The 230,686-nt window shown below is 66.9% G+C and carries 188 protein-coding genes, 3 tRNA genes, 3 rRNA genes and 1 other RNA gene (2 of these 195 running past the window's edge); 91 read left to right on the forward strand and 104 right to left on the reverse strand.

The features are described from left to right. Together AC3QL3_RS19130 and ppa are read left to right on the forward strand one after the other, a co-directional pair. A protein-coding gene (locus AC3QL3_RS19130) for a thioredoxin fold domain-containing protein (RefSeq protein WP_492895707.1) crosses the window boundary here: on the forward strand, nt 1-1,027 show its 3' portion. 266 nt of this gene lie to the left of the window's left edge; the window shows 1,027 of its 1,293 coding nt (coding positions 267-1,293); the start codon falls outside the window, past its left edge; it ends in the stop codon at nt 1,025-1,027. A gap of 147 nt (nt 1,028-1,174) precedes the next feature. Next, nucleotides 1,175-1,711, forward strand: coding sequence for an inorganic diphosphatase (ppa, locus tag AC3QL3_RS19135; protein ID WP_492895708.1), 537 nt, complete (start codon nt 1,175-1,177; stop codon nt 1,709-1,711). A 115-nt stretch (nt 1,712-1,826) separates the two neighbouring features. On the opposite strand, the gene AC3QL3_RS19140 is transcribed toward ppa, so the two are convergent. The 5 genes from AC3QL3_RS19140 to thiC form a co-directional block, all read right to left on the reverse strand. Continuing rightward, nucleotides 1,827-3,494, reverse strand: coding sequence for an ArnT family glycosyltransferase (locus AC3QL3_RS19140; RefSeq protein WP_492895709.1), 1,668 nt, complete (start codon nt 3,492-3,494; stop codon nt 1,827-1,829). Nucleotides 3,495-3,602: 108 nt separating this feature from the next. Next, the gene (locus AC3QL3_RS19145; protein ID WP_492895710.1) at nt 3,603-4,616 is read right to left on the reverse strand and encodes a DUF2333 family protein; all 1,014 of its coding nucleotides are present in this window, start codon (nt 4,614-4,616) and stop codon (nt 3,603-3,605) included. An 86-nt stretch (nt 4,617-4,702) separates the two neighbouring features. Further along, nucleotides 4,703-5,302, reverse strand: a complete 600-nt coding sequence (locus AC3QL3_RS19150; RefSeq protein WP_492895711.1) for a ferritin-like domain-containing protein — start codon at nt 5,300-5,302, stop codon at nt 4,703-4,705. A 135-nt stretch (nt 5,303-5,437) separates the two neighbouring features. Continuing rightward, complete coding sequence (locus tag AC3QL3_RS19155) at nt 5,438-6,433, reverse strand: aspartyl/asparaginyl beta-hydroxylase domain-containing protein (protein ID WP_492895712.1); 996 nt, start codon at nt 6,431-6,433, stop codon at nt 5,438-5,440. 73 nt (nt 6,434-6,506) lie between these two features. Then, nucleotides 6,507-8,384 (reverse strand): phosphomethylpyrimidine synthase ThiC, encoded by a 1,878-nt coding sequence (thiC, locus tag AC3QL3_RS19160; protein ID WP_492895713.1) that lies wholly within the window; start codon nt 8,382-8,384, stop codon nt 6,507-6,509. A 269-nt stretch (nt 8,385-8,653) separates the two neighbouring features. Between thiC and AC3QL3_RS19165 the strand changes: the two genes are divergently transcribed. Both AC3QL3_RS19165 and AC3QL3_RS19170 read left to right on the forward strand, forming a co-directional pair. Next, entirely contained in the window at nt 8,654-9,829 is a 1,176-nt protein-coding gene (locus tag AC3QL3_RS19165) for an FAD-dependent oxidoreductase (RefSeq protein ID WP_492895714.1), read from the forward strand. A gap of 148 nt (nt 9,830-9,977) precedes the next feature. After that, nucleotides 9,978-10,514, forward strand: a complete 537-nt coding sequence (locus AC3QL3_RS19170; RefSeq protein ID WP_492895715.1) for a DUF3016 domain-containing protein — start codon at nt 9,978-9,980, stop codon at nt 10,512-10,514. A gap of 32 nt (nt 10,515-10,546) precedes the next feature. On the opposite strand, the gene AC3QL3_RS19175 is transcribed toward AC3QL3_RS19170, so the two are convergent. Continuing rightward, a complete protein-coding gene (locus AC3QL3_RS19175) occupies nt 10,547-12,025 on the reverse strand; it encodes a S41 family peptidase (RefSeq protein WP_492895716.1) in 1,479 nt (492 codons plus the stop codon). Between the two features lie 344 nt (nt 12,026-12,369). Between AC3QL3_RS19175 and pepQ the strand changes: the two genes are divergently transcribed. The 9 genes from pepQ (at nt 12,370) to AC3QL3_RS19220 (ending at nt 25,779) form a co-directional block, all read left to right on the forward strand. Continuing rightward, a complete protein-coding gene (pepQ, locus tag AC3QL3_RS19180; RefSeq protein ID WP_492895717.1) occupies nt 12,370-13,719 on the forward strand; it encodes a Xaa-Pro dipeptidase in 1,350 nt (449 codons plus the stop codon). Next, nucleotides 13,716-14,396 carry a sulfotransferase family 2 domain-containing protein gene (locus AC3QL3_RS19185; RefSeq protein ID WP_492895718.1) on the forward strand — a complete coding sequence of 227 codons (681 nt, stop codon included), beginning with the start codon at nt 13,716-13,718 and terminating at the stop codon, nt 14,394-14,396. Before pepQ ends, AC3QL3_RS19185 begins: the two co-directional genes overlap by 4 nt. Then, nucleotides 14,344-14,910 carry an aspartyl/asparaginyl beta-hydroxylase domain-containing protein gene (locus AC3QL3_RS19190; RefSeq protein WP_492895719.1) on the forward strand — a complete coding sequence of 189 codons (567 nt, stop codon included), beginning with the start codon at nt 14,344-14,346 and terminating at the stop codon, nt 14,908-14,910. Before AC3QL3_RS19185 ends, AC3QL3_RS19190 begins: the two co-directional genes overlap by 53 nt. 47 nt (nt 14,911-14,957) lie before the next feature. Further along, on the forward strand, nt 14,958-17,219 hold the full coding sequence (locus tag AC3QL3_RS19195) for a winged helix-turn-helix domain-containing protein (protein WP_492895720.1): 2,262 nt from the start codon (nt 14,958-14,960) through the stop codon (nt 17,217-17,219). A gap of 127 nt (nt 17,220-17,346) precedes the next feature. Further along, entirely contained in the window at nt 17,347-18,216 is an 870-nt protein-coding gene (locus tag AC3QL3_RS19200) for a hypothetical protein (RefSeq protein WP_492895721.1), read from the forward strand. Next, nucleotides 18,213-19,682 carry an NHL repeat-containing protein gene (locus AC3QL3_RS19205; protein WP_492895722.1) on the forward strand — a complete coding sequence of 490 codons (1,470 nt, stop codon included), beginning with the start codon at nt 18,213-18,215 and terminating at the stop codon, nt 19,680-19,682. The genes AC3QL3_RS19200 and AC3QL3_RS19205 overlap by 4 nt, the downstream gene beginning before the upstream one ends. A gap of 110 nt (nt 19,683-19,792) precedes the next feature. After that, nucleotides 19,793-20,629, forward strand: a complete 837-nt coding sequence (locus AC3QL3_RS19210) for an alpha/beta fold hydrolase (protein ID WP_492895723.1) — start codon at nt 19,793-19,795, stop codon at nt 20,627-20,629. A gap of 114 nt (nt 20,630-20,743) precedes the next feature. Then, nucleotides 20,744-23,389, forward strand: coding sequence for a bifunctional lysylphosphatidylglycerol flippase/synthetase MprF (gene mprF / locus AC3QL3_RS19215; protein ID WP_492895724.1), 2,646 nt, complete (start codon nt 20,744-20,746; stop codon nt 23,387-23,389). A gap of 104 nt (nt 23,390-23,493) precedes the next feature. Next, entirely contained in the window at nt 23,494-25,779 is a 2,286-nt protein-coding gene (locus AC3QL3_RS19220; RefSeq protein WP_492895725.1) for an RCC1 domain-containing protein, read from the forward strand. 200 nt (nt 25,780-25,979) lie between these two features. On the opposite strand, the gene AC3QL3_RS19225 is transcribed toward AC3QL3_RS19220, so the two are convergent. The 6 genes from AC3QL3_RS19225 to AC3QL3_RS19250 form a co-directional block, all read right to left on the reverse strand. Continuing rightward, the gene (locus tag AC3QL3_RS19225) at nt 25,980-26,996 is read right to left on the reverse strand and encodes a DUF2167 domain-containing protein (RefSeq protein ID WP_492895726.1); all 1,017 of its coding nucleotides are present in this window, start codon (nt 26,994-26,996) and stop codon (nt 25,980-25,982) included. Between the two features lie 9 nt (nt 26,997-27,005). Continuing rightward, a complete protein-coding gene (locus AC3QL3_RS19230; protein WP_492895727.1) occupies nt 27,006-27,449 on the reverse strand; it encodes a hypothetical protein in 444 nt (147 codons plus the stop codon). Between the two features lie 137 nt (nt 27,450-27,586). Then, a complete protein-coding gene (locus AC3QL3_RS19235) occupies nt 27,587-29,314 on the reverse strand; it encodes an Ig-like domain-containing protein (RefSeq protein ID WP_492895728.1) in 1,728 nt (575 codons plus the stop codon). 303 nt (nt 29,315-29,617) lie between these two features. After that, a complete protein-coding gene (locus AC3QL3_RS19240; RefSeq protein WP_492895729.1) occupies nt 29,618-31,033 on the reverse strand; it encodes an AcvB/VirJ family lysyl-phosphatidylglycerol hydrolase in 1,416 nt (471 codons plus the stop codon). Continuing rightward, nucleotides 31,030-32,343: an aminopeptidase P N-terminal domain-containing protein gene (locus AC3QL3_RS19245; RefSeq protein ID WP_492895730.1), complete on the reverse strand. Its 1,314-nt coding sequence runs from the start codon at nt 32,341-32,343 to the stop codon at nt 31,030-31,032. The genes AC3QL3_RS19240 and AC3QL3_RS19245 overlap by 4 nt, the downstream gene beginning before the upstream one ends. A 20-nt stretch (nt 32,344-32,363) precedes the next feature. After that, nucleotides 32,364-32,930, reverse strand: coding sequence for a UPF0149 family protein (locus AC3QL3_RS19250; RefSeq protein WP_492895731.1), 567 nt, complete (start codon nt 32,928-32,930; stop codon nt 32,364-32,366). A gap of 191 nt (nt 32,931-33,121) precedes the next feature. On the opposite strand from AC3QL3_RS19250, the gene AC3QL3_RS19255 reads away from it, so the two are divergent. The 8 genes from AC3QL3_RS19255 (at nt 33,122) to AC3QL3_RS19290 (ending at nt 42,170) form a co-directional block, all read left to right on the forward strand. Then, nucleotides 33,122-37,699, forward strand: coding sequence for an EAL domain-containing protein (locus AC3QL3_RS19255; RefSeq protein ID WP_492895732.1), 4,578 nt, complete (start codon nt 33,122-33,124; stop codon nt 37,697-37,699). 101 nt (nt 37,700-37,800) lie between these two features. Next, the gene (locus AC3QL3_RS19260) at nt 37,801-38,019 is read left to right on the forward strand and encodes a TIGR02449 family protein (protein WP_492895733.1); all 219 of its coding nucleotides are present in this window, start codon (nt 37,801-37,803) and stop codon (nt 38,017-38,019) included. A gap of 22 nt (nt 38,020-38,041) precedes the next feature. Further along, nucleotides 38,042-38,344: a cell division protein ZapA gene (locus AC3QL3_RS19265; RefSeq protein WP_492895734.1), complete on the forward strand. Its 303-nt coding sequence runs from the start codon at nt 38,042-38,044 to the stop codon at nt 38,342-38,344. A gap of 7 nt (nt 38,345-38,351) precedes the next feature. After that, nucleotides 38,352-38,537: non-coding RNA, 6S RNA (gene ssrS, locus AC3QL3_RS19270), on the forward strand. Between the two features lie 176 nt (nt 38,538-38,713). Further along, entirely contained in the window at nt 38,714-39,340 is a 627-nt protein-coding gene (locus tag AC3QL3_RS19275) for a 5-formyltetrahydrofolate cyclo-ligase (protein ID WP_492895735.1), read from the forward strand. A gap of 53 nt (nt 39,341-39,393) precedes the next feature. Then, nucleotides 39,394-39,846, forward strand: coding sequence for an EVE domain-containing protein (locus tag AC3QL3_RS19280; RefSeq protein WP_492895736.1), 453 nt, complete (start codon nt 39,394-39,396; stop codon nt 39,844-39,846). Between the two features lie 23 nt (nt 39,847-39,869). Beyond that, nucleotides 39,870-40,514, forward strand: coding sequence for a ribose-5-phosphate isomerase RpiA (rpiA, locus tag AC3QL3_RS19285; protein ID WP_492895737.1), 645 nt, complete (start codon nt 39,870-39,872; stop codon nt 40,512-40,514). Nucleotides 40,515-40,607: 93 nt separating this feature from the next. Continuing rightward, on the forward strand, nt 40,608-42,170 hold the full coding sequence (locus AC3QL3_RS19290; RefSeq protein ID WP_492895738.1) for a choice-of-anchor Q domain-containing protein: 1,563 nt from the start codon (nt 40,608-40,610) through the stop codon (nt 42,168-42,170). 170 nt (nt 42,171-42,340) lie between these two features. Here AC3QL3_RS19290 and AC3QL3_RS19295 read toward each other — a convergent pair. The 3 genes from AC3QL3_RS19295 to rplM all read right to left on the reverse strand — a co-directional run bounded on the left by AC3QL3_RS19295 (nt 42,341) and on the right by rplM (nt 43,324). Continuing rightward, nucleotides 42,341-42,415 (reverse strand) — tRNA-Gln (locus AC3QL3_RS19295). Between the two features lie 15 nt (nt 42,416-42,430). Further along, a complete protein-coding gene (gene rpsI / locus AC3QL3_RS19300) occupies nt 42,431-42,823 on the reverse strand; it encodes a 30S ribosomal protein S9 (RefSeq protein ID WP_492895739.1) in 393 nt (130 codons plus the stop codon). Between the two features lie 66 nt (nt 42,824-42,889). Then, entirely contained in the window at nt 42,890-43,324 is a 435-nt protein-coding gene (gene rplM, locus AC3QL3_RS19305) for a 50S ribosomal protein L13 (protein WP_492895740.1), read from the reverse strand. A gap of 134 nt (nt 43,325-43,458) precedes the next feature. Between rplM and AC3QL3_RS19310 the strand changes: the two genes are divergently transcribed. Next, the gene (locus tag AC3QL3_RS19310; RefSeq protein ID WP_492895741.1) at nt 43,459-44,685 is read left to right on the forward strand and encodes a (Fe-S)-binding protein; all 1,227 of its coding nucleotides are present in this window, start codon (nt 43,459-43,461) and stop codon (nt 44,683-44,685) included. Further along, the gene (coq7, locus tag AC3QL3_RS19315; protein ID WP_492895742.1) at nt 44,682-45,326 is read left to right on the forward strand and encodes a 2-polyprenyl-3-methyl-6-methoxy-1,4-benzoquinone monooxygenase; all 645 of its coding nucleotides are present in this window, start codon (nt 44,682-44,684) and stop codon (nt 45,324-45,326) included. The genes AC3QL3_RS19310 and coq7 overlap by 4 nt, the downstream gene beginning before the upstream one ends. A gap of 114 nt (nt 45,327-45,440) precedes the next feature. On the opposite strand, the gene speD is transcribed toward coq7, so the two are convergent. Next, nucleotides 45,441-46,226 (reverse strand): adenosylmethionine decarboxylase, encoded by a 786-nt coding sequence (speD, locus tag AC3QL3_RS19320; RefSeq protein ID WP_492895743.1) that lies wholly within the window; start codon nt 46,224-46,226, stop codon nt 45,441-45,443. Nucleotides 46,227-46,751: 525 nt separating this feature from the next. Between speD and crp the strand changes: the two genes are divergently transcribed. Further along, the gene (gene crp / locus AC3QL3_RS19325) at nt 46,752-47,390 is read left to right on the forward strand and encodes a cAMP-activated global transcriptional regulator CRP (protein ID WP_492898993.1); all 639 of its coding nucleotides are present in this window, start codon (nt 46,752-46,754) and stop codon (nt 47,388-47,390) included. 7 nt (nt 47,391-47,397) lie between these two features. Here crp and AC3QL3_RS19330 read toward each other — a convergent pair whose 3' ends face one another. The 23 genes from AC3QL3_RS19330 to pdsR all read right to left on the reverse strand — a co-directional run bounded on the left by AC3QL3_RS19330 (nt 47,398) and on the right by pdsR (nt 71,822). Continuing rightward, entirely contained in the window at nt 47,398-48,384 is a 987-nt protein-coding gene (locus AC3QL3_RS19330; RefSeq protein ID WP_492895744.1) for a GNAT family N-acetyltransferase, read from the reverse strand. A gap of 65 nt (nt 48,385-48,449) precedes the next feature. Beyond that, nucleotides 48,450-49,115: an HAD family hydrolase gene (locus AC3QL3_RS19335; protein ID WP_492895745.1), complete on the reverse strand. Its 666-nt coding sequence runs from the start codon at nt 49,113-49,115 to the stop codon at nt 48,450-48,452. Between the two features lie 104 nt (nt 49,116-49,219). Continuing rightward, nucleotides 49,220-50,014, reverse strand: a complete 795-nt coding sequence (gene trpC / locus AC3QL3_RS19340; RefSeq protein ID WP_492895746.1) for an indole-3-glycerol phosphate synthase TrpC — start codon at nt 50,012-50,014, stop codon at nt 49,220-49,222. Further along, nucleotides 50,011-51,084 carry an anthranilate phosphoribosyltransferase gene (trpD, locus tag AC3QL3_RS19345; RefSeq protein ID WP_492895747.1) on the reverse strand — a complete coding sequence of 358 codons (1,074 nt, stop codon included), beginning with the start codon at nt 51,082-51,084 and terminating at the stop codon, nt 50,011-50,013. Before trpD ends, trpC begins: the two co-directional genes overlap by 4 nt. 25 nt (nt 51,085-51,109) lie before the next feature. Next, complete coding sequence (locus AC3QL3_RS19350) at nt 51,110-52,006, reverse strand: TolB family protein (protein ID WP_492895748.1); 897 nt, start codon at nt 52,004-52,006, stop codon at nt 51,110-51,112. A gap of 23 nt (nt 52,007-52,029) precedes the next feature. Continuing rightward, nucleotides 52,030-52,626, reverse strand: a complete 597-nt coding sequence (locus AC3QL3_RS19355) for an anthranilate synthase component II (RefSeq protein ID WP_492895749.1) — start codon at nt 52,624-52,626, stop codon at nt 52,030-52,032. A gap of 334 nt (nt 52,627-52,960) precedes the next feature. Next, the gene (locus AC3QL3_RS19360; RefSeq protein WP_492895750.1) at nt 52,961-53,860 is read right to left on the reverse strand and encodes a helix-turn-helix domain-containing protein; all 900 of its coding nucleotides are present in this window, start codon (nt 53,858-53,860) and stop codon (nt 52,961-52,963) included. A gap of 115 nt (nt 53,861-53,975) precedes the next feature. Next, nucleotides 53,976-54,575, reverse strand: a complete 600-nt coding sequence (locus AC3QL3_RS19365) for a TetR/AcrR family transcriptional regulator (protein ID WP_492895751.1) — start codon at nt 54,573-54,575, stop codon at nt 53,976-53,978. A gap of 446 nt (nt 54,576-55,021) precedes the next feature. Continuing rightward, complete coding sequence (locus AC3QL3_RS19370) at nt 55,022-56,203, reverse strand: M23 family metallopeptidase (protein WP_492895752.1); 1,182 nt, start codon at nt 56,201-56,203, stop codon at nt 55,022-55,024. A gap of 312 nt (nt 56,204-56,515) precedes the next feature. After that, nucleotides 56,516-58,219, reverse strand: a complete 1,704-nt coding sequence (gene ybaL, locus AC3QL3_RS19375; RefSeq protein WP_492895753.1) for a YbaL family putative K(+) efflux transporter — start codon at nt 58,217-58,219, stop codon at nt 56,516-56,518. 112 nt (nt 58,220-58,331) lie between these two features. After that, entirely contained in the window at nt 58,332-58,643 is a 312-nt protein-coding gene (locus AC3QL3_RS19380) for a hypothetical protein (protein WP_492895754.1), read from the reverse strand. A 119-nt stretch (nt 58,644-58,762) separates the two neighbouring features. Then, nucleotides 58,763-60,046 (reverse strand): c-type cytochrome, encoded by a 1,284-nt coding sequence (locus AC3QL3_RS19385; protein ID WP_492895755.1) that lies wholly within the window; start codon nt 60,044-60,046, stop codon nt 58,763-58,765. Then, entirely contained in the window at nt 60,043-60,735 is a 693-nt protein-coding gene (locus tag AC3QL3_RS19390) for a c-type cytochrome (RefSeq protein ID WP_492895756.1), read from the reverse strand. Before AC3QL3_RS19390 ends, AC3QL3_RS19385 begins: the two co-directional genes overlap by 4 nt. 27 nt (nt 60,736-60,762) lie before the next feature. Beyond that, a complete protein-coding gene (locus AC3QL3_RS19395) occupies nt 60,763-60,975 on the reverse strand; it encodes a twin transmembrane helix small protein (RefSeq protein ID WP_492895757.1) in 213 nt (70 codons plus the stop codon). Between the two features lie 134 nt (nt 60,976-61,109). Then, entirely contained in the window at nt 61,110-62,567 is a 1,458-nt protein-coding gene (locus AC3QL3_RS19400) for an aminotransferase-like domain-containing protein (RefSeq protein WP_492895758.1), read from the reverse strand. Nucleotides 62,568-62,604: 37 nt separating this feature from the next. Continuing rightward, a complete protein-coding gene (locus AC3QL3_RS19405; protein ID WP_492895759.1) occupies nt 62,605-63,465 on the reverse strand; it encodes an alpha/beta fold hydrolase in 861 nt (286 codons plus the stop codon). 187 nt (nt 63,466-63,652) lie between these two features. Next, entirely contained in the window at nt 63,653-65,128 is a 1,476-nt protein-coding gene (gene trpE / locus AC3QL3_RS19410) for an anthranilate synthase component I (RefSeq protein WP_492895760.1), read from the reverse strand. A gap of 127 nt (nt 65,129-65,255) precedes the next feature. Continuing rightward, entirely contained in the window at nt 65,256-66,026 is a 771-nt protein-coding gene (locus AC3QL3_RS19415; RefSeq protein WP_492895761.1) for a MetQ/NlpA family ABC transporter substrate-binding protein, read from the reverse strand. Nucleotides 66,027-66,119: 93 nt separating this feature from the next. Further along, nucleotides 66,120-66,785, reverse strand: a complete 666-nt coding sequence (locus AC3QL3_RS19420; protein WP_492895762.1) for a methionine ABC transporter permease — start codon at nt 66,783-66,785, stop codon at nt 66,120-66,122. Beyond that, entirely contained in the window at nt 66,785-67,783 is a 999-nt protein-coding gene (locus tag AC3QL3_RS19425; RefSeq protein WP_492895763.1) for a methionine ABC transporter ATP-binding protein, read from the reverse strand. Before AC3QL3_RS19425 ends, AC3QL3_RS19420 begins: the two co-directional genes overlap by 1 nt. A gap of 115 nt (nt 67,784-67,898) precedes the next feature. Then, nucleotides 67,899-68,939, reverse strand: a complete 1,041-nt coding sequence (locus tag AC3QL3_RS19430) for a sialidase family protein (RefSeq protein ID WP_492895764.1) — start codon at nt 68,937-68,939, stop codon at nt 67,899-67,901. Further along, complete coding sequence (locus AC3QL3_RS19435) at nt 68,936-70,990, reverse strand: ATP-binding protein (protein WP_492895765.1); 2,055 nt, start codon at nt 70,988-70,990, stop codon at nt 68,936-68,938. The genes AC3QL3_RS19430 and AC3QL3_RS19435 overlap by 4 nt, the downstream gene beginning before the upstream one ends. Before the next feature lie 142 nt (nt 70,991-71,132). Continuing rightward, nucleotides 71,133-71,822: a proteobacterial dedicated sortase system response regulator gene (pdsR, locus tag AC3QL3_RS19440; protein WP_492895766.1), complete on the reverse strand. Its 690-nt coding sequence runs from the start codon at nt 71,820-71,822 to the stop codon at nt 71,133-71,135. 174 nt (nt 71,823-71,996) lie between these two features. On the opposite strand from pdsR, the gene AC3QL3_RS19445 reads away from it, so the two are divergent. From AC3QL3_RS19445 to AC3QL3_RS19455, 3 genes are all read left to right on the forward strand, one after another. Next, a complete protein-coding gene (locus AC3QL3_RS19445; protein WP_492895767.1) occupies nt 71,997-73,952 on the forward strand; it encodes a marine proteobacterial sortase target protein in 1,956 nt (651 codons plus the stop codon). Continuing rightward, nucleotides 73,949-74,632 carry a class GN sortase gene (locus AC3QL3_RS19450; protein WP_492895768.1) on the forward strand — a complete coding sequence of 228 codons (684 nt, stop codon included), beginning with the start codon at nt 73,949-73,951 and terminating at the stop codon, nt 74,630-74,632. The genes AC3QL3_RS19445 and AC3QL3_RS19450 overlap by 4 nt, the downstream gene beginning before the upstream one ends. A 147-nt stretch (nt 74,633-74,779) precedes the next feature. Further along, nucleotides 74,780-74,971, forward strand: a complete 192-nt coding sequence (locus AC3QL3_RS19455) for a hypothetical protein (RefSeq protein WP_492895769.1) — start codon at nt 74,780-74,782, stop codon at nt 74,969-74,971. 66 nt (nt 74,972-75,037) lie between these two features. Here the strand turns inward: AC3QL3_RS19455 and rpe are convergent, their stop codons facing one another. The 3 genes from rpe to djlA are packed head-to-tail and all read right to left on the reverse strand — an operon-like array spanning nt 75,038 to nt 76,955. Beyond that, nucleotides 75,038-75,706, reverse strand: coding sequence for a ribulose-phosphate 3-epimerase (gene rpe, locus AC3QL3_RS19460; RefSeq protein ID WP_492895770.1), 669 nt, complete (start codon nt 75,704-75,706; stop codon nt 75,038-75,040). Nucleotides 75,707-75,710: 4 nt separating this feature from the next. Beyond that, nucleotides 75,711-76,133: a hypothetical protein gene (locus tag AC3QL3_RS19465; protein ID WP_492895771.1), complete on the reverse strand. Its 423-nt coding sequence runs from the start codon at nt 76,131-76,133 to the stop codon at nt 75,711-75,713. Between the two features lie 27 nt (nt 76,134-76,160). Further along, a complete protein-coding gene (gene djlA, locus AC3QL3_RS19470) occupies nt 76,161-76,955 on the reverse strand; it encodes a co-chaperone DjlA (protein ID WP_492895772.1) in 795 nt (264 codons plus the stop codon). 175 nt (nt 76,956-77,130) lie between these two features. On the opposite strand from djlA, the gene AC3QL3_RS19475 reads away from it, so the two are divergent. The 3 genes from AC3QL3_RS19475 (at nt 77,131) to AC3QL3_RS19485 (ending at nt 78,927) form a co-directional block, all read left to right on the forward strand. Next, nucleotides 77,131-78,027, forward strand: a complete 897-nt coding sequence (locus AC3QL3_RS19475; RefSeq protein ID WP_492895773.1) for a phosphoribosylaminoimidazolesuccinocarboxamide synthase — start codon at nt 77,131-77,133, stop codon at nt 78,025-78,027. 13 nt (nt 78,028-78,040) lie between these two features. Further along, nucleotides 78,041-78,370 (forward strand): DMT family transporter, encoded by a 330-nt coding sequence (locus AC3QL3_RS19480; RefSeq protein WP_492895774.1) that lies wholly within the window; start codon nt 78,041-78,043, stop codon nt 78,368-78,370. Nucleotides 78,371-78,462: 92 nt separating this feature from the next. Then, nucleotides 78,463-78,927, forward strand: coding sequence for an Mpo1 family 2-hydroxy fatty acid dioxygenase (locus AC3QL3_RS19485; RefSeq protein ID WP_492895775.1), 465 nt, complete (start codon nt 78,463-78,465; stop codon nt 78,925-78,927). Here the strand turns inward: AC3QL3_RS19485 and AC3QL3_RS19490 are convergent. The 5 genes from AC3QL3_RS19490 to AC3QL3_RS19510 all read right to left on the reverse strand — a co-directional run bounded on the left by AC3QL3_RS19490 (nt 78,924) and on the right by AC3QL3_RS19510 (nt 84,438). Then, nucleotides 78,924-79,826 carry a hypothetical protein gene (locus AC3QL3_RS19490; RefSeq protein ID WP_492895776.1) on the reverse strand — a complete coding sequence of 301 codons (903 nt, stop codon included), beginning with the start codon at nt 79,824-79,826 and terminating at the stop codon, nt 78,924-78,926. The genes AC3QL3_RS19485 and AC3QL3_RS19490 overlap by 4 nt on opposite strands. An 88-nt stretch (nt 79,827-79,914) precedes the next feature. Beyond that, nucleotides 79,915-82,107 (reverse strand): Ig-like domain-containing protein, encoded by a 2,193-nt coding sequence (locus AC3QL3_RS19495; protein ID WP_492895777.1) that lies wholly within the window; start codon nt 82,105-82,107, stop codon nt 79,915-79,917. Nucleotides 82,108-82,216: 109 nt separating this feature from the next. Continuing rightward, on the reverse strand, nt 82,217-82,969 hold the full coding sequence (locus tag AC3QL3_RS19500) for a DUF2884 family protein (protein WP_492895778.1): 753 nt from the start codon (nt 82,967-82,969) through the stop codon (nt 82,217-82,219). 71 nt (nt 82,970-83,040) lie between these two features. Beyond that, complete coding sequence (locus tag AC3QL3_RS19505; protein ID WP_492895779.1) at nt 83,041-83,886, reverse strand: SDR family oxidoreductase; 846 nt, start codon at nt 83,884-83,886, stop codon at nt 83,041-83,043. A gap of 3 nt (nt 83,887-83,889) precedes the next feature. Then, nucleotides 83,890-84,438, reverse strand: coding sequence for a hypothetical protein (locus AC3QL3_RS19510; RefSeq protein WP_492895780.1), 549 nt, complete (start codon nt 84,436-84,438; stop codon nt 83,890-83,892). 171 nt (nt 84,439-84,609) lie between these two features. Here AC3QL3_RS19510 and AC3QL3_RS19515 point away from each other — a divergent pair, with 171 nt between their 5' ends. From AC3QL3_RS19515 to AC3QL3_RS19550, 8 genes are all read left to right on the forward strand, one after another. After that, entirely contained in the window at nt 84,610-85,422 is an 813-nt protein-coding gene (locus AC3QL3_RS19515) for a hypothetical protein (RefSeq protein WP_492895781.1), read from the forward strand. Between the two features lie 8 nt (nt 85,423-85,430). Beyond that, nucleotides 85,431-85,943, forward strand: coding sequence for an RNA polymerase sigma factor (locus tag AC3QL3_RS19520; protein WP_492895782.1), 513 nt, complete (start codon nt 85,431-85,433; stop codon nt 85,941-85,943). Beyond that, a complete protein-coding gene (locus AC3QL3_RS19525; protein WP_492895783.1) occupies nt 85,940-86,269 on the forward strand; it encodes a hypothetical protein in 330 nt (109 codons plus the stop codon). The genes AC3QL3_RS19520 and AC3QL3_RS19525 overlap by 4 nt, the downstream gene beginning before the upstream one ends. A gap of 92 nt (nt 86,270-86,361) precedes the next feature. Continuing rightward, nucleotides 86,362-86,676, forward strand: coding sequence for a hypothetical protein (locus AC3QL3_RS19530; RefSeq protein ID WP_492895784.1), 315 nt, complete (start codon nt 86,362-86,364; stop codon nt 86,674-86,676). Nucleotides 86,677-86,727: 51 nt separating this feature from the next. Continuing rightward, the gene (locus AC3QL3_RS19535; protein ID WP_492895785.1) at nt 86,728-89,220 is read left to right on the forward strand and encodes a choice-of-anchor B family protein; all 2,493 of its coding nucleotides are present in this window, start codon (nt 86,728-86,730) and stop codon (nt 89,218-89,220) included. A gap of 265 nt (nt 89,221-89,485) precedes the next feature. Continuing rightward, nucleotides 89,486-90,679 carry a Kelch repeat-containing protein gene (locus AC3QL3_RS19540; RefSeq protein ID WP_492895786.1) on the forward strand — a complete coding sequence of 398 codons (1,194 nt, stop codon included), beginning with the start codon at nt 89,486-89,488 and terminating at the stop codon, nt 90,677-90,679. Between the two features lie 86 nt (nt 90,680-90,765). Further along, nucleotides 90,766-91,110 carry a glutaredoxin family protein gene (locus AC3QL3_RS19545; protein ID WP_492895787.1) on the forward strand — a complete coding sequence of 115 codons (345 nt, stop codon included), beginning with the start codon at nt 90,766-90,768 and terminating at the stop codon, nt 91,108-91,110. An 83-nt stretch (nt 91,111-91,193) separates the two neighbouring features. Then, the gene (locus AC3QL3_RS19550; protein ID WP_492895788.1) at nt 91,194-91,700 is read left to right on the forward strand and encodes a DUF4920 domain-containing protein; all 507 of its coding nucleotides are present in this window, start codon (nt 91,194-91,196) and stop codon (nt 91,698-91,700) included. 91 nt (nt 91,701-91,791) lie between these two features. On the opposite strand, the gene AC3QL3_RS19555 is transcribed toward AC3QL3_RS19550, so the two are convergent. The 5 genes from AC3QL3_RS19555 to AC3QL3_RS19575 form a co-directional block, all read right to left on the reverse strand. Next, nucleotides 91,792-92,352, reverse strand: coding sequence for a hypothetical protein (locus tag AC3QL3_RS19555; RefSeq protein ID WP_492895789.1), 561 nt, complete (start codon nt 92,350-92,352; stop codon nt 91,792-91,794). 83 nt (nt 92,353-92,435) lie between these two features. Continuing rightward, nucleotides 92,436-93,404, reverse strand: coding sequence for a tetratricopeptide repeat protein (locus tag AC3QL3_RS19560; protein WP_492895790.1), 969 nt, complete (start codon nt 93,402-93,404; stop codon nt 92,436-92,438). A 77-nt stretch (nt 93,405-93,481) separates the two neighbouring features. Beyond that, on the reverse strand, nt 93,482-95,278 hold the full coding sequence (gene lpdA / locus AC3QL3_RS19565; RefSeq protein ID WP_492895791.1) for a dihydrolipoyl dehydrogenase: 1,797 nt from the start codon (nt 95,276-95,278) through the stop codon (nt 93,482-93,484). A 47-nt stretch (nt 95,279-95,325) separates the two neighbouring features. Further along, nucleotides 95,326-96,018, reverse strand: coding sequence for an aspartate/glutamate racemase family protein (locus AC3QL3_RS19570; protein WP_492895792.1), 693 nt, complete (start codon nt 96,016-96,018; stop codon nt 95,326-95,328). A 2-nt stretch (nt 96,019-96,020) separates the two neighbouring features. Next, a complete protein-coding gene (locus tag AC3QL3_RS19575) occupies nt 96,021-97,433 on the reverse strand; it encodes a dihydrolipoyllysine-residue acetyltransferase (protein WP_492895793.1) in 1,413 nt (470 codons plus the stop codon). A gap of 187 nt (nt 97,434-97,620) precedes the next feature. Here AC3QL3_RS19575 and AC3QL3_RS19580 point away from each other — a divergent pair, with 187 nt between their 5' ends. The 4 genes from AC3QL3_RS19580 to AC3QL3_RS19595 all read left to right on the forward strand — a co-directional run bounded on the left by AC3QL3_RS19580 (nt 97,621) and on the right by AC3QL3_RS19595 (nt 105,780). Continuing rightward, entirely contained in the window at nt 97,621-98,502 is an 882-nt protein-coding gene (locus AC3QL3_RS19580) for an ABC transporter ATP-binding protein (protein ID WP_492895794.1), read from the forward strand. Nucleotides 98,503-98,506: 4 nt separating this feature from the next. After that, nucleotides 98,507-102,103, forward strand: coding sequence for an ABC transporter permease/M1 family aminopeptidase (locus AC3QL3_RS19585; RefSeq protein WP_492895795.1), 3,597 nt, complete (start codon nt 98,507-98,509; stop codon nt 102,101-102,103). 14 nt (nt 102,104-102,117) lie between these two features. Further along, a complete protein-coding gene (locus tag AC3QL3_RS19590) occupies nt 102,118-103,440 on the forward strand; it encodes a Xaa-Pro dipeptidase (protein WP_492895796.1) in 1,323 nt (440 codons plus the stop codon). 189 nt (nt 103,441-103,629) lie between these two features. Beyond that, nucleotides 103,630-105,780, forward strand: coding sequence for a phosphocholine-specific phospholipase C (locus tag AC3QL3_RS19595; protein WP_492895797.1), 2,151 nt, complete (start codon nt 103,630-103,632; stop codon nt 105,778-105,780). A gap of 12 nt (nt 105,781-105,792) precedes the next feature. On the opposite strand, the gene AC3QL3_RS19600 is transcribed toward AC3QL3_RS19595, so the two are convergent. Together AC3QL3_RS19600 and AC3QL3_RS19605 are read right to left on the reverse strand one after the other, a co-directional pair. Beyond that, complete coding sequence (locus tag AC3QL3_RS19600; protein ID WP_492895798.1) at nt 105,793-106,644, reverse strand: mechanosensitive ion channel family protein; 852 nt, start codon at nt 106,642-106,644, stop codon at nt 105,793-105,795. A gap of 30 nt (nt 106,645-106,674) precedes the next feature. Further along, nucleotides 106,675-108,096, reverse strand: coding sequence for a S41 family peptidase (locus AC3QL3_RS19605; RefSeq protein ID WP_492895799.1), 1,422 nt, complete (start codon nt 108,094-108,096; stop codon nt 106,675-106,677). 142 nt (nt 108,097-108,238) lie between these two features. On the opposite strand from AC3QL3_RS19605, the gene AC3QL3_RS19610 reads away from it, so the two are divergent. Next, nucleotides 108,239-109,450, forward strand: a complete 1,212-nt coding sequence (locus tag AC3QL3_RS19610) for a helix-turn-helix domain-containing protein (protein ID WP_492895800.1) — start codon at nt 108,239-108,241, stop codon at nt 109,448-109,450. A 42-nt stretch (nt 109,451-109,492) separates the two neighbouring features. Further along, the gene (locus AC3QL3_RS19615) at nt 109,493-110,125 is read left to right on the forward strand and encodes a glutathione S-transferase family protein (RefSeq protein ID WP_492895801.1); all 633 of its coding nucleotides are present in this window, start codon (nt 109,493-109,495) and stop codon (nt 110,123-110,125) included. A 7-nt stretch (nt 110,126-110,132) separates the two neighbouring features. Here AC3QL3_RS19615 and AC3QL3_RS19620 read toward each other — a convergent pair whose 3' ends face one another. Next, the gene (locus AC3QL3_RS19620) at nt 110,133-111,035 is read right to left on the reverse strand and encodes a diguanylate cyclase (RefSeq protein WP_492895802.1); all 903 of its coding nucleotides are present in this window, start codon (nt 111,033-111,035) and stop codon (nt 110,133-110,135) included. A gap of 152 nt (nt 111,036-111,187) precedes the next feature. Between AC3QL3_RS19620 and AC3QL3_RS19625 the strand changes: the two genes are divergently transcribed. From AC3QL3_RS19625 to AC3QL3_RS19635, 3 genes are all read left to right on the forward strand, one after another. Next, a complete protein-coding gene (locus AC3QL3_RS19625; protein WP_492895803.1) occupies nt 111,188-113,578 on the forward strand; it encodes a serine/threonine-protein kinase in 2,391 nt (796 codons plus the stop codon). Nucleotides 113,579-113,690: 112 nt separating this feature from the next. Then, nucleotides 113,691-116,414, forward strand: a complete 2,724-nt coding sequence (locus AC3QL3_RS19630) for a hypothetical protein (protein WP_492895804.1) — start codon at nt 113,691-113,693, stop codon at nt 116,412-116,414. A 177-nt stretch (nt 116,415-116,591) separates the two neighbouring features. After that, nucleotides 116,592-119,294, forward strand: a complete 2,703-nt coding sequence (locus AC3QL3_RS19635) for a fibronectin type III domain-containing protein (RefSeq protein WP_492895805.1) — start codon at nt 116,592-116,594, stop codon at nt 119,292-119,294. An 83-nt stretch (nt 119,295-119,377) separates the two neighbouring features. Here the strand turns inward: AC3QL3_RS19635 and AC3QL3_RS19640 are convergent, their stop codons facing one another. From AC3QL3_RS19640 to AC3QL3_RS19650, 3 genes are all read right to left on the reverse strand, one after another. Further along, nucleotides 119,378-120,139 (reverse strand): DUF2884 family protein, encoded by a 762-nt coding sequence (locus tag AC3QL3_RS19640; protein ID WP_492895806.1) that lies wholly within the window; start codon nt 120,137-120,139, stop codon nt 119,378-119,380. Nucleotides 120,140-120,250: 111 nt separating this feature from the next. Further along, complete coding sequence (gene aqpZ, locus AC3QL3_RS19645; RefSeq protein WP_492898995.1) at nt 120,251-120,952, reverse strand: aquaporin Z; 702 nt, start codon at nt 120,950-120,952, stop codon at nt 120,251-120,253. A 149-nt stretch (nt 120,953-121,101) separates the two neighbouring features. After that, the gene (locus tag AC3QL3_RS19650; RefSeq protein ID WP_492895807.1) at nt 121,102-121,791 is read right to left on the reverse strand and encodes a VIT1/CCC1 transporter family protein; all 690 of its coding nucleotides are present in this window, start codon (nt 121,789-121,791) and stop codon (nt 121,102-121,104) included. 99 nt (nt 121,792-121,890) lie between these two features. Here AC3QL3_RS19650 and AC3QL3_RS19655 point away from each other — a divergent pair, with 99 nt between their 5' ends. The 12 genes from AC3QL3_RS19655 to AC3QL3_RS19710 all read left to right on the forward strand — a co-directional run bounded on the left by AC3QL3_RS19655 (nt 121,891) and on the right by AC3QL3_RS19710 (nt 133,892). Beyond that, nucleotides 121,891-123,414 carry a glucan biosynthesis protein G gene (locus AC3QL3_RS19655; protein ID WP_492895808.1) on the forward strand — a complete coding sequence of 508 codons (1,524 nt, stop codon included), beginning with the start codon at nt 121,891-121,893 and terminating at the stop codon, nt 123,412-123,414. Further along, complete coding sequence (gene mdoH, locus AC3QL3_RS19660) at nt 123,387-125,906, forward strand: glucans biosynthesis glucosyltransferase MdoH (protein WP_492895809.1); 2,520 nt, start codon at nt 123,387-123,389, stop codon at nt 125,904-125,906. Before AC3QL3_RS19655 ends, mdoH begins: the two co-directional genes overlap by 28 nt. 174 nt (nt 125,907-126,080) lie before the next feature. Then, nucleotides 126,081-127,646, forward strand: coding sequence for an OpgD/OpgG family glucan biosynthesis protein (locus AC3QL3_RS19665; RefSeq protein WP_492895810.1), 1,566 nt, complete (start codon nt 126,081-126,083; stop codon nt 127,644-127,646). Between the two features lie 136 nt (nt 127,647-127,782). Continuing rightward, nucleotides 127,783-128,418, forward strand: a complete 636-nt coding sequence (locus AC3QL3_RS19670; protein WP_492895811.1) for a YjfI family protein — start codon at nt 127,783-127,785, stop codon at nt 128,416-128,418. Nucleotides 128,419-128,525: 107 nt separating this feature from the next. Beyond that, entirely contained in the window at nt 128,526-129,296 is a 771-nt protein-coding gene (locus tag AC3QL3_RS19675) for a PspA/IM30 family protein (protein WP_492895812.1), read from the forward strand. Nucleotides 129,297-129,322: 26 nt separating this feature from the next. Continuing rightward, on the forward strand, nt 129,323-129,976 hold the full coding sequence (locus AC3QL3_RS19680; protein ID WP_492895813.1) for a DUF2491 family protein: 654 nt from the start codon (nt 129,323-129,325) through the stop codon (nt 129,974-129,976). 11 nt (nt 129,977-129,987) lie between these two features. After that, on the forward strand, nt 129,988-130,401 hold the full coding sequence (locus tag AC3QL3_RS19685) for a DUF350 domain-containing protein (RefSeq protein WP_492895814.1): 414 nt from the start codon (nt 129,988-129,990) through the stop codon (nt 130,399-130,401). Between the two features lie 70 nt (nt 130,402-130,471). Continuing rightward, nucleotides 130,472-131,077 (forward strand): DUF1190 domain-containing protein, encoded by a 606-nt coding sequence (locus tag AC3QL3_RS19690; RefSeq protein ID WP_492895815.1) that lies wholly within the window; start codon nt 130,472-130,474, stop codon nt 131,075-131,077. 8 nt (nt 131,078-131,085) lie between these two features. Continuing rightward, nucleotides 131,086-132,246, forward strand: a complete 1,161-nt coding sequence (locus AC3QL3_RS19695; RefSeq protein WP_492895816.1) for a glutathionylspermidine synthase family protein — start codon at nt 131,086-131,088, stop codon at nt 132,244-132,246. Nucleotides 132,247-132,412: 166 nt separating this feature from the next. Continuing rightward, nucleotides 132,413-133,015, forward strand: a complete 603-nt coding sequence (locus AC3QL3_RS19700) for a YdeI/OmpD-associated family protein (protein WP_492895817.1) — start codon at nt 132,413-132,415, stop codon at nt 133,013-133,015. A gap of 47 nt (nt 133,016-133,062) precedes the next feature. Next, entirely contained in the window at nt 133,063-133,212 is a 150-nt protein-coding gene (locus tag AC3QL3_RS19705) for a hypothetical protein (RefSeq protein WP_492895818.1), read from the forward strand. A 44-nt stretch (nt 133,213-133,256) separates the two neighbouring features. Further along, nucleotides 133,257-133,892, forward strand: a complete 636-nt coding sequence (locus AC3QL3_RS19710) for a hypothetical protein (RefSeq protein ID WP_492895819.1) — start codon at nt 133,257-133,259, stop codon at nt 133,890-133,892. Between the two features lie 13 nt (nt 133,893-133,905). On the opposite strand, the gene AC3QL3_RS19715 is transcribed toward AC3QL3_RS19710, so the two are convergent. From AC3QL3_RS19715 to AC3QL3_RS19735, 5 genes are all read right to left on the reverse strand, one after another. Beyond that, nucleotides 133,906-134,079: a hypothetical protein gene (locus AC3QL3_RS19715; protein ID WP_492895820.1), complete on the reverse strand. Its 174-nt coding sequence runs from the start codon at nt 134,077-134,079 to the stop codon at nt 133,906-133,908. Continuing rightward, entirely contained in the window at nt 134,076-135,227 is a 1,152-nt protein-coding gene (locus AC3QL3_RS19720; RefSeq protein ID WP_492895821.1) for a PepSY-associated TM helix domain-containing protein, read from the reverse strand. The genes AC3QL3_RS19715 and AC3QL3_RS19720 overlap by 4 nt, the downstream gene beginning before the upstream one ends. Nucleotides 135,228-135,232: 5 nt before the next feature. After that, nucleotides 135,233-137,323 (reverse strand): TonB-dependent receptor, encoded by a 2,091-nt coding sequence (locus AC3QL3_RS19725; RefSeq protein ID WP_492895822.1) that lies wholly within the window; start codon nt 137,321-137,323, stop codon nt 135,233-135,235. Nucleotides 137,324-137,533: 210 nt separating this feature from the next. Then, nucleotides 137,534-138,733, reverse strand: coding sequence for a multidrug effflux MFS transporter (locus AC3QL3_RS19730; RefSeq protein ID WP_492895823.1), 1,200 nt, complete (start codon nt 138,731-138,733; stop codon nt 137,534-137,536). A 158-nt stretch (nt 138,734-138,891) separates the two neighbouring features. Further along, on the reverse strand, nt 138,892-141,036 hold the full coding sequence (locus AC3QL3_RS19735) for a PQQ-dependent sugar dehydrogenase (RefSeq protein ID WP_492895824.1): 2,145 nt from the start codon (nt 141,034-141,036) through the stop codon (nt 138,892-138,894). Nucleotides 141,037-141,294: 258 nt separating this feature from the next. Between AC3QL3_RS19735 and AC3QL3_RS19740 the strand changes: the two genes are divergently transcribed. The 5 genes from AC3QL3_RS19740 (at nt 141,295) to AC3QL3_RS19760 (ending at nt 145,619) form a co-directional block, all read left to right on the forward strand. Then, entirely contained in the window at nt 141,295-142,815 is a 1,521-nt protein-coding gene (locus AC3QL3_RS19740) for an ExeA family protein (RefSeq protein WP_492895825.1), read from the forward strand. A gap of 154 nt (nt 142,816-142,969) precedes the next feature. Beyond that, nucleotides 142,970-143,869, forward strand: a complete 900-nt coding sequence (locus AC3QL3_RS19745; RefSeq protein WP_492895826.1) for a general secretion pathway protein GspB — start codon at nt 142,970-142,972, stop codon at nt 143,867-143,869. Nucleotides 143,870-143,886: 17 nt separating this feature from the next. Continuing rightward, the gene (locus tag AC3QL3_RS19750; protein WP_492895827.1) at nt 143,887-144,570 is read left to right on the forward strand and encodes a rhomboid family intramembrane serine protease; all 684 of its coding nucleotides are present in this window, start codon (nt 143,887-143,889) and stop codon (nt 144,568-144,570) included. Nucleotides 144,571-144,656: 86 nt separating this feature from the next. Then, on the forward strand, nt 144,657-145,187 hold the full coding sequence (locus tag AC3QL3_RS19755; RefSeq protein ID WP_492895828.1) for a CHRD domain-containing protein: 531 nt from the start codon (nt 144,657-144,659) through the stop codon (nt 145,185-145,187). A 99-nt stretch (nt 145,188-145,286) separates the two neighbouring features. Beyond that, nucleotides 145,287-145,619, forward strand: coding sequence for a DUF1820 family protein (locus AC3QL3_RS19760; RefSeq protein WP_492895829.1), 333 nt, complete (start codon nt 145,287-145,289; stop codon nt 145,617-145,619). 48 nt (nt 145,620-145,667) lie between these two features. Here the strand turns inward: AC3QL3_RS19760 and lepB are convergent, their stop codons facing one another. The 4 genes from lepB to gpmI all read right to left on the reverse strand — a co-directional run bounded on the left by lepB (nt 145,668) and on the right by gpmI (nt 150,549). Next, the gene (gene lepB / locus AC3QL3_RS19765) at nt 145,668-146,342 is read right to left on the reverse strand and encodes a signal peptidase I (protein ID WP_492895830.1); all 675 of its coding nucleotides are present in this window, start codon (nt 146,340-146,342) and stop codon (nt 145,668-145,670) included. A 20-nt stretch (nt 146,343-146,362) separates the two neighbouring features. After that, on the reverse strand, nt 146,363-147,757 hold the full coding sequence (locus AC3QL3_RS19770; protein WP_492895831.1) for a S41 family peptidase: 1,395 nt from the start codon (nt 147,755-147,757) through the stop codon (nt 146,363-146,365). Between the two features lie 108 nt (nt 147,758-147,865). Beyond that, a complete protein-coding gene (locus tag AC3QL3_RS19775) occupies nt 147,866-149,020 on the reverse strand; it encodes a murein hydrolase activator EnvC family protein (protein ID WP_492895832.1) in 1,155 nt (384 codons plus the stop codon). Further along, nucleotides 149,020-150,549, reverse strand: a complete 1,530-nt coding sequence (gpmI, locus tag AC3QL3_RS19780; RefSeq protein ID WP_492895833.1) for a 2,3-bisphosphoglycerate-independent phosphoglycerate mutase — start codon at nt 150,547-150,549, stop codon at nt 149,020-149,022. The genes AC3QL3_RS19775 and gpmI overlap by 1 nt, the downstream gene beginning before the upstream one ends. Before the next feature lie 129 nt (nt 150,550-150,678). Between gpmI and AC3QL3_RS19785 the strand changes: the two genes are divergently transcribed. Continuing rightward, the gene (locus AC3QL3_RS19785; protein ID WP_492895834.1) at nt 150,679-151,332 is read left to right on the forward strand and encodes a DUF4097 family beta strand repeat-containing protein; all 654 of its coding nucleotides are present in this window, start codon (nt 150,679-150,681) and stop codon (nt 151,330-151,332) included. Between the two features lie 93 nt (nt 151,333-151,425). Here AC3QL3_RS19785 and AC3QL3_RS19790 read toward each other — a convergent pair whose 3' ends face one another. Further along, the gene (locus tag AC3QL3_RS19790; RefSeq protein ID WP_492895835.1) at nt 151,426-153,264 is read right to left on the reverse strand and encodes a M1 family metallopeptidase; all 1,839 of its coding nucleotides are present in this window, start codon (nt 153,262-153,264) and stop codon (nt 151,426-151,428) included. 256 nt (nt 153,265-153,520) lie between these two features. Between AC3QL3_RS19790 and AC3QL3_RS19795 the strand changes: the two genes are divergently transcribed. After that, complete coding sequence (locus tag AC3QL3_RS19795; RefSeq protein WP_492895836.1) at nt 153,521-154,234, forward strand: LuxR family transcriptional regulator; 714 nt, start codon at nt 153,521-153,523, stop codon at nt 154,232-154,234. A 61-nt stretch (nt 154,235-154,295) separates the two neighbouring features. On the opposite strand, the gene AC3QL3_RS19800 is transcribed toward AC3QL3_RS19795, so the two are convergent. The 11 genes from AC3QL3_RS19800 to lptM form a co-directional block, all read right to left on the reverse strand. Further along, entirely contained in the window at nt 154,296-155,120 is an 825-nt protein-coding gene (locus AC3QL3_RS19800) for an aminoglycoside phosphotransferase family protein (RefSeq protein WP_492895837.1), read from the reverse strand. A 10-nt stretch (nt 155,121-155,130) separates the two neighbouring features. Continuing rightward, the gene (ubiE, locus tag AC3QL3_RS19805) at nt 155,131-155,880 is read right to left on the reverse strand and encodes a bifunctional demethylmenaquinone methyltransferase/2-methoxy-6-polyprenyl-1,4-benzoquinol methylase UbiE (protein WP_492895838.1); all 750 of its coding nucleotides are present in this window, start codon (nt 155,878-155,880) and stop codon (nt 155,131-155,133) included. Nucleotides 155,881-156,031: 151 nt separating this feature from the next. Next, nucleotides 156,032-156,391 (reverse strand): gamma-butyrobetaine hydroxylase family protein, encoded by a 360-nt coding sequence (locus tag AC3QL3_RS19810; protein WP_492895839.1) that lies wholly within the window; start codon nt 156,389-156,391, stop codon nt 156,032-156,034. Between the two features lie 230 nt (nt 156,392-156,621). Beyond that, nucleotides 156,622-157,164: a hypothetical protein gene (locus tag AC3QL3_RS19815; protein WP_492895840.1), complete on the reverse strand. Its 543-nt coding sequence runs from the start codon at nt 157,162-157,164 to the stop codon at nt 156,622-156,624. Between the two features lie 139 nt (nt 157,165-157,303). Beyond that, on the reverse strand, nt 157,304-158,641 hold the full coding sequence (hslU, locus tag AC3QL3_RS19820) for an ATP-dependent protease ATPase subunit HslU (RefSeq protein WP_492895841.1): 1,338 nt from the start codon (nt 158,639-158,641) through the stop codon (nt 157,304-157,306). Between the two features lie 108 nt (nt 158,642-158,749). Further along, nucleotides 158,750-159,283: an ATP-dependent protease subunit HslV gene (hslV, locus tag AC3QL3_RS19825; RefSeq protein ID WP_492895842.1), complete on the reverse strand. Its 534-nt coding sequence runs from the start codon at nt 159,281-159,283 to the stop codon at nt 158,750-158,752. Nucleotides 159,284-159,419: 136 nt separating this feature from the next. Beyond that, on the reverse strand, nt 159,420-160,322 hold the full coding sequence (locus AC3QL3_RS19830) for a tyrosine recombinase XerC (protein WP_492895843.1): 903 nt from the start codon (nt 160,320-160,322) through the stop codon (nt 159,420-159,422). Nucleotides 160,323-160,336: 14 nt separating this feature from the next. Continuing rightward, complete coding sequence (locus AC3QL3_RS19835) at nt 160,337-161,017, reverse strand: DUF484 family protein (protein ID WP_492895844.1); 681 nt, start codon at nt 161,015-161,017, stop codon at nt 160,337-160,339. A 21-nt stretch (nt 161,018-161,038) separates the two neighbouring features. After that, nucleotides 161,039-161,884 (reverse strand): diaminopimelate epimerase, encoded by an 846-nt coding sequence (gene dapF, locus AC3QL3_RS19840; RefSeq protein WP_492895845.1) that lies wholly within the window; start codon nt 161,882-161,884, stop codon nt 161,039-161,041. A gap of 215 nt (nt 161,885-162,099) precedes the next feature. Then, on the reverse strand, nt 162,100-164,898 hold the full coding sequence (locus AC3QL3_RS19845) for a DUF7933 domain-containing protein (RefSeq protein WP_492895846.1): 2,799 nt from the start codon (nt 164,896-164,898) through the stop codon (nt 162,100-162,102). A gap of 569 nt (nt 164,899-165,467) precedes the next feature. Then, complete coding sequence (gene lptM, locus AC3QL3_RS19850) at nt 165,468-165,626, reverse strand: LPS translocon maturation chaperone LptM (RefSeq protein ID WP_492895847.1); 159 nt, start codon at nt 165,624-165,626, stop codon at nt 165,468-165,470. A 70-nt stretch (nt 165,627-165,696) separates the two neighbouring features. Between lptM and AC3QL3_RS19855 the strand changes: the two genes are divergently transcribed. After that, complete coding sequence (locus AC3QL3_RS19855) at nt 165,697-166,371, forward strand: hypothetical protein (protein WP_492895848.1); 675 nt, start codon at nt 165,697-165,699, stop codon at nt 166,369-166,371. Between the two features lie 132 nt (nt 166,372-166,503). Continuing rightward, the gene (locus AC3QL3_RS19860) at nt 166,504-166,809 is read left to right on the forward strand and encodes a PepSY domain-containing protein (RefSeq protein WP_492895849.1); all 306 of its coding nucleotides are present in this window, start codon (nt 166,504-166,506) and stop codon (nt 166,807-166,809) included. A 64-nt stretch (nt 166,810-166,873) separates the two neighbouring features. Here the strand turns inward: AC3QL3_RS19860 and rimI are convergent, their stop codons facing one another. After that, entirely contained in the window at nt 166,874-167,365 is a 492-nt protein-coding gene (gene rimI / locus AC3QL3_RS19865; protein WP_492895850.1) for a ribosomal protein S18-alanine N-acetyltransferase, read from the reverse strand. A 189-nt stretch (nt 167,366-167,554) separates the two neighbouring features. Here rimI and AC3QL3_RS19870 point away from each other — a divergent pair, with 189 nt between their 5' ends. Continuing rightward, a complete protein-coding gene (locus tag AC3QL3_RS19870; RefSeq protein ID WP_492895851.1) occupies nt 167,555-169,039 on the forward strand; it encodes a RimK family ATP-grasp domain-containing protein in 1,485 nt (494 codons plus the stop codon). 10 nt (nt 169,040-169,049) lie between these two features. Beyond that, nucleotides 169,050-171,275 carry a hypothetical protein gene (locus AC3QL3_RS19875; protein ID WP_492895852.1) on the forward strand — a complete coding sequence of 742 codons (2,226 nt, stop codon included), beginning with the start codon at nt 169,050-169,052 and terminating at the stop codon, nt 171,273-171,275. 9 nt (nt 171,276-171,284) lie between these two features. On the opposite strand, the gene AC3QL3_RS19880 is transcribed toward AC3QL3_RS19875, so the two are convergent. Next, entirely contained in the window at nt 171,285-171,563 is a 279-nt protein-coding gene (locus tag AC3QL3_RS19880; protein WP_492895853.1) for a hypothetical protein, read from the reverse strand. A 229-nt stretch (nt 171,564-171,792) separates the two neighbouring features. Here AC3QL3_RS19880 and AC3QL3_RS19885 point away from each other — a divergent pair, with 229 nt between their 5' ends. From AC3QL3_RS19885 to AC3QL3_RS19895, 3 genes are read left to right on the forward strand one after another with little or no spacing between them, the layout of a single operon-like run. Beyond that, nucleotides 171,793-173,580: a monovalent cation:proton antiporter-2 (CPA2) family protein gene (locus AC3QL3_RS19885; RefSeq protein WP_492895854.1), complete on the forward strand. Its 1,788-nt coding sequence runs from the start codon at nt 171,793-171,795 to the stop codon at nt 173,578-173,580. 1 nt (nt 173,581) lies between these two features. Further along, on the forward strand, nt 173,582-174,910 hold the full coding sequence (locus AC3QL3_RS19890) for an FAD-binding oxidoreductase (RefSeq protein WP_492895855.1): 1,329 nt from the start codon (nt 173,582-173,584) through the stop codon (nt 174,908-174,910). Further along, nucleotides 174,907-175,638 (forward strand): SDR family NAD(P)-dependent oxidoreductase, encoded by a 732-nt coding sequence (locus AC3QL3_RS19895; protein WP_492895856.1) that lies wholly within the window; start codon nt 174,907-174,909, stop codon nt 175,636-175,638. The genes AC3QL3_RS19890 and AC3QL3_RS19895 overlap by 4 nt, the downstream gene beginning before the upstream one ends. 7 nt (nt 175,639-175,645) lie before the next feature. Here AC3QL3_RS19895 and AC3QL3_RS19900 read toward each other — a convergent pair whose 3' ends face one another. The 8 genes from AC3QL3_RS19900 to tyrS all read right to left on the reverse strand — a co-directional run bounded on the left by AC3QL3_RS19900 (nt 175,646) and on the right by tyrS (nt 186,572). Beyond that, nucleotides 175,646-179,062 carry an ankyrin repeat domain-containing protein gene (locus AC3QL3_RS19900; protein ID WP_492895857.1) on the reverse strand — a complete coding sequence of 1,139 codons (3,417 nt, stop codon included), beginning with the start codon at nt 179,060-179,062 and terminating at the stop codon, nt 175,646-175,648. 139 nt (nt 179,063-179,201) lie between these two features. Then, nucleotides 179,202-179,522, reverse strand: coding sequence for a YcgL domain-containing protein (locus AC3QL3_RS19905; protein WP_492895858.1), 321 nt, complete (start codon nt 179,520-179,522; stop codon nt 179,202-179,204). Nucleotides 179,523-179,657: 135 nt separating this feature from the next. Then, a 5S ribosomal RNA gene (gene rrf / locus AC3QL3_RS19910) occupies nt 179,658-179,772 on the reverse strand. A gap of 115 nt (nt 179,773-179,887) precedes the next feature. Beyond that, nucleotides 179,888-182,762, reverse strand: a 23S ribosomal RNA gene (locus AC3QL3_RS19915). A 183-nt stretch (nt 182,763-182,945) separates the two neighbouring features. Next, nucleotides 182,946-183,022 (reverse strand) — tRNA-Ile (locus AC3QL3_RS19920). A 76-nt stretch (nt 183,023-183,098) separates the two neighbouring features. Further along, a tRNA-Ala gene (locus AC3QL3_RS19925) sits at nt 183,099-183,174 on the reverse strand. An 86-nt stretch (nt 183,175-183,260) separates the two neighbouring features. After that, nucleotides 183,261-184,799: ribosomal RNA gene (locus tag AC3QL3_RS19930) — 16S ribosomal RNA — on the reverse strand. The 16S, 23S and 5S rRNA genes sit together here with 2 tRNA genes alongside, the layout of an rRNA operon. 561 nt (nt 184,800-185,360) lie before the next feature. Continuing rightward, nucleotides 185,361-186,572 carry a tyrosine--tRNA ligase gene (gene tyrS, locus AC3QL3_RS19935; protein WP_492898997.1) on the reverse strand — a complete coding sequence of 404 codons (1,212 nt, stop codon included), beginning with the start codon at nt 186,570-186,572 and terminating at the stop codon, nt 185,361-185,363. A gap of 108 nt (nt 186,573-186,680) precedes the next feature. Between tyrS and AC3QL3_RS19940 the strand changes: the two genes are divergently transcribed. Together AC3QL3_RS19940 and AC3QL3_RS19945 are read left to right on the forward strand one after the other, a co-directional pair. Next, a complete protein-coding gene (locus AC3QL3_RS19940; RefSeq protein WP_492895859.1) occupies nt 186,681-188,225 on the forward strand; it encodes an OapA family protein in 1,545 nt (514 codons plus the stop codon). Between the two features lie 7 nt (nt 188,226-188,232). Next, complete coding sequence (locus tag AC3QL3_RS19945) at nt 188,233-189,405, forward strand: anhydro-N-acetylmuramic acid kinase (protein ID WP_492895860.1); 1,173 nt, start codon at nt 188,233-188,235, stop codon at nt 189,403-189,405. Here the strand turns inward: AC3QL3_RS19945 and AC3QL3_RS19950 are convergent. Together AC3QL3_RS19950 and AC3QL3_RS19955 are read right to left on the reverse strand one after the other, a co-directional pair. Further along, on the reverse strand, nt 189,366-190,658 hold the full coding sequence (locus AC3QL3_RS19950; protein ID WP_492895861.1) for an AmpG family muropeptide MFS transporter: 1,293 nt from the start codon (nt 190,656-190,658) through the stop codon (nt 189,366-189,368). The genes AC3QL3_RS19945 and AC3QL3_RS19950 overlap by 40 nt on opposite strands. Continuing rightward, nucleotides 190,655-191,470, reverse strand: coding sequence for an exodeoxyribonuclease III (locus AC3QL3_RS19955; RefSeq protein ID WP_492895862.1), 816 nt, complete (start codon nt 191,468-191,470; stop codon nt 190,655-190,657). The genes AC3QL3_RS19950 and AC3QL3_RS19955 overlap by 4 nt, the downstream gene beginning before the upstream one ends. Before the next feature lie 133 nt (nt 191,471-191,603). Between AC3QL3_RS19955 and pyrE the strand changes: the two genes are divergently transcribed. Both pyrE and AC3QL3_RS19965 read left to right on the forward strand, forming a co-directional pair. Continuing rightward, nucleotides 191,604-192,245 carry an orotate phosphoribosyltransferase gene (gene pyrE, locus AC3QL3_RS19960; protein ID WP_492895863.1) on the forward strand — a complete coding sequence of 214 codons (642 nt, stop codon included), beginning with the start codon at nt 191,604-191,606 and terminating at the stop codon, nt 192,243-192,245. A gap of 101 nt (nt 192,246-192,346) precedes the next feature. Beyond that, nucleotides 192,347-193,060 carry a DUF4124 domain-containing protein gene (locus AC3QL3_RS19965; RefSeq protein WP_492895864.1) on the forward strand — a complete coding sequence of 238 codons (714 nt, stop codon included), beginning with the start codon at nt 192,347-192,349 and terminating at the stop codon, nt 193,058-193,060. 341 nt (nt 193,061-193,401) lie between these two features. Here the strand turns inward: AC3QL3_RS19965 and AC3QL3_RS19970 are convergent, their stop codons facing one another. The 3 genes from AC3QL3_RS19970 to coaBC all read right to left on the reverse strand — a co-directional run bounded on the left by AC3QL3_RS19970 (nt 193,402) and on the right by coaBC (nt 197,537). Beyond that, nucleotides 193,402-195,750, reverse strand: a complete 2,349-nt coding sequence (locus AC3QL3_RS19970) for a phosphomannomutase/phosphoglucomutase (RefSeq protein WP_492895865.1) — start codon at nt 195,748-195,750, stop codon at nt 193,402-193,404. 105 nt (nt 195,751-195,855) lie between these two features. Continuing rightward, nucleotides 195,856-196,326: a dUTP diphosphatase gene (gene dut, locus AC3QL3_RS19975; RefSeq protein WP_492895866.1), complete on the reverse strand. Its 471-nt coding sequence runs from the start codon at nt 196,324-196,326 to the stop codon at nt 195,856-195,858. Beyond that, nucleotides 196,323-197,537, reverse strand: coding sequence for a bifunctional phosphopantothenoylcysteine decarboxylase/phosphopantothenate--cysteine ligase CoaBC (gene coaBC / locus AC3QL3_RS19980; RefSeq protein WP_492895867.1), 1,215 nt, complete (start codon nt 197,535-197,537; stop codon nt 196,323-196,325). The genes dut and coaBC overlap by 4 nt, the downstream gene beginning before the upstream one ends. 163 nt (nt 197,538-197,700) lie before the next feature. Between coaBC and radC the strand changes: the two genes are divergently transcribed. Continuing rightward, nucleotides 197,701-198,357 carry a RadC family protein gene (radC, locus tag AC3QL3_RS19985; protein ID WP_492895868.1) on the forward strand — a complete coding sequence of 219 codons (657 nt, stop codon included), beginning with the start codon at nt 197,701-197,703 and terminating at the stop codon, nt 198,355-198,357. Nucleotides 198,358-198,602: 245 nt separating this feature from the next. Here radC and AC3QL3_RS19990 read toward each other — a convergent pair whose 3' ends face one another. Next, entirely contained in the window at nt 198,603-200,360 is a 1,758-nt protein-coding gene (locus tag AC3QL3_RS19990; protein WP_492895869.1) for a beta-helix domain-containing protein, read from the reverse strand. Nucleotides 200,361-200,496: 136 nt separating this feature from the next. Continuing rightward, a complete protein-coding gene (locus tag AC3QL3_RS19995; RefSeq protein ID WP_492898999.1) occupies nt 200,497-203,418 on the reverse strand; it encodes a TonB-dependent receptor domain-containing protein in 2,922 nt (973 codons plus the stop codon). Nucleotides 203,419-203,597: 179 nt separating this feature from the next. On the opposite strand from AC3QL3_RS19995, the gene argS reads away from it, so the two are divergent. Continuing rightward, the gene (gene argS / locus AC3QL3_RS20000; protein WP_492895870.1) at nt 203,598-205,283 is read left to right on the forward strand and encodes an arginine--tRNA ligase; all 1,686 of its coding nucleotides are present in this window, start codon (nt 203,598-203,600) and stop codon (nt 205,281-205,283) included. Next, complete coding sequence (locus AC3QL3_RS20005; RefSeq protein ID WP_492895871.1) at nt 205,283-205,927, forward strand: SPOR domain-containing protein; 645 nt, start codon at nt 205,283-205,285, stop codon at nt 205,925-205,927. Before argS ends, AC3QL3_RS20005 begins: the two co-directional genes overlap by 1 nt. 33 nt (nt 205,928-205,960) lie before the next feature. Here the strand turns inward: AC3QL3_RS20005 and yjjJ are convergent, their stop codons facing one another. Together yjjJ and AC3QL3_RS20015 are read right to left on the reverse strand one after the other, a co-directional pair. Next, nucleotides 205,961-207,340 carry a type II toxin-antitoxin system HipA family toxin YjjJ gene (gene yjjJ, locus AC3QL3_RS20010; RefSeq protein ID WP_492895872.1) on the reverse strand — a complete coding sequence of 460 codons (1,380 nt, stop codon included), beginning with the start codon at nt 207,338-207,340 and terminating at the stop codon, nt 205,961-205,963. 158 nt (nt 207,341-207,498) lie between these two features. Then, on the reverse strand, nt 207,499-211,065 hold the full coding sequence (locus AC3QL3_RS20015) for an indolepyruvate ferredoxin oxidoreductase family protein (protein WP_492895873.1): 3,567 nt from the start codon (nt 211,063-211,065) through the stop codon (nt 207,499-207,501). A gap of 145 nt (nt 211,066-211,210) precedes the next feature. On the opposite strand from AC3QL3_RS20015, the gene glpD reads away from it, so the two are divergent. After that, nucleotides 211,211-212,755 (forward strand): glycerol-3-phosphate dehydrogenase, encoded by a 1,545-nt coding sequence (gene glpD, locus AC3QL3_RS20020; protein WP_492895874.1) that lies wholly within the window; start codon nt 211,211-211,213, stop codon nt 212,753-212,755. Between the two features lie 19 nt (nt 212,756-212,774). After that, a complete protein-coding gene (gene glpK / locus AC3QL3_RS20025) occupies nt 212,775-214,268 on the forward strand; it encodes a glycerol kinase GlpK (RefSeq protein WP_492895875.1) in 1,494 nt (497 codons plus the stop codon). On the opposite strand, the gene AC3QL3_RS20030 is transcribed toward glpK, so the two are convergent. Then, entirely contained in the window at nt 214,265-215,485 is a 1,221-nt protein-coding gene (locus AC3QL3_RS20030; protein WP_492895876.1) for a sterol desaturase family protein, read from the reverse strand. The two genes, glpK and AC3QL3_RS20030, sit on opposite strands and share 4 nt — an antisense overlap. A gap of 150 nt (nt 215,486-215,635) precedes the next feature. Then, nucleotides 215,636-218,377 carry a carboxypeptidase regulatory-like domain-containing protein gene (locus tag AC3QL3_RS20035; protein WP_492895877.1) on the reverse strand — a complete coding sequence of 914 codons (2,742 nt, stop codon included), beginning with the start codon at nt 218,375-218,377 and terminating at the stop codon, nt 215,636-215,638. 69 nt (nt 218,378-218,446) lie between these two features. On the opposite strand from AC3QL3_RS20035, the gene AC3QL3_RS20040 reads away from it, so the two are divergent. The 4 genes from AC3QL3_RS20040 to AC3QL3_RS20055 are packed head-to-tail and all read left to right on the forward strand — an operon-like array spanning nt 218,447 to nt 222,198. Further along, nucleotides 218,447-219,244 carry a uroporphyrinogen-III synthase gene (locus AC3QL3_RS20040; RefSeq protein ID WP_492895878.1) on the forward strand — a complete coding sequence of 266 codons (798 nt, stop codon included), beginning with the start codon at nt 218,447-218,449 and terminating at the stop codon, nt 219,242-219,244. 56 nt (nt 219,245-219,300) lie between these two features. Continuing rightward, the gene (locus AC3QL3_RS20045; protein ID WP_492895879.1) at nt 219,301-220,401 is read left to right on the forward strand and encodes a uroporphyrinogen-III C-methyltransferase; all 1,101 of its coding nucleotides are present in this window, start codon (nt 219,301-219,303) and stop codon (nt 220,399-220,401) included. Next, complete coding sequence (locus AC3QL3_RS20050; RefSeq protein WP_492895880.1) at nt 220,398-221,657, forward strand: heme biosynthesis HemY N-terminal domain-containing protein; 1,260 nt, start codon at nt 220,398-220,400, stop codon at nt 221,655-221,657. Before AC3QL3_RS20045 ends, AC3QL3_RS20050 begins: the two co-directional genes overlap by 4 nt. A gap of 19 nt (nt 221,658-221,676) precedes the next feature. Continuing rightward, nucleotides 221,677-222,198, forward strand: coding sequence for a YegJ family protein (locus AC3QL3_RS20055; RefSeq protein ID WP_492895881.1), 522 nt, complete (start codon nt 221,677-221,679; stop codon nt 222,196-222,198). Between the two features lie 43 nt (nt 222,199-222,241). On the opposite strand, the gene AC3QL3_RS20060 is transcribed toward AC3QL3_RS20055, so the two are convergent. Both AC3QL3_RS20060 and AC3QL3_RS20065 read right to left on the reverse strand, forming a co-directional pair. Then, the gene (locus AC3QL3_RS20060; RefSeq protein ID WP_492895882.1) at nt 222,242-222,808 is read right to left on the reverse strand and encodes a DUF2845 domain-containing protein; all 567 of its coding nucleotides are present in this window, start codon (nt 222,806-222,808) and stop codon (nt 222,242-222,244) included. A 53-nt stretch (nt 222,809-222,861) separates the two neighbouring features. Next, a complete protein-coding gene (locus AC3QL3_RS20065; protein ID WP_492895883.1) occupies nt 222,862-223,923 on the reverse strand; it encodes a 2Fe-2S iron-sulfur cluster-binding protein in 1,062 nt (353 codons plus the stop codon). A 93-nt stretch (nt 223,924-224,016) separates the two neighbouring features. Between AC3QL3_RS20065 and AC3QL3_RS20070 the strand changes: the two genes are divergently transcribed. From AC3QL3_RS20070 to AC3QL3_RS20085, 4 genes are read left to right on the forward strand one after another with little or no spacing between them, the layout of a single operon-like run. Beyond that, on the forward strand, nt 224,017-224,448 hold the full coding sequence (locus AC3QL3_RS20070) for a hotdog fold thioesterase (protein WP_492895884.1): 432 nt from the start codon (nt 224,017-224,019) through the stop codon (nt 224,446-224,448). Beyond that, complete coding sequence (locus tag AC3QL3_RS20075) at nt 224,445-225,401, forward strand: serine/threonine protein kinase (RefSeq protein WP_492895885.1); 957 nt, start codon at nt 224,445-224,447, stop codon at nt 225,399-225,401. Before AC3QL3_RS20070 ends, AC3QL3_RS20075 begins: the two co-directional genes overlap by 4 nt. Nucleotides 225,402-225,452: 51 nt before the next feature. Continuing rightward, nucleotides 225,453-226,259 (forward strand): lysophospholipid acyltransferase family protein, encoded by an 807-nt coding sequence (locus tag AC3QL3_RS20080; RefSeq protein ID WP_492895886.1) that lies wholly within the window; start codon nt 225,453-225,455, stop codon nt 226,257-226,259. After that, complete coding sequence (locus AC3QL3_RS20085; RefSeq protein ID WP_492895887.1) at nt 226,252-227,286, forward strand: YheT family hydrolase; 1,035 nt, start codon at nt 226,252-226,254, stop codon at nt 227,284-227,286. Before AC3QL3_RS20080 ends, AC3QL3_RS20085 begins: the two co-directional genes overlap by 8 nt. A 57-nt stretch (nt 227,287-227,343) precedes the next feature. Here the strand turns inward: AC3QL3_RS20085 and AC3QL3_RS20090 are convergent, their stop codons facing one another. Continuing rightward, complete coding sequence (locus AC3QL3_RS20090) at nt 227,344-228,360, reverse strand: hypothetical protein (protein ID WP_492895888.1); 1,017 nt, start codon at nt 228,358-228,360, stop codon at nt 227,344-227,346. Between the two features lie 82 nt (nt 228,361-228,442). After that, on the reverse strand, nt 228,443-229,924 hold the full coding sequence (locus tag AC3QL3_RS20095; RefSeq protein WP_492895889.1) for an AAA family ATPase: 1,482 nt from the start codon (nt 229,922-229,924) through the stop codon (nt 228,443-228,445). 163 nt (nt 229,925-230,087) lie between these two features. Between AC3QL3_RS20095 and AC3QL3_RS20100 the strand changes: the two genes are divergently transcribed. After that, nucleotides 230,088-230,686 carry the 5' portion of a tetratricopeptide repeat protein gene (locus tag AC3QL3_RS20100; RefSeq protein WP_492895890.1) on the forward strand. Its footprint extends 1,483 nt past the window's final position, so 599 of the gene's 2,082 nt are visible here — the first part of the coding sequence; the start codon lies at nt 230,088-230,090; its stop codon lies beyond the right edge, outside the window.

Below are 230,686 nucleotides of genomic sequence, written 5' to 3' on the forward strand. Positions count from 1 at the left end.
CGCGGTGAAAGCGCTGCCTGCGTACGTCGTGTTGAACGAGAACGGCGCCGAGCTCGGCCGCATCCTGGCCGAGCAGCCGCGCGAGAAGTTCTACCCCAATCTCGATCGCATCCTGGCCGGCGCCAGCACGCTCGACCAGCTCGAACGCAAAGCGGCCGGCGGTTCGGTCGTCGCCATCGCCGACGTGCTCAGCTCCTATCAAGTGCGTGGCGAAGGCCGCGCCGGACTCGACTGGTACGCGCGCCTGCCGCAGAAGCTGCGCGATCAAGCGGGCAAGGACAAAGCCGTCGCGCTGTGGTTGGATCGGCTCGAACTCGCGCGCGCCGACAAGGCCGAGGACAAGGCGGCGACGGTCAAAGCGGCGCAGCGCGTGCTCGCCCAGGACATCGGCTGCGATCGTCCGTATGTCGTCGACCAGTTGCTCGAGGCCAGCGAGAAGCTGCCCGAGGCACAGCGCCATGCTCTGCTCGCTCCGCAGAAAGCGCCGCTCGAGGACTTGTTGACCAAGCAAGTCTTCGTCGCCACGCCCAGCTGCGCCGATCAGCGCAGCAGCGTCATCACCACCGCCGATCTCGATGCCGCCCTCGGCGACAGCGCCGGCGAAACCGCGCTGCTCGATCGCGCCATCAAGACCGTGCGCGCTCAACTCGGCGAGGATTTCAAGAAGGACCGCAACGCGGCCGACAACCTGCGCGTGTACCTGCTGCGCGCCAAGCGCACGGACGAACTCGACGCGCTGTATCCGAAATTGATCGCGGCCTATCCGGACGACTACGTGTATCCGTATCGCTACGCCAAGAGCCTGTTCGATCGCGAGCAGTCGGCGCAGGCCTTGCCCTTGCTCGAACAGGCGGCCGAAAAAGCCTACGGCGTGAATCGCCTCAGCGTCGCCACCCTGCGCGTGAAGGTGCTCAAGGCGCTGCATCGGCAAGCCGACGCCGAACAGGTCGTGGCCGACGTGCTGGAACAGAACGGCCGCTGGTTTCCCGAGCAGGTCGAGAAGCTGAAAGCGGCGCTGAAATCCTGATTCTTGCCGTCGCTGTCGGGCTCGAGCTGAATTCTCCTTTGCCCGCCTTCGCTTAGCGACGGTGGAATTGCTGCGTCGCAGCAGGGTGCATTATCCTTCGCGCCTTTCCGGCAGCGTCCGGACCCCAGCAAGACTTAGGAGCGAACAGTGGCTTTGGAACGCGTTTCCGCCGGCGCCGACGTGCCCAACGAGATCAACGTCATCATCGAGATCCCCAAGGACGCCGAACCGGTCAAGTACGAAGTCGACAAGGCCAGCGGCGCGATCTTCGTCGACCGCGTGCTGTCGACCCCGATGCGCTATCCGTGCAACTACGGCTACGTACCGCAAACGCTCGGCGGCGACGGCGATCCGCTCGATGCACTGGTGATCCTGCCGCTGCCGCTGGTGCCGGGCGCGGTGATCCGCTGCCACCCGGTCGGCATGCTGAAGATGACCGACGAAGCCGGCGGCGACGAGAAGCTGGTGGTGATTCCGGTGGCGAAAGTGTTCGCCGGCTACGCGCACATCTCCGACATCAGCCAGGTGTCGGCCCACTGGCTCGAACGCATCGGCCACTTCTTCGAGCACTACAAGGATCTGGAGAAGGGCAAGTGGGTCAAGATCGACGGCTGGGTCGGCGCCGACGAAGCCAAGCGCGAGATCCTCGCCGGCGTCGAACGCTACACCGCCTCGGCGGACTGACTCCGACCTCACGCGATCGTGCTCGATCGCTGCAGTTCCGGCCGCTCGTTGCGAGCCGGTACGGCGATGACTGCGGAAGATCCGTCCGCAGTCATCGGTGACCGCACTTCCCCGCTCAGTCTTCGGAGAAGTCCTCGGCCGGATCGCGCGTGTGCGCGACCGCCGGGTCGATGCCCGAGGACAGCGCTTCGCGCACGTTCCAGATCGACACTTCGCCGCCGCGGAAGGGTTGCGTGAACACCGGCGTGGCGCGGAAGCGGAAGCGGCGGTAGAAGCTCATCACCAGCCCGTCCGGATGCTGCTGCGCCCAGGCTTCGAGCTGCTTGGCGTCTTCCAAGGTCAAAATCGGCTGCTTCAGGCGCCCGGCGAATTCATACACGCCGTGGTGCCAGCCCAGATGCACGACCGGCTGGCCGCGCTGCTGCGCCTGCGCGAGCTTGGTGCCGATCGCTTCGAGATCGTAACGCTGGCCCGGGCCTTCGATCACCGCGAACTTGACCAGCAGAGCGACCACCAACATCGCCAGCGCCGGCAATGCCGGCGTGCGCGCCCGGCGCAGGAACACCAGCAGCAGCACGCCGAGCGCGGCCAGAGCGAGACCCCAGCCGGGCGTCGCGTCTTCGACGTAGCCGAGCCGCTCGCGCGTCGCGGCGAAGTACGGCGCCGCTGCGAAGGCCGCGCCGAGCACGATCAGAAACACCGCGAACAAGCCGCTGCGCACGCGCAGCACGCCGCGATCCAGCGCGAACGCGAGGCCGAGCGCGACACCGGGTACCGCCGGCAGCAGATAGTGCGGCTGCTTGCCGCCGATGCACGAGAACACGATGAAGGTCGGCACCACCCAGACCAGGGCCAGACGCAAGGCCGGCTCGCGCAGCAAGGGACGCAGCTCGCTCCAGCGCGTGCGGATCACCAGCGGCCACGGCAGCAGCATCAGCGGGAAGATTACGAAGTACCACCACCACGGACGGCCGTGCGTGCTGGCGCCGACCACCCCTTCGATGCGGTCGAAGGTCTGGTTCAAGAAGATCGCGCGCGCATAGGCGGCGCCGCCGTGCAGCGCCGCCGGAATCGCCCAGGCCAGCGCGACGCCGGCACCGAGCAGGAAGGCCAAGGCGAACGCACCGAAATAGCGTGCGCGGCGCCCTTGCAGATCGTCGCTCCACCACGGCGCGCCGAGCGCGACGATGGCGACGAACAGCAGCATCACCGGACCTTTGACCAGAATACCGAGCCCGATCGCGACGCCGGTCAGAATCACGCCGCGGCGTGTACGCGCCTTGGTCAGATCGACCAGGCCGTGCACGGCGAGCAGCACGCAGGTGGTCAGCGGCACGTCGAACATGATCGCGTTGGCGAACGCGGCGAAGTAGATCGCGCCGAGCAGGAACCACATCGCGTTGCGCGCCGCCGCCTGCGCCGCGCCCATGCGCAGGGTCAGGCGTTGCAGCAGAAGCAGGCTCGCGATCGAACACAAGAGCGTCATCGCGCGCGCGGTCCAGGCGTGCACGCCGGTGACCAGCCAGCCGGCGTTGATCAACCAGAACAGCAAGGGCGGCTTGTGCGCGTAGGTATCGCCGTTCAGATGCGGCACCAGGAACTCGCCGGTGTGACGCATTTCCCAAGCCACCGCGAGATAGCGCGTCTCGTCGATCGGCACCGGCACCAGCAGCCAGACGATCGGCAGCAGCAAGAGGGTGCCGAGGAACAGCGGCTGCTCGAGCAGCCGATTCCACAGCGTCGGCGCGGCATCGAGGCGGGAGACGGGCGGCGTTGAACTCACGGGCGTCGCTGGCGGTTGCGCGAGGAGGCGCGACAGTACACGAAGCCCGGCCATCGCGCAGGCCCGCCCTGCGCGCTTTCGCCGCAGGGCTGCCGCAGAGTGAAAGGTTCAGCCGCGCTTGAGCAATTCGCGCAGGTCGAGGATCGCCGCGTTCGCGCGCGAGATGTAGTTGGCCATCACCAGCGAATGGTTGGCGAAGAAACCGAACGGACGCCCGTTGAGCACGATCGGGCTGCCGAGCGGCTTCTGCGATTCCTCCAGCTCGCGAATGACCTGATCCAGGCTGATCAGCGCGTTCTTGTCGTGCAGCACGGGGGCGAAGTCGATGCGCGCGGCTTCCAGCTGCTCGCGCAGCGCCCAGGTGTAGCCGCGCGCCTCGTAGAAGTTGTCGTCGATCTTGGTCCACGGCGTTTGCACCAGGCGCGGGCTTTCGGCCGGCTTGGATTGCTGCGCGTTCGCGTCCCCGGCGAGATCGGTGTCGATGCGCACCTGCCCGGCCGCCGCGGACAGCCGCTGCGACAGCGAGCCGAGCCGCGTCGACACCGTCTGTAGATAATCGGCCAGGTTGTCGGCGCGCGCGTAGAACTGCGCGTTGCTGGCGTCGTTGTCGGCCAGGCGCGTCAGATAGCCGTCGATGTGCGCGATCGCCTTGCGGTACTGGCTCTCGGAGCTGGGCAGCATCCAGCGGTCGTTGGGCGAACTGAACAGCGGCTCGGCTTGCTGCAAATCCTTGTCCTCGACCGACTGGGTCTGCGAGCGGCTCCAATCGTTGCGCAGCGTGCGCGCGAGATCGCGCGTCGCGGTCAGCGCGCCGAATTCCCAGTTCGGCACGTTGTCCATCAGCACGCCGGGCGGGAAGTAGTCGTTGCTGAGATAGCCGCCGCGCTTGTCGAGCAGGGTTTCCGCCACCGTCATCAGCGCGGCGGTGGTGACCGAGCCGATCACCACCGGCTGCTGCTTGGCGGCGGCGCGCGTCTGCGCTTCCTTGGCGACGTCGAAGTGCGGCGGTTCGTAGTCCCACCACCACATCAAGGCGAGCACCGCGACGAGGTAGACGGCGAACAGCGCGCCGATACCGCGGACGATCCAGTTGCGTGAGCGCTTGACTCCGGTTCCGTCCACTTCGTCCCTCGATCGTTTGGCCTGGGGGCAGGCCGCGATGCGCAGAGCGCACCGCGGCGTTGCCTCATTCTAGGGCCAGCGCGGGACTATTTCTTCTTGGCGCCGTTGCCTTTCGGTTTGGCCGGCTCGCCCTTGGCGCCGAAGTTCTCCATCAGGGTCTTCATGTCTTCGGCGTGCTCCTCCTCGGAAGCGAGGATGTTTTCGAGCATGCGTTTGGTGGTGGTGTCGCGATCGCCGACGTAATTGATGATCTCGCGATAGCTGTCGATCGCGATGCGCTCGGCGACCAGGTTCTCCTCGATCATCCCGGCCAGGTCCTCGGGCACGACGAACTCGGAATGGCTGCGCCCGGAAAGACCGTCGGGAGAAAAATTCGGCGTGCCGTCGAGCTGGGTGATGCGTTCGGCGATCTGGTCGGCGTGCGCCTGCTCTTCACCGGCGTGCTCGAGGAATTCGGCCGCGACGCTCTTCGCGTTGATGCCCGATGCCAGATAGAAATGCGCCTTGTAGCGCAGCACGCAGACGATCTCGGTGGCGAGCGCCTCGTTGAGCAGCTTCAGTACGGTCGCGCGATCGAGGGTGTAGCTGTCGGTGACGGCGCCGCGCTCCATGTGCGCGCGTGCGCGCTGGCGGATCGTCTTGATATCGGAAAGGAACGGCTTGTCGTTGCCGAAATTCGCGGTCATGCCTGCCTCCAGGGTGGGATGCCGGGCCCTTGCGGGCTGCGCAATGGTCTTGGCGATGGTACGCCGCGAGCATGTCCGCCCGCTGACTGGCTGCGGCGACGCGCTAGGCTCCCGTGCAGGTACGGCTGCGACCGGTCAGCCGCGCGCAGCGCGCGGCGCCGAACGCGACGCTTCTTCGCTGGCGGGGGTCGCCTCGGGCCGGCGCACGGCGCGACCGAGCAGGCCGCGCAAGGCGGCACCGAGATCGACGCCGTTGCGCAGCGGAATCTCGCTGGCGAGCGGGCCGATGCGGCCGAAGAACCCGGCCAGGAGCTCGCGGTAGTCCGGCAGGCCTGCCGGGTCGGTGCCGTGGCGGAACCACAGGCCCTGCCAGTGACGCACGAACAGACCGGCCAGCTGCGCGGCTTCTTGAAAGCGCGGATGCGGCTCCGCCTCGCCGAGCAGGAAATTGATGTGGCCGCGCAGCTCCCAATAGCTCATCGGCGATTGGCTGTTGACCGACTCGAACGGCAGCACCGGCGCCGGCGCCGCACGCTGCGGCGCGACCAAACGCGGACTCCAGCCTTGCTTGGGCACCGTGTGCGGACGGCCGGCATTGACCAGATCCCAGAACAAAGGACCGCCGACGGTGTCGACGACCAGATGCACGCGTGCGCGATCGGCGTCGTTCAACACGTGATGCATGCGCCAGGTGTCGAAAATCCAGCACTCGCCTTCGGCCATGTTGACGTGCGCATCGCCGCAGGAGAAGCGCACCGTCGGCTGCGTCACGATCGGCACGTGCACGCGCACGCGCTCGTTCCAGTAGTAGTCGAGGTCGACATGCTCTTCGACCTCGGCGCGACCGGACAGACGCATCAGGCGAATGCGCCCGAGCACCGCACCGAGGCTGGCCAGCACCTGCTGCATGTACGGACTCTGTTCGAGCGCCGGAGTCGGCCACATCGGCCCTTCCAGTGCGTCGCCGCGCGCCGCATCGCCGCCGACCGCGGCCAACGGCAAGGCCGAATTGCCGGGCATGCCGCTCGGATGCGGGCGCCACCAGCTTTCGTCGAATGCCGCGATCTCGGCCGCCAGCGTCGACGCGTCGAACGCCAGCGGCAGCTGTATGAAGGGAACGGGGAGTTTCATGCGCCGATCTCGTCCGCCGCACGCGCCGGGCGGGAGCCCGGCGTGGCGCGGCGATGCGCGCATGATAGCCGCTTCATGCGCGCCGATAGACCTCGGCGCCGTCGCGGCGGAACTCGGCCGCCTTCTCGCTCAGCCCTTCCGTCAAGGCCTCGCCCTCGCCGACGCCGTGCTCCTTGGCGTAGTCGCGCACATCCTGGGTGATTTTCATCGAGCAGAACTTCGGCCCGCACATCGAGCAGAAATGCGCGCTCTTGTGCGCGTCCTTGGGCAGGGTCTCGTCGTGGAATTCCTTCGCCTTCTCCGGATCGAGACCGAGGTTGAACTGATCGTCCCAGCGGAATTCGAAGCGCGCCTTCGACAGCGCGTTGTCGCGCGCCTGCGCGGCGGGATGGCCCTTGGCCAGGTCGGCGGCGTGCGCGGCGATCTTGTAGGTGATGATGCCGTCGCGCACGTCCTGCTTGTCGGGCAGGCCGAGGTGTTCTTTCGGCGTGACGTAGCAAAGCATGGCCGTGCCGTACCAGCCGATCATCGCGGCGCCGATTGCCGAGGTGATGTGGTCGTAACCGGGGGCGATGTCGGTGGTCAGCGGGCCGAGCGTGTAGAACGGCGCTTCGCCGCATTTCTCCAGCTGCCGCTCCATGTTCTCTTTGACCAGGTGCATCGGCACGTGGCCGGGCCCTTCGATCATCGTCTGCACGTCGTGCTTCCAGGCGATCTGCGTCAGCTCGCCCAAGGTGTCGAGTTCGGCGAACTGCGCGGCGTCGTTGGCGTCGGCGATCGAGCCGGGACGCAGGCCGTCGCCGAGCGAGAACGCCACGTCGTAGGCCTTCATGATTTCGCAGATCTCTTCGAAGCGCTCGTACAGGAACGATTCCTTGTGGTGCGCCAGGCACCACTTCGCCATGATCGAGCCGCCGCGGCTGACGATGCCGGTCACGCGCCGCGCGGTCAGCGGCACGAACGGCAGGCGCACGCCGGCGTGGATGGTGAAGTAGTCCACGCCCTGCTCGGCTTGCTCGATCAAGGTATCGCGGAACAACTCCCAAGTGAGGTCTTCGGCGACGCCGCCGACCTTCTCCAGCGCTTGATAAATCGGCACCGTGCCGATCGGCACCGGCGAGTTGCGCAGGATCCATTCGCGCGTCTCGTGGATGTGCTTGCCGGTGCTGAGATCCATCACCGTATCGGCGCCCCAGCGGATCGCCCACACCATCTTCTCCACTTCCTCGGCGATCGAGCTGGTCACCGCGGAGTTTCCGATGTTCGCGTTGATCTTCACCAGGAAGTTGCGGCCGATGATCATCGGCTCGCTTTCCGGATGGTTGATGTTGTTGGGAATGATGGCGCGGCCGCGCGCGACTTCCTCGCGCACGAACTCGGGCGTGATCAGCTTGGGAATCGCCGCGCCGAAGGATTGACCCGCATGCTGCTTGAGCAGATGCGCTTCGCGGATCGCTTCGAGGCGCTGATTCTCGCGGATCGCGATGTATTCCATTTCCGGCGTGACGACGCCGCGGCGCGCATAGTGCATCTGCGACACGTTCGTGCCGGATTTCGCGCAACGCGGCTTGGGGATGTTGGGGAAGCGCACGTCGGCCAGCTGCTGCGCGTTCGCGTGCCGGCGCGTGAACGGCGAGGTGAAGTCGGCCAGCTGCTCGGTGTCGCCGCGCGCGGCGATCCAGGCCGCGCGCAGGGCGGGCAAGCCGGCGGCGAGATCGACGCGATAGGCCGGATCGGTGTACGGCCCGGAGGTGTCGTACACCGCGAACGGCGCGTTCTTCTCCGCGCCGAACAAGGACGGTGTGTCGGCCAGCGCGATCTCGCGCATCGGCACGCGCAGATCGGCTCGCGATCCTTGCACGTGGATCTTGCGCGAACCGGGAATCGGGCGCGTGACGGCTTCGGACAGCTCGGCGGTCTGGCGCAACAGTTCGGAAGGCAGGGCATTCATCGGCATTCGTCCTATACGTAGCAAGCACCGCGGCGCGGCTGGACGAAGCAGAGATGCGCGGAGGCCGCGATCGGCGACCTCCGCGAAGCTCCCTACGCCGGTGGGGCTTGTCGATACAAGCCGTCGGATCAGGTTCGAAGGGACTCTCTCAGCCGGTTTTCGCCGGCACCCCTGCTTCAAGGTCCGCATTGAAACACGTTCGTTCCGGCGCAACCAGTGACGATGGCGACGCTGCGCGGCTACAGTCGTGCGATGGAAGAACGTCGCGCATGAAGATCGGCATCGTCGGCTACGGCAGCGCCGGTCAAGCCGCCGCGCTGTTTCTCGCGCGCGCCGGCCACACGATCGAGATGTTCGAGCGCAGCACCGAATTGCGTCCGGTCGGCGCCGGCTTCCTGTTGCAGCCGACCGGATTGGGCGTGCTCGACGCGCTCGGCCTCGGCGCCTCGGTGCGCACGCTCGGCGCGCGCATCGAACGCCTGCACGGCGAAAACGCCGCCGGCCGCGCCGTGATGGACATGCGCTACGCCGATTTCGACCCCGCCGCCCGCGGTGTCGGCATGACGCGCGGCGCGCTGTTCGCGCTGCTGCACGAGGGCTGCCGCGAGATCGCCAGCATTCGCACCGGCACGCGCATCACTTCGATCGCCGCGGACGGGCGCGGTCTGCTCGACGCGGATGCCGTCGAATACGGCCCTTACGATCTGATCGTGGTCGCCGACGGCAGTCATTCGAGTCTGCGCGCGCACAGCGGCCTGCTCGTGCGCGAGCCGGTCTATTCCTGGGGCGCGATCTGGTGCCTGTTGCCGGCCGACGACTGGCCGCACGCGACCGAGCTGCGCCAACGCTACGACGGCACGCGCCGGATGATCGGCGTGCTGCCGGTCGGCCAGCGTCCCGGCGATGCCGACGGACGCCGCTGGCTGACGTTCTACTACAGCCTGCCCGGCCATGCCGTCGATGCGTTCGACGAGGCAGCGCTCGCCTCGCTGCAACGCGACGTCGCGACGCTGTGGCCGGAGCTGGCCGAGCGCACGCGCGCGTTGCCCGATCCGGTGCAGTTCAATCGCGCCCGCTATCGCGACGTGGTGCTGCGGCGGCCTTGGCGCGAACGCGTGGTCTACATCGGCGACGCCGCGCACGGCATGAGTCCGCAGCTCGGCCAGGGCGTCAACATGGCCTTGCTCGACGCACAAGCGCTAGCGGCGGCGCTGGCCGCCCACGCCGATCTCAGTACGGCGCTGCGCGACTACGAGCGAGTGCGCGCGCGGCACGTCGCGATCTACCAGTTCCTCAGCCGGTGGCTGACGCCGCTGTTCCAGTCGGACGCGGGCTCGCTCGCGCTCGTGCGCGATCTCTGCTTCGGCCCGCTCGGCCGGCTGCCGCTGGCGCGGCGGCAGATGCTGCAGATCCTTGCCGGCGACAAGCGCCGCTGGTGGCGATAGCGTTTCAGAAATACGTCGGAGCGCCGCTGCATTGCACGTCTTTACCGTCCGTCGACGCGCAAACGGCGACGATCGCCCGCGCCGGCACGTCCATTGAAACGGATGCGATCACGCGCATACCTTCGGCTTCTCCTAGAGCGAGGTGTTTATGAATCATTCCATCGGCAGATCGATAGTCGCGCCGTTCGCGCTCGCGCTCGCCCTGCTCGCCGGCTGCGCCTCCGCGCCGCGCGATCCGGCCGCCGCCGCACGCGTCCAGGTCGACTGGACCAATCCGGAAGCGTTCGCCGACGTGCGCGACAATCCCGGCGGCAGCGTCGGCCGGCAGAAACCGGAAGAATGGCTGCCGCTGCTGGCGCGCCATCTGCAGAACCGCGCCGGCGCGATCCTGCCGCCGGGCGACCAGCTGACGGTGACCTTCACCGACATCAAGCGCGCCGGCTCGTACGAACCCTGGCGCGGGCCGGATTGGAACGACGTGCGCGTGGTCAAGGACATCTATCCGCCGCGCATCGACCTGCGCTTCAAATTGACCGACGCGAACGGCAAGACGCTCGACGAAGGCGAACGCAAGTTGACCGACCCGGCCTATCTCGCTCGCGGCACGATCGACAACGACGATCCGCTGCGTTACGAGAAACGTATGCTGGAGGATTGGCTGCGGCGCGAGTTCCGCGCGCCGTAATCGCGGCGCGCTTCCGGCCGCAGCCGTCGCCGTCAGAAGGCGCGATCGAAACCGTCGCGCCACAGCGTGTCCGCCGCGAGGCGCGCCGTCCGCTCGATCGCCTGCGCGCGGCCGTCGCTGATGCCGACTTCGGGAAACACCTCGAGCGGCACGTCCGGGCGGATACCGACGCCCTCGTGGCTGTCGCCTTGCGCATCGCGCGTGACGTGGTTGGAGATGCTCAGCGCCCAGCCGTTGGGCAGACCGCGCGCGAAACTGCCGGCGAGCGAACCCTGCGTGGTCTGCCCGACTTGAGTCACCTGCGGCAGCGTGCGCAAGTACAGGGTCAGATATTCCGCCGCGCTCAGGGTGAGGTCGCTGGTCAGCAGATAGACCGGTTTGATGTAGCGCACATTGCCGCCCGGCTCGAGGTAGAACGGCTGCGCCTCAGCGCATTGGTCTTGCGGCATCTGCCGCGTGAAGGCGAGTCTGCGGCGATCGGCGAAGCGTGCGGCGATGGTCGCGTACACGTCGGTGGAACCGCCGGTGTTGGTGGCGAGATCGAGCAGCAGCGCGCGCGTTCCCTGCAGCTCTCTAAGCGCGCGATCGAGCACCGCCGTGAACGACTCGCCGCCGGCAAGCGCGGCGCTGTTGATCAGGAGATAGCCGACATTGCCCTCGAGCACACCCCAACGGACCGCGACGATGCCGTTGTCGCCGACGACGCTGCGCGTCGTGCCCGGCGGATCGGGATCGAGCAAGACACCGACGCGCTCCGCCTGCGCATTCATCCAGGCGGCGAACCACTCGTCGAAGTCGGTGATTTCCTTTTGCCGCTCGAACTCGGCGTACAAGCGCGGATAGCTTTGCCGCGCGGCGGCCGCAGCGCCGGTGCCGATCGTGAAGGATTCCTTGCCGATGCGGCCGTTGATCGAGGTGTGCACGTCGCCGATGCCGTCGAACAAATCGAACAGCACGTAAGCGAGCGTTTCGGCGTCTTGTGCCGCCGCCGCGCGTGGACGCAGGTTCGCGGCGCGTTCGGCCCAGTCGACCCCACGCAACGCGGCGTGCGTGTGGAACTCGATCAGCGAGGCGACCGCCGCGTCGAAGACATACAGCGGAGTGCTGCGATCGACGGCCAGCGTGCACGCCGGCGGCAGCGCGGCGAGCGGCCCGGCATGGAACTGCATGTCGCCCGGCCACACCGCAAACACCGTATCGGCCGGCGCGGGTGTACGCGCGTAGACCGACAGCGGCGATTCGCCCGGCTCCGCCGCGCTCAACAGCGGATCGAGCCAGCACAAGTCGCCGGCGCGGCTGTAGACCTGCGCCGTCTGCGCATCGATTTCGGCGAAGTTGCCGCCGCCGCGCAAGTCCCAGCGGCCCTGCACATCCGCCTCGTAGTGGCCGCCCTGCACAGACGGCTGGAACGCCTCGGCGGGCAGGGCCGGCAGCGAGCCGGGCGAACACATCGGCGCGCTGACGCCGAGTGGGGCGATTCCGGCCAGCAAGGCTGCAATCAGATAACGCATGAAGAAAATCCTCGAAGAAATGGAGCGCGCACCGTGCCGCGCCGGCCAATCGGAAAGCTCCGATTGCGCTGGCGTTCGCGCACACAGCAGGGAAGACGACACGCCCGCCGAAGCTAGATCGAGGACGATCAATCGCCCCTGAATCCGCAGCGCCTGCGCGCGTTTCGAGCAACCGTCGATACATGCGCCCGGAAGCGGCTCGCCTTCATCGCGCCGCGGCGATGCCGCACAATGGGCGGCGGCGCATTGTTCGGCCGGCCTGCGATCGGCGATCATCGCCATCCGCGCCACGATCGCGCCCGCCCGGCAGCACCGGCGGCCATCGCAGCTTTTTCAGGAACTCTATGGACACGCAACATCCCGATCTGCACCCGCTGTTCGCCGAGCACATCGCCACGCTGAAGGCGCGCGCCGATCAGGCGCTGGCGCGCGGCGGCTTCGACCATCTGGTCATCGCTTCAGGAAGGCCGGCGTACCAGTTCCTCGACGACCGTCCCTACGCGTTCGCGGTCAATCCGCAATTCAAACACTGGCTGCCGGTGACCAAGGCGCCCGACTCGTGGCTGGTCTACACGCCGGGGCGCAAGCCGAAGCTGATCTACCTGCAACCGCACGACTACTGGCACGTGGTGCCGGAGACGCCGGCTGGCTATTGGGTCGAGCAGTTCGACATCGCGATCATCCGCGAAGCGGACGAAGCACGTGCGCTGCTGCCGAGCGATCCCGCGCGCTGCGCGATCGTCGGCGAAGCGAATGCGGCGCTGGACGGCTTCGCGCCGAACAATCCGCCCGACGTGCTGAACTATCTGCACTATCAGCGCAGCTACAAGACGCCCTACGAACTCGCCATGATGCGCGTCGCCAGCAAGATCGGCGCGCGCGGACATCGCGCGGCGGAGCGCGCGTTCCGCGCCGGAGCGTCGGAATTCGACATTCACGTCGCCTATGTCAGCGCGGCACGGCAGACCGAAAACGAGCTGCCCTACAGCAACATCATCGGGCTGAACGAGCACGCCGCGATCCTGCACTACATGGAGTTCGCGCACGCGCCGCCGGCACAAGCGCACTCGTTCCTGATCGACGCCGGCGCCAGCTTTCACGGCTACGCCAGCGACATCACGCGCACCTACGCCGCGGACGACGCCGGCGAGTTCCACGCCCTGGTCGAAGCAGTCGATGCCGCGCAGCTCGGCCTGTGCGCCAAGGTGCGCGCCGGCCAAAGCTATCCGGAACTGCATCTGCACGCGCATCGCGTGCTCGGCGACATCCTCAAGCAGCACGGCATCATCCGCATGAGCGGCGAGAGCGCGCTCGAGTCGGGGCTGTCCTCGATCTTCTTCCCGCATGGCCTGGGCCATCCGATCGGCTTGCAGGTCCACGACGTCGCCGGCTTCCAGGCCAGCGACAGCGGCGGCAGCATCGGACGCCCACCCGGCCATCCCTACCTGCGCATGACGCGCGTGCTCGAACCGGGCATGGCGGTCACGATCGAGCCGGGCCTGTACTTCATCGACCTGCTGCTCGCCAAGCTGAAAGACCAACCGCTGGCGAAGGAAGTCGACTGGGCCAAGATCGACGCCTTGCACAAGTACGGCGGCGTGCGCATCGAGGACGACGTGGTCTGCACCGAAGGCGAGCCGGAGAATCTCACTCGCACCGCGTTCGCAGCGCTCGCGCCGGGGCAGCCGGCTTGATCGTCTCGTACCGGCATCGCTTCGTTTTCGTCGCGATCCCCAAAACCGGCACCCATTCGGTGCGCCAGGCGCTGCGCGCGGTGCTCGGCCCGGACGACCTCGAGCAGGTCGGTTTGTTCGTGCGCAAGCGCTTCCCGTTTCCGGAGCTGGCCAATATCCCGCACGGTCACATCAGCGCCGCTCAGATCCGGCCGGTGCTCGGCGAGGAAGCCTTCGCCAGCTATTTCAAGTTCGCCTTCGTGCGCAACCCGTTCGACCGCTTCGTCTCCTATTGCGCCTTCGTCAGCCGCGACACCGGCGATTTCGAACGCGCACCGCTCGCCTTCATGAAATACGTGATCCGCGAACTGCGCCCGTTCGACCACATCCTGTTCCGGCCGCAGTACGAGTTCGTGGTCGACGCCGGCGGCCGTCCGCTGGTCGACTACGTTGGCCGCACCGAGGACATGCAGGCCTCCTACGATACGATCTGCGCGCGCCTGGGCATCGAGAGCACCGCGCTGGAACGCGTCAACGCCTCCTCGCACCGGCCCTACGCGGCATACTACGACGACGGACTGGTCGCCATGGTCGGCCAGCTCTACCGCGACGACCTCGCCCTGTTCAACTATCGGTTCGATCCGCATGTACGCCAATCCGCGCAAGACCAAAGCGGTCAGATTCCTCGGCCCGATTGACCTCGGCGGGGTGCGCGAGGAAATCCTCGCCATCCCCGACGAAATCTGGGCGCGCGAGAACGCGACCAAGCCGAACAAGTTCGGCGCGCTCGATCAGACCCAGCACATCGTCTTCCGCTTCGTCTCCAGCTTCGAAGACTGGCGCCAGTCCTACGAAACACCGCTGTGGCAGGAGTGGAAGCCGCGCATCGTGCCGCTGCTGGCGCAGGCGACCGCGCCCTACGGCTACGCCAACGGCGCGTTCCCGCGCATCATGCTGGCGAAGATGGCGCCCAACGGCATCATCCATCCGCACGTCGACGCCAATCCGGCCGCGCGCTGGCCGCACAAGATCCACATTCCGATCCAGACCAATCCGGGCGTCGCGTTCTACGTCGATCCGGAGACTTACCACTTCGAGGTCGGTCAGGCCTACGAGGTCAACAACCTCGGTCGCCACGCGGTGCACAACGGCGGCACCTCCTCGCGCATCCATCTGATCTTCGAGTACTACGACCCCGATCAGCCGGAATAGGCGCGAGCGCGATATCCAGTGCGCGATCGCGGCGCTACCCTGCGCGAATGACCGCACCGGTGCATCGTTTCGGCTCGTTCCGACTGGTCCCCGCCGCACGTGAACTGTGGCAGGGCGAGCGTCTGATCGCGTTGCCGCCGAAGTCGTTCGACTGTCTCGCCTATCTGATCGAGCAGCGCGAACGCGCAGTCGGCCGCGACGAGCTGATCAGCGCGGTCTGGGGCCGCACCGACGTCAGCGACGACTTGCTCGCGCAAACCCTGCTGCGCGCGCGCCGCGCGGTCGGCGACACCGGCAACGAGCAGCGCGCGATCCGCACCGTGCCGCGCTTCGGCTATCGCTGGGTGCTGCCGCTGGAGGAAGCCGAAGCGCCGGCGACGAAAGCGGTGACCGCGCCGACACCGCTGCGGCGCCGGCGGCCTCTCTGGATCGCCGCCTTGCTGGTGCTCGCCGCCGCCGCACTGGCGGTCTGGTTCTGGCGCGAACGCACCGCGCCCGCGGCGAAACCGCATGCCGGCGGCGTGCTGGTGCTGCCGGTACGCTACGACGGCGGCGATGGCGAGAGCGCCTGGCTGCGACTCGGCGCGATGGACTACGTCGCGACCCAGCTGCGCGATCGCGCGCAATTGCAGGTATTGCCGAGCGAACAGACCTTGCTGTTGATCGGCCACGACACCGACCCGACCGACGCCGGCGCCTTGCACCGGCTCGAACTCGCCACCGGCGCGAGCTACGTGCTGGCGCCGTCGGCGAGTCTCGAGCACGGCGACTGGAACGTGCTGCTCGACGCCTATCACGACGGCGGCGTGCAGAGCTTCGAGGCGCGCGGCGCCAATCCGCTCGAAGCCGCGTCGATCGCGGTCGACCGCTTCCTCGCCGGCCTCGGCGTCAGCGTACGCGCCGCCGGCGACGGCGCGACCTCGCAAGCCGCAGTGCAGATCAAGCGCATCGACGCGGCGATGCTGGCCGGCGATCTCGACGGCGCGCGCCGGCTGATCGAGGCATTGCCGCCGGCCGCCCGCCGCGATCCGGAAACGATCGTGCGCATCGGCCAGCTCGCGTTCCGCGCCGGCCAACTGCAGGTCGCGCGCGAAACGTTCCAGCCGTTGGCGGCATCCGACGCGTCGCCGTCGGCGCGTGCGCAAGCGCTGATGGGCTTGGGCGCGGTGGCGGTGCGCGAAGCCGATTTCGACGGCGCCGAACGCCAGTACATGGCCGCCATCGCGCTGCTCGCGCAAGCCGGAGTGACGCAGCCCGACCTGGTCGGCAATGCCTACAGCGGCCGCGGCGTCGCGCATTCGGCGCGCAACCGCTTCGACGATGCGCTGGCCGATTTCGGCCGCGCGCGGATCGAACTCGAACGCGCCGGCGATCGCACCGGCGCCGCCACCGTCGACGTCAATCTCGGCTTGCTCGAAGGCAACCGCGGCCACTACGCCGATGCCGTGCAGGCCTTCGACCGCGCGATCGCGGTGTTCACGCGCTTCGGCGTACGCGACCACCTCGCCGCCGCCCTGCTCGGCAAGGCCAACGCGCAACTGGCCCTGCTCGACAACGCACAGGCGCTGGCTGCCGGCGTGCGCGCGCAAGAACTCTCGGCGCAATTGGAAAACCCGCTGCTCAAGCGGCGCATCGCCGCCGTGCGCATCGCGGCCTTGCTCGCCAACGGCGAACTGGACCAGGCGCAGGCGGCGCTCGATGCGACAAGTCGCGAGGACGCCGCCGGCGCCGACTTCGCTCTGCTGCGAGCACGCCTCCTGCTCGAACGCGGCGACTTGGCCGGCGCCGTGGGGCAGGCAAACAGCGCGTTGGCCGCGGCTGCGGCCGCGCCGGCCGAAGCCAATCTCGGCGACGCCGTGCAATTGGCGGTGGTAGCGACACGCCGCGGCGGCGAGGCGGCTCTGCTCGAGCGCGCACTGGCGCAAGCCGAACGCGAGAACGCCAGCGATGCACGCATCGACCTTGATCTCGGCGTGCGCCTGGGGCGCGCGCAGCAGCTCGCCCTGCGCGGCGATCCCGCCGCGGCGGCCAGCTTCGCCGCAGCGCTGGCCGAGGCCGACCGCCGTGGTGTCGCCGAGGCCGTCGTCGCGGCCGCTGTCGCCTACGCCGACTACCTCGTGCGGCAACATCAGAACGACACCGCGGCGACCGTGCTCGGTCGGCTGGCGCCATACGTGGGTCGCGACTATCGCGCCGCGCACGCCGTCGCCACGCTCGCGCTCGCACTCGGCAACGCGGGGCCGGCGCGCGACGCGGCAGCTCAGGCGCGCCGTCTCGCCGGCCAGCGCCAGCTCGACGCGCCGCTCTAGATGGCGTGACACAAGTCGCTGAAAGCGGCGGCTTTCATCGCCCTGTCAGGCAACGCTCAGCGCCTTTTCAAGCTCGCACCAGGCCGCCCGCATGCGGACGCCGCCGTCGCAACCGAGCATCGGCGGCATGTTCTCTCGCCTCGCCTTCGTCCTGCTTCTTCTGGCTTCGCCGCTGGCGAAGGCCGCGGGCTTTCTCGCGCTCGACCTGCCGGGCAGCCAGCTGACCGCGATCGCCGACGACGGTCGCAGCGCGGCCGGCAGCCTGGTCGGCGCCGGCGGCGGCGGTTTCCGCTGGCAGCAGGATCGCGGCGTGCGCCTTTTGCCCGACGCGCTGTCCGTCCGCGCGTTGTCGCCGTCGGGGCGTTATCTCGTCGGCACCTCGCTCGATCGCAACGCGGGCGAGGTGGCGACGTGGTGGGACGCCGATGGTCTCGCCCACCCGCTCGACACCGGCGCGATCGGCGGCGTCGCGCCGAGTATCGGACGCGCGATCGACGACGCTGGAAACCTGCGCGGCACCGCCGGCGACGGTCGCGGCGGTCGCATCGCGTTTCGTTGGAGTGCCGCCGGCGGATTGAGCCGGCTCGCCGACGACGCGAGCCCCATCGAGCCCATGCTTTGCGCGAGCGCCGTGACAGACGCGAGCACGCCGGAGCCGAGCGACTATCTCGCCGCCAGCCGCGACGGCGCGCTGCGCGTCGGCCACGCCGGCAGCGGCAGCGAACGCCGTGCGATCGTCTGGACCGCGCAGAACGGAGTGCAACGGCTCGAGGTGTTCCTCGCCGCGCACGGCGTCGAAGTGCCGCGCGGCTGGACCTTGCTCGCGGCCAGCGCGGTCGACCCCGATGCGCGCCGCATCGGCGGCTACGGCCTGCATCAGCATCGTTTCGATTCGTTCATCGCCGAGTTGCCGGCGAACGTGCGAATCCTCTGCGATTCACTCCCACCACCGACGGCATCGCAGCGCCGGGAACACAGCCAGGAGATCACGCCATGAAGTCTTGCTTGTTTCGCTACACGAGCCTCGTCCTGACCGCGCTCGGCCCGACCCTCGCCACAGCGCAATGGTCGTCCGATCCGAGCGACAACCTGATCGTCGCCGACGCGTATGCCGACCAGACCCAACCGAAGATCGTCGCCGCCGCCGACGGCGGCTACTACGTCAGCTGGCTCGACGACATCGCACACGGCTTCGGCATCCATCTGCAGCGCCTCGACGCGCAGGGGAACGCGCTGTGGAGCGACGACGGCATTCTCGTCGCCGCGCGCGAACTCGGCTTCACCTACGACTACGGCCTCGTCGTCGACGCCGACGGCAACGCCTACCTCGCTTTCAACTGCTGCGAAAACAACTCGCCCGACGAGCACATCGTGGTCAGCAAGGTCACGCCCGACGGCAGCCTGCCCTGGGGCGCGGCCGGGCTGACCGTGTCGGCGCCGGCCTCGACCGAGCAGCCTTATGCCGCCAGCGTCGCGCTCACCAGCGACGGCTACGTCGCCGCGGCATGGACCTCCGATAACGGCGTGCGCGTGCAGAAGCTCGATGCCGACGGCACCGCGCAATGGGCGCAGAACGGCCTGCTGCTGACGCCGCCGAGCGGCTTCATGCTGCTGGCCGATCTGCAGGCGTCGCAGGAGGGCGAGCTGATCGTGTCGTGGTCGAACCAGTCCGGCCCGACGCGCATCCTGCGCGCGCAGAAGCTCGGCACCGACGGCGCGCCGCTGTGGGGCGCGGGCGGCGTGCGCGTGTTCGGTCAGGGCAACCTGCAGGCCGGCTACTTCCCCTCGTTCATCGCCGACGGCAGCGGCGGCGCGGTGTTCTACGACTACGACGCGGTCGGCAACGCGTTCTTCGCGCGCGTGCAGCGTCTCGACTCGAGCGGCGCACCGCTATTCGACCCCAACGGCGTCTTGGCCAGCACCGACACCGGCAGCGACCACGTCGGCACGGCCGCCGCTTTCGACGCGGCGAGCGGCGACATCTACGTCCTCTGGCAGGACGAGAAGACCGAAAACCAGCAAAGCTACAGCGGCGTCTCGGCACAACGCATCGACGCCAGCGGTCAGCGTGCCTGGGGTGACAGCGGCAAGGTGCTGGTGGCGCCGGTCATTTCGACGGACGGCACCCATGCGATCTCGCAACTGACCGCACTACCGGCCGCGGGCGGTTTCTTCGCCGGCTGGACCACCGGCGCGATCCCGGCCGCCGATCAGCCGATCACGGTCGCGCGCCTCGGCGCCGACGGCAGTTACGCCTGGACGGCACAGACGGTCGCGATCAAGACCTTGCGCTACACCGGCCGTACCGTCGCCACGCTCGGCGCAAACGGCGGCGCGGTGTACGCCTGGCAAGACGGCGCCGACGGCGCCTCGACGATCCGCGCACAGAACCTCAATGCCGACGGCACGCTCGGCAATGCCGTAGCCGACCGCATCTTCGTCGACGGCTTCGACGGCGGCTGAGCGCGCGCCCAATCTCGTCCGCAATCCGGCGTCATTCGCGCGCACTGCGCGGATGACGTCCGCCGCGTTCTGCGCTAGCGTGGCGCCGCCACGGATTGGGGAGCGATTGCGTGAGGTGTTTCTTTCGCGGGTTGTTGTTCGCCGCTTCGTTCGCGCTCTGCTTCGGCGCGAACGCCAGCGCTTCCACCATCAAGCACACGCGGCACAAGGCCGCTAAGGCGGCCAAAGCACCGCCACGCGATCCCGTGGTCGAGCGCTGGCTCGACATCGCCGGCTTCGGCGAAGTGGCGATCTACAAACCGAAGGATGCGGCGCGCGGCCTGGTGCTGTTCGCTTCGGGCGACGGCGGCTGGAGTTTGGGCGTGACCGACATGGCGCACGAAGCGGTCGCGCGCGGCTACTGGGTCGCCGGCTTCAGCACGCCGCGGTTTCTGAAAGAACTCGACGCCGGCGAAGACGCCTGCAGCGACGCCGACGGCCGCCTGGCCGAACTCGGCGCCGACCTCGTACAGAAGCTCGAACTGCCGCACGAAACGCGTCCGCTGCTGATCGGCTATTCCTCCGGCGCGACCCTGGTTTACGCGGCGCTCGCGGCCGATGCCGGCGCGCGTCTGGACGGCGGCATCAGCCTCGGCTTCTGTCCGGATTTGCTGATCCACAAGCCGTTCTGCCCTGGCACCGGCGAGTTGAGCGCGCATTGGCAGCAGCAGCCGCCGACTTGGGTGTTCGACAAGCGCGATACCGTGCGCGTGCGCTGGCGCATCCTGCAGGGCGAAAGCGATCAGATCTGCGATCCGAAGTTTGCGCCCGAGTTCGCCGCCGGCCAGACCGACTCCAAAGCGGTGATGCTGCCCAAGGTCGGCCACGGCTTCGGCGTGCCGAAGAATTGGCTGCCGCAGTACCGGCAAAGCCTGGACGAAATGTTCGGTCTCGACGTGCCGCACTGACCGAAGTCCATCGCCACGCGGCACTCGCTGCGCGCGACCGCGCCGACGCCGCGAGCGAACTCCGCTGGCCGAAGCCGCTACACTTTGCCGCCTGTCACGGAAGATCGCCCCAGCATGAGCGACGAAACGACCCGCGATCCGGCGCCGGCTGCCAAACCCGGTTGGCGCGCACATCTGCGCTGGCTGATACCGATCGCGTTTCTCGCCCTGATCGCCTGGCTGCTCGTGGTCGGCATCAGCGAGTTCAACCTGCAGGAAATGCAGCGCACCCTGCTCGAAGTGCCGACCTTGCCGGCGCTCGGCGTCGCTGCGCTGGCGCTCACCGCGGTCGCCTTCACCGGCCTGATCGATCTGGCCATCGCGCGCTGGCTCGGCCTGGCGCTGCCGACGCGTGAGGTGCTGCGCCTGGCCTTCGTCGCCAACGCGCTGTCCAACACGCTGAACCTGTCGGGCGCGGTCGGCTCGGGCGTGCGTCTGCTCGGGCTGTCGGCGCGGCGGATCGAGCTGCCGGTCGGCGCGGCGCTGATCGGTCTGCAGGTGCTGTCGCTGCCGCTCGGCTTGTCGGTGCTGATCGTCGCCACGCTCGCGCTCGGCTCGACCCCGATCACACCGAGCGAAACCACACGCTGGCTCGCGCTCGCGGTGCTGGTCGCGGCGACGCTGTACCTGCCGGCCTTCTTCTTCCTGACCGCACGGCGGCGCCTGATGCGCTGGCTGCCGCGCGGCATGGCGCTGCCGCCGCTGCGGTTGAAGCTGACCCTGGTGCTGCTCTCGTTCGTCGACTGGCTGCTGGCCGCCGCGGTGCTGTACGCCTGCCTGTACATGACCGGCGTGCACGTGAAGCCGGGCCCGATGCTCGGCAGCTTCGCCGCGGCGCAGACGCTCGGCCTGCTCAGCCTGATTCCGGGCGGCTTCGGCGTGTTCGACGGCTTGATGCTGCTGGCGCTGACCAGCGAGGGCTACGAAAGCGCGGCGGTGCTGTCGGCGCTGTTCCTGTTTCGCATCGCCTATTACCTGGTGCCGCTCTTGGCCGGCCTGTACTTCGGCTCGGGCATGCTGGCCGAACGCCTGCCGGCGGTGGTGCGCGCCGGCGAGCGGCTGCGCGCGCATCCCTTGTTCGGGTTGCTCGGACTGCCGGCGAGTCTGTTGGCCGGCTTCGGTATCCGCGTGCTGGCCGTGCTGACCTTCCTCGCCGGCCTGGTGCTGCTCGCCTCGGCCGCGATTCCGAGCGTGCACGAGCACATCGAGGTGGTGCGCGAGCATCTGCCGCTGGCGGCGGTGGAGAGTTCGTATTGGCTGTCGATCGTGACCGGCGTGCTCCTGCTCGGCCTCGGCCGCGGCATCGACGGCCGCCTGCGTGTCGCCTACCGGCTGGCGTCGATCACCCTGGTGGTCGGCGCGGCGCTGTCGGTGACCAAGGGCCTGCACTTCGGCGAAGCGCTGTTCCTGCTCGCGATCGCGGCGCTCTTGCGCACGCGCAAGCGCGAGTTCACCCAGCGCGCGATGAGCCTGACCTCGCTGACGACCTTCACCTGGCTCGGCGGCCTGATCGTGGTGGTGCTCGCGTTCTTCGCCATCGGCATGCTGGCGGTGCTCGGCGACGACAGCTTCGATCTCTGGTACTTCGGCGTGGGCGAGCATTCCTCCAAGCTCGCGCGCGGCCTGTTCGCGGCCTTGCTCGGTGTTGCGATCTATCTGATCTGGCAATCGTTCTCGGTGCGCCGGCCGCCGCTCAAACGGCCCGAGCGCGCCGAGCTCGAACGCGCGCGCAGCATCTACCTCGAACACGGCGGCGGCGAGTTCGCGCATCTGTCGTTCATGGGCGACAAGCATCTGTTCTGGTCGGGCGATCACGGACCCGACAAAGGTCGCGCCGTGGTCGCCTACGGCGCGGTGCGCGACCGCCTGGTCGCGCTCGGCTCCCCATGCGGGCCAGAGGCGGCGATCAAGCGCGCGATCCTCGATTTCCGCCAGTTCGCCGACGCGCAGGATCGCGCGCCGCTGTTCTACGAAGTGCTCGAGCCCGATCTCTCGCTCTACCACGACCTCGGCTTCGACCTGTTCAAGCTCGGCGAGCTGGCGACGATCCGGCTGGAGGAATTCACCCTCGCCGGCAAGCGCTGGGAGGATCTGCGCCAGGCGGTCAATCGCTCGGTCAAAGAACGCTTGACCTTCGAACTGGTGGAGCCGCCGTTCGATACCGTGCTGATGAGCGATCTCGAACGCGTTTCCGACGCCTGGCTGGCGGACAAGGGCGCGCACGAGAAGAGCTTCTCGCTCGGCCATTTCGACGCCGACTATTTCGCCTGGAGCCCGCTTGCGCTGGTACGCCGAGACGGCGAGCTGATCGCCTTCGCCAACGTGCTGCCGCCGTACGGCCCGGGCGGCACCGCCAGCGTGGATCTGATGCGCCACGTCGACGGCGCCCCGCGCGGCACCATGGACTTCCTGTTCGCCAAGGTCATGCAGTGGGCGAAGCATCAGGGCCACGCCAGCTTCAGCCTCGGCATGGCGCCGCTGTCGGCGGTCGGCGACAACCCCTACGCGCGCATCAACGAACGCCTCGCCGCGCTCGCGTTCCAATACGGCGGACGCTTCTACAACTATCAGGGACTGCGGCGCTACAAGGAAAAATTCGGCCCGCAATGGACCGGCTCCTATCTCGCCTATCCGCGCGGCCTATGGGTGCCGGGGTTGCTGATCGACATCGCGGCCCTGGTTGCCGGCGGCTATCGGCGATTCCTGTTTCCTCGCTTTTGACTCAGCTGCCAACCACGTAGAAAGAACATCGGCTATCTTTTCGCCAGTCTAGGGCTCTGTCACGCCGTCATCGCGTTTTCGCGAGAAATCAGGAAGATATAAAGATGAAAAAACAGCTCGATCCAAGCAGAAATGGAAGCGGGTCCTGGTTGCTCGGGCTGATCCTCGGGTTGGCCTTGATACCTACGGCGGAGGCGCAGCCTATCGCGCAGATCGCGGCGGGCTGGTCCCATAGTTGCGCGCTGAACGGCGATGGCATGGTGACCTGCTGGGGCGACAACTGGTTCGGTCAGCTCGGCAATGGTCGTTCGGGCCGAGGTGCGGACAGTTCCGTGCCGATCCCGGTCGGTCATCTGCCCGAAGTCACGCAGATTGCAGTGGGTCAATACCACACCTGCGCGTTGAAAAACGACGGCACGGTGGCTTGCTGGGGGGGCAATGGAAGCGGCCAACTCGGCAATGGTAGCGAAGGCTGGGATGCCTCAAGCTCCACGCCGGTCGCGGTCATCGGGCTGTCCGACGTCAACGCGATCACGGCGAACGCATCACACACCTGTGCGCTGAAAAGCGATGGTACGGTGGCCTGCTGGGGCAACAACGACAACGGCCAACTCGGCGATGGCCCTCCCACGAACAGCTCAGTACCGGTCACGGTCAGAAACCTATCCGGTGTTACAGCGGTTGCCGCGGGTGAAGGACACACTTGCGCGTTGAAGAGCGACCGCAAGGTGGTCTGCTGGGGCGCTAACTGGCACGGGCAGCTCGGCGATGGGTCGACGACGAACAGACTTGCACCGGTCACCGTCGTCGGTCTATCGGGTGTAACGAAGATCAGCGCGGGCTGGGCACATACCTGCGCGCTGAAGGATGACCGTACGATGGCGTGCTGGGGCTACAACGAATACGGTCAGATCGGCGACGGTGGCTCGGGTCTGGAGGCGGACCGCTTTACGCCAGTCGCGGTCGTAGGACTATCCGATGTTGCGGCTATCGCGGCCGGCTACGAATACACCTGCGCGGTGCAGGAAGACGGCAGTACGACCTGCTGGGGCGCGAACCAGACCGCCCAGCTCGGCAACGGCAGCTTCGGAGACGACGCTTACAGCTCAGTACCGATCGCCGTCAGCGGCCTCGACGACGCCACGACGATCAGCGCGGGCCGGCAGCACGCCTGCGCCCCGAAGAGAGACGGTACCGCGGTCTGCTGGGGCTGGAACTACAACGGTGAGCTCGGCAACGGCATGGCAGGCGGCAGCAGCACGCCGGTTATCGTCGGCAACCTGTCCGGGGCGACGAAAATCGGAGCCAGCCTCGGTGACATCGAGAGTCACACCTGCGCGCTGAAGAACAATCACACGGTGGCTTGCTGGGGCTACAACGAAATGGGCCAGCTCGGCACTGGGACTCACGACCGCTATCCGCACGCTCTACCCGTCACGGTGAGCAACTTGAACAATGCCGCAGATATCGCAACAGGCGGCAACCACACCTGCGCGTTGAAGACCAACCGCACGGTGGTTTGCTGGGGCACCAATTGGGCCGGTCAGCTCGGCAACGGCACGACAGAACTCAGCGCGGCACCGACCGCAGTCAGCAACCTAACGGATGCCACGGCAATCACGGCGAGCTTGGCACATACCTGTGCGCTGAAGAGCGACCGTACCGTGGCCTGCTGGGGCTACGGCGCGACCGGCCAACTCGGCGATGGCTCTGCTACGGACAGCCTCACGCCGGTCGCGGTCAGCAACCTGACCAACGTCACTGCAGTCGCCTCAGGCTCGACGCATACCTGCGCGCTGAAGAGCAACCACACGGTCGCCTGTTGGGGAGGAAACGACTACGGTCAACTCGGCGACGGCAGTGCGGGCTCGACCGAGTATCGCCTCGTGCCGGTCGTGGTTAACGGCCTGTCCAGCGTTATCGCGATCGCTGCGGGCGGCCAGCACACCTGCGCACTGAAGAGCGACAACACGGTCGCGTGCTGGGGCAGCAACGGAATCGGCCAGCTCGGCAACGGCACCACGACGTTGAGCCCGACGCCAGTCATGGTCAACACTTTGATCGGCGCCACGGCGATCGCGGCGGGTTACGACCACACCTGCGCACTGAAGAACGACGGCACGGTGACTTGCTGGGGCAAGAACTGGTATGGCCAGCTCGGCCTGGGCATTTCCGACGACAGTCCGCACGCTCTGCCCGTCGCGGTCAGCAACCTGTCCGATGTTGCGGCAATCGCGGCTGGCGGCCAACACACCTGCGCGTTGAAGAGCGGCGGTGCGGTCGCCTGCTGGGGTAATAGCGGTTTCGGCCAAGCCGGAATCTCTCCTCAATACACTACGCCACAGGCCGTCAGCAGCGAGGTTATTTTCACCAACGGCTTCGATACGTGAGCGACGTGACCTGAAATACGCTCGAGGACGTACTGCGTAGAAACCGCTTCATCGGTGGTGCTTTTACACCTCGCGCAAGGCCGAAGCACCTCTCGATTCGAACTCGAGAAGCAGGATCATTCGCGACGACAGCTCAGCCCTGAATTCGGGCTGTGGCGAAGCTTCTTCGCTGTGTGATCCGTCAGTGATGCTCGGCCCTATCAATGCGATTCTTGCAACGCCGCGGCGCCGCTGACGACCGCGGCGAGATCGTACTTGGCCTTGCGGTCGAACAGGCTGGAGTGGTCGGCGTAGGACTGGCCTTGAACGTAGGCGGTGCGGCTGGCGGCCAGACGCACGCTGCGCAGGCACAGCTCCTGCCGCTTCATGCCGACTTCGAGTATCGAGAACAACAAGAGGCCGCCGCGACCGAGCTTGGCCGCATAGCAGTCTAGGCGATGCTCGGCGTCGCCGTCGTAGGCCAGCTCTTCGACCCAGGTCGCGTGATCGCTGCCCGCTTCGAGCGAGGGAGTTTCGGCGTAACGCACGAGTCGAAAGCCTTGCGCTTCGCCGTCCTGACGCTCGGACAACTTCGCCACCGCGCTCTGCGCATCGGTGAGCAACTGCACCGGCGTGCGATCGGCGAAATCGTTGGTGCGCACGTAGCCGTCGCCGAGCCATTCCACTTCGACGAACCAGGCATCGTCGGCACCGAGATCGACGCTTTCGTGCACCAGCCAGCCGATGCTGGACGGCGGCAAGCTGCCGCCGATCTCTTGGTACATCGCGGCGAGACCGTCGCGGTCCACGAAGCGGAAATGCTGCGGCACGTCGATCGCCGCGTGCGCCGGGGCGATCTCGATGCGGCCGTCACGCAGCGGCAGCTTGGCCAGCGCGATCGACAGGCGCAGCTTGTCGTCGAACGCATCGCTGATGCGCGCCTTCGGTGAAAGCGGCGACGACGCCTCGCTGCCGGCGCTCGCCTCCCCCGCATACAGTTGGAACTGCTCGAGATCGCGCGCCAGCAAGGCCCACGACACGCCGAACAAGACGATCGCCGCGAGCAGCGGCACGCGCACGCTGACTTCCTTGTCGTTCCAGTAACGCACCAGCACGTACAGGCCGATCGGCGAAATCAGCAGCATGCCGATCGCCAAGCCCTTGTTCGAGGACCACACGCGCGCCGCCGCGAGCAGGTAGATCAGCCCGGCCAGCGACAGCAACAGCAGCGAAGTCATGCTTCGGCCTCAGCGCAGATCCACGCGCAAGACCTGATTGCGGCCGAGCGTGTAGGTCGCGTTGCCGCCGGGCCGTTTCACGCGCAAGGTGACCTGGCGCGCATCCGCCGAACCGACCACGCCACGATGCACGCGCTCGCCGGCCGTGGTGATGGTGACGCGTTGGCCGACGTGCTGGGCGAGTTCGGCGAACGGCAAGCCGGCCTCGCGCGAAGGCGGCGCCAGCCAGTCGTCGTTCGGCGTCGGCGGCGGCGCGACCACGGAGGCGGCGACCGGCGCGACGACCACGGCAGCGACGTCGGCGACCGGCGCTGCGGAGACCTTGGTCGCGCGCGCGGCGCGTTCGGCCTTCAGCAGCGCTTCGATCCGCGCCTCGTCTTCTTCCAGCGTCGCGGCGTGCGCCCAGGCGGCCGCGAATGCGAGCACGAGGCCCGCCACCATCGACATTTTCATTGCCCGCCCCCTGCGCGCCAATGCGAACGCCACGCACCGAAGCGGTGCGTGGGCGTTCGCATCAGAACACAAATCGGCCGGCGATTTCGATACCGCGGTCACTGCGCGACACGCCGCGCAGTGACCGTCGCGCCCCCTTATTCGAAGGGCGAGCAGGGCCGATCGAAGCCGTCGGAGTAGATCAGCGAGCCGATGTTGTGCAGGGTGAAGGTGACCGGCGGATAGTCAGCACCGACCACCACCGCGCTGACTTCGTAGCTGCCTTCGATGTCGTTCGCGATCGCCTGCACGCGCGCCTTGCCGTTCGAGCCGGTGGTGACCGCCAAGCTCGCGCCGCTGTGGCTGCCGTCGGACAACGTCGCCGTGGGCGTGACGCCGCCGGCGGGTGCCTCGAAGTGCACCGGCAAGCCGGCATAAGGCACACCGGTGGGTCCCGCAACCGCGACTTCGAGTGCGCAATGGAAGGCGCTGCTGATCTCGCCCGACTGGCCACCGCCGCCGCCATCATCGATGGTGGTGCCGTCCGGCAAGGTGTTGGTCAGGTCGAACGCGGTCGAGCCATCGACGCCATCGGCGCTGGCACTCGGCGCGTAGGAACCCGGCAACGCATTCGCCGTTGCGGTGACCGAAGCGAGGCCGTTCGCATCGGTGGTCACCGAGCTTGCGGACAAGGTCGCCGTCGGACCTGCGGACGGCGTGGCGAATGTCACCGCGACACCGGGAACCGGGTTGCCGTATTGGTCGCTGACCTTGGCGATGAGCGGGTCGGCGAAGGGAGTGGCGATGTCGGTGCTCTGCTCGGAGCCGGCGCCGAGCGCGTCGATCGCGGCCGGTGCGGCGGCGGTGTTGACGAAGGAGAACGTCGCCGGCGTGTCGACACCGGTCACCGTCACGCTGATGGTGTAACTGCCGGTGACCGTGTTCGCGGTCGCGGTGGCGGCCGCGACACCGTCTTCGCCGGTGAGCACGTTGGTCGCCGAGAGTACCGCGCTGGCGTTCTTGGTCGGCGCGGTGAAGGTGACGACCGCGTTCGGTACCGGATCGCCGCCGGCGTCGGTGACCTTGACCGTCAGCGGCAGCGCGAACGCTTCGCCGACGGTGGCACTCTGCGTCGCGCCGTCGAGCGCGATGACGGAACCCGCGACCGGATTGGTCGCGCTGACGTCGAGCGAGACGTGCGAATAGGTCGCCGCGCCGAGCAGGCTCGCGGTCAGCACGCCGCTCGGCGTGGCGAGCAACTGGATGTCGACGTTGCCGGCGGTCGGCGCGACCACGTCGTGGCGCAGCTTCACTTCGTATTCGTTGGTGCCGACCGTGGCCAGCGTGATCAGCTGCGGCGCGGCCGTCGCGGTCGAGGCCAGCGTGTTGCCGCTCGCGCGCAGCGCGACACCGACGTTGCCGGTGCCGAGTACGCCGAGGTCGAGCACGCCGCTGATGCTGACGCGCGCGCTGATCGTGTAGCGCTTGCCGACTTCGTAAGGAATCGGCAGGGTCTGGCTGAAGTAGCCACCGTTGTTGATGAGGCCGAGCACATTGATGCCGAGCAGGCCGCCGACCGTCGCGCCGCTGCCTTGCGCGATCGACAGCGACGGCGGCGCCAGCAAACCGAGCGCGCCGTAGTAGCTGCCCACCCAAGGTCCGGTGCTGCCGATCGCCACATCGCTGCCGTTCCCTCCGAGCAGACCGCCGCCGATGCTGCCGACGTTGGTGGTGGAGGAGAAATCGGCGTTGGGGATGGGTACGTTCGCCGCGTGGACCGATGCGCCGGAGATCAGACAGACGCCGGCCAGCGCGATGGCGATGCCGAGGGAAATGCCGCCTCGGTGCGTGCGTTGCGGATGGGACGAAAACAGATCGGTTTTCATGACTCGCCTCTCGTTGCGGGTGCAAGTCGAAGACGAGAGGAAGCGAATGCTGCGCGATGAGTCTCGCGTAAGAATCCGGCCGACATCCGGTACGGGCTCGAACGCACGGCATCGAACACGCCGCTTCGCGTCTTGCCTCGTACGGACGCCCCTTCGTCGCCGACGATGCAGGCAGCTTAGGCCGCGTCGCTGCGCTTGAAGACCTGCATGTTCTTACAGGCGACTACGAAGAGTTTTTCACTTCGTTTCGACGCGCGCGTGTGTGCAATCGCACGCTATGCGTGGGGAAATGCGCGGCTTGCGTCAGTGCGTCGGAGCGGACAGCTCGCGCACGATCAGAGCACCGAGCGCAGCGTAGTCGCCGTCGTAGTGATGGCCGCCGGGCAGGCTCGCGACGCGCATCGTCGCGGCCGGTTTGCGGCAAGGCGTGTCGTCTTCGTCGGCACCGTGCACGCACAAGAGCGGCACCTTCGACGCCGCGACCTCCGGCGCGATCGGCATCGCTTCGTCGTGATGGGTGGAGCCGAACCAGTCGCCGACGTGGATCTCGAACACCGCTTCGTCGTCGGGCGAAATCATCGCGCCGCCGAGGACGCGTGCGCGCAACTCGGCCGGCAGGCGGTTGATCACCACCGGCACCAGGCTCGCGCCGAACGAATAGCCAATCAGCACGAAGCGGACGTTCGCATCGTCCTTGCCGTAATGCGCGAGCACTCTCGCGACCGCCTGCGCGGTCGCCTCGGGCGTCTGTTTCTGCCAGAAGAATTTCAAGGTCGAGAAGCCGACCACGCGCACGCCCTGCGCCGCCAGCGCGTCGGCGACGCCGCGGTCGAGCCCGGCCCAGCCGCCGTCGCCAGTCAGCATGACGGCGACGCGCGCGGCGGCGCCGGTCGCGGCGGTCGGTGCGTTTTCAATCGGCTCGATCTCGATCAGCGGCAGATCGGCGACGTCGTCGGGCAGCGCGGTCGCCGCCGCGTCGCTGCGCCGACGCCAATGCCGGTACGTCTGCGCCAGGCCGGCGTCGGCCGCCGGCGTCGACAATGGCGGCCAGAGCAATCCGGCGTAGCGCCAAACCGCAGCCAGGCGTGCGCCGAGGCCGTCCAAACGCGCGCCGCGCGCGAACGGCTGCGGCAACCACGGCACGGGAAACTTCGACAGCGGCGCGACGCGGAAACCGCCGCTCGGATCAGGTACCGTCATCGCACCGGCGTCGCCGGCGCAGAAGTTCTTGGCGAAGCGCAGCGAGGTGTCCCAGCCGAGCGTGATCAAGCCCTCGAACGTGCCGGCCGGCGCCTGCGCCGCCATCGCATAGGCGAAGGTCGCGCCGGCGCCATCGCCGATCACCAGCGGCACGCTGTAGTCGGTCAGGCCGGCATGGCGTTCGATCCAATGCGCGACTTCCTCGACATGCGCGGCCGGATAGGAGCACTTGTCCGAGGCGATCGCCTGCATGCGCTTGAGATACGCCGGCAGGTCGATGCCGACGACGAAGGCGCCCTGCTGCGCCAGCGCTGCCGCCAGCGCATCCTGACGCGCGCTCCAACCGTCGCGATCGGAAATCAGCAGCACGGTATGCGTGATCGCATCGCTCGGCCGGCTCAGATGCAGGTGCCCGAACAATCCGTAGTCGACGCTTTCGCCGCCATCCGTCGTCGCGGCAGGCAGCGCAACCGGCGCGAACGCGAGCAGCAGCAGCGCGAGCCAGCGGCGCAGAGTCATCGGCTCGCCGCCATCAGTGCTTCGATCGCCGCGACTTCTTTCGGCGCATCGGCCGAAAGCACATCCGGCGCGCCGTCGGTGACGACCACGTCGTCTTCGATGCGAATGCCGATGCCGCGGAACTTCGCCGGCACGCCTTTCGCGTCGGCGGCGATGTAGAGGCCGGGTTCGACCGTGACCACCATGCCCGGCTCGAGCACGCGGAACTCGCCGTCGATGCGGTAGTCGCCGACGTCGTGCACGTCGAGGCCCAGCCAATGCCCGGTCTTGTGCATGTAGAACTTGCGATAGCTGTGCTCGCGCAGGTTCTTCTCCAGACTGCCGCCGAGCAAGCCGAGCTTGAGCAGGCCGCGCGTGATCGTGCGTACGGCGGCTTCGTGGTAGGCGTCGAACGAGCGCCCGGCGCGCACTTCCTCGATCGCGGCGAGCTGCGCGGCGAGCACGATCTCATACAGCGCGCGCTGCTCGGGATTGAAACGGCCGTCGACCGGGAACGTGCGCGTGATGTCGGAGGCGTAGCACTCGTATTCGGCGCCGGCGTCGATCAGCAGCAGGTCGCCACCCTGCAGCGGCGCGTTGTTGGCGCGATAGTGCAGCACGCAGGCGTTGGCGCCGCCGCCGACGATCGGTTCGTAGCTCGCGACCGCACCTTGCTTTCGGAACACGTGCAGCAGCTCGGCTTCGACTTCGTGCTCGTTCAAGCCGGCGCGCGTGGTTTGCATCGCGCGCACGTGCGCGGCCGCGGCGATCTTGGCCGACTTGCGCATCAGGCGCAGTTCGCCGCGCGATTTGTACAGCCGCAGGTCGTGCAGCAGATGCGACAGCGCGACGAATTCGTGCGGCGGCTTGGCGCCCTGGCGCACCAGCGCACGCACGCGGTTGACCCAGCCGATCAGCTTGAGGTCGAACTCGGTGTCGCGGCCGAAGTGGTAATAGACGCGCCGGCGCCCTTCGATCAGGCCGGGCAGGATGTCGTCGATGTCGTCGATCGGAAATGCGTCGTCGAAGCCGTAGCGCGACACCGCGCCCTCGGTGCCGGCGCGCGGACCGTCCCAGCGTTCGCGTTCGGCGTCGCGTTCGCGGCAGAACAAGATCGTCTCGCCGGCTGCCCGCCCCGGCACCAGGGCGAGTACCGCTTCGGCTTCGCCGAAGCCGCTCAAGTAGTGGAAATCGCTGTCCTGGCGATACGGATAGTGCGCGTCGTTGTTGCGCACGCGCTCCGGCGCCGCGGCCACGATCACGATCGCGTCGGCGCCGGCCATGCGCATCAGCTGGCGGCGGCGGCGCGCATATTCCTTCGGCTCGATCATCGATGCGGCGATTCCATGATTCAGTGCAAGGCGCGCGCACGCGCGCGCCGGGTCAGTTCGCGGTGCAGCATCGCTGCGCCTGCGCGCACGAAGCCGAGCACTTCGGCCAATGCCTGCTCGTCTTCGCGCGTACCGGCACGCTTGAGGTTGGATGCCGCGATCATGCCGAGATCGTCGAGGATCTCGCGCGCATCGGCCGACAGCTGCGCCGGCAACAGCGAGCCGGACAGGCCCACCCCGCCGAGAAAGCCGCGGCACCATTCGATCAAGGCGTCGGCGCGCTGCGGCAAACCGACCGCCGGTGCCGGCAGCAGCGGATCGACACTGGCCGGTTCCTCGGCGAATTGCGCGCGGCACTCGCGGTACACACGCTGCAGGACGGCGTTGCGCGCCAGGCCGGGCTCGTCGAAACCCAGTTGCAAGGCGTCGATCCAATCGTCGGCGCCGGCGCTGCCGCCGGCGCACAAATAGCCGCTGAGCGAGCCGTGCAGGTCGCTCGCATTGACGCCGAGGCGCAGCACGCGCAGCGCTTCGGCGAGTTCGGCATGGGTGAGGCTCGGTGCTTCGAACGGATCGACGGTGCTCATCGAGGCGCAGTGTAAGAGCCTGCCAGTGCTCTTCCAATGGCCGGCGTCGGAGCGTCGAGGCCGAATCGATGTGCCGGCACGATGTCGACGCGAGGTGAAATCGCAGAGAGTCGCGCCGATGCTCACTCGCGCATGGCGCCGCGATCGACGTTTGCCTACACTGCGGGCGACTTGTTTTTCGACATACGTAGATGAGGGGCTCGTCGTCGCCATCCGATCGGTTGCAGCGGCGTTGGCACTGGCTGGCGTTCGCCCTGCTCGTGGTGCCGGCGTGGGCTGGCGGCGAAGCGCTGCGGCGCGACTTCTATTTCGAGACGCTCGCCACCGGCGACGGCCTGATCCAGAACACGATCACCGCCGTGCTGCAGGACCGCAGCGGATTCCTCTGGATCGGCACGCTCGGCGGTTTGCAGCGTTACGACGGCTATGAGCTGGAGACGTTCGAACACTCCGGCGATGATCCCGACAGCCCGCCGGAAGACACCATCACCGCACTGGCCGAAGACGGCAGCGGCAATTTGTGGGTCGGCACGCACGGCGACCTGATTCGCCGCGACGCCGCGGACGGGCGCTTCCATCGCGTCGCGATCGAGGGCACCGACGGCGCGCCGGCCGGCTGGTCGAACGTCCGCGCGCTGCTCGCCGATGCACGTGGCTTGTGGATCGCCGGCGAGACTTCGCTGGTGCTGGTCGCGCCGGAGGACAAGCGCCTGCTGCGCGCGCTACCGCTACGCGGCCGCGACGGCAAACCGGCGGCGCCGCGTGAATTGCGCCGCGGCGACGACGGCACCTTGTGGATCGCGAGCTCCGCCGGCTTGTTTCGACTGGCCGCGCAAGACGCGGCGCCCGAACCGGTCGCCGCCACCATCGAAGCGGCCAGCGACCTCTTGATCGATCGCGCCCGCGGTCTGCTCGCGGCGACGCCGCGCGGCGTTTACCGCGTCGCCGCCGACGGCTCCAGCGCCGAACGCATCTGGCCCGAGCAGGGCGAGCGGGCGGCCACCGCGCTGGCCGAGGACGCGCGCGGCCGCCTCTGGCTGGCGGTGCCGCACGAGGGGCTCGCCGTGTTCGATCCGGCTGCCCCGCACACGCAGTGGTTGCAGCCGACCGACGATCTCGCCGGCGGCCTACCCGACGCCGGCATCAGCCTGCTCAGCAGCGATCGCTCCGGCTTGATCTGGGTCGGCACGTTCGAGCGCGGCCTGGCTCGCGTCGATCCGGCCGGTACCGCGTTCCAGCACGTACTCGACCGTACGCCGGGACACAAACAAACCGCCTCGAACTATGTGCGCGCCTTGTACGCCGATGCCGGCGGCGATCTCTGGCTCGGCACCGACAGCGACGTGCTCAAACGCTACGACGTCGCCGCGAACCGTTTCGAGCCGTACGGGGATCTGTTCGCCGCGCGTGCCGCCGCGGCCGGCGGCCGGCGGCCGATCGCACGTGCGTTCGCCGATGCCGGCGAGGGACGGTTGTGGGTAGGCAGCACGGTCGGCGTCGCGCTGTTCGATCCCCGGCAGCGCACGCTGAACTTCCTGCCGACCGACGCCAACGGCAGCGCCGGCGTGCCGAACGCGACCGTGCGCAGTCTGCTGCGCACGCGCAACGGCACGCTCTGGATCGGCACCGATGGCGGTGGCTTGATCGAACACGATCCGGCCAGCGGCCGCTGGCAAAGTTATCGCCAGACCGCTTCGCCACAGGCAATCGGCGGACTGGGCAGCGATCGCGTGCTGGCGCTGCAGGAAAACGACGATGGCCGCATCTGGGCCGGCACCACCGGCGGGCTCAACCTGATCGATCCGCGTTCGCGCTCGGCACGATTGTTCCGCAACCAGCCGGGCGATACGCATTCGCTCGCCGGCAATCTGATCCGCTCGATCCACCAAAGCGCCGACGGGGTGCTGTGGGTCGGCACTCAGGCCGGATTGAACCGGCTCGACCGGCTCGACGCCGGCGGCGCGCGCTTCACGCGCTGGCTGACCAGCGACGGCCTGCCCAATCGCTCGGTCTATGCGATCGGCAGCGACACGATGGGGCGGCTGTGGCTGAGCACGAATCGCGGCATCGCCTCGTTCGATCGACCCAGCGGCACGTTTCGCTCGTTCACCCTCGCCGACGGCCTGCAGGACATGGAGTTCAACGGCGGCGCGTTCGCCGCGCTCGGCGACGGCCGCCTCGCCTTCGGCGGCATCAACGGCTTCAACCTGTTCTTGCCGCAGACCATCTCCGGCAGCCGTTACGCGGCACCGATCGTGTTCACGCGCGTGCGCGTGGGCGCCGGCGCGGCGCGCACGCCGCGCGTCGGCGAGCCGTTGCGCATGGAGGTGGGCGATCGCATCGTGCATTTCGAATTCGCCGCACTCGACTTCGCCGCGCCGCAGCGCAATCGCTTCGCCTATCAGCTGGAGGGATTCGACGAACGCTGGATCGACGCCGGTACGCGCCACGAGGCGACCTACACCAACCTCCGTCCGGGCACGTATCGCTTCAAAGTGCGCGCGAGCAACCACGACGGCTACTGGAACGATCAATCCGGCATGCTCGAAGTGCGCGTCGCGCCGCCGTGGTGGCAGAGCCTGCCGATGCAGGCCGTCTACCTGCTCGGCGTGTTGTTCGCCGCGGCGCTCGGCTGGCGCGCGCATCGGCGCCGGCGCGCGGAGCAGGAGCGCTATCACCTCGGCTTGCGCGAACGCGAGGACCGACTGCGCCTGGCGCTGTGGGGTTCGGGCGACGCGTTTTGGGAATGGAACATTCCGCGCGGCCTGTTCACCGTGACCGGCGCGGCTAATCCGCTCGAACGCGGACCGAAGGATTCGCGCGTCTACACCTACGACTGGTTCCGCGCCAACATTCATCCGGACGATCTGCCGGCGGTGGAGCGCCGCCTGGAAGCGCACATCGGACGTCAGACCGAAACGCTCGAGTCCGAACACCGCCATCGCAATCAGCGCGGCGAGTGGTCGTGGGTGATCGCGCGCGGCAAGATCGTCGAGCGCGACGAGGACGGCCAGCCCACGCGCATGAGCGGCACCGCTCGCGACATGACGGCCACGCGCGCGGCCGAGCGCGAACGGCGCATCGCCGAGGAGATCATCCGCAGCATGGGCGAGGCGGTTGCGGTAACCGATCCGCAGTTCCGTTTCGTCAGCGTGAACCCGGCCTTCACGCGCATGGCCGGCTGGCGCGAGAACGAGGTGGTCGGCCAGCCGGCCGCGCTGCTCAACTGCACCCAGCACTCGGCCGAACACTACGCCGCGATGCGCGAAAATCTCGCTCGCGACGGTCATTGGCGCGGCGAGCTGTGGCAGCGGCGCAAGGACGGCGACGAGTTCCTGAGCTGGATCGAAACCGCCGAAGTGCGCGACGGCGACGGCCAGCGCACGCATTTCGTCAGCGTGATCTCCGACATCACCGACCGCAAGCGCGCCGAGCAGGAGCTGCGCTACCTCGCCAATTACGATGCCCTGACCGGCCTGCCCAACCGCACCCTGCTGAGCGAACGCATCGGCCACGCGATCGTTCGTGCGCGCCGCGCCGGACGCAAGATCGGCGTGCTGTTCCTCGATCTCGACCGCTTCAAGCACGTCAACGACTCGATGGGTCACGCCGCCGGCGACCGCATGCTGAAGGCGGCCGGCAATCGGCTGCGCCAGGTTGTGCGCGAGGGCGATTCGGTCGCGCGCCTAGGCGGCGACGAGTTCACCGTGGTGATCGAGGACATCGCCGACGGCGCCGAGGCCGAGCGCGTCGCCGAGAAGATCATCGCCGCGTTCGAGCAGCCGCTGGAGCTGGACAGCGGACAGGAAGTGGTGATCTCGCCGTCGATCGGGATCAGCCTGTATCCCGACCACGGGCAGGCGCCGAGCGACCTGCTCAAGTTCGCCGATACCGCGATGTATCAGGCGAAAGAACGCGGACGTAAGACGTACATGGTCTATACCGAGGCGATGGACGCCGCGGCTCGGCTGCGCGCGACGATGCTAGCCGCGCTCGGCAAGGCGCTCGAACGCAACGAGCTGTCGCTGGTGTACCAGCCCAAGCTGTCCCTGCTCGACGAGCGCGTCACCGGCGTCGAGGCGCTGCTGCGCTGGCACAGCAGCGAGCTGGGCGACATCTCGCCGGGCATGTTCATTCCGCTCGCCGAAGAAACCGGCCTGATCATCCCGATCGGCGACTGGGTCGTGGCACAGGCCTGCGCGCAGCTCGCGCGCTGGCGCGAGGTCGGCCTCAGCGACATCACGATGTCGGTCAACGTCTCGGTCGCGCAATTGCTGCGCGGCGATCTGATCCAGCGCCTGTACGAAGTGCTGGCCGAGAACGACATTCCGCCCAACCAGCTCGAATTGGAATTGACCGAAAGCATGGTCATGGCGAACGCCGAGCAGTCGATCACCACACTGCAACGGCTGAAGGCGATCGGCGTGACCTTGTCGATCGACGATTTCGGCACCGGCTACTCGTCCTTGAGTTATCTCAAGCGCCTGCCGATCGACACCTTGAAGATCGACAAGGAATTCGTCGGCGACATCACCACCGACCCCGACGACGAAGCGATCACGGCGACCGTGATCGCGATGGCGCACTCGCTCGGCCTCAACGTCGTCGCCGAGGGCGTGGAAATCGCCGAACAGGTCGAATACCTGCGCGAACAAGACTGCGACGAGGTGCAGGGCCATTGGCTGGCCGCGCCCATGCCGCCGCAGCAATGCCTGGACTTCCTGATCGAGCGCGCACATCGGCGCCGCATCGTGCTCGGCGAGTACTGATCGCCGCGGCGCAGCAGCGCCGACGGCAAGGTTTCGGGCCCGCCGCCGGCGGTCCGCCGGCTGTCTCACCCGGCGACAAATCCCGATGCTATATTCGCCGCATGTCCGCGCACCTGGAAAGCCTGCTGACCTTGGGGGACCGAGTCGATCGGCTGCTCGATCTGTGCCGCGCGCTGCAGGAGGAGAACCGCAGCCTGCGTCACAGCCAGGAGCAGCTCAGCCTCGAGCGCGCCCAGCTGATCGCACGCAACGAGCAGGCGCGCTCACGTGTCGAAGCGATGATCCTGCGCTTGAAGTCGCTGGAGCAGAACCACGCATGAGCCGGCAGCGAGGCCGAACACGATGAGCGGCAGCGAGCCCGTCGCGGTCAATATTCTCGATCGCGAATTCCTGATCGCCTGCACGCCGGAGGAACGCGAGGGATTGCTCGCCGCGGCGCGCTACCTCGACGGCAAGATGCGCGAGATGCGCAACAATGCGCGCACCGCGGCGCTCGATCGCATTGCGATTCTGGCTGCGCTGAACATCAGCCACGAACTGCTTGGTGCGCGGCAGCGTGAATCGAACGAAACCGCGCAGTTGGCAGAGAAGCTGCATGCGCTGAACGCAAAGCTTGAACGCGCGTTCCCCGGCTCACTACAATAGCCGCGGGTGTCCTCTGCGGTGCCCGGCAGCGCACTCTTACATATTGCCTTGTTCCTATAGACGACCCCGGGACGGCGAAGCGAAACCTGTGTGCATGTCCGCTTCGGCGGAAAGCCTGAAGGTTGTGCCAGCCCTCCCACCTGATCCCAGGGATCAAGGTCGTTCGATGCGCACCGGCTCCAGCGGAGGACATCTTTCTTTTGCGTTCGTCCTTGAACGCTGCTTCGGTTTTTGCGAGTCGCACTCCGCAAGCTCGCGACTGCGGAGAGTCCAGAGCGGCCATCCATGGCCGCACTTCTCAATTAGATGCCTGCCTTCGATGAGCGCCGTCGCAAACTGGCTTGACGGCAGAAATGCGAAGTCGAACGCATGACCGATCTCTCCTCTTCTCCGACACCTTCTGATCCGCGCTCCGCGTTGCGCAAGGAACTGCGCTTGCGGCGCGAGGCTTTGTCGGCGAGCGAACGCATCGCCGCAGCCAATGGGTTGATCGCACAACTCGAGCAAATTCCGGAGTTTCTGACCGATCGGCGCGTGGCCGGTTACTGGGCGGTCGGCGGCGAGCTGCCCTTGCTCGGGCTGATGCCGGGACTGCGTGCACGCGATCAGATTTATCATCTTCCGGTGGTCGGTGCGGATCGGCGCCTGCGTTTCGCGCCGTGGCGGCCGGGCGTGGAGATCGCACCGAACCGCTACGGCATCCCGGAGCCGGTCGGCGCCGAGTCGGAGCTGTTGGGGCCCGCGCAGATCGACCTCGTTCTGCTGCCCTTGCTCGGTTTCGATCGCCGCGGCTATCGGCTCGGTTTCGGCGGCGGCTACTACGACCGCAGTTTCGACTTCCTGCGCCAGCGCGCCGACGTCGGCAAACCGGTGCTGGTCGGCGTCGGCTATGCGCTGCAGGAAGTCGCCGCGATCGAGCCGATGCCGTGGGACGTACGCCTGGACTACGTCGCGACCGAGCGCGAACTGATCGATCTGACCGCACCGGTGCAGTGATCGTCAGGCGGCGCGGCTGCTAAAGTCGCCTCTCGGCGGCGACGGTGGATTCCATGCACTACTGGTTGATGAAAACTGAACCCGACGCGTTCTCGATCGACGATCTGGCGCGCGTGAAGACCGAACCCTGGACCGGTGTGCGCAACTACCAGGCGCGCAACTACATGCGCGACGGCATGCAGGTCGGCGACGGCGTGCTCTTCTATCATTCGAGCTGTCCCGAACCCGGCGTGGTCGGCCTGGCCGAGGTCGCTTCGGTCGCCTATCCCGATCCGACCCAGTTCCAGCGCAAGAGCGACTACTACGACGAGAAGAGCACGCCGGAGAATCCGCGCTGGATGCTGGTCGACGTCGCGTTCAAGCGCAAACTCAAGCGCACGATCGGGCTCGAGGAGCTCAAACAGCAAGCCAAACTCGAAGGCTTCGCCCTGCTCCAGCGCGGCAACCGCTTGTCGGTGCTGCCGGTGAGCAAGGCGCAGTGGAACCACATCCTCGCGCTCGAATGACGCGGCGGCGAACGGAGAATTCGATGTCGAAGGACGAACAGAAGCGCCTAGCCGGGCGCGCCGCGATGCGCTATGTCGAGGACGGCATGATCGTCGGCGTCGGCACCGGCTCGACCGTGGCGCATTTCATCGACGCGCTGGCCGAACGCAAGCATCTCATCGAAGGCGCGGTGTCCAGTTCGGAGCAGTCCACCCGCCTCCTGCGCGAGCGCGACGTAAACGTGCTCGACCTCAACGCCGCCGGCGACATTCCGCTTTACGTCGACGGCGCCGACGAATGCGATGCGCAGCGCTGCCTGATCAAGGGCGGCGGCGGTGCGCTGACGCGCGAGAAGATCATCGCAGCGGCGGCGGCGCGCTTCGTCTGCATCATCGATCCCGCCAAGCGGGTCGACGCGCTCGGCCGTTTCCCGCTGCCGATCGAAGTGATTCCGATGGCGCGCAGCTACGTCGCGCGCGAGATCGTCAAACGTGGCGGCAACCCGGTATGGCGTGACGGCGTCGTCACCGACAACGGCAATTGGATCCTCGATGTGCACGGCTGGCGCATTGAGCGACCCGCCGAATTCGAGCGCGAGCTGAATCAGATCGCCGGCGTCGTCACGGTTGGCCTGTTCGCGCAGCGCCCGGCCGACGTCGTGCTGGTCGGTGCCGAAGAGGTGTTCTGAGCCCGCATTTCCGGCGGAATCTGTCCGTTTCGAACGCGCGACTGCGTATCTGAAATAGACGCGCTATCGCGCGAGCTTCCGGGAACCTTGCGCATGAGCGTCTTTCCGTCCGGCCACGCACCTCTGCGGCGGCGCTGCCTGGCCGCCGCGCTGGCGACCGTCTTGTTCACCGCCATGGCAGCCGACGAATCACGCGCCGCCACCGAAACGCCGTGGCCGCGGCTGCGTAGCGAGCCGAGCTGGCCGCTGTTTGGGGTTCTGAAAGACCGCAATCGACGCCCCGCAACACCCGTGCAGACCGCGGCGACACGTACGGTCAGCAACTGCAATGACAACGGCGCTGGTTCCCTACGCGCGACGATCGCCGCTGCCGGCGAGGCCGATACGATCGATCTCAGCCAGCTGCGTTGCGGTCGCATCACGCTCGCGACCGGCGCGATTCCAATCCAGGTCGACAATCTCACCGTGGTCGGGGGCGGCCGGTGGAGCTCGATCATCGACGGCGGCAATCGCGATCGGGTGTTCATTCACTACGGGCTCGGCACGCTGACGCTGCAGCAACTGACCGTCAGCGGCGGCTACTACCGCGCAACCGGCCACGATGTCGCGTTCGGCGGCTGTATCGCCGCTCGCAGCTACCTCAGCTTGGATCGTGCGACGGTGCAAGACTGCAAGGCAGTCGGTGTCGGTTCTTACGGCGGCGGCACCTTCGCGTACGCGCTGCTGATGAAGAACAGCACGATCAGCGGCAATCTCGCCTCGGGTCGGCTCGACGATGCCACCACCGCAGGTTTCGGCGGCGGCGCTTATGCCTACCTAGTGCAGATCGCAGACAGCACGATCACTGCCAACCGCACGGATTACCAGGTAGATGCGCGCTTTTTCAGCTACGGCATCGGCGGCGGTTTAATGGCCATCAATGGCGGCAGCATTCAGAACTCGACCATCGACTCGAACTACAGCCAAGGGCGCGGCGGTGGTCTCGCGGCGTTCAGCGACCTTTTCGTGTCCAACAGCACGATCTCCGGCAATGAGGCAGAGGCGGAAATGGGCGGCGGGGTTTTCCTGCGCTGGCCGTCGACCCTGCAGCTCGACAACAGCACCATCGCTTTCAATCATGCCGGGTTCGATGCAGGCGGTGTCTGGCTCAACGCTCCCGGTTCGTACTTCAGAAGCAGCATCGCATTCGGCAACCTCATCGCTCGCGGAGCTGATGCGGACAGTGGGCATGATCTCGGCAATCGCCCAAGGCCGTCCTCGACCGGCATCGATCTTACGATCGGCGGCAACGACAACCTCGTCGGCAGCGCTGGAGCGTCAATGATCTTGCCGGCGGATACGCTAAACATTGATCCCCTGCTCGAGCCGCTGGATTTCAATGGCGGCACGACGCGCACACACGCACTGCGACCGGAAAGCCCCGCGATCGATACCGGCAGCAACCCCGGAGGTTTGACTTTCGATCAGCGTGGCGGCGCCTTCCCACGCTCTTACGGCGGCGCCACCGACATCGGCGCGTTCGAACGCCAGCCGCCACAGCCGACAAACATCCCCACGCCGGTGCCGGCTCTATCGGTCTGGACCACTGGGATATTGGCCGCGCTGCTGGCATTGATCGCAAGCGCGAGCAGCCGCGTCGGTCGACGGCGACCCTAAGCGCGCTTCTCGCCGAGTGATCGATCGCAAGGAAAAGTGTCGCGGGCGATGCCTTAAGCGATATCGCTTGCGCTAAAACGAAAAATCCCCGCGCGAGGCGGGGATTTTTCATTTGAGGCGAGCCCTGCGAAAGCGTGAATCCGCTCCCTATGCCGCACCCGCTTCGATGTTGGCAGCCCCGGATGGATTCGAACCACCGAATGCCTGAGTCAGAGTCAGGTGCCTTACCGCTTGGCGACGGGGCTGTGCTGACCGCTAGTTTAGCGCTTGGAGTACTGCGTGGCGCGACGCGCCTTGTGCAGACCGACCTTCTTGCGCTCGACCTCGCGCGCATCGCGCGTCATGAAACCGGCCTTGCGCAGCGGCGACTTGAACGCCTCGTCGTACTCGACCAGCGCACGCGCGATACCGAGACGGATCGCACCGGCCTGGCCGGTCATGCCGCCGCCTTCGACCGTGACCAGCACGTCGAACTTGTCGTGGTTCTGGGTCAGCTCGAGCGGCTGGCGCACGATCATGCGCGAAGTCTCGCGACCGAAGAACTCGTCGAGCGGCTTGCCGTTGACGACGATGCTACCGGTGCCCTTGCGCAGGAACACGCGTGCAGCGGAAGACTTGCGACGACCCGTACCGTAGTTCTGTTGAATAGCCATGTAGGTTCTATGCTTTGCGTTGAAAAGTCCGCACAACGATGTGCGGGCTCTTGCGAGGAATTCGCATTATGCCTTGATGTCCAGCACTTGCGGCTGCTGCGCCTCGTGCGGATGGCTCGCACCGGCGTAGACCTTGAGCTTGCGATACATCGCACGGCCCAGCGGATTCTTCGGCAGCATGCCCTTCACGCCGATTTCGATCACGCGCTCGGGATGCTTGGCCAGCATGTCCTTCAGCGAAGTCGTCTTCAGGTTGCCGATGTGGCCGGTGAAGCGGTGATAATTCTTGTCGTCCAGCTTCTTGCCGGTGACCGCGATCTTCTCCGCGTTGATCACGACGAGATAGTCGCCGGTGTCCACGTGCGGCGTGTAGATCGGCTTGTGCTTGCCGCGCAGACGGTGCGCGAGTTCGGTGCACAGGCGGCCGAGCGTCTTGTCGGTGGCGTCGACGACGTACCAATCACGCTTTACGGTTTCAGCATTGGCGCTGATCGTTTTCATAATCCGGAGACTCTGGTTCGGCCCCTGCGCAAGCGGGCACGGCGGAAAGAGGGCGCGGGAGAATAGCGGAAGAGTGCCGACTTGGCAACTCCGCACGACCGCTCGGCGAAGAGCGGGATGATAGCATCAAACGCATGCTCGGCGATGCCCCGCCCTCCCCCGATTCCCGTCTGCTCGCCCTGACCGACCAGTGCGTCATGTGCGGGCTGTGCCTGCCGCACTGTCCGACCTACCGGCTCGATGCGATCGAGGCCGAATCGCCGCGCGGCCGGATTGCGCTGGCGCGCGCGCTGACCACCGGCACGGTCGAGCCGACGACGTCGGCGCTGGCTCATCTGGATCATTGCCTGGGCTGCCTGTCGTGCCAGAAGGTCTGCCCCTCGCAGGTCGCGTACGAGGAGATCCTGGTGCGCACGCGCGCCGCCCTGCGCGCGCGCCGACCAGCGCCGAGCGCACTGCGGCGCTGGCTGCGCAATCCGACGCGCCTGACCCGACTGGCGCGCGTCGGCGCCGCCTTGCGCAGCGACCGCTGGCTGCCGGCGCTCGGACGCGTGCTGCCGAAAGGCTCGCTGGCGCGCAGGCTCGCGCTGGCGCAGCCTGCGCCGATTGCCCCGCCGCGGTTCGAGCGCCCACGGCACCGGGCCGAATCGCGCGGCCGCATCGCCCTCTTTCGCGGCTGCGTGGCCAGCGTCTACGACCGCGATACGTTCGCGGCCGCGCAAATCCTGCTCGAGGCGATCGGCTACGAGGTCGTCGCCACCTCGGCCGGCGCCTGTTGCGGCGCGCTGCCGCGGCACGCCGGCGAGGTCGAAGCAGCCGCGGCGAGCGCTGCGGCGACACGCGAGGAACTGCAGCGCAGCGGCGCGGAGGTGGTCCTGGTCAGCGCCAGCGGCTGTTACGGCGACTTGCGCGATCAGGTCATCCAGAACGGTTCGCTGCGGGTAGCGGATGTGCACGCATTTCTCGCCGCCGACGCCGGCTTCGCCGCCCTGCGCTTTAGGCCGCTGGCGGCGCGTGCCGCGCTGCACCTGCCGTGCACCCAGGTCAATGTGGCCGGCGCGATCGACGCTATCGCGGCCCTGCTTGCGCGCATTCCCGACCTGGCCGTGCTGCCGCTGCCCGAGCAGCCGCGCTGCTGCGGCGCGGCCGGCAGCTACTTGCTCGAATTCCCCGAACGCGCCGATCGCTTGCGCGCGGAAAAGCTCGACCAGGCCGCCGCGCTGCGGCCCGACCTGATCCTGACCACCAACATCGGCTGCCGCCTGCATCTGGATAACGGATTGCGCGAGCGTGCGGCGCCGATCCCGCTACGTCATCCGCTGGCGCTGCTGGCCCAACAGCTGGACAATTCCGCCCCATGACCGCTCGCACTCTGTCGCCGCTGGACCGCGCCCTGATCGAAATCGAGCGCGCGCTGGAAACCGTGTTCGTCGCGACCCCGGCGGCCTCGCAGCCCTCGCCCGCCGGCCGCATCGAGGACGGCCAACTCGACGAGGCCGCGCGCCGTCACGCCGCGGGCCTTATGCGCGTCAATCACGTCGGCGAAGTGTGCGCGCAGGCACTGTACTTCGGCCAAGCTGCTGTCGCACGCGAGGAAACTCTGCGCGAGCAGATGCTCGCCGCCGCGGCGGAGGAAACCGATCATCTGGCCTGGTGCGGCGAACGTCTCGAAGAACTCGGCAGCCGGCCGAGCCTGCTCAACCCGCTCTGGTACGCCGGCGCTTACACGATCGGCGCCGCCGCGGGTCTAGTCGGCGATCGGCTCAGCCTCGGCTTCGTGGTCGAGACCGAGCGCCAGGTCGAGGCGCATCTGGGCGAGCATCTGGAAACCCTGCCGCCCGGCGACGAACGCAGCCGCGCGATCGTGCGCCGCATGAAGAGCGACGAAGCCGAGCACGCCGAACGCGCACTGGCCGCCGGCGCGCGCCGCCTGTCCGATCCGGTGCCGGCGCTGATGCGCTTGGCTTCGAATGTGATGAAGGCGGTGGCCTATCGCTTGTGAGCTGCGCTCACAAGCGAAGGGATTGGAGATTCGGGATTAGGGATTCGAAAAAGCGCAACCTTTCAACTGGGTCGCTCTCACAAATCTCCAATCCCGAATCCCCAATCCCGGCCCTTACATCAAATTGCGGCCGTGGAACAGCTCCTCGATCTCGCGCTTGAGCAGCTGCTCGATGCGCTGACGTTCCTTGAACGATAGATCGTCGGCTTGCGCTTCGAACAAGTAGGTGTCGAGGTCGAAGTCCTTCACGTGCATCTTCGTGTGGAAGATGTTTTCTTGGTAGACGTTGACGTCGAACATCTCGTACTTCTGGCGGATGTGCTTGGCCAGATAGTCCTGGATCGAGTTGATCTTGTGGTCGATGTAGTGCTTGCGCCCTTTCACGTCGCGGGTGAAGCCGCGCACGCGATAGTCCATCGTCACGATGTCCGATTCGAAACTGTCGATCAGGTAATTCAACGCGCGCAACGGCGAGATCACGCCGCAGGTGGCGACGTCGATGTCGGCACGGAAGGTCGCGATACCGTTGTGCGGATGCGTTTCCGGATAGGTGTGCACGGTGATGTGGCTTTTGTCCAAATGCGCCACCACCGCGTCGGAGATCATGTCTTTGCCGAGCTTGTCGACCACCGGATGCTCGGAAATCAGGATCGTCACCGAGGCGCCCTGCGGATCGTAGTCCTGGCGCGCGATATTGAGGATGTTCGCGCCGATGATCTCGGCCACATCCGACAGGATCTGCGTCAAGCGATCGGCGTCGTACTGCTCGTCGATGTACTCGATGTAGCGCTGACGCTGCTCCTCTGAGACGGCGTAGCAGATGTCGTAGATGTTGAAGCTGAGCGCCTTGGTGAGGTTGTTGAAACCCTGCAACTGCAGACGCGGAATCGGTTTGACCACGGCGGTTTACCTGAAGGACGGGCGGCGAGAAGTAGCGACGTCGGCAAAATGCGTTCCGGCATTGTGCCGATCCAACCGGACCGGCACATGGCCGGAGCGGCTCGTGACGGTTCGACGACGGTGTCGCCGAGCCGACTGCGATCCATTCCACGGATCGCTGCGGCAGACCGTCTTCGCCGGTCTGCTGGGGCGCGGATTATGGGCCATGCGGCGGCGTGAAGAAACCGATGCGGGAGAGGCTTGTTTTCATGGGTCGACAGCGACTCGGAATGTAGGGTTGTGTGTCTGCGCGCACAAACCGGCAATTGCTGCGCGCGCAAAGTGCAACGTGTCATCGAATATGCAATAAGATGTGAAGACGTCCACTCACGCCGGGCTCGCAAACGTCGGGACCCCCCGCGTTCCGGCATGACGCGGTGCAGACCGCAGAGGGACTCCAAGGGGTCATTGGTGGAAGCACAGGGCAAGATCGCCGATTTTCGTTACAGCTTGCAGCGCGAGGTCAATCGGGTTCAGGCACCGCCGATGCTGACGCCGGATCGCCACGCGATCGAGCGTTTTCTGGCGGCGTGTCATCGGCGTCGTTACGCCAGCAAGACCGCGATCATCCGGCCCGGCGACTCGGCCAATATCCTCTACTACGTCATCGACGGTTCCCTGACCGTCTCGTCGGAGGACGAGGAAGGCCGCGAGCTGATCCTGGCTTATCTCAATCGCGGTGAATTCATCGGCGAAATGGGCTTGTTCATCGAAACGCCGCGGCGCGAAGTGATGGTGCGTACGCGAACGCCGTGCGAGTTGGCCGAGATCGGCTACGAGCGCATGTTCAGCCTGTTCGAAGGCCCGCTGCGCGACGAATGCCCGAAAATCCTGTTCGCGATCGGCTCGCAGCTGACCAACCGCCTCTTGCACACCTCACGCAAGGTCAGCCGGCTCGCCTTCATGGACGTAACCGGCCGCGTCGCCAAGACCTTGGTCGACCTGACCGACGAACCGGACGCGATGACGCATCCGAACGGCAAGCAGATCCGTATCTCGCGCCAAGAAATCAGCCGTATCGTCGGTTGTTCACGCGAAATGGTCGGCCGCGTGCTCAAGCAGCTCGAAGAGCAGGGCATGATCACGGTGTCGGGCAAGACCATCGTCGTGCTCGGCGCGCACTGACGCGTCGCTAGCGCTTGCGGCGCCCCGCTCCGGCTCGGCCGGGCTGCCGATAAATCATGTAGACGTCCGAACGCTGGTAGTGGCTGTCCGGCCGCCGCGCCGGCTGCCGCACGAAGCCGGCGCTTTCGTACAGCGCGAGCGCCGGCTTGAGCTTGGAATTGGATTCGAGAAACAGCATGCGGCCTTCGCGGCGCGTGAACTCGGCCACGGCCGCCTCGATCAAGAGCCGCCCGGCCCCTTTGCCGCGCCAGGCCGCTTCGACACCCATCTTCGACAGCTCGTACTCGCCCGCCGCGGCCGCCTTGAGCAAGGCGACCGTACCGATCACTTCGCCGTCCAGACGCGCGAAGAAGATCGCACCGCCCGGCTCGAGCACGTGCTGCTCGGGCTCGCTGAGAACGTCGCGATCGATCGGCTCCAGCGACCAGTAGCGCTCCAGCCACTGCGCGTTGATGCGATAGAAGTGATCGCGCAAGGCGGCTTCGAACGGCACGATCTCGACCTCGGCGGCGGCCAGACGCGCGTGCTGGACGAGGATCTCGTGCAGCACGCCATCACCCGACAGCTCGGTCTCGAGTGCTTTCATCGCCGTGTTGAGATCGCCCGCGTGACGTGCCAGCAAGGCCGCCGTAGCGCGCCGAATCGCGGTCCATATCGGCCCCATGCCGGCGAGGCGGCGTTCCGCCGCGAGCGGCAGATCGAGCAGGCTGCGACGCGCATCGGCGCGATCGGAGCGGCGCACCAGCCAGCCTGCGGCGACGAGCTTGTTCGCCAGCTGGCTCACCGCCGGGTGCGTCTGCCCGATCGCCTGCGCGATCTGCGTCACGGTGCCCGGACCTTTGACCTGCACGTAGCGCAAGACCGGGAACCAGTGCGCATCGAGGTCGATGCCGGCTTCGCGGTAAGCCGCGTTGGCGATGCGGTAACAGCGTTCGCTGAGCGCCTTGAAGCGGCTGCCGAGCGCGAGTTCGTTCTGGGCGTGCAAGAAGTTCATTTGCGTAATCACTTACGAAAGTGTCTACGCTAAGACTTTCCACCCGGCCTGGCAAGCCGCCGCTGCTACCACTCGACCACGCTGAGGCGCCGGCCCAGCCGCGCGGACACGCGCGCCAGGGTGTTTCGATCCGGATTGACCAACACCGCCGACCGCGCCGCGGCCAGCATGGTCAGGTCGTGATGCGAGTCGCTGTAGGCCTTTTCCCACGGCGGCCGCACGCCGTGGCGCGCCAGCTGAAGCGCCTTCTGAAAGCGAATGTTGTGCAGCACGAGCCGCATGCCCAAACGCCCGCGAGCGAGCTTGGAACCGAGCAGCTCGACGTCGCCGAAGCCGAGTTCGTCGAGAATCGCGCGCGCCAGCGTCTCTTCGCAGCCGGTGACGACCAGCACACGATCGCCGGCGTGCCGATGCGCGTTCAACGCGGCGCAGGCGCTGCGAGCGATGTTGCGCGTATCGCGTGCCAGGGCGCGGCCGAACGTCTGCGCGAGTTCGCGGTAGCGCTGCTCGCCGACGCCGACCAGTGCCCAGTTCACCGCCAGATGCAGTAGGCGCTTGCGGCCGCCGCGTGTCAGCGCCGCCGCGCCGAGCAATGGCGCCATCGGCAACAGCAGCAAGGCGCGCCACCATCCACGCGCATAACGTGAGCGCATGAAGCGTGCGAAGGAATCGCCACGCACGATTACGCCGTCGAAATCGAACAAAACGATGTTTTTCTCTTGCTCATCCATGAGTGCGGAAGCCGGAAAGCCGCCAAAAGTGGCCGCATTTTTCAGTTTTCTCGCGCTTATCCCTGCGCGCGAAGATCGAGCATCGAGGTTCGAAGCCGCCCAGCTCAACTTTCAAGAAACAGCCGCCGCAGTTCGGCGCCGGGGTCGGGCGCGCGCATGAACGCCTCGCCAACCAGGAACGCGTCGATACCGGCGTCCTGCATCTTCTCCACGTCCGCACGCGTGTGAATGCCGCTCTCGGTGACCAGCAGGCGGCCCGCATCGACGCGCTCGCGCAGGGTCAGAGTGGTGTCGAGCGAGGTCTCGAAGGTGCGCAGGTTGCGGTTGTTGACGCCGATCAGCGGCGCCGGAATGCCGAGCGCGCGCTCGAGTTCGATCTCGTCATGCACTTCGACCAGCACGTCGAGGTCGAGCTCGGCCGCGAGCAAGGCGAGTTCGAGCAAGGCCGGATCACCGAGCGCGGCGACGATCAGCAGGATGCAATCGGCACCGATCGCGCGCGCTTCGTAGACCTGATACGGATCGATCGTGAAATCCTTGCGCAGCACCGGCAGCGCGCAAGCGGTACGCGCCTGTTCCAGATAGTCTTCGCTGCCCTGGAAGAAATCGCGGTCGGTCAGCACCGACAGGCAAGCGGCACCGGCGGCGGCGTAGCTCGCCGCGATCGCGGCGGCGTCGAAGTCGGCTCGGATCACGCCTTTGGACGGGCTCGCTTTCTTGATCTCGGCGATCACCGCCGGCTCGCCCTCGTCGATCTTCGCTTCCAGCGCGGCGACGAAGCCGCGCGTCGGCGCCAGGTCGGCCACGCGCGCGGACAGTTCGCGCAACGGGAGTCGCGCGTTGCGTTCGGCGATTTCCTCGACTTTGCGCGCGAGGATGCGATTCAAAATGTCGCTCATGAACGTCCGCCTTCGCTTGTGCGAGCAAGCTGCTGCGTGATGTTTACGAATTGTTCCATTTTTGCCAATGCCGCGCCGCTGGCGACCGCCGCACGCGCTCTTGCGATGCCTTCGCCGATCGAATCGGCGAGGTCGGCCGCATACAGCGCGGCGCCGGCGTTGAGCAGCACGATATCGCGCGCGACACCCGGCGTGTTGCCGAGCGCTTCGAGCAAGAGCGCCTTCGATTCGGCCACATCGGCCACGCGCAGATTGCGGCTCGAAGCCATCACCAAGCCGAAATCTTCCGGCTCGATCTCGTACTCGCGCACTTCGCCCTCGCGCAGCTCGCCGACCATCGTCGCCGCACCGAGCGAGATCTCGTCCATGCCATCGCGTCCCCACACCACCAGCGCGTGCCGCGCCCCGAGCCGCTGCAGCGCGCGCACCTGGATGCCGACCAGGTCGGGATGAAACACGCCCATCAGCACGTTCGGCGCGCCGGCCGGATTGGTCAGAGGACCCAAGATGTTGAAGATCGTGCGCACGCCCAGTTCCTTGCGCACGGGCGCGACGACCTTCATCGCCGGATGGTGATTGGGCGCGAACATGAAACCGATGCCGGTTTCTTCCAGGCACAGCGCGACGTCGCGCGGCGCCAGCGCGATCGCCGCACCCAGCGCTTCGAGCACGTCGGCGCTGCCGGACTTGGACGACACGCTGCGATTGCCGTGCTTGGCCACACGCGCGCCGGCTGCGGCGGCGACGAAGGTCGAGGCGGTGGAGATGTTGAAACTGTGCGCGCCGTCGCCGCCGGTGCCGACGATGTCGACCAGATGCGCGTTGCGTGCCGCGGTTTCCGCATCGTCCGGCCACGGCACTTTCTCGGCCAACTCGCGCATCACGCGTGCTGCGCCGGCGATCTCGCCGATGGTTTCCTTCTTCACGCGCAGGCCGGTCAGGATCGCCGCGACCAGGGTCGGCGACACCTCGCCGCGCATGATCTGGCGCATCAGATCGACCATCTCGTCGTGGAAGATCTCGCGGTGTTCGATCGTTCGTTGCAGCGCTTCCTGCGGGGTGATCGGCATGGGATACGTTCGCGGCGAAGTGGCGTCAGCGCACACGATAGTGAATCAGATGGATGTCGGCACGTCCCTGCCCGCCGGCGCGCTCACCGGAGAAGAGAAGAACCCGGGCCTGGCTCGGATCCGCCGACGGGCCGAGGATCCAGCCGCCGTCGACGTTGACGCGCGCGTCGAGGCGCCGCGCATGGACGTAACGATCACCCTCGCGCACGGCCGACCACAGCGCGATCGGCGCCTGCTCGACGTCGTCGGAGCGCGCGAACACCAGCACGTTTCCGCCGTCGAGCCAGGCGGCATCGAAGTCGTCGCCCGGGCCGTTGACCTCGCCGGCGAGCGGCGCCGCCGCCTGCCAGCGGCCGTCGCGCCAGGCGCTGACGAAGAGATCGTGGCGACCCGCGCCGCCGCGCCCGTTGGTGGCGAACAACAAAGTCTTGCCGTCCGGCGACGGCGATGGCGCCCATTCGTCGCCGGCGGAATTCACGCCGGCACCGAGGTTGCTTGGTTCGCCGAAGGTCGCCGCGGCGGGATCGAACGCGACCTGCCAGATGTCGTCGCCGCCGTAGCCGCCGGGGCGATTGGAGAAGAAGAACACCGTGCGGCCATCAGCGCTGAAGGCCGGATCGAATTCGTTCGCCGCGCTGTCGAATCCGACCGCGGTCGGAGCGCTCCAGCGTTCCCCCTCGCGGCGGCTCATCCAGATGTCCCAGCCGCCGGCGCCGCCGGGGCGATTGGTACTCCCCCACAGCACGGTTTTGCCGTCGGGACTCAGAGCAGCGCGAACCTCCGAGTACGGCGACGAAACCACGCCCGGCAGAAACAGCGACGACTCGCCGACTAGCTCGAAGCCGGCCTCACGCTTGGTCGGCGCGGCGCAAGCGCCCAGCGCCGCGGCGAGCGGCAGCAGTGTGAGCGCGCGGAGGGTCATACGAGCGTGCCCACGAACGCCTCTCACGCGGCCTTCGGCAAAACCTGCGCAAGAAAGTTGCGCAACAGATCGTGGCCGTGCTGGGTCAGGATCGATTCGGGATGGAACTGCACGCCCTCGATCGGCGCGGTCTTGTGGCGCAGACCCATGATCTCGTCGATCGAGCCGTCCGCGGCGAGCGTCCAGGCCGACACGTGCAGGCAATCGGGCAGCGAAGACTTTTCCACCACCAGCGAGTGATAACGCGTCGCCTCGAACGGATTGGGCAGACCGCGGAACACCCCCTTGCCGTCGTGATGAATCGGCGAGGTCTTGCCATGCATGATCTCGCGCGCACGCACCACCTTGCCGCCGAACACTTGTCCGATCGCCTGGTGGCCCAGACAAACGCCGAACACCGGCACGCTGCCGCCGAGACAATCGATGATTTCGAGCGAGATACCGGCTTCGTCCGGCGTGCCCGGCCCGGGCGAGATCACGATCGCGCTCGCGCCGAGCTTGCGCACCGCCTCGAGCGTCAGCGCATCGTTGCGGACCACGCGCACCTCTTCACCCAGCTCGCCGAAGTACTGCACGAGGTTCCAGGTGAAGCTGTCGTAGTTGTCGATCATCAGCAGCATGTAACCATCCACTCGCCGAAGCAGCCAGCGTCCAATGTATACGATGAAACGCAATTCGCGCCCGCGCCCGCCGTCCAACCGGCGCCGAAGGCCGTGTTGACCCAAGCCGTAGCGCGCGGAGACGCAAGAAAGCACAAGCCTAGGATGAGCACGGCCGCCGGGCAAGCACGGAGCCGAGTGCGACCGTTTCATGCTCGGGGTTGGGCTGAACGCGAAATCCGGCAGACGCCACGGTCCGATCGTGTAGGGCCGGCATCGAGTCGTATCGTCCGCCCCACTATTTTCGCAGCGACCGACCGCCGGCTGCTCGCACTACTTCCGCAGCTGGCGCCCCTTATCGGGAGACGAGCGGAAGCGAGGATCGTCCGCGAAGCTGCGATGGGGTGACGCCGCGGCGCAACCTCAGCGCCGTCGTCAGGTGGCTGTGACTGGAGAATCCGACGCGGTAGGCAATCTCGCTGAAATCGACGGCCGTATTTGTAATCAGTCGCACGGCGCGATCGAGGCGGCGATCGAGCACGTACTGCGCCGGCGTGCTGCCGAACGTGCGACGGAACGCCGAGGAAAAATCGCGCCGATCGCAATCGGCCAGCTTCGCCAATTGGTCACAGCTCAGCCGCAGATGCAGATGCTCGTCGATATGCTGCCGCAGCTTCTGCGCACGCAACACCGTGAGCTCTTGTGAGAGCGGCGGCGTGCATCCCTCCACCCCCTCGCGGGATTGGGCGAACAGATGCACGGCGAGCGCGTGGAACAGCGTGTCTTTCTGCATGAGCGCGAGGTCGTCGTCGCGGTTGCTCAGTGCGACGAGCTGGTCGATCAGGGGGCAGAGAAACGGTTCGGTTCTGGCGAACGCCAGCACGAGCGGCCGCTCGTCGGGAAAGCCGAGTTGCTCGGTGGCGAAGCGCGGCGGGAAGTACAGTTCGCAGTTGTGGATGGACGCGGTGACGACCCGAAAGTCCATTCGCACCGCCTGCGGAAATACGGCGATCTGGCCGCGCCGCGTCGCGCCGAAGCGGAAACCGCGGCCGTCGATTTCGCCCTCGTGCTCGCGAACCACGCCCTGCCGCATGATCAGGACGACCTCGTGCGTGTTCTTCGAGCGCAGATCCATCGCTGTCGGCGCGTAGAAGCCTTGGAACAGCAGCGCACCACGCCACTCCATCAAGCAACGGCGCTCCAGCGCGGTCCAGGAGGGCGTGGCATCGAACGGCACGATCGATTCGAGCGGCATGATGTATCGCGGCGATGTTGAGTGAACGATGGGGAAACTCAGTTTCCTCGACTCCGGCTCGCGAAGCGGCCATCCGGCACTGACCGGCGCGATCGGTGATCGCGCCGCCCGAGATTCAACCCTCGACGATCGCGCGCCGGCGCGCGATCGGCCGGCGCGAATAGAAGTTCAGCCGATTCGAGGGCGCTTTTATGCACATGGGCAGGCGTACCGTCAAAGGCATTTCGCAACCTTCCGGCGCGCACGACTGCAGCGCGGGACCGAGCAGGGTCGGCCCGAGTGCGAACAGCAGAAATTGCATGGATTGATCGATCCAACGCGGCTCTCCCGGCTTCGGCAGCGCCCCTTTGCTCAGACCGCGGGCGAGTTTGAGCAGCGCTTCCAGCAGAGATTTTCCGTTGTCGCTGCCGTCCACCACGATCATACGCCGCAGATACGTGCGCACATCCGCTTGAGAAGCCATGAGCTCGCCGATCAGCACGGCGAACAGGCGTAGCGCGATGCCGTCGCGCGGGGACACGGCGCTCCGGTCCGCTTCTTTCGCCGCCTGTGCGAATGCGAGCTGGATACGGTTGTCGACCGCATCGCGCAGGCCCGACTTGGAGCCGAAATGATGGGCGATCAACGGCACCGACACATGCGCTCGTTGCGCAATCGCGCGCATCGAGGCGCCGACATAGCCCTTGATCGCAAACAAATGGATGGCGGCCTGCAAGATACGCTCGCGGCCGATCGCACTGCTGAACCTCGCACTCATACCCGCCGAGCCCAGAAACGGGTCGCGCGCGAACAGCGCATCGCAAGGTTTTCCATGACGATGAAGACAATCGAGAATGGCGCATCGTAAAAGTGGCTTCGATAATCCGTCTTTCAAATTTCGCAGTGGATTGATTGGAAATTGAAAGTCGTTTTCGATGCGAACTGAACAATTTCAGCGAATCGTTCTATTCCGGAAAACCGTCTTGCGCGCGCGCACGCTCCGGCCGAGCCATTTTCGCGTTCACTGCGACCGTCCTTCAGCGACGGCAATCGACAGGTCCTCGTTCTTGTCGGTTTCTGTATCTGGCTCATGGAAAGGCCCCGAGCACTCGGGGCCTTTCCTCTCCGGTTTTTTCGCCACGACAGACGTTCTGCCACGAGAGCGGCGCCGGCCGGCACGCCTTACGGCGACAGGGTGAAGTTCTTGCTGTAGGTCTGGCCGTTGTAGGTCACTTCGAACTTCCAGGTGCCGGCGGGGCCGGTCGGCGCAAAGTTGGTCCAATACCAATACCACCACGAGGAGGGGTAATGCGCCGCGGAGCCGTTGTGCGTCCACGAGGTATGCACCGTTCCGTTCGGCCGCAGGATGCGGTATTGGCTCTGCTGGCTGCTGAGCTGGTCGCGGTAGTAGGCACTGAAGTAGATCGTTTCGCCGTAGCGAAACGCGGTCTTCTCGTTCGGGCTTTCCTGGTTGGGGCAGGTGCCGAAGTACGGTGCCGCGCCGCCGGTCATGAGCTTGTTGATGGCCGAGTCGTAGTAGGGCCGCTGCGAGATCCAGGCCGACTGCAGATTGAGCCCGTTGCACGAACCCGCGTAAGGATCGATCAGGTTGCCGTTCGCGTCGTAGACCTCGAAATGCAGGTGCGGCTCGGTCGAGCTGCCGGAACTGCCGACCACGCCTAGCACTTCGCCCAGCGCGACGGTGGCGCCGACGCCCTTGCTGGTGAGCGAGCCGTTCTTCATGTGCCCGTACCACGCGACCGAGCCGTCGCTGTGTTGCACGTAGACTGCGTTCCAAGTGTTGTTGTTGACCGAGCAGCTGCGGTCGAAGTTGCCGTTGGAGCGATAGACGATGGTGCCCGGCGCGGCCGCCACCACTTGCACCTGGTTGTTGTCCATCTTGTACCAAGAGAACGGCCACAGATAGAAATCGGTACCACTGTGGCCGTCGTAGGTGCGCGCGCCGCAGTCGTAATCGAGCGTGCCGCCGCTACTGTCCTGGTCGACGAAATTGGAGATGGCGTGATAGCCGGGATCACTCAGCCCGTTCGAGCGCATCGGCCAAGCGAAGGTCACGCCGATCGAGCCGGACAGAACGTCGCTCTTCGACGACGACGACAGCGTGCCGGCATTGCGCCGGATGTTCTCCCAAATTTCCTGGCGCTGCGCATCGGATATCTCGTCTCGCGATTCGGGCGCTGCGCGCTCGCCGCCGCCGCTGCCTCGAGGCGCGGCGCCGACCAGATCGGCGATACGGCCGGCATCGGCACTGTGCGCAGCGGCCGGCAAAGCCCATGCGGCGCACGTCAACAGCAACGTCGCGGCACACGTCCAAGTACGGTATTGCGATGAGTCGTTCGACATGTCGATTCCCTCCTTCGCTGGAACGCAATGACTTACGCAACGCAGATGCAAGAGCACCGAAGCCGGCCTGTTGCACGCTGGTCGCCGTTTCCCCTGTCCGTGCGTCTCTCGGCTAGCTTGTGCAGAGAGATGCTCTCGGCAACGGTATGCCCAAAGCGTTGCGTCAACGCCGTCTGTAAAGCGAAGAATTGATACGTCTTGCGTATCTGGAACGGAGTTCGCACGCCGCGTGACGATACCGTCGCGACAGCGCGGCGAAATGCCTGCGCGGCTCCGCCGCAACGCCTCCGTGATCGTCGCCGCGAAGTGACGCTAGGCGGCGTCCGCCGCGGCTCCGCCGCGATCGACGCGCGCGAAGTAGCGTTCCAAGCCGCCGACCGATTCGCACATGCTGCGCGCGATCTCGCGCTCGCCCATGATCGCGGCGTCGGCGCCGCAGCTCAGCAAGTAAGCGACCTGGTCGTCGGAATGCGCACGCGCCAGCACCGCCAAGGCCGGATTCTGTTCGCGTGCGTGTTTGATGATCTGGCCGGCCTCGAGCGTGTTGGGAATCGCGATCAGCAGCGCACGCGCGGACGCGATATTCACCGCGGTCAGCGTCTCCTCCGCCGCCGCGTTGCCGGAAACGCCGGCGATGCCGAGCGCGCGCGCCTGCTCGAGATGGTCGCGATGGGTTTCGATCAAGGCCAGCGAATGGCCGCTCGCATGCAACTCGCGGCCGACCAGGGCGCCGACGCGGCCGAAACCGATCAGCACGATGTGCCCGCCTTCGGGCATCGGCGGTCCCACCGGCTCGTCCACCGCCGGCGCGTTCGCGGCCGCCTCGGCGTCGCGCCGCGCCTGCCAGCGATCGAGCGCGACGAACAGCAGCGGATTGGCGCAGATCGAGAGGATCGCGCCGGCCAGAATCAGATCGCGCCCATCTTTCGGCAGCAGACCGAGTTCGACGCCGAGACCGGCCAGGATGAAAGAGAACTCACCGATCTGCGCGAGGCTGACCGCGATGGTCACCCCCACTTCGAGCGGACGGCCGAACGCGCGCACGATCAGCAGCGCCGCGAGCGACTTGCCCAGCGTGATGATCAGGAACACGCCGATCACCGGCAACGGTTCGCGCAGCAGGATTCCCGGATCGAACAGCATGCCGACCGAGACGAAGAACAACACCGCGAACGCATCGCGGAACGGCAGCGAATCGTTGGCGGCCTGGTGGCTCAGCTTCGACTCGTTCAGCACCATGCCGGCGAAGAACGCGCCGAGCGCGAACGAGACGCCGAACAGCACCGCCGAGGCGTAGGCGACGCCGAGCGCGATCGCCAGCACCGCCAGCGTGAACAGCTCGCGCGAACCGACGCCGGCGGTGCGTTCGAGCAGCCACGGAATCACGCGACGGCCGACGATCAGCATGATCGCGACGAACGCGGCGACCTTGCCGAGCGTGAACGCCAGCGTCACCAGCACGTTGCCGCCGTCGCCCTCCGCACGACCGCCGAGCAGCCCCGACAGCGCCGGCAGCAGCACCAGGGCCAGCACCATCGCGAGGTCTTCGACGATCAGCCAGCCGACCGCGATGCGGCCGCGCTGGGTCTCGAGCAAACGACGTTCCTCCAGCGCGCGTAGCAGTACGACCGTGCTCGCGACCGACAAGGCGAGGCCGAACACGAGCCCGGCACCGAAGCCCCAACCCAGACCCCAAGCGAGCAGCAGACCGAGCCCGGTGGCGAACGCGATCTGCACGATTGCGCCCGGAATCGCGATCGCCTTCACTTCGAGCAAGTCGCCAAGTGAGAAATGCAGGCCGACGCCGAACATCAAGAGGATCACGCCGAGCTCGGACAATTCCGGCGCTAGTGCCTGATCGGCGACGATACCCGGCGTGAACGGCCCGATCACGACGCCGGCGAGCAAGTAGCCGACGATCGGCGACAAGCGCAGACGCTGCGCGAGCATGCCGGCGACGAAGGCCAACACGAACGCGGAAACCAGGGTCGCGATGAGGGGAGTGTTGTGCGACACGCGCGTTTCCTGCGAGAAAGACGACCACCGCAGCCGCGATGGACTTGATGTTTAGCACATCGAGGCGACAGGAAAAACCCGCAGTTTTCGCGCGACGCGGCGCGCCGCTCGCTCAGCGCATGCGACGCAGCCAACGCGCGCGCAGCGGCAACGCAAGACAGAACACAGCGAGGAAGGCGCCGTAGGCGAGCAAGGTCGCGACGACCTGCTTCCACAACAGTCCACCGCTGCCGGCGCTGGCATGAAAACCCCAACGCATCGCGAGAATGCTGAGCGCGGCGGCGAGCGCGAGCACCGCGATATCCGCCAACCAGCGCGCGGCGCTGCGCGGCGTGCGCGGATAAGCGCAATAGAGCGCGCCGACGATCGCGAAGGTCGGCAAGAACAGGATGAAGGAGAGGCCGGTTTCGAAGAAGCTGTTCATATGCGATGCCCAACCCAAAACATTCGCGGCAGAAGACGCGCTTTCACCTTCCCCGCTCGCGGGAGAGGTCGCGCCGCAGGCGCAGGTGAGGAATATCTCGCAACGACATCCCAAGTCGTCTAGTCGATCACGAGCCCATGCATCGCCTCGACATCCGTCGCTGTCAGCTGCGAATCCTGCCCGCCCCAGCGGCGCCGGATGTGATTGACCACGGCGGCGATCTCGGCCGCGTCGAGCTGCTGCACGAACGGCGGCATCGAATGCGGCCGCGGATTGCCCGCGCTGGTTACCGGCACGCCGCCGTAAAGAATCATGCGCACCGCATTGATCGGATCGGGCGCGGTCACTGCGACCGCGTCGCGCAACGGCGGATAGCGGCCGTCCTTGCCTTCGCCGTTGCTGCCGTGGCAATCAGCGCAGGCGCGCTCGTACACCTCCACGCCTTTACCGCCCGGCGCGACCGCCACCGCGTTCGTCGCCGCGACCGGCGGACGCAACGGGCTCGGCGGAATCTCTTTCAGATGCCGCGCCATCGCGAGCGCGTCGTCCGGCGTCAGCCAGCGCAAACTCGCATAGACGACTTCGGCCATCGGTCCGTACGCGCTGCCGTGCGCCGAGCTGCCGCTGCGCAAGTACTCGGCCAACTGCTCGATCGAGTAGCGCTGCAACTGCACGCTGTCCAACGGCGGCGCATACCAGCCGATGCCCGGAATGACGCCGCCGGCGAGATGCCCTTCCGGCGGCAACGAACCGCGCTCGCCGCGCGCGCTGTGGCACATCGCGCAATGACCGAGGCCTTCGATCAGGTAGCGGCCGCGATCGTCGGCGGCGGGCGTGACTGTCGCCTGCGGCCGGTAATACAGCATGCGCCAGCCGATCAGCGCGCGCCGATCGTCGGCCGGCGGTTCGAGCCGGTTCGGCGGCGGTACGAAGTCGCTGGCCGGCTGCGCACGCAGATACGCATAGATCGCATTGAGGTCGGCATCGGCCACTTGCGCGAAATGCGCGTACGGAAACACCGGATAGAGCGCGCCGCGACGCGCGACGCCGTGACGCATCGTATGGGCGAATTCTTCCGCCGACCAATCGCCGATGCCGTGCTCGCGATCGGGCGTCAGATTGCTGCTGTAGACGGTGCCGATGCCGGTCGCGAACGCGCGGCCGCCGGCGAACGGCGTACCGCCGCGGGTCGTGTGGCAGGCCTGGCAGTTGCCAATACGCGCGAGGTATTCGCCGCGCGCCAGCGTGGCGGCATCGGCGGCGACGCTGCGGCCGCCGTGCGGAATGCGATACGGCTCGAAGCCGCCTTGCCGCGCGAACAGAACGCCGAGGATCGCGGCAGCCGCCAGCACGAACGGCAGCAGCACCAGCGTCAGCACGAAGAAGAAGCGCCGCAGCGTCATCGCGCGACGCCCTCGTTCAACGCGCCGCAGGCTTTCGGCGGCGTGAACGCGCCGGCCGGCGCCGGCCGTGTGCCTTCCGGATTGGACTGCTGCGACAACCACACGGCCATCGCCCGGATGTCTTCCGGCGCGATCGCGCCGGCGACCTCGCTCATGCAGTCGGGCGCGGTGGCGCGGCGCACGCTGTTACGCCAGTGGCCGAACTGCGCCACGATGTAGTCCGCCGGCAGGCCGACGGTGGCCGGGATGCCCGGTTCGAGTCCGGCCAGATTCGCGCCGTGGCAGGCGCTGCAGGCGGGCACGCCGCGTGCCGGATCGCCTTCGCGCACCAGCCGCTCGGCGCGTTCGCGCCGTTCCGGCGTCAGCTGCTCCGCGCCGGTGTCGGCCGCGTGCGCGCGCGCCGGCAGCGCGGCGTAGTAGTCGGCGATCTCGCGCAGGTAGGCGTCGGCGGCGAACTGCACCAGCCAAGTCATCTGCGCATTGACGCGGCGGCCGTCGCGAAAGCCGCGCAACTGCTCGAACAAATAGCCGGCCGGCTTGCCGGCCAGGTGCGGGTAATACTCGGCGCCGCGCACACCCTCACCGTGCTTGCCGTGACAAGCGGCGCAGGCCGCCAGCCGCTCGCCGGGCTCGTCGGCGAAAGCCGTCGTGGCGCAGGCGAACAAGGCGAGAGCGAGCAGTCGTTGCATAGATCGATACCGATTCGCCGCGAGCGCCTATCGTGCAAGGCCGTGCGGCTGAATCCAACCCATCGCGATACCGAGCATCACCGCGAGGATCAGCCCTACCGAGAGCCCGATGCGCCAGGTCAGCGCGTTGACGGTGCGACCGCTGGAACCGTCGTCGACCATCATGTAGTACAGCCCTGCGCCGAGGTTGTAGAGGATCGCCGCCAACGCGAGGACGATCAGAATCTTGCCGGCCGCCATGGGGTTTCTCCTATCTTTTGAACACGCCTGCACGATAAGCCGCGGCGGAAAACGCGAACCGATCAGTTGGCGTCGAAACGACCAGATCAGCGCGCGCGAATTGTCGCAGTCCCGAACGCCGAAGCCTTGCGCTACTACGAGGCGAGCCGCCCCAACGTCGCCAGCGCCGCATCGAGGTGTTCGTCCCAGGGATGGCCGTAGTTCAAGCGCAGGTTGCGCTCGAAGCGGGCGCGCGAGGAGAAGATCGGCCCCGGCGCGACGCTGATCGACTGCGCCAGGGCACGCCGATGCAGTTCCAGCGCGTCGGCACCATTGGGCAATTCCAGCCAAAGAAAATAGCCGCCGTCCGGCCGCGTCGTGCGCGTCTCGGCGGGGAAATGGCGCGCCACCGCGACCAGCATCGCGTCGCGCTGGCGCGCCAGCGTCTGCCGCAGCTTGCGCAGATGGCGGTCGTAGCCGCCTTGTTCGAGATAGGCCGCGATCGCTGCCTCGGCCGGAGTGGACGCGGTCAGCGTGGTCGACAGCTTCAGCCGCGCCACCGTCTGCAGATAGCGCCCCGGCGCGACCCAACCGATGCGATAGCCCGGTGCCAGGCATTTGGAAAACGACGAGCAATGCAGCACCAGCCCGTGCCGATCGTAGGCCTTCGCCGGTGCCGGCCGGCGCGCACCGAAATACAGCTCGCCGTAGACGTCGTCCTCGATCAAGGGCGTGTCGTGCTGCGCCAGCAGCGCGACCAGCGCACGCTTCTTCGCTTCCGGCATCAGGCTGCCGAGTGGATTTTGGAAATTGGTCATCAGCCAGCACGCGGCCGGACGCTGGCGTTCGAGCACCTCGGCCAGCGCGCCGAGCTCGATGCCTTCGCGCGGATGCGTCGCCACTTCGATCGCCCGCAGTCCGCGCTGCTCCAGCGCCTGCAACGCGGCGTAGAAGGTCGGCGACTCGACCACCACCGCGTCGCCCGGCCGCGCCACCGCGGCGAGACTGAGATGCAAGGCCTCCATCGCACCGTTGGTCACGACCAGATCGTCGGCTTCGACCTGCAAGCCGTCGACCAGATAGCGCAACGCGATCTGCCGGCGCAGCGCGAGATTGCCCTGCTGCAGATGATCGACGGCGGCTCGCGGATCGAGCTTCTGCACGGTCGCCGCCATGGTCTTGGCGAGGCGCTGGAGTGGAAACAGCAAGGGACTCGGGAAGGCCGAACCGAGCGGCACCACGTCGCGCCGCATGGTCGCCTTCAGGATCGCGAACACGCGCTCGCCGACGTCGACCGCGATCGAATCGGTATCCGGCTCGGAGGTGTGTTCCAGCTCCGCCAGCGGCGCCGCGGCGGCGACGTAGTAGCCGGAACGCGCATGCGCACGCACCAGACCGCGCGCCTCCAGCCGGTAATAGGCCTGGAACACGGTCGATGGATTCACCTCGCGGCTCGCCGCGGTCTGCCGCACCGACGGCAAGCGGTCGCCCGGCTGCAGCGTGCCGGCACGGATCGACGCCTCGATCTCGTCGGCGAGGGCCTCGTAGCGTTTGAGCGGGCGGATCGCGGTGCGCAAGCGGACAGCGTGACGCAAGCGCGGGGCGTCGATCAAGCGCGCCCCGCCTCGAACGCGACGAGGCGGTTCGACCTCACCGGAAGTGCCGGCGGATCAGCGCCTCGAGCTCGTCCGGCTGCTCGACGTGAGCCGCCGTACCGCTGCGTTCGAGCATGACGAACTCGGCCTGCGGCGCCGCCGTGCGGAAATCCTGTTGCAGGCGCGGATGCAAGGCGCGGTCGTAGCGGCCGGCGACGATCATCAGCGGGCATTCGATCTCGATCAAACGCGGACGAAAATCGGGCAGGCGCGCGACTTCGCCACCGAGCGTGAAATCGATGTCGCCGCCGGTGAAGACGTCATACAGTTCTTGATTGAACGCACCCGGCTCGCTGCTCACCTGGGCCGCATTGAGCGGATCGCGGAAGCGCGCAGCGAGGCTGGCGACGGCGCGAAATTTGTCCTGCACGCGCGGATCGGACGAGAGCAGGCCCTGTTCGCGCAGGGCGAGGATTTCATCCCACACCTCGGGGAACTGGTTGGAGATCTCGCGGTTGATGTTGAGATGATTTTCCAGCCACATCTGCGGACTGTGTAGCGTGTTGACCAGGAGCAGTCCGCGCACTCGCTCCGGATGATCGAGCACGAGTTGCTGCGCCAGCATGCCGCCGTAAGAAGCGGCATAGAGATTCACCGCACCGAGGCCGAGCACCTCGATCAGCGCCGCGATGTCCTCGACGTCGCGCGCGAAGGTGATTTCCGACCACGCCGCCGGACGACCCGAACGGCCGCGGCCGAAGTAGTCAACGTAGACGATTTCATACGCATCGGCGAGCCGATGCATGAACGGATGGAAGGTGACGTGCGACGCCGCCGGGCCACCGGCGAGTAGAAGCAGCGGCGGCCCGTTTCCCTCGCGCTCGACCCACAACTCGCGCCCGTTCGGCAGGCGCACCAGGCTTCCCGGCGCGTGTTGGACCGCGGGCGCCGCCGCGCGATCGGTGGGAGCAGGCGGGGCGGAGCTTGCGACGGACGAAGCGGCGAACGTGCACATGAGAAAACTCCCGACGTGAAGGTCGGCAGCATGGTCGGACTTCGCCGGCGTGTTCGCCCTCCGAATCTTGCGCTGTCGCCGCCGGTGCCTACAGCCCTCCGGCCGCCTGCGCCACCGCGCGGAACAGCGCGCGGCCCTTGTTCATCGTCTCTTCCCATTCCTTGCCCGGATCGGAGTCGAACACGACGCCGCCGCCGGCCTGCACGTAGAGGCGGCCGTCCTGGATCACGGCGGTGCGGATCGCGATCGCGGTGTCGGCATCGCCGTTCCAGCCGACGTAACCGATCGCGCCGGCGTAGATGTTGCGCCGATGCGGTTCGAGTTCCTGGATGATCTCGATCGCGCGGATCTTCGGCGCACCGCTGACGGTGCCGGCCGGGAAGGTCGCCTTCAGCACGTCCATGTAGGAGAGCCCGTCGCGCAGTTCGCCCTCGACCTGGCTGACGATGTGCATCACGTGCGAGTAGCGCTCGATCACGAAGCTCTCGGTCAGCGCGACGGTGCCGGTCTTGCTGACGCGGCCGACGTCGTTGCGGCCGAGGTCGATCAGCATCAAGTGTTCGGCGCGCTCTTTCGCGTCGGCCAGGAGTTCCTGTTCGAGCGCGAGATCTTCCGCCGGCGTCTTGCCGCGCGGACGTGTGCCGGCGATCGGCCGCACGACCACGCGGCCTTCTTTCAAGCGCACCAGGATTTCCGGCGACGAGCCGACGATCTGGGTGCCGCCGAGATCGATGAAGTACATGTACGGCGAGGGATTGAGCGCACGCAGCGCGCGGTAGACGTCGACCGGCCGCGCCCGAAACGGCACCGACAAGCGTTGCGACGGAACTACCTGAAAGATATCGCCGGCGCGGATGTATTCCTTCGCCTGCTCCACCATCGCCTCGTACTGCTCGCGCGTGAAGCTCGACTCGAAGTCGGCTTCGGCCAGCGCCTTCGGATCGAGCACGTCGGGATAGCCGGAGCCGGAATGGCGCAGGCGGAACGCGAGTTCGTCCAGACGCCGGCGCGCCCGCGCATAGGCTTGCGGCTGCGCCGGGTCGGCGTGCACGATGAGATAGAGGCGGCCTTTGAGATTGTCGAATACCGCGACTTCTTCGCTCAGCATCAAGAGCGCGTCCGGCGTGCCGAGCAGATCGGGTTTGTCGTTGCGGTCGAGGCGCGGCTCGATCCAGCCGATCGTTTCGAAACCGAAATGACCGACCAGGCCGCCGGTGAACGCCGGCAGGCCGTCAACCGGGGCGACCTTGAAGGTGGTGCGGATCGCGTCGATCTCGGCCAAGGGATCGGCGAGTTCGCGCGTCTCGATCACCTCGCCGAGCTCCTCCACCGTCAGCGTGCGTCCGCGCAGCGCATACACGCGCCGGCACGGCAGACCGATGATCGATTGGCGCCCCCAGTTCTCACCACCCTCGACCGATTCGAACAGATAAGCGTACGGCCCATCGGCGAGCTTGAGATAGACCGACAGCGGCGTGTCCAGGTCGGACAGCACCTCGCGCGCGATCGGGATGCGGTTGTAGCCTTGCGCGGCGAGTGCGTCGAATTCGTCTTGCGTGATCACGTGGGAAACCGTCGGGGGCCAGTTCGCGGACGGCGACGATAGCAGGGAGCGGCGGGAATGCGCTCGGGCGACCCCTCTCTTGTGTGCTGTCGCCTCTTCCGTCGGCGGGAGAGGCGACAGCGCCCGCTCAGAACGCCGGTACCACCGCGCCGTGGTACTTGGTCTTGATGAACTCCTTCACCGCCGCGCTCTGCAACGCCGCGGCGAGCTTCTTCAGCGCCGGCGAATCGCGGTTGTCGTCGCGCGCGACCAGCACGTTCACGTACGGCGACTTCGCGTCCTCGATCGCGAGCGCGTCGCGCGAGGGGTCGAGCTTGGCGTCGAGTGCGTAGTTGGTGTTGATGACCGCGGCGTCGACCTGGCTGAGTACGCGCGGCAAGGTCGCCGCTTCGAGTTCGCGGAACTTCAGATTCTTCGGGTTCGTCGCGATGTCCTTCAAGGTCGAGACCGCATTGCTCGGGTCCTTCAGCGTGATCAGCCCGGCCTTCTGCAACAGCAACAGCGCGCGGCCGGTATTGCTGGCGTCGTTGGGCAGCGCCAGGTTGGCGCCGTCGGCGAGTTCGGCCAGCGACTTGATCTTGCGCGAGTACAGCCCGAGCGGCTCGATGTGCACGTCTTCAATCGCGACCAGGTGCGTGCCGCGATTGCGATTGAATTCCTCCAGGTACGGCTTGGTCTGGAAGTAGTTCGCATCGATGCGCTTCTCCGCCACCTGCACGTTCGGCTGCACGTAGTCGGTGAACACCTTGATCTTCAGCTCGATCCCGTCGGCGGCGAGCGCGGGCTTGATCGCTTCGAGGATCTCGGCGTGCGGCACGGCCGTCGCGGCGACGGTCAAGGTCTCGGCGGCCTGGGCGGAAAAGCTCGCCAGCGCCGCCAACAGCAGCAAACGTTTCATGTCGGTGTTCCTCGCAATGGAACCGCACATTGTGCCGCTCACACGCGCGCCGCGGCATGCGCGTCGGCTGCATGGATATTCCGAACGCTCATATCAGCGCCGGCGCAAGCGCGCGACCCACCAATCGCCGAGCATCTGCAAAAGCTGCACCAGCACCAGCAGGAGCACGACGGTGACGACCATCACGTCGGTCTGGAAGCGCTGGTAACCGAAGCGAACGGCGAGATCGCCCAAGCCGCCGGCGCCGATTACGCCGGCCATCGCGGTGTAGGAGACCAGCGCGATCGCGGTCACGGTCACGCCGGCGACCAGGCCGGGCATCGCCTCGGGCAACAGCACGCCGAATACGATCTGGCGTGTGCTGGCGCCCATCGCCTGGCTCGCTTCGATCACGCCGCGGTCGACTTCGCGCAAGGCGTTCTCGACCAGGCGCGCGAAGAACGGCGCGGTACCGATCACCAAGGGCGGAATCGCGCCGGCGACGCCGAGCGACGTGCCGACCATCAGCACGGTGAGCGGAATCATCACGATCAAGAGAATGATGAAGGGCACCGAGCGCAGCACGTTGACGACGAAGGACAAGAGCGCGTAGACCAGCGGCTGTTCGAGCAGCTGGCGCTTGGCGGTCAAAAACAGCAAAACGCCGAGTGGCAATCCGAGCAACACGCTGGCGAGCAGCGAGCCGCCGAGCATCAATCCGGTGTCGAGGCTGGCCTGCGCGATCTCGACCCAGTCGACGTTGGCAAACCAGGCTTCCATCACGGCGTCTCCTCGACCTGCACGCCGGCTTCGGCGAACGCGCGCAACGCCTGCTCGACGTCGCCGCCGCTCAAGGCGATGGTCAGCTGGCCGTACGGCGTGTCTTTGATGCGGTCGATGCGGCCGGCGAGGATGCTGTAGTCGACGCCGCTGGTGCGCGCGACGCGGCCGAGTAAGGGCGCGTAGGTCGCATCGCCGCGGAAGGTCAGACGCACGACGCGGCCGTGCGCACGCGCGAGATCCGCGCGCCGCTCGCGATCGTCGACGTGCTCGGCTTCGAGCACGAAACGCCGCGTGGTCGGGTGTTGCGGATGCAGGAAGACGTCGGCGACGCTGCCGCTCTCGACCAAGTGTCCGCCGTCGAGCACCGCGACGCGATCGCAGACGCGGCGGATCACGTCCATCTCGTGGGTGATCAGCACGATGGTCAGGCCGAGTTCGCGATTGAGGTCGCCGAGCAGTTGCAGCACCGACGCGGTCGTTTCCGGATCGAGCGCGCTGGTCGCTTCGTCGCAGAGCAGGATGTCCGGCGCGCAGGCCAGCGCACGCGCGATGCCGACGCGCTGCTTCTGTCCGCCCGACAACTGCGCCGGATAGTTGTGCGCATGCGCGGCGAGTCCGACCCGCTCGAGCAGTTCGTCGACGCGGCGCGCGATTTCCGCACGCGAACGGCCGGCCAGACGCAGCGGAAACGCGACGTTCTGCGCGACCGTCTTCGCGGCGAGCAGGTTGAAGTGCTGGAAGATCATGCCGATGCGCCGGCGCAGGCCGCGCAGGCCGTCCTCGTCGAGCGCGGTGACGTCGACGTCGCCGATCAAGACGCGGCCGCCGCTCGGCCGCTCGATGCGGTTGATCGAGCGCAGCAGGGTCGACTTGCCGGCGCCGGAGCGCCCGATCACGCCGAACACTTCGCCGCGAGCGATGCGCAGGTCGAGCGGATGCAGCGCGCGCACGGCGCTGCCCGCGTAGTCCTTGTAGACGCCCTGAAATTCGATCATCGGCCGATTATAGGCCGCCGCCGAGAAAGCTCCGGTCAATGGAGCATGAGGTCATGCCTGCGAAGCGGGCATCCGTCGAAAACGGCGCGTCGAACGCGCACCTGCAGCGCTCAGCTCAGGCGCCGTCGAACCCGTTCGCGAAAATCGTATCGTCGATCACGATCGGCACCGCCGCCTCGCGCACGATGTCGTAGGTCATGCTGCCGGCAGGCGCGTCGTGGCCCCAATACAACTCGACCGTGCTGGCCGATTCGCCGACCAGCGGGTGCGGCTCGACATCGTCCTGATCGGGCGTGTCGGTGATCGCGATGGGATCGGCCCAGGTCGTGCCGTCGAGCGAACGCCGCACGGCGAGGTCGAACGCACTGCCGTTGGCGCGAATCCAAAACAGCGCGAACGCGCCGTCCGGCATGACCACCGGCAGAGAATCATGATTGTTGCCGGTCGGCGCGAAATCTTGTGCCGCGCCGCTCCAGTCGCGCAGGTCGGTGCTGGTCTTGACGAACATCTGCAGCGCGTTGTTGCCCGGATTGACCTGGTAGCTGGCCAGATACAAGCCGTCGCTCTCGCGATAGGCGATGCGCGGCAACACGCCGCGCTGGACGATCTGCGTACGCAGCTGATCCCAGCTCGCACCGCCGTCGCTGGACTGGGCCAGATAGGCGCCGCCGCTGCGCTGGTAACTCATCGTCAAGGTCCCGTCGGCCTGGCGGATCACGTGCGGATTGACCTCGCCGCTGTTGGGCCAGCCGAGATCGAGCCGGCCCTGCTCGGCGAACGCGATTCCGTTGCTGCTGGTCGCGCGCCAGATGCGGAAGCCGCTGTCGTCCTCTTTCAGATAAAACAGCACGTAACTGGTCGGTCCGAGTTGCAGCAAAGACGGATGCCGATTGTTGTAGACATCGGCGATCACCGCGGTCGCCGTGCTCCAGGTCGCGCCGCCGTCGCTCGAACGCGTGCTCCACAGCGCACCCGAATACGCGCCCGGCTCGACTTCGGTCAGACGCTCGAACACGACGATGCGGGTGCCGTCGCTCGCGCGGATCACCGAAGGCATGTAGTCGAGCGCACTGCCGGAGGTCACCGGCTGCAAGGCCGACGCATTGCCGGCCAGCGCCGCGGCAAAAACCGCGGCGACGTATTTTGCGAATCTCACGTGGCTTCCCCTTCAGCCAGGCGACGCCGCGACATGCCGGGCATCGCGAGCGCGAATGCTACCCCATCACCGGCAGTGAGATTGCCGGCCGAGGCGACGCCGCGATGCAATTCCGCGACCAGGCGCACCACGTACAAACCCAGGCCAAGATGCGGCGCCTCGCCGGCGCGCGCGCTGCGTTCGCGCACCGACACCAGCGAATCGAACAGGCGCTCCTGCATCGAAGCCGGCAGCAGCGGGCCCGAGTTGGCGACGCGAATCTCCGGCACCTCTTCGTGCACGCGCAAGGACAAGGCGATCCAGCCGTCGAGCGGCGCGAACGAGCAGGCGTTGTCGAATAGCTTGTCCAGCGCCTGCGCGATCAAGTCGGGCGCGCCGTGGAACAACAGCGGCGCCGGCGGCAGCTCCAAGCGCAGCTCGCGCGGCGCGGCCAACGCGCGGTAGCTCTCGGCGCAGCCGGCGACCAACGCGCGTAGGTCGAAGTCCTCCGCTTCGGCACCGGCGATCGCGCGTTCGATGCGATTCGCTTCGCTCATCGCGCGCACGATCGCGCCGAGACGATCGGCGCCGTCGCGCGCACGCGACAGGTACGCGCGCGCATCGGCCGGCAGCGTTTGGTGCTCGAGGTTGTCGAGCGAGGATTTCACGATCGCCAGCGGCGTGTTCAGCTCGTGCGAGAGCTTGGAGGCGAGCGTGCGCAGGTAATCGGTGTAGGCGCCGACTTCGTCGAGCAGCTTGCGGAAGCTGCGCGCGAGATCGCCGAGTTCGTCGGGTGCATCGGCCAGCGGAATCTTGCCGTCCAGAACTTTTCCGTCCAGACGTCCGGACGTCCGTACCGCGCGCTCGGCCGCATTGCGTAAGCGGCGGATGCGAAACGACAGACTGGCGCCGAACACGAGCAGGATCAGGCCGGCGATCGCCAATGCCGCCAAGGTCGCGACGGCGAGTCCGACCAGGGCGCGATTCGCCAACAAGGGCAGCGCGCGACTGGCCTGCTCCAGCACCAGCGCACCGCGCGGCCAGCTGCCGCTGCCGAGCGGCACCGTCGCGGTCAGCACGACGACGCCGGAGTAGGCGTTGCGCCAGCTGGTCGCCGGCACACCGGACAGGGCCTGCCAGACTTCCGGCGCCTCGATCCGTGCTGCATCGCCGGTGAGCTCGGGCGAGCCGCCGAGAGGCGGCGCGAGCAGGCCGCGATAGATCCATCCGGCCAGCGCGGTGGCGCCCTCTTCGCGCGCCGCCGGCGGCGCGTCGAGGCGGCCGGCGTCGGCGAGCAACCAACCGTCGGCGGCGACCAGGCGCGCGCGCGCGTGCTCGGGCACCAGCGGCTGCAGCGCGCGCGCGGCGTCCTCGTCGTAACCGAGCAAGGCACGCGGTTCGGGCGCAACGGAGTCGGCCACGGCGGAATCGTGCGCAACCAGACCGATGCGCTGCGGCGCAATCCCATGCGGCAGCTTGAGCTCGATGCGATAACCCGAGCCGTCTTCCTGCCAGGCGCCGCCGAGCGTCGGCGGCAGCACGCCGCCGGCCGCATCGGCTTCGCGGTCGAGCGCGGGTGCGGAAAAATTGCCCGGCGCGGCGCTGGCCAGCCGATAGCGGCGCGTCTGGCCGGCTTGGCTCAGGCTCAGATCGACGTAATCGCTGATCGATACGCGCGGATCGCTGGCGTCGGCGCGCGCGCGCGTCGCATCGCGCACTTCGATCAAGAGGTAGAGATCGCCGCCGCGCCGCGCCAACAGCGCCTGCAGCTTCTGCGCGTCGTTCGGCGGTCCCAGCGCCTGCGCATACGGCCGCAGCGCCGACCAATCGTCGGCATAGCCGTCGACCACGATCGCTTCTTCCGCGCGCTGCACGTACAGCACCGGCCCTGCCGCCGGCAGCTCGACGCGACGCGCCTCCAAGGCCTTGGCCAACATGCCGGCCGAGGCCAGCAAGGTCTGCTCCTGACCCTGGCGCAACAAGGCCTCGGTCTGCTTGACGAACTGCCAGCCCGCCCACGGCAGAGCCAGCGTCGACAGCGCTACGAGGAGGAGTTTGAAGCGCAGAGACATTTAAGGGCCGGGATTGGGGATTGGGGATTGGGGATTCGGGATTGGGAAAGAGCGAAGTCCTGAAGCGTCGGTCGCTCGGAGCACGGAGATCAACAATTCAAAACCACCGCTCTCACCAATCCCCAATCCCAAATCCCCAATCTCAGCTTTTCCACCGATACCCGGCACCGTGCACCGTATCGATCGCGTCGAAGGCCGGATCGATGGCGAGGAATTTCTTGCGGATGCGTTTGACGTGCGAGGTGATGGTGGCGTCGTCGACCACGACCTGCGCGTCGCGCATCAGCTGGTCGCGGCTCTTCACGTGGCCGGGGAAGCGCACCAGGGTGTGCACCATCCAGAACTCGGTCACGGTCAGCGGCACGTCGATCTCGTTCCAGGTCACGCGCATGCGCTCGGTTTCGAGCTTGAGCGGGCCTTGCGCGGTGACGCTGTCGGCGGCGGCCGGCTTCTTCAGCGCCTCCATCCGGCGGAACAGCGCGTTGATGCGCGCGGCCAGCTGGTGCAAGGAAATGTCCTTGGCCAGGTAGTCGTCGGCACCCAAGCGCAGGCCCGAGATCACGTCGAAGTCCGAATCGCGCGCGGTCAGGAACAGGATCGGCAGCGCCGGCGATTTCGCGCGCAAGCTGCGGCAGAGCTCGAAACCGCCCTCCGGTTCGTCGCCGAGGCCGACGTCGATGATGACCAGTTCCGGCAGACGCTGCGCGAACGCGGCTTCGGCCTCGCTGCGCGAACCGTAGCCGCGCACTTCGTAGCCAAGCCGCGTCAGCGCCTCGGAATAATTGGCGCGGATCAGGGGTTCGTCTTCGACGATCGCAATGTGGCGTGGCATGCAAGCGGTACTCCGGCGGAATGACGCCAGCTTACGCAGCGCACTCCGGCACGCGCAACGGGAGCGGCGCGTTCGCCCGCAGTTCGCCACAAACCGTCAGCGTCGCGCCCCGAGCGCGACGGGCGCCGGACCGGCCGCGCACGCGCAATGGCGCCGTCATCCGGGAGAACATCGATGCGTTCGCTGCAAGCTCTGCTTCTCGTCCTACTGGCCGCCCTGTTCGCCAGCGCCGACGCGCCCGCGCAGGAACGCGGTTTCGGCGCCGTCGACGCGCGCGACGCACAAGGCCGCAGTTTCGCGCTGGCCGCGCTCGACAGCGAGATCGACTACGCCGTCGGCGGCCTGGTCGCCGAGGCGCGCATCCGCCAGCACTTCGTCAACCACAGCGACGGCTGGATCGACGCGACCTACCTGCTGCCGCTGCCCGACGGCGCCGCCGTGCACGATCTCACTCTGCGCGTCGGCGGCCGCACCATCGTCGGCGAGATTCGCGAGAAGGAACAGGCGCGCAGCGAGTTCGTCGAGGCGGCGGCGAGCGGACGCCGCGCCAGCCTGGTCGAAACCTCGCGCGCGCAGCTGTTCCGCACCGCAGTGGCGAACATCGGCCCGGGCGAGGCGATCGACGTCGAACTCAGCTGGTGGCAGCCGATCGTCTACCGCGACGGTCGCTTCTCGCTGACCCTGCCGCTGACCTACACGCCGCGCTTCGAGCCTGCCGCGGTCGACTCCGATGCATCTGCGGCGGGTCACGCCAGCGGCGACGACGCGCATTCGGCGACGGCACCGACGGTACGCGTGAAGATCGCGCTCGATGCCGGCGTCGCGCTGACGCGCGTCGACAGTCCCACCCACGCGATCAAGACCAGCGGCGACGGCGCGCAACGCCAGGTCGAGTTCGCCGACGGTGCGGTGCCGGCCGATCGCGACTTCGTGCTCGAATGGACGCCGCTGCTCGGCGCGATGCCGACCTCGACCGTGCTGGTCGAGCGTTGGAACGGTGAAGACTACGCGCTGACGATGCTGCTGCCGCCGGCCGAGCTGCCCAATCCCTTGCCGCGCGAGCTGATCCTGGTCATCGACACCTCCGGCTCGATGGAAGGCGCGTCGCTCGCACAGGCCAAGGCGGCGCTCGATCTCGCCTTGCAATCTTTGCGTCCGAGCGACCGCTTCAATGTGATCCAATTCAACTCCGACGTGGAGCGATTGTTCGACCAGGCGGTCGCCGCAACCCCCGCCGATGTGCAGCTGGCGCGTGAATGGGTAGCCAAGCTGCGCGCCGACGGCGGCACCGAAATGGGGCTGGCGTTGCAGCGCGCGCTCGACGGCCGCGCCGCTGCCGGTTACGTGCGCCAAGTCGTGTTCGCTACCGACGGCGCAGTCGATGACGCGAACGACCTGTACGGCACCTTGGAAAGTGCGCGCGGCGACTCGCGCCTATTCACCATCGGCATCGGCAGCGCGCCGAACGCGCACTTCATCCAACGCGCGGCCACGCTCGGCCGCGGCAGCTCGGTGGTGGTGCGCCGTCTGGACGAAGTCGGCGAGCGCATGCGCGAGCTGTTCGCCAAACTCGACCGCCCGGCCCTGCGCGATCTCGCACTGAGCTGGCCTGGCGCGGCCGAAAGCTACCCCGAACGTCTGCCCGATTTGTACGCCGGCGAGCCGTTGCTTGCCGTGGCCAAGCTCGACACGGCGCGCGGCGAACTCACGGCGAGCGGCGCCAGCACCGATTCGGCGTGGAAGCAGACCTTGCGACTGGAGCGCGCCGCGCCTGCGGCCGGCATTGCGCGCCTGTGGGCGCAACGCAAGGCCGACGAACTGCAGCGCCGGCTCGAACGCGGCGTCGATCCGAACACGACGCGCGCGGCGATCGTGCAGCTCGCGCTGGAACACCACATCGTCACCCCATATACGAGCCTGATCGCGATCGAGCGCACGCCGTCGGCGCCGGCCGATGCCGCGGTGACCTCGGTGCGCATCGCCAACGGCATGCCCGACGGCAGCGTCGGTTTCGCCGCCACCGCGACGCCGGCGCGGCTGGAAGCCGTGCTCGGGCTGGCCTTGCTGGTCCTGGCCGGTGCGCTGTTCTTCGGCGGCCGCCGGCCGCGCCGGATCGGCGTGCTCGCGTGAGCGCGTCGCGCACTCCTCTGCCTGCAGCGCGCGCGACGGTCGGCGGCACACGCCGGCGCCGGCTCGCTGCTCTGCTCGCCGCGCTCGCGGCGTTGCCACTGGCGCATGCCGGCTACCTGCACGCGAAAGCGCAACTCGCCCAGGTTCTGCTCGAACACGCCTGGCAGCGGGCGCGCACGGAAGGCGTCGCCGCGCGCCCGTGGCCGTGGGCGGATACCGCGCCGGTCGCGCGTCTGCGCGTCGCACGGCTCGGCGTCGAGCGCATCGTGCTGGCCGGCGACTCCGGCCGCACGCTCGCCTTCGGACCGGGCTGGACGCCGAGCAGCGCGCGGCCGGGAACACACGGCACGGTGTTGATCAGCGCGCATCGCGATACGCATTTCGCGTTCCTGCGCGAGCTCGCGCGCGGCGACCGCATCGTGCTCGACGCCGCGCAAGGCACGCGCCGCTATCGCGTCGAAGAACTGCGCGTGGTCGACAGCCGCGCCGGCCTCGCCGCGCTGCCGGCCGACGGCGACGGGCTCGTGCTGGTCACCTGCTATCCGTTCGATGCGGTCGTTCCCGGCGGCCCGCTGCGCTATCTGGTCGGCGCCGTCGCCGACGACGACGTCAGCGATTTGCCAGCAACCGTCAGCTCTTCGGCCGCGAGCGCACGCGCCAGCGCCATCGCCGCGCGCTGAAATGACATCGCTGCAAAGGAGAACCCGATGAAAACCGATCGCCCCGATCCGAATGCCGAACTGCACACGCGCGAACCGATGCGCGTCGTGTTCGCCCTCGCCGCGCTGTTGCTCGGCCTGCTCGCCGCCCTCCACTGAGGACTTGCCATGAACGCCCGCGTACTCGATCTCTTCCGTTCCGCCACTCCGCGCGCGCCGTTCCGGCGCGATGCGGCCTTCGACGACCTCGGCGATTCGTTCTGGCTCGGCGGCGAGGCGCAGGTCGCGCCGGCCAATCTCGCGGCGGCGACGGCGCCGCCCGACGACGACCTCGACGATCCGGACTGGCTCGTGATCTGAACCGTGTTGTTGTGCCGCGCCGGGTATACCCTCTCCCCCTCCGTACCCGGTGCGGATTTTTTTTATCTACGCGGCGGCCGCGAGCATCTTCGCGATGACCGCGCGATAGTCCGGCTCGTTGAAGATCGCCGAGCCGGCGACGAAGGTGTCGGCGCCCGCACGCGCGATCTCGCCGATGTTGTCCGGCTTGACGCCGCCGTCGATCTCCAGGCGAATCGCGCGGCCGCTGCGATCGATGCGTTCGCGCACCTGGCGCAGTTTGTCGAGCGCGGACGGAATGAAGCTTTGTCCGCCGAAGCCGGGATTGACGCTCATCAGCAGGATCAAGTCGATCTTGTCCATCACGTAGTCGAGATAGGACAGCGGCGTGGCCGGATTGAACACCAGGCCCGCGGTGCAACCGGAACTCTTGATCAACTGGATCGTGCGGTCGATGTGTTCGCTCGCTTCCGGGTGGAAGCTGATGTGGCTGGCGCCGGCCTTGGCGAAGTCGGGCACGATGCGGTCGACCGGCTTGACCATCAGATGCACGTCGATCGGCGCGGTCACGCCGTGCTTGCGCAGCGCCTCGCACACCAGCGGGCCGATGGTCAGGTTCGGCACATAGTGGTTGTCCATCACGTCGAAGTGGACCCAGTGCGCGCCGGCGGCGAGCACGGCGTCGACTTCCGCGCCGAGCTGGGCGAAGTCGGCCGACAGGATCGACGGCGCGATGACGGGGGATTGCTTGGCCATCGGATCAATTCTCGTTTGAGACAAAAAGATTGACGGTGCCACCGAGCGCGACGAAGGCGATGCCCGCGCGCTGCAGCGCCGATGCGGCGATGCGCTCGACCTCCGCCGGCACGATGCCGCCGAGCCATTCGTTGCGGCGGCCGCTGGGTCCGCGCAGTCGCCACGGCAAGAGATCGGTGAGAACGACTCGCTCGGCGCGTGCGATCTCTTCGACCTCGAACAGCGGCGCGAACGAAACATTCTCCGCGCCGAATACGCGCATGTAGCCGGCGCGGCGAGCGCCGAAATCGCGCGCCTTGCCGAACTTGCAGTGCTCGTGCGTGACGCGCAGACAGCGGTGCTCGATGCGGCGATCGCCGCGATTGACCGAGATCGGCTCGACGTTGCGCAAGCTCACGATGTAGAGGCCGCCTCGCCTATCGCGCATCGCCGCAGGCACATCGCCGGGAAAGAGTTAGCGTATCCCACGTTCGCCCTTGATGCGTTCGTAGGCGGCGTTGATCTCGCGCGCGCGTTCCTCGGCGCGACGCTTCACTTCGTCGGGCACGTCGATGAGCTTGTCGGGATGGTGTTGGCTCATCAGGCGGCGATACGCGAGCTTGATCTCGCGATCGCCCGCATCGCGCGCCAGCCCGAGCACCGCGTACGGGTCCACGTCGGACGGTCGCCCCGGCGGCGCACGCCGGCCGCCGGCACTCTCGCTCCACGGACCGCGCGCGCCAGCCCAGGCGCCATAGCCCTTCATCGCCGACAACGCGGCGAGTTCGTGCTCGCGCACGCCGAGCACCGCGCACAGACGCTGCAGCAGCGCGAGCTTCGGGCCGGCCAGCGCGCCTTCGGCGTAGACGAGGTCGAGCAGGAGGTCGAGCACGATGAAGGCGTGATCGCGGCGGCCGCGGCACCAATGCTGCAGCTCGCCGAACACGACGTTCACGTTGAAGCCGGGCTGCTTGCCGGCGTTGAAGCGTTCGATCGCGGCGCGACGCTCGTCGGCGTCGAGACTCAAGCGCGCCATCAGCGCTTCGGTCGCGGCGATCTCAGGTTCCGACACGCGCCCGTCGGACTTAGACAAAGTGCCGGCGAAGGCGAACAAGGGCTCGATGAAGCCGCGCCCGAGCGGCGAAGGCCGCAGGCGCACCGTCGCGGTGTCGTAGAAATGGCCGAGCATCGCGCCGATCAGCGCACCGACCCAGCCGTGGAACAGCAGGTAGCCGAGCGCCGCGCCGACCAGCTTGCCGAGAATGCTCATCGGCGCGGCTGCCGAGTGCGCGCGGCGAAGCGGCGGGATGATGCGGACGAGCGCATGCGAAGTCCGAGGGGAAAATGGCGGCGGATTCTAGCAAGAGCGCCATGAAGCGCCGTTACGACGCACCGTCGCAGGAGGCTCTTGTTAGAATCCGGCGCCCGCTTCATCGGAATTCTTCGTGCCGACCGTTCTTTCCCATTCGAACCTGCCCGGCCTGCCGCTGCTCCATCGCGGCAAGGTGCGCGACGTCTACGCGCTCGGTACCGACGAGCTCCTGATCGTCGCCAGCGACCGCCTGTCCGCGTTCGACGTGGTGCTGCCCGATCCGATTCCGGGCAAGGGCGAGATGCTGACGCAGATCTCCAACTTCTGGTTCGCGCGCACCGCCGCGCTGATGCCAAACCACCTGACCGGCAAGCCGGTCGCCGCGGTGCTGCCGGCCGGGGTCGACGTCGCACTGTACGAACAGCGCAGCGTGGTGACGCGGCGCTTGAAGCCGGTGCCGGTGGAAGCGATCGCGCGCGGTTATCTGATCGGCTCGGGCTGGAAGGACTACCAGGCCAGCGGCACGCTCTGCGGCATGCGCCTGCCGAGCGGCCTGCGCCAGGCGGAGAAGCTGCCCGAACCGATCTTCACGCCGTCGACCAAGGCCGCCGTCGGCACGCACGACGAGAACATCTCCTTCGACGCAGTGGTCGAGCTGATCGGCGCCGAGCTGGCCGAGCAAGTGCGCGCGGCGACCCTGGCGATCTATCGTCACGCCGCCGACTACGCCGCCCAGCGCGGCATCCTGGTCGCCGACACCAAGCTCGAGTTCGGTACCGACGCCGACGGCAAGCTGTACGTGATGGACGAGATGCTGACGCCCGATTCCTCGCGCTTCTGGCCGGCCGAGGAGTACCACGTCGGCAGCAGCCCGCCGAGCTACGACAAGCAGTTCGTGCGCGACTACCTGGAAACTTTGGACTGGAACAAACAAGCGCCCGGGCCGATCCTGCCGCACGCGGTCATCGCCGGCACCGCGGCGAAGTACGCCGAGGCGCTGCGGCGGCTGGCCGGCATCGCGATCGACTGACGCCGCCGTCGCGATGGCCTATCTCTACCTCGCCATCGCGATCGTCGCCGAAGTGATAGCGACCTCGGCCTTGAAAGCAGCCGAAGGCTTCACGCGGCCGCTGCCTTCGCTGCTGGTCGTCGCCGGTTATGCCACCGCATTCTACTTCCTCTCGCTGGTGCTGCGCACCTTGCCGCTCGGCGTCGCCTACGCGATCTGGTCCGGCGTCGGCGTGGCCCTGGTCGCCGTGCTCGGCTGGTTGTTCTACCGGCAGGCGCTCGACATCGGCGCGATCGCCGGCATCGCCCTGATCGTCGCCGGCGTGCTGGTGATCCAGCTCTTTTCGCGCAGCGCGGCGCACTGAGCGGCGGCCGCCCACTCGCTTGCTGCGGCGGACCTTTCGAAAAACAATCAGTCGTTTTAAATTCGGCCGAGTTTCGGCCGAGGACCCCGCCCGTGCGTACCGTCAACGACTGGTTCAGCAGCTACAGCTCCGACCACCAGAACCCGACCAACCGGCTGATCCATTGGATCTGCGTGCCGGCGATCCTGTGGGCGGCGATCGCGTTCCTATGGCTGATTCCGGTGCCCGTATCGATCGGCCGCGCCGGCTTCTGGTGCGGCTTGATCATGGTCGGCGTGCTCGCGTTCTACTGGCGCCTGTCGCGCCCGCTCGGGCTGGCGATGATCGCCTGGTTTATTCTGCTGGCCGTGCTGACCGAAGCCCTGTACCGCACGCTCGGCCCGAACGGCCTGATGTGGCTCGCGATCGGGGTGTTCGTGGTCGCCTGGGTCGGGCAATTCATCGGCCATCTGATCGAAGGCCGGCGGCCGTCGTTCTTCACCGACCTGCAATATCTCCTGATCGGCCCGGCCTGGCTGATGGGCAAGTTCATGCGCCGGATCGGTGTCGGCTACTAGTTGGATTTCACTTGCACCGTCATGGCGTGGAAATCCAGCGTGACCACGCTGTGCGCGAACAGCGCGTTGCCGGCGCTCGCATCGAATAACCCTTCGGGTTGGCGCAAGGGGCTGCCGTCGCTGGGGAAATACACCAGCGGCCGCGCTAGCTTGAGCGCGCGGCCGGCGAAGGCGAGCGCCGGCGCAGGCGCCGCGAGCAGATTCACGCCGCCGTCGGTGTAGGCGAAGAATTCCGGCTTGCCGGTCTTGTCGAGACCGAGCTTGGTCAACGCGCTGTCGTAGATCAGAACGCTGCCGGCGAAGACGGTGTCGATGCGCACGCGCAGCGGCTTGCCGCCGAGACTGAAGCCGGAAGCGACCAGGGTCGGCGGACCGTGCTCGCCGAAATTGATCAGCTTCAGCGTACCCGCCGCCGCGCCGCCCTCGGCGACCGGCGTGGTGATGATGTTGGAAATGCGCAGGCGCCGCTTCGGATAGTCGATCTCCAGCACGCGCTCCTTGAAGAAGTCGTAGGCGATCGAGCCGTCGACCGGCGGCCGGTTCTCGCCGAGCAGGGCGCGGTCGAACACGAAGAAATCGGCGGTCGTCTGCAAATTGCCGAGCGCGACGCGATGGTTGCCGCCGAGGAAGATGCCGGCGACGGTTTCACCGCCGCGCTGGGCCGGATCGAGCTTCCAGTTCAGTTCGCGCGCGACTTCGCTGAGCAGGGTCGAGTTCGCGTTGCCGGTGTCGAGCATCAGGCTGCGCGGCGCATTGCCGTCGAACGCGACGTCGATGCAAATCAGGCCGCCGCAATCGCGAAACGGCACATCGAAGGCAAACGGCGTCGCGGCGTCTTTCGCGACGGCGGCGGAACTCGCCAGCGCGCCGGCGAGCAGCGCGAACACGCGGGGTAGCATCGGGAAATCTCCGCAAGCAAAGGCGGAGAGCATCGCAGGAAAGCGCTGAACCGCAGCGCGCCGGACCGGCGCGCTGCGGTTCGTCCGATCAGGGCTGCGGGCCGAGGATGACCGACTTGTTCTGCACCAGCACCGCGCCGCCGTTGGTGGCGATGAAGCTGGCCATCTCGCCCTGCATTTCCTGCGTCGCCGCCGGGAAGTCGGTCGGGTCGAGCAGCGAACCGTGTTCGCCCTGCACGAAGCGCACCGCGCCGCGCAGCACGTTGTTGGTCAGCTGCACCGATTCGGTGATCGGATACATCTGCATGGCGGCGATCAGGGGTTCGGTGCCCGACAGCGGCGCACCCGCCACGCGGTTCGGAATCACCTGATCGGGCAGCACATCGCCGCCGCCGACGACCTCGTGCACCAGCAGGTTCTTGCCGTACTGCGCCACCGTGCCGTCGTCGTTCATGCGCAGGATCAGCTTGGTGCCGTTGCCGGCGAAGTTGATCGGATCGCCCGAGTCGATCACGGTCTGTGTCGCCGCCATGAAGGTGTCGTACAGCGGCGTGCCCTGCTGGATGCCGGCCGCGGCGAGGCCGGCATGAATGCGCGGGCCGAACGTCGGCGAAGCGTCGAGCAGGCGCGCGATGCCGCCGCCCGGCACGCTCAGCACGGCCGTCTGCACGTCCGGACTGATCGCCATGAAGGTGGTCAGCACGATGCTGCCCAGCGACTGGCCGACGGCGCGGATCTTGGCCGTGTCGAAGTCGGTTCCGGCCGAGTAGTGCATGCCCTGCACCGCATGCGACAGCTCGAGCAGATCGACCACGCCTTCGCGCACGTTGTCGCGCGAGGTCAGCAGGCTGGTCAGGTTGATGTAGTGCGTGGCCGAGCTGTCGATCACGCCGTCCGGACCCGGCGCGCCGGTTTCGTTGTTGACCAGGTCGAGGTCGAACGTGCGCTCGGTCGCGCCGAGCGCGGCGAACGGCGTATTGCCGATGTAGAACGGGTTGGTCTTGTCGGTGATGCCGTGCAGCGGCAGGTCGATCGCGACCACCGCGAAGCCTTGCGCGGCGAGCGTGCCGGCGACCGCGAACATGTCGGTGCGATTGCGCGTGATGCCGTGCTGGAAGATCACCAGCGGCCAGCCACTGGCCGGCTTGGTCTTGCCCGAGGCGGCGTTCGGCACGGTCAACAGCAGCGGTGCGTGCTGGGTCGACTTCGCCACCGCCAAAGGATTGGCGAACGTCACGTTGGTCGAGGTCGGATCGAGACCGGCCTGGTTGAACGGCGGGATGTAGGCGCCCGGCTCGGCTTCCCAATGCCCGGTCAGCGGATTGTTCGGGCAAGCGGGAAGCCCCGGAACGCACACGGTGTCCGGTGAATCGAGGTAGTACGGCAGATCGATGGTGCCGATGTAGATGTCGGCCACCGGCGGCAGGCCGAGGCCGAGGTCGCCCAGGGTCTTGCCGGTCGGCGCGATCGTCGTCTTCGCCGGCGGCGACTGCTCGATCACGCTCTGGCGCGCCAGCAGCGGCGCGGTGATGTTCTGCGTGGTCATGACCCACGACAACGCGATGTTGGCCGAACCGATACCGGCGGTGGTGGCGGCCGCTTCCTGCGTGTTGATCAGGAGGCGCAGCGGTTCCAGCGCACAGGCGGTCGCGGCCGGCAGCGCCGCGATGGTCGAGGCGTTGTTGACGCACAGCGGCGTGCCGCGCTTGGCCAGCTGATAGACCAGCGAACCGCGCACATTGTTGCCGGCGACGTCTTTGACGCCGTTGGTGACCACCGCCATGTAGGAGGTCATCTGCTGCAACGGCTGGGTCGGCACGATCGCGATGGTGCGGCCGCTGGTATCGGACGGCGCCGGCGCGACGACGAACTCGGCCGGCGAGGCCAGTTCGCGTTCGACTCCGACCACGCCGCCGCCGGGGCCGCTGAGCTTGACCTGGAACACGCGCACGTTGCCGGCCAAGGACGCCGGCGCGATCGGCGCCGAAAAGCTGGTCGACCACGGTGCGGTCGTGCTGAAGCCGTCGAGCGCGTTCATCGCCAGGGTCGGCCCCGCGCTCGGCGCGGTCGGGTCGGCCACCGGGATGTTCAGGGTGAGGTCCTTGGTGCCGCTCAGCAGCAGGTTGTTCGGGAACGGAACCACCCCCTTGCTCGGATCGAAGCTGGCGACCGTGTGGAATTGCACCGGCGCGTAATAGTCGTAGGCGTTTGCTTCGCGTGGCGCGAGCGACGCCAACGACAAGGCGGCGACGACGGCGGTCGTGATCAATCGGGCTTGCATGGGGTTGCCCCTTTCGATGGCGGCTTGGAGAGTCGCAGCATCTTAGGTCGGCCAAACGAGCGTTGGCAACGCTGCACTGCGGCGAAGGGCGCTTTCGAGCGAGAGATTCTCAGCGTTTGCCGGCGATCTCCACCAGATCGAGCGCGCGTCCGTTCTCGCCGCGCAGCCCGTGCTGCAGTTCCTGCAGGTGCCGGATCGACGGGCACAGCGCCGCGATACGCGGCCGCAGCGCCTGCATCCGGCGCTCCAGACGCGGGCGCAGATCGGCGGCGAGCGCGGCGGCGCGATCGCGCAGCGCGGCGGCCGCTTCGAGATCGCCGAGGGCGACTGCGGCGAACGCCTGGGTGGCGAGATCGTCGGCTATCAGCGGCTGGATGTCGGCGACGACCTCGCCGATCCAGCGTTCGAACGCTTCGTCGTGCCATTCGCGCGTGCTGGTGCTGGCCGCGATGCGCTGCTTCAGTTCGGCGCTGCGCGCGGCCAGCTTGGCGTCGAGCTGGCGCACGGTCGGCACGCTGAGCCGCAAGCTCGCTGCTTCGGCTCGCAGCGCCTGCACGCCGAGGTCGACGCCGTCTTGCGCCACCGCCTTGGCTTTCGGCACCAGCGCGCGCAACTCGTGCTCGAACAGCGCGACGCGGTCGACTTGCTCGGCGTTCAAACGCAACGGCGCGCCGTCGACCTCGAGCTTGCCGTTGCCGAGCTCGATCCGGCGCGGCACCGGCGTTGCGCGCTCGAAACGCAGGCGATCGGGCGTCACGGTCAAGTCGTAGCTGCTGCTGGCGCGACAGGTATCGGCCAGATCTTGCGCCTGCGCGGCGCCGACGCCGGCCACGCCGAGCAGCAGCCAAGCCGAGAGGCGCATGGGAATCGTTCGAACCATCACCGCGCAGGAATAGCCGGGGCGGCGCGAATCGGCGCTGAATCGCGCGCGCCTCACTCCTGCCCCCACACGCTCGCATCGACGCGGAACGCACGCGGTGCCCAGCCGAAATCGCTGCGCGCGGCGCTGTCGTCGGCGATCAGGTCGCTGCCGAGCCGCTCGATCGCGGCCGCCGGCGCCCACCCCACCCGCGCCAGGCCGCGCGCCAGCGCGAGCGGAATGGGCAGCGGCAGGCAGAACAGCGGCAGCGCGCCGCGTACGCGTTCGAGCATCGCCTCGAAGCTCAATCGCTCGCCGCCGCCGAGCGCATAGGTTTGGCCGGCGCAGCGCGCGCTGCCGAAGGCGGCGAGGCAGGCCGCGGCGAGATCGTCGGCATGCACCGGCTGGCGCAGCCCGTGCGCACCGAGTAGGCGCGGAAACACGCGCCAGCGCAATGCGAAGCGAGCGATCGGGGTCAGGCTGCGATCCACGCCAGCGCCGTAGATCAGGGTCGGGCGCAGCAGCGTCCAGGTGCCGCCGCGGCGCGTCGCCGTCGCCGCAAGCGTGTGTTCGGCCAGCCGCAGGCGTTCGACCAGCTCGCGTTCGGCGGCGTCGGGCGAGTCGCGCTTGCTGTCGATGCTCATCGAACCGAGCGCGACGACGCGCGCGACGCCTTCGAGCGGCGCGCGCTCGAACCAGCGTGTGAACGCATCCAGCGGACCCAAGCTGAAAATCGCCGCCGGTGTTGACGGCAGCGGTACCTCGCGTTCGAGGTCGCCGACGATCCATTGCAGGCGCGGCGTCGGGCTCGAACGCGGCCGACGGCTCAGCGCGACCACGCCGTAGCCGGCATCGAGCAGCCGCGGCAGCAGGAAGCGGCCGACCGCGCCGCTGGCGCCGGCGACCAGGACAGTCCGCACGCGCTAGCTCGCCGTGGTGGCGAGCGGCAATTCGGTCTGCTGCGCCGCGGCGCCGGCCAGTTCGCGCAGCGCACGCAGATCGTTGGTAGCGGCGGCGAGCGGATCGCCGCCGCGGTGCATCGGATGCTGCTCCATCGCCGTGCGCGCCTCGAACAGGCCGCGGCGCGCGCCCTCGACGTGCGTCACCAGCTCGTCGAGGCTGGCCTTGTCGGCCCCGAAGATGAGTTCGACCGGCTGCAGGCAGTACTGCACGGCGCCGTCGAAGCGGCGCACGCGTTCGCGATAATCGACCAGTTCCGCGCGCGCAGCGTCGAGATCGCTGCGCAGCGCCTCCAGCACGGCGCGCTGGCGCGCGCTCTCGGTGCTCGCGTCCTGGCGCGCGAATTCGGCCGCCTGCGACTGCTCGGTCTGCGCCGCATCGCGCTGGTTCTCGGCGTCGATCTTGGCGTAGAGCAGTTGCGTGCCGTGCGCGCGTTCGGCGCGCAACGCTCGGTGCAGGCCGAGTGCGGCGCCGAGTGCGAGTACGGCGACTATCCATCCGATCCACAGCATGTTCGTACTCCGCTCGCCGCGCGTGGACGCCGCGACCTTGGCCGCAGGATAGACCGGCGCCGGCGCGCGCGCCAAGGCGCCCCATCGCATACTCCGTCCCGGCGGCAGTGAAGAATCGGCGCGCTCGCGTGTATTTCCTGGCAGGTCCCGCGTCCCTGAAGGAGCATTGCGATGAATCGATATGGCCTGATCCTGATCCTCGCCGCCGGTTTGCTCGGCGGCTGCAGCGGCGGTGCCGATTCCGGCACGCCCGCCGCGCCCAAGCTCGAAATGCGCGTTTACGACGTGCCGCCGGAGCAAACCGAAACGCTGAGCCGCACCTTGAACACGGTTTTCGCCGGGGAAGACAAGAACACCTTCGGCAAGGTGTCGAGCGCGGCGCCGGGGCGCCTGGTGGTGCTGGCGCCGGCCAATCTGCACGGCAGCATCGAAGCCAGCCTGCGCGCACTGACCAAGGCTCAAGCGTCGACGCCGCAGAATTCCGCACCCGCCAAGGTCGACGGACCGCTGCGGCTGTCGTTCTGGAGCGTCGATGCGGTGCCCGAGAACGGCAACGACGATCCGGCGCTGGCGGCGCTGACGCCGGCGCTGGAGGAAGCGCGCAAGCAGCTGGGCATCGTGCATTTCGAGCTGCGCGATCACGTCAGCGGCGTGTCCAGCCTCGATTTGCCGGTGCTGCGCAGCTGGCGCGGGGTCGGCACGCATCAGGCCGCGGCCACGCCGGTGCGCAACCTCAGCTACACCTTGAAGAACGGCTCGCCCGGCCTCTTGCTCAATCTCGACTTCCAGGAGCAGGTGCCAGTGGCGCAGACGGTGAACGGGGTGACCAATGTGAACTACGTCGCCACTGGCGCCAATTCGACCACCTCGATCCTGCTCGGCCAGACCCTGGTCATCACGCAGAATCCGGTGCCCGACAGCGACGGCACGGCGACGATTACGCGGCTGTATCTCGTGCGCGTCGATCCGGTCACCGCGTCCTAAGGCGACCCATGGCGCTCGGCGAAGGAGAGCTGTACGCCTGTTACCAGCGGCTCGAAAAACCGCTCTACAACGTGTTGTACCGATGGCTGTGGCAGACGCAGGATTGCCAGGACCTGATCCACGACGCGTTCCTGCGCGTGTGGGATCGGCGCGCGCAGATCGACGCTGCGCGCGTCGATGCGCTGGTCTGGACGACCGCGCTCAACCTCGCGCGCAACCGTCTTCGCTGGCAGGCGCTGTGGCGCCGCGGCGAACTCGATCCGCTGGCGGCGGCCGGCGACGACCCGGCGGCGGAAGCTGCGTTGGGGTGGGAACTGCGCCGGCTGCGCAGCGCGCTGGAGCGGTTGCCGCGTGCGCTGCGCGAGGTGCTCTCGCTGGCCGAGTTCGGCGGGCTCAGCGGGCAGGAAATCGCGGCTGTACTCGGCATTCCGGCCGGCACCGTCGCTTCGCGCCGCTACCACGCGCTGGCGCGTTTGCGCGCCGACATGCAGCACCCCGGATTGGAAGGAGAATCGCGATGACCGACACGCCCTTGTGGCAACGCCAGCTGCAGCCGCCGACCGGCGGCCTCGCGCGCCTGATGCGCGGCGTCGAGGCGCGCCGCGCGCGGCCGCCGCATGCGCGGCGCGGCCTGATGCTGGCCGGCGCCGTCGCGGCGACGATGGCGGCGTTCGGCCTGGTGCACTATCAGCGCGCGGCGCCGCAACGATCGTTCGAACGTCATTTTCAGGAAGCGCTGGCGGCGGAATGGCGCGAGCGCGGCATCGCGCGCGAGCTGCCGAGCACGCGTGCCGACGTGCGCATCGTGGTGCTCGCGCCGAGCACGCCGGCGGACGGCGGCAGATAACCTCGATCGAACGCGGTGCATGCGAAGATGTCCGGCCTGTCGATGTTTCTGGGGAAGCGTCGGCGGGCCTTGGCCGACCCACGGAGAGTTCCATGATCGCTCGCATCTGGCGCGGTATCACCCTGGCGGAGAAGGCCGATGCGTACATCGCCTATCTCAACGAAACCGGCCTCAGGGATTATGCGAAGACGGCCGGCAACCGCGGCGTCACCGTGCTGCGCCGCCTGCAGGGCGAGCATTGCGAGATCGTGCTGATCTCGATGTGGGAATCGATGGCGGCGGTGCGCGCGTTCGCCGGCGAAAACCCGGAACGCTCGGTGTACTACCCCGAAGACGAAGACTACCTGCTCGAGATGGAACCCCTGGTGCGCCACTACGAGGTCGCCGACCAGATCGTGCCGGCCTGAAGCTACACTAGCGCGCCGGCACAGGTCCGGCTTGCGATGGGGAGATCGCGAATGTCGTTGCCTCGCGTATGCACGCTCGCCGTGCTGTTGCCGTTCGTCGCCGGCCTGGCCGCAGCGGCGCCTTCTTCTCCCTCGAGCGTACCGTTGGCGCCGATGCACGCGACGCCTTGCGTCGACGGCATGGCCGGCATCTACCCGTGCTCGAACATCGACCTGCTCGCGTTCGAACCGCTGAGCCAGTTCGACGCCGACAGCACCAACAGCCTGTGGGGCTGGACCGACGCGCAAAGCGGCATCGAATACGCGCTGATCGGCGCCGACAACGGCACCGCGTTCTTCGATCTTTCCACCCCCGACCATCCGCGCTATCTCGGCAAGCTGCCCACCCACGCCGGTACCGGCAGTTCGCTCTGGCGCGACGTGCGCGTATACGCCGACCACGCCTACGTCATCAGCGACGCCAATCCCGGCCACGGCTTGCAGGTGTTCGACCTGACCCGTCTGCGCGGCGTGGTCGCGCCGCAGACCTTCAGCGAAGACGGCCACTACGACGCGTTCGGCAGCAGCCACACGATCTCGATCAACGAGCAGACCGGCTTCGCGATGATCGCCGGTGCCGACATCCATTGCGGCAACGATCCGACCAAAGGCGGCCTGCAGATCCTCGACTTGAGCGTGCCGGCGACGCCGACCTACGCCGGCTGCGTGCCCAACGGCGGCTACACGCACGAATCGCAATGCTGGATCTATGCCGGCCCCGACACGGCGCACGCCGGCCGTGAGATCTGCTTCAACTCGAACGGCCCGAGCCGGCGCATCGCGATCGTCGACGTGACCGACAAGAGCGCGCCGGTCACGCTGTCCTCGACCACCTACGACGGCGCCTCCTACCCGCATCAGGGCTGGCTGAGCGACGACCATCGTTATCTGCTGGTCGACGACGAGCTCGACGAGACGCAGCCGGCGTCGGGGCATGCCGGGCACACCGCCTGGACCTACGTCTGGGACGTGTCCGACCTCGACGCACCGGTACTGGTCGGACACCACGACAGTGGCCTCAGCGTGATCGACCACAACCTGTACGTGCACGGCCAGTACGTCTACCAGTCCAACTACGAAGCCGGCGTGCGCATCCTGCGCATCGACAATCTCTCCAATGCGCAGCTGAGCGAAGTCGCCTACTTCGACACCTACCCCACCAGCAACAGCGCCGCCTTCAATGGCACCTGGAACAACTACCGCTTTCCGGCCAGCGGCAACGTCATCGCGACCGGCATCGAAGAAGGCTTCTTCGTGCTGCAGCCGCATCTGTGCACGCCGCCGGCCGCGCCCAGCGGTTTGGTCGCGACGCCGAACGGCGACGGCCGCATCGATCTCGCTTGGAACTCGGCGGCGAGCGGCGCGCACTATCGCGTCGAGCGCGCGCAGGGCGGCTGCAACGGCAGCTTCCAGACGATCGCCGACGCGCTCGCCGCAGCAACCTATTCCGACACCGCCGCCTCCGGCAGCGTGACCTACGGCTATCGCGTACTCGCCGCCGACGACAGCGGCCAATGCGTCTCCAATGCGTCCGCCTGCGTCGAGGCGCAGACCAGCGGCGCCTGCACCGCACCGCCGCTGTTCGCCGGGATTACCGCGGCGAGCAACGGCGCCACTGCGGATTGCCGCATCGCGCTGACATGGAAGAGCGCGCAGCCGGCCTGCGGCGGCCCGGCGAGCTATGCCGTGCATCGCGGCAATACGGCCGATTTCACGCCGGCGGCATCCAACCGCATCGCACAAGGCGTACTCGCGCTCGACTATCTCGACACCGGTGCGCCGTCCGGCGTGCCGCAGTACTACCTGGTGCGCTCGACCGACGACAGCAACAGCGCCGCCGACGGCAATCTGGTGCGTCTGGGCGCAACCGCGACCGGTACCGACGTCGATGGCACCTTCGCGTCCGGCGCCGAACCGGGCGATCCGCAGTTCGAAGCCGAATCCACCAGCCCCGGCCTGTCGCGCAGCGGCGATCACATCCTGCACGCCGGCTGGCATCCGTCCACCGCGCGCGTGCACGGCGGCACCCAGAGTTTCTGGTCAACCAGCGAGAACAATCTCTGCGTGACCCTGGTCACGCCGCCGCTGCGGCTGACCGCAGGCCAAACCTCGACGCTGTCGTTCTGGAGCGCCTGGGACGTCGAAGCGGGTTACGACGGCGGCGTGCTCGAAGCCTCGATCGACGCCGGTGCGAACTGGACCCGGCTGACCCCGCAAGGCGGCTACCCCGGCACCATCACGCACGGCGGCACGCTGTGCGGCGTGGCCGAAGGCAGCGGTGCGTTCAGCGGGCTCGGCCGCCTCGACTGGTCGCAGCAGCAGGTCGATTTGTCCGCCTACGCCGGCGAAGAAATCCGCCTGCGCTGGCTGTATCGCTCCGACCCGGGCAGCAACGGCGAAGGCTGGTTCGTCGACGACATCGCGCTGACCCACGCGCAGGTGCCGGGGCAATGCCGGCCCAGCGGCGATCGCATTTTCGCGAACGGTTTCGACGCGGCGCCGTAGTCGAGAGTGAGGGTTTGCGCGGGCGCGCAAAGCGCCCGCGTGCGTCGCTTCCGCAACTCGGACGCGACCCGCCTCGCGTAGCCGCAACGCAGTAGCGAGCGCATCGCGTAGCGATCGAGAACGGTCGATCGCCGGCTATGGCCGAGCGAGCGATGTCGGGCGATAACGACACCGACATCGAAATCGCATTCGCTCATAGGCGAAACGGAACGCTGCGGCGGCGGCGCTGCCGCACAATCGCGGTCATCCCCTGTCCGGAGGCGTTATGCCCAAGCCCGTTTCGTCGTTCGCCTCGGCCGCGCCGCGGCTCTTCTTTTGCGGGCTGCTCGCGCTCGCGCCGCTCGGCGCGGCCGCCGAATTCAGCGTGACCGGCACGATGATCGCGCCGCGCACCAGCCCGACCGCGACCACTCTGCTCGACGGCCGCGTCCTCATTACCGGTGGCAGCGTACGCACGCTGCTGCAGGCCGCCTCGGCCAGCGCCGAGCTGTTCGATCCGGCCAGCGGCCAGTTCGTCGCCACCGGCGCGATGACGGTGCCGCGCTGGGATCACGCCGCAACCCTGTTGCACGACGGCCGCGTGCTGATCGTCGGCGGCAGTTCCGGCGCCGACGACAACGGCATCAGCCTCACGCAGGCGAATGGCGAGATTTACGATCCGCTGACGGGCCGCTTCAGTGCGGTCGCCAGCGCGATCGAAGTCGGCGGCGAACGCACCACGGCGACGACCCTGGCCGACGGCCGCGCGCTCATCGTCAGCGGCTGGATCCAGGGTCAGGGCACGGTCGCGCGCGCGCAGCTGTTCGATCCGGTCGACAACAGTTTCAGCGCGACCGGCGCGCCGCATTCCGGCCGCATCGTGCACACCGCGACCCTGCTCGCCGACGGCCGCGTGCTGATCGCCGGCGGCACCAGCTCGGCCGCCGGCCTGCTCGACAGCGCCGAGCTGTACGACCCGGTCAGCGGCAGCTTTTCGCAGCTCACGGCGGTGATGTCGACGCCGCGCGAGCGGCATGCGGCGGCGCGCTTGAACGACGGCCGCGTGCTGATCGGGGGCGGCTATGGGCCGGGCGATCGGCTGACGACGAGCGAGTGGTTCGATCCGCTCACCGGCACGTTCACGCTGTCGGGCGCGACGATGGCGCTGCCGCGAGTGGACTTCAACCTGCTCACGCTGACGGACGGCAAAGTGTTCGCGCTCGGCAGCAACAACTGGGGCGTCGCGGCCGGCACGGCCGAGCTGTACGACCCCGTCGGCGACGCGTTCAGCCCGATCGAGCCGGGTCCGGCGACCGAACGCGACGGCGCGCGCACTGCCCTGCTCGCCGACGGCCGCGTGTTGATCGCCGCCGGCGTCGACCTGCGCAGCGAGAACGCGGACTTGGTCACTTACGGCGAAATCTATGCGCCGGCCGGAACCGATACCGTGTTCGCCGACGGATTCGAGCCGCAGCCTTGAGCAGGGCTGGGCACGAGTGGAACTATCGACGATCCGCATGCTCTCACCTCAAGCCGCGACGGGCGGCTCGGACGAGGGAGAGCGATATGGCCGCACGCAGGCTGCGTAGCGCGATGCTGGCGTTGATAGTGGTGGGGCTCGCCGCCGTTTCATCCGCGCCGGTAGTGGCGGCGCCGAAACCGACCGCCGCGGCGCCGGCGATCGTCATGTACACCACCCAGACTTGCGGCTATTGCGCCAAGGCGCGCCAGTATCTGAAGGCACGCGGCCTCAGCTGGGACGAGCGCGACATCGAGAGATCGGCGCAGGCGCAGCGCGAATGGAAGACGCTCGGCGGCGCCGGCACGCCGCTGATCCTGGTCGGCGAGGAGAAGGTCAACGGCTTCAATCAACCCCGCCTCGAAGCCTTGCTGGCAAAACACGGCAAGTAAACGGCCGTAGCGGATCGCGAGCACCGGCGACGCCGCGCTCGCATTCGGTGAATAATCGCGCATCGCCCGACCGGAGCCTCGCCATGCGTATCGCACTCGCGCTGTCCCTGCTGCTCGCTGCCCCGGCTTGGGCGCACGAGCCCGCTGCCATCGAACAAGGTCGCGACCATCATCAAGCGCCGGCCGCGGCCGCAGCGGTGCAGAAGACCGCCGACGGCGCGGTCTACGGCGCACCGATTGCACAGGCCGCACCGAGCGCGATCCGTCTCGACGAAGTGGTGGCGAAACCCGACGCCGCCATCGGCAAGAGCGGCGCCTACAGCGGCCGCATCACCCAGGTCTGCCAGAAGCAAGGCTGCTGGCTGGTGCTCAGCGCCGACAACGGCGACTTCGCACGCGTGTTCATGCACGACCACCGTTTCAGCGTGCCCAAGGACGCGCGCGGCGAAGCGATCGTCTACGGCACCGTGAGCGAGAAGAAGCTCACGGCCGAAGAAGTCGCGCATCTGAAGAAAGACGGCGCCGCGGCGCCGGCGGCGCGCGAGTTGCAGATCGATGCGACGTCGGTGGTGATTCGCGAGGCGGGTTGAGCGCTTGCAGTGACATCCATCGAAGCTCGAACACCCGACTGACGGCAAACGCGGCGCACTGAGACCAGAAGTCCCGCGACGCTTGTGCCCGCTAGTCCGATTCGGCTTTCGAAGGATGAGGAAGCGGCTTTCCGCACTCACCTCGTTGCTGTTTCTCAAACAAGAGATCGGGCCAACCAGTACACGGATCGACGGGCTTGTGATCCCGTAGATAGCTTCTTACTGCGTCCAACGTGCGCCGTGCGGGCGTTTCACTGTCCCGGCGCGGATCGAATGCACCGAACCTCGTCGTTGCCGAACACGTAGAAACGGGTGCCACGGTTCCTCGTGGGCTCGTCACGACCAAGTAGTGGAGTCCAGGCATCAAGGGAATGCCGCAATCGGCGCCGCCATAGCCGCTGGACAGCTCCTTGATCGCTGCTGCGTCTCCTTTGAATGCCTCGACGAGTTCAAACGTCGCGCGTACCGGCCCGGCCTCAAGTTCGTAAGGTCGTCTCAGACTTTCGTCATCGGACCGGGTTTGCATCACTCGCACCAACATCACCACGCCAGCTTGGTCGAGATCCTCTTCGAACGGCCTGCTGACGCAAGTACATGCCAACACACCGTCGGCCAGGAGGGAGAACAAAATCGCGACGAAGATCTGTTTCATTTCGGCTCCGCCTCGGTATGTACGCGCCTGCAACCCACGCCTCGACTGATCTCGACGTCACCTGGGTTCGTGGAGCGAGCGCTTCACTGGCGCGGAGACTGCAACTGCTCAAGCCGCCGCTTGGCATCCTTCGCCGTCTCGTCGCTGCGGTCGCTCGACGGCAGTGCGAGGTACTCGCGCAAGGCGGCGGTCGCCGCCGCAGCGTCGCCCTTGGTCTGCAAGGCGACGCCGAGACGGTATTGCGCGCCGCGCTGCGGATCGAGTTCGACGGCGCGGCGCAGCGCCTCGATCGCCGCATCGACCTGTCCGGTCTCCAGCTCACTGCGGCCGTAGCCGAGACAGATGCTGGCGTCGTCGGGGAACCGTTCGCGGCCGCGCCGGAACGTCTCCAGCGCCTTCGCCGGCTGCTTCGCCTGCAGCTGCCGGAAGCCGAGCCCGGTCAGCGCCTCGCGATAGCCGTCGGCGAGATCGGCGGCCGTGAACGCGTCCGGCGCCAGCAGCACCGCGCTGACACGATCGAGTTCGTCGTTCTGCATCTGGATACTGCTGCGCAGCAGCGGTCCGGCGTCCGGTCGCAAAGCCTCGAACGACGTCGTATTGCGCTCCGCCTTATCGGCGCTGCCACCGACGATACCGGGCGCCATCAGATAGAACTGGTTGAGGTCGTAGCGCGCGGTGAAATTTCGCGGATCGAGCTCGACCGCCTTTTCGAGTTCATCGCGCGCGCGCCCGACGTACTTCATGCCCTTGAGCATGCCGCCGGACGCGGCGATCGCGCCGTAGGTCTCGCCCAGCGCGAGATGGCACAACGCCGATTGCGGAATGCGCTCCAGGCAGGGCATGAGTGCCTCGGCGAGCCGTTCCAGCTCGGCGGCGCCCTTGGCGGTTTCCAAACCGGCTCGCGACAGCAGCCAATACGCCTGTTCGTCCTTGGCATCGGCAGCGAGGCGCTGCTCGGCGAGCTTGCGCACCTCGTCGTAGCGCTTGGCGCGCAGGAGCCGGTCCGCGTCGCCTTCGGCCGCCAGCGCCACGACCGTTGTCGCTGCGAACAAAGCGGCGACCGCGGAGCGGACGATTCGAACCGTTCCGGCGTGCTTCCGTCCGCATCCCCGCTCGTGCATGACCGGCCTCATCTCTTCTTCGGTATGTACAGATCGGTAATTGTACCCTCGTACACTTCAGCGGCCATGCCGACCGACTCGCTCAGAGTCGGATGCGGATGGATGGTGAGCCCGATGTCGGCCGCTTCGGCGCCCATCTCGATCGCGAGCCCGGCTTCGGCGATCAGATCGCCGGCATTCGGCGCGACGATGCCTGCTCCGATGATGCGGTGCGTGGCCTCGTCGAACAGCAGCTTGGTGAAGCCCTCGGTGCGGCCGATGCCGACCGCGCGGCCGGAAGCGGCGTGCGGGAACTTGCCGACGCCGTACTTGACGCCCTGCTTCTTCGCTTCGGTTTCGGTCAAGCCGACCCAGGCGATCTCGGGATCGGTGTAGGCCACCGACGGAATCACGCGCGCGACGAATTCGCTCTTCTGCCCGGCCGCGACTTCGGCCGCGACCTTGCCTTCGTGAGTCGCCTTGTGCGCCAGCATCGGCTGGCCGACCAGATCGCCGATCGCGAAGATGTGCGGCACGTTGGTGCGCATCTGCTTGTCGACCGCGATGAAGCCGCGCTCGGTCACGTTCACGCCGGCCTTGTCGGCGTCGATCTTGCCGCCGTTGGGCGTGCGGCCGATCGCGACCAGCACGCGGTCGTAGAGCTGCGGCTCGGGCGCCTTCTCGCCTTCGAACGTCGCCTTGAGGCCATTCTTCTCGGCTTCGATCTTCGCCACCTTCACCTTCAAGTGAATACCGGCGTAGCGCTTGGACAAGCGCTGCTGCAGCGGACGCACCAGATCGGCGTCGGCGCCCGGCATCAGCTGGTCCATCAATTCGACCACGGTGACCGCGCTGCCGAGCGCGTCGTACACGCAGGCCATCTCGAGACCGATGATGCCACCGCCGACCACCAGCAGTTTCTTGGGGATGTCGCCGAGCAGGAGCGCATCGGTCGAATCCATCATGCGCGCATCGTCCCACGGGAAGCCGGGCAGCTTCACCGCTTGCGAACCGGCCGCGATGATCGCTTTCTCGAAGCGCACGAGCTTGGCACCGTCCGCGGTCTGCACTTCGATCTCGTGCGGCGACACGAACTTGCCGACGCCCTGCACGACGGTGACCTTGCGCTGCTTGGACATGCCGGCGAGGCCGGTATTCATCTGCGCGACGACTTTGTCTTTGTACTTGCGCAGCTTGTCGAGATCGATCTTCGGCGGCTCGAACGCGATGCCGATGTCGGCCGCGTGCGAGGCTTCGTCGATCACGCGCGCGGCGTGCAGGAGCGCCTTCGATGGAATGCAGCCGACGTTGAGGCAGACGCCGCCGAGCGGCGCGTAGCGCTCGATCAGCACGGTGTTCTGGCCGAGATCGGCAGCGCGGAACGCGGCGGTGTAGCCACCGGGACCGGAGCCGAGCACGGCCACCTGGCATTCGATGTCGGCCTTGCGGCCCGATTCGGCGGAGGCTTTCGGCGCCGCCTCGCCCGCTTTCCCACCTGCGGGAGCGGGCTGGGGTGAGGGTTCTTTTTGCGCAGCCGCTGCCGGCTTTGCCTCGGCCGCCGGCGCGGCCGGCGGCGCGGCTGCGGCATCGGCCGCCTCGATCACCGCCACTACCGCGCCTTCCGACACCGAGTCGTTGAGCTTGACGCGCAATTCCTTGACCATGCCGGCGGCGCTCGAGGGCACCTCCATCGTCGCCTTGTCCGACTCCAGCGTGACCAGGCCCTGATCCTTGGCGACGGTGTCGCCGACCTTGACCAGAATTTCGATGACCGGCACGTCGGTGTAGTTGCCGATGTCGGGAACTTTGACTTCAACCGTGGCCACGGGAGACTCCTTGAAATGGATGGTGCGCGAGGAAGGAACGCCCGGCCTCAGGCCGCGAGCGCCCAATCGGCTGCGTGTTCTGCATGGATGGTGGTGGTGTCGAACAATGGAACGGCGCTGTCACTTGCATCGACGAGCAGACCGATCTCGGTGCAACCGAGGATCACCGCCTCGGCGCCGCCGGCGACCAGGTCGGCGATCACGGCGCGGTAGGCTGCGCGCGATTCCGGCAGGCAGCGGCCCTGGCACAGCTCCTCGTAAATCACGCGATGTACGAGGTCGCGCTGGTCGGCGCCGGGCACCCGCACGTCGAGCCCGTGCTGCGCGAGGCGTCCGCGATAGAAATCCTGCTCCATCGTGAAGCGCGTACCGAGCAGGCCGACTTTGGTGATTCCCGCGGCGCCAATGCGCTCGGCAGTGGCGTCGGCGATGTGTAGCACGGGAATTTGCAGTTCCGGCTCGATCTGCGGCAGCACGCGATGCATCGTGTTCGTGCAGATCACCAGCGCCTGCGCACCGGCACGCTGCAATGCCAGCGACGCTTCTGCGAGCAGGCGACCAGCGGCTTCCCAATCGCCGCGATGCTGCAAGGCTTCGATCGCGGCGAAATCGACGCTGTAGAGCACCAGCTCGGCCGAATGCAGTCCGCCGCGCCGTTCGCGCACGCGCTCGTTGATCTGACGGTAGTAGGGAACCGTCGATTCCCAACTCATGCCGCCGAGCAGGCCGAGCACGCGCATGATCACAACAATACGCGTCGCATATCGGCCAGCACCTGGCCGAGGAACGCGGTGAAGCGCGCGGCCGAGGCGCCGTCGATGACGCGATGGTCGTAGCTCAGGCTGAGCGGCAGGATCAGACGCGGCTGGAACGCCTTGCCGTCCCATACCGGCTTGGTGGCGGACTTCGACACGCCGAGGATCGCGACTTCCGGCGCGTTGACGATCGGCGTGAACGCGGTGCCGCCGATGCCGCCGAGACTGGAGATCGAGAAGCAGCCGCCGGACATGTCGGCCGGGCTGAGCTTGCCGTCGCGCGCCTTCTTCGCCAGCTCGCCGGTTTCCTGCGCGATCTCGATCACGCCCTTCTTGTCCGCATCGCGCAGCACCGGCACGACCAGACCGTTGGGCGTGTCGGCGGCGAAGCCGACGTGGAAGTATTTCTTCAGGATCAGGTTCTCGCCGGCGGCGTCGAGCGAGGCGTTGAAGTCCGGATACTTCTTCAGCGCGGCGACCACCGCCTTGATCAGGAAGGCAAGCATGGTCAGCTTGATGCCGGCCTTCTCGTTCTCCTTGTTGAGCTGCACGCGCAGCGCTTCCAGCTCGGTGACGTCGGCATCGTCGTGCTGCGTCACGTGCGGAATCATGACCCAGTTGCGCGCGAGGTTGGCGCCGGAAATCTTCTTGATCTTCGACAGCGGCTTGGCTTCGACCGCGCCGAACTTGGCGAAGTCCACGTTCGGCCACGGCAACAGGTTCAGCCCGCCGCCGAGCGGTGCCGCAGCCGCCGCGCGCGGCGCACCGCCGCCGGCCAGCGCGGCCTTGACGTAGTTCTGCACGTCTTCGCGCGTGATGCGGCCCTTGCGTTCGCTGCCCTTGACCTCGGCCAAGTTCACACCGAGCTCGCGCGCGAACACGCGCACGGCCGGGCTGGCGTAGGGCACCTTGTCCGGCAGTACGGTGCTGGCGTCGAACGGCACCGGCGGCGTGCGCGGACCGGCGGCCTCGGGGTCGAGGCCCGAAGAAGCGTCGGCGATCGCCGGCGCCGGCGCTGCGGCAGGCGCTGGCTTCGGAGCTGCGGCCGCGTCTCCGGCGCTTGCCGGAGCGGGCGACGGCGAGGATTCTTTCGGCCTGGCTGGCTTCGCCTCGGCCGCAGGCGCTGGCGCTGGCGGCGCCGCAGCCGGAGAGGAAGCCGCGGCGGCTTCGATCAGCGCGACCACCGCGCCTTCCGACACCTCGTCGCCGACCTTGACCTTGACCTCCTTGACCACGCCGTCGAACGGCGCCGGCACTTCCATCGTCGCCTTGTCCGACTCGAGCGTGACCAGGCCTTGATCCTTGCTGACCGTGTCGCCGGCCTTGACCAGCACTTCGATGACCGGAACGTTCGTGTAGTTGCCGATGTCGGGCACCCGGGCTTCGTTGGTCGTGCTCATGAACGTCCTCGTGCTGATTGGAGCGACGCCCCGCGCCGCCTCGAAGACCTACGAGGATAACGCAACGCGCGCGGATTCGATCCGCGAACGCACATCGCGGCGTGACTTGCGGCGGATGCGGTCCATACGGGCGTCGATGGTAGCGTGCGTGACACATCCGACCGCCCGCTTCCTCGAGGTAACGCCCGTGCTCGCGATCCGCGACTTGTCCAAAACCTATGCCAACGGCGTGCAGGCGCTCAAGCAGGTTTCGCTCGACATCCCCACCGGCATGTTCGGATTGCTCGGACCCAACGGCGCCGGCAAGTCGTCGCTGATGCGCACCATCGCGACCCTGCAGGATCCCGACAGCGGCACGATCGCGCTCGACGGCCACGATCTTCTGGCCGACAAACCCGCAGCGCGGCGCCTGCTCGGCTATCTGCCGCAGGAATTCGGTGTCTATCCGCGCGTCGCGGCGGAAACCATGCTCGACCACTTCGCGGTGTTGAAAGGACTGGTCGTGCGCGGCGAACGCAAGGCGGTGGTCGAATCGCTGCTGCGCCAAGTCAACTTGTGGGAAGTGCGCAAGCAGAAGCTCGGCACCTTCTCCGGCGGCATGCGCCAGCGCTTCGGCATCGCGCAGGCCTTGCTCGGCGATCCGAAGCTGATCATCGTCGACGAACCGACCGCCGGCCTCGACCCCGAAGAACGCAACCGCTTCCTCAACCTGCTCGCCGAGATCGGCGAGAAAGTGGTGGTGATCCTCTCCACCCACATCGTCGAAGACGTGACCGATCTGTGTCCGCGCATGGCGATCATCGCGCAAGGGCAGGTGCTGCTGTCCGGCCGCCCGGGCGACACCATCGCCGCGCTGAGCGGGCGCGTCTGGCGGCGGGAAGTCGCCAAGGGCGCGCTGGAGGAATACCGCCAACGCCAGGTGGTGCTGTCCACGCGGCTGGTCGGCGGCCGCACCATCGTGCACGTGCTGGCCGACGCGCGGCCCGAAGCGGGCTTCGAAGAAGTCGCGCCCGATCTCGAAGACGTCTACTTCGGCGAGTTGCGCCGTCACGCTGCGCGCGCGGGGTAACCCCATGTTCCTCGAAATTCTTCGTTTCGAGCTGCGCCAGCAGCTGAAGAGCCCGCTGTTCTGGATGGTCGCCTTCGCGCTCGGCGCGATCGCGTTCGCCGCGGCCGGCTCGGACTCGGTCCAGATCGGCGGCGGCATCGGCAACGTGCATCGCAACGCACCGCTGGTGGTGACGCAGTGGCTGACCTACTTCACCTTGTTCGGCCTGTTCCTGATTCCGCTGTTCGTCGCCGGCGCCGCGCTGCGCGACTTCGAGGCCGGCACGGCGGAGCTGTTCTTCGCCACACCGATGCCGCGCTCGGCCTATCTGGGCGGCCGTTTCCTCGCCGGTTATCTGGCCGCGACCGGCGTGCTGGCGGTGGTGGCGCTCGGCTTGTGCCTGGGCGCGTGGATGCCGTGGGTCGATCCGGAACGGCTCGGGCCGACGCAGTTGTCGACGTATCTCTACGCGTTCGCCGTGTTCGTGCTGCCGGGCTTGTTCTTCCTGTCGGCCTTCCTGTTCCTGCTCGCCACGCTGACGCGCTCGATGCTGGCGACCTACATCGGCGTGATCGCGTTCTTCGTGCTGTGGCAGATCGCGATGATCGCGCTCGGCAATCTCGAACACCGCACGATCGGTGCGCTGATCGATCCGTTCGGCCTCGGCGCGGTCGATCTCGCCACGCGCTATTGGTCGGCGCAGGAACGCAATACGCGCCTGCCGGAACTGGCCGGCGTGCTGCTGGCGAATCGTGCGATCTGGACCGCGATTGCGGCCGCCTTGCTCGGCGCCGCCTTCGTCTGGTTCCGCACCGATCGCGCCGGCACGCGCGCGGGGCGGCGGCGCAAACGCGCGGAGGCGCCCGCAGTAGCCGTGGCGCCGGCCGGCGTGCACGCACGGCCGATCGCGCAGGCGCGCACCGACGCCGCCGCGCGCTTCACGCAATGGCGCCAGCTGGCTTGGTTCGATACGCGCAGCGTGCTCGGCGGCGTCGCCTTCCTGGTCATGCTGGCGTTCGGCCTGGCCAACCTCGGCGCCTCGCTGGCGTTCTCCAACGAACTGTTCGGCACCCACGTCTATCCGGTCACGCATCTGATGACGCGCGCGATGGACGGCAGCTACAACTTTCTTTTGATCATCATCATCGCGTTCTACGCCGGCGAACTGGTCTGGCGCGAGCGCGGCCATCGCATCAGCGACGTCACCGACGCGTTCCCGCTGCCGGACTGGATTCCGTTGCTGTCCAAGCTGACCGCGCTGGCGGCCGTGATCGTCGCGTTCCTGCTCGCCGGCGCGATCGAATGCGTGGTCTACCAGCTCTGGCGCGGTGGCACCCCGATCGAGCCGGGCTTGTACCTGTCCTACATCGCGCTGAACACGCTCGGCTTCCTCTTGTTCGGCGCGCTCGCGCTGTTCCTGCAGGCGGTGTCGAACAACAAGTTCGTCGGCTATCTGCTGGTGGTGGTGTATTTCGTCATGCGCATCGCGCTCGGCCAGCTGCACTACGACCACCATCTGTACAACTACGGCACCGCGCCGGCCGCGCTGTATTCGGACATGAACGGCTACGGCCATTTCCTCGCCGGGCACCTGTGGTTCCGCGCCTACTGGACCTGCCTCGCGATCGCCTTGCTGGTGATCGCCGCGCTGTACTGGGCGCGCGGCACGGCGCAGGGATGGAAGGAGCGCACGCGCATCGCGCGCCAACGCCTGACGAAGCCGGCGACGGCGCTGCTCGCGGTGTCGCTAGTCGGCTTCGTCGTGCTCGGCGGCTGGATCTACTACAACACCAACGTGCTCAACCGCTACGTGCCCGGCGATCTGGCCAAGCAGCGGCGCGCCGACTACGAGAAAACCTATCGCCAGTATCTCGATCTGGCGCAGCCGAAGATCACCGACGTGCGCGCCGACGTCGACATCTATCCGCACGAGCGCCGCGTCGACGTGCGCGGTCACTACGTGCTGGCGAACAAGACCGGCCAGCCGATCACCGATCTGCATGTGCGCGTGCCGACGCAGATCACGCTCGCGGCGGTCGATTTCGCGCCGCACGAGGTGGTCAGCGACGACCGCACGCAGGGCTATACGATCTATCGGCTGAAGCAGCCTCTGGCGCCCGGCGCGACGATGGAGTTCGGCTTCACCTTGCAATACCGCAGCGAGGGTTTCCGCAACACACCCGACGACACCCGCGTGGTCGACAACGGCACCTTCCTCGACAGCAGCTCGCTGCCGCATTTCGGTTACGACGAGGGCGGCCAGCTCGAGGACCGCAACGACCGCCGCAAATACGGCCTGCCGCAATTGCCGCGCCTGCCCAAGATCGACGACGAAGCGGCGCGCCGCTTCAACCTGCTCGGCCGCGACGCCGACTGGGTCAACTTCGAAACCACCGTATCGACCGTGCCGGACCAGATCGCGCTGGCGCCCGGCTATCTCGAAAAGGAATGGACCGCGGACACGCCCGAACACGGACCGCGCCGCTACTTCCACTACAAGATGGATCAGCCGATCCTGGGCTTCTTCTCGTTCCAATCGGCGCGCTACGAAGTGCGGCGCGATCGCTGGAACGACGTCGCGGTCGAGGTCTACTACGACCCCAAGCACGCCTACAACGTCGAGCGCATGGTCGATGCGACGAAGAAATCGCTCGATCATTTCAGCAAGGCCTACACGCCGTTCCAGTTCCGCCAGATGCGTATCCTGGAATTTCCCGGCTACGAGACCTTCGCGCAGAGCTTCGCCAACACGGTGCCGTTTTCCGAATCGATCGGCTTCATCGCCGACCTGCGCGATCCCGACGACATCGACTACGTGTTCTACGTGACCGCGCACGAAGTGGCGCATCAGTGGTGGGCGCACCAAGTCATCGGCGCCTACGTGCAGGGCGTGACGATGCTGGACGAAACCTTCGCGCAGTACTCGGCTCTGATGGTGCAGGAGAAAGAATACGGCGCGCCGCAGATGCGCAAATTCCTCAAGTACGAACTGGACCGCTACCTCAGCAGCCGCGGCGGCGACGTGGTCGAGGAAGCGCCACTCGGCTTGGTCGAGAACCAGCCGTACATCCACTACCGCAAGGGTTCGGTGGTCATGTACGCGTTGAAGGACTATTTGGGCGAGGATTTGGTCGATCGCGTGCTCGCGCGCTACGCCCGCGAGAAAGCCTTCCAACAACCGCCCTACACCACCACGCGCGAATTCCTCGGCGAACTGCGCGAAGCGGCCGGGCCGTCTGCGGCGCTGCTGATCGACGACTTGTTCGATCGCATCACCGTGCACGACAACCGCATCGTCGAAGCGGTGGCGAAAAAGCGCGCCGACGGCAAGTACGACCTGACCTTGTCCGTGCACGCCGGCAAGGTCTACAGCGACGGCGTCGGCAAGGAAACCGCGGCCGTATCGGATCAGCCGATCGAGGTGGGCGTGTTCGCCGAGGCGCCGGACGGCAAGGAAGCGCACCAGAAAGTGCTGCTGCTGGAGAAACGCCGCATCGCCGACGGCGACAGCACGCTGACCGTGACCGTCGACGAGCTGCCCTACGAAGCGGGCATCGATCCCTACAACAAGCTGATCGACCGCGTTTCCGACGACAATCGCAAGCGCGTGACCCTGCAATGATCGAGAGGACAGCGATGACCGCCCGAACCAAGACCCTGTTCCTGCTGCTGGCTGCCGCGCTCGCGATGCCGGCCGTCGCCGCCACGCCGGCGGCGCCGCCGCCGCGCATCGCATTGACCGCGGCGCGTCTGCTCGCACCCGAACAGGGCAAGGTGATCGAGCATCCGCTGATCTTGATCGAAGGCGAACGCATCCAGGAAGTGCGCAGCGGCGGTGCGGTACCCGACGGTTACACGCCGATCGATCTCGGCGCGGCGACCCTCCTGCCCGGCCTGATCGACGCCCACGTGCATCTGGGCGGCGATCCGACGCTGTCGTCGGGCAACTATTACGAGGACCTGCTCAAGCGCGGCGCGATCGACGATGCGGTGACCGCGCACCTATTCGCCAAGCGCACGCTCGACGCCGGCTTCACCACCGTGCGCAACCTCGGTTCGGGCGCCTACATCGACGTCGCTCTGCGCAACGCGATCGACGCCGGCCGCATCGAAGGTCCGCGCATCCTCGCCGCGAGCCTGGCCATCGGCGCCACCGGCGGCCACGTCGACGACACCACCGGCTTCGCGCCGAACATCGAGTTTCACGGCCCCAGCGGCATCGCCGACGGCGTCGACGCGGCGCGCGCGCGGGTACGCGAGAACGTCAAGCGCGGTGCCGACGTGATCAAGTTCATGGCCGGCGCCGGCGTGCTCAGCGCGGAAGAATCGGTCGGCGCGCCGCAGTACTCGCAAGAGGAAATGAATGCGATCGTCGACGAAGCGCACCGCTGGGGTCGCAAGGTCGCCGCGCACGCGCACGGCGCCGACGCGATCAAGATGGCGATCAAGGCCGGGGTCGACTCGGTCGAGCATTGCAGCCTGATCGACGAGGAAGGCCTCAAGCTGGCCAAGCAGCACGGCACCTGGCTGGTGTTCGACGTCTACAACGACGACTACATCCTGGCCGAATACGCGCGCCTCGGTTTTCCGGCCACGATGGTCGAGAAGGAGAAGAAAGTCGGCCGCCTGCAGCGCGAGAGCTTCCGCCGCGCGGTGAAAGCCGGCGAGAAGCTCGCCTTCGGCACCGACGCCGGCGTCTATCCGCACGGCTGGAACGGCAAGCAGTTCGCCAAGATGGTCGAGTGGGGCATGACCCCGATGCAGGCGATCCAGGCGGCGACGACGAATGCGGCCGACCTGCTCGGCCGCGCCGATCGCCTCGGCGCGATCAAGCCGGGCTACTACGCCGACTTGGTTGCGGTCACGGGCGATCCGCTCGCCGACGTGGCTGTGCTCGAACGTGTCGGCTTCGTCATGAAAGGCGGCGCGGTGGTCAAGAACGAGTTCGCGCGCAAGTAGCCTCGCTTCTCCCGGCTCCAGAAAACAATTCCGTCACCTCTCCCGCAGCGGGAGAGGGAGAACAGCCTCGTCATCGAACTGTTACCGAGCTGCACACGAACCGTCACGCGCGGTTCGCCGCAGCGTCATCGCATCTGACCAATCTGCGCGCGCTCGATCCGGCCCCCTACGGATCGTACGGAGCGCACCATGCAGTCCCAGAGTCGTCGCGATTTCCTGCGTCTGGCCGCAGCCTCGGTCGGCAGCGCCGCTGCCGTCAGCATGCTGCCGGGCGTGATCCGCAAAGCGCTCGCTTTGCCGGCCAACAACCTCACCGGCACCATTCGCGACATCGAGCACATCGTGGTTCTGATGCAGGAGAACCGCTCGTTCGACCACTATTTCGGCAGCCTGCGCGGCGTGCGCGGCTTCGGCGATCCGCGCACCATCAGCCTGCCCGGCGGCAATCCGGTATGGCAGCAGCCCAACGGCTTCGGCCACGTGCTGCCGTTCCGTCCGGTCGCCGGCGATCTCGGCCTGCAGTACATGGAAGGCACGCCGCACAACTGGCCCGATTCGCACGGCGCCTGGAATCGCGGCGTCTACGACGAATGGATCGCGCACAAGGGCACCACCACGATGGCCTACTTCACGCGCGAGGACATTCCGTTCCACTACGCGCTGGCCGACGCGTTCACCGTCTGCGACGCCTACCACTGCTCCCTGCTCGGCGCGACCGATCCGAACCGCTATCACATGTGGACCGGCTGGGTCGGCAACGACGGCGCCAACGGCGGTCCGGTGATCGACAACTCCGAACTCGGCTACGGCTGGAGCACCTATCCCGAGCGCCTGGAAGCGGCCGGCGTGTCGTGGAAGATCTATCAGGACATCGGCCACGGCCTCGACGCGGCCGGCTCCTGGGGCTGGACCAGCGACAGCGCCTTCATCGGCAACTACGGCGACAACTCGCTCTTGTACTTCAACCAGTACCGCAACGCGGCACCGGGCAGTGCGCTGTACGACAAGGCGCGCACCGGCACCGACGTGGTCAACGGTGACGACTACTTCGACATCCTGCGCGCCGACGTCGCCGCCGGCACGCTGCCGCAGGTGTCCTGGATCGTCGCGCCGGAAGCCTTCTCCGAGCACTCCAACTGGCCGGCCAACTACGGCGCCTGGTACGTCGCGCAGGTGCTCGACATCCTCACCTCCAATCCGGAGCTGTGGAGCAAGACCGCGCTGTTCATCACCTACGACGAGAACGACGGCTTCTTCGACCACGTGCCGCCGCCGTTCGCGCCGTGGTCGAGTTCGATCGGCCTGTCGACGGTCGATACGCGCGACGAGTTCTTCGCCGGCAACGCCACCTACGGCGCCAACCCCTACGGCCTCGGCAATCGCGTGCCGATGATCGTGGTGTCGCCGTGGACGCGCGGCGGCTGGGTCTGCTCGGAAACCTTCGACCACACCTCGCTGATCCGCTTCATCGAGACGCGTTTCGGTCCCGACTACCCCAACCTCACCGAGACCAACATCACGCCGTGGCGGCGCGCGGTCTGCGGCGACCTCACTTCGGCCTTCAACTTCACCAGTCCGAATGCCGATCTACCGACGCTGCCGCCGACCGCGGGCTACGAGCCGCCGGACCAGAACTACCACCCGAGCTTCAGCCCCTCGCCGCCGGCCGAGCAGAGCATGCCGACGCAGGAAGCGGGCGTGCGCCCGGCGCGCGCGCTGCCGTATACGTTCGACGTCAGCGGCCACATCGGCGACGGCGACGGCCGCTACTGGCTCGACTTCACCAATACCGGCAGCGCCGGCGCCGCCTTCCACGTCTACGCCGGCAATCGTTCGGACGGTCCGTGGACCTACACGACGGCCGCCGCGACCAACGTCTCGGATTATTGGAGCGCCGCCGCGGTCACGCGCAATCTGTACGCGCTGTCGGTGTTCGGCCCGAACGGGTTCTTGCGCGAATTCTTCGGCGACGTGCGCGACGCCGGCACCGACAACCGCGCCAATCCGCAGCTGACCACCAGCTACGACGAGGCCGGCGGTGCGCTGGTGCTGCATCTGACCAACCACGGCAGCGCCGACTGCGTGCTGACCTTGCGCGCGAACCACTACGCCGATCCGACCCCGCAGACGGTCTCCGTCGCCGCCGGCCAGACGGTCGAGGTCAACTGGCCGATCGCCGCGCACGCGAACTGGTACGACCTCGATCTCGAATCCGACCACGACGCCGGCTGGCGCCGCCGTCTGGGCGGCCACATCGAGAACGGCGCGCCGAGCACCAGCGATCCGGCCTTCGGCGCCGACGAAGTGCGCGATCGCGTATTCGCCGACGGCTTCGATTGACGCCCTACGACGTCAGCGCGGCTCGGCCGCGATCACCTCGCGCAACACGATGTCGCGCGAGGGTCGCGCCAACGCAAGGCCGTCGGCGTCGAAGCGCTGCTTGATCGCGCGCAAGAGATCGGACTGCACGCCGCCGTAGTCGGACGACTTGACCCACACGCGCAGCGCCAGCTGCACCGCCGATTCGGTCAGTTGCACCACGGCGACTTCGGTCGCCGGCTGCGTCATCACGCGCGCATCGGCGGCGGCCAGCGCACGCAAGGATTCGAGCGCGCGGCCGACGTCGGCGTCGTGCGCGAGGCCGATCGCCAGATCGACCCGGCGCGTGCCGCGCACGCTGACGTTGACGATGACGTCGCCGGCGACCTTCGCGTTCGGCAGGATCACTTCGCGGTTGTCCGCGGTCAAAAGAAAGGTCTGCATCAAGCTCACGTTCTGCACCACGCCGGCGACGCCGGCGACTTCGATCGAGTCGCCGACGCGGAACGGGCGAAACGCCATCAGCAGCACGCCCGCAGCCAGATTGGACAGCGAGCCCTGCAAGGCAAGACCGATCGCGAGGCCGGCGGCACCGAGCGCGGCGAGCAGAGAAGCGGTCGGCACGCCGGCGCGATCGAGCGCGCCGACGATGACCAGGGCGAGCAGCAGCACGAAGACGAGATTGCGCAGAAAACTGCCGAGTAAGGGATCGGCGCCGCCGCGCGCGAGCACGCGCTGCACGCCGGCCGACAGCCGCCGCGCCAGCCACCAGCCGAACAGCAGGATCAACAGCGCGATCAGCAGGCGTCCGCCCCAGGCGAACACGGCGCCGAACAGCGCGTGCGTGTCGAGCGAGTCGTAGAATTCACGCAGGCGGTCGTTCATCCCGTCATTGTATCGACTGTCGCGCTCGCTTCACGGCTGGCGGCGGCGGATCTCGGCGAGCAGATCGTTCAAGGCCTCGAGGTGACCTTCGTCGATTCGCTGCGGCCGGAACACCGTCAACGCGATCTCGGGTTCGAGTCCTTTGCCTTCGTAGCACTGCCCGTTCGAATCGAAATAGGTTTCGTTGGACAAGCCGAGCCGCCAGCCGTTGGGCAGCGTTTTTTCCAACACGTTGGAGAAGGCGCCGCGCGTCGTCGCACCGACCTGCTTCACCTGCGGCAACGAGCGCATCGACAGCACCAGGACTTCGGCCGCGCTGACGGTGAGATCGCTGGTGAGCAGGTAGACCGGCCCGGAGTAGCGCGGCGCGTCGGCTGGAATGAGATCGAAACGCTGCGTCGCCGCGCCGCGCGCCTGCTTGGCGTAGGCGGGCCACCGCTGCTCGGTGAACCGGCTCGCGACGAGACGGGCGGCGCCGTCCGATCCGCCCGGATTGACGGCGAGATCGAGGATCAAGGCGGGCGCTTCGTGCAGGTCGGCGATCGCGCGATCGAGCGCGGCGGCGAGCACGACCGCATCGTCGGCACGATCGCCCTCGCGACCGAAGTCCTGCATCGAACGCAGCGCCAGATAGCCGACCCCTTGCGCGGTCTTGCCCCAGAGCAGGTTGCCTTGCAGCTCCCAGCGCCCCTTGCCGCCGAGCAGCTCGGCTTGGATGCGTGCGAAGTCCGCGTCAGTCCAGGCGTGGTAGTAGGCCGTCGTCGTCGACACGCGCTGCTGCGCCTCGAAGCCGGGGCGCAGGGCGGCCAGCGTCGCCGTCTTGCCGAAACTGCGCCGGCGCACACGGCCACCGATCTCGGCGTGCAGGCTCAGATGCGGATCGACGATGCCGGCAAGCGCTTCCTGCAGAACATCGAACAAGCCGTTTTCGTCTGCTGCCGCGAGTGCGAGCGGCCGCAGGCGCTCGCTGCGCGGCCGCCAATCGACGCCGCGCTGCTGGCACAACGCATAGTGCTGTTCCATCGTTGCCGACAGGGCATCGAAGACGGTGACCGCATCCGCCATCGTGTCTTCCTGGCAAGCCGGCGGCAAATGTTCGAGACGATCGGCACGAATCTCGGTGCCGTCGGCCGCGTTCACGAACGCGACCGTGTTACCGCCTTCCTCGAGGCGAAAGCCGGACATCTCGCCGGCGAGGGCGGCGGAAGCGGCGGGGTCGCGCCAGCACCTCGCTGCGGCCTCGTCGTAGACCTCGACCAACTGCGGACCGACGTTCAGCACGTAGCCGTAGCCGCGCGAGCGCCAGACGCCGCGCAGCCGCGCAGCCGGACTGCCGTGTTCGAGCAGCGCGGTGAAGCCGTCCGCCGACGGCGTCGGACAGACGCTCCGGCCGCAACCGGCGAAACACGATCCCAGCAACGGCAGCAGCAGCAGCAAGAACCGACGCGACATGAACGAGCTCCAGTGACCTTCGATCCCGTCTACGATCGGTGCGGCCTACGCTGCTGTCGTCCGTTCCGTTGCGTCCGTACACTGTGCGGCTGCAGCCGTACGCCGGGAAGATCGCCGCCGTGCCTCTCCTTTCCACGCAAGCATGAGCGCCGCCGATGCGCTGAACTTCGGCCTGCTTGCCGCATCGACGGCGGTGCAGGCCTTCCTTGCGGCCTGGCTGCTGCTGCGCGATCACGAACGCAAGGACGCCGACGCGGCACTGGCCGCGTTCTTTCTCGTCAATGCGCTGGCGACCGCGGCCGAGATGACGATCCTGGTGCTGCCGCACGCCGACGGTCTGTTGACCGGGCTGCGCCTGCCGCTGGCGTTCCTGCTCGGCCCGGCCTTCTTCCTCTACGTGCGCGCGCTGACGCGGCCGCGGCCGGCAGCGCGCTCGCGGCGCGATGGGCTGCATCTGCTCGTGCCGGCGATCGCGCTGCTGGCGATGCTGCCGTTCTATCTGCTGGCCGAAGCGGACCGCAACGCGCTGGTGTCGGGGCAGCACGTGCGCGCGGTCGGTGCGATGCGCTGGGGCGCGATCGCGCTGATCGCCGACCTGCTCGTGTTTCCATTCGTTTTCGGCGCTTACGTGATCGCCAGCCTGCGCCTGCTGCGCGGACACCTCAAACGCATCGAGGACTTCTTCTCCGCCGTGCACGACCGCAACTTGTCCTGGCTGCGCTGGACCCTGCTGGCGCTGGTCGGCGCCTGGTTGTTCGATTCGGCAGGTACGCTCGCCGGCTTGTTCTTCCCGCGCTACCAGCCGGCGGACGAGGTCTACAACGCGCTCGAACTCGGCTGGATCTTCAGCCTCGGCCTGCTCGCGCTGCGGCAGGCGTCGATCTACGGCGACACGCACGCGGCCCCGACGCAGCAAGAAGCCGCCTTACCGCCGGCGGGCGAACCCAAGTACGCGCGCTCCGCGCTGTCGGACGCCGATATGGCGCGCATCGCCGACAAGCTCGACGCGTCGATGCGCGAGCGGCGGCTGTACCGCGAACCGGACCTGACGCTGCGCGATCTGGGCGAAGCGGCGGGAGTGGCGGAAAGCTATCTTTCGCAAACGCTCAATGCCCGCCTCGGCCGAAACTTCTACGAGTACGTCAATCACTGGCGCATCGCGGAAGCCTGCGAACGCTTGCGCGAAAGCGACGAGTCGGTGTTGCGGATCTGCACGGAGGTCGGCTTCAACTCGCGCTCGACGTTCAATGCGACCTTCCGCAAGATCACCGGCAAGACGCCGTCGGACTACCGCGCCGTGCAGCGGGCGCTGTCCGTTCCGCCGGCAGCGGCCGCGAGCGCGGAAACCGACTGACGACTTTCTGCGCTCTCCCTTTCCTTTCCATCGAGTCCACGCATGTACATCCTCTATTACTCCCCCGGCACGGCCAGCATGGCGGTGCATCAGGCGCTGCTCGAAATCGACGCGCCGCACGAGCTGCGCAAACTCGACATCGACGCCGGCGAGCAGAAGCAGGCCGACTATCTGCGCCTCAATCCGAACGGCACCGTACCGACCCTGGTCGTCGACGGCGCGCCGTACTACGAATGCCTGGCCTTGCTGCTGCTCCTGGCCGAGCGGCATCCGGAGACTGCGCTCGCGCCGGCGCCGGGCGCGCCCGAGCGCGCGACCTATCTGCAATGGATGGCGCACTTCGCCAACACCCTGCAGCCGGCATTCCGCCAATGGTTCTATCCGCAGGACTTCGCGCGCGCCGAGCAGGAGCAGGATTCCAAGGCGTTCGCGCGCCGGCGCATCGAAGCGGTCTGGCAGCGACTCGACGCGCACCTCGCCGCGCACGGTCCGTACCTGCTCGGCGAGCGCTTCAGCATTGCCGATCTCTACGCGACGATGTTGATGCGCTGGTCGCGCAACATGCCCAAGCCCGCCACCGTGTGGCCGGCGATCGCCGCCTTGGCAGAACGGGTGAAGTCGCGGCCGAGTTGGCGTCGCCTGTACGAGATCGAAGGTCTGACCGAATGGGCCTGACGAAGCCTCAGGGCGCGCCTTGCGCGCAGACGCGATTGCGTCCGCTCTGTTTGGCGCGATAGAGCTGCGCGTCGGCCGCGCGCATGAGGTCGCCGACCAGACTCATGCCGGCCTGCCAGTTGGCCACGCCGATGCTGACGGTGACGCGGCGCGTGCCGGCCTGCGGATCGAGTTCGAGTTCGGCCACCGCGCGGCATAGGCGTTCGGCGAACTCGATCGCGGTGATGGATTCGTGTTCGGGCAGCACCGCGGCGAACTCTTCGCCGCCGATGCGCGCGAGGATGAAATCATCGCGCGCATTCGCATCCAACGCGGCCGATACCTGACGCAGCACGACGTCGCCGGCCGGATGGCCGTGGCGATCGTTGATCGACTTGAAATGATCGAGATCGACGATCAACAGCGCCAGCGGCCGCGCATGGCTGACGCTGCGCGCGAGCTCGCGCTCGAGCAGTTCGAGGAAATGGCGGCGGTTGTACAAACCGGTCAACGGGTCCAAGGTCGCGAGCTGATAGATCTCCTCGTGATAGCGCGCTTCGACCGAGGAGCGGTCCATGAACTTCAGCACGCAGCTGCCGATGGTGATGTGGTCGCCGTCCTTCAGCTCGGCCTCGATGATCGGCTGATCGTTGAGCAAGGTCTTGTTGGTCGATTCCAGATCCTTGATGCGATAACCGGATGGCTCGCGCCAGATGCGCGCGTGCTGGCGCGAGACGCTGCGCTCGACGATCTGGAACTCGCATTCGGGCGCGCGCCCGATCGTCAGCGGCTGGTCGGCGACGTCGATGCGCTGGCCGAGCCTTTGGCCTTGCAAGACCACCAGCGAGGCAAAGTCGCGCGGGCCCTTGCCCGGCGCCGGAAGCAGGGTGCGCCGTTGCGTGGTGGAGGAATCGCCGTCGCGTCGGTTCATGTGCCTGGGTACCCGTCGTGCTGCAATGCGACCTCTCGTGCCGGGGCGGTGCGCCTAGCGCGCGACGCGACCGCCGGAACGGCCTATACTTTGTGAGCCAGTTCACATTTTAATCACAGACTCGGGACAGCTGCGGAACAGGGGCCGCCGCCATGCACGTCAGTGATGTCTCGCCGGATGCGGCGACCGAAGTCCAATCCTTGCCGCCCGGCCGCGAATCGGGCGCCCAATTCGACGCCGGCGCGCGCTTCGGCGCCTATGTCATTCGCCGACTCCTCGGCGAAGGCGGCATGGGCCGGGTCTACCTGGCCGAGCAGCAGCAGCCGGTGCGCCGCGAAGTCGCGTTGAAGCTGATCCGCGGCGAGATCGCCAGCCCGTTGGCACGCGCCTACTTCGAAGTCGAGCGGCAAGCGCTGGCGCAGATGCAGCACCCCACGATCGCGCAGGTGTTCGATGCCGGCGCAGGCGAAGGCGGCCAGCTGTATCTGGCGATGGAAGTGGTCGAGGGCGTCGCCATCACGCGGTTCTGCCGCGAGCAGGCGCTCACGCGCGACCAGCGGCTGGCCTTGTTCGCCCTGGTCTGCCGCGGCGTGCAGCACGCGCACCAGAAGGGCATCCTGCATCGCGACTTGAAGCCGGCCAACGTGCTGGTCCGGCGCATCGACGGCCTGCCGACGCCGAAGATCATCGACTTCGGCATCGCCATCGGCGGTGGCGGCCTCAGCGACCGCGCCGGCACCGCGATCTACATGAGCCCCGAGCAAGCCGCCGAGCAGCAGCGCCCGCTGGATACGCGCAGCGACGTCTACTCGCTCGGCGTGATGCTGTACGAAGTGCTGACCGACACCGACGCCGCCGAGCTGACCTCGGCCGCACGGCGCTCCGCGCGCGCACCGCACCAGACTTTGTTGGATGCGCTCGACCGCGACGCCGCGGTGCCGGCGCCGGACGCGCTGCTGCGCGCCGCGCGGCATCTGCCGGGCGAACTGCGCGCGGTGCTGCGCAAGGCGCTCGCGCCCGAACGCAACGACCGCTACGACTCGGCCGCGGCACTGGCCGACGATCTGCAGCGTTTCCGCGAACGCCGGCCGCTGCAGGCGGTGCGCCGCACGCGCTGCTATCTCTTTCTCACCTTCGCGGCGCGGCACCGGCTCGGCCTCGCCGCCACTTCGCTGGCCGTGCTCGCCTTGCTCGGCGGCAGCGCGCTCGCGTTCGACGGCTTGTTGCGCGCGCGCCGCGCCGCCGCGGTGGCGCAGGTCGAAGCGACCAAGGCGAATCAAGTCGCCGCCTTCGTGCGCGAGATGCTGGCCGGCATCGATCCTGATCGCGCGCGCAGCATGGACCGCAGCTTGATGCGCCTCCTGCTCGATTCCGCCGCCGAGCGCGCCGAGCGCGAACTCGCCACGCAGCCGGCGGTGCGCGTGGAGATCGAACGCACCATCGCCGGCAGCTATGCCTCGCTCGGCGAACTCGATCTGGCCGGCACGCATTACGTCGCGGCGATCGCGGCCGCGCGCGCGGCCGCGCTGGCGCCGGCACAAATTGCGCGGCTGGTCGTGCGCAATGCCGAGAACATCGACAACCAGGGCAAGGCGCAGGATGCGCTGCGCGTCGGCGAGGAGGCTCTGGCGCTGGTCGCGGCGCTGCCGCCGGACGATCGCGATCGCCTGTTCGTCGAAAGCCACTTGGCCGGGATCGAGAGCGACGCCGGCCAGCTCGACGCGAGCCGTGATCGCTACCTGCGCGTGCTGGAGCAGCAGCGTCGACTGTTCGGCGAAGACGACGAGGACACGCTCGAAAGCATCAGCGGCCTCGCCATCACCGCCTCGATGATGGCGCGTTTCGACGAAGCGCGCCCGCTGTACGAAGCCCTGCTGGCGCAACGCCGCGCGCGTTACGGCGCCGAGCATTCCAAGACGCTGGCGGCGATCAACGGCCTGGCCATCCTCGAAATGGAACAGAAGCGCTTCGCCGAAGCCGAACAGCTGCTGGCGCCACAGGTGCCGATCGCCGAGCGTGTGTTCGGTCCCGAGCATCCGACCACGCTGCGCTTCGTCAGCAATCTCGGCGGCGCGATCCGCCAGCAAGGACGCAACGAGGAAGCGCGCCCTTACTACGAACGCGCCTTCGCGCTGTCGCACAAGCTGTCGGGACCGGCCAGCCCCGGCACGGTCATCGCCGAAAGCAACCTCGCCGCGTTGCTGCGCGACGCCGGCGAACTCGACGCCGCCGTCGCTCACGCGCGTGCCGCCAACGAGAACGCCGCGACGGCGTTCGCCGGCAATTCGATCCGCGCGATCTTCCGCAAGGAGCTGGCGACGATCCTGATTCGCGCACAGCGCTACGGCGAAGCCGAGCACGAACTCGATCAGGCCTGGGCGACGTTCAGCGCCGACCCCGCCTACGGCCCGTCGCATCCGCGCACGCAGGAAGTCGTCGACGCTTATCTCGATCTGTACGCCGCCTGGCACAAGCCGGCGCGCGAAAGCGAATGGCAGGCGCGCAAGACGCCGCAGACCGCGGCCGCGAGCGGTTCGGACTGAACGGCGGGATGGGTTCGCGGCAGGCGCAACAAAGCGGCGAAGTACACATTGACGCAGCCCCCTGGCAGGCGCATAACCGCGGCTGGCGCGAAGCGCTGCCAGGGGAACTCGCATGAAAGGTCGTTCGATCGCTTGCTTGCTCTTCGCTTGGTTCGGCGCAGCCTTCGCCGCCGCAGCGCCCGTACCCACCGCCTTCAGCGCGCGCGTGAAACCGCTCGCCCAAGTCGATGCGGTCCATCTGCCCGCACTCGATCTGGCCGCCGTGCGCCAAGAAGACGCCGCCGATGAAAGCCTCGGCCAGCCGCCGCGCTTCGCGATACCGCGCACGATGCACGTCACGCCGGACAAGAACGGCACGTGGGAACGCATCGATGCGAACACCAAGCTCTGGCGCTATCGGATCAAGACGCCGGACGCGCAATCGCTCAACCTCGGCTTCACCCGATTCCGGCTGCCGCCGGGCGCGAGTCTTTTGATTTACTCGCCCGACGGCAACAACGTGCGCGGACCGATCACGGCAAAGGACAACGCGCCTTACAAGCAGTACTGGACGCCGGTGATCAATGCGCCGGAGGTCGTCGTCGAGCTGACCATTCCGGCCGACCAAGTCGCCCAGCTCGAACTCGAACTCGGCCAGGTCGGACACGGCTATCGCGGCTTCGGCAGCGACCGCAACGGCAAGGACGGCGATTCGCCGTCGGCCAGTTCCGGCTCGTGCAACATGGACGTCAAATGCCTGCTCGAGGCGGACCCGTGGCAGGCCAACGTGCGCGCCGTCGCCGCCTACACCAGGAACGGCAGCCGCTATTGCACCGGCTCGCTGGTCAACAACACCGCGCAGGACAACAAGCTCTACTTCATGACCGCCAACCATTGCGTGAGCAGCCAGAGCGCGGCGAGCACGGTGGTCACCTACTGGAACTACAACAACACGACCTGCCGCGTGCCGGGCAGCGCGGCCAGCGGACAGAACGGCGACGGACCGTTCGACCAGGCCATTTCCGGCGCGACGATGCGCGCGACCTACGTCGGCTCCGACATGACCCTGCTCGAACTCAACGGCAGCGCGCCGCCCGAGTTCGGCCAGTTCTGGGCCGGCTGGGACCGCACGCCCTACAGCAGTCCCGGCGGCCCCAGCCATGGCGACACCGCGTGTTCGCCGAGCAGCCTGTGCGCGGCGATTCATCATCCGAGCGTGGCCGACAAGCGCATCACCTTCGCGCAAGCGAATACGGTTTCATCCGGTTACGACGGCAATGTCGTGCCGACGGTGCCGGGCGACCGCACGCACACCTGGGTGCACTGGGATCCGAACCCGGTGTTTCCGCCCAATCCTTCATTGACGATACCGCCGCAAGTCACCGAAGGCGGCTCGTCCGGCTCGCCCCTGTACAACGCGCGGCGGCGCTTCATCGGCCAACTGCACGGCGGCCCGTCCGTCTGCGGCGCCGCCGGCGACAGTTTGTCCGACGTCTACGGTCGCCTGTCGATCTCCTGGAACGGCGGCGGTACGGCGGCGACGCGCCTGAAAGACTGGCTCGATCCGCTCGGCACCGGCGTGCTCACGCTCGATGGCCGCAACGGCTGCGTCGCGCCACCGGTACCGATGAACGTGATCGCCGATGCCGGCGCGGCGAATCAGATCAGTCTGAGCTGGGACGCCGCCGTGGGCGCGACCCGCTATCAGGTCTACCGCGGCAAAGGCGCCTGCCCCGGCAGCGACTGGCAACGGATCGCCAGCGACGTGACCGCGACCAACTACATCGACACCGACGTGTCGGTCGATTCGACCTACTCGTACGCAGTGACTTCATCAGGCGACAGCGGCAGCTGCGAATCGGCGCACAGCGAATGCAGTGCGGCGACCGCGAGCGGCGTCTGCACGCTGGCGCCGGAGTTCGCCGGCTTGAGCCTTGCGACCAGCAGCGAGAGCACGACTTGCGGCATCGACCTCAGCTGGAGCAAAGGCAGCGACCGTTGCGGCAGCGGCAGCGTGAAATACAACGTGTTCCGTTCCACCAGCGCCGACTTCACGCCGGATGCGAGCAACCGCATCGCCAACTGCCTCAGCGGCACCAGCTACCACGACGCGGACGTCGACAGCGGCACACGCTACTACTACCTCGCGCGCGCCGAAGACGGCACCGGCAACGGCAGCGGTTCGTGCAACAGCGGCAACGAGGACGGCAATTCGATCGAACAATCGAGCATTCCTAGCGGCGCGCCGACGATCGTGTTCGGAGACGACATGGAAAGCGGCAGCGGCCACTGGACGGCAACCGGCAGCGGCAGCGGCGCGAATTTCAGCCGCGTCAGCGATCAGAGTCATTCGCCGACGCAGGCGTGGTTCGCGCCCGACGCTGCCGACGTCGGCGACCACACGCTGGCGACCAGCGCCGCGATCGCCGTGGCGGCGAATGCGACGCTCGGCTTCTGGCATCGCTACGACACCGAAGCGGGCCGCGACGGCGCGGTGCTCGAATACTCGCTCGACGGCGAGAGTTGGGTCGACATCCTCGGCGCGAGCGGCGACATCCCGGCCAACGCGAATCGTCTGGTCGAAGGCGGCTACGGCACGCCGATCGACGCCTGCTGCGACAGCCCGATCGCCGAGCGGCCGGCCTGGCACGGCGCCAGCGCCGGCTTCGTGCACGTCAGTGTGGACTTGAGCGACTTCGGCGGCCGCAGCATCCACCTGCGCTGGCGCCTGGCGAGCGACGCCGCGAATGCGGCGCCGGGCTATTGGCTCGACGACGTGACGATCTCGACCGCCACCGCCTGCGGCATCGTGACCGACCGCATCTTCGCCGACGATTTCGACGGCCCATCGAACTGAGCGCCGACGCGGAACACGGGTTGTAGTGCGCGCCGGCTGCCGCGGATCGCGGGCTTTGCAGGGCCGTGCGAGGTGCGAATGTGGTGTGTCCGACAGCGTGGAAACGTCCGCGTTGACGCCGGATTCCCCTCCGGCGCATAACCGCCGACGGGGGAATCCGTCGCTCGGGGAATACTCATGCACACTCGCTCGTTCGTTTCGTTGCTCGCCTTCGGTTGGCTGGGTGCGGCGTTCGCTGCCGCGCCGGTACCGACGGCTTTCACCGCTCACGTAAAACCGCTCGCACAGGTCGATGCGGTCACTCTGTCCGCGCCCGACATGGCCAAGGTGCGTATCGAAGACGCCGCCGACGACAGTCTCGGCGTTCCGCGCCGCTTCGCCATACCGCACAAGATGCACGTCACGCCGGATCGAAACGGCACTTGGGAAAGCGTCGATGCCGACACCAAGCTCTGGCGCTATCGAATCAAGACGCCGGACGCGCAGTCGCTCAACCTCGGCTTCACCCGCTTCTGGCTGCCGCGCGGCGCCAGCCTCTTAATCTACTCGCCCGACGGCAAGAGCGTGCGCGGGCCGATCACGGCGAAGGACAACGAGTCCTACAAACAGTACTGGACGCCGGTGATCAACGCGCGCGAAGCGGTGGTCGAGTTGACCATTCCGGCCAGCGAGATCGCCAAGCTCGAACTCGAGATCGGCCAGATCGGCTACGGCTACCGCGGCTTCGGCGTGAACGCGCCGCAGGATGCCTCCGGCTCGTGCAACATGGACGTCAAATGCCTGCTGCCAGCCGATCCCTGGCAGGACAACGTGCGCGCGGTGGCCGCCTACACCAAGTCCGGTACGCGCTGGTGCACCGGCTCGCTGGTCAACAACACCGCCGGCGACACCAAGATGTACTTCATGACCGCAGCGCACTGCGGCATGGCGTCGGCCGGCGAAGCCGCAGCCATCGTGACGTATTGGAACTACGAGAACTCGACCTGCCGTGTGCCCGGCAGCGCCGCCAGCGGCCAGAACGGCGACGGTCCGTTCGACCATTCGATCAGCGGCTCGACTCTGCGCGCGAACTACGCCGCCTCGGACATGACCCTGCTCGAATTGAATGGCGAACCGCCGCCGGCCTTCAACCAATTCTGGACCGGCTGGGACCGCACCGCCTACGTCTCGCCCGGCGGTCCCGGCAACGGCGACTACGCTTGCTCACCCGACAGTTTGTGCGCAGCGATCCATCATCCCAACGTCGCCGACAAGCGCATCACCTTCGTCGACACCAATACCGCGACGACGTCCTACGGCGGCGGCACCTTGCCGCCGCCGCCGGGCGACAGCCACGTCTGGGTGCATTGGGACGCAACGCCGGTGTTTCCGCCCAATCCGAGCACCGCCATTCCGCCGCAAGTGACTGAGCCGGGTTCGTCCGGTTCACCGTTGTACAACGCGCAGCGCCGCTTCATCGGCCAGCTGCACGGCGGCCTGTCCGCTTGCGGTGAAACCGGCGATCGCCTGTCCGACTACTACGGCCGCTTCTCGGTGTCGTGGGAAGGCGGCGGCACCGCGGCGACGCGCTTGAAGGACTGGCTCGATCCGTTGAATTCCGGTGCGATGTTCGTCGACGGCCGCAACGCCTGCACGGCGCCGCCGGTGCCGATGAACATCGTCGCGACGGCGGATGCACCCAATCAGATCACCGTGAGCTGGGATGCCGCGGCCGGCGCGGACAGCTACAAGGTCTATCGCGGCGACGGTGCCTGCCCGGCCAGCAATTGGCAGCTGATCGCCAGCGACGTGACCTCGACCAGCTACGTCGACAGCGGCGTTTCCGGCAACGCGACCTACGCTTATGCGGTGACTTCGTTCGGTACGGCCGAGAGCTGCGAATCGGCGCACAGCGAATGCAACGCGACGACCGCGACCGGCGTCTGCACGCTGGCACCGGAGTTCGCCGGCCTGAGCAGCGCGGTCAGTAGCGCGAGCACGACCTGCGGGGTCGACCTCGGCTGGAGCGAAGGCAGCAATCGCTGCGGCGGCGGCGCGCTGAAGTACAGCGTGTTCCGCTCGACCACGGCCGGCTTCACGCCGGATGCGAGCAACCGCATCGCCAACTGCTTGAGCGGCACCGCCTACCACGACGCCGGCGTCGACAACGGCACGCGCTACTACTATCTCGCGCGCGCCGAAGACGACAGCGCCAACGGCAGCGGTTCGTGCAACAGCGGCAACGAAGACGCCAATAGCGCCGAACGCTCGACCATTCCGGCCGGCCCACCGGCGGTTTCCTTCGGTGACGACATGGAGAACGGCACGGCCAACTGGACCGCGGCGGGCAGCGGCGCCGGCGCGAACTTCGCGCAGGTCACCAACCAGAGCCACTCGCCGACTCACTCGTGGTTCGCACCGGACGCGGGTGCGGTCAGCGACCGCAGCTTGACGACGGCGACCGCCATCACGATCGGCGCCGGAGCCGTACTGGAGTTCTGGCACTCCTATGACACCGAATCCGGTTACGACGGCGCCGTGCTCGAGTACTCGCTCGACGGCAGCACCTGGAGCGACATCCTCGACGCCAACGGCGACGTTCCCGCCAACCCCGATCGCATCACCAGCGGCGGTTACGACGCGACCATCAGCGACCAGTACGAAAGTCCGATCAGCGGTCGACGCGCCTGGTCAGGCGACAGCAACGGTTTCGTGCGCGTCGCCGTCGACGCCGCCGACTTCGGCGGCCGCAGCGTCTACCTGCGCTGGCGCATGACGTCGGACTCCTCGCTCAGCTCGACCGGCTATTGGCTCGACGACGTATTGATCTCGGCCGGCACCGCCTGCAGCGTCAAGAACGATACGGTGTTCAAGGACGGCTTCGACCTGCCGCCAGGCTGATCGCATGCGAATCGAGGACAGCCCGCCCGCATGCCGGGCTGTCCTCGCCGCGGCGCCGCGCAAACAACGCCGCGGTAGCGGATTCAGTGCTCGATGCGCACCAGGTTCAGCGGACGCCCGTCGGCCAGCCGCACTTCCAGTTCGGACTCGACACGCGCCAGCGTGCGCAGGCGCGGACACAGGCCTTCGGCGCGCTGCTCCAGAGACTTGCTGCGGCGCTCCACCGCACGTTCGACGCGCTCGTCGATGCGATCGGCGCGCGCTTCGAGTTCGGCCGCGGCGGCGCTGTCGCCGCTGAGGGCGACCGCGATTGCCTGACCCGCGACGTTGCCGACGATCTCGCCGACCAGCGTGCCGGTGATGCTCTCGACCAGACGGTCGACGTCACCGTCGCTCCATTCGTTGAAGCGGTTGTTCTCGGCCAGGCGCTGATCGAGTTCGCGGCCGGCGCGCGCGAGGCGTTCGGCGCTGGCGCGCGCGGACTGTGGATCCTTGGCGAACGCGGCGGAAACCTCGGTGACCGCGTCGATCGCGATGGCGATCGCGTCGCGCGCGATCGATCGGACCTCGGGCAGTGTCTCGCGCACGCCGCGTTCGATCTCGATCAGACGCTGCCGATCGGCTGCGCCGACCGCGACCGCGCGTCCGTCGATGCGCAGTTCCCCGTCGGCGACGACGACATCCGCCGGTGTGCCCTTGTCGCGCTTGAAATGGAGGCGGTCGCTGTCGACGCTCAGCGAGTAGTCGCTGTGCAGCCCGCAGTCGGCGCTCTCGATGTGAATGTCGGCATGGGCGACGCCGACGCCCGAAATGCTCAGGGCGGCGACAAGAAACAGACGTTGCATGGCGGTCCTCCTCTCGAATGCTTCGCTTCGATGCGGAGAATCGCGTAGCGGTTTAAACGGCACGCGTGCCGGGCGTCACCCAACGCTCGGCACGGTGCCGGAAGTCATGCCTCAGCGGCGAGCGTCCGCACCCAGCAAGGCGCGATAGACGAAACCGCCGAGTGCACCGCCGATGATCGGCGCGACCCAGAACAGCCACAGCTGCGACAGCGCGGCGGTGCTGGCGAAGAACGCGACGCCGGTCGAGCGCGCCGGATTGACCGAGGTGTTGGTGACCGGAATGCTGATCAGATGGATCAGGGTCAGCGCGAAACCGATCGCGATCGGCGCGAAGCCGGCCGGCGCGCGGCCGTCGGTGGCGCCCATGATGATGAAGACGAAGAAGAACGTCAGCACGATCTCGCAGATCAGCGCCGCCTGCATCGAATAGCCGCCCGGCGACAGCGTATCGAAGCCGTTGGAGGCGAAGCCGCCGGGCGCGAAGCCGGGCTTGCCGCTGGCGATCAGATACAGCACGGCAGCGGCCGCGACCGCGCCGATCACCTGCGCGACGATGTAGGGAATCAGATCCTTGGCCGGGAAGCGTCCGCCGGCGACCAGGCCGACCGATACCGCCGGATTGAAATGGCCGCCGGAAATATGGCCGACCGCATACGCCATCGTCAGCACGGTCAAACCGAACGCGAGCGCGACACCGGCGAAACCGATGCCCAGCGTGGGCACCGCCGCCGCCAGTACCGCGCTGCCGCAGCCGCCCAGTACCAGCCAGAACGTACCGAAGAATTCCGCACCTAACCGCTTGCCGATCGACATCGCCGCTTCTCCCTTGGTCGGATTCGAGGACATACCCCCGCCGGCGTCCACTCCCCACAGCGACGCGGCGTGCGGCATCCTACGTCGATCGCACGCCAAACGTGCGTGAACATCGCAACATTCGGTCACGCTTTGTCGCGCGTGATCGCTCAGGCGTCGAACAGGCGTCCGATCGCGGCGGTCGCCGCCATCGCCAGCGCGCTCCACACCACTACGCGGGTGGCGCCGCGCAGGATCGGCGCGCCGCCGGCACGTGCCGCGACCGCGCCGAGCGCGGCCAGCGCGATCAGGCAAGCCGCCATCACCAGCGCAGTGAGCCCGCGCGGCGGCGCCAGCGCGACCACCAGCAGCGGTAGCGCGGCGCCGCTGGCGAATGCGCCGGCCGAGGCGGCCGCAGCCTGCAGCGGGCGCGCGCTCAGCTCGCGCGTGATGCCGAGCTCGTCGCGCGCGTGCGCGCCGAGTGCATCGCGCGCGCTGAGCTGTTCGGCGACGCGCTCGGCGAGATCGGCATCGAGCCCGCGTTCGACGTAGATCGCGGCCAATTCGCGCAGTTCGCCTTCGGGATACTGCTTCAGCTCGCGCCGTTCCAGCGCGAGATCGGCCTTCTCGGTGTCGGCCTGCGAGCTGACCGAGACGAACTCGCCGGCCGCCATCGACAAGGCGCCGCCGACCAGGCCGGCGGCAGCGGCGAGCAGGATGCTGTGACGCTCGGCGCCGGCCGCGGCGAAGCCGACGATCAGGCTCGCGGTCGAGACGATGCCGTCGTTGGCGCCGAGCACGGCCGCGCGCAGCCAGCCGACGCGTTGGGTGCGATGGATTTCGCGGAGGTGCGCGGGCATGCGGTTTCCTGACGCCGGTCACACTCGCCGGCGGCGGTTTTGCGCGATATGAACAATTAGGATCGTAGCATCCGCAGTTCCGCCCATGTCCGATCCCCGATGCCGCCACGATCCGCGTCTCTTCCCCTGCGCCTGCTGCTCGCGCTGGGCGCCCTCGGCGCCTTGCACGCGGCGGCCGCTCCCGCCTTCGGCCTGAAGGAGGTCGACGCGCTGGCCAAGCAGCGCGCGGCGAACGCGTTCCGCAATGCCGACGCGAACTTGCCTGGCCCCTTGCAGCGGCTCGACCACGACCGCTACTACGCGATCCGCTTCAAGCCGGAAGCGGCGCTGTGGCGTGAGGCGAAGCCGCCGCTGCCGTTTGCGCTGGAACTGTTTCCGCAGGGCTGGGCGTTCGATCGGCCGGTCGCGCTGCACGAGATCACCGCGCGCGGCGTGCGCGACCTCGCCTTCGATCCGCAGCAGTTCGATTTCGGCGCAGCCAAGATCGATCCGGTCGCGGCGCAAGGCCTCGGCTACGCCGGCTTTCGCGCCACCACCGCGCTGAACCTGCCGGCGTATCGCGACGAGTTCGTCTCCTTCCTCGGTGCCAGCTATTTCCGCGCGATCGGCAAGGGTCAGCTGTATGGGATGTCGGCGCGCGGGCTGGCGATCGACACCGCGCAGGCGTCGGGCGAGGAATTTCCGCGCTTCGTCGAATTCTGGATCGAGCGGCCCAAGGCGGATGCCAAGCAGCTGGTCGTGTACGCCTTGCTCGATTCGCCGCGCGTGGCGGGCGCGTACCGGTTCGCGATCGACCCGGGCGTCGAAACCGTGGTCGAGGTGGAGGCGCGGCTGTACCTGCGCGACAAGATCGACAAGATCGGCCTGGCGCCGCTGACCAGCATGTATTTCCGCGGCGCCGCCCAGCACGCGCCGAGCGGCGAGGATTACCGGCCCGAAGTACACGATTCCGACGGGCTCTCGGTGCGCTCGGACAACGGCGAATGGATCTGGCGGCCGCTGCTCAATCCCAAGCGCCTGCTCGTCACCTCCTTCGCGCTGACCCATCCGCGCGGTTTCGGACTGATGCAGCGCGCACGCGATTTCGACCGCTACGAAGATCTGCAAGTACGCTACGACCTGCATCCGAGCGCATGGGTCGAGCCGCTCGGCGACTGGGGCGAAGGCCGCGTCGAACTGGTGATGATCCCGGCGCCCGACGAAACCAACGACAACATCGTCGCCTACTGGGTGCCGGCGAAAGCGCCGACGCCGCAGGAGCCGCTCGCGCTGAAGTATCGCGTGCACTGGCAGAAGGAGGTCGAGACGCGGCCACCGTTCGCGCGCGTGGTGCAGACGCGCCAAGGCACGCGCGGCGCACGCGTCGACGAGCGCTCGCTCGGTTTCGTGGTCGACTACGTCGGCCCGCTCGAGGGCGGCGACGAGGTCGAGGCGATCGTCGGCGCGGACGCCAACGCGCAGGTGTTGCAGCACAGCCTCAAACCCAACGCGCGCGGCGACGGCTGGCGTCTGAGCTTGCGCCTGCAGCGCAGCGACGACAGCAAGCCGGTCGAGTTGCGCGCTTATCTCAAACGTGGCGATGCGGTGTCGGAAACATGGAGCTACACGTTACCGCCGGGTTGACGCCGCCCGCCTCCGCTGCGGCGGAGATGTGCGAGCGTTACGTCGAGCGCCTCGGTCTCAAGGCCGCGCGGCGCGAGTCGCTGCTGCGCGATTGCGCCGACGCCGACGATGCGGGCGCGGCGATGACGCAGTTGCACGCGGCATTGGCCGAGCGCATCGAAGCAAGCAGCGAGCCGGCGCAGGATTCGCTGATCGCGCGCCTGCGCCTCGCCGGCGCGTCCGACGGCGCCGCCTCGCTGGTCGCCGACGATCCGCGCCGCGGTTTGCGCTTGTTGTCGGCACCGCCGCTGCATCGCGCCTCGATGACGCCGGGTCTGTGGCCGCCGCCGGGCTTGATTCCGCTGCCGTCGTGGCTGCGCCGCAAGAGCCGCAAGGAGCCGCGCCGCGCCGAAGCGGAGGCGCCTGCGCCGGCCGACTGGCAGCGCGCGGCGAACATCCGCCGCATCCTGCTGCTCGGCATGGTGTTGTTGCAGTCCTACTTCGCCACCGCGGTGATGGTCGGCGTGCTGCCCTACCACGGCACCAAGCCGATGGAGATGGCCGTGCTGATCCTCTTCGCCATCCTGATCGGCTGGGTCTCGGCCGGGTTCTGGACCGCGCTGGCCGGCTTCGTGCTGTTGGTGCGCGGCCACGATCGCTATGCGATTTCAGCCAAGCACATGGCCGGCGCGCCGATTCCGCCGGAAGCGCGCACCGCGATCGTGATGCCGATCTGCAACGAGGACGTCGCACGCGTGTTCGCCGGTCTGCGCGCGACCTGCGCCTCGCTGGCGCAGACCGGCGAGATCGAACGTTTCGATTTCTTCGTGCTGAGCGATTCCAGCGACGCCGACATCCGCGTCGCCGAACGCGAAGCCTGGCTCGACCTGCAGAACTCGCTGCCGGGCGGTCACGTCTATTACCGGCGCCGCCAGCACCGCATCAAGCGCAAGAGCGGCAACGTCGCCGATTTCTGCCGGCGCTGGGGCCGCGACTACCGTTACATGGTGGTGCTCGACGCCGACAGCGTGATGAGCGGCAACTGCCTGGTCGAACTGGTGCGCCTGATGGAGGCGAACCCGAACGCCGGCATCGTGCAGACCGCGCCGCGCGCGGCCGGCCGCGAAACCTTGTACTCGCGCATCCAGCAGTTCGCCACGCGCGTGTACGGGCCCTTGTTCGTCACCGGCCTGCATTTCTGGCAGCTGGGGGAATCGCACTACTGGGGCCACAACGCGATCATTCGCGTGGCGCCGTTCATGCAGCACTGTGCGCTCGGCCGCCTGCCCGGCGGCGGCGCCGAACTCGGTCAGGAAATCCTTTCGCACGATTTCGTCGAGGCGGCGCTGATGCGGCGCGCCGGCTGGGCGGTGTGGATCGCCTACGAACTGTCGGGCAGCTACGAGGAAATGCCGCCCAACCTGCTCGACGAACTCAAGCGCGACCGCCGCTGGTGCCAGGGCAATCTGATCAACTCGCGCCTGTTCTTCGCGCAAGGCCTGCATCCGGCGCATCGCGCCGTATTCGTCACCGGCGTGATGGCTTATCTGTCGGCGCCGTTGTGGTTTTTGTTCCTGGTGCTGTCGACCGTGCTACTGGCGATGCACACGCTGTCGGAACCGACCTATTTCACCGCACCGAACCAACTGTTCCCGTTGTGGCCGGAATGGCATCCGGCGCGCGCGATCGGCTTGTTCGGCGCGACCGCGACCTTGCTGTTCCTGCCCAAGATTCTCAGCATCGCGTTGATCGCGCTGAAGGACGCGAAACCGTTCGGCGGCACCTGGCGACTGAGCGCGAGCATGCTGCTGGAGATCGTGTTCTCGGCCCTGCTCGCGCCGATCCGCATGCTGTTCCACACCAAGTTCATCGCCACCGCGATGATCGGCTGGGCGGTCGGCTGGAAATCGCCACCGCGCGACGATGCGCAAACGCACTGGAGCGAGGCGGCCGCGCGGCACGGCGGCCAGACCGTGCTCGGCATCGGCTGGTTGGGTCTGGTGTATTGGCTCAATCCGGCCTATCTGGCCTGGCTGCTGCCGGTCGCCGGCGCGATGGCGCTGTCGATCCCGATCTCGGTGCTGTCCAGCCGCGTCACGCTGGGCCGCCGTGCGCGCGCCGCGCGCTTGTTCCTGATCCCGGAAGAGTCCAATCCGCCGCGCGTGCTGCGGCGGTTGCGTCGCTATCTGCAGCACAGCGCGGCGACGCCACGCTTCGTCGATGCGGTGGTCGATCCGCTGCGCAACGCGCTCGCCTGTGCCGCCGACGTCGCCCGCACCGAGCATTCCGAAGCGGTGCAGCACACGCATGCGGAAGTGGTCGCGCGCGCGTTGCGCGAAGGTCCCGATGCGCTCGACGAGAACGATCGCGCCGCCCTGCTGCGCGACGCGCAGGCCTTGTCGCGTCTGCATTTCGCGGTGTGGTCGTCGCCGGTCGCGCATGCGGGTTGGCTGGAGGCGCCGTTGGCGCCGGCGCCGCGGCGCAGCGCGAAAGGCGTTGCAGCACGAACTTAAACCGTTTCTTCCGCCGCTGCGGGATCGAAAGGCGGCGCGCAGCGCTGGATGACGGGATGCGGAGCGCAACGTGTCACTCCGACCTTCCGTCACCCGCCGCGCTACACGCGCCGACCTCTCTCGCGAGCGGGAGAGGTGAGCCCAATCCCACCTAACACCTCTACCGGAGACCGCATGAACCGCCGCGACCTCTTGATCACGTCCTCCTACCTGCTCGCCGCCCTGCCTCTGCTCGGCCGCGCCGCCAGCCGCCCCGGCAGCGCCGGGTTCGAGCCGAAGCGCTTCGACTACGCGCAACTGAAAGGCTATGCGCGCGCCTTGGCCGAGCGGCCGTTCGTCGCGCCGAACCTCGACATCCCGCGTACGCTGACCGAGCTGGATTGGGATCGCTACCAGGCGATCCGCCCCGATCCCCAGCACGCGCTGTGGGCCGATCGCGATGCGCATTTCCGCGCGCAGTTCTTTCATCTGGGCATGCAGTTCCGCCGCTCGGTGCACGTGTACGAGCTGGTCGACGGCGTCGCGCACGAGGTCGAGTACGACCCGCGCCGCTTCGATCTGTCCAAGAGCGGCATCGACGGCGCCAAGCTGCCGCACGATCTCGGCTATGCCGGCTTTCGCCTGAACTTCCATCGCGACTTCGCGCGCGATGTGGTCGCGTTTCTCGGCGCCAGCTATTTCCGCGCGGTCGGCAGCTCGCTGCAGTACGGCTTGTCCGCGCGCGGCATCGCGATCGACTGCGGCTTGCCGCGCGCGGAAGAATTTCCCGACTTCACCACGTTCTGGCTCGAACGGCCAAAAGCGGACGCCGACAGCGTCACACTGTACGCGCTGCTCGACGGTCCGAGCATCGCCGGCGCATACCGCTTCGACATCGCGCCGGGCGAGCCGCTGACGATGCGCGTCGACGCCGCGCTATATCCGCGCAAAGCGATCGAACGGCTCGGCATCGCGCCCTTGACCAGCATGTTCCTGGTCGCGCCGCACGACCGCCGCATCGGCGACGACTGGCGCCCGGCGATCCACGATTCCGACGGGCTCGCGCTGCACACCGGCAGCGGCGAGTGGATCTGGCGGCCCTTGGTCAATTCGCCCGACGTGCGCGTCAACTCGTTCTTCGATCAAGCGCCACGCGGTTTCGGCTTGATGCAGCGCGACCGCAACTTCGACCACTACCAGGACGACGGCGTGTTCTACGAGCGCCGGCCGAGCCTGTGGGTCGAGCCGCTCAGCGGTTTCGGCAAGGGCGCCGTGCAATTGGTGGAACTGCCCGCGCCGGACGAGACGCGCGACAACATCGTCGCCTATTGGAAACCCGAGGCGACGCCCGAGCCGGGACAGGAGCTGTTGTACGCCTACCGGCTGCACTGGGGCGAGAAGATGCCGGCGAAATCGCCGCTGGCAGAAGCAGTGATGAGCTGGACCGGCATCGGCGGACCGCCCGGCGTCACCCGCACTTACTTCTCGTGGAAGTTCGTCATCGACTTCGCCGGCGAGGTGCTGGCGAAGCTGCCGCGCGACAGCAAGGTCGAGCCGGTGATCTCGATCTCGCGCGGACGCACCGAAATCGTCTCCGCGCGCCCGCTCGACTCGGTGCGCGGCTGGCGCGTGATGTTCGACGTGGTGCCCGACGCGAGCCGCGAGCCGATCGACCTGCGCGTGTATCTGCGCGATGCGCAGGGGCGGCCGCTGAGCGAAACCTGGTTGTTCCAGTGGTCCAAGCCCTCCTCCGTTAGCTGACGCCTTTTTCGCGGCGGGACCCCGAGCGCTTCCGGCGCTCCTCTCCCATAAGCGGGAGGGGAGGACAGCGGCTGCGCCCAACCAACGGCCTATAGCACTCCGCCGAAATTACGAGTAACGTTACTAGTAACACGCAATGAGCCGCCCGACCGCCAAGCTTCCTTCCGCATCCGCGCGCAGCCAGCGCGCGTTCCGCGAACGCATGCGTGAAAAAGGCCTGGTCGCGCGCCAGGTCTTCATCCGACCGCAGCACCGCGAAATTCTCGCCACCTTCGAGCTTGCGCTGCGCGAGCCCGTGCTTCCCGACCGCTACCGCCACCTGGAGGCGTATTCCGCCATGACCCAAGCCTGGACCACCCCATCGCTGCACGAGGCGCTCGCCGAGCACGTGCTGCGCGAGAAACTGTCGTACCGACTTACGCTCGAACACGGCGCCGATCCGACCATCACGATCTCCTCGCCCGAGCATGGCGACCTGTTAATCCATCTGGCCGCCTCGGGCGAGCAGCTGTTCGTCTCGACCCCGCTCTGCCTCGGCTCCCAGGTCAAGGACCGCGCCGCGTTCAACGACGCCTGCCTGCGCCTCAACCCGCTCAATCCGCTGTCCAACATCGGTCTGCAATCGCTCGACGGCGACGACGTCTACGTCGTGTTCGGCGAGCTGTCGACGCGTTCGCCGCTGGCCAACATCGTCGAAGAAATCGACGTGCTGGCGCAGAACACCTTGGAAGCCGCGGAGGCGTTGCACAGCTATCTGAGCGATCGTCCTTGATCGCTTCGTCGTCCGCGGCTTGATTGGCGCGACGGCAATGACTTCGACGACTTCAGCGCGGCCCTCCGCGACCGCACTTCTCGAGAACATCCTCCACGAGGAAGCCCATGAGTATTCTTGAAAAAATTCTGACCCTGTTCCGCGGCGCCGCGACCGAAGCGGGCCAGGCGGTGGTCGACCGCAACGCCACGCGCATTCTCGATCAGGAGATTCGCGACGCGCAGGGCGACAGCGTGCGCGCGAAGGAAGACCTGACCAAGCTGATGGCACAGCAGAAACTCGCCTCCGACAAACTGGAAGCGAAGCGCGCGAAGAAGACCGAGTACGAGAGCCATATCGGCCGCCTGCTCGGCCAGGGCGATCAATCGCTCGCGCGCGAAGTCGCCGCCAAGGTCGCAACCCTGGAAGGCGAGATCGCGACCGAGGAAAAAGCGCTGACCACGACCAAGGCCGCGGTCGACAAGCTGCACGGCGCGATCAAGACCGCCGACCGCCGCATCGACAGCCTGCAGCAGCAGGTCGATCAGGTGAAGGCGAACGAAAGCGTGCTGCGCGCGCAGGCCGCGATTTCCTCGCGCCACAGCGGCCAGAACGCCAAGCTGCGCACCGCGCTGGACTCGCTCGATCGCGTGAAGACGCAGCAGGCCGAACGTGCGGCGCAGATCGAAGCGGCCGACACGCTCGCGCTGAGCGAAGGCGACGGCGACCTGGAAGCGCGTCTCGCAGCGGTCGGCGTGGTGCCCGGTCAGGTCAGTGCCGATGCGGTGCTGGCGCGTTATCAGAAGACCGAAGTCGTGCAGCATCCGCGCGAACAGCTCGAAGCGCCGCAGGGCGAAACTTCGCCGCTGCCGAGCGCGACCGAGCGCGCGAAAGTCTAGGCATCATCACCGGCGAGCCCGCATCGATGAACTGGTTCGATCGCAAAACCAAACCGAACGACGACGCCAACGCGTTTCCGCTCGGCGCACGCCTCAAGGGGGCGGTCACGATCGACGCGTTGCCGTTCCGGCTCGCCGGCGAGGCGTTCGCGTTCGAATGTCCGCCCAGCCCGCAGATCATCGAGGCGATCGGCGTGATCGATCTCGGTGACGGCGCCTGGCTGCATCGGCTGTACCTGAGCGACGATGCGTTCCTGCAAATCGCGAGCGACGGCACACCGGGCAACGAGCGCAGCGTCGGCGACGTCGCCTTGTTCGTCTACGTCGACTCGGTGCATCCGGCCAACCAAGCCGCGTTCCGGCAATGGGTGCAGCAGGGCTCCCTGCTCGGTGCCGCCAGTTACGCCCTCGCCAATCGCGAATACCGGCGCGTCTGGGGTGAAGGCCCCGATCAGCGCTGGGCGCCGCCGGTGGTGTTCGACGAGAGCGTGCACAAGAGTTCCGCCGCGGCCAAGGACTACGACCTCACGCTGTATTCGATGTTGTACGAACGCGCACCGGAAGGCGCCGACCGCAACGAACTGCTGCTGGTCGCGGCCGAGGATTCCGGCCCGAACCAGTACGTCGTCAGCCTCGCCCTCGGCGTGCCGCTGACCTCCGCCGAATTCGAGATCACTTGACGGGAACCCCCATGTCCATCGAACTCGCTCCCTCGCTCGCGACCTTGCCGAACTTCCTCGCCTACTTCGCGCTCGCGATCGCGCTTGCCGGCCTGTTCCTGATCGTCTACGTCTGGATCACGCCGCATCGCGAACTCGCGCTGATCCGCGCCGACAAACCGGCGGCGGCGATCTCCTTCGGCGGCGCCTTCCTCGGTTTCGTGATTCCGCTCGCTTCGGCGATCGCGCAGTCGGTCGGCCTGATCGATTGCGCGGTGTGGGGCCTGGTCGCTCTGATCGTGCAAGCACTGACCTTCTTCGCCGTGCGCCTCCTGCTGCCGGACCTGCCGGCGCGCATCGAGCGCGACGAGCGCGCCGCCGCGATTCTGGTCGCCGCGCTGTCGATCGGCGTCGGCGTGCTCAACGCCGCCTGCATGACGTACTGACGAATCCTGCGGCCGCGGAGCGCCGCTTTTCACTCTCGCGCTCAAGGACGAACGCAAAGGAGAACCCACGATGAAACGTTCCCGCCAACTCGCCCTGCTCGCCGTCGCACAGACGCCGTGGGCGCTGGTCGGCTGCGGCGGCGCCGTGCAGGAAGCGCCGCCGCAGGCGCTGACCAAGCAGGGCTTCTACACCAGCATCGAAGCCTGCGAGCGCGACGGCAACAGCGCCGATCTGTGCCGCCGCGCGTCGCAAGCCGCCAACAGCACCAGCGCGAACGATGCGCCGCGCTACAAGAGCAAGGCCGAATGCATCGCCGAGTACGGCGATCTGTGCGCCGAGAAGCAGCAACAATCAGGCGGCGGCATCTGGATGCCGCTGATGACCGGCTTCATGCTGTCGCAGATGCTGTCGCCGGGGCGCCAGCCGGCGTACCTCGACTCCAACCCGATCTACCGTACGCGCGCCGGCCAATACACCGAGGCCTACCGCGATGACCGTCGCGACGGCGGCTCCGTCGGCGGCGGCTACGCCGGCGGCACGCGTGCGGCCGACGGCACGCGCATGCGCCCGGTCGACATCGCGCCCAACCGCGCCGTCACCATGTCGCGCTCGGGCTTCGGTTCCGCCGCCGCCGCACGCAGCGGCTGGGGCGGCAGCTCGCGCGGCGGCGGCTAGGCGCGCGCATGAAACGCATCGCGATCGCCGAGCGTGAGGATTGGCGCCAGACCGCGGAAGGGCTCGGCTTCCGCTTCCACACCATCGACGGCGCGCCGTACTGGGACGAGAGCGCCTACTACGCGTTCACGCTCGAGCAGATCGAACGCGACCTCGAAGCGCCGACCGGCGAATTGCACGAACTGGCGCTGGATCTGGCCGCCGACATCGTGCGCGACGAAGCGCTGCTGCGCCGGCTGGCAATTCCAGAGCGCTATTGGGATTGGATCGCGCAATCCTGGCGCGACGCCTCGCCGCACTTGTACGGCCGCATGGATTTCGCCTACGACGGCAGCGGCGCGGCCAAGCTGTACGAACTCAACTACGACACGCCGACCTCGCTGTACGAAGCGGCCTTCTTCCAATGGCTGTGGCTGGAGCAGCAGGTGGAGCGCGGCGCGCTGCCCAAGGGCAGCGATCAGTACAACCTGATCCAGGAAACCCTGATCGAAGCGTTCGCGACCATCGCCAAGCGACTGCCCAAACCGCTGTACTTCTCCGCCGTGCGCGATTCGCTCGAAGACCAGGGCACGATCGCCTACCTGGCCGATTGCGCCGAACAGGCCGGCCTGGCCACGCAACGCGTCGCGATCGAAGACATCGGCCTCAGCAAGGAAGGCTGGTACACCGACACCGAGGATCGCGTGATCCGCGCGCTGTTCAAGCTGTATCCGCTCGAGTTCCTGTTCGAAGAGGAATTCGGCCCGGCGCTGCCGGCTTCGCGCTGCACCTTGATCGAGCCTCCATGGAAAGCGGTGCTGAGCAACAAGGGCATCCTGCCTCTCTTGTGGCAGCGGCATCCGAACCATCCGAATCTGCTGCCGGCGTTCTTCGAGGAAGACGCGCAAGCGGCGCTGCCGTCCGGCTGGGTGCGCAAGCCGCTGTTCTCGCGCGAAGGCGCGAACATCGAGATGCACGCGAACGACGGCGAAACGCTGCGCTCGGACGGACCGTACGACGACGCGCCGTTCATCCGCCAGGCCTTTCATCCGCTGCCCAAGTTCGACGGTGGCTACCCCCTGATCGGCAGCTGGGTGGTGGCGGATCGGCCGTGCGGACTCGGCGTGCGCGAAGACGCTTCGTTGATCACGCAAGACACTTCACGCTTCGTGCCGCACGTGATCCGCTGACGCCGACGCTCGCGAGCGCTGCTATTGAGCACCGAATTCGTGCACAGCCATCCAATCGCCATGGTCAGCCGTCGCAGCCGCGAACGGCAAGTCGAGCGAGACCCGCGGATGACAGCACCCACCAGCGGTCGTATCGTGTGCGCGCCGCACGAGGGAGACGAGCGCCATGCCTTCCACCGACCCGCGCATCGACGCCTACATCGCCAAGGCGCAGCCGTTCGCGCAGCCGATCCTGGCGCACTTGCGCGCGCTCGTGCACGAGGCCTGCCCCGCGGTCGAAGAGACGATCAAGTGGAGTTCGCCGTTCTTCCTCTATCGCGGCATGTTCTGCCATATGGCCGCGTTCAAGCAGCATTGCGCATTCGGTTTCTGGAAGTGGAAGCAAGTGGTCGGCGAAGACGGCGCCGAGGGTGCGATGGGCGAGTTCGGTCGCATCGAGAAACTGTCGGATCTGCCGTCGAAGAAAATACTGCTCGGCTATCTCAAGAGAGCGATGGCGCTGAACGAGGCGAACGTGCCGGCGGCGACGCACGGCAAGGCCGCGCCGCGCAAGCCACCGCTCGAGGTGCCCGACGATCTCGCCGCCGCGTTGAAGAAGAACGCGAAGGCGCGCAAGGCGTTCGAGGCGTTCAGTCCGAGCCACCGGCGCGAGTACGTCGAATGGATCGACGAAGCCAAGCGCGAGGAGACGCGCGCGAAGCGGCTGGCGACGACCTTGGAATGGCTGGCCGAGGGCAAGTCGCGCAACTGGAAGTACACGAACGGCTAAGCTTGGCGCCGCTAGGATCGTCGCATCGCAGTCGAGAGGCGTGGGCGATGATCCGCAAACTCAAATCCGGCGAGTACCGTCTGTACTCGCGCAAGACCGATCCGAAGACCGGCAAGCGGCGCGACCTCGGCACCTTCGGCACACGCGCCGCCGCCGAGAAGCACGAACGCGAAGTGCAGTACTTCAAGCGTCATTGAACGATTCCGATCGAAGCGCGCGACGCACCACCCGGAGAATGGCGATGTCCATGCAGATACCCGCGCGGCGCGCGGTAGCCGAAAGCGCGGAAGGGCTGCCCGGACGCCTCGGGCGCGCGATTCTCGACGTCGTCGGCCGCGTTCCGCCGACCGACGAGCACGCGGCCAAAGGCCCGCACGATCGCTCGCGCGCGATCGGCGCGGCGGCGGCGAACAAAGCCGCGCTCGCCGCCGGCACCTTGGCCTTGCCGCCCGGTCCGTTCGGCTGGCTCACGATCCTGCCGGAACTCGCGGCGATCTGGCGCATCCAGAGCCAGATGGTCGCCGACATCGCCGGCGCCTACGGCGTCAGCGCCGAGCTGACGCGTTCGCACATGCTCTATTGCCTGTTCCGCCACGCCGCCGCCCAGGCCGTGCGCGACGTCGGTGTTCAAGTCGGCGCGCGCCTGTTGATCCAGGACGTGCCGCTGCGCGTGATCGAGAAGGTCGCGGCGAAGATCGGACTCAGCGTGTCCAAGCGTCTGGCCGGCCGCGGTATCGCGCGCTGGTTGCCCGTGGTCGGCGCGGTCGGCGTCGGTGCCTATGCGTACTACGACACCGCCCAGGTCGCGCGCACCGCGATCGCGTTGTTCTCGGGCGACCAGCCACCACCACGACGCCGCTTGCTGCGCCGGCGCTGAAGCACGGCGACAACTAGGTTCCGGCGCGACGCAAACGCCAGCGCCGCCACAAACCGAACCCGAGCGGCACCGCCGCCATCGCGAAGAACGCGATGTCCCAGACGCCTTCGGCGAGCAACATGCCGACGATGCCGACGATGTTGAGCAAGGCCAGCGCAGCGACCAGCGCGTAGGTACGTCCGCTCATGATCTCGCTCCGTCCGGCGCGGCGCGCCGTCGCTTGCGCCGGCGATCCCACCAGAGCCAAGCGCCGTTGGCGGTGATGAACAAGGTCAGCCAGGTGCACGCCGTCCACAAGAGTTTCAGCGCGATGCCGCCGTAGTCGCCGAAATGCAGCGGCTGCGCGACGAAGATCGCTTTGAGATACCACGGCAACTGCACCAACGTGGAGACCTCACCGCTGGCGGCATCGACCAGGGCGACGCGGAACAGCCGCTCGTCCAGGCCTTCACCGCCGAGCAGCACGCTGTAGTGACGCTCGGTCGAGAAGTCGGTGTTCGGAAAGATCATCGAGACCACGTGCCAGCCGGCAGGCATCGCGGCGGTCGCGGCGGCATGCACACGATCGACGTCGACCGGCGGCCGGCGCGTATCGACCGGCGCGCCGGCGTACTGCCGTTTCAGCTCGGTCAGCTCGGTCTGCTGCCAGACGAACTGCGCGATAGTGCCGAAGCCGAGCAGGAAGCCGGTGACGGTGACGACCAAGGCCCAGCCGAGCACCAGCGCGCCGACCAGGTTGTGCAGGTCCAGCTGCAACAGGCGCGTGCCGCGTCCGCGCCGCAGCACGCCGAACGCGATGCGTTTGACGTAAGGCGCATAGACGACAAGACCGGACAGCAGCGAGATCAAGACCAAGAGCGCGATCAGCGCGCCGATCAATTCGCCCAAGGGCCCGAGAAACCAGCGCGCGTGCAGATCGAGCAGAAAGCCGGTCAAGGTCTTGTCGGCGTCCAGGCTCGCTTCGTCGGTCAGCTCGGCCGTGGCCAGATGTGCGAAGCGCAGACGCGCCTCGTTGAAGCTCTTGGCTTGATTGGGCGCGGTAACCAGGAGCAGCACGCCGGGATGCTCTTTCGGATCGATGCCGACGCTGAGCACGCGCTCGTCCGGAAACTTGCTCAGCACGTTGTCGACCGCCTTCGCCAGCGGCTGCGCGCTGGCGCCGTCGAAGCTCTGCACGCTCGGCACCACGCCGAGCGCTTCGTCGATCTCGTGATGGAAGATCAGCACGGTGCCGGTCAGGCACAAGATCAGGAATGGCAGTGTCGCGATCAGACTGGTCCAGCGGTGCAACCAGAGATTGAGGCGAAACCAGCGCGTAGTGCCTGTCGCGTTCATGAGCTTCACCAGTCGTATTGCAGGCCGACGTACCAGCGCCGCGGCTGCGGCAGCTGGGCGGTGTCGTAGTCGGTCGGCACCGGCGCGTAGGTCGAGATCAAGCTCGGCGTGTTCTCGTCGAACAGATTGCTGACGCCGGCGAACACGAAGGCTTTGCCGAAGCGGTAGCCGCCGCGCAGATTCGCGATCCAGTAGGGATCGGTGCGGCCGAGCGGTCGATTCTCGATGTCGGAGAAATACGCGTTGGAATGGCGCGCGTTCGCGCTGAACTCCCAGCCGTTCTCGCTGCGCCAGGTCGCGCCGAGGCTCATCGTCGCCGACGGCGCGTTGGCGAACTGGTGGCCTTCGTTACCCGAACCCGGATACTCGGTGACCTTGGTGCGCAGCAGGCCGAGATCGGCGCGCAGCTCCAAAGCCGAGGTCGCCAGCCAGCGCAGACCGAATTCGGCACCGTAGTTGCGTGCGCGGTTGGCGTTGCGGATCACCACCGACCAGACCGCCGGATCGGGATTGAGATCGAACGGGAGCTGCATGTCGCGGAACTCGCCGTAGAACAGATTGCCGCTCAGCTGGAGGCGGCCGTCGGCGAGGTCGGCGCGGAAGTACGCCTCGTAGTCGCGCACGTATTCGGCGCCGTAGCTGTAGCTGACGATCGGAAAGTCGAGGGTGACCCCGCCACCGCCGGCGTTGTAGCCGCGCGCGGCGAATACGCCGACGGTCCAGCGCGGATCGATCTTCCAAGCGAGGCCGAGCTTGGGCAGGAAGGCGTGGTAGGACTGGTCGATGTCGATGTGCACCAGCGCGCCTTCGCCGCCGTAGCGGCGATGCGTCTCGCGCTCGTAGCGCGCACCGATATTGAGATCGAAGCGCTCGCTCAGGGCGAGCGTGCCTTCGCCGTAGATCGCGGCGGTGCGCACGCGATCGCGGAAGCGCTCGTCGGTCGGAAAGTCGATGAACTCGCGCTGGTTGGCGCGGTAGAGATAGATGCCCGCGATGCCGCCGAAGCGCGAGTCGGCGCGGTCGAGTACCAGGCGCGGTTCGACCACCAGATCGCGCGTGTCGATGCGCGCGACGCCGGTGCGCACCGGCGCGAAGCGATCGACATGCAGGTCGGTGGTGCTGAGCAGGTTCTCCCAGCGCAGACGCTCGGCCAGCTGCCATTTCGTGTCGAGTACCGCCGCGTTGGTGCGCGGCGCGAACACCGGCATGTCCGGCGTGCTCGCCAGCTGCGTGGCATCGAACGGACGCGACACCGTTTCGGTCTGCGGCGCGCTCGCGCTGGCGTGTTGCAAGGTCAGGAGCGCGCTGAAATCGGGCAGCGCGGCCGGTTTGTATGCAAGCTTCGCGCGCAAGGTGCGCGTTTCGAACTCGCCCGGATCGGATACGCCCGGATACGGCGCGAAATCGAGGTAGCTGTCGCGATGCTGGATGCCGCCGGCCAGACGCAGCGCGAACTCTTCGCCGGCGAGCGGAGCGGACAGGTAGAACGCACCCTCGCGGCGATCGCCGTTGCCGCCGATCACGCGCACGCCCGCTTCGCGCTCGCTGCCCGGATCGCGCGTCTTGATCGCGAGCGTGCCGGCGATCGCGTTGCGTCCTTGCAAGAGGCTCTGCGGACCGCGCAGGAATTCGACCTGCTGCACGTCCCACAGCGAGTTGTCGCCGAACACGATCTCGTTGTAGCTGGCCGGGCGGCCGTCGACGGTCACGTTCAGGCGCGGCCGCGAGCCGGCGAAGAACGCATCGACGCCGAGCGCCGCGCCGGTGCCGTCGACGCCGCGCACGGCCGGCGCCAGATTGCCTTGACCGAGACTGGTGACGTTGACCAGGTCGCCCAGCACGTCGCGGCTGTCGACGATGCCGCGTTCGTCCAGCGCTTGCGCATCGAGCACGGTGGTGCTGGTGGCGGTGTCGTGTTGCGAGCGCCCCTGCTTCTCGGCGGTGACGACGATGCTGTCGAGGCGAGTCGCCGCGGCGTCTGCGGGTGCTTCGTCAGCGAGCGCGGCGAGCGGTACGAGCGCCGTCAGGATCGGCCCGAGAAGCCGACGCGGCGGAAAAGCGCGCAGCACGCTGCGCGGGTGACGATGGAACGGCATCGATGAAGCTCCCCAAGTTCTGGCTTCCGACCCGCATCCGAGGATGCAGGGCTGGCAGCACGGCAAGGGAGCCGATGCGCTGGCGAGGACGGACGATCACGGCCGCCGGACGGCGACCGCGGCGCGATGGTAGTACGCCGCTGCGATCCGCGCCAATCGGCTAGCGTGCGGCCGTTGCGATCCGATCCGCTCGCGTCACCGGCGCGTCGCTCAGTCGGCGAACGCGCGCGCCGGCTCGCGCCGCAAGGTGACTTGCGCCAAGGCGAACGTGATCAGCGCGCACAGCGCGATCGCCGCGACCATCGGCAGCGCGGTGCCGTCGAGGAAACGGCTGACGATCGCCATCACGATGGCGCCGGTGACGAACTGCAAGGTGCCGATCAGCGCCGAGGCGGTGCCGGCGATCGCGCCGTGCTGTTCCAGCGCGAGCACGGTCACGTTCGGGATGACCATGCCGAGGAAGGCGTAGCCGACGAACAAGAGCGCGGCCAGCAGCACCAGGCTGTCGACGCCGAGCGCGAACGCCGCGAACAGGCCGACCATCGCACAGACGTAGCCGAGCACGGCGCCGCGCGCGAGCCGGCGCAGGCCGAAACGGCGCGCGAGCGCGCCGTTGAACTGCGCGGCGCCGATGAAGGCGGCCGCATTGATCGAGAACAACAGGCTGTACTGCGTCGGCGTCAGCCCGTAGTGCTCGATCAGCACGAAGGAGGAACTCACCAGGTAGGCGAAGAAGCTGGAGGTGCCGAACGCGCAGATGAAGACCGAACCGAGGAAAGAGGGATCGCCGAGCAGTTCGCGATAAGCGGCGAGCGCGCTGCGCAGCGTGCTGTCCGCGCGCAGATGCGCATGCCGCGTCTCGCGCAGGAACAAGCTGAGCAGCACCATGCCGAGCAGGGCCGCCACCAGCACGCTCCAGAAGATGCCGCGCCAACTGGTCCAGGCGATCACGAAGCTGCCGCTCAACGGCGCCAGGATCGGCGACACGCTGAACACCAGCATCAGGAGCGACATCATTTGCGCCGCATCCGGCCCGGTGTGGAGATCGCGCACCACGGCGCGCCCGATCACCATACCGGCACTGGCGCCGAGCCCCTGCAGCACGCGGAATCCGATCAAGGTTTCGATGTTGCCGGCCAGCGCGCAGCCGATGCTGCCGAGCGCGAACAGGGCGAGGCCGGCGTACAGCAAGGGCTTGCGCCCGAACATGTCCGACAACGGGCCGTAGACGAGCTGGGCCAGGCCCATCATGACGAAGAACACCATCAGGCTCGCCTGCGTCGCGGCGGTGCTGGCGTGCAGGTTGGCGCGGATCGAGGGCAGCGCCGGCAGGTACATGTCGATCGCGAACGGACCGATCGCGGTGAGCAGGCCGAGCACGGCCGCCGTCTTGAAGAAGTCGCTGCGCATGAAGGTCCTAGAGCACGCCGGCGGCGCGGCGGGAGAGACCGGCGCGGCGGAACGGTTCGACCTGGGTACGATCGAAGCGATATCAAGCCGGCGCCGTGACGACCCGGCGCGGCGCGCCGGGTCGGGCCGGATCGATTCGCTCGCAGAGAGGCGATGCGTCAGTTCGAGACTTCGAAGCCGTTCGCGAAGATCGTGTCGTCGAGTGCGTCGACGTCGCTGGCGGAGTTGTCGGCCGGGTTGGGATCGCTGCTGCCGGCGGCCAAGCTCACGCTGGCGCCGCTTTCGATCGTCGCGCTCGCCGTCGCCGCGACGGTCGCCGCAATCGTGTAGACCGCGCTGCCGCCGAGCGGCAGACCGACGCTGTCGGCGACGTCGCCGCTGCCGCTCGCCGCACAACTCGCGCCGACAGAAGCAGTGCAGGTCCAGCTGATGGCGGTCAATTGCGCCGACAGCGTGGTCGCCACCGTCGCGCCGACGACGGCGTCGGGGCCCTGATTGCTCACCGTCAGCACGTAGTGCAGCGTGTCGCCGCGGCGCGCCGAATCCACGCCGTCGTCGAGCGTGACGCCGAGGTCGGCGCTCGCTTCGCGCACGGTGACGAGCATGCTTTGCGTGTCGCTGGCACCGCTGCCGTCGCTGACGCGCACAGCGACGCGATAGCTGCCGGGTGCGGCGTACGTGTGCGAGGCCGTCAGGCCGCTCGCGTCGCCGAAGTTGCCGTCGCCGTCGAGATCCCAGTCGTAGCTCAAGCTGTCGCCGCTGTTCGGATCGACGCTGTTGGCGGCGCTGAAGGAGATCGAGCGCGGCGCGCCGTCGGCGCTGGAGCCGCCGTCGAGAGCGATCGCGGCCGACGGCGCCTGGTTGGTGCAGCCCGAGCAGTACCAAATGCGCGAAATGCGCCCGGCGTTGAGGTTGGCGAAGAAAATGTCGCCGCCGGGACCGCCGATCAGATGCACCGCGGTCGCGCCGGCACCGCCGAAGAACGCCGCGGCGGAGCTGTCGGTGGGGGGATCGGGAATGCCGTCGGCGTTGGCGTCGACGAACGGAATGTTGAAGATGATCTGGCGGCTGTTGTCGGCTGCGAACAGCGATTTGCGGTACTGCGCCGGATAGCTGCTGCCTTCGTAAAACGCGAGGCCGGTCGTGTCGGAACCGCCGACGTGCTGATAGGCGTACCACGGCGGTGTCTGGCGCGTGCGTCCGCCGGTGTTGGCGCCGGAATACAGCGCGGTGCAGATCGGGCCGGTGAAGTTGCCGTGGTGATTGCGCCCCTCGTAGCAAGGCCAGCCGAAATTGAGCAGCCTGGCACCTTGCGCCGGCAGCTCGGGAATCCGGTTGATCTCCTCCCACGTGCTGTCACCGACGTCACCGAGCCAGAGCTCGCCGGTGTTCGGCCGTACCGTGAAGCGGAACGGATTGCGCAGGCCGTAGGCGATGATGCGCTTGGCGTTCTCCGACAAGCCATCGGCCGCGAGCGGATTGCCCGGCGCATGGCTGCCGTCGGCGGCATTGATGCGGATGATCGAGCCGTTGAGCCAGACCTGCTGGTCGACGTACTGCGATTCGACTTCCAGGCCTTGCGAGCGCAAGGAGCCGCCGTGGTTGGTCGCCTGGTCGTTCGGATTGGCCGCATTCAGCGGCGAGCGCTGATCGGGCCAATCCGGATTGGGAGATTGACCGTAGTCGCCCCAGTTGAAGCTGGCGCCGTCGCCGCCGCCGGCGTAGAGATAACCGTCCGGGCCGAACAGAATCGTGCCGACCGAGTGGCTCGGGAACTGTTGAAACCAGTCCTCGATCAATACTTGCTCGTTGGCGGCGGTATTGCCGCTGACGGTCAGGCGCGAAATGCGCCCGCTGATCACGCAGCCGCCGTTCTCGTCGGTCGCACCCGGCGGGCTCGGGCAGTTGGTCGAGGGCCAGCGCGGTGCCCACGGCGTCGGATCGCTGTCGGGAAAGAGGCCGCCGTTGTAGGCGTACTGCACGTACACGTAGGGCTGCTCGGGGAAGCGCGGATCGAGCGCGAAGCCGAGCAGGCCGCGGTCCCAGAAGTTGTGCACCTTGGTGCTGAGATCGAGGAAGAGTTGTGGAGCCTGATCGAGCAGGTTCTGGTAGACGAAGACCTTGCCGCCCTTCTCGGTCACGAAGACCCGCCCGTCGTGGGCGAAATAGACTCCGGTCGGCTCGTTGCGGCCGCCGAGGCGGTTGTCCAGATTGAACCCCGCTGGCAGGTTCTGCGCCGAGGCCGCGCCGATCGAGAGCCCCACCGCCAACCACGTGACCGTCCTGCGCCAGATCGCCTGCATTGCGAACTCTCCTGGTTTTGGCCGTCGATTATGCACCCGTCGCTTGAGGTATTGTGAACTACGTCACATTTCAGCAAGGGCGCCACCGGCGCTCCCACCAGCCGCCGCCGGCCGTATCCGCCGCGCTGCCGCCAGCCGTCGTACGGGCTCGGGTAAAGTAGTCGTATGTATCTGGAGTATTTCGGTCTCCGCGAGCCGCCGTTCTCAATTACGCCGGACCCGCGCTACGTCTTCCTGTCCGAACGGCACCGGGACGCTTTGGCACATCTTTTGTACGGGATCGGCAAGGGCGGCAGCGGCGGCTTCGTGCAGCTGACCGGCGAGGTCGGCACCGGCAAGACCACCTTGTGCCGCCTGCTGCTCGAGCAGTTGCCGGAAAACACGCGCGTCGCGCTGGTGCTCAATCCGAAGCTGTCGCCGGTGGAGCTGGTCGAGACGGTGTGCGAGGAGCTCAAGCTGCCGATCGAAGGCAAACGCGGCAGCCTCAAGGCCCTGACCGACACGCTGAACGCATTTCTGCTCGACGCCTACGCGCAAGGTCTGCGCGTGGTGCTGATCGTCGACGAAGCGCAGAACCTGTCGATCGACTCGCTCGAACAGGTGCGCCTGCTGACCAATCTGGAAACGCCGACGCAGAAGCTGCTGCAGATCATCCTGCTCGGCCAGCCCGAGCTGCGCGAGCTGCTCGACCGCCCAGAATTGCGTCAGCTCGCCCAGCGCATCACCGCGCGCTATCACCTCACTCCACTCGACGCCGGCGAGACCGAAGCCTACGTGCGTCATCGCATGGCGGTCTCCGGCTGCAAGCGCATGCCGTTCTCGCGGCTCGGTCTGAAAGCGTTGTACCAGCGCTCCGGCGGCATTCCGCGCCTGGTCAACATCATCGCCGACCGTGCCCTGATGGCGGCCTACGCGCGCGAACAGGAGAGCATCGGCGAGCGCTTGGTCGATCGTGCCGCCGACGAAACCCTGCCCGGCCACGCACGCTATTGGATGCGCCGCTACGGCGTATGGGCCGCCGCGGCGGCGCTGCTGCTCGCGCTCGCTTCCGGCACGGTCTGGTTTCAGCGTTATCGGCAAGCGGCACCGGCGCAGGCGCAATCGCCACCGGCGGTGGTCGCCGCGGCACCGACCGATGCCGAAGCGGAGCGCCTCGCCACGCATCTGAAGCATCCGCCGGAAACCGAGCTGACCGCGTTCACGCAGCTGCTCGCGCGCTGGCAGGTCGATTCCAACGAAGTCTCAGTGCGCGACGCCAGCCGCTGCCAGGCCTTGGTCGCCAGCGGCCTCGCCTGCCTGCGCGGCCACGCCACGCTGGAGCAGGTCGCGCGGTTCGATCGGCCGCTGATCTTAAAGCTCGATCCGGACCCGCAGGATGCGGAAGGTCCCGCCTATGCGCTGCTGCAGGGTGTCGGGCGCGAGCACGTGCGCCTGGATCTCGCCGGCGACCGCTACGAACTCGCGCGCGCCTCGTTGCCGCGTTTCTGGAACGGCGACTTCATCGCGCTGTGGCGTTTGCCGAACGCGGTGCCGGCGACGCTCAAGCGCGGCGACAGCGGCGAAGCGGTGGCTTGGGTGACCGAGCGCATCGCGACCTTCGACGACGGCGCCGGCGCGAAATCGCACAGCGTCGCGTTCGACGCCGAATTGGAAGAGCGCGTGCGCAAGCTGCAACAGGCCTACGGCATCAAGGCCGACGGCATCATCGGACCGGAAACTTTGTTCGCGCTGTCGGCGCTGGACGACGGCGGACCGCATCTGGCGCGCACGGTCGAATGACGCGACATCGTTTGCATGACGAAATCGACACGGGAACGTGTCGCCGCATCGCGCACAATGCGCGCGCTGCGAAAAACGTGGCGCGGCGCAGTCGCCACCGTTTTCTGTGGACCACGGCCACCGGGCCGACGCCGCGCATGACCCAGGAATCGCAATGTCGTTGATCCTCGAAGCCCTGAAGAAATCCGAACAACAGCGTCGCCTCGGCGAGGCGCCTACGCTGGGCTCGCCGATGCTGGTCGCGCGCCGGCGGCGCAATCTGTTGCCTCTGTTCGGCGTGCTCATCGTCGCCGCGCTCGGCGTCGGCTGGTGGCTGCTGCGCGGATCGAACGAAGCGCCTGTCACGCCGGCACCGGAAACGGTGGCGAAAGTCCCGGCGACCACCGCGCAAGCGACGCCGCCGAACCGCTCCGCGCCGGCCGCGCATCGCGACGCGCCGGCCGCCGCCGCGACGCATCAGCCGCCGAATGCGAATGCGGCGACCGCAACCGCGAATCGCACGCCAGCCCCGAACGCCACCACGGCCGCACCGGCGACGGCTCCGGCGACCACGCCTGCCAAGCCGCCGCTCGCATCGACGCCGGCCACGCCGGCGGCGCCTGCTGCTACGCACGCCAATCCGCCGCCGGCCGCCACGCCGGCACCCACGGCGCCTGCGGCTGCATCGATCAAGAAGCCGGCGACCACCACGCCAACGGCGCCAGCCGCCGCCGGCACACAGCCCAGCGCGGCAGCGCCGGCTACTGCACCGGCCACACCCCCGGCCGCAACGGCCAAGCCGGCAACGGAGCCAGCGCCGACGCAACCGGCGCAGCCGGCACTGCCCTCGGTATGGGAGCTGCCATACGCGACACGCAAGGATCTGCCCGAATTCGCACTGACCATGCACGTGTTCGCCGCCGATCCGCACGATCGCTTCGTCGTCATCAAGGGCGATCGCCACGTCGAAGGTGACGAGATCGGCGACGGCGTGGTGCTGAAGGAAATCCGCGCCGACGGCATGGTGCTCGAGTTCAAAGGCCAGCGCTTCGTCTACCCGCGCGACGGGCGCTGAGCGGAGCGGCCGCGCGCGTGTTCGTCCACCTGCCGAGCCGGCGCAAGCCGCGACCGCCGTGGGCGACCTTGCTGATCGTCGCCGCCTGCGTGGTGGTGTTCTTGTGGCTCGCCACGATGCCGGCCGCGCAGCGCTTGGCGGTACTGGCGCGCTGGGGTACGGTCCCCTCGACCCTGCTCGACACGAATGCGCCGTGGCTGCAGCAGCTGGCCGAGCTGCGCGCCGCGCGCCTGGTCACCGCGATCTTCATCCACGCCGACTGGCTGCACCTGACCGGCAACATGCTGTTTCTGGTCGTGTTCGGCGTCTCCGCCGAGCGCGCGCTCGGCTCGGCGCGCTTCCTCGCGATGTTCGTGATCGGCGGCGCGCTGGCGAACTTGATCGGCGCGTTCACCCTGGCCGGCACCAGCGCACCGATCATCGGCTCCAGCGGCGCCGTCTCCGCGGTGGTCGGTGCCTATCTCGCGCTGTTTCCGCGCGCGCGCCTCGGCTTGGTGCTGCCGCTGGGCGTGTTTCTCGAATTCGTGCGCATTCCCGCGCCGCTCTTGATCGGCTTCTGGGCGATGCTGCAACTCCTGTTCACCTACGTCGGCCCCGCGTTCGGCGCGGTGGCGTGGTGGACGCACGTATCGGGCTTCGCGATCGGCGTCGTGCTGGCCTTGCTGTCCAAGCCGGCGGTGGCGCGCAGACTTCGCGGCTAGCGGCGATACGGCTGCATCGTCGGCGCGGTGCGTCTAGACTGGCCGCTCGCGCACCTCACACCGACTCCGTTCGAGAGGTCATGCCGATGCGTCGTTTCGTCTTTGCGCTCGCGAGTGCGGCGGCTTTGGCCGCCGGACCGGTCACGGCTCAGGTCTACGTCGGGAGCTTGTCGGGCGCGGCGGAAGTGCCTCCCTCGGCATCAACCGGCAACGGCACGGTCGTTCTGACCTATGCGCCTGCGACCTTCTTGCTGAAGATCGAGGTCGCTTTCGCCGATCTGATCGGAACCAGCAGCGCCGCGCACATCCATTGCTGCATCACCATGCCCAACAGCAACGCGGGCGTGGCCACGCAAGTGCCGACCTTCGTCGGATTTCCGCTCGGCGTCAGCGCGGGGACCTACAGCAACACATTCGACCTGAGCCTGGCCGCGAGCTACAACCCGAGCTTCGTCAACGCCAGCGGCGGCGTCGAAGCGGCGCGCGCGCGGATACTCGAAGGCCTGCGCAGCGGCACCGCCTATTTCAACATTCACACGCAAACCTTTCCCGCCGGTGAGATTCGCGCCGATTTCGTGCTGGACCTGATCTTCGCCGACGGCGTGGACGGACTCTGAAGCGGCGGCGCAGCGGGAGTTCGTGCGGCTGCGTGTCCCAACCCACGTTTCCGCCGGTAGCCGCTGCTCTCGCGCTCGCCTCTCCCCTACAATGGACGCATGCGCAAAGCGGCCAAACTCTACAAGATCACCTTTTTGTCGCAAGGCAAAAGCATAGAAATCTACGCACGCCACGTCGCCTCGAGCGCGTTGTGGGGATTCACCGAGGTCGGCGATCTGGTGTTCGACGCGCCGGGCGAAGGGCTGGTGGTGGACCCGACTGAAGAGCGCTTGCGCGAAGAATTCAAGGACACGCAGATCCTGCATCTGCCGATCCAGGCGATCCTGCGCGTGGAGGAAGTGGCCAAGCGCGGCGCGCTGGCGATCCGCGATGCCGGCAGCGGCGACAAGATCATGCCGTTTCCGATCGCGCCGCCGAAAACCAATCTGTAGCCGCGACCGCGCGGTTTGCAGTCGCGCGATGCATTTCGCCGACGCGCCCTAGTCGTCGAAGCGCTTGCCGAAGCGGTCGAAGCGCAACTGCCAGTGATCTTTGATATCGGCCGACACCAGAATGCGTTCGGCGCGGCCGATCAGGCGTGCGCGCGGCACCAGCCCGAAGTAGCGCGAATCCTCGCTGTCGTCGCGATTGTCGCCGAGCATCAGATAGTGGCCGGCCGGAATCCGCAGCGGCGCGAAGCTCGAGCGCGACATCGCTCCGCGCAGCCATTGCACCGTGTGCGCGTCCGCACCGAAGCGTTCGCGCGCGCGCTCCGCCGGCACGCCGTGGCGATCGAGGCCGCGCGGCTCCAGCACCTCGCCGAGCGGTGCGTAGTCGATCGTCTCGCCGTTGATGACGAGGCGGTTGTCGCGCATCTCGACCAGGTCGCCGGGTACGGCCGCGATGCGCTTGATCAGGCGCGTCTCGTCCTTGGGCGAGGAGAAGGTGACGATGTCGCCGCGTTGCGGCTCGCCGATTTGCGCGAGGATGTGGTCGGTCAGCGGCAGCTTGACGTCGTAGGCAAGGCGATTGACGAAGACGACGTCGCCTTCGAGGATGGTCGGCCGCATCGAACCGCTCGGCACCGGATTCCAGTCGGCCAGCGCGGTGCGCACGAATCCGAACAAAAGCAGGATCGCCACGAAGTGCTTGTTGTCGCGCAGCCAGTTTCGCATCGGAATCTCCGGACCGGGGATCAGCCTTTGCTCTCGACCGGAGCGGACGCCGGTTTGTTCCGCAGCGCCAATGCTTTCAGCGCATTCAACGCTTCGTTCAAGGCATAGTCTTTCTCGACGTCGCGCTCGGACGCACTCGGCGTGACCACGGCGCCGTCGCCTTCGTCGGCGCCCTTGAGGTGATTGCGCAGGTCGCGCTCGCCGATCGCCGGTGCCGGTGTGTTGTCGCGTTGGGTCAGCGCCAGATCGGCCAGTGCGATGTCGGGCTGGATGCCGGCGGCTTGGATCGAAATGCCGCTCGGCGTGTAGTAGCGCGCGGTGGTCAGCTTGACCGCGTGTTCGGCATCGAGCGGCAGCACGGTCTGCACCGAACCCTTGCCGAAAGTGCGCCGCCCCATCAGGAGCGCACGATGATTGTCCTTCAGCGCACCGGCGACGATCTCCGCGGCCGAGGCGGTGCCGTTGTCGACCAGGACGACCAGCGGCGCGCCCTTGAGCAGATCGCCAGGCGTGGCGCGGAAGCTGAGGTCGGATTCTTTCAGGCGCCCCTTGGTCGTCACGATCACGCCGGCGTCGAGGAAGGCGTCGCCGACTTCCACCGCCGAGGTCAAAAGGCCGCCGGGATTGCTGCGCAGATCGAGGATCGCGCCGCGCAACGGCGCCTTGTTGTCGGCCTGCACGCGCTCGACGCGCTTGCGCAACTGGGTGCCGGTGTCGGCCTGGAACTGGCTGATGCGCAAGTAGGCGTAACCGGGCTCGAGCAAGCGGCTGCGCACGCTGGCGACCTTGATCGCTTCGCGCCGCAGCTTGATGTCGATCGGGGTGTTCTGTTTTTCGTGCAGCAGGTTCAGCGTGATTTCTGTGCCGGGCTTGCCGCGCAGGCGCGAGATCGCGCCATCGAGATCGTCGGACTGCACCGGCTTGCCGTCGATCTGCACGATGGTGTCGCCGGCCTTGATGCCGGCGCGTTCGGCCGGCGAATCGTCGATCGGCGCGACCACGCGCAAGGTACCGTCGACCTGCAGCACCTCGATGCCGAGGCCGTCGTAGCTGCCGCTGGTGTCTTCGGTCAGGTTCTCGATCTGCTCCTTGCCGAGATATTCGCTGTGCGGATCGAGGCCGGACAAAAGGCCGCGGATCGCCTGCTGCATCAAGCGGTGGTCGTCGACGTCTTCGACGTAGGCCTGCTTGACCAGGTTGTAGACCGCGGTGAACGCGCGAATGTCTTGCAGATCGACTGCTTTGTTCGAGGCCGACTTGGCGCGCGCCGGCGGTGTCGCGGCGGTGGTGTCAGCGGCGCTGTCTGCGGCAGCGTCTTCGGCCTCCGGCGCTGCGGCCGGCGGCGGCGGATCGGAAGCGAACGCCGGTGCGGCGATCAGGGCGAACAGTGTGGCGAGCGGAAGACGCGGAGACATCGAACACACCTCACGGGAATGCGGTCAGTGTAATGCGGACGGCGTAGTCGCGCCGTTAGCCTGGACATGTCGTGCCGGCGGCGCTTTTGCAAGGGCGATGCCGCTCGCTCAACGCAGCCAAGAGCGCGGATCGATCGCCTGGCCCTTGGCGCGCAGCTCGAAATAGACGCCGGGCGTCTTCTGCCCGCCGCTGGCGCCGCTGCTGGCGATCGCGGTGCCGGCGTCGACCCAATCGCCGACGTCCTTGAGCAGGGTTTCGTTGCAGCCGTAGAGGCTCAGGTAACCGTCGCCGTGGTCGATGATGATCATCAATCCGTAGCCGCGCAGCCAGTCGGCGAACGCGACGCGGCCGTGCGAAACCGCGCGCACGGCGGTGCCGGTCTTGGCCGCAACCAGCATGCCGCTGCTGCGCCGGCCCGATTCGTCGGCGGCTCCGAACGCAGTCACCACCCGGCCTTGCACCGGCCAGTCCAGCTTGCCGCGCGCGGATGCGAACGGTTCGGCACCGGCGAGCTGCTTGGGGATGTCGGCGAAGACGTCGCGCAGTTTCTCCAGCAGATCGGTCAGCGCCGCCTCGTCCTTGCCCAGCGCCGCGATGCGCGAAACCTGGTCTTTCAGCTTGGCGTCGATCTCGGCCACCAGCTGTTCGCGTTCGCTGCGCTCGACTTCGAGCTTGTCGCCCTCGGCGCTGCGTGCGGCACGCGTGCGATCGAGTTCGGCGGTCGCCGTCGCGATCGAATCCTGCACCTCGGCCAGCTCGCGCAGATCGCCGCGCAGACGGTCGATCTGGTCGATCTGCGCGCGCTGGAAGTAACGGTGATAGGCCAACGCGCGCGAGATCGCGGCAACGTCGTCCTGCTGCAGCAGCAGCTTCAGCTCTTCGTGATTGCCCAGCGCATAGGCCGAACGCAGCAAGGCGGCGAGCGCTTCGCGCTGCGACTTCAAAGCGATTTCGAGCCGGGAGCGCTGCGCGTCGAGCTGGTCGAGCCGGTCCTTCTGCGTGAGCAGCTTGCCGTCGAGCGCGTGCACGTCCTTGGCTACCGCCGCCAGTGCGAGTTCCTTCTCGCGCAGGGTACGCACCGCCTCGCCTCGCTCGCCGGATGTAGCACGCTGCTGCTCGCTCAGCGTCTTGATCTCGGCGCGCACCGCATCGAGTTTCTGCTTGGCTTCTTTCTCCTGCGCCTCGCGTTGCGCTTGATCCGACTCTTGCGCCTGCGCAACGACCGACGCGAGCAGCGCCAGCCCTAGCAGAACGCGTTTCATCAGCGGAGGAACTCGACCAGGCTGCGACCGTTCATCTCGGCCGGCTGCGGCAGATCCATCAAGGCCAACACGGTCGGTGCGAGATCGCGCAAGGCGCCGTGGCGCAGGTTCGCCTTGCGGCCGACGTAGACCAGCGGCACCGGACCAACCGTGTGTTGCGTGTGCGGCACGCCGTTCTCGTCGAGCATCTGTTCCAGATTGCCGTGGTCGGCGCTGATCAGCATCTCGCCGCCGGCCGCGCGAATGGCCGTGGTCAGGCGTCCGAGCGCGACGTCGACCGCCTCGGCCGCCTTGATCGCGGCCGCTTCTATGCCGGTGTGGCCGACCATGTCGGGATTGGCGATGTTGCAGACGATGAAGTCGAAGCGCTGCGCAGCGATCGCCTCGACCAGCTTGTCGGTGAGTTCGGGGCAGCTCATTTCCGGCTGCAGATCGTAGGTCGCGACTTTCGGGCTCGGCACCAAGACGCGCTCTTCGCCGATGAACGGCGCTTCGCGGCCGCCGGAGAAGAAGAACGTCACGTGCGCGTACTTCTCGGTCTCGGCGATGCGCAGCTGGGTCAACCCGAGCGCGGACAAGTATTCGCCGAGCGTGTTGTGCATCGATTGCGGCGGATAGGCGATCGCGGTCGCGGCGAGGCCTTGCTCGTACTCGGTCAACGTGACGAAGGCGGACAGCTCGATCGTGCGGTCGCGCGCGAAACCAGCGAAGCCGCCGTCGACGAAGGCATGCGACAGCTCGCGCGCGCGATCGGCGCGGAAATTCATGAATACGATCGCGTCGCCGTCGGCGACGCGGACGCCGTCCGCGATCAGAGTCGGCTTGACGAACTCGTCGTTCTCGCCGCGCGCGTAGGCTTCCTGCAACGCGGTGAGCGCATCGGCGGCGTGAAACTCCGCGCGCGCCTCGGCGATCGCGTCGTAGGCGAGCCTCACCCGATCCCAGCGCTGGTCGCGGTCCATCGCGTAGTAGCGTCCGCTGACCGTTGCAATTTTTGCGTTGCCGAGCGCGGTGCATTTTTCCGAAAGCGCGCGCAGGCTCGCTTCGGCGCTGCGCGGCGGCGTATCGCGACCGTCGAGGAAGGCGTGCACGGCGACGCGCGCGACGCCGCGCCGGGCGGCCAGTTCGAGCAAGGCGTAGATGTGCTGCTCCTGGCTGTGCACGCCGCCGGGACTGAGCAGACCGAGCACGTGCAGCGTGCCGCCGCTGCGCAGCGCGGCGTCGCAGGCGCCGACCAAGGCCGGGTTGGCGTAGAAGCTGCCGTCGGCGATGGCCGCGTCGATGCGCGTCAGGTCCTGATAAACGATGCGGCCCGAGCCGATGTTCATGTGACCGACTTCGGAATTGCCCATCTGCCCTTCCGGCAATCCGACGAATTGGCCGTGCGTATCGACCAGGGTGTGCGGGCATTCGGCCAACAGGCGCCGCCAGTTCGGGCAGTTCGCCAGCGCGATCGCGTTGTGCGCGGTTTCCTCGCGATGACCCCAGCCATCGAGGATCAGCAGCAGTATCGGTTTGGGTCGGCTCACGCCCGGGTTTCCGCAGCACAGGGAATAGAGCATCCTAGCCGAAGCTCCTGCGCCTCGCCGCAACCGCGCCTAAACCCTCACCGCCGCGGCCGCATCCAAGTCCGTACCCAAGCCCACCGGAGATATCGCATGAAACGCCTGTCGCTCGCCCTCGCCCTGTCGCTGCTCCTGCCCGCCGCGCAGCTCGCCCTGGCTCAGGACGACGTCGACAAGGTGAACGGCTCGATCGAGATCAAGAACGGCGAACAGGCCGGCAACCTGACCACGGTCAACGGCGGCATCCGCATCGCCGCCTCCGGCAGCGCGCACAAGGTCACCACCGTCAACGGCGGCATCCGCCTCGGTGCACAGGCGCGCGCCGAAACGGTGAAGACGGTCAACGGCGGCATCGACCTCGGCGAAGGCGCGCAGGTGCGCGGCGGCGTCGAAACCGTCAACGGCGGCATCCGGCTGGGCAAGAGCGCCGACGTCGGCGGCCACGCGGAAACCGTCAACGGCCGCTTCGCGCTCGACGCCGCGCACATCGGCGGCGGCATCGAGACGGTCGGCGGCGACATCGACGTCGGCGCCGATTCGCGCGTGGAAGGCGGCATCCTGGTGAAGAAGCCGAGCGGCTGGTCCTGGGGCGAATCGCGCAAGCCGCGCGTAGTGATCGGCCCGCATGCGGTCGTACAGGGCACGCTCGAGTTCCAACGCGAAGTCGAGCTGTTCGTCAGCGACAGCGCGACGATCGGCACGGTCAAGGGCGCGAGCGTGCAGAAATTCAGCGGCGATCAGCCGTAAGCCTCGGCATCCCGCGGCTGCCGCGACGCGGCAGCCGCTCAAGCGCAAGGAATGACCGCGGCGGATCGGGCCAATGCCCGATCCGCCGTGCGCTCACTTCTTTTGCAGCGCCTTCTCGATGCTGACCTGAGTCATCGGGTGGTAGCCGGGCTTGGCCTTGGCATAGACCTGCTTGGCGAAGGCCTTGCCTTCGGCGGTCTTGACCAGCTCTTCGTACAGCGGCACCACCAGATAACGGCGGCCGATGCGCGTCATGTACTTGGCCATTTCCGCACGCGCCGGCTGGTAGCCGCTGCGGATCGCGGCGAGGTACCAGCGCCGCGCGATCTCCGCGTTCGGCGCGCCGTTCAGATGCCAGGCCGCGTCGAGCGCAGCGAGCTGCTCGGCGCTCAGCTTTTCCGGCAGGCCGTCGAGAAAGTACATCCATTCGTGCGTGTTCCAGCTCTTGGCACCGAGTTCGGCCGCCGTGCGCGTGCCGGCCAGCCATTCCTTGCGCGCCGCCGCGATCGCGTCGAGCTGCGGCGAGGCCGGCACCGGCGCGTCGTCCGGCACGCCGCCTTCGTAGATCCAACGCTTGACCTCATCGAGGCTCATCTTGCCCGGATGCTTGGCGATCAAATTGGCCTGCAGGTAGTCCAGCATCTGCTCGGTGGTGATGCTCTGGAAGGCGAAGTGCTCGAAGTAAGCGCGCAAGTAAGGGTCGAACGTTTCGCGACCGAAGCGCGCTTCCAGCGTGCGCAGCAGCCACGCGCCTTTGACGTAGGCGTAGCTCGACGCGGCGTCGTCGGCATCGTCGACGTCGGACACCAGGCGCTGCTTCTCCAGCGGCGTCTCCTTCATCTCGCGGCGCAGCGCATCGGCGGCGGTGACGAATTCCTCGTCCGCCTGCACCTTGCCGTAGACGGCTTCGACGATGCGGTTCTCGACATAGGTCGTGAACCCTTCGTTGAGCCACATGTGCTTCCAGCTCGCGTTGGTGACCAGGTTGCCCGACCACGAATGCGCCAGCTCGTGCGCGACCAGCGAGACCAGGCTCTTGTCGCCGACGATCACGGTCGGCGTTGCGAACGTCAAGCGCGGGTTCTCCATGCCACCGAACGGGAAGCTCGGCGGCAGCACCAGGATGTCGTAACGGCCCCAGCGATACGGGCCGTACAACTTCTCGGTGGTTTCGATCATCTTCTCGGTGTCGGAGAACTCCTTCGCCGCCGACTCCACCACCGACGGCTCGGCATAGACCGCGCTGCGCGGACCGGTTTCGCGCACCGCGATGTCACCGACCGCGATCGCCAGCAGATAGGACGGAATCGCCTCGTCCATCGCGAAGTGGTAGTCGCCGTCGAGCGCGTGCTTGACGTCGTTGTTCGCGCTCATCACCACGCGCAGCTCTTTCGGGCCGCGCACGTGCGCGGTGTAGGTGAAGCGCACCGCCGGCGTGTCCTGCAGCGGCACCCAGCTGCGCGCATGGATCGACTGCGACTGCGAGAACATGAACGGATGCGTCTTGCCGGCGGTCTGCGCCGGCGCCATCCACTGCAGTCCGGATGCGGTCGGCGCGCTGCGGTAGCGCACGCGCACGCGCGGCGCTTGTTCGGTCAAGACGATGCGCAAGGCCGAGCCGAGCAGCGGATCGCGTTTGTCCAACGTATAGCGCGCGGCTTGCGCGGTACCTTTCGCGTCGAGCGCTTCGACACGTTCGATCTTCAGGTCGCGCGTATCGAGCACGAGCGTGCGCGCGGACGGATCTTTCCAATCCAGTTCCAGCTCGGCGCTGCCGGCGAGTTCGTGGCGTTTGAAGTCGACGTCGAGATCCAGCGCCAGCGTGCGCACGCGCACGGCGTCGACGTTGGCGTAACTGTGGGGATCGGCGGCATGCGCGACCGCGGCGGCGAGCGCCAGGGTCGAGAAGAAGGCGAGGCGCAGAAAGGACACGGACATTCCTCGTGGACAGTACGGTGGACGAAAGCGCTCGGCGTGGCGCGAGGTGGGCGCATTGTCGCCCAAAGTCCGCGGACACGCAGATCGATGCGCAGATTCGTCTTCCCGATACGTCCTTCGACGGCGGCGTGAAGTGCCGGAAGGCACAAACATTCACCACGGACTGTCGATTTTCACGCTCGAATCACGCCAACCCTTTCATTTTATGAGTGCGCGCGGCGGGCGCGCACACCCAACGGTGCGCTGAGTCATGGCATCGACTCTCGAAATCATGCAGGCCTTGCTCGCTTGCGACACGCACGAGGAACTCCAGCGCAGCGGTGGTGAGTGCGCGCGCAGGCTCGGCTACGACGTGTGGGTCTACGCGATGATGCCGGCCGGCGGCGCCGAGGTTCCGTATTTGTGCGGCTCGCTGCCGTCGGGCTGGTACGCCGACCATTTCAAGCACGGCCACGGCGCCGCCGACCCGGTTTTCGCGCACTGTCGCCGCCATCTCGCGCCGCTGGCGTGGGACGTCGAGGACCATCGTGGCGAAGAGGACCTGCATTGCCCGGTGTTCTTCAAGGATGCCGCCGACATCGGCCTGCGTCACGGCGTCAGCGTGCCGGTGCACGGCTTCGGCTGCCAATGGGGCGTACTCTCACTGGCCAGCTCGCGCACGCCGCCGGCGCGCAACATGCAGCGCCAGCTCGCCGACGCGCAGTTGTTCGCCGCGTATGTGCACGAAGCCGGGCACCGCCTGGCCAGCGCGATCGAAAGCGAACACGTGCGCCTGACCGAACGCGAACGCGAATGCCTGCGCTGGACCGCCGGCGGCAAGACCGGCTGGGAGATCAGCCGCGTGCTCGGTATCTCCGAGCGCACGGTCGTGTTCCATTTGGAGAATGCCGCGCGCAAGTTCGGCGTGTTCGGCCGGCGCCAGGCGGCGGCGCGGGCGATCGCGTTGCGGATGATTTCGCTGTAACGGCACGCGCTTCGTCAGTTCGACCTACACGCGATTTCCGGCGGCGGCGAAGCGTTTCGACTCAACCCAGCTCCGCCAGCGCCATCTCGGCAATCGCGAGATCGGCGACCGGCTCGTCGCCGTCGTCGATGATCCAGGCGGCGGACAAACACGCGAATGCGAGCGTCCAGCGCAGCAGGCGCTCGCGCTCGATCGTCGCGGCTTCGACGATGAGATCGACGCGGCGCGCGAACAGCTCGCGCTTGAGGCCGATGTCTTCCTGCGGATCGGGGTTGCGCATCATGTTGACGAAATCGAAGCCGCGGTCGCCGAGCAGGCGCATCGGATCGATCGCGAGCCAGCCGCGTTCCGCGCCGTCGAGCACGTTGTCGTGGTGCAGATCGCCGTGCAAGGTCACGATGTCGCGCGGCGCGGCGAACAATTCGCCGGCGATCGCGTCGGCGCGCGCGAGGATGCCGCCGTGTGCACGTGCGACTGGCGCCAACGGTGCAAACCATTGCTCGAGCGGCAGCAACTGATCGGGCAGCGGCCGCGCACGCGGCGCGTGCAGTCGCGCCGCGGCAGCGCACAGAATGCGGATCGCTTCGTCGTCGCGGTCTTCGCGCGACATCCGAGCGAGCGAGCGCGTGCCCATCGCACGTTCGAGCAGCAGGGCGTCGCCTTCGTGGGCGAGCACGCGCGCGGCACCGTCGCCGCCCCAGTAGTCCATCAAGAGCCAAGCCCAGCGCGTATCCGGCTCGCGTGCGATTTTCAGCATCGCCGGCGCGCCCGCGCGCCGTACCGGCAGCAGGTCGCTGCAATGGGTCCAGATCGGCGTGCCGTCGGCGCGCAAATTCCAACGCAGCAGCCATTCGTCGAAGATCGACGGCACGGTCTCGCGGTTCATGCGCGAAGACTCAGACGCGGTAGCCGCGATGGATCGCGACGATGCCAGCGGAGAGATTGCGCACGTCGACGCGCGCGAGTCCGGCCCCTTCCATCATCGACTTCAGAGTTTCCTGGTCCGGATGCTTGCGGATCGACTCGGCCAGATATCGATAGCTGGCCTCGTCGCCGGCGATCAGGCGGCCGATGCGCGGCAGTACCTGGAACGAATGGAAGTCGTACAGGGGCTTGAGGAATTCGGCGCGCACGGTGGAGAACTCGAGCACCAAGGCACGGCCGCCGATTTTCAGCACGCGATGAATCTCGCTGAGCGCGCGCTCCTTGTGCGTAACGTTGCGCAAGCCGAACGCCATCGTCACGCAGTCGAAGCTTTGGTCCGGAAACGGCAGCGCCTCGGCGTCCATCTGCGACCAGTCCAGACCGCGCACGAGGCCGCGATCGAGCAGACGGTTGCGGCCGACGCGCAGCATGTCGCCGTTGATGTCGCCGACCACGACGCTGCCGCGTGCGCCGACCCGCGGCAGCAGCAGCGCGGCGATGTCGCCGGTACCGCCGGCGAGATCGAGCACGCGATCGCCGGCGCGCACGCCGCTGGTCGCGACGAAGTAGCGTTTCCACAGTCGATGCACGCCGAACGACATCAAATCGTTCATGACGTCGTAATTGCGCGCGACCGAGGTGAACACCTCGCCGACGAGGCGGGCCTTGTCGGCCTCGGGCACGTCGCGGTAGCCGAAATGGGTGGTTTGCGGTTCGCTCATGGTGTGCATGCTACCGCAAGCGCGAGCCGCGAACCCTGAGAAAGCCTCGGCGTGCCGGCGTCGTGCGCGCTACTAGCGGCCAATCCGACTCGCCCGGCCGAGGCCCGGTCTCATCTCAGGTAGCAATAAAGATTGACTGACAGAAGCCGGATCAGGGCTGGCGCGATGCCTCGCGTGCAGCGACTTCGTCCAGGTACGCCTGCCAATTGCGCGCCTGATCGCGGCCGAGCGCATACAGGATGTCCCAGGAATAGATGCCGCTGGCGTGGCCGTCGTCGAAGCGCAGCAGCACGGCGTAGTTGCCGACCGGCTCGACGGCGGAGATGTTGACGTGCGCCTTGCCGGTCACCAGCACTTTCTGCCCCGGCCCATGCCCCTGCACTTCGGCGCTCGGCGAATTCACGCGCAGATATTCGGCCGGCAGACGAAACGCCTCGCCGTTGTCGAACACGACTTCGAGCGCGTGCGACGCGCGATGCAAGGTCAGACTGATCGGAACCGGCTTGCTCATCGGAAGGCGTGCGTAAAAACGATAGGGAATTTCCGCTTGACCAGCCTTCGGCTGTCGTAAAGCACGTCGCGGGAATAACGCCCAAAAGAAGTCTCAAACGACTCTGCTACGAAGCAGCTGTGAGTGAAAAGTGCGGCCATGGATGGCCGCTCTAGATCCACCCGTAAGCTGCTCCTCTCACGCCCTCAACCCTCATCCGCCGAAGCAGCGATCAAGGACGATCGCACCAACTAATGCACAGTATGGGGCTTGCGCACCGCCAACGTCGGCCCACCCGGCGAACCGGCGACCTGCCACAGTGCATCGAGGTAGCCGCTGCCGAACCCGATCGAGCCGATCGCCTCGAATTCGTAGGTGCCGGTGTCGGGATACCACTGCGCGTTCGGGTCGAGTTCGCGCAGCACCAGCGCATTCGACTCGACCGAATCGAGCTGACCGACGTAGCTGATTTCGCCCTCGTCGTCCTCGACCATATTGACCGAGATCAGCGGCGCACAAGCCGCCGCGGATTGCGCGATCGAGACCCAGTCGTCGAGGCGGAAGTCCTGCGGCACGACCAGCTGCTCGCCGCGCAGGGCCAGCGCCTTGTCGACGAATTCGCGCGATGGGTCCGGCTCGAGCGAGCTGATGTCGGCAACGGCGATCGCGACATAGCCGTCGAAACGCATCGCGTCGCCGACTTCGGCGATCAGACAGAAGTCGCGCGACAGCGCGACGACGTAACCGTGGATCGTGCCCGGCTGCAGGCGTTCGCGCTGGACGCGCATCGGCAAGCGCTGCTCCAGCGCCTCGCGTAGATCGGCGCGGACGCCGCGGGCTTTGAAAGGAACGACAGTAGTCATGGCGATATGGTCGGTGGTTTGCAGCGGTCGCGCAAGAAATCCCCTTTTTCGCGTGCGCAGAGGTGCGCGATCAGAGGATGTAGCGCGACAAATCTTCGTCCTTGACCAGGCCTCCCAGATGCGCGTCGACGTAAGCGGTGTCGATGCGGTAGTGCTGGCCGCCCTTGTCCGAGGCTTCGTAGGAAATCTCGTCGAGCAGGCGCTCGAGCACGGTATGCAGGCGGCGCGCGCCGATGTTCTCGGTGCGTTCGTTGACGTGGAAGGCGATCTGCGCGAGGCGCTCGATGCCGTCGTCGGTGAACTCGATGGTGACGCCCTCGGTGCCGAGCAAGGCCGTGTATTGCTTGGTCAGCGCGTGGTGCGGCTCGGACAGGATGCGCTTGAAATCGTCGGCGGTCAGCGCCGCGAGCTCGACGCGAATCGGAAAACGCCCCTGCAGTTCGGGCACCAAATCGGAGGGTTTGGCCAGCGAGAACGCACCCGATGCGATGAACAGGATGTGATCGGTCTTGACGATGCCGTACTTGGTCGACACCGCCGAGCCTTCCACCAGCGGCAGCAGGTCGCGCTGCACGCCTTCGCGCGAGACGCCGGCGCCGCTCCATTCGCCGCGCTGCGCGATCTTGTCGATCTCGTCGATGAAGACGATGCCGTTCTGCTCGCAGTTCGCCAGCGCCAGGCGCTTGATTTCCTCGTCGTTGACGAGCCGGCCCGCCTCTTCCTCGATCAACAGCGGCCGCGCCTGCGCGATCGGCAACTTGCGTGACTGCGTTTTCTGCCCGGCCAGCGACTGGAACATGCCGCGCAACTGGCTGGTCATTTCCTCCATGCCGGGCGGCGCCATGATTTCGACGCCGACGTTCATCGCGAAATCGAGCTCGATCTCGCGCTCGTCGAGCGCGCCTTCGCGCAGCTGCTTGCGCAGCTTCTGGCGCGTCTCGGCATCGCGCGTGTCGACCGGCTGCGGCTCGTTGGCGAAGCCGACGCCTTGGCGGCGCGGCAGCAGCGCATCGAGGATACGGTCCTCGGCGCGGTCCTCGGCCTGCGAACGTACGCGCGTCTTGGCCTGTTCGCGCGCCATCTTGACCGCGGCGTCGGCGAGATCGCGCACGATCTGCTCGACGTCTTTGCCGACGTAGCCGACTTCGGTGAACTTGGTCGCTTCCACCTTGATGAACGGCGCATTCGCGAGCGAAGCGAGCCGGCGCGCGATCTCGGTCTTGCCGACGCCGGTCGGACCGATCATCAGAATGTTCTTCGGCGTTACTTCATCGCGCAGTGACGGATCGAGCTGCATGCGCCGCCAGCGGTTGCGCAGCGCGATCGCGACCGCACGCTTGGCCGCTTTCTGGCCGATGATGTAGCGATCGAGTTCGTTGACGATTTCGCGGGGAGTCAGTTCGGACATGGGAAGCCGGGATTGGGGATTCGGGATTTGAGATTCGGAACCGGAGAATGGAGCGAATAGGCACCTAAACGAGCGCGCTCTTTCGAATCCCCAATCCCCAATCCCGAATCACAGCTCTTCAATGGTGACGTTGTGATTGGTGTAGATGCAGATGTCGCCGGCGATGTTCAACGCTTTCTCGACGATCGCGCGCGGCTCCAGCTCCGTGTGTTCGAGCAGAGCTTTCGCCGCGGCGAGCGCGAACGGACCGCCGGAGCCGATGGCGATCAAACCGTTTTCCGGTTCGAGCACGTCGCCGTTGCCCGACACGATCAGCGACGTCGATTTGTCGGCGACCGCGAGCAGCGCTTCGAGGCGACCGAGGCGGCGCTCGGTGCGCCAATCCTTGGCCAATTCGACCGCGGCGCGGGTCAGGTTGCCGCCGTGCTTGTCGAGTTTTTGTTCGAACAACTCGAACAAGGTGAAAGCGTCCGCCGTCGCGCCGGCGAAGCCGGCCAGCACATCGCCCTTGCCGAGGCGGCGCACCTTGCGCGCATTCGCCTTCATGACCGTGTTGCCGAGCGTGACCTGGCCGTCGCCGCCGATGACGACTTTGTCGCCGCGGCGGACGGAAACGATGGTAGTGGCGTGAAAACTGTCCATGGGCGTCCGTTCTGTCGAGGGTACGGAGGTGGGGCCGTGGCTGCGGAACCCAAGATCGCCTGCGCGTGGCGGCGATTCAAGAGCGGGAGCGGAAACGTTTGAAACGCGTAGCGATTCGGGCTTGAAAGCCCCTGACTCAATCGCGTGCGCGGCGCCGCGCACGCGGATGCGCCGCGTCGTAGACCTTGGCCAGATGCTGGAAATCCAGATGCGTGTAGATCTGGGTGGTACCGATGTCGGCGTGACCGAGCAGTTCCTGCACGGCGCGCAGGTCGCCGGAGGATTCGAGCAGATGGCTGGCGCACGAGTGGCGCAGAAGATGCGGATAGACGCGCTTCCACACGCCCTGCTCTTGCGCGCGGCGCTTGAGGCGCGCGCGCACGCCGTTGGGCGTCAGCGGGCGACCGCGCACGCCGCGCACGAGCGGATCGTCGGCGCCGCAGCCGTCTTGCTCGCGCAGCGCGGCGAGCGCCTCGCGCGCTTTCGCGCCGACCGGCACCAGACGGGTTTTGGAGCCTTTGCCGGTCACGCGCAGCATCGCGCCGTCGGCATCGAAGTCACGCCAGCGCACGCCGCAGAGTTCGGCCACGCGCAGCCCGCTGGAATACAAAAGTTCGAGCAAGGCGCGGTCGCGTACCGCCTCGACGTCGTCGCCGGGCACTTCGACCAGCTGACTCATCTCGTCGGCGTCGAGTACTTCGGGCAATTTGCGCCGCAGCTTGGGCGAGCGCAGACCGAGCGCGGGGTTGCTCGCCACTTCCCCTTCGCGCGCGAGGTAGCGGAAGAAGCTGCGCCAAGCCGAGGCGAGGCCGCGCAATGTCGACGGCGAATAGCCGCGTTCGCGGTGCTCGAGCGCGAGCAGCGACTGCACCTGATCGGCCTTCAGATCGCGCCAGCGCTGGATGCCGCGCTGCTCGGCGTAGTCGGCCAGCCGTGCGAGCCCGAACGCATAGTGTTCGAGCGTGCTCGATGAGTAGCGACGCTCGTCGCGCAGATAGGCGAGGAAACCGTCGACGCCACTGGCCAGCGCAGCACTCATGTCGATCGTGCCGGTCAGTCGCGGAAGCGCCCGATCGCGGCGGCGACCGCTTCGGCGATCAGCTTCAAGAACACCGTGCCCATGCCCGGATGGAAGCGGTTCTCGTCGTGGCTGCCGATCGCCAAGAGGCCAACCGAATCGATCGGCAGCAGCACGGTCGAGCGGACTTCGCCCGCCTTGTCGCCGAACAGCGCATCGAGCTTGTCCTGCTGCACGCGGCCGCAGAGCGGCTCGGCACGCTTGAAGAACTCGGCGAACGCGGGCAACGCGGACGCGCCGGCCGGCTCGGCGATCAGCCACTCGGCGGCCGGCAGATCCGGATCGGCGCGGAACAGCACCAGACGCACGAGGTCGGTGTGGAAATCCTCGGTCAGCGCGGCGACGATCGAGTTCGCGGTTTCCGGCAATGTGCGCGCACGCATCAGGGCCAGCGTCAGCGTGTGCACGCGCACCATCAAGGTTTCGTTCTCGTGCGCGATTTCGATCAGCTCCTGCAGGCGCCGATTCAGCTCGCGATTCTTGTCGCGCAGCACTTCGAGTTGGTAGCTCGCCAACGACGCGGCCGAACCCTGCTCGCGCGGCAGTACCAGCGCCATGGCGAGGTCGGGGAATTCGTTGAGGAATTCGGGATGGCGGCGCAGATAACTCGCGACTTCCATCGCGGTCAGACCTTCTTTGACGCTGAGTTCGCTCATGGTTTCCTCGTCTTGCATGATCTAGGCGCCGTACTCGCCCTCGAACACGAACTGTGCCGGGCCGCTCATCCACAACGTGTGGCCTGGGCCTTCCCAGCGGATGGAAAGTTCACCGCCCGGCAGGGCGACGCGCACCTCCGCATCGACGCGGCCGCGCCGGCGCAGTGAAGCCACCGCGGCGCAGGCGCCGCTGCCGCAGGCGAGCGTCTCGCCGACACCGCGCTCCCATACGCGCAGGCGGATGCGCTCGCGCGAAACGATTTCGGCGAAGCCGACGTTGCAGCCTTGCGGGAAAGCCGGCGAATGTTCGATCTGCGGTCCGAGCACCGCGACCGCCGCCGCAGCGACGTCGTCGACCTCGACCACCGCGTGCGGATTGCCCATCGAGACGGCGCCGAGCTCGACCTTGCGGCCGACGACGTCGATCGCGTAGAGGCCGTTCGCTTCGTCGATGGCCTTCGCTTCGGCCGAAAGTGGAATCGCCGCCGGCGCGAAACGCGGCTCGCCCATGTCGGCGCGCACGTGGCCTCCGTCGAGCAGCTCGACCGCGACCGGCCCGGACGGACTTTCCAGGCGCACCGCGCCACGGCCGAGCACGCTGGCGCGTTCGAGCCAGCGCGCTACGCAACGCAAGCCGTTGCCGCATTGTCCCGAGGAGGTGCCGTCGGTGTTCCAGATGCCGTAAGCGAAGGCGCAGGACGGGTCGCGCGCCGGCTCGATCGTCAACAGCTGATCGAAACCGACGCCGAAATGACGATCGCCGAAAAGCCGAATCGCCTGCGCATCGAGACCGAGCGGCTGGGTGCGGCAGTCGACGATGACGAAGTCGTTGCCGAGGCCGTGCATCTTGCTGAAACGGAGCGCCATGCCGATCGCGTCAGGTTCGAGTCGCGATCGGCGACGCTGCGGACGGTGCGCAGGCAAGCTGGCGAACGGATGGAGGCATGGGACGGTCCTGCGAGAATCCGCCCGCAGTATAGCTTCCCGTTGCTGCGCGAACCGAGCTGCGGCGGCGTCCGCTGACGATTGAAAACGGAAGCGAGCCGTTGCCGGATCGCTTCCGTCGTCGTTCGTCTGAATGCCTAGTGTTGTGCTTCCGATGCCGTGTCGGGCGCTTCGAAGCCGTCACAGAAGATCGCGTCGGCACCGCCGCGACATGCGGACGCCGCTGCGGTGACGGTCAAATTCACCGGCACGCTGACCACCGGCTGCGATGGATCGTTGGTGGTCAAACACAGGCTCGCCGTGTACGTGCCTTGACCGAGACCCGCCAGAGCAGGCACCGCGGTCACAGCCAGCTCGTGCTGCGTGCCGCCGTCGACGACGCCGTTGCTCGGCGGATGCACCAACCAAGCCGGCACGCTCCCTTGGCAGGGTCCGTTACCGTCGGTAGCAGTCGCGCGAATAGCGAAGTTGCCGCGTGGCCTGAACAGCCAATCGATGTTCTCGGTGATGGTGTTGTTGTCCAGATTGTCGAGATCGGTCGGCTGGGTGTAATGGGCCGAAAAGTAGGATTGACCTTGTGGCACCGTCACATCGAAGGCGGCCGGTGTATACGGCGGCGTGAAGCCGCCGCCGAGCGCCCATTGATCGACGAAGCCGACATAGACGTGCCCTGGGCCGGGAACACGAAAATCCGTGGCGTAGGTCTGAAACCCGCCGGTTACGGCGATGTCGACGAGGTGGTTTGTGCCGATGCGTTTCGCATTGCGCAGAAAAGGACCGCCGTCGGCGTCGTAGTAGACGACCAGGTTGGCCTGCAGGCCGCGCAGATCGCCGTTGCCCATTTTCTCGTCGCCCCAGAACACGGAGATTGAATCGATCGTGACCGGCCCATCCACGCTGTATCGATTCAAATAAATCGAACCGCGCTCGGTACCGGGCTCGCCGAATCCCACAGCGGTTTCCGGCGCTCCATCGTCGAGTTGGAAGACCAAGGTTCCCGGCGCGATCCACGGCGGCGTCGATGCCAGCGTCGGCTGGGTCAGCGGCTGCACTCGGAATGACGGTTCCGCTCCGGCAGGCGGTGCAGCGCGTTGGGTATCGGCGAGCGGAACGGACAGGGGCGGCTGCAGCATCGAGCTGGTACCCCGCGCGATCACCGAATACAGCAGCGGATCGCTGCCGGCTGCATTGGCGATGCTCAACGTCTGGCTCGCGCTTGCGTCCGCGGCGACGGTGAAGTTCAACGCCTGCGGAGCAATCGTCGCGGCCGGGGGCACGCCGACGCCGAGGCGGATCGAATCGATCCACCAGCCGCGCTCTTCCCAAGCGGCACCGTACTCATCGTCGGCCGTACGAAAGCGCAGGCGAGTCGGCTTGCCGACGGCCTCTGCGGGGAGGCTGGCGATCGTCGTCATGAAAGTCGAATCGGGGGTGCCGAACAGCCAGGCTGCGCGTCCGGCGAGCGGGCTTCCCGTATTGCGAAAGACGCGGTCGTTGTAACCGCCTGTGACGAAAATCCCGCCAGCTTGGAGAATGTCGACGAAGTCTCCGCCGTCGATCGAGATCTCGAGCACCGCGGCATCGGGCGACACCAACGCGTATCGATGGCGGAAGCTCACGTTCTGATTCGGCACCGGCACGAAGACCGGCGAATCCAGCGTGAAGTCACTCACCTCGCCACGCTCGCCGACGTAAACCGCATTCGGTCCCGCATCCTGCGCCGAGCTGGTGGTCACCCAATCGCTAGTCCCGGTCACGGTCGAGGAAATCCATCCCGTCGGCAGGGCCGGCGGAGGGGCATGGTCGAAATCCTCGAACGGCGGAAACGTCGTGGAACTGCCTGAATACACCGTCAGTGTGGCCTTCGCGGGGGCGTGGCTGACCCCGAGGTCAGTCTGCAGCGCTCCCGCGGCGACTCGATTCCGAAACAGACCTGGCGCAGCAGCGACAACGTCGACGCTGAGGGTGCAAAAGCCCGCTGCTGGAATCTGCGCGCCGTGATTCAATACGACCGCATCCGCAGACGCCGACGTCGCCACGCTGCCGTTCACACAGGTCGTCGTCGCATTCGGCGCTGTTGCGACACGCAGGCCCTCGGGCAACGTGTGAATGAAATCGGCGCCGAGCGTCGCCGCGGTCGGCTGGCTGCGATTGTCGAGCGCGATCGTCAACGTGCTCGTCGTAGCCACCATCGTCGACTCCGGTGAGAACGCCATCGACACGTTCGGCGCCGCCGGCCCCATCGTTCCCAGACCGACCGTCATCAATGTCCCACCGATGGTCGGCGAACGCAGCGCAGTCGGTTCGTCGATTCCGCACTCCGGCCAGGAGAAAAACGACGGATGGGTCTGCTCCGTCATATTGGCGCCCTGCACGAACAAGCCTACCGAGTCGTCGATGTGATACTCGACGACCAGGTCGGTGTTCACCGCGTCGGCGACGACGCCGCTGACCGGAATCGTCAGTGTCTGCCGCTCAGTGCCGTCGCTGACGCCGCTGCCTGCACCGATCGGAGTCAGACCCGCGAGCGGAATCGTGTCGACGGGTACGTCGTGCGGGATCGAGTAGAGGCGAACGGCAATGGGCGTCGGCAGCCCCCGCTCTACGCTAAGCGTTACGCTGCGCACTTCCACCGATCCGGCCGGCGCGCCGTGCTCGCTGAAATAGAACCGCCGCCACCAGCTACTGGCCCATGTTGTCGTTTCACCGACACAAGATATCCCGGTGCCGTATGCGGGCGTGTTGTCCTCCATTTGCGAGATCGAAACGTCGCGCGGCAATACGGTGTCACCAGTTATGCCACGGGGCGAAGTGGGAAGCGATGCAAGAGCCGGTCCGGCCAAAACGGCCGGGCCGATAGCGGCCATGGCCGCAACGACCAACGCTAAAGGTTTCATTGAGGTAGCTCCGATTGAAGTTCGGACGGCCTGGTGCATCGAGCTTTTCTTCGCAGCGACTCGCGACCTCGCTCATCAACGCGAGCGAAGCCGTGAGCCCTCGATGCACTCACCGCCAGGGCGGCTGCTGTGCAGCAGCGGTTCGAAGAGCCGGGCGGGCAGCCGCGTCCGATCGCTGTCGCGTGATGCGACGACGGCCGGAACACCGCGTCCACTCGATCGATGAAGGCGGCTCTTCGGGGCGGTTCGACCGCGCCGATCGGAGATTTCTCGGCAACGGCCGGGAACGTTTCGGTAACGCTTCGTCCACGCCACAACGGCAGCGTGCGTTACCAATCGCGCGCCGTGCGCGGAGCCGGTGAGCTGCTCCTTCTTGCGAAATGCACTAATGGATTAATGACGTGCCGAGGGCCGACATACACGTCAGGTCGGCAATCGGTCGGCGAACGCAAAACTAGATGCCTAGTCTGCGGTGGAACGAAGAATCGCCGTAGGGGCGCCCTACGGAACGAACACGCAGGGCTGATCTGAAGGTATTGAGGGAAGCCCGCAACGAAAGTCGCGGAGGAACAACGATCGTGGCGCCGACGCAACGTCGGCGCCGTGACTCAGTGGCCGGAGGATTCCGGTGCGGGCGTGGGTGCAGGCGCCGGTTGCGGAGACGGCGTCGGCGACTTCGTCGGCGGCCTGACCAGCGGACCCTTGTTGCCGCAAGCGGTCAGCGACAGCGCGAAAATCAAAAGCGGAACGAGACGGCGCAGCGACATGATGAAAGTCCGATGAAGACGTGCGCGCAGTATAGCGGCCGGTCGTCGCGTCGGCGGCTATGCTAGGGCCATGTCGCTGACTCCGTTTCTCATCGCGACGTTCGCGCTGGCCGCGCTCTTCGCACTCGGCGCGCTTGCGCAGGTGCGCACCGCGCGCCGGCGCTGGCGCGAGCGGCGCCGGTTCGCGGCGACGCATCGCGTGCTGTGGAGCCTGCTCTTCCTGGTGCTGGCCCTGGCCGGCACCTTCGGCGGCCTCGGCCTGCTCGGCTGGCAGCGCCTAACGTCGGAAGCGACGGTGGCGACGATCCAGGCGCGCCAGCTCGCGCCGCAGCGTTACGCGGTCAGCGTGACGACGCCGGACGGCAGCAGCCGCGAGGTCGAACTCGCCGGCGACGACTGGCAGCTCGATGCACGCGTGATCAAATGGCAAGCCGCCGCCGTCGTGCTCGGCGCGCCGCCGCTGTATCAGCTCGATCGTATCGGCAGCCGCTGGCGCGATGTCGCGCGCGAGCGGGAAGCGCCACGCAGCGTCGTCGCACTCGCTCCAGCCGCGCCCATCGACTTGTGGCAGCTCAAGCAGCGCTATCCGCGCTGGCTGCCGTGGGTCGATGCGGACTACGGCAGCGCGGCCTACCTGCCACTGGTCGATGGCGGTCGCTACACCGTCACGCTGGCGGCCGCCGGCGGACTGGTGGCGCGGCCGTCCGATGCGGCGACGCGGAGCAAGCTGTCGCTCGGCAATTGAGCGATTCGCATCGGGCGTGCCGCGCGGATGAACGTCGTGCAACGCGCGGACGCTTGTGCGCCAACGGGACCACAACATCGTCTCGGCTAGGATGAATTCGCGGCCCCAACCCGTTCACATCAAGGAGTTGCCATGAATCGATCTCTCGTTGCGATGCTGGGCGCTGGTCTCGCCGTCTCCACGATGGCGTTCGCCAAGGACGTCCCACCGGCCGAACTCGAAGCCCTGGTCAAATCCGGTGCCGTGCTGACGCAGGACAAGCTCGATGCCGCGGCGCTGGCCAAGCATCCGGGCGGTACCGTGCAACCGGGTGGCGAAGTTGAACAGCATCGCCGCGGCTACGTCTACGAAGTGGAGGTCTTCGATGCGCAAGGCGTCGAATGGGACTTGGACATCGACGCGAAGTCAGGCGCGGTGCTGAAGAACGAACGCGACTAGAAGCGGCCGTTGCGGCGAGCGGAAATCGGCGCGACGCCAGTGAGGGCGTCGCGAAGGGAGCGACTCAGCCGCTCGCCAGATCTTTCTCGTAGCGCAACGCGTCGTGACCGTCTTCGTAGTAGCCGTTGTGAAGACCGAAGCGGCGGTAGCCGAGCCGCTCGTAAAGACGCTGCGCGGCCGCGTTGTCGACACGCACTTCGAGGCGCACGCGATTGCAGCCGTTGCGTGCGGCCGCGCGCTCCGCCGCCGCCAGCAAGGCCTCGCCGACACCGCGGCCGCGCGCCGCTGCGGCCACGGCGATGGAGTACAGACGTGCGATGCGACTGCCCCGGCGCAGGAACAACACGGCCGCGCCGAGCAGGCGTCGTTCGGCGCTGGCCAGGACGACGTGCGCGCTGGCGCTGTCCAGATGTCGCCGCCACTGCCGTGCACTCATGCGGTCGCCGGCGAAGCTCGCGTTTTCGAGTTCGAGCAGCGCCGTCAGGTCACTCTCGGTCGCGCGCCGGATGCGCAATCCTGGCGTGACGCGGAGCTTGGAATTCGTTGGGGTCGACACCGGCACGGCGCGCAGCCTAGTCGAGCGCAGCGGTTTCCCGCAACGGTGCCTGCACGAGCGCGCGCGGCTGTGTCACACTGCGCGCCCTTGCATGCGCCTCGAGCCGCTCCAAAGTCGCTTCGCCACGAACGTGCCTGCGCTGCGCACGCAGCGGCTTGATCCGTCCATCTTCGCCGCCAAGATTTCCGCATGAGCCGGCTCGTCATCGTCGTCGAGAAAGCCTCGGACTGGGGTTCGTACTATCCGTCCGACAACGTCGTCACCGCACAGGACTACCTGAAGGAGCCGATCGGCCCCGACGACGAGCGCACCCAGGTCATCAACCTCTGCCGCAGCTACAAGTATCTGGGCACCGGCTACTACGTCTCGCTCTTGGCCGAGGCGCGCGGACACAAGGTGATTCCGTCGGTGCGCGCGATCAACGACTTGCGCCGGCGCTCGCTGTACGGCCTGGACATCGACGACCTGAATCAGAAGTTGTCGAAGTTCCTGCCCGACGGCGGCCGCGACACCACCGATTTCGGCGTACTCGTCTATTTCGGCGAGACCGCATCGGAGAGCCTGGAGGACATCGCGCGCCAGGTGTTCGAGCTGTTCCCGTGCCCGATCCTGCGCATCGAGTTCGAACGCGAGCGCGTGTGGCAGATCGCCGCGATCAAGCCGACCGGTTTGCACACGCTGTCCGATCCGCAGGAAGACGCATTCGCGCTGGCGCTCGACAAGTTCTCCAAGAAGCTCTGGCGCAAGCCGCGCGCGCGTAAGAAGTTCCGGTTCGACCTGGCGATGCTGGCCGATCCCGGCGATCCCATGCCGCCGTCGAACAAGCGCGCCCTGAAGGCCTTCGTCGACGCCGGCGCCGAACTGGGCATCGAAGTCGACACGCTGACCAAGAACGACTACACCAAACTGGCCGAGTACGACGGCCTGTTCATTCGCGAGACGACCGCGCTCGACAATCACACCTACCGCTTCGCCAACAAGGCGGAGAAGGAAGACATGGTCGTCATCGACGACCCGAGCTCGATCTTGAAGTGCACCAACAAGATCTATCTTCACGATCTGCTGCGGTCGCGCAAGCTGCCTACGCCGCGCACCGAAATTCTGTACCGCGACGAGCCGAAGAAACTGGCCGAGCTGCCGGATCTGCTCGGCTTCCCGATCGTCTTGAAGATTCCGGACGGCTCGTTCTCGCGCGGCATCGTCAAAGTCGAGAACGCCGAGCGCCTGAAAGCAGCCGCGGACGACCTGTTCCAACACACCGCCTTGGTGCTGGCGCAGGAGTTCATGTTCACCGAATTCGACTGGCGCATCGGCATCCTCAATCGCGAGCCGTTGTACGCGTGCAAGTACTTCATGTCGCGCGGGCATTGGCAGATCTACAACCACGGCGCCAAGGGCGCGGCCAAGTCCGGCGGCTTCGAGACGATGCCGGTGCGATCGATACCGGCCGAAGTGCTGAAGCTTGCGCTGAAAGCCACCGCGCCGATCGGCGACGGACTCTACGGTGTCGATCTCAAACAAGCCGGCGAGCGCTTGGTGGTGATCGAGGTCAACGACAATCCGTCGATCGACGCCGGCGTCGAAGACGCCTATCTCGGCGAGGATTTGTACCGCCGCATCATGGACGAGTTCCTGCGCCGCATGGAGCGCAAGCGCCTCGGCCTGCGCGGTTGATCGAAACGACATGAACGGACGCAGCGCTTCGTTGCGTTCCGTTCCGTGGCTCGTGCTGATCGTGGCGAGCGCGCTCGTCCTCGTCGCCGTGCCCATCTGGCAACTGATCGGACCTGGACCGTTCGATTGGCACATTCGCTTGCCGCAATTCTGGCAAGGCGGTCTGGAAGCGTTGGTGCTGGCCGCCTCGTTGGCGGCGGGCTTCGCTTGGAATCGCCGCATCGGCTGGCTCGTGTTGGTCGCCGTGCCGACTGCGTTCTATCTACGCCGCCATGCGATCGACGTGCCGCTGCTGATCGATCTTGTGTATCTCGAGATCGTGATCGGACTCGGCATGGCGGTGCGACGCGTGTTGCGTCTGCCGGCGGCGCGCGGCAGCGAGGACTATCTGCACGCCTTCGTGCTAGGTTTTCTCGTCTGGAGCCTGGCCGCATGGACGTTGTCCGCGCTCGGTCTCGGCTCGATATCGCAACTGCGTGCGTTGACTTTGCTGCTCGCGATCCCTGCGTGCTGGGGACGCAACGCGCCGTTTCTGGTCTACGTCTGGCGAGGGGTGCAGCGACAGGAACCGGCTGTACGCACGTGGTGCGGCCTGCTCGCCGCTTGGATAGCAATCCTATTCGCGCGCAGCAACGTAGTCGTCGGCTACGACCCGATCTGGTACGGCTTACGACCCGAGCACGTACTCGACCCGGGGCACTCTCTGTTCCAACCGCTCGGCCTGGTCTCGCCGGTCTACTACTTCCCCAAACTGTATGAGACATTTCTGCTGCCGCTCAGTCGGCTGCACGACTTCAGTGTCGTCGACGGTGTCGCGATCCTGCTGCTGCCGCTGATCGCTCTGACCTGCTTGGCGCTGATGCGGCGCCTCGCTGCGCCGGCACGCGTGCAGTGGCCGATCCTGGCCGCCATCGTGACCCTGCCGGCGTTGGCGAACACGGCGATCGGCCCGAAGCCTGACGTGATTTCGACCCTGTTTCTGCTCCTTGCCGCGTTGGCTGCGCTCGATGCGGCACAGCGCCGCGATAAGGCGGCGGCCACCTGGATGCTTGGCTGCGCGATGCTCGCTTGCATCGCCAAGCTGACCGCAATTCCGTATGCAGGCGCATTGGTGTTGACCACTCTGATCGCGGCGTGGCGAGCGAAATCGCCGGCGACGAGCATCGTTTCGCCCTACTCCGCGCGAATGGCGACAACGGCGCTGGCTGCGGCGCTGATCGTCGGTGGTTTCGTCACCGCTCGAACCTGGTCTTTGACCGGTATGCCGACGATCGGCCCCGATCCGCTGGTTTCGCTCTGGCGTCTTTTGGGCATGGAGCTGCGCGAACCGAGCGGAACGCTACGCTGGACCTATCCGATGCCTTGGAGCCTGCTGCCGGAGATCACCTTCGACGTGCTGCTGCGGCCCTATCGCGACGTGCCGCACATGGTCATCACCTGGGTCGGCAATCTCTGGTTGTGGCTTGCGCTGATCGCTGCCGCCGGCATCGCTCTGCGCGCACCGCGCGCGCGTATCGCTCCGCAATTGCCGTTGTTCGCCTTGATCGCGGTCGGCCTTTACGTGTTCTTCGGCGTGAATACCGGCGTACGCGGCAACGACGGCAACTATTTCCTGTACGCGCTCGTTCCGGCGATCGTCGTTGCCGCCAGCGCCGCATTCGACCGGCTGCGCGGCCACGCGCGCGCGTTCACGGTTGCGCTCGCATGCGTACCGCTGTTCGTGGCGTTCCATGCCAGCTATTCGTTCGTCAGCGCCGGTTGGAGTCCTGGCACGATGGCGTTCGATACCGATCTGAGCCGAACCTGGCGGGACCGCGACCTACAGCAGCGGCAGACTCTCGAGGCATCCGGCCTTTCGCGCATCGGTGCGTATCTGAAGGAGCTTCCGGGCAATCCCCGTCTGGTCGGCAACACCGAACAATCGAGCGGTTACTGGCTGCCGGCGCGCTACGAGTCGGTCTACCAGATCAATCTGGCCAGGCCCGACTATTTGACGAGTGCGAGTGCGTTCCGCCGCTTTCTTCGCACGCAGAGCATCGAATACCTGGTCGCGCCACTGCCGCAAGTGGCGAGCGCTGATGCCGAACCCACCCCTCCCGCTTTCGCAGAGGCAGCCGCCGAGTTGGAAGCTCTGCCAGGCACGAAGCGCATCGACGATCGGCGCCACTATCTGCTCGATCTCTCCGCCGTCACGCCCGAGCACATCGATCCGTCGATGCGCGCCGCTACGCCGTAGCCGCCGCGTTCATTTCGCCGCAGCCGGCTTGTTGCGTGCCGAAGCGGCGCGAACGATCGCCATCGCGTGCGCCCGTGCGCGCCGGGTGCGGCGACGTCGCGCGATCGCGGCCAAGGCCGCGTGCCGCTTCCACCAGGCCAGGTTCAACAGGGGCGCTGCGATCAGCCAGAACGGCAGGCTCGCGCCGAGCAGCGCGTCGCCGCGAGCGGCCGGCACCAGCAGGACGATGCCGAGGCCTAGTGTGAGCCAGGCGATCAGCGCACGCGGCACCGGCGAGGCCGCTTCCACGGATGGGCGCCGACCGACGTTCCTGGGCCGCGGCGCAGGCGCGACGGGGCGATGACGGCGAGTCGCGGGAGGAGGCAAGGTCAGCGGCGAAAGCAACATCGGAACGCTCCGTGGCGATGATGGAGCGAGCTTGGGAGCCCGCCGTCTCAGCGACTGCGACCGTGCGTGACGCCGCCTGCATCGCGGCGCACACGTGCCATAATTCCTGGCCGGATCGATGGAGTTGCATGTGCCGGACCACGGCTTTCTCCAATATGCGGTCGTACTGCTCCTGGCGGCCGTCATCGCAGTCCCGCTGGCCAAACGCTGGCAGCTCGGTGCCGTGCTCGGCTACCTCGGCGCCGGCGCGCTGATCGGCGCTTCCGGCCTGCGCTTGATCGACAACACCGAGCAGATCCAGCAGCTGTCCGAGTTGGGCGTCGTGCTGATGCTGTTCGTCATCGGCATGGAATTGTCGCCGCAGCGTCTATGGGTCATGCGCCGCAGCGTGTTCGGCCACGGCAGCCTGCAGATGCTGGCGACCACCGCGCTGATCGGCGGCGTCGCGTATTTCTGCGGCCTGGGCTGGAAGACCGCGCTCGTGGTCGGCCTCGGCCTGGCCTTGTCTTCGACCGCGATCGACTTGCAGCTCCTGGCCGAGCGCAAGGAATTGACCGCGGCACACGGGCGCTTGGGCTTCGCCATCCTGCTGTTCCAGGACGTCGCCGCGATTCCGATTCTCGCGCTGATCCCGATTCTCGGCGCCGGCCATGGCAGCGGCAGCGGCATCGGCGACTTGGCCGCTGCGTTGCGCATCATCCTGACCATCGCCGGCGTCGTGGTGGTCGGCCGCTATCTGCTGCGCCCGCTGTTCCGCGCGGTGGCCAAGGTCGGCACGCCGGAAGTGTTCACGGCAGCGACCTTGCTGGTCGTGATCGGCACCGCTTGGCTGATGGAGCTGGCCGGTATCTCGATGTCGCTCGGCGCGTTCCTCGCCGGCGTGCTGCTGGCCGATTCGGAATACCGCCACGAGATCGAAGCGCAGATCGAGCCGTTCCGAGGTCTGCTGCTGGGTCTGTTCTTCGTTAGCATCGGCATGTCGCTGGACGTCAAGATGGCGCTGGCGCAGCCGCAGCTGGTCGGCGCACTGCTGGCCGCGCTGATCGTGTCGAAGGCGCTGGTGCTGTATGCGGTGTCGCGCTTCGCCGCCGGCGAAGACAACCAGCAATCGGTGGCGCTGGCGGCGCTGCTGGCTCAGGGCGGCGAGTTCGCCTTCGTGGTGTTCACGTTGGCCGCATCGAACAATCTCATTTCGCAAGATCAACGCGACCTGCTGGTGCTGGTCATCACGCTGTCGATGGCGGCGACGCCGCTTTTGGTGCGCTTGCGCGCCGAGATGATGCCCAAGAGCAAGGCCAAGCCGACGCGCGAGTTCGACAAGCTCGACATCGCGACGCCGCGGGTGATCATCGCCGGCATGGGCCGCGTCGGCCAGATCGTGGCACGCATGTTGAACGCGAACAAAATCCCGTTTACCGCGCTGGAAGTCGATCCCGAGCAAGTCGACTTCATGCGCCACTTCGGCAATATGGTGTTCTTCGGCGACGCTTCGCGGCTGGAAGTGCTGCGCGCCGCGCAGGCGGACCGGGCCGAAATCTTCGTCATCGCGACCGAGGATCCGGATTCGAATCTGCGCACGGCGCGCCTGTTGAAGCGCCACTTCCCGCATTTGAAGGTGTTCGCGCGCGCGCGCAACCGCCAGCACGTGTTCAAGCTGATGGATCTCAACCTCGACAGCATCGTGCGCGACACGTTCTTCTCCAGCCTGGAGATGGCGCGTGGCGTGTTCGAGGCACTCGGCTACGACGAAGCCAGCGCGCGCGATTACGTGCAGCGTTTCCGTCAGCACGACGAGCGCGTGCTGGCGAACCAATATCCGATCTACGACGACGAAGCGGCACTGCTGCAGTCGGCGAAGGAGTCGCGCGCGGATCTGGAACGCCTGTTCCGCGCCGACACCGAAGAGAGCACGTCCTGAAATGCGGGGTTATGCGCTCGCCGACTGCGAGCTGATCAGTTTCGACCGCCAGTTTCAGGCGCGCTGCCGTGTGCAGCGACCGGACCGCTATCGTCTGATCGAGGCACTGCCGGTGGACATGCCGCGGATCGCGCGCGGCGGCGGGGTGTCTTATGTCGGCGCCAGTTTCGGCAACGAGGCGATCAGCCAAGACCTGAGCGCATTCGATCGTCTGCTTGCGTTCGATGCGGAACGCGGACTGCTCACCGTGGAAGCCGGTGCACGCATCGGCGACCTGCAGCGCTTTGCGCTCGCGCATGGCTGGTATCTGCCGGTCGCGCCGGGTCACCCGAAGGCCAGTGTGGGCGGCTGCATCGCCGCCAACGTGCACGGCAAGAATCCCGCTCGCGACGGCACCTTCCGCGCCTGGGTGGAGGCGATCGAACTGCAGGCGCCCGGACGCGCGCACACGATCGCGAGCCCGCGCCAGAATGCGGAACTGTTCGCCGCAAGCTTCGCCGGCTTCGGCCTGACCGGCACGATCACGCGCGTGACGCTGCGTCTGGCGCAGCCGCCGAAAGCTCTGGTATTGCGCCGTCTGCCGGTGCGCGATCTCGCCGAAGCGGCCAAAGTGCTGCGCGATGCCGCCAACGCGCCGCTGCTGTACGGCTGGCACGACGGCCGTCCCGGACACTTCGGGCGCGGCGTGGTGCGCGTCGGCCTCGCCGACGGCGACGCGGAGCGCGCAACAAACCTGCCGTCGCCGACGCGCGACCTGCCCGCTGTGCTGGAACCGCTGCCGCTCGCGCTGTGGAACCGCGCCGGCATCGCCGCCGCCAACACATGGCTGGGCGCACGCTGGTGCAAGCCGGGCCAGGAGCCGATCGGTTTGGCGGACGCCTTGTTTCCGCTCAACGCCGCGCGCACCTACTTCGCCGGCTACGGCAAGGCCGGCATGGTCGAAGCGCAATGGCTGCTGCCGCATGTACGCTTCGACGCGTTCGCCGGCGCGCTGGCCGATCTGGTCGAGCGGCAGCGGCCGCGTATCGCTTTGATCTCGAGCAAGCTGTTCGCCGGGACACCGGACGGCTTCGCCTTCGACGGCAACGGCATCGCCTTGGCGATCCAAGTGCCAGCGCCGGCGCAGACCGCGCAACGCGCGTTTCTCGAAGCGCTGGCCGAGCTTGCGATCGCGCACGGCGGACGGCCGAACTTGATCAAGGAATCGACCTTGAGCGCGGCGGCGGCGCGGCGCGGTGTCGTCGGCTTCGATGCGGCACGAGCGCGTCTTGCCGCGCACAATCCCGGCGGCGTGCACACCTCGGAGTTGGCGCGGAGGATCGGCCTGTGAGCGCGATCGTCATCGGCGCATCGAGCGGATTGGGTCGCGCACTCGCTACCGAATTGGCGGTGCGGCGGCAGGATCTCTTGCTGGTCGCTTCCGATCCGCGCGATCTGGAAGCGCTCGCCGCTGATCTGAATCTGCGTCACGGCGTGACGGTGCGCACGCTTGCGCTCGATCTCGGCCGCGAACCCGATCCCGGCACAAACATAGCCGCCGCGCTCGAGGGACTATCGGCTCCGGACGCGCTGCTGCTGCCGATCGGCATGTCGCGCGACGACGACCAGCTCACGCTCGATACGGCCGCGATCGGTCAACTGCTCGCGATCAACCTGCACGCGCCGCTCGCGATCGTGCACGCCTTGCTGCCGCGCTTGCTCGAAACGCGCGGCACGATCGTGCTGTTCGGCAGTATCGCTGCGGTACGCGGACGCGGGCGTAACGTCGTCTACGCGAGCGCGAAGCGCGGCTTGGTTTCGCTCTACGAAAGTCTGCGCCAGCGCTACCGGCCGAACGAGTTGCGGGTGCAGCTCTATCAGCTCGGCTTCCTCGCCACCAACCTCACACACGGCATGAAGCTGCCGGCGGCGCCGGTCGAGCCGGCGGTGGTCGCGAGGGCCGTGGTCAAACGCTTGCGAGGCCAATCTTCGCTGCGCTATCTGCCGGAGAAATTCGAGCTGATTGCGCTGATCGTTCGCGCGCTGCCGTGGTTCTTGTACCGGCGCATGAAGGGGTAGCGGAAGCTCAGTCCGGCGCGCGCGCCGGCCGGCGCAAAGTCTGGCGCGCGCTCGGCAGAGGCATCTGCGCCGCACCGAGTTCGGCGGCGACGTCCGTGTAGCCGAGCATGGCAGCGACGTCGGCGGCGCTGCGGCCGAAGCCGTCGAGCAGGTCGAGCGGTGCGCCGTGCACTTTCAGCATACGTGCACAACCGAACAGGCCGTGTAGCGCGCACGCGTGCAATGCGCTGACGCCGCGTTGATCTTGCGTGTCGAGCTTGGCGCCGTAGCCGAGCAACAGTTCGGTCAGGCGCGCCAGATGTTCGGCATCGCACGAAGCGCCCGGCGGCGAACGCGAACCGAGCAGGATCAACAACGCGTCCTGTCCGCTGTGGTTGCGCAGCTCAAGTAGTGCGCCGGCGCGCAACAGACGGTCGAGCAGCGCGTGCGCCACCGGCGTGTCGCCGTGATCGAAGGCGTATTGCGCGGCGGCGTGCAGCGGCGTCGCGCCTTGCTCATCCGCTGTGTTCGCGTTCGCGCCGGCTTCGAGCAAGGCCTCGACCATGCGCTGCTGACCGAGCGCGGCGGCGATCATCAGAGCGGTGCCGCCGCCGGCGAGGCGCGTATCCGGCGCAACGCCATGATTGAGCAAGGTACGCACGATGCCTTCGCGTTGCGCGGCGACCGCAGCGGCGAGGCTGTGCATACCCGAGCGCGAAACGTGCGCCGCGTCGGCGCCTGCTTCGAGCAGACGTACCGCGAGCGCCGCGTGCCCGCTGCCGGCCGCGCGGATCAGGGCGGTGGCGCCCTTGGCGTCTTCGCTCTCGATCGACAAACCCAGCGTGAGCAAGCGTTCGACGGCGTCGAGATCGCCCATCGCGGCTGCCGCGGGCAGGTCGTCGGCACGCAGACGACGCGCGGGCAGTCTCCATTGCGTCCAGTTCAGCCATTGCGCGAACGCGCGCTCTTCGCGCGCGAGCGCGAGCCCCAGCGGCGTTTCGCCGTTCGCGGTAGCGATTTCGGGATCCGCACCGGCCGCGATCAACCGTTGCAAGATAGGTAAGACCTGGTCGGCGTCGAGCTTCAGCGTTGCATGCAGGGGAGTACGACCTTGTGCGTCGCGCGCGTTCGGATCGGCGCCGCGTTCGAGCAGGCATTCGATCAGAGGCAGATCGGCGTGCGCAACAGCAAGATGCAGTGCGCTGCGCTGACCGCTGGCGCGGCCGCACCAATCGGCGCCGCGCTCGATCAGCACATGCGCCAACGCACGGGTAGGCGCCCCTTCCGCATCGAGTGGTGCTTGCGCCAGCACGCGCGCGAGAAGCCCTGCGCCGGCGACCGGCGCACCGTGCTGCAACCATTGCGCGAGTGCGGTGACCGATGTCGGCAAGGTTTCGATCAAAGCCTCGCTGAGCATGCGCCCGTCGCCGAGCGCGACGTCACCGCGGAGGCCGCGATTGAGCAGCCACGCGCGCGCATCGACGTGCTCGGGTTCGGCCAAGTCGAAGTAGAGATCGGCCAGTGCCGACGCCGGCCATTCGGCGAGCAGGGCGGTGAATTCCGCGGCGACGTTCCAATGTCCGAAGCGCAATGCATCGAGCAAATGGTCGACGCTGGCGCCGTGCGCCGGCGGCGCTCCCACGCCGAGGCTGCTCGGCAGCGGATAGGCTGGATCGAGCAGGGCAACGACATGCCAACGGCCGGCAGCGGCGGCGTGATCGAGGGCACGCTTGCCGTCCGCGCCGGCCAAGGCCCGATCGGCACCGAGCGACAGCAATGCGCGAACCGTTTCCTCGCTGGCATGACGAGATTGGCAGGCCACGATCAGCGCCGTGCGCTCCCCGGCGTCGACCGCGTCGGGGTTCGCCTTGCGTTTGCCGAGTGCGTGAATGGCGGCGACCGCGCCGGCGCGAGCCGCTTCCATCAGCGCGGTGGTACCGCGTTGGTCGGCGAGGTCGGCGTCGGCACCGCCGGCCAGCAAAGCTTCGACGATACGCGCGTGGCCGGCGAGTGACGCCGCCATCAGCGCGGTGCGTTCGAAGGCGCCGCGGGCGTCGGCGTGCGCACGCTGTTTCAGCAGCAACTTGACGCCCGCCGGATCGTCATCGGCGATGCCGGCGGCGAATTGCAAAGCCGGTTGCGCATGTTCGACATTGGGTTTGGCGCCGCGCTCGAGCAGGAAGGCAGCAAGTTTCCAGTTCGCATTGCTGCAAGCAATCGCCAGCGCCGTCATGCCTTCCGCATTGACCGCATCGACGTCGGCAGCCGCATCCAACAGCAGCGCAGCGATGCCCGGCTCGGCGCAGCGCGCAGCGTGATGCAACGATGTATTGCCGCCGGGATCGGCGACGCGTGTATCGGCGCCGTTGGCGAGCAAGGTCATGACTGCGTCGGGCCGTCCCTCGTAGCTGTCGCGAGTGACTGCGATCAGGGGCGTGATGCCGCCGTGCGCACGATTGACATCGACGCCCTTGGCGATCAGCGCGCGCAAGAGGCGCAGGTCCGGCAGAGTGACCGCAATCATCAAGGCGCTGCGCTGGTCGCGCAGGTCGACGGCCGGAGTCGCGTTCGGATCCGCTCCGCGTTCGAGCGCCGCGATGGCGAGGTTCACTTGCGAGGAATGGGCAGCGCACAACAGGGTGGCGTCGAGCTCGGCTCGGCTGATGCCTGCGGGCAGTACCGCGGCATCGAGTGAATCTTCGACGTGGTCGGCTACCTGTTCTTCAGGCCGGCGTCGACGCGCACCACGGGCGTCCGCCAATAGCGCGCGCAAGGTGCGATTCGCGAGCACGATATGCGCCAGCGGAGCGAGCAAGAGCGCGTAAACGGCAAAGCCGACGATGCGTACTTCGCCGGCGAGAAAACCGCCGAGGCCGGCTAGTGCGAGAGCGCCGAGGGCCAACAGCAACAGAGCCATGCCGGCCGGGAAACCGTAGCCGACGAACAACTCATGCTCGCGGGTAAGGTGGCGTGCGAAAGCGAGGGACCGCCGCAGCGCGGTCGACAGCCAAGAGGCGCGTTCGTCGTCGTGCGGATAGGCGTCGTCCCAAACGAAGGGCAAGGCAAAGGTCGGCCACACGCGCCACAAAGCAAACACCGCAGCGAACGTTGCAGCGGAAAGCAGCAAGGCCGCCGGCAAGGAGCCGTCCCGCGAAAGCCACCAGGCCGGCCCTGCGAGCACGACCGCGACGAAGGCCGTATACAGCGTCAACAAGATGAAGTAAGTCAGCCCACGGCGCGCGACGCTGCGCAGATAACTGACTTCCATGTCGAAACCGATGGCGCGGCAGATACCGGTCATCGCAACGACATTGGCGATCAGCAATAGAACCAGAGAGAGCGAGTCGATCGAGAGCGCGGCGAGTGCGAAGAGCAGCCACGCCGGCACCAGATGGCCGAGGATCGAGAGCAATGTGTGGAGCCGGTCGACGGCGCGCTTGGGCATCCGCACCTCTGGTGGGTCACGGCGGGCGCCGCGTCGCAGCCAGTATATCGACGCTCAACGGGGCTGCGGCTAATGCAGGGTTAAATGCATCGAGCCAGTGTACGCCCGCGCTGCCTGGAGGCGGTGTGATGAAGCGACTTCATTCTTGCGCAAATTCTGGCGGCGGCATCTGCAAATGGAAGCCGCGCTGCGCGAGGTGCTCGAGTACGACCGATGCTTGCTCGCGAGCGAGTTTGCGCTCGGGCGTCAGCTCGATCTGCAAGACGAAGGCGAGCTCTCCAAGCGCGTTCGCCAACTCCGATGGCAAGACGGAGAAATCGTCCCGCTCGCGCAGATAGACATAGGTGCCTACCTTGCGTCGGCTTTTGTAGACGTAGCAGGTGGTGGCGGAGGTCGTCATTTCAGATTCAGCGGTCGGCTGGTTTGTGGGAAGCGCCGTGAGTCGGTCGCGAAGAGACAACTTCGACTCCACTGACGGCCACTCGCTGGATCAACAACGTGCCGTGACGATGCCGGATGGATATCCAACGGCTAGTTCAACGTCAGCCAAAAAAGCGAACGCCTTCCGGTGAAGGAAGGCGTTCTTGGATAAAGCCCCTGGCGATGACCTACTCTTGCATGGCTTAAGCCACACTACCATCGGCGCTACTGCGTTTCACTTCCGAGTTCGAGATGGGATCGGGTGGGACCACAGTGCTAATTTCACCAGGGAACTGGTGCGAGTCGCGCAATCTGCGCGGACTCGACATGGGGACTTGGGACGTAACGTTGCGTTTTGCTGTCGTCAGACCTCTCGTTGAGGCGGACGAAGCGTCTTGGAGTTATATGGTCAAGCCGCACGGCTCATTAGTATCAGTTAGCTCGGCATTACTGCGATACACACCTGACCTATCAACCACGTAGTCTTCATGGTGCCTTTAGGGGGCTTGTGCCCCGGGAGATCTCATCTTGAGGCGCGCTTCCCGCTTAGATGCTTTCAGCGGTTATCGCTTCCGATCGTAGCTACCCGGCAGTGCCACTGGCGTGACAACCGGAACACCAGGGGATCGTCCACTCCGGTCCTCTCGTACTAGGAGCAGCCCCTCTCAAATCTCCAACGCCCACGACAGATAGGGACCGAACTGTCTCACGACGTTCTGAACCCAGCTCGCGTACCACTTTAAATGGCGAACAGCCATACCCTTGGGACCGGCTACAGCCCCAGGATGTGATGAGCCGACATCGAGGTGCCAAACACTGCCGTCGATATGAACTCTTGGGCAGTATCAGCCTGTTATCCCCGGAGTACCTTTTATCCGTTGAGCGATGGCCCTTCCATACAGAACCACCGGATCACTAAGTCCTACTTTCGTACCTGCTTGATCCGTCGATCTTGCAGTCAAGCACGCTTATGCCTTTGCACACAGTGCGCGATGTCCGACCGCGCTGAGCGTACCTTCGAGCTCCTCCGTTACTCTTTGGGAGGAGACCGCCCCAGTCAAACTACCCACCATACACGGTCCCCGACCCGGATTACGGGCCTAGGTTAGAACGTCAAGCACTTCAGGGTGGTATTTCAAGGATGGCTCCATGCAAGCTAGCGCCTGCACTTCAAAGCCTCCCACCTATCCTACACAGAAGAACTCAACGTTCAGTGTAAAGCTATAGTAAAGGTTCACGGGGTCTTTCCGTCTTGCCGCGGGAACGCTGCATCTTCACAGCGATTTCAATTTCACTGAGTCTCGGGTGGAGACAGCGCCGCTGTCGTTACACCATTCGTGCAGGTCGGAACTTACCCGACAAGGAATTTCGCTACCTTAGGACCGTTATAGTTACGGCCGCCGTTTACCGGGGCTTCGATCAAGAGCTTCGCCTTGCGGCTGACCCCATCAATTAACCTTCCGGCACCGGGCAGGTGTCACACCCTATACGTCCACTTTCGTGTTTGCAGAGTGCTGTGTTTTTGATAAACAGTCGCAGCGGCCTGGTCACTGCGGCCCGAAAATGCTCAGCAACGCGTGTTGCCACATTTTCGGGCGCACCTTCTCCCGAAGTTACGGTGCTATGTTGCCTAGTTCCTTCACCCGAGTTCTCTCAAGCGCCTTGGGATTCTCACCCTGCCTACCTGTGTCGGATTACGGTACGGTCCTCGTGATCTGAAGCTTAGAAGTTTTTCCTGGAAGCGTGGTATCAGTGACTTCGTCCTAATGGACTCGTCTCGGTGCTCGGTGTATGACCCTCCGGATTTGCCAAAAGGATCCACCTACCGCCTTTCCCCGGGACAACCAACGCCCGGTACACCTAACCTTCTCCGTCACTCCATCGCAATCACGAGCGGTTCTGGAATATTAACCAGATTCCCATCGACTACGCGTTTCCGCCTCGCCTTAGGGACCGACTAACCCTGCGCCGATGAACGTTGCGCGAGGAAACCTTGGGCTTTCGGCGAGGGGGCTTTTCACCCCCTTTATCGTTACTCATGTCAGCATTCGCACTTCCGATACCTCCAGCAGACCTTACGATCCACCTTCACAGGCGTACGGAACGCTCCTCTACCGCTCACACTTACGTGTGAACCCCGAGCTTCGGTGCATAGCTTAGCCCCGTTAAATCTTCCGCGCGGGCCGACTCGACCAGTGAGCTATTACGCTTTCTTTAAAGGATGGCTGCTTCTAAGCCAACCTCCTGGCTGTCTATGCCTTCCCACATCGTTTTCCACTTAGCTATGACTTTGGGACCTTAGCTGCGGGTCTGGGTTGTTTCCCTTTTCACGACGGACGTTCGCACCCGCCGTGTGTCTCCCAGGCTTGCACGTGTTGGTATTCGGAGTTTGCCATGGTTTGCTAAGTCGCGATGACCCGCTAGCCATAACAGTGCTCTACCCCCAACAGTGATACCTGAGGCGCTACCTAAATAGCTTTCGAGGAGAACCAGCTATCTCCGGGTTCGATTAGCTTTTCACTCCTAGCCACACCTCATCCCCTACTTTTGCAACAGGAGTGGGTTCGGGCCTCCAGTGCGTGTTACCGCACCTTCACCCTGGGCATGGCTAGATCACCCGGTTTCGGGTCTACGCCTTGCGACTATGCGCCCTATTCAGACTCGGTTTCCCTTCGCCTCCCCTATACGGTTAAGCTTGCCACAAAACGTAAGTCGCTGACCCATTATACAAAAGGTACGCAGTCACCCTTGCGGGCTCCTACTGCTTGTACGCATACGGTTTCAGGTTCTATTTCACTCCCCTCTCCGGGGTTCTTTTCGCCTTTCCCTCACGGTACTGGTTCGCTATCGGTCGGTCAGGAGTATTTAGCCTTGGAGGATGGTCCCCCCATGTTCAGACAGGGTTTCACGTGCCCCGCCCTACTCACTTTCATCGCACAAGCCCTTTCGCATACCGGGCTATCACCGTCTACGGCCATCCTTTCCAGAATGTTCCGCTAGAACTTGCACGACTTTTGGGCTGATCCCCGTTCGCTCGTCGCTACTAGGGGAATCTCTGTTGATTTCTTTTCCTTCAGGTACTGAGATATTTCAGTTCCCTGAGTTCGCTTCCCAATCCTATAGATTCAGATTGGGATACCGCTTGCGCGGTGGGTTTCCCCATTCGGACATTCCCGGATCGAAGCTTGTTGCCAGCTCCCCGGAACTTTTCGCAGGCTACCACGTCCTTCATCGCCTCTGACCGCCAAGGCATCCACCGTATGCGCTTAGTCGCTTGACCATATAACTCCAAGTCGCCTCGGAGCCATACTTCCAAACAACTCAATTACTTCGCCTACTTGCCTCAACGACACGTCTGGTTCGACAGAACCAAAACGCTTAGTTACGTCCCAAGTTTTCAAAGAGCATGGCGCGCACTTCAACGTCGCGCCATAAAAATTGATTAGTGTGCGATCCAGAAGAATGGTGGGTCTGGGAGGACTCGAACCACCGGCCTCACCCTTATCAGGGGTGCGCTCTAACCACCTGAGCTACAGACCCGTTGGTTTTACTTGAGAAGTTCGCACAGAAATATGCGAGCTTGACTCTTGCACGAATAAATTCGCGCAGAAGTGACTGGTGGAGCTGATCGGGATCGAACCGATGACCCCCTGCTTGCAAAGCAGGTGCTCTCCCAGCTGAGCTACAGCCCCTTAATGGGGAGCTAGTGCGGCTTGCTGCCGCGCTTCTGGATGCAGGTATCTTGTGTGGGCACCTTGGGATGGTGAAGTCATTCTCTAAAGGAGGTGATCCAGCCGCACCTTCCGATACGGCTACCTTGTTACGACTTCACCCCAGTCATTGACCACTCCGTGGCAAGCGTCCTCCTTGCGGTTAGACTACCTGCTTCTGGAGCAACCAACTCCCATGGTGTGACGGGCGGTGTGTACAAGGCCCGGGAACGTATTCACCGCGACAATGCTGATTCGCGATTACTAGCGATTCCGACTTCACGGAGTCGAGTTGCAGACTCCGATCCGGACTGAGATTGGCTTTCTGGGATTGGCTCCGCCTCGCGGCATTGCAACCCTCTGTACCAACCATTGTAGTACGTGTGTAGCCCTGGCCGTAAGGGCCATGATGACTTGACGTCATCCCCACCTTCCTCCGGTTTGTCACCGGCAGTCTCCTTAGAGTTCCCACCATTACGTGCTGGCAACTAAGGACAAGGGTTGCGCTCGTTGCGGGACTTAACCCAACATCTCACGACACGAGCTGACGACAGCCATGCAGCACCTGTGTTCCGATTCCCGAAGGCACTCCCGCATCTCTGCAGGATTCCGGACATGTCAAGGCCAGGTAAGGTTCTTCGCGTTGCATCGAATTAAACCACATACTCCACCGCTTGTGCGGGCCCCCGTCAATTCCTTTGAGTTTCAGTCTTGCGACCGTACTCCCCAGGCGGCGAACTTAACGCGTTAGCTTCGACACTGAGCACCTAAGTGTGCCCAACATCCAGTTCGCATCGTTTAGGGCGTGGACTACCAGGGTATCTAATCCTGTTTGCTCCCCACGCTTTCGTGCCTCAGCGTCAGTACTGGTCCAGATGGCCGCCTTCGCCACGGGTGTTCCTCCCGATCTCTACGCATTTCACCGCTACACCGGGAATTCCACCATCCTCTACCGTACTCTAGCTTGCCAGTATCCATCGCAATTCCCAGGTTGAGCCCAGGGCTTTCACGACAGACTTAACAAACCGCCTACGCACGCTTTACGCCCAGTAATTCCGAGTAACGCTTGCACCCTTCGTATTACCGCGGCTGCTGGCACGAAGTTAGCCGGTGCTTATTCTTTGGGTACCGTCATCCGCGCGGAATATTCAACCGCACGATTTCTTCCCCAACAAAAGGGCTTTACAACCCGAAGGCCTTCTTCACCCACGCGGCATGGCTGGATCAGGCTTGCGCCCATTGTCCAATATTCCCCACTGCTGCCTCCCGTAGGAGTCTGGACCGTGTCTCAGTTCCAGTGTGGCTGATCATCCTCTCAGACCAGCTACGGATCGTCGCCTTGGTGGGCCATTACCCCACCAACTAGCTAATCCGACATCGGCTCATCTTATCGCGTGAGGCCTTGCGGTCCCCCACTTTCACCTTACGGTCTTATGCGGTATTAGCGTAAGTTTCCCTACGTTATCCCCCACAATAAGGCAGATTCCGATGTATTCCTCACCCGTCCGCCGCTCGCCGCCAGGGTTGCCCCCGCGCTGCCGCTCGACTTGCATGTGTTAGGCCTGCCGCCAGCGTTCACTCTGAGCCAGGATCAAACTCTTCAGTTGAAATTGCAGACTTCCGGGCCAAAGCCCTTCGGTCAAACTTCTGAGTGTGAACCAAGCCTGCGTAAAACATTGCTGCTTTGACGTTTGCTTGGACGCACTTTGTATCAATGGACTTTCATCCACCACAAGGCGCCCACACAAGTTACCTGCGCACACTTTCAAAGATCAAAGGCTTGCGAGAACTTCTTGTCTCGCGCCCCAAGACATTTCGTCGTAGGGAGCCGCGTACTATACAACCATTTTCGTAACCGTCAACACCCCGGAGCGAACTTTTTTTCGTTCCGCGATGCTCGGTCGAAACCGTGCATCTTGTTCGGCGCCGGACCTCGTTAGGTCTGTCGTCGAAGGGCCGCGAATCCTACAACCAATCTGCGATTCGTCAACCCCGGCGCGCGAACTTTTTTCATCAGCTTCGCGAACCGCTTTCCGCACCCGCCGTGACCGCTCTTTCGAGCCGCCCCGTCGTTGCAGGGCCGCGCATCCTACAACCAAACCACGATTCGTCAAGCGTCCGTTCGCAGCTTTTTTCGTCCATCGCGCACGGGCCGCTTTTCGAGCCTTCTAGGCTGCGGTCAGACGCACCCGAGCGAAGGCGCGCTTGCCGATCTGCAAGAGGTGCTCGCCGCCCGGCGCGAGCAGACGTTCGCGGTCTTCCACGACCACGCCATCGACACGCACGGCGCGCTCCCCCAACTTGCGCACGACTTCGGAGTTGCTCGAAGCGAGCCTCGCTGCAACGAACAACGGCGCAAGGCGTATGCCTTCGGCGGGCACGGCGATTTCCTGCAGTGGCAAATCGACGTCGACCCGCTGCTCCCGCACCAGGGCCGTCCACTGCTCGACCGCACGCTCCGCCCCACCGCCCCCCTGAAAGCGCGCAGCCAGCTCACGCGCCAATGCCAGCTTGGCGTCGCGCGGATGCAGCTGACCGCCCGCGACGTCCCGCTTCATCGTTTCGATCTCGACGGCCGAACGATCCAGACTCAACAGCTCATACCAGCGCCACATCAGCTCGTCGCCGATCTTCATCGTCTTGTTGACGATATCGATCGCCGGTTCATTGATGCCGATGTAGTTGCCGAGCGACTTGGACATCTTGTGTACGCCGTCCAAGCCTTCCAGCAGAGGCATCGTCAGCACGATCTGCGGCGGCTGACCGGCGTCCTCCTGCAGCATGCGCCCCATCAGCAGGTTGAATTTCTGATCGGTGCCGCCGAGCTCGACGTCGCACTTCAAGGCGACCGAGTCGTAACCCTGCACCAGCGGATAGAGAAACTCATGGATCGCGATCGACTGCTGCGCGACATAACGCTTGGCGAAGTCGTCACGCTCGAGCATGCGTGCAACGGTGTGCTTGGCCGCCAGCCGGATCATGTCGGCCGCGCTCATCTGGCCGAACCACTCGGAATTGAAGCGCACTTCGGTGCGTTCGCGATCCAGCACCTTGAACACCTGGTCCGCGTAAGTCTTCGCGTTCGCCTCGATGTCCGCGCGGCTGAGCGGTTTGCGGGTGACGTTCTTGCCGCTGGGGTCACCGATCATTCCGGTGAAATCGCCGATCAAGAAAATGACCTGATGCCCGAGGTCCTGAAACTGCCGCATCTTGTTCAGCAGGACGGTATGGCCCAGGTGCAGGTCCGGCGCCGTCGGGTCGAACCCAGCCTTGATCCGCAACGGCCGCCCGAGCCGAAGCCGAGCCTCGAGCTCCTCGCGCTTGATGATTTCGTCAGCGCCGCGGCCGATCAGGCCGAGTGCGTCTTGAATGTCGCTCATGTCGCTCCTTGTCGTGCCGCAGTGCACCTTGCAATTAATCCACTTCTGGAATTCTCTTCATACCCCGCGCACAGGGGCAAACGGGTCGCGCGGTTAATAAAACGTTAGATGAAACACCTCTCGCAACTCATTGTTGCGATTGGGATTGACGCCGCCTGCGTAAGCCAATTATGGTACCGCGCGATTGACCGGACCGCGACCGTGACCGACAGCAAGAACGCCATCCATTCCGCGCGCCACAAAACCCGTCGCTTAGCGATCCGGCGCCACACGCAACGCAAGCATTTCCACTTCTATTCGCGTTGGTCCAGCTGGACCTTCGTACAGAACGTCGCCGCCTCGCCGATCAACTGGCGCGCCGAGCACTGGATTCTTGGCGGCGTCGCCCTGCTCCTGACCGCCCTGGTCGGCATCGTGATTCCGACCTGGGCCAACGCGACGCGGCACGAATCCAGCCCGACACCTTACACCACGCTCAACATCGAATTGCCGCAGCTGCCTCCCGGCAGCGAAGCCGATCCGGCGATCGGCGGTTACGGCGTCGAGGCCGAACCGGAGTGGCGCATCGTCAGCGTGCGTGCCGGCCAGTCGCTGTCGGATATCTTCCGCGAGCAAGGCTTCGCGCCGAACGACCTGCAGCGCGCCCTGGATTCGCAAGGCGACGCTTCGCCACTGCGCCGCATCCGCCCCGGTCAGGAATTCGCGTTCGCACTCGATACCGACGGCAGCCTCGCCGCGATGCGCTTCGAGCGCGACGACGCCACCCGCGTCGTGTTGCGCTTCGGCGCCGACAATGTCGACCAAAGCACCGAAGACCGCGCCGTCGAGCGCCGTACCCGCGTCGCCCACGGCGTCGTTACGCGTTCGCTGTTCTACGCCGGCGAGCAAGCCGGCCTCAGTGACGCGATGGTGCTCAAGCTCGCCAACGCGTTCGGTTACGACATCGACTTCGCGCAGGATCTGCGCGAGGGCGACAGCTTCAGCGTGATCTACGACGACGTCTACCGTGAAGGCGAACATCTGCGCGACGGCGACATCATCGCGGCGACGTTCATCAACCAGGGCAAGCGCTACACCGCAATCCGCTACACCAACGCGGCCGGCGAAACGCTGTTCTACAACGAAGCCGGACGGCCGCTGCGCAAGTCGTTCCTGCGCACGCCGGTCGAATTCACGCGCATCTCCTCGGTGTTTTCGACTGGCCGCATGCACCCGGTGCTCGGCTACATGCGCGCGCACAAGGGCGTGGACTACGCCGCACCGACCGGCACCCCGATTCGCGCCGCCGGCAACGGCAAAATCACGTTCCGCGGCTGGAGCTCGGGCTACGGCAACTTCATCACGATCCAGCACAACAGCACGATCAGCACCGCCTACGGCCACATGTCACGCTTCGCCAACGTGAAGGTCGGCCAGAACGTCAGCCAGGGCCAGACCATCGGCTATGTCGGCATGACCGGCCTCGCCACCGGCCCGCATCTGCACTACGAATTCCGCGTCAGCGGCCAGCATCGCAATCCGCTAACCGTGACTCTCCCGATCGAAGAAGCGCTGCCGGCCACTCAGCTCGCGCAGTTCAAGCTCAAGACCGCGCCGATGTTGGCCCGACTCAAGACGATCGACGGCCTGCAATTCGCTCGCGCCGGCAATTGAGCCGCGCGTGACGGCGCAAGCGGGTCTCTATCTCGGCCTGATTTCCGGCACCAGCGCCGACGGCATCGATGCGGCGTTGGTGGAATTTGCCGATTCGGCCACCGTGTCAGGTGCCGCACCGCTCAGGTTCCTTGCCGCGCGTACCACGCCCTATCCCGACGAGTTGCGTCGGCGCGTACTAGCGCTCGCGACCTCCTCTGCGGCGATCGCGCTCGACGACTACGGCCGGCTGGATGTGCAGATCGGCGAATGCTTCGCCGCTGCCGCGATCGCGCTATTGCGCGAAGCAGGCGTCGACTCTTCGGCCGTCGCTGCGGTCGGCTCGCATGGCCAGACCGTGCGTCATCGGGTCGGCGGCGCGTCGCCATTCACCTTGCAAATCGGCGATCCGAGCGTGATCGCCGAACGCACGGGGCTGCTCACCGTGGCCGATTTCCGCCGTGCCGATGTCGCCGCAGGCGGCCAAGGCGCGCCCTTGCTGCCGGCATTGCATGCGGCCGTATTCGCCAGCGCGACGATCCCGCGTGCGATCCTCAACCTCGGCGGAATCGCCAACCTGACCTTGCTCGGATCGGCCTCACAAGATCCGGGTCGCGATGTGATCGGCTTCGACAGCGGGCCAGCCAACTGCCTGCTCGATGCCTGGGCCGAACGTCACCTCGGCACGGCTCGCGACGAAGGCGGCGCGTGGGCGCGCAGCGGTCGCGTCGACGACGCTTTACTGGCCGCATGGCTGGCCGAGCCGTATTTCGCCGCCGCGCCGCCCAAGAGCACCGGCCGCGAAGACTTCAACCTCGCCTGGCTCGATGCACGCCTGCCCGCCGGCCGTGCGCCGGCCGACATACAGGCGACTCTGCTGGCACTGAGCGCACGCAGCATCGCCAATGCACTGCATGCTTACGCGCCCGCGACGCGCGAGCTCTACGCTTGTGGCGGCGGTGTGCACAACGCGGCCTTGATGGATGCGCTGCGCGAAGAATTGCCACGCGTGCGCGTCGACAGCACCGCGGCACTCGGGCTCGATCCCGACTACGTCGAAGCGGTCGGCTTCGCCTGGCTCGCGCGCGCGCGACTCGCAGGGGAACCGGGCAATCTCCCCAGCGTGACGGGCGCGCGCGGTGCGCGCCTGCTCGGCGCGATTTATCCAGCCGGCGCGGCTTCGCGCCCGATGTCTCGATAGCGCGGCCACAGCAGCACGAACAACAGCGTAGCCGGAATCAACGCGAGCACGGTGATCACGAAATAGGTGCCGTAACCGACCGACGTCGCGATGCCGCCAGCGAAGATCCCGAGCAGTTTGCCCGGCAGATTCACCAAAGAACTCAACAGCGCGTACTGCGTCGCCGTGTGCTGACGATTGACCAGCGCGGAAAGGAACGCGACCGTCGGCGGCCCGAGCATGCCGAGGGTGAAGTTCTCCGCCGAGATCACCGCCGTGAGCACGGCCAGATCGCCTTGATGAGCGATCAGGAACAGATAAAGCAAGTTGCTGCAGCCGCAGAGCAAGATCGTCGCGCACAGCGGCCGCCAGGCGCCCCAGCGCACGACCATCGCGCCGCCGACAAAGGCGCCGACGATACCGATCCAGACGCCGTAGATCTTCGTGACCAAGCCGATTTCGGTCTTGGAAAAACCCATGTCGCGATAGAACGGGCTCATGATGCCGCCGATCGTGGCCTGCTCGGGAATCTTGAACAGCAGCAGGAACAACAGGGTCAACAGCGCCAGATGCACGCCGTAGCGGCGGAAAAAGTCCGCCAACGGATCGACGATGCTGGTACGCATCGCATCGCTCCAGCCTTGCGGATAGGCACGTTCAATATTCGGCTCGCGCGCGAACGCAGCCGCGACGATCGGAATCGCCATTGCCGCTGCCATCAGCAGATAGACGGCGCGCCAAGAGATGTGATCCGCCAGCATCGCGGCGAATGCGAAACCGACCATCAGACCGAGGCGATAGCCGAGCGAATAGGTCGCCACCAGCGCGCCCTGGTGCTCGACCGGCGCGATTTCGATACGGTAGGCGTCGACCGCGATGTCCTGCGTCGCGCCGAACACGGCGACAGCCAGTGTCGCAGCGATGAACGACACCAAGTTCTGCGGCGTCAGCAGGGCCATCGCGCAGAGTCCGAGGACGATGCCGATCTGCGCGAAGATCAACCAGCCGCGGCGCAGGCCCAAGCGCGCGAAGCCCGGCAGGTTGAAGTGATCGAGCAGCGGCGCCCACAAGAACTTGAACGCGTAGGCGAGCCCAGCGCTCGCGATCATCGTGATCGACTTCAGCTCGATGCCGGCGTCCTTGAGCCACAGCGCGAGCGTGCCGGCAACCAGCAGAAACGGCAGGCCGGAGCCGAAGCCGAAGAACAACATCGTCCACGCCGAAGGCTGCGCGAACGCTCGCCACACCGAGGGCTTGCGCGCGGCCGCGGTCACTTCGCGTCTTTGACCGCGTATTCGACCAGATACGGCGCGTGATCGGAAAACCGCGGCGCCGGCGTGATCGCGCATCCCTTCAGCTTCTTCGCCAGAGCCGGCGTAGCGAGCTGATAGTCGATGCGCCAACCGACGTCGTTGGCGCGTGCGCCGCCGCGGTTGCTCCACCAGGTGTAGTCCTGTCCCTGCGGACGCAGCGCGCGATAGGTATCCACCCAGCCTTTCTTCGCCGCTGGCGTGCCGTCGCTGCCGCCGTCCTCGCCGAGTTGGGCATTGAGCCAGGCGCGCTCGGGCGGCAAGCAGCCGGAGTTCTTCTGGTTCGAACTCCAGTTTTTGATGTCGAGCTTGCTGCGCACGATGTTCCAGTCGCCGCACAGCACGTAGTCGCGCCCGCTGGCGAGCCATTCATCGAGAATCGGCCGCAGCCACGCCATGACCTCGAACTTGAAACCCTGGCGCAGATCGCCGGACGAACCGGACGGGATATAGAACGAGACCACGCTGAGATTGCCGTAGCGCGCCTCGATGTAGCGGCCTTCGTCGTCGAACGGCGCCCAGCCGAGCGAGGTACGCACTTCGTCCGGTTCGCGCTTGGAGTAGATCGCGACGCCGCTGTAGCCCTTCTTGGTGATCGCATCACGATAGAAGCAGTGATGGCCGTCCGGACGGAATTGCGGGTCCGTGAGCTGGTCTTCCTGCGATTTGGTTTCCTGCAGGCAGACCACATCGGCGTTCTGCTGGCGCAGCCAGTCGAAAAAGCCCTTGGTCGCGGCGGAACGGATGCCGTTGGCGTTGAAGGAGATGATTTTCATGGGGCCGGGATTGGGGATTCGGGATTGGGTGAAGCCTACCGCGTCGCAGACCCATCGTGACCCTGCTCGCGCGGCTTTCGGCGAGACTCGGAGGATTGCACAATCCCAACTCCCAATCTCGAACCAGAACGCCGTGCTCCCCTCCCAACGCGCTTTCCTCGACCTCGCCGTCTCCCGCAACGTGCTGCGCTTCGGCGAGTTCACGCTGAAGTCCGGCCGCATCAGTCCGTACTTCTTCAACGCCGGACTGTTCGATTCGGGCGCCGCATTGGCCACGCTCGGGCGCGCCTACGCCGACGCGATCGTGCGCTCGGGCCTCGAGTTCGACATGTTGTTCGGCCCGGCCTACAAGGGCATCGTGCTGGCCGCCGTCACCGCAGCCGCGCTGGCTGAACAGCACGGCCGCGATTTGCCGTTCGCCTACAACCGCAAGGAAGCGAAAAATCACGGCGAAGGCGGCACGCTGGTCGGCGCGCCGTTGCAGGGGCGCGTGTTGATCGTCGACGACGTCATCACGGCCGGCACCGCAATCCGCGAATCGTTGGCCTTGATCCACGCCGCCGGTGCGACACCGGCCGGTGTGCTGATCGCGCTCGACCGCGAAGAGCGCGGCCAAGGCGCCCTCTCGGCGACGCAGGAACTGGCCGCCGAACACGGCCTGCCGAGCTTCGCCATCGCGCGCCTCGCCGACCTCCTCGCCTACGTCGGCGACCGGCCCGAACTCGCCGCTCATCGGCAGAACCTCGCCGACTACCGCGCCCGCTACGGAGTTTGAAGCGGCTCGCAGCGCGGCCGCGCACGGCTCGCCTATACTCGGGCGAGGAGGGGTGCCCTATGCGTGGTGGATCGTCCGAGCGACTGTTGCGGGATTGGGGGATGGGCCGAGCCGGCCTTCGGCTTAGCGTCTTCCGCGGCGCAGCTTCGGGCGCGCTGTCGCCGCCCGCATCGGCACGCCGCCTTTCGACCGCCTGCCTGTGCGCGCTGGCACTGGCGTATGCAGGCGCGACGACGGCGCAGAACGGCCACAACCAATACAAATGGCGCGACGGCGGCGGCGCGCTGCACTACTCCGACGCGCTACCGCCCGACGCCCTGCAGTACGGCTACGAGATCGTCAACGCACAGGGCTTGGTGATCAAGCGCGTCGAGCGCGCCAAGACCTCGGAAGAAAAGGCCGCCGCGAAAGCCGAGCTGGCCAAGGCGCAAGCCTTGCGCGAGGAATCCGATACGCGCATCCGCGTCGACTCTCAACTGCTCGCCGCCTACCCGAATGAAAGCGACCTCAAGCGCGCGCAGCAGCAAAAGCTGGAGCTGCTCGACCAGCAAGTCGGCGCGGCGAGCATCAGCCTGCGCAGCCAGGAGCAGGCGCTGGCCGACCAGCTCGCGCATGCGGCCGAAGTCGAACGCAACGGCAAAACTTTGCCCGACGCGCAAGCCAAGCAGCTGGTCGAAACCCAGAAACAAGTCGACGCGCAGCGCGCCGCCTTGGCTCGCCGCGACGCCGAGCATGCGGCCGCGGTCACGAAGTTCGAAGCCGAAGCGGCACGCTATCGCGAGCTGAAAGCCAAGCTCGCCCAAAGCGGCCGGTAGTTGTCCGATTGGCTACGGGTGCGGCGATGAGTTCGATCGCCGCGGCAGAACCGGCGTGAATCTAGCGGTTCGAGCGAGCAACTGTGCGTCGGCGACGTAGATCAAGGCAAACAGCAGGAGATAGCCACATGGCTGCCAGGCCGAAGGCAGGAAACTTCGCACGGCAATGCCCGCCACAACCGCAAATAGCATCAGCAAACTGATCTGCCCCATCGGCCGTGATACACGCCACGCTTTTGCGCACTCCTGGCAAACGTACGGCCGCCAGTACGTCGATCCGCTGAGCATTGACCAGCGCGCTGACGTTCCGCAGTGAGGACAAGCGACCGTTGCCATAGCCGCTAGAACGGAATCGGCAGCGCGGGATCGAGCGCGATGAGCTGCGCGCGGAACAGATCCTGGATGCGCTTGAGCGCATCGGCATTGTCGGCGTCGAAACGCAGCACCAGAACCGGCGTCGTGTTCGATGCACGCACCAGACCCCATCCGTCGGGCCAGTCGGCACGCAGGCCATCGATCGTGGTCAGGCGCGCGCCGTCGAACTTTGCGCGATCGCGGAACGTCTCGATGAAGCGATAGTGCTCGCCCTCGCGCATCGGAATCTTCAACTCCGGCGTCGAGACGCCCTTCGGTAAGGTGTCGAAGATTTGTTGCGGCGTGCGCCCTTCCGGATCGGCGGCGAGGATCTCCATCAGGCGCGCGGCGGCATAGATGCCGTCGTCGAAGCCGTACCAGCGCTCGCCGAAGAAGAAATGTCCGCTCATCTCGCCTGCCATCGCGGCGTCGGTCTCGCGCATCTTCGACTTGATCAGCGAATGGCCGGTGCGCCACATCAGCGGACTGCCGCCGTGCTGCAAGATCACCGGCTGCAGATGGCCGGTGCATTTGACGTCGTAGATGATCGTCGCGCCGGGATTGCGGGTCAGGATGTCGATCGCGAACAGCATCAGAAGTCGATCGGGGAAGATCACCTCGCCGCTCGTGGTGACCACGCCGAGACGGTCGCCGTCGCCGTCGAAGGCGAGGCCGATGTCCGCCTTCTCGTGTTTCACCACCGCGATCAGATCCTCGAGATTGTGCAGGTCCGACGGATCGGGGTGATGGTTGGGGAAGTTGCCGTCGACCTCGCAGTAGAGCGGCACCACCTCGCAGCCGATCGCCTCCAGCACGGCCGGCGCGAACGCGCCGGGAATGCCGTTGCCGCAATCCACCACGACCTTGAGCCGGCGCTCGGTCTGCACGTCGTCGCCGATGCGGCGCACATAGTCGGCGCCGACATCGATGGCCTGCAGCCCGCCTTGACCGTCGACGAAGCGGCCTTCGACGATGCGCGCGTGCAAATCGCGGATCGCGCCCTCCGACAGCGTCTCGCCGCCGAGCACGATCTTGAAGCCGTTGTAGTCGGGCGGATTGTGGCTGCCGGTCACCGAGATGCCCGAGCCGGTGTGCAAGTGATAGTTGGCGAAGTAGGTGACCGGGGTCGGCGCAGCGCCGATGTCGATCACGTCCATGCCGGTCGAACGCAGGCCGTCGATCAGGGCGCGTACGAGTTCAGGTCCGGACAGGCGGCCGTCGCGGCCGACCACGATTTCGCGCAAGCCGCGCTCGCGCGCCTCGCTGCCGATCGCGCGACCGATCAGGCGCGCCACCTCGTAACTCAGCCCTTGGCCCACCACGCCGCGGATGTCGTAGGCGCGGAACATGCTCGCATCGACCTGCACCGGCTCGTTCGTCGCTGGTGCGGCGCTCTTGGGCGCGACCGGCTTGGTCGATTCGGGTTGTTGCTGGATGGCTTGGGCCAACGTGATCTCCTGCGCTTTCGATTTCGGTGAACGTTGCAGCATCGCCAACGCACGCTGAACCCCGACCTGCCGCAGCCACAGTCCGAAGCCGCCGCCGAGCAGGCAGAGCAGGGTCAGCACCGACAGCAGCAGCGGTTCGGGCGACACGACGATGAAGTAATTCGGATCGGCTTTGCCGATGCGCAGACTCGATCCGGGCACGGGCACGCCGGGATCGGCGATGGAACTGGCGCTGCCGGCGCCGACGCTGGCGATTTCCAGATCGCCGCGGCCGTCGCCCTGGCGCAACTGCAGGCTCGCGCCGTGCACGACGGCGGCGCGGAAGATGTCGAGCACCGGAGCGAACGGCAGCTCGACCACGGCGTAGGCGCGCACCTGATCGCCGACCTTGGCCGGCTGCGCCAGCATCAGGCGTTGCGTCTTATCGGCGCCGCTGCGCATCTCGGCCGGCGGATGTTCGGGATGCATCTTCGCCTGCATCAGTGCCGCGGCTTTGGCGTAGCCGAGCGCCTTCAAATCGCCGGCCAGCACTTCGTCGAGATTGGCGCTGAAGAATTCCGCATCGCTCGCCTCCGGCAGTGCCTGCTTCAGCGCGGCGGCGGCAGCGGCAGGGTCCGGGCTGTCGGACGCGAGCGCCTGCTGCACCGCCGGCGTCGCCAACGCCTCGCGCACGCGCTCGGCGGTTTGCCGAATCTGCTTGGCCAAGGCCTCGACGGTTGCCGCGCGTACGCTCTCGGCCTGTTCGGCGCCGCTCTGCGCGCGCCAGACCAGCGAGGTCTGCCAAGCCAGGAACAAACCGAGCACGATCAGCAAGGTCGCCAGCGCCAACGGCAACAGCACACGCCAGTCTGCGCGGAATCTCGCTCGTGCCGCGATCGCCTCGCCCATTGCCAGCCCCCTTTGTGTGATCGGCAAAACCGCGAATCCCCGCCGCTTCGGTCCCGCGCGCCCCCGCCTGCGTCGCGGCGGCGGCCTTCCTCCGATCCGCTGCCGTCAATGTCGCCCGGAGCTGCCGAATCCGCCAGCGCCGCGTTCGCTCGCTGAGAATTCGTCGACAATCTCGAAGGTGGCGTGCACCACCGGCAGGATGACCAGCTGCGCGATGCGTTCTCCGGGCGCGATCGTAAACGCGGCATCGGAACGGTTCCAGCATGAAATCATCAAGGGCCCCTGATAGTCGGCGTCGATCAGGCCGACCAGGTTGCCGAGCACGATACCGTGCTTGTGGCCGAGCCCCGAACGCGGCAACACCACAGCGCACAGGTTCGGATCGCCGATGTGAATCGCGATACCGCTCGGGATCAAGGCGCTCGCGCCAGCCTCGAGCGTCAACGGCGCATCGAGCATCGCGCGCAGGTCGACCCCGGCGGACGCCGCCGTGGCCGGCGCCGGCAGCGGAAAGTCGCGGCCCAGGCGCGCATCGAGCACCTTCATGGCGATGGGAGCCTTGCGCGCGCCGGTCATGCCGCTGCCTGCGCGGCGCGGCGTTCGACGATGCGCGCGACCAGCGTCCGCGCGAGCGCACGCTTGTCGGCCTGCGCGAGCTGCTCGCTGCCGCCGCGCCAGAGCAGCAGCAAGGCGTTGTCGTCACGCTCGAAACCGCAATCCGCACCGACTCGATTGGCCGCGATCAGATCGAGCTTCTTGCGTTCGAGCTTGGCGCGCGCGTAATCCTCGACATTCTCGGTCTCGGCGGCGAAGCCGACCACGAACGGACGCCGCGGCAACGCGGCGACTTCGGCGAGGATGTCCGGATTCTGCACCAGGGCCAGTTCGAGCCCACCGCTGCCCGACTTCTTCAATTTCTGCGGCGCCACCGCGCCGGGGCGGAAATCGCCGACCGCGGCGGCTGAGACGAAGATGTCGTGGCGCAGCGCCTGCGCCAGTACCGCCTCGCGCATCTCGCGCGCGCTGCGCACGTCGATGCGCTGCACCCCGGCCGGCGTCGCCAGCGAAACCGGCCCGGCGACGAGGGTCACCTCGGCACCGGCTTGCGCGGCGGCTTCGGCCACCGCAAACCCCATGCGGCCGGAACTGCGATTGCCGATGAAGCGGACCGGATCGATGTCTTCGTAGGTCGGCCCCGCGCTGACCAGGAACTTCAAGCCGCTCAGTTCGCGCGGCGCGCGCTTGGCGACCAGCTCGGCGACGATCTCGTGCGGCTCCAGCAGTCGGCCGGGGCCGGATTCCGGCTCGGCCATGCGTCCCTCGACCGGACCCAGCACGGCGATGCCGCGGCTGCGCAGGGTCGCGATATTCGCCTGCGTCGCGGCGTGTCCCCACATGTGCAGGTTCATCGCCGGGGCGATCGATACCGGCGCCGTCGTCGCCAGGCACACCGTACTCAGCAAATCATCGGCGTGACCGTGCGCGAGGCGCGCGATCAGATCCGCCGACGCCGGTGCGATCAACACTTCTTCCGCCCAGCGGGCCAGCTCGATATGACCCATCGCCGCTTCGGCCGACTCGTCCCAAAGACTGGTCCGCACCGGATTGCCGGACAGGGCCTGGAACGTCAGCGCGGTCACGAACCGCGCTGCGTTCTCGGTCAGCACCACGCGCACCTCGGCCCCTGCTTCGCGCAAACGGCGGACGGCTTCGGCTCCCTTGTACGCGGCGATGCCGCCGGAAACGCCGAGGAGCACGCGCACGCCGGGCAGGGAGGGAGGATTCATGTAGGAGACCACGGACAAGGAAGCAAGCAACTAGCTTACTGAAATTCGCGCCGGACGCCGCTGCGGCCGCGTCAAGGCGCCGTTAACCTGTTGGCGGGGAAATCATTTCGACATTCCGTTTGGCTCGAACACCCGCCTTCCGCCGCCATCACCGACTCCTCGCATGAACATCCGCAACTGGCCCATTGATGAACGTCCTCGAGAAAAACTGCTCGCCCGCGGTGCGTTTGCCTTGTCCGACGCCGAACTGCTGGCGGTGTTCATCGGCTCGGGCCGTCGCGGCCAGAACGCCGTCGACTTCGGCCGCGTGCTGCTCGACACGAGCGGAGGTCTGAAGCCGCTGTTGGACGCGCCCAAACCGGACATCGGTAGCGTCGCGTGGTGCCGCCTGCAGGGTGCGCTGGAACTCGGTCGCCGCTACCTCGACGCCGATCTGCGCGAGCGCGAGACGCTGCAGGATCCGATCACCAGCGCCCGCTATCTCAAATCGCGGCTGAGCGGCTATCCCTACGAAGTGTTCGCCTGCCTGTTTCTCGACAAGCAGCATCGCGTGATCGCATTCGAGGAGTTGTTCCGCGGTTCGATCGACGGCGCCCACGTGCATCCGCGCGAAGTCGTGCGGCGTTGCCTCGCCCACAATGCGGCGGCGGCGATCCTCGCCCACAACCACCCTTCCGGCGTGGCCGAGCCGAGCAGCGACGATCTGGTGATCACGCGCCGCCTGCGCGATGCGCTCAATCTGATCGAGGTGCGCTTGCTCGACCACTTCGTGATCGGCGACGGAGCGCCGACTTCGCTGGCACAGCGAGGCTGGCTGTAGATCGGAACGATCGCGCCGGCAATGGCCCTGCGCGTTTCAGTTGGGGGGGGGGCGGCGGTGGAATCGGTGCGTCCTTGCACCTCGGGCACCGTGCGCATCCCGCACGCCACCACTGCTCCATCGGATCGCGCCACCGCGAACGACGCGATTGTGTGCGGCGCAGACGACGGTTTGATGACGGCGCCGCTCGAAAACGGAAAGGGCGCGACCTTGCGGCCGCGCCCCTGCTATTCGCTCAGATCGGATCAGCGCTGGATGAAGTGCGTCCAGCCCTGGGTCCAGTCGTCGTTCGCGTCGCGGAAGGCGCCGATGTAGGGCGCCGGAGCGAAGAACGCATCGTCGGTGACGAGGCCGCCGCCGCTGCTCAGCGGCGAACCGGCCGCCGGCAGGAAGCCGCTCAGCTGCGGATCGCCGCTCTTGTTGCCTTCACCGGCGTTGAACAGCGCCTGCGCCTTGCCGGTGACGCCGTTGCTGCCATCGAGCACACTGACGGTGCAGTTCAGCCAGGTGTAGTCGAGCGTGAGCGTGTCGGTGCCGACCAGGGCCGCGGTCGCCGCATGATCGACGAACAAGCACGCCTTGCCGGACTTGTTGAAGCCGCTGACCAGAATGTTGCTCAGATGGCCGCCGGTGCCTTCCTTCAGATGCAGGCCGTTGCCGCCGCCATTGCCGTTGCCGATCAGGGTCACGTTCGACCAGCTCGGCGTCGCGCGCGGCGTGGCGTCGTTGTTGTCGGCCTGGTTGGATGCCTCGAAGCCGTTGTCGTTGCCGAGCGCCAGCGATTCGGAAGCCCACTTGGAGAAGGCGAACTGCACCTTGCCGCTCCAACCCTCGTCCCAGTCGAAGCCGTCGTCGCCGCCTTCGTAGGAGACCAGGTACTTCGCGTTCACCGTACCGCCGAACCACTCGAAGCCGTCGTCCTTGCCGCGATAGGACTGCAGGTGCTCGAGCACGGTGCCGTCGCCGACCGCCTGGAAGGTGAACGCGTTCACTTCGCGACCTTCGGTGAAGATGTAGCCGGCGTAGCGCGACTGCACGTAGCGCAGGCTGCCGGAACTGTCGTGGGCATTGTTGCCGCCGTAGCGCAGGGTGCTGTCGAATTCGCTGCGGCAATCGAACGGCGCGGCCAAGCACTTGTTGTCCGGCGCGTTACCCGACAGGACGATACCGCCCCAATCGCCCGGCGCCGGCGTCTGGCCGCTGCGGCCGTCCTTGGGGCTGGTGAAGACGATCGGCGCGTAGGCCGTTCCATTGGCGACCAGTTTGGAGCCCGGATTGACGTACAGGTAGTCGGCGCTGTTGCCGCTGCCGGTGATGAGGGTGCCGGGCTCGACCGTGACCGTCGCGCTGTTGGCGTTGTCGCCGCCGACGGTGACCAGGCCCTCGAGCTCCCAGGTGGTGTCGTTGGTCAGGGTCAGGTTGCTGGTGATGTTGCCGGTCAGGACGCAGGTGCGCGGTGCGGCGCCGGCGCTGGTGCCGGCCGGACAAGCCGTGAACTTCTTCTTGTAGACGCAGCTCGAGCCGGTCGGCGCGGACGATTCCTGCAGCGAAGTCAGCGTGTAGGAGATCGGCTGGAAGCCCGAACCGGTGGCCGGCGTGATCGACAGCGTGGCCTGGCCGCAGGCGGTGAATTCGATCGTCGCGCTACCGAGCACTTGCGCGGTCGGATTCTCGCTGGCGCCGCCGTTGAAGGTGCCGCCGCTGTAGCGCTGCAGATCCGCGGTCGCGCTGAATTCGAATTCGCCCATCGCCGGCGACGCTGTCACCCACAGCGGCTTGCCGTCGTTGTCGTAGAGGTAGCCCGAGATGAACAACACGCGGCGGCCGTCCGGACCGGAAATCACATCGAGCACCCAGCCGCGTGCGCCGCCGTGAGTGCCGCTCAGATCGGCCCAGGCGCCGTCGAAGGCGTCGGACAAGCGCAGCGCTGCTTGCGCCTGCCCGGCCACGAGCGAAACGGCGATGGCTGCGCCGAGTAGGAATTTGTTGCGCGAAAATGTCATGGAGTTTCCCCAGCAATGGATTGGATGTGACGTACGACGAACCGGCGGCGCTCTGCGCCAACCGCCCCTCGCCAGCCTAGGCGGCGCATGTGACGGTTGAATCGCTCGATCGTGACAGCGGCGCGACGGCACGCGGTCAGCGCGAATTCGGCGCCGACCGCCATTCCAGACTCAACAAGGCTTCGCGCCCACGGTGATACGCGCGAGTGGAGAAACCGCCTTGGGTGTAGTCGACCTTCGGATCGAGCAAGTTGCGCAGCCGTAGCGTCCAGCGCCAGTCGCGCGCGAAGCGCTGGCGGAACTGGAAATCCAGCGCATCGAACGCTTCCTCGTAAATGTCCGGCTGTCCCTGCACGCCCACTTGCGAGATACGCCGGCCCGAGCGGTTGAACAACAAGGTCGCCTCGATGCCGCGTTCCTCGTTCAAGTAGCCGAGCTGCGTGTTGACGATATACGGCGACTGTCCCTGCATCGGTCGCGACAGGTTCGTCTGGTAGCTCGCGCTGGCGCGATCAAGCGCGACGTTCGACTTGATCCGCGCGTAGTTGAATCCGACGTAGAAATCGGACAGATCCACGCCCTTCCACCACCGCTCGCCGACGAAGCCGAGCCCCTTGTGCAGTTCCAGCTCGAGGCCGTAGTTGTGCGCGCTGGTGGCGTTGGCGAAGCTCAAGAGCGGCGAGGAGCCGGGCAGGCGCAACCGCTCGATCGGATCTTCGAACTTTTTGTCGAACGCACCGACCGAGAGACTGTCGGTGTCGGAGAAGTAGTACTCCCAGCGCAAATCCAGATTGCGCAGACGGGTCGTCTTCAGATTCGGATTGCCGAGCGTGTCGATGTCGAGCTCTGGATCGGTGAACGGCGCGCGTGACAGCTCGCGGAAATCGGGCCGCGACAGCGTGCGACTGAAGCCGAAGCGCAGCTGTGCGTTCTCGCTGTAGATCCAGGTGAATGCTGCCGACGGCAGCCAATTCACACTGTTGTCCTTGGCCACCACCGGCGGCGCGTGTTCGTTGACGATGCTGAAGGTCGTCACGCGCTGATCGTTGCTCTCGCGGCGCGCGCCGAGTGCGAGGCGATACTTGCCCTGCCAGTTGAAATCGACGTCGACGAAACCGGCGTTGACGGTCTGCTCGGCGCGATAGTTGTCGGTCGCGCGCGTGGTCTCGCGCAGCACGAAACCGTCGGGCCGGATATTGCCGGGCGAAAGGATCTGGTCGATCGGACGAAAGAACAAATCCGGATCGTTGACCAGCAGCGGCGAATTGGGCGCGAGTTGGAAGGTGAAGGTGCGGATCGACGCATCGCGGTCGCGTGTGGTGCGCTCGCCGCCGGCGGCCAGCTTCAGCGTCGTGCCATCGCCGAAGTCGAACGGCAGCATCGCCTTCAGGCCGAAATCGTTTTGCTTGTCGGCGAGCGCGCCGAAGGTGGTCGAGTTGGAGTCGGAGCGGCGCGAGAACTCGAGCCCGTCCGCACCGGCGTAATCGTAGCGGTAGCGCCGCGTATTCGGCTCGTCGCGCTCCGCCTTGGCCCAGGTATAGCGCCAATCGATTTCGAGATCGTGCGCCGCCGGGAAGCCGTGATGGCCGTTGAGCTGCTCGGCATGCAGCTGGTTCTCCACCCACTTCTGTTCGTAGTAGCGCGAATCGACGCTGTCGACGGTGCCGTCGCTGATCTTGGCGCGGTCGTCGGTCTGGCGCAGCAACACGCTGGTCAGACCGAGCCGATGGTTCATGCCGATATCGAGACCGAGGCCGAGGAAGTAACTCGCGTCGATGCTGCGCTGGGTGTCGTCGACGTCCTGATTGGCGACCGGCGTCAGCCCGGCATTACTGGCCGCATAGACCTTGCGCTGCTCCTGATAGTGATCCCAGCTCTGGTTGTAGCGCACCGCGCCGATCGCGCCGAGGCGCACATCGTCGGCCAGCTGGAAGCCGTTGCCGATTCCGAGCGAGAAGCCGGTGTCCGGCCCGATCTTCTTGTTGTGGATGCCGTAGCCGCCGGCGGCCAGATCGCGCCCGTAGCTGGCCAGCTGCTCGGGCGTGGCGCCGTTGGGATCGGCGTTCGATTGCGGCCGCAGATAGCGTCCGCCGGAAATCGCTCCGGCCAGCGAGCCCGGCATTTCGCGTGCACCGTCGTCGTAGCCGGTCCAGTCCTCGCCGCCGCCGCGATAGCGCAAGCCTTTCTCGCCGGTGGTGCCGTCGACGTAGCCGAGCGTGCCCTGCGTGCGGAAGAAGAACCCTTGCGGCACTTCGCGCGTGCGCAGTTGCACCGTGCCGCCGCCGAATTCGCCCGGCATGTCCGGCGAGTAGGATTTCTGCACGACCACGCCATCGAGCAATTCGTTGGGGAACAGATCGAGCGGCACGACGCGGCGCGTGTAGTCCGGGCTCGGAATCGGCGCTCCGTTGAGCAGCACGCTGGAGTAGCGCTCGCCCAGGCCGCGCACGTAGACGTACTTGCCGTCGACCAGGGTCAGGCCGGTCACGCGCTTGAGCGTGGTGGCGACGTCGGAATCGCCGGTGCGCGCAATCTGCTCGGCGCCGATCGCCTCGGTGACCACGGCCGCACTGCGTCGCTCGTCCAGATACAGCGTCTGCGCGCCGGTCGCGACGCGGCCGTGCACGGTGACGCCGGACAGCTGATTCGCCGCTCCCGCCCCGGCACCGGCGGTACCAGTAGCTGCCGCCTCCGCGCTGACGACGACCTCAGCCAAGGCCGAGCGACCGCTCTCGACCTGAATGCCTTCGCGCATCGAGGTGCCGTAGCCGTCGGCGTCGACGGCGATGCCGTAGGTACCCGGCGGCACCTCGATGGCGGCGTTGCCGGCGGCGTCGGTGGCCGCTTCGCGCGTGATCTCGCCGCCTCCCGCCGCATTGCCGAGCAGGTTGATCTTCGCCGCCACCCCTTTGCCGTCGGTGCCGCGCACGCGTACCTGCAACGCAGCCGTCGATTGGGTTTGTTCGACCCCGTCCGTCACCGGCTGCGCGCGCGGCGTTTGCGTCATCCACAACGTCACAGCGACGGCAATCGCCGTCAGCCGCAGGCCACCAATCATCGTCAATCCCCAGTTTCGTCCGTCGGCCCGCGTCTCGCGGATCGAGTCAAGCGGACGAACCTAGCCGGCGCGTCTTACGCCGGAATGACCGCACCCCCGTGCCCAATGGCAGTCGCAATTGTTCGCGTCGAATGCCGCGCTTGGCTCTACAATGGCGCGTTTTGCGGCCGGCTCCTTTCGTGAAAGAACTCCTGCTCGACTCGATCCACCATGCCCAGCGCCAGCTCGTGGCGGCCGGCGTGCTGCCGGCGGACGCCGCACCGGCCTTCGTCATTGAGCGCACGAAAAGCCGCGAGCACGGTGATTTCGCCACCAACCTCGCCCTGCTCTTGGCGAAGTCGGCCGGCAAAAAGCCGCGCGACCTCGCCGCCGCGCTCGTCGCCGCGCTGCCGGCGCACGAAGAGATATCCAAGGTCGAGATTGCCGGCCCCGGCTTCATCAACTTTTTCCTGAGTCCTGCCGCCTATCAGCGCGAAGTGCGCACGGCCTTGGAACAAGGCACGGCTTACGGTCGTGGCGACGCCGGCGCCGGCCGCACCGCCGGAGTCGAGTTCGTTTCGGCCAATCCGACCGGACCCCTGCACGTCGGCCACGGCCGCGGCGCGGCGATCGGCGACTGCCTCGCGCGCCTGCTCGACGCCAACGGCTGGCAGGTCATGCGCGAGTTCTACTACAACGACGCCGGCGCGCAGATCGACAACCTCGCGCTGTCGGTGCAGGCGCGCGCGCGCGGTCAAGGCCCCGACGACGCCGCTTGGCCGGCCGACGGCTATCGCGGCGACTACATCAAGGACGTCGCACAGGCCTATCTCGCCGGCGCCAGTGTCGAGATCGAAGGACATACCGTGGTCGCGGCGAAGGACGCCGACGACCTCGACGCGATCCGCCGCTTCGCGGTCGCCTATTTGCGCCGCGAGCAGAACGCCGACTTGGCCGCGTTCGGCGTCGCCTTCGACGTCTACTTCCTCGAATCCTCGCTGTACGGCGGCGGCCAGGTCGAGCGCACTGCGCGCGAGCTGGTCGCACACGGCCACACCTACGAGGAAGGCGGCGCGCTGTGGCTGCGCACCACCGATTTCGGCGACGACAAAGACCGCGTGATGCGCAAGTCCGACGGCAGCTACACCTATTTCGTGCCGGACATCGCCTACCACTACAGCAAGTGGCAGCGCGGCTACGAGCGCGCGATCACCGAGCTGGGTTCGGACCACCACGGCACCCTCATGCGCGTGAAGGCGGGCCTGCAAGCGCTCGACGTCGGCATTCCGCAAGGCTGGCCCGAGTACGTGCTGCACCAGATGGTCACGGTCATGCGCAGCGGCGAGGAAGTGAAGCTGTCCAAGCGCGCCGGCAGCTACGTCACCCTGCGCGATCTGATCGACGAAGTCGGTCGCGATGCGACGCGCTGGTTTCTGGCGGCGCGCAAATCCGATTCGCAGCTGGTGTTCGACATCGATCTCGCGCGCGCGCAGACCAACGACAATCCGGTCTTCTACGTGCAGTACGCGCATGCGCGCGTCGCCAGCGTGATGCGCCAGCTCGGCGAGCGCGGCCTGGTCTGGGATCGCGCCAACGGCCTGGCCCGGCTTGCGCGTCTGGACGGCGAAGCCGAACAGCTGGTGATGGTGGAACTGTCGCGCTATGCGGAAGTGGTCGAGGCGGCCGGCGCGAATCTCGAGCCGCATCTGGTCGCGAACTACCTGCGCGAGCTCGCGGCGGCGTTCCACGGCTGGTACAACTCCAGCCAGTTCATCGTCGACGATGCCGACCTGCGCGACGCCCGCCTCGCACTCGCCGCAGCGGCGCGCCAGGCGCTGGCGAACGGCTTGAATCTGTTGGGCGTTTCGGCGCCGGAGAGCATGTAATGGCAGCGAAGAAGAGCGGGCGCCAAGCGACGCGCGGCGGCAATGGCGCGCAGAAGCCGGCGTGGCTGTGGGTCCTGGTCGGCATGCTGCTCGGCATCGGCCTGATGCTGGTCGTGCTTGGCAAGGACTGGGCGCCGCTGCTGCGCAAGAAGAACCTGCCGCAGCCGAACCCCGAAGCGACCGCGCCGCGCGAAAGCGAAACGCCGGTGGCCGAGGCGAAGCCGCCGCCGAAGAAGAACTACGATTTCTATCAGGTTCTGCCCGAAGCCGAAGTCGTGATCCCGGACGCCGAGCTCTCGGCCAAGGCCAAGGCCGAGAAGCAGGCGCAGCAAGCGCGCGCGAATCCGACCACCCCCACCGCTCCGGGTGCACCGACCTCGGCTACGCCGGCCGCTGCCGGCGGCGGTCGCTACGTGCTGCAGACCAGCTCCTATCCGGACCCGAAAGCCGCCGACGAAGCCAAGGCCAAGCTCGCGCTCGCCGGTTTCAGCGCGCAGGTGCAGCCGGTCACGATCAACGGCAAGACCTGGCACCGCGTGCGGCTCGGCCCTTATGCCAGCGCGAGCGAACTGGAGACGGCGAAGAAATCCTTGGCCGAGAACGGCATCAACGCGATCGCGTTGAAGGAACAGCCGCAGCAATAACGACAGCCGGCGGCGCCTTCGTGCCGCCGGGTTTCAGAGCGAAAGATGCGTCGCCGCGCGCGCGATGGCCGCGTCGGCATCGACCGCGACCGCGCGCAGCACGGCGGAAACGCGTGCGTCGGCTGCGAAGCGCTGCCAGAACGCGCGCGCCATCGGCGCCGCCTCGCGCCAGTCGGCTGCGTTTTCCGGCGCCGGCAAGGCGATCTCGTAACGGCGCTCGACCACTTCGCCGCTGACCGCCGGCCGGAAGCGCATAGGCAACATGTCGTACACCGGCGCCAGTGGCAGCGGCCGCTGATCGCGCAAGCGCAACGAGGTATTGCCAAGGTGCATGTCGGTGTTGCCGATCAGCGCGCCATACCAAGAAACCACGCGCAGACGGTGCGCATCCTCGGCATCGAGCCAACCGTCGCGTTGCAGTTGCGGCGCGAAACGCCACCAATCGAGTCGGCCGTGGCCGTAATAGGCCGCGTCGAGCGCGGCCAGTGAGACGAGACCGTGGCGGCCGAGCGCTGGCGTGCGATCGAAACGCGCCGATTGCAGGAACACGCGATTGCCGGCTTCGACCAGCTCGCTTTGCGCCGCCGGCAAACCATGCTCGCGCAAGATCGCGCCGGCGTGATGCTCGCCGATCAACAGATCGCCCCAACGCCGCCCGGCCGGCGTGTCGAGGCGATCGCTGAACTTGACGATGACCGCAAGCAAGCCGCCGTCCGTGCGCACGCTGATCGCGAATTTCGGCTGCTCGCCACCGGCCGAAGAACCGACCGCTGCGCCGCTCACGGCCGCCTCGGCCAGCGTGGGATAACGCGTTTCGCGCTCGCGCGCAGGAATTGCATCGACGGGATCGAGGATCGCGTGCAATGCGCGTTGCAGCGACGCGGTGCCGAGCACGAGGTCGCCGGGAAGATCGTCGCCGTACAAGAGGAGAGCCAGCGCGACGTCGTCGCCGCTCCAAAGCGCGATGTCGTCGGACGCACCGATGTCGGCGGCGATGCGGCGCGCGAAGCTGCGGCCGAGAAACCCTTGCGGCCGCTGGTCATCGAGAAACCACGGCAATCCGGGATACAGGCCGGTCGCAAAGTCGCCCTCGGTCAGAGCCGGCCGCGAACCGCTCGGCTCGAAGTAAAAGCCGTCGCCGTGCAGAGCGTGCAACTCGCCCACCCGATCGGCGCGCGCCTGCGCATCGATGCGATACAGCGACCAGTGGCTGCCTTGGCGAGCGATCTCGTGCGCGAGCGCGTAGCGCGCGGCGCGCGCACGGCCGATCCGCACGATGCGCTCGCCGGCCTGACCGAGCAGGCGCGAAACGGTGGGCTGGCTGATCCCCAGCTCCGTTGCGATCGCCGCCGCCGGCAGCACGCCGCGGCGGCGCAACAGGGTCTCGACGGCGCTCCAACGGACCTCGTCCATGGCGCGAATTGAATAGATTTATGAATAGATAGTCAAGCGAGCCGGATGACCAGCAAGCTATTTAATCAATCATAATCAATTAGATATGGAATATTTTCCGGAGTACCGACCTGCATTCCACCGCTCGATGAATAGATACTTCCGACCTTTCTCGTCGATCAAGCCGCCACTCGACTCTCGATCGGATTGCGCCAAGCCGCCAGCAGATCGTCCTGCCGCTTCATCGCATTGGCGAAGTGGCGCTCCTTGACGTGTCCGTAGCCGCGGATGTGCTCGGGCACCGAGGCGATTTCGACTGCGAGCGCTTGGTTGTCGCCGTGCAAGCCGGCCAAGAGCTCGTCGATCGTCTTGCCGTAGTCGGCAATCAATTGGCGCTCCATCTTGCGCTCGGCGGTGTAGCCGAACACGTCGAGCGCGCCGCCGCGCAGGAAGCGCAGCTTGGCCAGCAGCTTGAACGCGCCGAACACCCACGGACCGTACTCGGCCTTCTTCAGATTGCCGTCAGCGTCGCGCTTGGCGAACAGCGGCGGCGCCAGATTGAAGCGCAGCTTGTAGTCGCCGTCGAAGGTGTTCTTGATCTGCTGTTCGAAGTCGCCGCTGGTGTACAGGCGCGCAACCTCGTACTCGTCCTTGTACGCCATCAGCTTGAATGCATAGCGCGCGACCGCTTCGCTCAAGCCGCTGCGACCCGGCGTCTTCGAAGCTTCCGCGGCGCGCACCTTGTCGACCAGGGCTCGATACTTCGCTGCGTAGCCGGCGTCCTGGTAATCGGTCAGGAATGCGACGCGGCGCGCGATGCGTTCGTCGAGCGAGACGCTCACGGTCGCGTCGTCGAGCGCAGCGGCGTTGCCGTTCGCCGTCGCGCGGCGTACAGGCAGCGCGAGCGGAATCGCACCCGACGGCGTATGCGGATTGGGCAAGCCGGCGGCCTTGCGCACCTGCACCGGATCGTGCGCGGCGAGGCGTCCCCAATTGAACGCCGCCTTGTTCATGTCGATCGCCGCACCGTTGAGCTCGATCGCGCGCATCAGGGCGTCGTGCGACAACGGCACCCAACCCTTCTGCCAGGCGTAGCCGAGCATGAACAGGTTGGCGGCGATGGTGTCGCCAAGCAGGGCGGTAGCCAGTTCGGTCGCGTCGACCAGCTCCGGCGCGCCGCCGTCGAGTGCGGTCTTCACCGCGTCGATGATCTGTTGCGCCGGGAACTGCATGTCCGGCTTCATCGTGAAGGTGCCCGGCATCGCCTCGTAGGTGTTCAGTACGACGCGCGAGCGGCCGGCGCGGATCTTCGACAGCGCCCAGTAGTCGTTGACCACCACGATGTCGCAGCCGATCACCAGATCCGCCTCGCCGGCGGCGATACGCACAGCGTGAATGTCGGAAGGCTGCGCTGCGATGCGCAGATGACAGGTCACCGCGCCGCCTTTCTGCGCCAGGCCGGTCTGGTCGAGCACGGTGCCGCCCTTGCCTTCCAGATGCGCCGCCATGCCGATCAGCGCGCCGATGGTGACGACGCCGGTGCCGCCGATGCCGGTGACGAGGATGTTCCACGGCTGCGCGAGGTCGGTCGCGAAGACCGGCTGCGGCAGCGTGGCGAAATCCACCTCCGCCTTGCCTTTCTTCTTCTTGATGCCGCCGCCGACCACCGAGACGAAGCTCGGGCAGAAGCCCTTGGCGCAGGAGTAGTCCTTGTTGCAGTTGGACTGATCGATCTCGCGCTTGCGGCCGTACTCGGTTTCCTTCGGCAGCACCGAGACGCAGAACGACTTCTCGCCGCAATCGCCGCAGCCTTCGCACACCAGCGAATTGATGAACAGGCGCTTCTTCGGGTCTTCCATCTTGCCGCGCTTGCGGCGGCGGCGCTTCTCGGTGGCGCAGGTCTGGTCGTAGATCAGGACGCTGACGCCCTCGATCTCGCGCATGCGCTTCTGCACCGCATCGAGCTCGTCGCGATGCAGGAATTCGACGCCGGTCGGGAAGAGTTCGGGCTTGGACCACTTCGCGATGTCGTCGCTGACGACGATGATCGTCTGCACGCCTTCGCTGCGCACTTGATGTGCGATGTCCGGCACGGTCAGAGTGCCGTCGACCGGCTGGCCGCCGGTCATCGCGACCGCGTCGTTATAGAGAATTTTGTAGGTGATGTTGACCTTGGCCGCGATCGACTGGCGGATCGCCAGCGAACCGGAGTGGAAGTAGGTGCCGTCGCCGAGGTTCTGGAACACGTGCTTGGTTTCGGTGAACGGCGCCTGCCCGCACCAGGTCACGCCTTCGCCGCCCATCTGGGTGAAGGTGTCGGTGCGGCGGTCCATCCACGTGACCATGTAGTGGCAGCCGATGCCGCCGAGGCCGCGCGAGCCTTCCGGCACCTTGGTCGAGGTGTTGTGCGGACAGCCCGAGCAGTAGTGCGCGGCACGCGGGAAATTCGCGCGCGGCAGGGTCAGTTCCTTTTCCTTCGCCTCGATCCAGGCCACGCGCGAGGCGATCGCCTCGCTGGTGAAGAAGCGCGACAGGCGCTTGGCGATGACCAGCGCGATCATCGCCGGGGTCAGCTCGTTGGTCGACGGCAGAATCCAGTTGCCGGCCTCGTCGTACTTGCCGACCACGTGCGGACGGCGCGCCTCCGGCCAGTTGTACATGTATTCCTTCATCTGCGATTCGATGAAGGAGCGCTTTTCCTCGACCACCACGATGTCTTCGAGGCCGCGCGCGAACTCGCGGATGCCGACCGGCTCGAGCGGCCAGGTCATGCCGACCTTGTAAACGCGGATGCCGATCGCGCGCGCGTCCGCCTCGCTGATGCCGAGGTACTCCAGCGCCTGCAACACGTCGAGGTAGCTCTTGCCGGTGGTGACCAGGCCGAGGCGCGCGTTCGGCGAATCGATCACGACGCGGTCGATCTTGTTCGCGCGCGCGAACGCGCAGGCCGCTTGCACGGCGTAGCGGTGCAGGCGCATTTCCTGGTTCAGCGGCGGATCGGGCCAGCGGATGTTGAGACCGCCTTCGGGCAGCGCGAAATCTTCCGGCAGCACGATGTCGAGCTGATGCGGATTGACGTTGACCGAAGCCGATGACTCGACCGTTTCGGCGATCGTCTTGAAGCCGACCCAGCGTCCGGTGAAGCGCGACATCGCCCAGCCGAGCAGGCCCATGTCGAGAATGTCCTGCACGCCGGCCGGGTTCAGCACCGGCATCATCGCGCTGACGAATTCGAGTTCCGAACCGTGCGGCAAGGTCGAAGAGCGGCAGGCGTGGTCGTCGGCTGCGAGCGCGAGCACGCCGCCGTGCCTGGAGGTGCCGGCCGCGTTGCCGTGCTTGAACACGTCGCCGCAGCGGTCGACGCCCGGACCCTTGCCGTACCACATCGAAAACACGCCGTCGTACTTGGCGCCGGGGAACAGGTTCGTCTGCTGCGTGCCCCAGACCATCGTCGCGCCGAGGTCTTCGTTCAAGCCCGGAGTGAATTCGATGCTGGACGCTTTGAGATGCTTCTTCGCCTTCCACAGTTCGAGATCGAAGCCGCCCAAGGGCGAGCCGCGGTAACCGGAGATGAAGCCCGCCGTATTGACGCCGGCCGCGCGATCGCGCATCTGCTGCATCAAGGGCAAGCGCACCAGCGCCTGCACGCCGGACAGATAAATGCGGCCTTCGGTGCGTGTGTACTTGTGTTCGAGCGTGTAGTCGCGGTCGATCGACGGCGCGAGCGCTGCGGCGGGGACGGACATGGTGGCTACCGGTCAGGGGGCTTGGGCAAGAGCGGAATTGTAGCAGCAGCCCGGATTTCCCCCGGTTGCGGCGCCCGGGACGTCCCGGGCCGACACTCGGCGGCAACGAAACCCCCTAGACTTCGCCACCGATCATGAGGACACCGTGACCGCTGCCCACGACCCCGAGGCCCCCTGCGATCTGCTCGTCGTCGGCGGCGGTATCAACGGCGCGGGCATCGCGCGCGACGCGTCCGGCCGCGGTTTGTCGGTCGTGCTGGTCGAGCAGGACGACCTCGCCGCGCACACCTCGAGCGCGAGCACCAAGCTGATCCACGGCGGCCTGCGCTATCTCGAACAATACGAATTCGGCCTGGTTGCCAAGGCTCTGGCCGAACGCGATGTGCTGTTGGCGAGCGCGCCGCATATCGTGCGGCCGCTGCGCTTCGTATTGCCGCACCAGCCGCATCTGCGGCCGGCCTGGCTGATCCGTGCCGGCTTGTTTCTGTACGACCACCTCGGCCGCCGCCAGGCCAGCCACATCCTGCAATCACGCCGCATCGACCTGCGCCGCCACGAAGCGGGTGCGCCGCTGCAAGAGGAATTCAGCCGCGGTTTTCTGTATTCCGACCTGGAAACCGACGATTCACGCCTGACCCTCTTGTGCGCGCTGGACGCGAGCGAACGCGGCGCCGAGATTCTCACGCGCACGCGCTGCGAAGGCGCCGCGCGCGTGGACGGCCTCTGGCACGTGCGCCTGCAACGCCCCGACGGCACTCGGCGCGAACTGCGCGCACGCGCCCTGGTCAACGCAACCGGACCCTGGGCCGCGCGCTTTCTCGGCGAGGTCACGCCGGTGCCGCCGCATCCGTCGCTGCGCCTGATCAAGGGCAGCCACATCGTCGTGCCGAGGCTGTACGAGCACGCCAGCGCCTACATGTTCCAGCAGCCCGACCGGCGCATCGTGTTCGCGATTCCGTTCCATCAGCGATTCACCCTGATCGGCACGACCGACGTCGACTACGGCGAGGGCGATCCCGCCGCCGCCGCGATCGACGCGAACGAGACGGCCTATCTTTGCGCAGCGATCAACCGCTACTTCCGGCGCCCGATCGCGCCGGCGGACGTGGTCTGGTCCTATGCCGGCGTGCGCCCGATCTTGGCCGAGGACGGCGAAAGCGCGCAGGAAGCCAGTCGCGACTATCTGCTGCAGCTCGATCGCGATCAGGCCGCGCCGCTGCTCAACGTGTTCGGCGGCAAGATCACCACGCATCGCAAGCTCGCCGAAGAAGCGCTCGACCGCCTCGCTCCGTGGTTCGGCCACGCACGGCCGGCCTGGACCGGCCGCGGTGCAACGCTGCCCGGCGGCGATCTGCCCGATGCCGACTTCGAACGCTTCGAGCGCGATTTCTGCGGCGCCAATGACTGGCTGCCACGGGAAATCGCCGCGCGCCTCGCGCACAGCTACGGCACGCGTGCGTCGACGGTGCTCAATGGCGCGCGCCGGCTGTCCGATCTCGGCGAGCATTTCGGCGCCGGCTTGCACGCCAACGAGGTGGACTATCTGGTCGCGCACGAGTGGGCACGCACGACGCAAGACATTCTGTGGCGACGCTCGAAACTCGGCTTGGACGTGAGCGCGGCGCAAGTCGAGCAGCTCGACGCTTACGTGCGCACGAGCGCATCCACGCGCCGCCGCGCGCTTTCCTGACCAAGCAACGAGCGACGGCATGGACACCTACATCCTCGCGATCGATCAAGGCACGACCAGTTCGCGCGCGATGCTGTTCGACCGCGCCGGCCGCGTCGTCGGCAGCGCGCAACACGAATTCGAGCAGCGCTTTCCGCACCCCGGCTGGGTCGAGCACGATCCGCAGGCGATCCTCGCCAGCGCGCTGACCAGCGCCACCGAAGCGGTGACGAAAGCACGCATCGGCGCCGACCGCATCGCCGGCATCGGCATCACCAACCAACGCGAGACCACCCTGGTATGGGATCGCCGCAGCGGTCGTCCGGTGCACGATGCGATCGTCTGGCAGTCGCGTCAGAGCCAGGAGATCTGCGACCGTCTGCAAGCAGACGGCTACGGCGCCTTGGTGCGCGAGCGCACCGGCCTCTTGATCGATCCGTACTTCTCCGGCACCAAGGTCAAATGGATTCTCGATCACGTCGAAGGCGCGCGCGCCCGCGCCGAGTGCGGCGAGCTCTTGTTCGGCACCGTCGACACCTGGCTGATCTGGAACCTGACCCGCGGCAAGGCGCACGTCACCGACTACAGCAACGCCTCGCGCACACTGATGTTCAACATCCACACGCTGGCTTGGGACGATGAGCTGCTGCGCATGCTCGACGTGCCGCGCTCGATGCTGCCCGAGGTGCGTTCGTGCAGCGAGGTCTACGGCCACACGCCGCAGCTCTTCGGCGGCCGCGAAGTGCCGGTCTGCGGCGTCGCCGGCGACCAGCAAGCGGCGCTGTTCGGCCAGGCTTGCTTCGCGCCCGGCATGGCCAAGAACACCTACGGCACCGGCTGCTTCATGCTGATGCACACCGGCAGCGAGGCGGTCGCCTCGGACAACGGCTTGTTGACGACGATCGCCTGGGGCTTGGACGGCAAGGTCGAGTACGCGCTCGAAGGCTCGATCTTCGTCGCCGGCTCGGTCGTGCAATGGCTGCGCGACGGCTTGCGCCTGTTCGACCGCGCCGCCGACTCGGAAGCGCTGGCGACGCGCGTCGACTCCAGCGACGGCGTCTACGTCGTGCCGGCCTTCGTCGGCCTCGGCGCGCCGTACTGGCGCAGCGACGTGCGCGGCGCGATCTTCGGCCTGACCCGCGGCGTCGGCCGCGAACAGCTGGTGCGCGCCGCACTCGAATCGATGGCCTACCAGACGCGCGATGTGCTCGCCGCGATGCAGGCCGACGCCGGCATCGAGTTGAGCACGCTGCGTGCCGACGGCGGCGCGATCACCAACGACTTCCTCGCGCAGTTCCAGAGCGACATCCTCGGCGTGCCACTGGAGCGGCCGCGCACGGTCGAGACCACCGCGCTCGGCGCCGCCTATCTCGCTGGCCTCGCGGTGGGCTACTGGAGCAGCCGCGAGGAAATCGCGCGCCAATGGCAGGTCGAACGCCGCTTCGAACCGCGCCTGCCGGCAGCGCAACGCGAAGCGCTGTATGCCGGCTGGAAACGCGCGGTCGGCGCCACGCTGGAGTTTCGCGCCGGCTAGCCGTCCGCGGCCGGCTTGGCGCGGAACGGAAACGTCTGCTGCGCGACCCAGCCGTCCGGCATGTAGTCGCCGACCACGCCGTACTTGGCCGGCAGCGGCTTGTGCGCAGGCACCTTTACCGCGGTGCCGAACAGATGATCGAGGAACGCGTAGTGCGCAGCGTAGTTGCGGTCGATCGCCTCGTCGTCGGAAGCATGGTGCCAATGATGGAAATCCGGCGTCACGATCAAGTACTTCAACGGCCCCCACGGCAGATGCACGTTGGCGTGATTGAGTACGGCCTGGAAGCCGACGATCAGGATGTAGGCGTTGATGACCGCCTCGCTGAAACCGAGCACGAACAGCGGCGCCAGCACGCACACGCGCGTGGCGACGATCTCCAGCATGTGCTGCCGCGAACCGGCCAACCAGTCCATCGTCTTCGCGCTGTGATGCACGGCGTGGAAGCGCCACAGGAATGGAATCTCGTGATACGCGCGATGCGTCCAGTACTGCGCCAGATCGGCGACCAGGATGCACAACAGCAACTGCGGCACGAACCAGATGCGCTGCACGGCGAGCTGGAAATCGTGGCTGACCAGCCAGGCGAAGCCGTGATGGATGACGAAGTTCACCGTGAACAGGATCACCCCGACCAGGAAATGATTGACCGCGAAGTGCTTCAGATCGGTCTGCCATTCGCGCCGGAACACAGCCTGGCCGCGATACAGCGGAAACAGCTTCTCGATCGCAATGAACAGAAGAGTCGAGCCGAGCAGGTCGAGGATGAACCAATCCAGCCCGATATAGGGCGTGTGATCCGGAAAATCGCCGACCGGCACGCGCGAGCCGCCGAACGCGACCGCGACGAGGACGAGCGCGAACGCCAGCAGGTTCAGATTGCGGCGCACGCCGAGGATCAGATTCGCCAGCGAGAGGCCGCCCGCGATCAGCAACGCGACGAACATCGCCTGGCGCAGAACATCGACCGAATACTGCCGGCGCAACTCGGGCGTGGTCAGGTACTCGGGAAAATGGAACGCGAGCACGCCGAGCAGGCACAGAAAACCGAGCGCAAGCGCGACGATGGTCGCGATCATGCCCTGGCCGAACTTCAATTCACCGCTGCCGTGCAGCAGGCGCTCGGTATCGGCGGCGGTCGCGCGCACGACTTGGACGTGCGCTTGCAGCGCGTCGCCGAGCGTGTAGGGGGTGCGGCTGACTGATGGCTTGGACAAGCGCTTCCTCGCGAAAAGCTTAGGTTGCAGATTTTGATGAGCCGCCTCGTGCACCCACGGGTGCGTTAGCCTCGATCGCCGTAGCAACGACGCAGCTCGATGCGAGCGTCCTCATCGAAGCCGCCCGACGATCTGGTTTTTTCTCGACGCTCATGGATCGAAGCCGTCACGAAACAGCGTATGGCTGCGCGGACCGTGCAGCACGAAATTCGCGACCGAGAATTCCGGCCTCACCGGCGCCGCGATCGGCGAGCCGTCGTCGATCGAGCAGAGGCCGACATAGACCGACCCGATGGGACAGGCGACGCCGTCGTACAACTGGTCGTCGTAGTCGGCGGCGCCGACGTCGGTGGAGGCACGGAAGACTCGCCCTGGAAAGCCGCCCCATTCGCTCTCTGCGGCGTAGTAACCCTCGGCATTGCTTCGGCCCATTCCCACATGTTGATCGCTGTTGCTGTCCCACAAATCGATCACGACACCCTGCACCGGCTGTCCGCTGTCGTCGACGACGCGACCGAAGATGTAATCGGTGGGAAAGACGTCGAAGTCGATCCCGTCCAACTGCTCGCTCTGGCCCACGATCAGGGGTGTTCCTTGAGTCGCACGGCAGTTGTTTTCATCCTCGCAATCGATGCCTGCATAGATCTGCGCGAAGGTCTCGTTGGACATCGCTTTGGCGTAGTAGGTACCGGGCAGTAAATCGACCGCCGTGTAACGCCCCTCGGTCGACGACGACGCCATCGCTACCGTCCGGTTCTGACCGTCGACGATCGTCACCGATGCAAACGGAGACGGCAGGGGATCGACACCATCGGGCACGCGCAGAGCGACCCGTCCGGAGATTGTGCCCCCCGGCGTCAACGCGAGATCGATGCCAGCGACATTGCCGTCCGGATACGATGGCTCGACGGCCACGGCCGCACTCAAATCGCACTGGAAGAACTCGGCCTGGCAGGGGACTTGCGGATAGACCGCGTCCAGATGTGTCGCGCTACGCACTCCTACGTAGTAACGACCAGGGACGACGCGGCTTATGACATACCTACCATCGCTCGTCGTCCAGGAAATTTCTGCAGCAAAGCCACTTCCGGACACAGGTATCAATGAGACCTCAGCCTCCTTCAAAGGCTCTTGCGTGACGGCATCCGTCACGCGGCCAGATACCGTCAACAGCGGTTTGAAGGAAAAGCTCAGCTCAGCTTGCTCGCCACCGCCGACGGTCACCGGCACCGCTAGGCCGCGAGTCGACATGCAGTCCGGCAAGCAAGCCACGCCATTCCACCATTGCGAAACGTATCCGAATGCGTCTGCCGTCGCGTAGTAAGTTCCTGCTGCGAGCGGTCCGCTGACGATGTCCGCGTTGGACGAGCCGGAAGCTCCGGACACGCTGTTGCCGTTACCGTCGAAGATGGTCAAGTTCCAATACAGCGGATTTTCCGTGGTAGCCGTCGGTGCGCTGGCGGATCCACGGATCGAAGCCTGGCGGGGTAGATCGAAGTCGATTCCGCCAGTCAGCCGATCACGCTCGACTGCGATTGGGGTTCCAGTCAACGGCGAGCAGTCCTGCAATACCGGCCCGTGGCAGTCCTGATGACGCCAATTTTGACTTCCGTAGGGATTGGCACTGGCCAGCAGAAAGTAGTTGCCGGTCAGCAAACCGCTGACCAGGTATCGCCCAGCCGCATCGGTCCTCAGGTTGCCTTGTGGCAACCATGTACCATCCTTCCCATAAAGGGTCACTGATGCATCGACGATCGGAGCGAATGTCGTCCGATCGCGAATCGTGCCGGCGATGCGACCGCCGATATTGAGTGCTATGTCGATGCCATCGACGATTCCATCCGCTGCCACGGTCACCAGCTGCGCGCCGCGGCCGATGCAGTCTTCAATTCTCTCGAAAATCGCGGATACGCAAGGCGCGTCCGGGTACAGTTCGCTGACGTAGTTGTCCGATGTCGAGCTGGCATAGACATAGTAGGCGCCGGGCTCGACTGCCAGCACGTAGCGACCGTCGTTGCCACTCCATGCTCCCTGGCCCGTGCTTCCAGGCCGACCGAACGGCTGAACGAAACTCGCAATGCCCGCATTGTTGCGCTGGTCGCTGATGCGACCGCGAATCACCGCCGTCGCCTCCAACGCTACGGCCACTGCGCCGGCATCGCCGCTGTTGCGCACTCGCGCGAACCACGTCTCGCGCGGAGCGCCGGCCTCGATGACCAATCCCGCAGCGAGACCGAACGCATCGTCGTTGCGCGCAACCGCCTCGGCATCGGCTTGCGGGCAGCCGTCTTTGAACAGAGTCAGCTCGGTATCGAGCGGCGATGCCGCGGTAGTGAGTCGCAGGAATTTCGCGTCTTCTGGCCGAAAGCGCAGCCACAGCTCCGATCCGGGGCGGCCAGCCGGCGCGAGCTGCGCGTCCAATTCGTAGCCCGGCCGCAAGCTCGACGCGGACGCGCAAGTTCCGCCCTGCGTTCGCAAGTCGGCCACCGGGATTCGCCGTTCGGCCTGCAGTTGCCGAGGTACCGGGGTCGAAGATCGCGCTTGCGGCGCCGCTGATTGCGCGCGCTCGAGATTCTCGACCAAGCGACGCACTTGCTGCGATTTGCGAGCAAACACAACTTCGTCGGCGAAGCCGTGTACGCGCGCGTCGCGTTCGATCGCATCGAGAGTTCGCCGCAACTCTATCGCCAGGTTCCGCGTGACAACCGAAGTCTCCGTCAGCTCGATATTCTTCGCTGCCGCATAGCTACGTACGGCGACGCTGCGCAGCGCCGAGATCGCGGACGCGCGATCGGCTATGGTGGCCTCTACGGGAGCTGCGGCCGCAGGCGCACCGAGCCATCCGAGCGACAGCCATGCCATCAACGACACACCGAGCAAATGCTTCACCATGGTCTCCCCGAGCGGTTCCTTGCCTGATCCCTCGGCAAAAGCATCTCATCCGCGGCATGCACCAGCAACATGAGCGGTAGCAGACTCTCCGCCATCGCTTCGCATGCGCCCTTCGCCGGCGCCACCGTCGTCGTAACACGGCCGGCATCGTCGGCGGCGACACTGACGCGGCGGATCCGGCTTCTCCGCGGCGCTCCGATTCGCCTGCCCGGCCTTTCGTTGCGCGCGGCTACGGAGGAAATGCTCGCTTCTGCACGTACGCGCGTCGGCGGATTGGACGGCTTGATCTTCACCAGCCCCGCTGCCGTGCGCTATGCACTCGCAGGCGCCTCGTCGTTGCCGATTCCCGAGCAGGCCTTTCTTTGCGCCATCGGCACCAGCACGCAACGCGCACTCGCACGACACGGCCTCGCCAGCGTCGCCCCGCAGCGCGCCGACAGCGAGGGCCTGCTCGCGCTGCCCGAACTCGCGCAGGTGCACGGCCGGCGCATCGGATTGGTCGGTGCGCCGGGCGGACGCGATCTGATCGAGACGACATTGCGCGCACGCGGCGCCGACATCGAACCCATCCACGTCTACCAGCGCGTGCCGCCGCGCTGGACGCAACGCACGCTCGATCGGCTCGCGCTCGCCCCCGACCCGCTGCTGACCCTGATCTCCAGCGGCGAGACGCTGAATCATCTGGTCGCGCGCCTTCCGACCGCCGCACTGGCACGCTTGCGCGCGCAGATCCTCGTCGTCAGCAGCGATCGGCTCGCCGCGCTGGCGCGTGCGCATGCGTTCGAGGAGGTGCGCGTAGCCGCGTCGGCCTTGCCAGCGGATCTGCTGGAGGCTGCGCGGAAGGCCTTGGCGCGACACCGCTTGTGACAGGACGATGCGTTTTCGTGGCTGCCCTCGCCACGCAGTTCGGCTAGCATGGCCGCATGAGCGAGGACACCGAAACCGCGTCGCCCACGCCCGCCGCCGAGCCCACCCGGCCCGCTTCGGAATCGCGCGCCGCTGCGACGGCCCCGGCGCGACGCGGCGGCGGCTTGGCCATCCTGATCTCTCTGCTCGCGCTGGCGGCCGCCGGCGCTGCTTTGTGGTTCGCCTATTCGCTCAAGCAAGGGCAGGCCGATGCGCAGGCCGCTCTGCGCGGCGACTTGCAAGCACGCGTCGACGAACTTGCGCGCGGCACCGAGCAACGCAAACGCGAATTCGACGGCTTGCGCGCGCGCTTGACCGACGCCGACGGCGTCAACAAGAGCGTGCGCGAAGAACTGCTCGGCCTCGGCGAACGTTCGCGACATCTCGAAGACGCGGTCGCCAATCTGGCCGAGCAGCGCATGAGCGGACGCGACGCGCTGGCGATGAACGAAGCCGAATTCCTGTTGCAGCTGGCGCAGGAACGCCTCGCGCTGTTCCACGACGCACAGGCCGCGATCGCCGCCTATCGGCTGGCCGATTCGGCGCTGGCGGCGGCGGAAGATCCGGTCTTCGCCTCGGTGCGGCAAACCATCGGTGCCGAGCGGCAAGCGCTGGAAGCGAGCAAACCGCTCGAACGTCAGGCGACCCTCGCCGCACTCGAGCGCCTGCGCGGGCAATTGCCGACCTTGGCCAAGGAAACCGCTGCCGCGGCCGAACCGAGTTCGGGCTGGCAGGGTTTCCTGGCTCAGTTCGTGCGCGTCAGCCATAGCGAAGACGCTGCGAATGCAGCACGCGACATCGGCCTGACCCGCTCGCTGACCGCGCTCGACTTGCGCGCCGCGGAAGCGTCCTTGCTCGCGGGCGACGCCGCTGGTTATGCCGATGCGCTCAAGCGCGCGCGCGACGGCCTCGTCGCCGGCTTCGATGCGAACGCGGCGCCGACCAAGGACGCGCTGGCCGCACTTGACCGCCTCGCTGCGCAGCCGCTGGCGCCGGCCTTGCCGGAACTCGGTAGCGCGCTGAAGGAACTGCGCAACCTGCGCGCGACGCGCACGCTGTCGCATCCGCCGGCGGCGGCGCCGCCGAGCGTGACGCCCGATCGCGGAGCGACGTCATGAAGGCGTGGCGCACGATCACGATTCTGTTGCTGGTCGCCGCCCTCGCCGCGTTCGCCTGGCATTGGCTGGCGGCCGATCCGGGCTACGTGCAAGTGCGCTTGCGCGGCACCACGATCGAAACCAGCGTGGTCGCCGCGCTGGCCCTGCTGATCCTGCTCTGGGCGGCCGTGTCGGTGCTTTGGTGGCTATTGCGCTTCCCATTCCGCGCCTGGGGCCGCGCCGTGCGCCGACGCGGCCGCGAACGTCTCGCCGGCGGCCTCACCGCATTCGCCGAGGGCGATTACGCGCAGGCCGAGCGTGAACTCGGCAAGGTGACCAACCAAGCCGCGTTCCGCACGCCGGCCCTGCTGGTGCTCGCGCGCGCCGCGCACGAACGCGGCGAGAACGAGCGCGCCGAGCAGGCGCTGTCGGAAGTTGGTCCCGGCGGCGAGCGCGCCGCCGATGCCTTGCGTGCGCGCTTCCTGCTCGAACGCGACCGCCCCGCCGACGCGCTCGCGCTGTTGAAATCGAAAGCTGCCAACGGCCTTTCGCTGCGCAGCCGGCGCGCGCTGATCGACGCCGCGCTCGCCAGCGGCGACATCCAAGCCGCACTCGATGCGCTGCCGGCGTTCGCCAAGAGCCAATCGCTGACGCCGCAGGCGCAAGCCGCGCTGGAGACGCGCGTACTCGGCGCCGCACTCGCCGCTGCGCCGGATACGGCACGGCTGAACGCCCTGTGGAGCGGCGCGACGCGCGCGCAGCGCCGCCGCGCCGAACTGGTCGCCGCGTTCGCGCGACGCTCGGCCGCGCTCGGTCAGACGCTCGCCGCGATGGACGAGATCGAATCGGCGCTGCGGCGCGAATGGAACGAAGACCTCGCCGCTGCGTACGCCGAACTCGGCCCGAACGAGCTGCCGGCGCGTACGCGCAAAGCCGAGGGCTGGCTCGGCGTGGCGCCCAACAGCCCCGCCCTGCTGACCACGATCGGCCGTCTTTACGTCCAGCAGGAGCAATGGCCCAAAGCCGAGGAAGCGCTCGAACGTGCGCTCGGTCTGGCCGCGACACCGTCCGCCTGGGAGGCGCTCGGCGACTGCCGCAAGGGCGAAGGCGATCTCGCCGCGGCGAGCCAGTGCTATGCGAACGCCTTGCACGTCACGCGTGGCGAGGCGAGTACGCCGGTCGCCCCACGCATCGAACGGAATGCGCTGGATTTGCGCCCGATCGCGTTCGAAGAACGTAGCGAACACGGCGTGCCGCGCTTGCCGGCCGTGAAATAACCACAAGGGGATACCAACGATGAACAAGTACGTGAGCGCCACCGCGCTGATGCTGGGCGCGGCGGTTTCGCTGTCCGCCTTCGCCGCCGGCAAGCCGAGCGAGAGCAAGCCGGACACGAGCAAGCGCAACGAGAGCGAAGTCGTGCTGGTCGACAACGACGATGCGCAGATGGCCGCGGCGATCAAGCAAGCCCGCGCCAAGCTCGACGAATTCCTCGCGATCGCCGCCAATCCGCCGGCCGGCACCTCCGGCTTCAAGTTGAAGGTGATGGTGCGCGACGGCGAAGACACCGAGCATTTCTGGGTGACCCCCTTCCAGGTCGTCGGCAAGGGCTTCAAGGGCACCTTGGCGAACGAACCGCAAATCGTCTCCAACGTCGAGGCCGGCGAAGAGATCGAGTTCTCGCGCGCGGAGATTTCCGACTGGGGCTACACCAAGAACGGCCGCCAAGTCGGCAGCTACACCGTCTGCGTGTTGTTCAAGAAGATGCCGAAGGAGCAGGTGGAGTACTACCGCACGAACCACGGCTTCGATTGCTGAAGCCGCCAGCGCCCGCCTTCGAGCTCAATCGAGGGCGGGCGTTTCAGCGCGACAAAGTGTCGGTGCCGTCGACGCGCCCGTTGACCAGCCGCACCACGCGCAGGAACCGCGAGTCGCCGAAGTCGTACACCCATTCCTCGCGGCGCAGATCGCGCCAGCGCTCCACGCCGGGCACCGGACGTCGCACCAAAGTGTCGTTCTCGACCCGGCGCGAAGCCGGTTCGCCGCAGCGCGCATACAGCTCGCCGGCACTGAAGCCGGCGTAGTCGCGCATCGGATTGCAATCGCCGCCGATTTCGTCGACGCCGTAGCCGAGCGTTTCCTCGCTCAGCAGCTCACCGTCGCGGAACAGGAATTTGCGCATGAACTGGCGCGGCCCGAAGTTGTAGTACCAGACGTCGTACTGCACCGTGCGCTGATGCTCGAGCGGACCGTAGGCGCCGATGATGTCGACGTTGGTGTAGCGGTCGGTCCAGAACGGCTGGCCGCAGCGTTCGCTGACTTGGAAGTCGCGCAGGCCTTCGTTGACGACGCGGTTGCCGCAACGCATGGCGAATGCGCTGGGCGCTGCGAACAGGAGAAACAGGAGCAGCAGAACACGGAGACGCATGGCGAACCTCTGCAGGAAAAGACCACACGCGAATATCGAGTCGCGGCGCGAGTCTACCAGCCGTCCAGACCGGCGCGGCCGCCGAGAATCTTCGCGATCACATCCGGCGCATAGTCGAACGAATCGTAATACAAGCGGTCCTCCGGCAAGCCGGCCTGCACGAAGGCGCGGCGGCCGGCGTCGATCATCGTCGGCGGCCCGCTCATGTACAGATCGAAGGCGCCGAGATCGGGCTGGTCTTCCAGCACGACCTCGTGCACGAAGCCGGCGCGGTGGCCGCCGGCACGATCATCGGACAGCACAGGGACGTAGCGGAATCCGGCAACGTCGCGCGCCCAGCGTTCGGGCAGTTGGCTCAGGTACAGATCCGCGGCCACGCGCGCGCCCCAATAAAGGGCGATCGGCCGGCGCGTGCCCAAGTGCAAGAAGTGCTCGATCAAGGCCTTCACCGGCGCGAAGCCGGTGCCGCCGGCGACGAACAGCAACGGCCGCTCGCTGTCCTCGCGCGGCACGAAGGTGCCGAGCGGCCCTTCGATGTGCAACTGCTCCCCCGGCCGCATCTGCTCGTACACGTAGGAGGTGAAGCCGCCGCCGGCGACGTGGCGCACGTGCAGTTCGATCGTGTCGTCCGCCGGCAGCCCGAGCGCAGGCGCGTTGGCGATCGAGAACGCACGCCGTTTGCCGTCCTCGAGCAGCACGTCGAGGTATTGGCCCGGCAGGCGGCGCAAGCGCGTGCCGTCGACAGCGCGCAGGCTGAGCTTGACGATGTCGAGGCCGAGCACGGCCTTCTCGATCAGTTCCAACGTGAGGCGCCGCCGCGGAATGTCGGCGACCGAAGCGACCTCGCGCGCCGCGATCAACAGATCCGTCAGCGGCACGGCCTGGCACAGCAAGGCCTGATGGCGCAGCTGCTCGATCGCATTCAGCGCGCTCGGCGGATTGCGCGGGTAACTGCACTCGCCCTCGATCAGGGTCGCCTTGCAGCTGCCGCAGACTCCGGCCAGACAGGAATAAGGCAAGGCCAGACCGGCGCGGCGCGCGGCTTCCAGCACGGTTTCGCCGGCGAGGACTTCGAAACGCTTGCCGCTCGCTTGCAAGGTGACGGTGAAGGACATCGGAGAATTGTCGCCGATGCACCGCCCGCGCGGGAATCGCAAGGCGGCTGCGGGCGCTTGCTATAGTGCGGCGCCTAGTTCGCGGAGCCCATCATGCGCATCTGGAAACACGCGATCGACGACGCGCAGCTGGATGCGGTCGGCCAGGGCTGCATGGTCGAGCATCTCGGCATGCGCATCGTCGAAGTCGGCGACGACTTCCTGCGCGGCACCATGCCGGTCGACGCACGCACGCGCCAGCCTTACGGTCTCTTGCACGGCGGCGCCTCGGTCGCGCTGGCGGAAACGCTGGGCAGCCTCGCCGGCCTGCTCGTGCTCGATCCCGCGCGCAACGAAATCGTGGTCGGGCTCGACATCAACGCCAACCATCTGCGCGCCAAAACCGACGGCATCGTCACCGGCACGGCGCGCCCGCTGCACCTCGGCCGCGCGACCCAGGTGTGGGAGATCCGCATCGAAGACGAAGCCGGCAAGCTGGTCTGCATCTCACGGCTGACCTTGGCCGTGATCCCGAAACCGGCGTGAGCGAGTCGAGCGACACGCCCTACGCCGGTCTTTCGCCCGACACGGTGCTCGATGCGATCGACGCCGCCGGTTTCGTCAGCGACGGCCGCTTGCTCGCCCTGGCCAGTTACGAGAACCGCGTCTACCAAGTCGGCCTCGAAGACGCAGCGCCCCTGGTCGCCAAGTTCTACCGGCCCGGCCGCTGGAGCGATGCGGCGATCGCCGAGGAACACGCCTTCGCGCTCGAACTCGCCGCGGCCGAACTGCCGATGGTTGCGCCGTTGCGCCTCGGTGGAACGACGCTGCTGCGCCATGCCGGCTTTCGCTACGCGCTCTATCCGCGCCGCGGCGGCCGTGCGCCGGAGCTCGAATCGACCGAGCACCTGGCCTGGATGGGACGTCTGCTCGCGCGTCTGCACGGCATCGGCGCGCGCACACGCTTCCGCGAGCGCGGCACGATCGACACCGACACCTTCATCCGCGCCGCCGCCCGCGCGACGCTGGCTTCGGGCCTGTTGCCCGAGCGCCTCGCCGAGACCTATCGCACGCGCACCGACGCGATCGCCATGCTGGCGGATGCGCGCTTCGCCGCGGCCGAACCTGCTCGGCTGCGTCTGCACGGCGACTGCCATTCCGGCAACGTGTTGTGGACCGATGCGGGCCCGCACTTCGTCGATCTCGACGACGCGCGCAGCGGCCCCGCGGTGCAGGACCTGTGGATGCTGGCGCCGTCCGAACGCGCGCTCGACGCCCTGCTCGAAGGCTATGCCGAATTCCGCGACTTCGACCCGCGCGAGCTCGCGTTGATCGAACCTTTGCGTGTGCTGCGCCAAGTGCACTGGGCCGGCTGGGTCGCCGCGCGCTGGCACGACCCGGCCTTCCCGCGCGCGTTCGCCTACGTCGGCGAGGCGCGCTGGTGGGAGCAGCATCTGAACGATCTGGCCGAGGCGGCGGCGCGACTGCAGGACGATTGATCGAGGCGAAATGCGGCGGCGCGTCATTCTTCCGCTACCATGGCGATCCCGATGAACGCGCCTGCCGAATCCACCGCCACTCCGTCCCCGGCCGACCGCTTGCGCCCGCTGCGCTATCTGGTCCGCATCCCGCAGCTCGTGCTGCACGGCCTGATCGCGGTCCCGCTCGCCCTGCTCGCGCTGAACCCGCTCGCCGCGCGCCTGCGGGTCGGTAGCGATACCTTCGAACGCTCGATGATCCGCTGGTGGTCGGGGCGGCTGGTGCGCATCTTCGGCTTCCGCATCCGCCGTTTCGGCGAGCCGCTGCCGGGCGCGGTGCTGTACGTCGCCAATCACATCTCCTGGCTCGACATCGAACTGATGCACAGCCAGCGGCCGATCAACTTCGTCGCCAAGAGCGAGATCGCCGGCTGGCCCTTCGTCGGCTGGCTCGCCGCGCGCGCCGGCACCATCTTTCACCGCCGCGGCAGCACCGACTCGCTCGCGACCGTGATGAGCAGCGTGGTCGAACGCCTGCGCGCGGGCAACGGCGTCGGCGTATTCCCTGAAGGCGGCAGCGGCCACGGCGATCGCGTCGGCACGTTCCACGCGCGCATCTTCCAGACCGCGCTCGACGCCGCCGTGCCGGTGCAACCGGTTGCGCTGCGCTACGGCCTCGATTCGCGCCAGGATCCGGGCGTGCCGTTCGGCGCCAAGGAGAGTTTCTTCGGCAACTTCTGGCGCATCCTCGGCGGGCCGCGGCTGGATGCCGAGATCCACTACCTGCAAGCGGTCGAGCCGACGCCGGATGCGCGTCGGCGCATGGCGGAGGAGAGCCGCGCACGCATCGTCAGGCTGCTCGGCTACGGCGATGAATGAGACGCGCGGCGCGAACGGCATCTCGATGACGACGGCCGTACGCGCCTCCGATTTCCGTCCTTCGCGCGCGCTGCGCAATCCGCACCTGCAATCGATCCTCGCTTCGACCGGGCCGCGACGCTGGCTCGCGCGTCGCAGCGGCGCGCTCGAAGTGGGCGCGAGCGAACACGTGCTCGACTGCGGCGACGGCGTGCGCCTGCAAGGATTTCACACCGCGCAGAGCGCGCTCGCGCAGGCGCGCGGCCTGGTCGTGCTGCTGCACGGCTGGGAAGGCAGCACGCGTTCGACCTACATGCTGCGCACCGGCGAACGCCTGCTCGGCGAAGGCTTCGACGTGTTCCGCCTGAACTTCCGCGATCACGGCGACACCCACCATCTCAATCGCGAACTGTTCCATTCCTGCCGCCTCGACGAAGTGGTCGGCGCCGTCGCCGAAATCGGCCGGCGCTTTCCGCACTCGCCGCTCGCCCTCGCCGGCTATTCGCTCGGCGGCAATTTCGCGCTGCGCGTCGCGTTGCGCGCGCCGGCCGCCGGTATCGCGCTGCGCTACGCGGTGGCGGTGTGCCCGGTGGTCAGTCCGCGCGCCGGCCTGTACGCACTCGAAGGCGGGCCGCGCTTCTACGAGCGCTATTTCTTGCACAAATGGCGCAGCTCGCTGCGGCGCAAGCAAGCGCTGTTTCCGGAAGCGGAGCTGTTCACGCCGGGCGAACTCGGCGGCAACCTGCGCGACCTGACGCGCGCGATGGTGATGCGTCACACCGAGTTCGGCTCGCTCGAAAACTACCTCGACGGCTACTCGATCGCCGGCGACGCGCTGGCCGCGTTGAGCGTGCCGGCCAGCATCCTGACCGCTGCCGACGATCCGGTGATTCCGATCGCCGACTTCCGCGCCCTGCGCCTGTCGCCGCAAGTCGAGCTCGACATCGCACCGCACGGCGGCCACTGCGGCTTCCTCAGCGGCTTCGCGCTGCGCAGCTACGCCGAGGATTACATCTCGCTGCAGGTCCGCCGCCACCTCGACGCTTGAACGCGCGTGCCGGGATGTAGCGGATCGTCCGAAAGCGGCCATCCATGGCCGCAGGTTTCAGGCGACGTGCATCACGCTCTTCTTCAGCTTGCCCTCGACGTCTTCGATGCGGCGCCAGCTGCTGTGGTCGTTCATCGTCACCCAGCGGCGCTCTTCGGCGCGGTAGAACCAGTCCTTGTCCTGCTGGAAGTAGATCTGCAGGCCGCCGGTTTCGAGGATGTTGAGGATCTCGTTGCCGTGCGCGCGAATCTCGTCGAAGTCGGTGGTCGCCTTCTGTCCCATCTCGCTGTACAGGCGGTTGAGTTCGAGCAGCAATGCGTTGACGTCCTGGTCGAGCGCCACCGCGTTCAGCCCCATTTTCTGCGCCTCGGCCAACAGCACTGGATAGTTGTGCGAGGGGTACTTGGAGTTGAGCGTGCTGGCGATGCGGTCGACCTTCGACTCGTCGGAGATGTGGTGCAACAGCAGTTCGCGGCAGATCATCAGCGACAGCGATTCGGCGCGATCGACCGCGCCGATCACCAGCGGATGGACGTACTCGAACAGTTTCTTGTACGGATTCTCGGCACTGCCCGATTGCTGCTCCTGCCACAGCCGGATCACGCGATTGACTTCGTCCAGACTCACGCTGACCCGCTCGTTGTCGCGATCGAGCGGCGACAGCGGATGATTGAGCGAGGTGTCGACCGCGGTCAGATACGCCGTCGGCCCCATCCGGATCTCGCTCGCGCCGAGCGCGATCATGGTCGCGGCCGATGCGCATTCCAGCGGCACCAGCGCGATCAGGTTGGAGCAGTACTGGCGCAGCAGGCTGACCAGCCGCAACGAGACCTGGCCGTGGCCGCCGTCGGATTTCAGGAACAGGTAGATCGTCTCCTGCCGGCCCAGCCGCTCGAGCAGTTCGTACAGCACGACCACGTCGGCATGGCAGACCGAGCCGCGCGGATTGTTCCAGTAGCTGATGACCGCGCCGCCCAAACGAGTCGATAGGTTCTTGAGCGCCTCCTGCGTGCGGCTGAACAACACCGGCGGCTGTTTCACCTTGGCGGGCGGTTCCGATTCCGACTTGCTCATCGAACATTTCCTCGAGGTTTTGCCGCGTCCGCAGCGCGGTATGAAATGGTGGGTTGCGTAGATTCGGAGCTGACGAGCGCGGTCAATCCGCCGGTACCGTGCGGCTGCGCGCCCATTCGCGCAACGCCGCCACGCGCTCGGCCATCAGCACCGACAACGGCCGCGTCGCACGCGCTTCGGTCAACAGCTGCTCTTGCGTCGGCGCGGTGCGGCCGTCGGAGGCGTACAGCGCCGCGACGACGATCTGTTCGATCTCGGCGCCGGAATAGCCGTCGGTCGCCGCGGCGAGCGCGTCGACATCGTAATCAGCCGCTTGCAGCTCGCGCCGCTGCAGATGCAGGCGAAAGATTTCCGCGCGCGTCGCCGCGTCCGGCAGGTCGACGAAGAAGATTTCGTCGAAACGGCCCTTGCGCAGCAGCTCCGCCGGCAACGCCTGCACGTCGTTCGCGGTGGCGACCAGGAACACCGGCGCCTTGCGTTCGGCCATCCAGGTCAAGAGGTATCCCATCACGCGACGCGAGACACCGTCGTCGGCGTCGCCGCCGCCGGCCAGCGCCTTCTCGATCTCGTCGATCCACAATACGCACGGCGCCAGCAGCTCGGCGTTCTTCAGCGTCTCGCGCAAGTTGCGCTCGGTTTCGCCGTGAAACTTGTTGTACAGCGTGCCGACGTCGAGCCGCAGCAGCGGCACCGCGAAACCGCCGGCGATCGCCTTCGCCGCCAAGCTCTTGCCGCAGCCTTGCACGCCGAGCAGCAAGACGCCCTTGGGCGGATCGAGCTTGAGCGGCCGCTTCTCGCCGAGAAACGCGCCTTTGCGCTGCGCGATCCAGCGCTTGAGCCGCGCGAGGCCGGCGACATCGGCGAAGCGCGCGGTCTCGTACTCGAAATGCAGCACGCCGTCGCGATCGAGCAAGGCCGCCTTGGCGCGCGCCAGTTCGGGCAGGTCTGCGGCAGTCAGTGCACCGTCGTCGTAGATCAGCTTGCGCACGATGCGGCGCGCCTCGTCCAGATCGAGCCCTTGCAGGTTGCGCACGATCGCGCGCACCGCTTCGGCGTCGACCACCACGCGGCGGCCGTCGTGCTCGCGCGAATAGGCGAACGCTTCGGCGCGCACGAGGTCGGCCAGCGCCTTCGCATCGGGCGGCGCGAACTGGAAATGTGTCGCCGCCGCCTCGAGTTCTGGCGGCAGTTCGTAATCGGTGCCGACCAAAACCAGAGTGTGCTCGGCGCAGTCCTGCCGCTGCACGATCTCGCGCAACAGGCGCAAGGTCATCGGGTAGCGCAGGTAGGGCTGGAAATCGAGCAGCAGATAGACGCTGGGCGTGCGCTGCTGCTTGATCCACTGCAGCATCAGACTCGCATCCGGCGGCGTGTCGCGCTCCTCCTCGCTGTCGAGGTCGATGCGCTGCAAGCCGTCGGTAATGCTCCAGCGGTACAACGGGCGCAACGACTGCGCGATCGCCTGACGAAAGCCCTCGATCACGCGCGCCTCGGCGACGGAATCGATGCACAACAACGGCGTACGCGCACGCAGCAGCGTGACGAGATCCTGGTGGTCGGCCATGAACGGGTCGGAGCGGTGGGCTGGCGGCGCGCGGGGCGGGCAAGCCTAGCATGCCCGCATCGGGCATAATTTCCGGCCTCGATCGCCGTTCATCGCACTCGATCCGCCGCCGCCGGCCGCGCCAGGCCGGCACCGCCTTCCGTCTGCACGGTTTTTTTCTTTCATGCTCAAAGAAACACTCGAACACCACCGCCAGGGCCGCCTCGCCGAAGCCGAACAGGGCTATCGCAACTGGCTCGTCGAACATCCCAACGACGCCGACGTGATGCACGCGCTCGGCCTCTTGCGCCATCAAGCAGGGCGAACCGACGAGGCGGTGGGCCTGCTCGAACGCGCGCACGGAATCGCGCCGGACGATGCGCGCATCGATCTCGGCCTCGCCTCGATGCGCCTTTCCCTCGGCCAGCAAGAGACGGCTCAGCGCGGCTTCGAACGCGCGCTGTCGCTCGATCCGAATCTGGCCGGCGCGCACATCGGCTTGGGTCAGATCGCGCTGTCGCGCGGCGAGTTCGACCAGGCCGAGCAGCACTTCCGCGTCGCGCTGCGCGCGGACGAGGACCCGCACGCGCTCGCCGGCGTCGGCGCGCTGAGCGGCGCACGCGGCGACATGGACGCCGCGCTGCGTTATCTGATGCGGGCGGCGGAACTCGAGCCCAATTCGGCGCTGATCCAGTTCCTGCTCGGCCAGGCATTCAGCCGGCGCGGCACACCCGCCTTCGCCGAGCGCGCCTACCAGAACGCGCTGCAGATCAATCCCAATAT

The sequence above is a fragment of the Dokdonella sp. GW821-FHT11D02 genome, from assembly GCF_058808595.1.

Bases quoted from the DNA above. Each gene is read 5' to 3' on its own strand.
- mprF (WP_492895724.1), top strand. From the start codon at position 20,744: ATGAGCGACGAAACGACCCGCGATCCGGCGCCGGCTGCCAAACCCGGT.
- AC3QL3_RS19200 (WP_492895721.1), top strand. From the start codon at position 17,347: ATGTTCTCTCGCCTCGCCTTCGTCCTGCTTCTTCTGGCTTCGCCGCTG.
- AC3QL3_RS19730 (WP_492895823.1), bottom strand. From the start codon at position 138,733: ATGCGCAGCGACTTCTTCAAGACGGCGGCCGTGCTCGGCCTGCTCACC.
- AC3QL3_RS19890 (WP_492895855.1), top strand. From the start codon at position 173,582: ATGCGGGGTTATGCGCTCGCCGACTGCGAGCTGATCAGTTTCGACCGC.
- AC3QL3_RS20050 (WP_492895880.1), top strand. From the start codon at position 220,398: ATGAAGGCGTGGCGCACGATCACGATTCTGTTGCTGGTCGCCGCCCTC.
- AC3QL3_RS19940 (WP_492895859.1), top strand. From the start codon at position 186,681: ATGAAACACCTCTCGCAACTCATTGTTGCGATTGGGATTGACGCCGCC.
- AC3QL3_RS19230 (WP_492895727.1), bottom strand. From the start codon at position 27,449: ATGAAAATGTCGATGGTGGCGGGCCTCGTGCTCGCATTCGCGGCCGCC.
- AC3QL3_RS19870 (WP_492895851.1), top strand. From the start codon at position 167,555: ATGAGCCGGCTCGTCATCGTCGTCGAGAAAGCCTCGGACTGGGGTTCG.
- coq7 (WP_492895742.1), top strand. From the start codon at position 44,682: ATGACCGCTCGCACTCTGTCGCCGCTGGACCGCGCCCTGATCGAAATC.
- aqpZ (WP_492898995.1), bottom strand. From the start codon at position 120,952: ATGTCGATCGGCAAGCGGTTAGGTGCGGAATTCTTCGGTACGTTCTGG.
- AC3QL3_RS19480 (WP_492895774.1), top strand. From the start codon at position 78,041: ATGGCCTATCTCTACCTCGCCATCGCGATCGTCGCCGAAGTGATAGCG.
- AC3QL3_RS19995 (WP_492898999.1), bottom strand. From the start codon at position 203,418: ATGATTGGTGGCCTGCGGCTGACGGCGATTGCCGTCGCTGTGACGTTG.
- AC3QL3_RS19235 (WP_492895728.1), bottom strand. From the start codon at position 29,314: ATGAAAACCGATCTGTTTTCGTCCCATCCGCAACGCACGCACCGAGGC.
- AC3QL3_RS19425 (WP_492895763.1), bottom strand. From the start codon at position 67,783: ATGATCGAATTTCAGGGCGTCTACAAGGACTACGCGGGCAGCGCCGTG.
- AC3QL3_RS20015 (WP_492895873.1), bottom strand. From the start codon at position 211,065: ATGTCCGTCCCCGCCGCAGCGCTCGCGCCGTCGATCGACCGCGACTAC.
- AC3QL3_RS20040 (WP_492895878.1), top strand. From the start codon at position 218,447: ATGAGCGGTAGCAGACTCTCCGCCATCGCTTCGCATGCGCCCTTCGCC.
- AC3QL3_RS19495 (WP_492895777.1), bottom strand. From the start codon at position 82,107: ATGCAAGCCCGATTGATCACGACCGCCGTCGTCGCCGCCTTGTCGTTG.
- AC3QL3_RS19575 (WP_492895793.1), bottom strand. From the start codon at position 97,433: ATGAGCACGACCAACGAAGCCCGGGTGCCCGACATCGGCAACTACACG.
- AC3QL3_RS19605 (WP_492895799.1), bottom strand. From the start codon at position 108,096: ATGTCGCGTCGGTTCTTGCTGCTGCTGCTGCCGTTGCTGGGATCGTGT.
- AC3QL3_RS19445 (WP_492895767.1), top strand. From the start codon at position 71,997: ATGCGTTCGCTGCAAGCTCTGCTTCTCGTCCTACTGGCCGCCCTGTTC.
- AC3QL3_RS19625 (WP_492895803.1), top strand. From the start codon at position 111,188: ATGCACGTCAGTGATGTCTCGCCGGATGCGGCGACCGAAGTCCAATCC.
- crp (WP_492898993.1), top strand. From the start codon at position 46,752: ATGCTGACGCCGGATCGCCACGCGATCGAGCGTTTTCTGGCGGCGTGT.
- AC3QL3_RS19735 (WP_492895824.1), bottom strand. From the start codon at position 141,036: ATGCAGGCGATCTGGCGCAGGACGGTCACGTGGTTGGCGGTGGGGCTC.
- AC3QL3_RS19695 (WP_492895816.1), top strand. From the start codon at position 131,086: ATGAAACGCATCGCGATCGCCGAGCGTGAGGATTGGCGCCAGACCGCG.
- AC3QL3_RS19970 (WP_492895865.1), bottom strand. From the start codon at position 195,750: ATGGGCGAGGCGATCGCGGCACGAGCGAGATTCCGCGCAGACTGGCGT.
- AC3QL3_RS19205 (WP_492895722.1), top strand. From the start codon at position 18,213: ATGAAGTCTTGCTTGTTTCGCTACACGAGCCTCGTCCTGACCGCGCTC.
- AC3QL3_RS19150 (WP_492895711.1), bottom strand. From the start codon at position 5,302: ATGACCGCGAATTTCGGCAACGACAAGCCGTTCCTTTCCGATATCAAG.
- AC3QL3_RS19680 (WP_492895813.1), top strand. From the start codon at position 129,323: ATGAACTGGTTCGATCGCAAAACCAAACCGAACGACGACGCCAACGCG.
- AC3QL3_RS19190 (WP_492895719.1), top strand. From the start codon at position 14,344: ATGTACGCCAATCCGCGCAAGACCAAAGCGGTCAGATTCCTCGGCCCG.
- AC3QL3_RS19545 (WP_492895787.1), top strand. From the start codon at position 90,766: ATGGCCGCACGCAGGCTGCGTAGCGCGATGCTGGCGTTGATAGTGGTG.
- AC3QL3_RS19390 (WP_492895756.1), bottom strand. From the start codon at position 60,735: ATGCAACGACTGCTCGCTCTCGCCTTGTTCGCCTGCGCCACGACGGCT.
- AC3QL3_RS19380 (WP_492895754.1), bottom strand. From the start codon at position 58,643: ATGAACAGCTTCTTCGAAACCGGCCTCTCCTTCATCCTGTTCTTGCCG.
- AC3QL3_RS19540 (WP_492895786.1), top strand. From the start codon at position 89,486: ATGCCCAAGCCCGTTTCGTCGTTCGCCTCGGCCGCGCCGCGGCTCTTC.
- AC3QL3_RS19715 (WP_492895820.1), bottom strand. From the start codon at position 134,079: ATGAGCGGACGTACCTACGCGCTGGTCGCTGCGCTGGCCTTGCTCAAC.
- AC3QL3_RS19310 (WP_492895741.1), top strand. From the start codon at position 43,459: ATGCTCGGCGATGCCCCGCCCTCCCCCGATTCCCGTCTGCTCGCCCTG.
- AC3QL3_RS19240 (WP_492895729.1), bottom strand. From the start codon at position 31,033: ATGACTCTGCGCCGCTGGCTCGCGCTGCTGCTGCTCGCGTTCGCGCCG.
- AC3QL3_RS19280 (WP_492895736.1), top strand. From the start codon at position 39,394: ATGCACTACTGGTTGATGAAAACTGAACCCGACGCGTTCTCGATCGAC.
- AC3QL3_RS19370 (WP_492895752.1), bottom strand. From the start codon at position 56,203: ATGTCGAACGACTCATCGCAATACCGTACTTGGACGTGTGCCGCGACG.
- AC3QL3_RS19755 (WP_492895828.1), top strand. From the start codon at position 144,657: ATGCGTCGTTTCGTCTTTGCGCTCGCGAGTGCGGCGGCTTTGGCCGCC.
- AC3QL3_RS19500 (WP_492895778.1), bottom strand. From the start codon at position 82,969: ATGCGCCTCTCGGCTTGGCTGCTGCTCGGCGTGGCCGGCGTCGGCGCC.
- glpK (WP_492895875.1), top strand. From the start codon at position 212,775: ATGGACACCTACATCCTCGCGATCGATCAAGGCACGACCAGTTCGCGC.
- AC3QL3_RS19195 (WP_492895720.1), top strand. From the start codon at position 14,958: ATGACCGCACCGGTGCATCGTTTCGGCTCGTTCCGACTGGTCCCCGCC.
- coaBC (WP_492895867.1), bottom strand. From the start codon at position 197,537: ATGAATCCTCCCTCCCTGCCCGGCGTGCGCGTGCTCCTCGGCGTTTCC.
- AC3QL3_RS19435 (WP_492895765.1), bottom strand. From the start codon at position 70,990: ATGTCTCTGCGCTTCAAACTCCTCCTCGTAGCGCTGTCGACGCTGGCT.
- AC3QL3_RS19360 (WP_492895750.1), bottom strand. From the start codon at position 53,860: ATGCCGCTCGAATCGATCGTGCCGTTCGATGCCACGCCCTCCTGGACC.
- AC3QL3_RS19570 (WP_492895792.1), bottom strand. From the start codon at position 96,018: ATGCGCGTGCTCGGCCTGCTCGGCGGCATGAGTTGGGAATCGACGGTT.
- lptM (WP_492895847.1), bottom strand. From the start codon at position 165,626: ATGTCGCTGCGCCGTCTCGTTCCGCTTTTGATTTTCGCGCTGTCGCTG.
- AC3QL3_RS19760 (WP_492895829.1), top strand. From the start codon at position 145,287: ATGCGCAAAGCGGCCAAACTCTACAAGATCACCTTTTTGTCGCAAGGC.
- AC3QL3_RS19810 (WP_492895839.1), bottom strand. From the start codon at position 156,391: ATGAGCAAGCCGGTTCCGATCAGTCTGACCTTGCATCGCGCGTCGCAC.
- AC3QL3_RS19590 (WP_492895796.1), top strand. From the start codon at position 102,118: ATGACCGCCCGAACCAAGACCCTGTTCCTGCTGCTGGCTGCCGCGCTC.
- AC3QL3_RS19275 (WP_492895735.1), top strand. From the start codon at position 38,714: ATGACCGATCTCTCCTCTTCTCCGACACCTTCTGATCCGCGCTCCGCG.
- AC3QL3_RS19655 (WP_492895808.1), top strand. From the start codon at position 121,891: ATGCCGCCACGATCCGCGTCTCTTCCCCTGCGCCTGCTGCTCGCGCTG.
- rpsI (WP_492895739.1), bottom strand. From the start codon at position 42,823: ATGGCTATTCAACAGAACTACGGTACGGGTCGTCGCAAGTCTTCCGCT.
- AC3QL3_RS20055 (WP_492895881.1), top strand. From the start codon at position 221,677: ATGAACAAGTACGTGAGCGCCACCGCGCTGATGCTGGGCGCGGCGGTT.
- radC (WP_492895868.1), top strand. From the start codon at position 197,701: ATGAACATCCGCAACTGGCCCATTGATGAACGTCCTCGAGAAAAACTG.
- AC3QL3_RS19845 (WP_492895846.1), bottom strand. From the start codon at position 164,898: ATGCACCAGGCCGTCCGAACTTCAATCGGAGCTACCTCAATGAAACCT.
- AC3QL3_RS19725 (WP_492895822.1), bottom strand. From the start codon at position 137,323: ATGCCGTTCCATCGTCACCCGCGCAGCGTGCTGCGCGCTTTTCCGCCG.
- AC3QL3_RS19775 (WP_492895832.1), bottom strand. From the start codon at position 149,020: ATGAAACGCGTTCTGCTAGGGCTGGCGCTGCTCGCGTCGGTCGTTGCG.
- AC3QL3_RS19610 (WP_492895800.1), top strand. From the start codon at position 108,239: ATGAGCGCCGCCGATGCGCTGAACTTCGGCCTGCTTGCCGCATCGACG.
- AC3QL3_RS19675 (WP_492895812.1), top strand. From the start codon at position 128,526: ATGAGTATTCTTGAAAAAATTCTGACCCTGTTCCGCGGCGCCGCGACC.
- AC3QL3_RS19225 (WP_492895726.1), bottom strand. From the start codon at position 26,996: ATGACTTCGCTGCTGTTGCTGTCGCTGGCCGGGCTGATCTACCTGCTC.
- AC3QL3_RS19635 (WP_492895805.1), top strand. From the start codon at position 116,592: ATGCACACTCGCTCGTTCGTTTCGTTGCTCGCCTTCGGTTGGCTGGGT.
- AC3QL3_RS20070 (WP_492895884.1), top strand. From the start codon at position 224,017: ATGCGCATCTGGAAACACGCGATCGACGACGCGCAGCTGGATGCGGTC.
- lepB (WP_492895830.1), bottom strand. From the start codon at position 146,342: ATGCGAAACTGGCTGCGCGACAACAAGCACTTCGTGGCGATCCTGCTT.
- AC3QL3_RS20065 (WP_492895883.1), bottom strand. From the start codon at position 223,923: ATGTCCTTCACCGTCACCTTGCAAGCGAGCGGCAAGCGTTTCGAAGTC.
- AC3QL3_RS19855 (WP_492895848.1), top strand. From the start codon at position 165,697: ATGTCGCTGACTCCGTTTCTCATCGCGACGTTCGCGCTGGCCGCGCTC.
- AC3QL3_RS19395 (WP_492895757.1), bottom strand. From the start codon at position 60,975: ATGGCGGCCGGCAAGATTCTGATCGTCCTCGCGTTGGCGGCGATCCTC.
- AC3QL3_RS19290 (WP_492895738.1), top strand. From the start codon at position 40,608: ATGAGCGTCTTTCCGTCCGGCCACGCACCTCTGCGGCGGCGCTGCCTG.
- AC3QL3_RS19720 (WP_492895821.1), bottom strand. From the start codon at position 135,227: ATGAACGCGACAGGCACTACGCGCTGGTTTCGCCTCAATCTCTGGTTG.
- AC3QL3_RS19510 (WP_492895780.1), bottom strand. From the start codon at position 84,438: ATGCTGTGGATCGGATGGATAGTCGCCGTACTCGCACTCGGCGCCGCA.
- AC3QL3_RS19710 (WP_492895819.1), top strand. From the start codon at position 133,257: ATGTCCATGCAGATACCCGCGCGGCGCGCGGTAGCCGAAAGCGCGGAA.
- AC3QL3_RS19420 (WP_492895762.1), bottom strand. From the start codon at position 66,785: ATGGAAGCCTGGTTTGCCAACGTCGACTGGGTCGAGATCGCGCAGGCC.
- AC3QL3_RS19535 (WP_492895785.1), top strand. From the start codon at position 86,728: ATGTCGTTGCCTCGCGTATGCACGCTCGCCGTGCTGTTGCCGTTCGTC.
- AC3QL3_RS19175 (WP_492895716.1), bottom strand. From the start codon at position 12,025: ATGCGTTATCTGATTGCAGCCTTGCTGGCCGGAATCGCCCCACTCGGC.
- AC3QL3_RS19245 (WP_492895730.1), bottom strand. From the start codon at position 32,343: ATGATCGAGCCGAAGGAATATGCGCGCCGCCGCCGCCAGCTGATGCGC.
- AC3QL3_RS20095 (WP_492895889.1), bottom strand. From the start codon at position 229,924: ATGGCCGACCACCAGGATCTCGTCACGCTGCTGCGTGCGCGTACGCCG.
- thiC (WP_492895713.1), bottom strand. From the start codon at position 8,384: ATGAATGCCCTGCCTTCCGAACTGTTGCGCCAGACCGCCGAGCTGTCC.
- AC3QL3_RS19330 (WP_492895744.1), bottom strand. From the start codon at position 48,384: ATGAACTTCTTGCACGCCCAGAACGAACTCGCGCTCGGCAGCCGCTTC.
- trpD (WP_492895747.1), bottom strand. From the start codon at position 51,084: ATGCCGATCACCCCGCAGGAAGCGCTGCAACGAACGATCGAACACCGC.
- AC3QL3_RS19745 (WP_492895826.1), top strand. From the start codon at position 142,970: ATGTCGTTGATCCTCGAAGCCCTGAAGAAATCCGAACAACAGCGTCGC.
- AC3QL3_RS19990 (WP_492895869.1), bottom strand. From the start codon at position 200,360: ATGACATTTTCGCGCAACAAATTCCTACTCGGCGCAGCCATCGCCGTT.
- AC3QL3_RS19465 (WP_492895771.1), bottom strand. From the start codon at position 76,133: ATGCGCGATAGGCGAGGCGGCCTCTACATCGTGAGCTTGCGCAACGTC.
- AC3QL3_RS20005 (WP_492895871.1), top strand. From the start codon at position 205,283: ATGGCAGCGAAGAAGAGCGGGCGCCAAGCGACGCGCGGCGGCAATGGC.
- AC3QL3_RS19955 (WP_492895862.1), bottom strand. From the start codon at position 191,470: ATGAAAATCATCTCCTTCAACGCCAACGGCATCCGTTCCGCCGCGACC.
- hslV (WP_492895842.1), bottom strand. From the start codon at position 159,283: ATGGACAGTTTTCACGCCACTACCATCGTTTCCGTCCGCCGCGGCGAC.
- pepQ (WP_492895717.1), top strand. From the start codon at position 12,370: ATGGACACGCAACATCCCGATCTGCACCCGCTGTTCGCCGAGCACATC.
- AC3QL3_RS19860 (WP_492895849.1), top strand. From the start codon at position 166,504: ATGAATCGATCTCTCGTTGCGATGCTGGGCGCTGGTCTCGCCGTCTCC.
- AC3QL3_RS19350 (WP_492895748.1), bottom strand. From the start codon at position 52,006: ATGACCCTCCGCGCGCTCACACTGCTGCCGCTCGCCGCGGCGCTGGGC.
- AC3QL3_RS19265 (WP_492895734.1), top strand. From the start codon at position 38,042: ATGAGCGGCAGCGAGCCCGTCGCGGTCAATATTCTCGATCGCGAATTC.
- dapF (WP_492895845.1), bottom strand. From the start codon at position 161,884: ATGGCGCTCCGTTTCAGCAAGATGCACGGCCTCGGCAACGACTTCGTC.
- AC3QL3_RS19620 (WP_492895802.1), bottom strand. From the start codon at position 111,035: ATGAACCGACGCGACGGCGATTCCTCCACCACGCAACGGCGCACCCTG.
- hslU (WP_492895841.1), bottom strand. From the start codon at position 158,641: ATGTCCGAACTGACTCCCCGCGAAATCGTCAACGAACTCGATCGCTAC.
- rpe (WP_492895770.1), bottom strand. From the start codon at position 75,706: ATGGCCAAGCAATCCCCCGTCATCGCGCCGTCGATCCTGTCGGCCGAC.
- AC3QL3_RS19490 (WP_492895776.1), bottom strand. From the start codon at position 79,826: ATGCTACCCCGCGTGTTCGCGCTGCTCGCCGGCGCGCTGGCGAGTTCC.
- AC3QL3_RS19795 (WP_492895836.1), top strand. From the start codon at position 153,521: ATGGCATCGACTCTCGAAATCATGCAGGCCTTGCTCGCTTGCGACACG.
- AC3QL3_RS19530 (WP_492895784.1), top strand. From the start codon at position 86,362: ATGATCGCTCGCATCTGGCGCGGTATCACCCTGGCGGAGAAGGCCGAT.
- AC3QL3_RS19595 (WP_492895797.1), top strand. From the start codon at position 103,630: ATGCAGTCCCAGAGTCGTCGCGATTTCCTGCGTCTGGCCGCAGCCTCG.
- AC3QL3_RS20060 (WP_492895882.1), bottom strand. From the start codon at position 222,808: ATGCGTCTCCGTGTTCTGCTGCTCCTGTTTCTCCTGTTCGCAGCGCCC.
- AC3QL3_RS19830 (WP_492895843.1), bottom strand. From the start codon at position 160,322: ATGAGTGCTGCGCTGGCCAGTGGCGTCGACGGTTTCCTCGCCTATCTG.
- dut (WP_492895866.1), bottom strand. From the start codon at position 196,326: ATGACCGGCGCGCGCAAGGCTCCCATCGCCATGAAGGTGCTCGATGCG.
- AC3QL3_RS19255 (WP_492895732.1), top strand. From the start codon at position 33,122: ATGAGGGGCTCGTCGTCGCCATCCGATCGGTTGCAGCGGCGTTGGCAC.
- AC3QL3_RS19520 (WP_492895782.1), top strand. From the start codon at position 85,431: ATGGCGCTCGGCGAAGGAGAGCTGTACGCCTGTTACCAGCGGCTCGAA.
- mdoH (WP_492895809.1), top strand. From the start codon at position 123,387: ATGGAGCTACACGTTACCGCCGGGTTGACGCCGCCCGCCTCCGCTGCG.
- AC3QL3_RS19335 (WP_492895745.1), bottom strand. From the start codon at position 49,115: ATGGATGAGCAAGAGAAAAACATCGTTTTGTTCGATTTCGACGGCGTA.
- AC3QL3_RS19615 (WP_492895801.1), top strand. From the start codon at position 109,493: ATGTACATCCTCTATTACTCCCCCGGCACGGCCAGCATGGCGGTGCAT.
- AC3QL3_RS19250 (WP_492895731.1), bottom strand. From the start codon at position 32,930: ATGAGCACCGTCGATCCGTTCGAAGCACCGAGCCTCACCCATGCCGAA.
- AC3QL3_RS19555 (WP_492895789.1), bottom strand. From the start codon at position 92,352: ATGAAACAGATCTTCGTCGCGATTTTGTTCTCCCTCCTGGCCGACGGT.
- AC3QL3_RS19600 (WP_492895798.1), bottom strand. From the start codon at position 106,644: ATGAACGACCGCCTGCGTGAATTCTACGACTCGCTCGACACGCACGCG.
- AC3QL3_RS19155 (WP_492895712.1), bottom strand. From the start codon at position 6,433: ATGAAACTCCCCGTTCCCTTCATACAGCTGCCGCTGGCGTTCGACGCG.
- AC3QL3_RS19260 (WP_492895733.1), top strand. From the start codon at position 37,801: ATGTCCGCGCACCTGGAAAGCCTGCTGACCTTGGGGGACCGAGTCGAT.
- AC3QL3_RS20045 (WP_492895879.1), top strand. From the start codon at position 219,301: ATGAGCGAGGACACCGAAACCGCGTCGCCCACGCCCGCCGCCGAGCCC.
- AC3QL3_RS19220 (WP_492895725.1), top strand. From the start codon at position 23,494: ATGAAAAAACAGCTCGATCCAAGCAGAAATGGAAGCGGGTCCTGGTTG.
- AC3QL3_RS19705 (WP_492895818.1), top strand. From the start codon at position 133,063: ATGATCCGCAAACTCAAATCCGGCGAGTACCGTCTGTACTCGCGCAAG.
- AC3QL3_RS20085 (WP_492895887.1), top strand. From the start codon at position 226,252: ATGAATGAGACGCGCGGCGCGAACGGCATCTCGATGACGACGGCCGTA.
- rplM (WP_492895740.1), bottom strand. From the start codon at position 43,324: ATGAAAACGATCAGCGCCAATGCTGAAACCGTAAAGCGTGATTGGTAC.
- AC3QL3_RS19550 (WP_492895788.1), top strand. From the start codon at position 91,194: ATGCGTATCGCACTCGCGCTGTCCCTGCTGCTCGCTGCCCCGGCTTGG.
- AC3QL3_RS19640 (WP_492895806.1), bottom strand. From the start codon at position 120,139: ATGCAACGTCTGTTTCTTGTCGCCGCCCTGAGCATTTCGGGCGTCGGC.
- rpiA (WP_492895737.1), top strand. From the start codon at position 39,870: ATGTCGAAGGACGAACAGAAGCGCCTAGCCGGGCGCGCCGCGATGCGC.
- AC3QL3_RS19770 (WP_492895831.1), bottom strand. From the start codon at position 147,757: ATGTCTCCGCGTCTTCCGCTCGCCACACTGTTCGCCCTGATCGCCGCA.
- AC3QL3_RS19650 (WP_492895807.1), bottom strand. From the start codon at position 121,791: ATGCCCGCGCACCTCCGCGAAATCCATCGCACCCAACGCGTCGGCTGG.
- AC3QL3_RS19700 (WP_492895817.1), top strand. From the start codon at position 132,413: ATGCCTTCCACCGACCCGCGCATCGACGCCTACATCGCCAAGGCGCAG.
- tyrS (WP_492898997.1), bottom strand. From the start codon at position 186,572: ATGAGCGACATTCAAGACGCACTCGGCCTGATCGGCCGCGGCGCTGAC.
- AC3QL3_RS19665 (WP_492895810.1), top strand. From the start codon at position 126,081: ATGAACCGCCGCGACCTCTTGATCACGTCCTCCTACCTGCTCGCCGCC.
- AC3QL3_RS20035 (WP_492895877.1), bottom strand. From the start codon at position 218,377: ATGGTGAAGCATTTGCTCGGTGTGTCGTTGATGGCATGGCTGTCGCTC.
- AC3QL3_RS19835 (WP_492895844.1), bottom strand. From the start codon at position 161,017: ATGAGCGAACTCAGCGTCAAAGAAGGTCTGACCGCGATGGAAGTCGCG.
- AC3QL3_RS19690 (WP_492895815.1), top strand. From the start codon at position 130,472: ATGAAACGTTCCCGCCAACTCGCCCTGCTCGCCGTCGCACAGACGCCG.
- AC3QL3_RS19785 (WP_492895834.1), top strand. From the start codon at position 150,679: ATGAAACGCCTGTCGCTCGCCCTCGCCCTGTCGCTGCTCCTGCCCGCC.
- pdsR (WP_492895766.1), bottom strand. From the start codon at position 71,822: ATGCCACGCCACATTGCGATCGTCGAAGACGAACCCCTGATCCGCGCC.
- AC3QL3_RS19965 (WP_492895864.1), top strand. From the start codon at position 192,347: ATGGGCCGAGCCGGCCTTCGGCTTAGCGTCTTCCGCGGCGCAGCTTCG.
- AC3QL3_RS19670 (WP_492895811.1), top strand. From the start codon at position 127,783: ATGAGCCGCCCGACCGCCAAGCTTCCTTCCGCATCCGCGCGCAGCCAG.
- AC3QL3_RS19800 (WP_492895837.1), bottom strand. From the start codon at position 155,120: ATGAACCGCGAGACCGTGCCGTCGATCTTCGACGAATGGCTGCTGCGT.
- AC3QL3_RS19170 (WP_492895715.1), top strand. From the start codon at position 9,978: ATGAATCATTCCATCGGCAGATCGATAGTCGCGCCGTTCGCGCTCGCG.
- yjjJ (WP_492895872.1), bottom strand. From the start codon at position 207,340: ATGGACGAGGTCCGTTGGAGCGCCGTCGAGACCCTGTTGCGCCGCCGC.
- AC3QL3_RS19355 (WP_492895749.1), bottom strand. From the start codon at position 52,626: ATGCTGCTGATGATCGACAACTACGACAGCTTCACCTGGAACCTCGTG.
- AC3QL3_RS19165 (WP_492895714.1), top strand. From the start codon at position 8,654: ATGAAGATCGGCATCGTCGGCTACGGCAGCGCCGGTCAAGCCGCCGCG.
- AC3QL3_RS19515 (WP_492895781.1), top strand. From the start codon at position 84,610: ATGAATCGATATGGCCTGATCCTGATCCTCGCCGCCGGTTTGCTCGGC.
- AC3QL3_RS19630 (WP_492895804.1), top strand. From the start codon at position 113,691: ATGAAAGGTCGTTCGATCGCTTGCTTGCTCTTCGCTTGGTTCGGCGCA.
- AC3QL3_RS19455 (WP_492895769.1), top strand. From the start codon at position 74,780: ATGAACGCCCGCGTACTCGATCTCTTCCGTTCCGCCACTCCGCGCGCG.
- AC3QL3_RS19415 (WP_492895761.1), bottom strand. From the start codon at position 66,026: ATGAAACGTTTGCTGCTGTTGGCGGCGCTGGCGAGCTTTTCCGCCCAG.
- AC3QL3_RS20080 (WP_492895886.1), top strand. From the start codon at position 225,453: ATGAACGCGCCTGCCGAATCCACCGCCACTCCGTCCCCGGCCGACCGC.
- djlA (WP_492895772.1), bottom strand. From the start codon at position 76,955: ATGAGCATTCTCGGCAAGCTGGTCGGCGCGGCGCTCGGCTACCTGCTG.
- AC3QL3_RS19385 (WP_492895755.1), bottom strand. From the start codon at position 60,046: ATGACGCTGCGGCGCTTCTTCTTCGTGCTGACGCTGGTGCTGCTGCCG.
- AC3QL3_RS20090 (WP_492895888.1), bottom strand. From the start codon at position 228,360: ATGAGCAAGTCGGAATCGGAACCGCCCGCCAAGGTGAAACAGCCGCCG.
- AC3QL3_RS19585 (WP_492895795.1), top strand. From the start codon at position 98,507: ATGTTCCTCGAAATTCTTCGTTTCGAGCTGCGCCAGCAGCTGAAGAGC.
- AC3QL3_RS19525 (WP_492895783.1), top strand. From the start codon at position 85,940: ATGACCGACACGCCCTTGTGGCAACGCCAGCTGCAGCCGCCGACCGGC.
- AC3QL3_RS19900 (WP_492895857.1), bottom strand. From the start codon at position 179,062: ATGCCCAAGCGCGCCGTCGACCGGCTCCACACATTGCTCTCGATCCTC.
- trpC (WP_492895746.1), bottom strand. From the start codon at position 50,014: ATGAGCGACATTTTGAATCGCATCCTCGCGCGCAAAGTCGAGGAAATC.
- AC3QL3_RS19685 (WP_492895814.1), top strand. From the start codon at position 129,988: ATGTCCATCGAACTCGCTCCCTCGCTCGCGACCTTGCCGAACTTCCTC.
- ubiE (WP_492895838.1), bottom strand. From the start codon at position 155,880: ATGAGCGAACCGCAAACCACCCATTTCGGCTACCGCGACGTGCCCGAG.
- AC3QL3_RS19875 (WP_492895852.1), top strand. From the start codon at position 169,050: ATGAACGGACGCAGCGCTTCGTTGCGTTCCGTTCCGTGGCTCGTGCTG.